The organism is Lunatimonas salinarum, assembly GCF_017811155.1.
GTDB classification, from domain to species: Bacteria; Bacteroidota; Bacteroidia; order Cytophagales; family Cyclobacteriaceae; genus Lunatimonas; species Lunatimonas salinarum.
This window is the reverse complement of sequence record NZ_JACVCV010000009.1, coordinates 57,672-237,132: the sequence shown is the minus strand read 5'-3', so window position 1 is coordinate 237,132 and position 179,461 is coordinate 57,672. Positions and strand designations below refer to the sequence as shown.

The following is a 179,461-nucleotide window of genomic DNA, read 5'->3' as shown; positions in this document are numbered from 1 at the left end:
TGAAGATCTCAGGGCTAACGCCCCTGGGTGGCTGTTGGGAATATGCGGATTCTACTAAGATGACAGGGCTACGCCACTGTGGATTGATCGTAGGCTCTGCTACAGGTATTTTTGATTCCTTCCCGCAATGAGGGAGACGATCTCATCCCCTCTTTTTTCTTTGCGTCTTTGCGCCTTTGCGTGAACCCCTTCTGCCGGAAAGACCGGAACGGTAAAGATTTCAAAATAACCGAGAGGCGAAAAACTTTCTAAATCCTCCTTTATATTCCTACCTCACAGCGCTCCCCGGCAAGTAGCCGCTTGATCTCCTCAGGGTCACGGTTTTTCTTGATTTCTTTTTGGTAGGCGGCGTGTTCCTGTTTGAACTTCTTCCGGTAAATAGCCTCCACAAAGCGCCTGATATCCGTTTTGGTTTCCAACTTTAGCGGAGGCACCGTAGTTGGCTTGTCGTCCTCTCCCTTGGCCACCATTGTAAAGTATGAGGTGTTGGTGTGCTTCACCAGCCCGGTTTTTACGTTTTCGGAAATAACCTTGATCCCAATGATCATGGAGCTGTTTCCCACATAGTTGACCGACGCCATCAGGGATACCAGTTCACCCACCTCCACGGGCTGCAAAAAGTCCACCGTGTCCACCGAAACGGTCACACAATAGGCCCCGCTGTGTTTGCTGGCGGTGGCATAGGCTACCTTGTCCATCAGGGACAGTAAAATTCCTCCGTGGATCTTTCCCCCAAAGTTGGCATAAGAAGGGATCATTAACTCCGTAATCGTCACCCGCGAGAAGCTGGAGGGTCGGGCATCTAGTTGTTCCATACTTTCAAATAACGGATAATTTGCGCAATTTTACCCGCATCAAACCTCCAAAACCGATGAAATCGAGCATGACGTAGCCGACACACACTGGAACGACTATCAAACATGCGAGATTCCATCCCGATAAACCGGGACAAGTTGTGACCGCTGAAAAACAATTATAGACACATGAAAAAACTACTGCTTGCTTTTTTGCTTTTCGGCGTTACGCTCTCCGCTTCGGCGCAAACCTCCGACGAAGAAGCGCTCCAGGCCTTGATTCAGGATTCGTTTGACCATATCTGGTCTGAATTGGACGCAGAAAAAATCCCCGATTACTACCTACCTGACTTCCTCTTGCTGGAGCATGGCGAGGTGTGGGACAACGCCTTTATCGCCACCTATTTTGAGGGGGCCAGGACCAGGCCTCAACGGCCTATCCGCACCAACCGCTTTGAATTTATCCGTACGGATGTCCAGGGGGACATGGCGTGGATTGCCTATCACAACTACGCAGACTTTGTCCTCGAAGGACAGGAAACCCGTAAGGCCTACTGGCTGGAAAGTGCCTTGGCCCTAAAGACACCGCAGGGATGGAAACTGAAAATGCTGCACTCTACCCGGGGAAAAATAGACTAGTTGCCTCAGTCTTTTTTTCTCCACTCCATCACCACGTAGTCAAGTCCACCTTTTGTAAAAACCTCCGGGGTACATGCCAATCCGAATTTTTCATAAAATGCCGCCTTGGACCTCCGTGCATTGCACCAAATTCTTACATAGCCTTCCTCCCTTAAGCCACTAAGTACATGGTGCAACAGAAGGGATCCATAGCCATTCCCCTGATGGGCTTTCAGCGTAGCAAACTTGCGGAACTGCGCCTGCTTTCCATTCGTAAAGACCGAAACCACCGACATCACCGTACCATCAAGAAATAAACCCCAGTGGCTACCTTCGCGGTCATCATCTAACCGAACGTAGTCTAGGTCACGGTCCGGCCACATCACCTGATGGCGTATAGACCATACCAAATCCAAGTTAACGGATCCTATGCGTACGTTTTTAGGTAATTTTTTGCTTATTTGCATCTGGCAAAAATAACCAACCGGGCGCAAAATGGGTTTTTTACCTCCCTTCATCTTTCAGTTATTTCTACTACTTACCGCTTCCTTCCCCTCTGCGACGGTCCCCTTGGGCGGAAATGCCTATCAGACCTCGGGCACTATGCTGGAGCCTGTATCAGGGGAGGGGATCAGCAGTTGGAGTCATATCGATACCGAATACGCCATTTACTTTTACTTGGACAAGGGCGTAAAGGTGACGATGGCGCTCAATGCGCAGCCCCAGCAGGCCAGGGCCATCCTTGCCGCCCGGATAGGAGATAAGGAACAGGAATTCACACTTAAGCCAGGACAAACCTCTGTAGACTTGGGTACCTGGGATCTTGGACCGGGTTATCAGTGCCTACACTTGACGGCAGTGGACAGGGAAGGCTCGCACTATGGGCACTTTACCGATCTGCTCATCACAACACAGGAGGAGGTTTCCATACACTATGTAAAAGACAATGAGCAAAACCGATACTATTGGGGGAGAAGGGGTCCATCGGTTCACCTCAGGTATGAGGTGCCGGAAAACCGCTCCTTCAAATGGTTTTACAGCGAGATGACCGTGCCGGAAGGCCAAGATCCGATTGGATCCTATTTTATGGCCAACGGATTTGGAGAGGGTTATTTCGGAATTCAAGTCAACTCCCCTACCGAAAGGCGTATCCTGTTTTCCGTTTGGAGCCCCTACCAGACGGACAATCCCAACGAAATCCCGGAAGACGAGCGCATCCGTATGGTTCGCAAAGGCATAGACGTGTACACAGGGGAATTTGGCAACGAAGGCTCGGGAGGGCAAAGTTACCTGAGGTACCCTTGGAAGGCGGGCGTAACCTACCGCTTTCTCAATTCGGTGGAGCCCGACGGAAAAGGCAATACGGTCTACACGGCCTATTTCTACGACCCGGAAATCGAAGAGTGGTTGTTGATAGCCTCTTTTTCCAGACCCAAAACAGACACCTGGTACAGTCGCCCCCATTCCTTTCTCGAAAACTTCAATCCGCTGTATGGACACGTCGGACGGAAGGTTTTATACCAAAACCAATGGATTGGCGATGAGCATGGCAACTGGCACCCCATCGGCACAGCTACCTTTACGGGAGACGATATCGCGCGGAGAGCCTACCGCCTGGATTTTGCCGGCGGTGCAGAAGGTCAGCGCTTCTTCTTACAAAATGGAGGTTTTTTTCACCCCCATACAGAAATCGGCACCGCACATACCATCCCCCTCCCACTAAATAATCCTCAGGTTTCCATGGAAGCCTTACCCTAAGAATCCAATCATATCCAAAAAGTTATGCAAAAATTCTGCTTCATTTCCCTTCTCATCTTAATCGGTCTAGCCTTTCCATGCCTTGCGCAGCAACAGCCCCCAAATATTGTATTGGTGTACATAGACGATATGGGGTACGGCGACCTAAGCATCACCGGAGCCAACGGTTTCCATACACCCCACTTTGACAGGATGCTACAGGAAGGCGCTTTCTTTTCCCAGTACTATTCACCACAAGCGGTATGTACTGCCTCTAGGGCGGGCATGATGACGGGTACCTATCCCAACCGGATCGGCATGTCCGGGGCATTGGACCACAGCGCGCAGATCGGAATGCATCCAGAAGAGGAAACCATCGCCGACATCCTCAAAGAACGGGGTTATGCCACAGCAGCCTATGGTAAGTGGCACTTAGGACACCACCCGGAGTTTCTTCCAACCCGACAAGGCTTCGATGAATTCTACGGCATCCCCTATTCCAATGACATGTGGCCTAACCACCCCACCAATAAAAATTATTACCCCGAGCTTCCGATGATTGCCGACGAGACCGTGGTGGAGCTCAACCCGGATCAAACCCAGTTTACCACGGTGTTTACAGAAAAGAGCTTGGCCTTTATGGATAAAAACAGGGACAAACCCTTCTTTATCTACCTGGCGCACCCCATGCCCCATGTGCCTTTGTTCGTTTCAGATAAGTTTAAGGGCAAATCCCAACAGGGACTCTACGGAGACGTGATCATGGAGCTGGACTGGAGCATCGGGCAGCTCCGCCAAAAAATTGCCGAACTCGGCTTGGAAGAAAACACCCTATTGATCGTGACCTCAGACAACGGCCCCTGGATCAACTACGGCAATCACGCAGGCAGTACCGGAGGCTTACGGGAAGGAAAGGGGACTTCCTTTGAGGGAGGACAGCGCGTACCCTGCCTGATGGTTTGGAAAGGCGTGGTACCGGAAGGATTGGTGATTAATAAATTAGCCTCATCCATTGATCTATTACCCACCATTGCCTCCCTCACCGGAGCCAAGCTGCCCCAAAAGAGAATAGACGGTGTAGATATTTCGGCGCTTGTAAAAGGAGACCTCTCCCAAACGCCCCGCGATCACTTTCTCTTCTACTACCGAAGAAATAATCTGGAAGCCATCCGCATGGGGGATTGGAAACTTGTACTGCCACACCAAGGTCGAACCTATGAGGGATTCTCGCCCGGCAAAGACGGCCGGCCGGGTACGGTTTACGAAAACTACTTTTTTGAGGGAGGGCTGTACGATCTTAGGAGAGATCCCGGAGAGCGGTACAATGTACGTGCGGATCATCCGGAAATAGAAGCGGAAATCCTAAAGATCGCCGCTGCCGCGCGGGAAGATCTGGGAGACGATCTCAGCGGACATTCGGGAGCTAACCGCCGGGAACCTGGTAGGCGAAACAACTAGATCCAATTAGAAAAAAAAAGCGCTCGGCTTGTTTACCTGAGCGCTTTTTTTATGGTCAGTTCGACTTTTCAAGATATGCTTCGATCTGCTCCATGCTTACCGCCAAGGGCTTAGGGTATTTTTTCACCCAGGCTCGAAACTCGTTTTTGATTGCCTCGTTCCACTGCCCATGGATTTCGCCGGATGGGTATTTGCCCTGCTGTAGCAGGACGCGTTCAAATTCGTCCCGTAAACCCACCAGTTCGGAACTGATCACCAGTTCCTCCACGAGGTAGGCCGGGATAAACACGGTGCCATAATCGTTGGCAAATACTACGTCGCCGGGGAATACGGTCACCTCACCAATGCGTATGGGAGCATTGATGGACGTAGGCGTCATATCGCGGATATAGGAAGGGTCGTGCCCTTTGATCCAGGCGTTGAAGCCATCGGTTTCTTTGAGTTCCTGCATATCCCTTACGGAGCCGTAGAAAACCACGCCCTTGCCGGTTTTGCCATAGATGGCATTTCCGAGGCTGGAACCGATAAGGGTGCCGTCTTTTACTTTGCCATACCCGTCTGCCACGTAGATATCACCGGGAGTCAGGATATCAATGGGCCAGATATTGATACCGCCGCGCTGGGAACGGCCCTCGTCCTTCCCCCAGGCCCTTACCAAGCTGTCCAAATCAGGTCGGGCAGGCATAAATTGGGCCGTCACTGCGCGGCCTACCATGGTTTCGCCCGGCTTGAGGATAATCCAGTCCTTTTCGACTTGGTTTCGAAAGCCTTTACGCATTAAAAATCCCCAGATCTGTTCCAGTGTGGCGCTTTCCAGCCGCTCCAACATAAAATCCGGTACGTGGGGTCGGCCATCGTCAAATCGTTCTCCCTTCCATTGGGAGGTTAGGGCGATCACTTGTTCCTTGGTTTGGCCTACTTGCTGGGCGTGTACGTAAATGGAAACGCCTATAAATAGTAAACAGGCTGATAGATGCTTTAACATAGGTTATCGGGTTTATACCAAAATTTAACATGGTTTATTTTCAAAAATAAGCAATTTGCCGAATGCTTGTACCCATTTTGTGGTAGAAAAAGGTCTTTAAGTTTGCCTCCTAAACAATCGACTACTCAAAAAAAGATTAATCCTTTCAAAAAAAAAGTGTTAAATCACTCGATTAATGAATAAATTATATATTTAATTTGATTTGTATATTTTTTCGATTAACTAAGGACGAATCACGAGAATGCAAAAAAAATTTAGCACGAAAAAAATTTTATATATTACACTATATTTAAAATTAAATTGATTCTAAAAGGATTGTACTGATATATTATTGATTTTAAGTAGGAAGAAATTAGCTATTTACCATATCTAAATGAAACAAGTTAAATAATGTATATTTTTTAAATTTCGAATAGTAGATCCGGTAACATATCTTCTTTGGTAAAAACGCTGAAACGAGGCAACTTGTTTTAAATTAGTCTTAGGTTTGTTAATAATTTATAAATTTTTTCGTAAAGTTACAGTTTAAAATAGCTTTTGTTAGCTAAGTAGTTTAACACGCTAAACCGTATAGCCTATGAGTGATCCCCTTACTTAAAATTACTACGGCCAGAGCCGTGAATTATCAAAACAAATTACATTTATCCAATCAAAATTACCGTTCATACTCGAACATTTAGCACAACTAACTTATGAATAATGAAAAAAATCTACGCCTAATCAATCTGGCGAAAGGGATCGGTCGGTTCCTTTTGGTTCCAGGATTGATCATGACGGCTTGGGGACAGCCCGCAATCGGTGCGGTAGCACCGGCAGACGCTGCAATGACCGAAGCCTTAGAAGCAGACATTACCGTAAAGGGTACGGTATCAGACGACAAAGGCGAACCGCTACCCGGTGTCACCATCACCGTGCAAGGAAGAAATACCGGTACAGTTACGGACATCGATGGGGGATATTCGATCACGGCTCCCGATGACGCCACGTTGGTATTTTCATTTATTGGTTTCAAGACGCAAAATATTGCAATTGGAAACCGGTCTACCATTAACATTACCATGACAGAAGATATCGGTGCATTGGACGAGTTTGTGGTGACTTCTTTTGGTGTGGCCCGTGAGCAGCGTGCGTTGGGATATGCCACTACCACCATCAGCTCAGACGAACTGATAAAAGTAGGTACGCCAAACATCGCTACTGCACTTTATGGTAAAGCACCTGGTGTACGTATCCAAGCGGGTGCAGGTGGGGCGACCTCTGCGGTAAATATCACAGTAAGGGGTATCAACTCCATTACAGGCAGCAGTCAACCATTGATTATTCTGGATGGGGTACCCATTCGAAACGAAGAAGTAACCAATAATAACTACTGGGGTGATCAGCGTCTTAGGGGCAATGGCCTTTTGGACATCAACCCGGAAGATATCGATAACATCTCCATTCTAAAAGGCGCCTCTGCCGCGGCCTTGTATGGATCAGAAGCGGTTAATGGTGTCGTATTGATCACCACCAAGAAGGGCAGCTCAGGTCAGAAGGGGTTCTCTGTAGACTTCAATGCCAACTACTCCGTAGATCAGATAGCGTATATGCCAAGATATCAAAATGTTCGTGGACCGGGTGCACCCAGGCACGTATTTAACCTTGGCCAAAATGAAGAGGGCTTTGTCACCTACGACGACGGTACCACCGGCGTACCTGCTACCAACCTAAACTTCGGTACGCCCTTTGACGGCCGGCCAGTAAGAACGTGGGACGGAAATATCAGGCCTTATAATGCGCAGGTGGATAACTATGCACAGCTATTCAACAATCCTGTCAACTCGCAGGTAAACGTAGCCATCTCCAACTCTACCGATGTGGCAGACTTCAGGCTTTCACTTACCCGTCAGGATAACGAGGGGCTCAGCTTGAATTCGAAAAACAACAAAAACATCATGAACCTGAACTCCACCTTCCGGGTTTCCAAAAAGGTGCGCACAGACTTGATGGTCAACTTTATCAATCAGAATACAGCAAACCGTCCGTATTCAATAGACCGACTGATCAACAACTTTACCGGTATGATGACCCGTTTTGATAATGGTGCATGGTATCTAGATAAGTATCAGACAAGTAGAGGTTATCGCTTTGTAACCGGAAACGGTCAAAGTTTAACCCCTGATGAAAATATCCGTCTGAACGGTTTTCAGGGAGATATCGCTGACTACATGTGGCGGGTTAATAAACATCAAGCTTCCGAAATCAGTAACCGCGTAATCAGTAGTTTGACGAATACAATTGAAATCACCGATGAGTTATCTCTTCGCGCAAGGGTTTCTACGGACTTTACTTATCGGAACTCTGAAAACAGAAATGCTACAGAGCGACCATTGGCATTTGGTCCCTCTGGAGGATTTAGCATGTCAAACGAAACCTTTAATATCCTTTACGGTGATGTTTTGTTAACTTATCGGAAAGACCTTTCTGAAGACATGACCTTCTCCGCTATGGCAGGCTATACCGCCAATAAAGAATCGTTAAGCGCTGTGAGCAGGGGGACCAACGGTGGTTTGAGTACCGAAAACCTATTTGATATCATTGCTTCGGTAAATATTCCCAATAACGGTTCATCTAGGAGGTCACGGGTAATTGATGCAACATTGGGTACCGTAAATTTTGATTATAAAGGCATCTGGTACATAGAGGGCACCGTTCGTAGGGATAGAACCTCTACCATGAACCCCAACAACAATACGTTTGTCTATCCTTCCGTAAATTCAAGTTTTATGATTTCGGATGCGTTTGAACTACCTCAACTGATCGACTTTATGAAGCTTCGTGGTTCTTGGGGTATTGTGGGTAACTATCCGGACATATACAGGGCAAACATTGCCTACAATCAGAACACCTTGGGTGTGCAGCGTCCAGGTGGAGGTTCCGTACTCTTTACCAATATTCCTTGGAGCTTTGGAAACGACGGTATCCGTCCCGAGCAAAAGTACGAGTTTGAGTTTGGGCTCGAAACCAGGATGTTCGGTGGACGTTTGAACTTGGAAGTAAACTACTACAATGCTCAGATCCGAGACCAGATATTACCATTAACGCTACCAGCTACCTCAGGAGCAGGAAGTGTCCTTGCCAATATCGGTACGATGCGCAACAAGGGAGTAGAGTTGTCTTTGAATGGGCAGATCTTTCAAAACTCTACTTTCCAGTGGGGTGCCGGATTGAACATTGCTAGAAACATGAACATCATCGAGCAATTGGCCAATAATGCTACCGAACTCCTGCACGCTGACTACGATGGAAATGCCGCTCAACTTCGTTCCGTAGTGGGACGTCCCATGGGTGACTTCTATGCCCGTCCGGTAGAAACCGATGCGAATGGAAACAAAATCGTTCAGCCAAATGGTCTGTATAAAATTGATCCAAACAACTGGATTCAAGTGGGTAACGCCATGCCAAAAGCTATCGGTGGAGTGTTCAATAATTTGAGCTACAAAAACTTTACATTGGATGTATTGGCAGATTTCCAAATCGGCGGTCACGTAATGCCTACCGGTATCAATTGGATGATCTCGAGAGGCCTGACTGAGGCAAGCTTGAACAACATGAATACCGAACGAGGTGGACTGTCTTATTATGTGAATGCAAATGGACAAGGCGTGCAGGTGCAAACCGGTGCAGCGGCTGGCCCTAACGGCGAAACGGTATACAATGACGGTATGCTGATGGATGGTGTCACCGCAGATGGCAACGCCAACACCAATGTAATTTCACAAGCATTATACTATCAGCGTACGTACAACTGGGGAGGTCCACAGTATAGCCAAGCCAGATATGAGTTGTATATCCAGGAAAATACCTATCTGAAAATGAGAGAACTGTCTCTTGGATACAATATCCCCGCCAGCATTACCTCTAAGCTAGGTGCCAGAAGTATAAACGTATCTGCTTTCGGAAGAAACCTTTTCTTCTTCTACCGAAACATCAAGGACCTTGATCCAGAAGTGCTAACGGGAGGATCTCGATGGACACAAACCCTTACCAGTGCAGGTACCAACCCGGCCACCCGATCCGTTGGGTTGATGCTTAGGGCAAAATTCTAAGCCAGTTTTCACCAGAAAATACGAATATCATGAATATGAAACATATCGCATGGGCATTATTGCTGATTGGGTTTACAGTCAGTTGCCAAATTTCAGATTTCGAGGAAAGTTACGTTAACCCCGCAACGGTTGCGGAAACCTCCATTGAAAAGCAATACACGGGATTTGTCATAGCTAACAGAAACTTTGTGCTTCCCAGCTATAACAATTACTTCATCAGCCTTCGAATTACGGCGAACCGCTTTACCCATTCCATAGGCTGGGTAAATGGCGAAAACCAGTATGTACCCGGTTCTGCGGCCATCAATGACCGTTGGAACAATTATTACCAATTCTTGGCCCAATATCGGGAATTGGAGAAAGTCTATAATGGCCTCAGCGCGCAGCAGCAAACCGACTACCGGCTTTACATGATTACTGCAGCTACCTACCTGTACGATCATACCCAGAAAATCGTTGATTTGCACGGGGATATTCCTTGGTCCAAGGCTGGCATGCTAAGTACTAATGGCGGAAATTTCGGGATTTCCTATCCCGAATACGACACGGCAGAATCCATCTACACCAAGATGTTGGATGACTTGGCAGGTTTTGCGGATGAGCTTCGCACACTGAATGTAAACCCCGGTATCAAAGTTGGTTTCGATACCCAAGATTTGATTAATAGAGGGGATATCGATCAGTGGCTACGGTATATCAATTCCCTGCGTATCCGTATGCTGACTAGGGTGAGCGGAACATCCACCTTCGGTGCCCGGGCTAATACAGAGATCGCTGCCATATTGTCCAATCCAGGAAGCTACCCAATCGTATCCAGCAATGAATACAACATCAATTTCCGAATTCATACCCTCGGAACCTTGATCGGCGCTACTTCTTTCCAAAGTGGTTTGGAAGACTGGAACGGGAACATCGCGGGTAAATACATGCTTGATCACATGCTTGAAAATGGTGACCCGAGGTTGACTTACCTTTTTGAACCTGGAATCGAAGCAGAAGGTACGTTTATCTCCATGGATCCACTGGAAAACCAAAGCGTTCAGACGGAGTTGGTGGCTACCAATACATTGGCGATCTACAACCGATCTACCACCAGTAGAAACCAGTATTTCCCAGGGGTTTTGATAAACTCTGCTCAGGTACACTTGATGCTTGCAGAGTACTTCACCAAGCAAAACCAAAATGCACAGGCAAAAAGCCATTATGAAACTGCAATCAGGGAATCACTTGGGTACTATCAAGATCTGAGAAGCCTCTCTAACAACGCCATATCTCCGGATCCTGCCATGGTAGACGAAACACACGTGGCTGCCTACCTTGTGGCCCCTGAGGTTGCATGGGATGCAGCAGCTAGCACAGATGCCCGTATGCAATTAATCGCACGCCAAAAATGGTTGCACTTCAACGTGATTCAGCCATTTGAAAACTGGGCTGAAATGCGTCGGGTAGATGTACTCAATCTACCATTTTGGGAAGATCAGTCCAATCAGCAGCGCTTCCCACCTGCACGTTGGATCTATCCGGATTCCGAGCAAACTTACAACCCGGAAAATTATGCCAGGGTACAGCCAACGGATAACCTGACCACCAGAATTTTCTGGGACGTAGACTAATTCGTTTAGATGACAAGCAAGTTAAAAGGGGGGCCAATAGGAGCCCCCTTTTTCTTTTAGCAATGAATCAGCCGTTTGCGTAGAAAAAATGCCAACGTGGAACAAATAGGAATATTTAACCCCTCATTTTCCCCTAGAATTCCAAACAACACTGTACCTCCTTTACCGCTTCCGCCCTATCAGCAGGCTCGAAAATCTACCTCCTCCTGCTAATACAACAGCCCAAATAACCATAGAGGCACGCTCCGATTGCTCCCCCCTTTGATATCAAGTGCCAAAAAGGATTGGGGGATTCCTTGGAGCTGATCGGTGGTCTTGGAAGCGCCGCCTACCTCAAATACATACGCATCATCGACCATAAAGTCCCCAAACTTCGGCGCCGTCACCGAATGGACAGCACTCAGTTGATTGAGGAAAAAGGTTTCACGGACACTGCCTATATTTGCCATGGTTGGCGAAAAGAGATAAATAAAGTTAGGGTTTTGCATATAAATCTTCTCTGGCTTCTGAAGGTAGCTTATTCCTTTGGTTGACGATCGTAACAGTAGGAGAATCTGCGCCTGATCCAGTATATCAAGCAACCTTAACACCGTGTTCCGAGGGGTTTCCAGCTTTAAGGCCAATTTCTGGATGTTGGGGATAAACGGGACACTTTCGCTCAACACGAAAAGCAGCTTTTTCAGTGTACGGGTGGTGGAATGTTGCAGTTCCTCAAATGGCGCAATATCCGTATCTATGACCAATTGGATGGTCTCCTGTAATTTTTGGTGGTAATCATTTTTTGATTCCAAAAAGTAAGGGAAATAGCCATATCTCAGGTAATTCGGGAAATCTGTATCAAAATTAAAGGTATCCAACAGCTCAGGACCCAATACGTGATGTTTGTTTAAAACCTCTTCCAAACGAAGGGTTGGCAGATCAATATTCTTCTGAAAGTTAAGGTATTCCCTAAAAGACAAACCATGTAGCCGATAGACCGATGCTCTTCTGGATAGGTCGGCCTTTCCCTTTGAAACATCGAGAATAGAAGATCCTGTCGCAACTACCTGAATATCTTCATAATCATCATATAGCTGCTTGAGATCTTTTGACCACCACCCGTATCGGTGAACCTCATCCAATAGAAAAACACGGTATCCAAGCTCATAGAGAGATGCCACAGATTCCACCAATCGGTGTGTTTCGAAATAAAAATCATCAAGACTTACGTAAATGCCCTTTCGCTGAATAGAAGAAAGATACTGCAATAGAAGGGTTGTTTTGCCCGACCCTCTATAGCCAAGTAGAATTATCAGCTTTTGGTCCCAATCAATTTTTTCATATAAGTACCGCCTTTTTCTCTCTTTAACAGATCTGGCTTTACGCTCGGATTTTCTAATCAGACCTTCCATGAAATAGTTACTTTAAAAAGCAAATATATATAATAGTTTTTACAAAAAGCATTTTGATCAAATAGTTTTTGAGGAAAGCAAAATTATTGGACACTTAAAGCAAAGGGGTTATAGTCAATATGAAGGAGATGAGTTTGTAAACGGCAATAGTGAGTCTGAATAAAAGGTCTCCGTTGGAGTCCGTTAGCAAGATAGGTTTAGGTCAGGGCTGCCATTTGAAAGACAAAGTTAGTCTCTAAATTGCAAAACTTCCGCCATTGCAAATGGCCCAAAGTAAGTTGTAGCTTTTCCAATAGGACGAAATAGAAGGTTGAAGTTACAAACTTCACCCAGGGTGGTATATCTATAGCAAAAAAAGGATCTCTGTCGCACCCTTGGTGCTTGCAGGGATTGGGATGACCTAATAGCATAGCCCTAACAGGCCATGCTACTGATTGCCGCACCGTTGGTGCTTTATTCGAGGTAGCTGCATCCTACATAAGCTTGTAAACAATGTCAGTGCCCATCGCACCATTCTTACCAAGTTTATTATCAGCACCAAAGGTGCAACATCATTAGCCTTGGGCATCGCCCAAGGAAGAACGCGAATACGCCACCCAAGCGCCAAAGGCGCGGCATCCTTTGCAATGGAAAATCAGTAGTGGGCAGCACTGCCAAGCGAAGCCCATAGGTATTATCTAAGACCTCTTAAGAGCTGCATACCATCCTACCTGTATACTATTTAAACAATTCCATCATGCCAATGATAAATCAATTATCTTTCGCACTTTATCATAACATTTTTTATTCTCATTTATATTTTTTATCTTAACTGTTATTAACTAATTATCCAAGAATAAAATGAAAAAATTTATTCTCCTATCTCTTACCATTCTCGTTATTTTCCAATTTGGATGTGTTTCTGAGGATGAACAACCAATTCAGGAAATCGAAAATACAGCGTTCTTCAGACCCTCAGGCAAATTGGCTTTCACATACAGCCATAGAAATGCCCATGAATATTTAAGTGTTGCGGAGCACCTGTATGATTCGGAAGGTGCTAAGGCTAAAACAATACTGAATAATGAACTTTTGGGACGAACAATAGCAACATACTATGTTTACAATGAACTGGACAGTCTTCATTGGGAGAGGAGGTATAACATTACCGGTGACCAACGAGTTTTCAATCTTGCCTACGAACGGGTCTTTGACCCCCAAAACCGGCCAATAGAACTCCGTGCTCACCTAGCGGATGATACCGAGAGATGGGTATACCGAAACCATTTCGACGATAACAACAGGTTGGTAAATAGAGAAATGCCTAACGGGGAGCGTGAGGTATATACTTATCTGGACAACGGCAGGATAGCCACCATAAGGATACAATACAACAACAGCGACCTTTCCATTGGACACCTATACCGCTACGATGACAAAAACCGCCTGATCGCAAAGGAATACTTTGTCATCCGGGGTGACAGCATCCCCGAAAGCGGGGAGGGAAACATCGAGGAGTTTGATTATGATGAGCAGAACCGACTGGTGGAGAGTAGATATTACGATCCAAATTTTGGGTTTGTGTTACAGGGCAGGATTACGTATGAATACTATTGATTTATCTTCTCAAGCAAAAAAAGGCTGCCTGTGTCTTCGAAGATACAAGCAGCCTTTTTTTAGTATAACGCAAAGTTGCCCAGGAAATAGGATCTTCAGGGATTCTATCAAAAGAAACGCATAAGGCAAGAAACTCCCGAATTAAAATGGTGATTTGTCATCTGGTCTACAGTTATCCCACTGTGCGGTACCGCAAGGACCTCTATGAATTAAACAGACGGCCGAGATATTAGTGGGATAGATTGTCGCACCTTTGGTACTTGCGGGGATTGGGATGAACTATTGGCATAGCCCTAACAGGCCATGCTACTGATTGCCGCACCGTTGGTGCTTTAGTGAAGGTGGCCGCATGATTCCATGGCCCTGTTGGCTATTTTAGTACCCCTCGCACCCTTGGTACCAAGTTTATTATCAGCACCAAAGGTGCAACATCATTAGCCTTGGGCAACGCCGAAGGAAGAACGCGAATACGCCACCCAAGCGCCAAAGGCGCGGCATCCTCTGCAATGGAAAATCAGTAGGGCGCAGCACTGCCAAGCGAAGCCCATAGGTATTTTCCAAGACCCTTTACGAGCTGCATACCATCCTACCTGTATACTATTTAAACAATTCCACCGTGCCAATGACAAATTAATTATCATTTGAATTTTTTCATAACATTTTTTATTTTAGTTTATATTTTTTAATTTAACAGTTATTGTCTAGCTGTTCAAGAATAAAATGAAAAAATTTATTCTCCTATCTCTCACCATACTCGTTATTTTTCAATTTGGATGTGTCACCGATGACCAACCGATTGAGGTAATAGAGGAATCAGAGAATGAACTATTTTATACGCCAGAGGGAAAGCTTGCTTTCTCCTATGTTTATGGTGGAACAAGCAGTACGGAAAGCGGCAAAACCGAATACCTGTATGACAGTGATTCCCGGCTAACCAAATTGCTTTCAGAAACCCACGTTATTGGCCAGGTTTTTAATTCAGCCACCAGATATGAATATAACGAACTTGACTGCCTGGTGTGGGATAAGAAATACAACTTAATAGACGAGGAGCCGGTTTTCAATATTGCCTACGAACGTATCTTTGATCCTGAAACCAGGCAGACAGAAGTTCGGGCCCATCGTGCGGATGGTACCGAGAGATGGGTATACCGAAACCTTTTTGACGATCGGCATAGGCTGGTAAAAAGGGAAATGCAGGGAGGGGAATGGGAAGTCTATACCTATATGGCCGACGGAAAAACTGCTACCATGCGGCAGCAGTTTACCAACAGCGACCTTTCCATTGGACACCTATACCGCTACGATGATAACCACCGCCTGATCGCAAAGGAATACTTTGTCATCCGGGGTGCCAGCATCCCGGAAAGTGGCGAGGGAAATATTGAGGAGTTTGATTATGATGAGCAAAACCGACTGGTGGAGAGTAGATATTACGATCCAAATTTTGGGTTTGTGCTGCAGGGAAGGATTACATATGAATACTATTGATGTATCTTCTCACGCAAAAAAAGCCGGCCTGTGTCTCCAAAAATGCAGGCCGACTTTTTCTGTTAGGATACAGCAGTGGAATTTTGAATTTACCGTCCAAAACTCAGACAATGACTTTCCTACAAAACTCCAAACACCGCTGTACCTCTTTAACAGCATCCGACCCTTCGGGAACCTGGTATTCCAGCTCAATAGAAGCCGGAAACCTGTACTTATTTGCCCGCATGGCCTGGAAAATTGCGGGTAGAGGAGTGTCTCCTTCGCCCCAAGCCAGATTTCCCTTTCCGTTGGCGGGTGTCTGACGGTCTTTGATGTGCATGCTGTAGATGCGTTTGTGGTGCTTGGCGATTAGCTCCATCATATCGGCATGCCCTGCTGCCACGTAATGGCCAGCGTCAAAATTCAGCCCGTTTCGCGCACTTTGTGCCAATGCAGTGTCCCAAAAGGTAAACGTCTGCTGCTCGTGGCCGTGATATCCCACGGACATTTTATATTGCTCGCCCAACCTGCCCAACCGCTGTGTGTGGGCATCATTTGAAGGATGCTCCAGGGTAACATGGGATGCACCCAGTGCTTTGGCTGCCTTCATTCCATAGGCAATGTCCGCATCTGAATTATTCTGTCCAAAGGCACTTGGCTTAAACGCATAGATACTGACACCAGCATCCTTGTACAGTTTGCGCAACTGCTCAAACTTGCGGTAATCCACCTTTTCCCGCCACTCAGATACCACCTTCGCATAGGCTTCGGCTTCCTGTTGCATTTCTTGGAGTTCCTTGGTCTCGTCCGCCGTCAATGTTTCGCCTCTCCGCTGCTTCCCACCCAGCTGCCCCATACGCGTGCGGTTTATCGTAGATGATGGCAAACCGGCAAAGGACTCCGCCGGGCCACCCATCAGCTCTATGGCACTGATGCCGGAGTCGGTTACATACTTGAGCGTGGCCTCTGCACTTTGGTCAGGCATAGACCGATAGGAATAGGTGATGCAACCAATCTGTACGCCGTTGATGCGGGAATTGGGTTTGTTGTAATGGGAGATGATAGCGGGTGCACTTTGCAGCCAGGTAGGTGCTAGCGCCAATCCGGCACCCCCTATGGCTGACTTTAGCAAAAAAGATCTTCTTGAATTCATAACCGTTGCGTTGAGTGTATGGGAAAGATAGCCATCCTGCAGGAAATTTGGGTAAACTTATCGGAATTTCCCAACAAAAAAAGGCCACCCAAACGGGCGGCCCTTCCTGTGGTAGTTAGAAATCCTTTTATTTCTTGTACACCAGATCAAAACGATCCAGGTGCATTACTTTGGTCCAAGCCTTTACGAAGTCCTGTACAAAACGCTCTGAATTATCAGACTGAGCGTATACCTCGGCAAGTGCGCGAAGCTCGGAGTTTGATCCGAAGATCAGATCTGCCCTGGTAGCTGTATACTTCAGCGCGCCACTTTTGCGATCCCGTCCCTCAAATGCCTCGCCAGAGCTGTCTGTTGGCTTCCAAACGGTAGCCATGTCCAACAGGTTTACAAAGAAATCGTTGGTCAGCTGGTCTTTCTTGTCGGTGAATATACCGTGCTTCGAACCGTCATAGTTGGTGTCGAGTGCTCTCATACCGCCTACCAATACGGTCATTTCCGGAGCGGTCAACGTCAGCAACTGCGCCTTGTCTACCAGTAGTTCTTCGGTAGAAATGGTATATTTGGTCTTCAGGTAATTGCGGAATCCATCAGCCATGGGCTCCAGCAGTTCAAAGGAAGCTACGTCTGTCTGCTCAGCGGTGGCGTCCATGCGTCCGGGAATAAAGGGCACGTTGACCTGATGCCCTGCATTGGCAGCAGCTTTCTCTACACCCACGTTACCGGCCAAGACAATCAGGTCGGCAAGGGAAACCTTGGTTGCTCCGGCATTGGCATTGAAGTCGCTTTGGATTTTTTCAAGTGTGGACAATACCTTGTTCAATTGAGTCGGATTATTGACTTCCCAGTTACGTTGAGGTGCCAATCTTATTCTGGCGCCGTTCGCTCCGCCTCTACGGTCTGAACCTCGGTAGGTAGAGGCAGAAGCCCAAGCGGTAGATACCAACTCGGAAATGCTCAAACCGGAACCGGATATGGCCGCCTTCAACTTATCAACATCCTGCGCATTCACCAACGGATGGTTTACCGCAGGGATAGGATCCTGCCACAGTAGATCCACGGTAGGTGCCTCAGGACCCAAGTACGTGGTCTTTGGTCCCATATCCCGGTGGGTCAGTTTAAACCAAGCCTTGGCAAAGGCCTCGTCAAAGGCCTCCGGATTTTCGTAGAAATGACGGGAGATCTTCTCGTATACTGGATCATATCTCATGGACAAATCCGTAGTCAACATGGTAGGCTTATGCTTCTTTTCCGAATCAAACGCATCGGGATACAATACTTCCGGATTTTTGGCAACCCACTGATGTGCACCTGCGGGACTCTTAGTCAGTTCCCACTCATGCTCGAACAAGCTTTTGAAAAATCCCTGACTCCACTCATTAGGAGTAAGCGTCCAGATCACCTCGAGACCGGAAGTGATGGCGTCGGGTCCTTTACCAGATTTGTAGGTACTGGTCCATCCGAGACCTTGCTCCTCGATTGCGGCAGCTTCCGGCTCAGGGCCTACGTGGCTGGCAGGTCCCGCACCGTGGGTCTTGCCCAGCGTATGTCCACCCGCAATCAGCGCCACCGTTTCTTCATCGTTCATGCCCATACGGCCGAAGGTCTCACGGATATCATGTGCAGCCAAAACAGGGTCGGGATTACCGTTAGGCCCTTCGGGATTCACGTAGATCAGCCCCATTTGTACTGCCGCCAGCGGATTTTCCAATTCGCGATCGCCAGAATAACGCTCATCGGCAAGCCATTCTTTTTCTTTACCCCAGTATACATCCAACTCTGGTTCCCAGACGTCTTCCCTACCCCCGGCAAACCCAAAGGTCTTGAATCCGGTAGATTCCAATGCCACGTTTCCAGTCAGGACCATCAGATCCGCCCAAGAAATTTGGTTGCCATATTTTTGTTTGATGGGCCAAAGGAGTCTCCTTGCCTTATCCAAATTGGCGTTATCCGGCCAACTGTTCAACGGCGCAAAACGCTGCTGACCCGCACGGGAACCGCCACGGCCGTCACCGGTGCGATAGGTACCAGCACTGTGCCAAGCCATACGGATAAAAAGCCCTCCATAATGTCCATAATCTGCCGGCCACCAATCCTGAGACTCGGTCATTAGCGTTCGAATATCGTTTTTTAAGGCTTCATAATCCAGCTTTTTGAATTCCTCGATGTAGTTAAAATCAGCTCCCAATGGATTGGACACCGGATTGTTTTGGCGCAGAATACTTAGGTTTAACTGATTGGGCCACCACTCTACGTTTCCGGTAGCTTTGGCGGCACTGGGGCTCTTTTTCTTCGTTGCACCGGACCAACCGTCTACTGCTGGCCTTTCTTGGGCTAGCACCGTCCATACCGATCCGCTTAGTATGGCCAATAATAAAATTAACTTCCGCATATAGTGTATAGTTGTTGATTTAGACGAAATGAACACCCAAATATAGCATCTATTGAACAATACTTTCGATTGATATTTTCTATAGTTCATTGACTGACTAAATTCTTAGAGGCCTGGCATAACCTTAAAACACTGTCAATGTATTGTTTATACCTAAAAACATCGACACAAAAAGTGCCAATAGATCCGAGTAATTTACCGAGGTTAGTGGACACACCATTGCCTTACCTAGACTTCCACCTATTTCGAGCCTTCGGGAAATAAAGGAATCCCCTTCCACCGAGCTCCGCATGGAACCACCTGATGATAGCAGCAGGTGATGTAAGCAGGTTGCCTTACGAGAACAAAGCGGGTCCTTGCCATTTGCCACTTGCATAATTTCACCTATGTTTGTAAGTGCGTTGATCTTGACTACTCTCAGGCCAGCTCACCGTAAGCTGAGTCAGTTTAGGGCCTAATTCGGCGATTAGTTATACTTACTATACCCCTCGTCAATCATAAACCAGACTACTATGTTTGATAGCCCGGATTACCCTCTGCACCTAGAGGAATCATTGTTTGACCAATGGCTGGAGCGAGGCAGGAGCAGCCCCATTCCCTATGCCTACCTGCTCGTTGTTTGGGATGAACTGGATCGTAGGTACCTGCCCATTTATACCCAATCCAGGTCTGAAATGAATCAGTTTGCCCGGTTTGGTGCTTCTCCAGATCAAAGAAGCATGGTGGCCGCCTATGATTTGTATTCGGAATCCAGAATCCTGTAGGTAGCTAATACCGCCATTTTTTTCACCCTTCCTTCAAATCTCTTGTTGATATTCCTGCCTTCTTTTGAAAAATCAAGTAACTTAATGGTGAAAACCAAACAAACCTACCGAATGAAAACCCATACAGTAAAAGCTTTTGGTGCGGATTCGTCAGAGGCACCGCTAAAACAGCTTACCATTCACCGGAGAACGCCCCAACCATCCGATGTGGCAATTGAAATCCTTTATTGCGGGGTCTGCCATTCGGATCTCCACACCGTGCGCAATGACTGGGGAGGTACTATCTATCCAACCGTTCCCGGCCACGAAATTGTCGGAAAAGTAACGCAGGTAGGCAGTGCTGTAACCAAATTCAGGGTAGGTGACACGGTAGGTGTGGGATGTATGGTAGATAGCTGTAGAACCTGCGATAGCTGCCAACAGGACTTAGAGCAATATTGCCTCAATGGATTCACTGGTACCTATAACGGAGAGGAAAAATACCTGAGTACCCCAACCTATGGCGGGTATGCAGAACGAATCGTGGTCGATGAGCATTTTGTACTAAAGGTTCCCGGTAACCTGGATGTCGCGGCCGTCGCGCCATTGCTCTGTGCAGGTATCACCACCTGGTCACCTCTTCGGCATTGGAAGGTACAGGAAGGCAGTCGTGTCGCCGTCATTGGATTGGGAGGATTGGGACATATGGCCATCAAGCTGGCCAAGGGATTGGGCGCATCGGTGACACTCTTTTCCCGGTCTGAGGGAAAAATAGAAGATGCCCGGAAATTGGGCGCTGATGAAATAATTATTTCCACAGACGCTGCACAGATGAAATCCGTAAAAGGAAAGTTTGACCTGATCATCGATACCGTGCCCTATATTCATGACATCAATCCCTATGTGGGCGCCTTGAAGATCAACGGTACGCTGGTTTTGGTAGGCTACTTGGGGAAACTGGACCCGTTTCTAAATTCGGTTCCCATGGTGATGGGTCGAAAATCCGTGGCGGGATCTGTGATCGGCGGCATCGCGGAAACCCAGGAGATGCTTGACTTCTGCGGCAAGCATAACATCGTGTCAGACATCGAATTGATCAATATGCAGGACATCAACACCGCCTACGAGCGAATGCTCAAAAGCGATGTGAAATACCGCTTTGTGGTTGACATGGCTTCATTGAGGTGAATTGGCAGGCAAAAACCGAAAATGAACCCGTTTGGCTGACCAATACTAACGTCTAGATAGGATGCAAAATGTGAATTCACCCAAGATTGATTGGACGAAGGATAGAGCGCCTCTGATTCCTTCGTTGTTGGGATGCAAGTGCCCGGTATGCACCCGGGGGCCAATGTTCAGATCCAGTGCTTTCAATATGCATCAATTCAACGAACTGAATAAGCACTGTCCGGTTTGCGGATACGACTTTATGCCGGAGCCGGGGTTTTACCAAATTTCCCTGTTTATTACGTATGCGTTTGGGGTGGCTCTATTTGTTTTTTTTGGGGTATTGACCTACCTGATCTTCGATGAACCCGCCCTCTGGCATTACTACCTGATGATCTTTATACCCGCCCTCTTATCCACTCCTTGGAGCGTCAGGTATTCCAAAGCGCTTATGCTCTATGCGTTTGTATGGAAGGCCAAGGCCTGAAAGTACTTCGAAAGGTAGCTACACCAGCCTTGTTACTAAAATCCTAAAAAAATGACTTGCTCAATTTCCAGAACATTCCATTGAATATGAAGAAGACGCTATTTCGATTCCTAAACCTTCCGCTGCTTCTCCTCTTTGGCATGCTCTCCAACCCACTCCCTAGGTTGTTTGCGCAGACCGACGACTGGCGCAACCTCCAAAATGGTGACATCATTCCCGATAAGACGTACAGCGACCAACCATACGTGCTAAAAACCGACGACGGCGCGTGGCTTTGCGTGATGACTACCGGCCTGGGCCATGAGGGCGACCGGGGACAACACATCATCAGTCAGCGAAGTCTCGACAGGGGCAAAACCTGGGAAACGATGGTTGAGATAGAACCTAGCGATGGTCCGGAAGCCTCTTACTCGGTGCTGTTGAAGGCTCCCTCCGGCCGGATTTTTGTTTTTTACAACCACAATACGGACAATGTTCGGGAAATCAAAGGGGATAGTCCACCCTATAGAGACGGCATTGTGCGGCGGGTGGACAGTCAGGGGTACTTCGTGTTCAAATATTCAGACGACCACGGCAAAACTTGGTCAAAAGATAGGATCACCATACCCGTAAGGGAGTTTGAGATCGACAGGAACAATGTGTATGGCGGTGCGATTCGTTTCTTTTGGAACGTTGGTAAGGCGTTTTCGCACCAAGGGAGCGCCTTTGTGCCGCTTACCAAGGTGGGCGGATTTGGTGAGGGTTTTTTCACTTCCAACGAGGGGGTACTGCTGCAGAGCGAAAACCTCTTTGCGGTGGAGGATCCAAGGGATGCGGTTTGGCGTACGCTGCCGGATGGAGACATCGGCCTACGGACGCCTGCCGGTGGGGGGCCAATCGCTGGTGAGCATAGTTATTCCATCTTGAGCGATGGAAGTTTTTTTGTGGTGTACAGGTCCCTGGATGGACACCCGGTACACAGCTACAGCCGGGATGGGGGCAGGACTTGGGATGCACCCCAATACATGAAGTTTGCAAACGGAAGGCTGATGAAGAACCCGAGGGCGGCCAACTTTGCCTGGAAGGCCGAAAATGGCAAGTATGTGTACTGGTTTCACAACCATGGAGGAAAGTTTATCCGAGAACATCCAAATCCCGCCGCAATCGGCTACAACGACCGGAACCCGGTATGGGTATTGGGAGGCACTGAAGTCGACACGGAGAAGGGAAAAGTCATTCGTTGGTCACAGCCTGAGGTATTGCTGTATGATGATGACCCCCTGATCCGGATCAGCTATCCGGATTTAATAGAAGATGAGGGGAACTATTATATCACGGAAACCCAAAAGGACATTGCCCGTTTGCACGAAATCGACCCTAAATTCTTGGATATACTTTGGAGGCAGCTTGACAACCCATCCAATACCGAACAAGGCCAGACCTTAAACTGGCGTTATGAGGGCGGTGGATTTCCCCAGGTGGTTCCCGCTCCGAGCATGCCCACGTTTCGTTCACGAGATCCCAAAACCTTTGATTTTAGGGGTGTAAATGTCAGGTCTGGGTTTACGGTAGAGTTGGGCTTCACGCTCGCTAGCCTTGAGGGAGGCCAGGTATTGCTGGATGCACGGGACTTATCCGGCAGAGGCTGGTGGGTTGGCATTTCCGAAAGGGGTACGTTGGAGATTCAGATGAACGATGGCCAAACACGTGCGGTATGGGACTGCGATCCGGGGATGCTGAAAATCGGTAAAGAGCACGTAGCCAGCATTATAGTGGACGGAGGGCCCAAGATCATCTCATTTGTGGTGGATGGTGTGTTCAATGACGGCGGCGATGAGCGACAGTTTGGTTGGGGTAGATTTAGCCCCAATTTCAAGAGTCCGCAGGGATCTTCCGAACTACAGATCGGCACCAAGCTGAACGGTGAAGTGACCCATGTACGTGTTTTCAACCGATCCCTGCTCGTGACCGAAGCGATCGCAAATCAGCAGCACCTGGAGAAGGAATAAGGTACCGCCTTTATAGGAGTATATGAGGTGGTCAGTTCGTCTGGAAAGGAGCGGAATCAGTTAACGGATTGTCTAAAAGACGGTATTCCCGCTGTACTGAGGTCTGCGATATCGCCTCTTTTGAAGCAGGTTTTTAGGAGCTTATTCAGGTTTTTTGGCTCAATACCTTATCTTTAGACTTAAATCGTTTTTTCCGACTTTTCATCATGTACAAAAGGAGCCTTTCCGAGCGGGATATTTGCACCAAGTTTATCACACCTGCATTGAAAAAAGCCGGTTGGGATATCCAAAAGCAGGTTCGTGAAGAGGTCTTTTTTACCGACGGGCGAATCATCGTCCAAGGCTCATTGCACACCCGAGGTAAAAGAAAGCGTGCAGATTACATTCTGTACTACAAAAAGAACCTTCCAATAGCCATCGTCGAAGCGAAAGACAATAAAAAAGGGGTCGGTTCGGGCATGCAGCAGGCCTTGGAATACTCCGAAATCCTTCAGCTTCCCTTTGTCTTTACTTCCAACGGAGACTCTTTTGTATTCCACGACAAGACCAATCTGGAAGTAAGGGAAAGAGAATTGACGATGGAGGAATTTCCTTCCCCGGAGGAGCTTTGGGAAAAGTATTTGAAGCACAAAGGAATTGAGACACACCAGGCAAGAGAGGTAGTGGAGCAGGATTATTACACGGATGATTCGGGGATGAATCTGCGGTATTACCAAGCTAATGCGGTCAATCGTGCGATTGAAGCCATTGCCAAAGGTCAAAATCGGATTCTTCTGGTCATGGCGACCGGTACAGGCAAAACCTACACGGCTTTCAACCTGATTTGGAGACTTTGGAAAGCAGGGATCAAAAAGCGGATTCTATTTCTTGCTGACCGGAATGCACTTCCCACCCAGACGAAAAACGGAGATTTTTCACCTTTCGGAAATGATATCATGCACATCATCAAAAACCGAAAGATTGACAAGTCCTACCAAATCTATTTCGCGCTTTACCAAGGCCTTACCAGCAACGAGGAGGAGAAAAACGCCTACAAGGAATTTAGCAGGGACTTTTTTGATCTGATCGTCGTGGATGAGTGCCATAGAGGTTCAGCTTCCGAAGTCTCTGCTTGGAGAGAAATCTTGGACTATTTCGAAGGGGCTACCCAAATCGGCATGACAGCTACTCCAAAAGAAACCAAGGATATTTCCAACATGGATTACTATGGAGAGCCGGTCTACACCTATTCCCTGAAGCAGGGAATCATGGATGGGTTTTTGGCACCTTACAAAGTGGTCCGCATTACGACCAATCTGGACGAGGGCTGGAGACCCACTTCAGGGATGCTCGATAAATTCGGCCACTAGATCAAGGACAGGATTTATAACCTGAAAGACTATGACCGAAAAATGGTCATTGATCAGCGGACCCAGCTGGTAGCGGAAAAGATCACCGAATTCCTCCAAGCTACGGACCGATTTGCCAAGACGATTGTCTTTTGCATCGATATCGAGCATGCCCAACGCATGCGCCAAGCCCTGATCAATGCCAATGCCGATTTGGTTTCCCAATATCCTCAGTATGTGGTCAAGATCACTGGAGACGATGAGGTAGGCAAACGGGAACTGGACAATTTTACCGACGTGGAAGAGCGTTTCCCTGTGATTGCTACCACCTCCAAAATGCTGACCACGGGGATCGATACCAAAATGGTCAAGCTGATCGTGCTGGAAGCAAATATCGGCTCCATGACCGAATTCAAGCAGATCGTCGGCAGAGGAACCCGTATCCGCGAAACAGAAGGAAAGCTTTTTTTCACCATCATGGATTTCAGAAAAGCCACCAAGCTTTTTGCCGATCCGGATCTTGATGGAGAGCCCGTGCAGATCTATGAACCGGGAATGGAGGATTCTCCTGTACCACCAGAAGAGGAGGGATATGAAGAGGAGGACGATGGAAGAACCGTAGGGGAACCGGAACAGCCTGGATTGGAAACCCCTCCACCAGATATCAGCATTGACGAAGGTGATCCCGATACCGAGCCGAGAAAGTACTATGTCAATGAGGTCATTGTGACCGTGATCAATGAGCGCGTTCAATACTTCGGAGCTGACGGAAGACTGATTACCGAATCACTCAAGGACTACACCCGAAAGAACATCGATCAGAGTTTCGGTTCACTCGATGAGTTTATACAGCGCTGGACAGCTGCTGAGAAAAAAGAATTGCTTCTCGCCGAACTAGCCGAGCAAGGGATTCTCTTGGAAGCCCTGCGGGAAGAGGTGGGAAAGGAATTGGACGATTTTGACCTGATCTGCCATGTGGCATTTGATCAGCCTGCGCTGACCAGAAAGGAACGCGCTGAGCAAGTCCAAAAGCGGAATTACTTTGCCAAATACGGGGAAAAAGCCCAAGCAGTACTTAACGCACTTTTGGATAAGTATGAGCAAGAGGGTATTACTACCATCGAGCAGGGTTCGGTACTGAAAGTACAACCGCTGAATCAATTGGGTTCACCCGTAGAACTGGTACGTGCTTTCGGAAAAGGGAAGGATTTTGAGGAGGCGATTAAAGAATTGGAGAAGGAAATTTATCAGATAGCATAAACAAATCTTTATGATAAGATGAGTACCTATTCACAGATTTATATCCAGGTTGTCATGGCCGTGAAGGGTCGGAATAGTTTGATTTCTCCATCGTGGGAGGAGGAATTATACAAATACATTACGGGAATAATTACCAACAAGGGGCAAAAATTGATCGCAATTAATGGGATGCGGGACCACATTCATATTTTGATAGGTATGAAGCCTTCGTGTTGTCTTTCGGACCTAGTACGAGAGATAAAGAAGTCTTCCAATGCCTTTGTCAAAGAAAACGCATTTTCAAAATTCAAATTTGAGTGGCAAGAGGGTTACGGAGCCTTTTCGTATTCGCATTCTGCCTTGGACAATATTATTGCATACATTCAAAATCAAAAGGAACACCATAAGAGAAAGACCTTTAGACAAGAGTATATTGGGTTTTTAAAAAAATTTCAAATCGAATACGATGAAAAATATTTATTTGAATGGATTGATGATTAGTTAACCCGACCTCGAAGAGGTTACATGTTTACAGCTATCATCATCGTAGCTAGCCACATACGACCCCAGTCGGGGTCGAACCCAGTCCTAGACGCATTTCATGCTATAAACATGTGATCCTATTAGGATCGAGAGCCAACCAAAAATTTAACAAAAGCGAAAATATAACACAAAAACCGGATCTCGAAGAGGTCCAATGTTTATAGCAAGAATTCATCGATTAGATAATACGACCCCGTCGGGGTCGCACTACCTACCGCTACATTTGATTCTATAAACATGTGATCCCTCCGGGATCAAAACCGATAGGGAAGATAGACCTCGAAGAGGTCGTATGTTTATAGCAAATAGATATCAGACGGATATTGCTGACCTCGGAGAGGTCATATGATTATAGCAAGAATTCATCGATTAGGTAATACGACCCCTACGGGGTCGCACCCTTCGTCATCAGATTTGAGCTATAAACATATGATCCCGTTGGGATCAACATAAATGGAATACTAAAAATGACCTTGGAGAGGTCGTATGTTTTTAGATATGAAAATGATATTAGAATTTATGCGACCCCGTCGGGTTCGTACCTGATGGAACCAAAATGTTGCTATAAACATTCGATCCCTTTGGGATCAACATAAATGGAATACTAAAAATGACCTTGGAGAGGTCGTATGTTTATAGGAAAACCGATAATAAACGTGTGGATACGACCCCGACGGGGTCGAACCTTCCCAGACAATTGATCTATAAACATTCGATCTCTTTGGGATCACCCAACGAATTATAAGAAATTAAACAACATAAATGACCACAATCACCACCAATATCAAAGGCATCCGCGACATTATGCGGAAAGACACGGGAGTCGACGGCGATGCGCAACGCATCTCGCAAATGGTCTGGATGCTCTTTATGAAGATTTTTTCGGACAAGGAAGAAGAATGGGAAATCACCATTAATGGCTACCGAAGCCCGATTCCGGACCGATTCAAATGGCAAAACTGGGCAGCCAACGAGGAAGGCCTCACCGGTGATGCCCTGATGGATTTTATCAACAATGAGCTCTTTCCGGCCCTGAAGGAACTGGACATCAGCATCAGTCCTCAGGCCAAAATCATCCGCTCGGTCTTTGAGGATACCTACAACTACATGAAAAACGGAACGCTCTTCCGTCAGGTGATCAATCAAATCAACCGAATCGACTTCAACAGCAGCAAAGACCGTCACCTCTTCAACGACCTCTACGAAACCATCCTCAAGGAATTGCAGTCTGCGGGTTCCTCGGGGGAGTACTACACCCCGCGTGCAGTGACCCAATTCATGGTCGATATCGTCAATCCCCAACTCAAGGAGACGGTCCTCGACCCGGCTTGCGGTACGGGCGGGTTCCTGACCTGCGCCATCGACCACAAGAAGCAACTCGTCCAAAACGACCAAGACGAGCGTGATCTCCAATCCACTATCCGCGGAATCGAGAAAAAGCCTCTACCCCACTTACTTTGTACCACTAATCTCATGCTGCATGGCTTCGATGTACCAGCAGTGCGAAGAGACAATCTCCTCAGTAAGCCCTATGCCGACTGGGGGGCGAGTGACAAGGTGGACATTATCCTGACCAACCCGCCCTTCGGTGGGGTAGAAGAGGACGGGACGGAGACCAATTTCCCTCAGAAGTTTCGCACCAAGGAAACCGCCGATCTATTTTTGGCCCTGATTATCCGCCTGCTAAAGGATGGAGGAAGATGCGCCGTGGTCCTGCCGGATGGTACGCTCTTCGGTGAAGGGGTGAAAACCCGTATCAAGGAAGAACTGATGGAGCGCTGCAACCTGCACACCATCGTGCGCCTGCCCAATGGCGTCTTCAATCCCTACACGGGCATCAAGACCAACTTGCTCTTTTTCGAAAAAGGAAGGCCGACTCAGGATATCTGGTACTTCGAGCATCCTTATCCAGATGGAGTCAAGAGCTACAACAAAGGCAAACCCATCCATATCAAGGAATTCGACCTGGAAAAAGCCTGGTGGAATGACCGTGAAAACGAAGCCCACAGCAAGTATGCCTGGAAGGTGTCAGCGAAAGAAATCGCCGCTCGTGGCTTCAACCTCGATATCAAAAATCCCCATCAGGAAGCCGATGACCTCGACAGTCCCGAAGTCCTGCTGAAAAAGTACCAAGCCACCGAAAAGAAGATCTCCGCCATTCAGGAGGAGATTATCAAAGTTCTAACCGAAGCCTTAAGATAAACCGTCATTGCGAGCGCAGCGAAGCAATCTCATCCTTGGAAAAGACTGCTTCGTCGTGCCTCCTCGCAATGACGCACACGGATATTATGCAACTAATGGAACATTTTAAGGAACTGACCCAGCATCCCAAAAATGCGGAAGAACTCAAAGGCCTAATCCTGCAACTGGCTGTACAAGGGAAACTTACCCAAAAATGGAGGGAGGAAAATCCGGATGTGGAACCTGCTTCGGTTTTGTTGAAAAAGTTGGAGCTTGAAAAAAATCGCCTTATCAAAGAGGGTAAAATTAGAAAAGAGCAACCCTTGGGGGTTATTGGTGAAGATGAACTCAATTCTTCAATTCCAGATTCATGGGCCGTAACTAGACTTGGGGAAATTGGAGATTGGGGTGCTGGAGCGACACCGTCCCGATCTCGATCAGATTTCTATGGAGGTACTATTAATTGGTTCAAATCTGGAGAATTGAACAATGCGATTATTGACTATAATTCTGAGGAAACAATAAATGAGTTAGCACTTAAAAACTCCTCAATACGATTAAATAAAGTTGGCGATGTGTTGATCGCTATGTACGGTGCAACAATTGGAGAAACAGGAATTTTAGCGGTTGAAGGGACAACAAATCAAGCGGTCTGTGCATGTACACCGCTTTCCTGTATTTCGAATGTTTACCTACATCTTCTGTTAAAAGCTCTAAAAGGGAAATTTATTAATCAAGGCGAAGGAGGGGCTCAGCCAAATATTTCTAGGGTTAAAATAAGAAATCAAGTTTTTGCACTCCCTCCCCTAGCCGAGCAAAAAGCCATAGTCGAGGTCGTTAATCAACTCTTTGCCGAGGTGGAGCAACTGGAAGGTCTGACCAAGGAGCGAATTCAGCTAAAGTCCGACTTTGTGACTTCGGCACTAAATCAGCTGACCCAAGCCTCCGAACAGGAAGTAGCAAGCCAATGGGAGTTTCTGAAAAGTCAGTTTGGTACCTTCTTTACCGAAAAAGCCAATATCAAAAAGCTCCGAGAAGCCATCCTCCAATTGGCTGTACAGGGGAAATTGACACATCATTGGCAAGCTGCTAGAAGACTGAGCGGAGTCGAAGTCGAACCCGCTTCTGTACTTTTGGAAAAAATCAAAGCCGAGAAAGAGCAGCTGATCAAAGCCGGAAAAATCAAAAAGGAAAAGCCGCTTCCTGCTATTTCAGAAGATGAGATTCCTTATGATTTGCCGGATGGGTGGGTTTGGTGTAGGCTTGGCGAAATCATTAAAGAAAAACCAAGAAATGGATATTCCCCAAAAGGTGTTGATTTTCCAACAAAAACAAAATCCTTAAAATTAGGAGCGACAACAAAAGGGTACTTTAAATCAAATGAAGTAAAGTATATCGACGAAGAAATTCCATTGGATTCCTATTTGTGGTTAAAACCCAATGACATTTTAATTCAAAGAAGTAATTCTCTTGAATATGTCGGAGTAAGTGCAATTTATAATGGTAAAGAAAATGATTTTGTTTATCCAGATTTAATGATGAAGATTCAAGCATGCACTCCAATTGTTACAACTTATTTACATATTACATTAAGTAGTAACTTTACTAGGGCTTACTTTAGAGAAAATGCTTCTGGCACATCCGGGAATATGCCAAAAATCAATCAGGGAATTGTAGCAAACACATTAACTCCAATTACTAATGCTGTGGAACAAAAAGCCATTGTAGAAAAAGTCAATGGCTTGATGGCCTTATGCGATCAGCTCGAACATGAAATAGAAACCCATCAAATCACCCAAGAGGTTTGGATGCAGTGTTGTTTGAGGGAGGTGGTTTAGATAAACCAAATGGTAAACAAAACAGACCACGAAGGGGACATAGGTTTATAGGAAGGAATGCGATAGAGGGGTACGACCCCATCGGGGTCGAATAAAACCTGTTATTTCGATATTCTATAAACATATCATCCCGTTGGGATGAAGAAATCAATACAAACCGCTGAATGGCATCTCATCAAAGGTCTGTCCATTGAGTTCACGGCCAGCATTCTTTTTGTTTTCGCCTTCTCGCTGTTTGAAGAAGAAGGCGGCATTGGCATTGTTCCTGAATATTCAAGACCCAGAATGGGTCACATATTTAAAGACCGGGAAGCAGGAAGGTAGGGTACGACCCCATCGGGGTCGAGTGGAATCGTTTCATTTTATTTTCTATAAACATGTCATCCCGTTGGGATGAATAGATCAATACAAATCATTGATAGGCATCTCATCGAAAGTCTGCCCATTGAGTTCTAGGTCAGCTTTCTTTTTTTTTCACCCCGCTGCCTGAAGAAAAAGGGAATTTTGGCTGCTTGGCGTTGTTCTTGGGTAGCCAAGACCCAGAATGGGTCATATGTCTATAGAAAAATCAACCCGCCGAAAAGGGTACGACCCCATCGGGGTCGAAGAGATCTAGCGATAATGATTTTCTATAACCATGTTATCCCTTCGGGATGGTGCAATTCATCCAACGTAGCGTATATCTTATAGTTGTGGCACAAATTTTCCCATAGTATGCCACCTCTGCTTAATTTTCCACCAAAGTGATTATTTCGTAGGAAAAACGAAGATATAACCGACCCATAATCGGTCAAATGTTTATAGAATGGGAGGCGCGATTGAAGGGTACGACCCCATCGGCGTCGAATAAAACCAGCGATACTGATTTTCTAAAAACATGTCATCCCTTCGGCTATCATCCCGTTGGGATGAAGAAATCAATACAAACCGCTGAATGTCATCTCATCAAAGGTCTGCCCATTGAGTTCTCTACCGGATTTCTTTTTGCTTTTACCACCCACTGTTTGAAAAAAACATGCCATCAAAAAATGGGGTTCTTCCTTTTTTAAACCCTTAAATCTTAATCCCTAAGAAGCTCCCGGATAGTGGCTATGGGGAGAAACATTCTATCAGAACTGTTTAATTTGATGAAGCCAAATTTCGGATAATAATTGACCGCCGATTCATCAATGGGGTCCACGAATACTCCTGCAATCCCCAATACTTCCGCAACCTTTATAATTTCGCCAAACGCTTCCACCAACAAATAATCCCCAAGTTTCCGGCCTTGGTATTTCTTATCTATCGCTAGCCTGCCAATTACTGCTAATGGGATATCTGAATACCTAGGAAGTTTCATTGATTCCTTTTCCGGAATTTCCTCTTTGGGAATTGACCCTGAAGAAAGGGTAAAATACCCGACGACCTCTCCGTCTTCACCCTCCAAGATGTAGCAAACAGCCACATCTTTTTCCGCATCCTGTTTAGCGATCTTCGCCAAATAATCATTTAAGGCTTGCTTTCCGCAATCAAACTCCTTCTTTTTGTGAGTCTTCTTTAACTTGCAAATCCTCATTTTTCTGTTCGCTTTGTACTTTTAAATAGTTCAAACGAGCCTGTTTCAAGCGGGCATTGGGGCTAGGTGGATTCTGCAACGCTTGAAAAAAAATTCGCTTATCCTCTTCATTCTTAAGTAGTTGACGTTCTGACATCAAAAGGCTTTTTGATTCTTTGGAAACACAATGCACGATAAACTCAGTCAGATTCTTAAACCCGCTAATCACCGAAGCTCTTCTAAAGAGCTCCTTTTGTTCTGTGCTAATACGAAGATCAATTCTGTCATTCACTTGCGTTGCCATATCTGATGACTTTAACGATTAACTTGATTTCTAATGGTATTTGCTTCCTGGATCTTAATTTCTTGTTTTCCTTTTTCTCGTACACACTAACATCCTATTAGCAAGACAAATGTACGGATATTTTCCGTACAAATAAATTTCGCCATCGTTTTATGAAGGTCTGTAAGGGCTCTCTAAATCCTATTTGACTAGCTTGCTCGATTTTCAATCCCCTTTTGTGATAGTTACTCTCAATACAGTAGATGCTAGATAAACCTTTCCAATTCCACATCAGGAATCTCATCATAAGTCCGCCCATTGAATTCTAGGTCAGCTTTCTTTTTGTTTTTTTCTCCCACAGTTTGAAGAAAATGGCGACCTGGGCTGCCTGGCATTGCTCCTGAATATCCATGACCCAGAATGGGTCACATGTTTATAGAAAGGCAGGCGAGATGAAAAGGTTCGACCCCAACGGGGTCGAATAAACGCCGCGCCCTACGGATCCATAACCATGTAATCCCTTTGGGATGGGTGCAAATTGGGCAATATCCTGGAAGATATGCCTATGTTTCGGGAAAATGCATTTTTTAATCTTGGGACTCCTCCTTTCGGTGCCTATTTAGCTAATTTCCTTCCTACAAACGATTTACCTTCGACCATCTCCTCAAAAATCCTTATCTTTCCTACCAAACCCAATAGACCATGCGTACCTTCATAGCTTTCGTTTTTCTACTGCATTTTGCCGTTTCTGGGATCTCGCAGACCAGGCAGAATCCGGTTATGCACCTTTTTCCGGAAGGTACCCGGCTGCATGGGAATATTCCCTATCTGGACGACACGCTCTCCAAGCACCTGCTCGATATTTACCTCCCTCCAACCGCCAAAGGGAAGGTGCCCTTGGTGATCTGGGTTCACGGGGGAGGCTGGCTGAGCAACGATAAGTATGCCGATATGGGCTACATGAAGGCAACCGTAGTGGCGATTATCAACCAAGGCTATGCACTGGCGTCCATCGACTACCGGTTTAGCACCCAAGCCGTGTTTCCTGCGCAGATGGTGGATTGCAATGCAGCCGTCAGTTACCTCTTCGACCAGGCTGATCGATTCGGTTTTGATGTGGATAGGGTGGCCCTAATGGGGTTTTCGGCCGGTGGGCATCTAGCGGCTATGGTTGGCCTGGCCAACAACCAAAGGATCCGAGAATTTTTTCACGATCGGCAAAGCAGGGAGTTTGGTTTTAAGGGGGTGGTTAATTTCTACGGCCCGGCCGACCTGACCCTCTTTCCGGAGGCGGACGATGCCCGCTCTCCCGAAGGACTGTTGATCGGTGCCGCACCCTTGGACCGACCGGACCTGGCCAAAGCGGCCAGTCCCGTTACGTACGTAGACGCCGAAGACCCACCCTTTTTGTTAATTCATGGAGAAAAAGATGACCTGGTATCTTCCTGTCATTCCCGGCTGCTGGCTTCGTGGCTGTCGATAAGTGGCGTTCAGCAGGAATTGATCTTGGTGCCGGGAGCTCCCCACTTTGGGCCTATGTTTGATACGGATGCGATCCGAAGTCGGGTAATGGCCTTTCTGGCGGAAATATTTATCTAAACCCTTACGCCCCATTAATCGATTAAAGGCGCACTGCTCCGCATCTACTTAAGACTACCCTGCATCATGTACGCCGTAATATGCGCGAGCTCCTCTGCGTCGAGGTTCATCGCCTGTGGGGTTGGCATCAGACTGTGACGTAACTGCCTTCTGCCGGCTACCTCTGATGCAGGTAGCGTATATTGCCTACCCGTATGCTCCATTACCGTGATCACCGGACCCGCCGACTGTAAAATACCATATAGCATGGCACCGTTTTTAAGTTTTACCAAAAAGGCCTCTGAGCCAAAGGCAATGGCATCGTCAGGGTCTAGCACGGACTGGATGAAGGATTGCCGATCCAGCTTCAGGTGAATCTCGCTTAGATTTGGACCTATCTCACTGGCTGAGGAGCCAAAAGCATGGCACATTCCACAGTGCCGTACGGCCGCCACCCTGCCCATTTCTACATCGGCGGCCACATCAAGCACCGACTCAAGGCTCAGGGTATCCAAATCCGCCAGTGGAAAAAACCGGCTCATTAGGCTCTGCACTGCCGGTACGTTGTCCTGATGAACCCGCTCGCGCACGGCTTCCACCAACGAAACCCCTAAGCGGTTATCCATGGCCAACCAAAGCAAATGAAGGCGCCCTTGGGACGTTCCTGCCAATTGCTCGGCCGCCGTGAGCCTATCTGTTACGGATTGGAGGGTATCCGATGCCAACTCTGCCAGCTTTAGTAGCGTCTCTTCCCCGGGTGGCAGCAAAGACGCCGGAGGGCTCCAATCTGCCAAAAGTGCCTCCCATTCGTTTGTTTTTCGGAATTGCATCCACCAGATGCTTTCACGGTAATAGGGTGATGAAGGATCGTCGGCAAGCGCACGCATGAGATCCACCGACTGCTTACTGGGAATAAAAGCCAACGTGGTCAACGCCCGGCTTGCCTCCGAAGGGGACAGATTGCCCTCTTGTATCCTTCTTGTAATGTGCGGCACCACAGAAACTGGATGCAATTCAAATGCCAGTTGCTCCATAGCAGCGGACCAGTTCAAGGGGTCTGGATTGTCCTTGGATTCGTACCAACGTTCCCAAAAGGCTGCTTCATTGCCCCTCAGTCCTATTCCCAAAGAATGCAAGAACCAAGGATCTTCACCAGTATGTGCCTCCGCAAGCTGCATGTATAGTTCAGCCGACTCGGAAAATGGCAGATGACGCAGGGCGATAGCGGCTTCTCGATAAAGAGCGATGTTTCCGGAACCGAGCACCTGCCTGGCTAGGGTAAGGGGATCCACTCCATTGCTACGAAGCGCCCGAAACGCTGCTACCGCCAACTCGGTATTTGCATGTGTTAAATAAGGCTTCACCAATGCACTGCCCGCTTCACCCAACGACGCCAACAAAAAGACCGCTCTCGCCTGCACAAAGGGGTTGGGATCCTCCAAAAGGGCCTGAACAGCCGGAATCACACTTTCTCCCGCTTCCCGTAGTTTTTCCATTGCTTGGGCACGCACATGCAAGGCCGGACTGCGCAGGGCTTCCACCTGCCCGGCAGTGGAGCTGAGATCGTAGGTTGGACGTTGGAGTTTTTTGCCTTTTGGGGCAATGCGGTAAATCTTGCCATAGCCCTCTTTGTCCATCATGCGGTGCCCACCTACAATGGGGTCGTACCAATCCGCCACATAAAGAGCCCCGTCTGTGCCCACCACCACGTCGCTGGGCCTGAACCATTTGCGGTCGTCGTCCTCCACCTCGTGCCAGATGTAGCCGGTATTGTCACGGTCTACAGAGGAAATAAAAGCCTCCCGCTGATCCAAACTGTATCCGGCACCTATTGCCTTGGGATGGTATCCGAAGATAATGTTACGCCCGGCATCCGCCGCAAGTAAAAGTCCCCGGTAATGCTCGCCCAATTCATCCCCTTCAATGCGTACCACTCCAGTCGGCGATCCCGCTCCGTAGATATCCCCCGCAGGCAACACGCCTGGATCATACTGATGCCAATGGGCCAAGGGCACTGTTTGTCCTGGGCGCCGGTCTGCCTGCCAGGTACGATCTCCCGTAGCACTGAAAAAGCCGGCATTGCTGCCTTCCATCAGCCAGGTGGTGCGGCAAGATGCCGTCTGATCGTCGTTATCGCTCTGCCACATGTTGCCAAACGAATCTACCGCCACCTCATAGGCGTTGCGGTAGTTGTGCGACATCACCTCCAGGCCCGTTCCGTCCGGATTCACCCGAACGATCAGCCCTCCGGTATATATATTCCCATCGTTACTAACCAAGTTGGGTTTGTTTTCCTCTGGGTAAGGCGTAAACTCGTTGTACACACTGCCTGCCCGAACGGTGACTCCATCCCGGTCAGTAACCTCATGCGGCCCCTTATTGCCTGCTATAAAGTACCATTTCCCATCAGGGCCCAACACCCCGGCATGCAGCCCATGATCATGATCCCGTCCTCCAAAACCAGTCAGAAAAACCTCCTTTCGGTCAGGCACATCATCGCCATCCTCGTCGGTGTAGATGATGATAGAGGGAGAACAGGAAACCACCACCTGATTGCCCACGACGGCAATGCCCAACGGAGCACGCAGGTCTTCATCCTGGATAAATACCTTGGATTTGTCCGCTTTCCCATCCCCATTGGTATCTTCCAAAATGACAATCCTATCGCCCGCCTCGTGTACCATGTGCGCATCTGCATTTCGAAAATCCCGGTAATTCACCGCCTCCGTGAGCCAAATGCGGCCGTGCATATCCACGTCGAGGTTGGTCGGATTGAAAAACTGCGGAGACGAAGCCCAGACGCTTACTTCTAAATCATCCGGAACGTAAAGCAGCGGTGCTGCCTCCTCTTTGGTACTACAGGAAAATGCACCCAATATAAGCAGGAGATAACAGGGATAGGATTTTGAAAATAGCATGGAGTTCAAATTAGGCGTTCATCAACTGCGCAAGAAACCGGCGGTTTTCGATATAAGCGGGAAACATCTGTCCACCCGAGGGAACTGCTCCCTCAATGACGAGCCAATCCCGGTAACCAATGTCCTTTAGGGTATCCCGGACACGTTGGAAATCAACTTTGCCCTGACCGAGCAGCTGTCCGTTTTCCTTCATGTGTATCTCGCAAATATATTCTGTCCCGAGCAGCTTCATCTCCCTGTAAATATCATACCCCATCTCAGTGGCATTGGCGACGTCGTAATATACCCGCACGTGGCTGGATCCGACGCCCTCGATGATTTCCAAATGTTCCTCCGCGCTAAGCCAGGATTCTATGGCTAAGTAAATACCCTGTTTTTCTGCCTTTGGCGCAACTTCCCGCAATTTGCGGATCACCTCGGCCTTGCCCGCAGGGTCGTTGCGGAGATCGCCGTGGTGAAAAAATGCCAACAGGATCACCTTGCAGCCAAGAACTTGGGCCACGTCTATGCAGTCGTGTACCCACTCTTGGGTAATGGATTCCGATTTGTAGGGGACATTGTTAAGCTCGCCGATGGCCATGCTGCCGATTCGCACCCCGCTGCTACGGGACGCGGCCAGGAACTCCTGCTGAATTTGGGGCTGCCGAAGATGCATGTTGTTCTTGGCGGTACCCAAACTGACCTGTATCCCGTCCAACCCGAGCTCTTTGGCTAGCCGAAAGGCATCCGGATCGCTGGTTTTTCCGATAGACCAATCACAAGCACCGATGGGATAGACAAATGAACTGGAAGGCATCGCATTCATGTAGTGAAAGGAAGCAAGGGAACCGGCACCTGCCAAAAGCAGGCCATTTCGGATGAAATCACGTCGGTTGAGGTTATTCATGGTTAGCTTAGGGTAAATGAGACTTTAAGATAGGAAAACTTTGCCAAATCGGCACCTGCTCCAATAAATAAACCTATTTGGAAAAAAAGACGCTATGAAAAAGCCAAAAGCACCCCGCCAAATATCCGCAGCAGGCCAACCGCGGTCCTTTGGGGCAGGCAAAAGATCAATTCAGAAAGTAAACCATGCCAAACGTAAAGATAAATCTTCCCTCCCGTTGGCTCCAATATTTAAGTTGGGGGTTCAGCGCCAATCTATTATCAAAACCAAGCAGACCGCCAAAACCTAGGATGGGGCCTTGTGTATTGGCCCTAATCAGTCCGGATCCAGGACGATTTAGCAGACTCCAAGCGTTTGAAAAGCCGGCCATTCCATACCACTTTAACGCCCCTTCGGTAAAATAATACCTGGTATCTAAATTCAGGTTTCTTGCGTGGCCAAATTCAGGAAAAAAGTGGGTATAATTGGGTACAATGGAAAGCTTGTCCAAAAAAACGTATTCAGCTCCTGCATTCAGTCCAAAAAAAAGCTGCGGCCAAGTGCCAAACTCCCCGCCAAAATGCAGGCGGAAATCCCCTTTTTCCTGTGCGTCTACAACCCCCAGAAACAGTGAAAACAACCCTACGAATACCGTCTTTCTCATTTGATTGTCCTCTCTTTCATTGTCGGTAAACCTTCTTCATTGGTGGCTGCGCCCCATTCAGAACTCCTTTTACATCATCTGATTTTGGCTATGCTGCTCAATGAGCGAATCATTGTTGTTGGTTCTTGCCCCAAGGCTAGCTTGGGGCAAAGTTACAGCAAGGGTCTGAACTGCTGCAAAAACCGAATATCATTTTCAGTAAATAGGCGCAGGTCGTTAATTTGGTATTTCAGCATGGCAATTCGCTCTATGCCCATGCCAAAGGCAAACCCGGTAAACTCCTCCGAGTCTATCCCGCAGTTCTCCAATACATTGGGGTCCACCATACCCGATCCGCCGATTTCTACCCATCCGCTATGCTTGCAGATGTTACACCCCTTACCCCCACAAATGAGACAGGAAATGTCAATTTCTGCGCTGGGCTCTGTAAAGGGAAAGAAAGAAGGGCGAAACCGTACTTTGGTTTCCTTGCCAAACATTTCTTTGGCAAAGTGGTAAAGGGTCTGCTTGAGATCGGCAAAGCTGACATTTCTGTCCACGTATAATCCCTCCACCTGGTGAAAGATGCAGTGGGCGCGGGCGGAGATGGCTTCATTGCGGAAGACCCGGCCGGGAGATAGTGTACGAATGGGCGGTCTTTCCTTTTCCATCACCCGAACCTGTACAGAGGAGGTGTGCGTGCGCAGGGCGATATCCGGGTTCTTCTCAATGAAGAAGGTGTCTTGCATCTCGCGGGCCGGATGATTTTCGGGGAAATTCAAGGCTGTAAAGTTATGCCAGTCGTCTTCGATCTCTGGCCCTTCCGAAAGATTGAATCCGATACGTTCAAATATCTCAACGATCCGCTGCCTGGTGGCTGTAAGCGGATGAATACCCCCTACGGGAAGATTGGACGGGGGGAGTGTCAAGTCCAACTGTGTACCACCTTGCTTCTGCTTTCCTTTGCCAACCGACTCGATCAGTTCTTGAAACTTCTCCTCCGCAAGCTGTTTGACCTCATTGACCACCTGACCAAATTCCCGCTTCCGGTCGTTTCCAAGGTCACGCATCTGGGCAAAAAGCTCCCCTACCACGCTCCTCTTACTAATAAAGCGCATACGGTATTTTTCCAGTTCATCGGTCGTGCTGGCTTTGGCGGCAGCTATTTCTGCTTTGATCTGCTCAATCTTTTCTTTGTGCATAGCCCTGTCGGAAATTTAGGTAGTGCAAAGCTAAAAAAAATTTTGGGAGGGCCTTCCACTTTAACCGGAGTACTTTTTACATCAGAACCTTTGTACTACTCCTCTTCTTCCTTTCGGGGGATTTTGGGTTGGGAAATACCCGAACTTCCCATTAATCCGGAGAAGGTGGCCTTCCATAGGTAGTTGAAAATAAACTTACTTGTATCCCGCCGTTGGTAGATGTTGGAGCTTACCAGCCGGCTGAATAACTTCCTTGGATTATTACTGCGGAGCGCTAGTGCATTTACCACAAAGGTGAGTACACCCTTACGGCCCCGGGCCACTTCCAAAGTCCGTTCGTCGAGAAGCCGCACTTTCAGGTCATTGTATCGTAGTGTCATCTCACCAATCGCCCGGTGCTTATCAGCCGCAAAATGCCATTCCCCGCCACGAATCAGACCCGATTCTACGGTAACAAAAGCGTTTGTTTCCAAGATGGAATGAATCGCAGAAAGCTCGAATTCACCTATAGATGCTTCCAAATTTACCGGATACGGGTCTTCAAATCCAAGGAGTAGGTTCACGTTTAGCCTTGCTGCATGATTCAGCATCATGGTCGCATCTAACCGCATGGTTTCCCTGTCAACGCTTTCTGCGCCCAATCGGAAAGGTCGGAGCGAGGCATCCATCTCGGTAAAGGAAATGCGACCGGGAATCATGCCGTTTTCCGGAAATTCCTCGTAGGTAACTGCGGCGTTTTCTATCAAAATTTCATCCACATTCACATAGGCCTTGATATCCTGCATAAGCTGCTGAGGCATTTTTCGGAACACATTTTCGGCACGAGGAACCCGCTTATCCCGAAAAATAAAGGCGGTAGGGCTGTTTATGCGCAAGGAAGATGCGGTTACTTGTTGGCTTTCGATAAAAGCTGGTACATCAATTCCCTCAAAAATCAACTGCGCTATCTGAACCTCGGCGACATCCACCTGTGATCCAACCTTTCGGGCGTAGTGATACCTTCCTATCCGCGGCATCAAAGACACACCTTCCATGGTAAGCTGATCTCCACGCAGTAAAATCCGTTCAATAAATACGGTATTGAGGCTATCAGGAAGCTTGATCTCATAATCGGTAAGTTCAAACCGGTAATCCTTACGCAGAAGAAATTGCGGGTTGATCGCCATAGGTTGGGTAAAGTCAAAGCTCAATTCGCTTAACATTAGACCGATATTTTTAAGCCCGTTGATTTCCTCCTGATTTGATTTCTCCCGGATACTCAGTTGTCCGTTCTCCATTTCAAAGGAGGCGATATTGAGGGATTGCAGCACCGCTTGTTGGATTTTCTCCTTCTCTTCCTCCGGTTTAAGTATGGCTATTTCGTCCTTATCCAAATAAACAGACACTTCGGGATTGGTCAATAACAACCGAGTGATATCGAGATCACCGGTCTGCTGAAATGTCCGGAGGGATTTGGTGGTTATACTTGCCTGCGGCACGGTAGCCTCGATCACAGGTTGGCCCTTTTCGGTGTCAAAGCGCTTGGGGATGATATGAAGGTTATCTACTATGATAAGTTCCTTATCCACGTCCAGTTCTATATTCGAAAACTTGACGGTGTGCACACTATCCTTCAGAGCCACCGAAAAATCGTCCACCTCCAAGGCCATATTCCTGAACAATGCAGCGATGTCACCATAGGCGAGCTTGGCAGAGTCTAGCATAAAATCGGACAGGGAGAGGCTGATACCTGTTTTGATCAGTTCGATGTCTTCGTCTTCTTCGTTATAGGAGACTTTAAGCTGGGCATTTTGAGCACTGATTTCACCTATCTGCACGGCGTCAATGGTTTTTGGTAGGCGCCGATCCCTTCTCGAAACACCAGCGACATCGTCTTCTTCTACCCTCCGATTGATGGACAATTTCACATCGGCATCCAACAGCCGCAATCGGTCGAGTTTCAGGCGATTTTCAAACAAAAACTCCTCAAAATCCACCCCGCCAAAACTCATGTCGGGAACGGTCGCAGAAATACTCACCTTGCCATCCAGCTTTCGCTGGGGCAAAAGCCGTACATTGAAAGTCGATATTTCTTCTTTGGCAGAATTGAAAGCAATGCGGTCCGCCACCACCTGATACCGGCCATCCGCGATGTTAAAAACGTAATTGTTCAAACCTATATCCACCTCATCTGCAAAGAGAAAGCCAGATTCTGACAGCGCTACGTTTTCATCCAAGTAGAACTTCTTAATCGTGACGGAAATATCGTTCTCAGCAAAAGACTGAAAAGCTTCGTTGACGAAGTTATCGTATGTAAAGGATCCCTCCGTCAAGGTGAGAGAGTCTATACTTACCTCGGTGAAGTAATTGGAAAGCAGGTCATATAAGTCGGTACGTTCCATTCCTCCACCCGAGTCATCTTCGTCCTCTTGCCTCTGAATAAACCGGGTCCACTTGATAGTCGGAGAAGGAATATCGATGTGCTTTATGTTTAGTAATTCCTCAAAGTAAGCGGTAGTAATATCCACCCCGTGTGCTGTGAATCGCGGTATGTCTACGTCCAATACGGTGGTACGACCATAACGCTCCAGCAGGCCTGAAACATCCTCTTGGGTAGAGGGCCGCAGCCGAAACCCCTCCATATCTAACAGCTCGTTTTCGGTATCGATCAATATTCGGTCCGCAGAAAAAAGATGCAGGTTGTCTGAAAGCTTTAAGGCATAATCTTCTATCTCTAGCCTCAGGTGCTCGGCATAGAAAAGCTTGTTGTCTAGGTCGGCGTCTACCTTGTCATCCAACTGAAAATTTCGAAGTAGTAGATCGATCTTGCCAAAAGAAAGACTATCCTGACGCACCCGCAAATGATTGTCCATGACCAATTGCCCCTCGGTGATTTCCAGATTTTGCACATATATCGCCCGAAGGTACTCACTGACTAGGCCCCGCAGCGAAGTAGTTCCCGACTGCTGTCCTCCTTCCTTTCCTTTAAGGTCTCTAAAGACAACCTTCGGAGAGGTAATCCGCAAATCCTCGACATCCACCACGTTTTCGTTGTACACCTTCTTCAAATTTGCATTGCTGAAATTTAGAAAGGGAACGGCTATTTCAAATAGTGGTATATCGGGATCCTCCCCCTCCTCGAGCTCAGGCATAATCCGAATGCGCTCCATCGACACCTTATCCTCCAAGGAGCTGATCCTTACATTTTCCCCATTTACCCAATGAATCCCATCTGCCAACGCCAGGCGGACTTGGGAAATATTCAATTCCGCTTCATCGGCATAAAAAAACTGATTCTGCCTGCGGGATTCTTCCGGACCGATATACACCTGCATCATTCGAAAAAAAATCTCCTCTGCTTCGATGCGATTTTTTGTTGGGTCCTGTATACCCTGCTGCAAAAAATAGCCCGACTGAATATTCAAATTTTCTACTGAAATAGAAGAGAGGATATCCTGAATCAGATTGTATAGGTTTACTTCGATGTTCAAATCGTCCCTCTCCGAAAACCCCCTATCAGTGTGCAGTATAAAATGTGGCTCCACCAGCAGGAGATTGCCAATGTTCACATCCGAGGAATAAAAGATCTGGTCAATATCCGCATCTTTCAATTCCAAATTGTCTAAACCAATCTCATAATAGACCGTAGCCTCCCGTTCACGGTCAGGAATGATGCGCATTTTCTCCACCATTATGGCCTTGTTGAGGGAAGAAACCTGCACCATTGACGCGGAAACGCGGTGGATACTATCTGCCAAAAGCATTTCAAAGTTACTCAGGTTCAACTCAAATCCCTCGGCATTGAATGGTATGGGTTGGTTCACCTGGGCAAGTTGGAGATTTCTTATATACAAGCTGGTATGATCCGCCGTGATGGATTTTTGACTAATAAAATTCACCAACAACAGATCGGCATCGTCAATATATAACTCCCTTATCAGGATATCTTTTAGGTTTTCGCCAAATGAACGCTGAATTTCGAGCTCCAATTGCCTCAGCGGAGAAACGTCCACGGAATCTGCCCTTTGTCCCGCTGCACTTGGCTGCTTAAAACGCACCATGGGCTCCTTGAGTCTGATCTGCCCAATAGTCAGAATCTTTTCTCGGAAGCGAAAACCCAGTCCCTTTACACTGACTTCGGATGCCTCGACCTTGTATACGGTTGCGTGAATTTGCTCAAAAAGGGTACTATCTACCGGGCTTAGCGAAAACCCCGTCAAAAATACGCCCCTTTCCAGTAGCGATACCCTAAAACCATCAAAATCCACCCGGTATTTGCCGCCGGATACTTCATCCACCTGCCGCTGCACGTAGCCTCTCAATAAGCGGTCTGAACCGAAATAGAACACCGCTTGAGCTACTGACACGAAGACAAACAAAAAAAGAAGCACCCTAAGAAGTACCTTTACTCCCCTATTTACACGTATTTTTTCTTCGGTAGCTTCACTCATACTTTATTCTTACAAACACAAAATTAAATTAATATAATTCAAAAAATAACTGATCCGGCCCAAAGGCAAAAAAAAAGAAACGTTTATTTGGAAATCTTTCATTTCCTAATTAAACGTTTCTTCGGTACAATTTCGTATGTCGCTGTAGGAGAAGGACTCGAACCTCCACGGAGCTGTTAGGCAACACATTGAGCTCGATGTGTGCTTTATCCAGTACACCAGATAAATCTGGATCCTCCACCCCCGAGACAGGAGGGCTTGTCTGCCAATTTCAACATCCTACAGTGTAGTGTTTGACAACAGTCAGCTTGTTTGCTTTTGTTGCAACAAATCTAATAAAACCATCGTTTCAAGAAAATTAATTGATCAAAAAAGATGTTTTTTTACATTATTTTTAAAAAGGTGGGCTTTTACATACTCATTAAGCAAAACCACATAAAGTATGGCTAGGATTTTTATTAATTTCCTAAAGCCTAATTAGGGCATTTGGTTGACATATTCTTCCCATTTATGGATTACGTCTTCCATATCCTGCGGCAGAGGCGTCTCAAAATACATTTTTTTGCCACTAATAGGGTGTACAAAACCCAAGGACTTTGCGTGAAGAGCCTGCCGGGGAAGTATCTTGAAGCAGTTTTGTACAAAGGTTTTGTATTTGGAAAACTGGGTGCCTTTCCGGATTTTATCTCCGCCATACGCCGCATCGTTGAAGAGGGGATGGCCGGCATATTTCATATGGATGCGGATCTGATGGGTACGGCCCGTTTCCAAGCGACAGGAAAGCAAACTCACATACCGAAGCCGCTTGAGCACTTGCCAATGAGTGACGGCGCGCTTTCCGTAGGTTCCTTCGGGAAACGCGTCCATCACCTTGCGATCCTTGGCACTGCGGCCAATGGGCACATCGACGGTTCCCTGATCCTCTACGGGTTCTCCCCATGCGAGGGCCAAGTAGGTACGTTCTATACTGTGCACAAAAAATTGCTCTGCGAGGTGGGTCATGGCTTTTTCAGATTTGGCGACCACTAGCAGGCCGCTGGTATCTTTGTCTATTCGGTGTACCAAGCCCGGCCTTCCAGAATTTCCCGGCAGCTCGGGTAGTTGATTGAAATAATACGCCAAGCCATTGACCAATGTACCGGTCCAATTACCATGCGCAGGATGGACCACCATCCCCGCTGGCTTGTTTACCACCAAGAGGTGATCGTCTTCGTATATAATATCCAAGGGAATGGGCTCCGGAACCACATCGGTGGGACGGGGAGTCTTGGCAAGCCAATAAGTAATCAGGTCTCCAGGTTTTACCTTATAGTTTGACTTGACTGCAAGTCCATTCACCCTGACCACGTCGTTTTCGATCGCTTGCTGTACCTTACTTCGACTAAAATTGGCCGTCTTATCCGTCAAAAAGCGGTCGATACGCACCATCTCTTGTCCCTTATCCACCCTCAGCTCAAAGTGGCTAACTTCGGAATCGTCCTCCTCTGAATAATCATCTTCACCTTGCAAATCTGTTACCATCTCGCAAATCTAAACCATACATGGGTAGAAAATCCTACTTTTGGTGATTAAATCACGGAGTATGTTCCCTCATCCTTTAACAGCTCCCCTGCAACGGGTAGTCCTTCCGATCTTAGAAACCAAAAAAGTTGATTGGTTTGTCAAACGCCTAGACTTGGTTCACCCGCTGCTTTCGGGAAACAAATATTACAAGTTAAAATACAACATGCTGCATGCCCAAAGAGAAGGCACTAAGCGCTTGCTTACCTTTGGGGGGGCCTTTTCAAACCATATCTACAGTGCTGCGGCGGCGGCGCATTTGGCTAAAATGGAGATCATAGGGTGTATCCGTGGGGAAATAAGCACCCCGCTCAACCCAACACTGCAAGCTGCTAGCGACATGGGCATGATTCTTTTCCCCATGGAGCGCAACACCTACCGAAATAAATCAAGCCCTCAGGTAATTGAGATGCTACGGGAGCAATTCGGCAATTGCTACCTAATCCCCGAAGGGGGTACCAACAGCCTTGCAATCAGGGGCTGTCAAGAAATATTGGACGAATCTGACCGTGCCTTCGATACGATATGTACCTCGCTGGGCACCGGAGGAACCATGGCGGGGATACTTGCATCAGCCAACGCTCATCAGCATATTCTGGGATTTTCGGCTCTGAAAGGAGACTTTGTCCAAACAGATTTCGAAGAATTGCTACGGAACCATTCACTCAATCCTGCGGCTGACTGGGAAATCTTTACCCATTACCACTGTGGGGGCTATGCCAAGCACAGTGCCGCATTGTTAGAATTGATGCGGAGTTTTTTCAGAACAACGGGGATACCGCTAGACCCTATCTACACCGGCAAGATGGTCATGGGTATCTTAGACCTACTGGAAAAGGACTATTTTCGTCCTGGCAGCCGCTTGCTTATGATCCACTCCGGCGGACTACAAGGGAACAAGGGCTTTGAATGGCGATGGAAACAAGCGCTCTATCCCGAATAGACAATGAAAAAAATAGGCCATCCCAAAACGCTTTGAGGTGGCCTAGGCAATTCGACTAAGTTGTGTACAGTGGAAACTAAACAGCCTTGGAGGTTTCTACGTTGTCCAAAATGGCGTGGTAATCCAAGTTTTCCCACTTTTGAGCGATAAAGGGATCTCTCATAACTTTATCCAATACCGCTTCCTGCAATTTTCCTACTGCGTAGGCTTCCGAATACTTGATGTCTGTGAAAGTAACCATGCTGTATAGAGGTACCCATTCGTAAGGGAACAGCTCGTGTAGCTTGGCTTCAATTTTCTTTCGGATAAGAAATCGTGGATCCGCAACACGGTCACACATCTCCCGAAAGTTATCCATGGCAAGCTTGCAAATGGCATCCGTGTCCGGCTTCCGGTTCTTCTGGAATTTTTCGAACACAAGATCCCAAGAGAATGTCCCATACTTCTCAATCAATCCGTCCAAAATAAAACAATCTTCGAAACCACTATTCATCCCTTGTCCGTAAAATGGCACAATCGCATGTGCGGCATCACCTATCAGCAGGCAGTGGTTGACTGTCCAAGGGTAACACTCGATATTGATCAGCGCCGACGTTTGGTTATTGCAAAAGTCTGTTAGCAAGGTAGGCATTAACTGGTACGCATCGTTAAAATACGTCTTGAAAAAGACCTCCACATCCTGTTTGTCCCTAAGTTTATCGAAGGACACCTTTTCGTCTTCAAAGGGGAGAAACAGGGTACAGGTAAAGGATTTGTCTTTATTGGGCAGGGCAATCAGCATGAAATTTCCCCTAGGCCAAATATGAAGCGCATTGGGGTCCATCGCATAGGCCCCGTCCGTGGTAGGGGGAATGCTTAATTCTTTGTAGCCGTGGCTAATGTATTCCTGACGATAATTAAAACGCATTTGCTTCTGCATGGCACTTCGCAAAGAAGAATACGCTCCGTCAGCACCTATAATCACCGAGCTTTCACCTGCTTTAGCCTTTCCATCAGGGATCGAAAAATAAACCTTATTCTCAGCTACATCTACGTGTTCTACTTTGTGCTCAAAGTGCATTTCAACGCCAGCCTTCTCCGCCTCATCCAACAGCACGCTGTTCAGGATATTCCTGGAAATGGAGTAAATGGCCTCGTTCTGCTTACCGTAGGGTTGAAAATAGGTGGTCCCATGTTCATCGTGTATTCTCCTGCCGTACATCGGGATGGTATGGGCCTCCACTTTTTCTTTTAGACCTGCTTTTTCGAGGGCTTTCCAGCCCCGATGGCTAATAGCCATGTTAATAGACCTACCTTCTGTGTTGGATACTTGGGTACGCCAATCCGCCCTCTTATCATATATGTGTACGTCCAGGCCTCTCTTTTTTAGGTAAACACCCATTAGAGATCCAATTAATCCTGCACCCAGGATACTGATATGTTGACTCATGAGATGGTAATTTCGTGAATGGTGTGGTAGTGTATCTGTTAGCATTTGCTCAATCGGAGGCGGCAAGCGCACGATCCAAAGCAACTGCAAATTTATAAATGTCTTCGTAACTATTATACAAAGGGGCGGGCGCAATTCGGATAACATTTGGATTTCTCCAATCGCAAACTATTCCAGATGCCGAAATCTTGTCATAGAGCCCCTTTCCTCCTTTGTGAACGAACACCGATAATTGCGCTCCTCGGGAGGCAGGATCTTTGGGGGTGATCACTTCTAGGATGTTTTTACCGTTGGTCACTTGATGTAATAAAAACTCCAAATACCCGGTTAATTGTTCACTTTTTTTGGTTAAATTTTCTAAACCGGCCTCTAAGAACAAATCCAGTGACGCTTGAAGTGCGGCGAGCCCTAAAACGTTGTCATTTGACAGCAACCATCCGTCCGCTCCCGGCATGGGTTTAAAGCCCTTTTTCATTTCAAAACGCGTCAATTCGTCGTATCCCCACCAGCCTGCAAATCGGGGCAAGTCAAACGACTTTGCGTGACGTTGATGTACAAACACTCCGGATACATTGCCAGGACCGGAATTCAAATACTTATAGCTGCACCAGGTAGCGAAATCTACCCCCCAATCATGTAAGGAAAGGGGTACATTGCCTACGGCATGGGCCAGATCAAAACCCACAGGAATACCCTTTTGGCGGGCCGCTGCTGCGATATGTCGCATATCGAAACGCTGACCAGTGTAATATTGTACTCCTGACATCACCACAAGTGCCAGTTCGGAGGAATGTCGGTCTAACGCATCCAAAATGTCGCTAGTCTCCAGGATGTGCTCACCGGGCCTTGGGGCGACCTCCAAGATGGCGTCATGTGGGTCATATCCATGAAACCTAGTCTGAGATTCGAAAATGTATTGGTCGGAAGGAAATGCCCCTGATTCGGTTAGAATTTTATACCTGCCAGGCTGCGGCCGATAAAAAGAAACCATGAGCAGATGAAGGTTTGTACTCAGCTGATTCATGGCAACCACTTCCTCTTCGCAGGCTCCCAAAAGGGAAGCCAAAGTATGTTTGGATCGTTTGCGGTAATATACCCAGGGATTTTCCCCCTGAAAGTGTCCCTCCACTCCAAGGTGAGCCCATGTGTCGAGCTCTTTTTGGATGTATTCTCCCACCTGCTTGGGCTGCAACCCAAGCGAATTTCCACACAGGTAAACCACCGGCTTGCCGTTTTGCTCGGGAATAAAAAAACAATCCCTAAATCCCCTTAACGGATCTTGCCCATCCATTTGCAACGCAAAAGACTCGGCGTACTGAAAGGCTTTTAAAGACATGTAGTCAGGGTATGGGCTTTTTTCTAATGGTGGTCGTGCAGGACAAATATAAGGAGAAGTGCCGATTGAAATACGGCCTGCTCCGATTTTATCGGCTGCTTGCTCGATGATCTTCGACAGATTTATGACCACCTTACCAAAACAAACCAGCGAGAAACGGTTGCAGTACGGTGTGGCCTAATCTCCGGTCTCTTAGCTAATTTAGGCTAGGGTCCGACTTGATTACTTCCTCTTTTAGTGATTTGGAAGCCAATACCAACGCTTGGATAAACACGGCTATCACAATTAATACCGCCACCTCCATATACGAATGCAGGATAGTTGAACTGTTGATGCGGTTAATCTCGCGGATTTGACTCTCGGCCTCTGCGAGTTGGATATCAGAAAGGGCTTCCAACAATCCTATTGTTTCTTTCGCTGATATCCTTACCTGAATCAAGTTACCCTGGGCCGATGCCTGTTCCATATCGGCATAAAGTGCTGTCAGCGCATCGAAATCCACCGACTCCAGATCAGTAAAGGTTGTCTGCAAAAAGTCTTCGTGGATCCCGCGTACCTGTCGAAGCCGTTCATCCACTGCCTGCCTTTTCTCCCGGACACTGACACCGACTTCATCAATTGCTTCGATGATCTGATGGGAATGGTTTAGGTAATGAAAGATACAGCCTTCCGCAATCAATCGATCGTCATAAATGGAATGGATGGCCTTATTGACTTTCAGCGTGTTTTCACGTTCTGAAAAATTATTCATAAGCACCAACATGAGCACCAAAGCCAAGCACGTCGCCGCCATCATTTTATTTTTGATACTATAAACCCACTTCATCTCTTTTCTGGTTTTCCTAGCCACCAAATTCCCTTTTGCATAGTAGGTTTTTCATCTGATTCGGCTACTTCCGACAGGTAGTTTTGCCTAAGACTAACTAACACACTATCTGATGGCATAATGTAATCTATTTGGTTCGAATTCCGAAAAAGCCAACGTAGGATTATACACGGATCCGTATTCCACTCGGGTACGCTTCCCCTGCCATCCCTTGCAGCAGGGGACTAGGCTACAAAAGCCCTATTGTGCCAAAAATAACGGGCGGTGCGACGCTTTTCCGCTGAGCATGTCACTGAAAAATCACCTGTGAAATTTCCCTTTTCCATACTAATACACTGATTTCTGTAAATATAGCCAATAAATTAGATATGCAAGCGACACCTGTCAAAAGCTTCACTTAGTCATCACCGTGCCACACGAACTACAGGTGGTATGCGCCGCATCACTCCAAAATCGCTCCATGATGGGAGGCAGCTGACTGACGATATCGGTTACCACCTGATATTCTTCGTACAGTTTTTGGCCGCATTGCTCGCAATGCCAGATAAATCCATCTTTCTCTCCGGGTCTACGATACCGCTCAAATACCAAACCTATGGTATTCGCCGGCCTTCTTGGACTATGAGGTACCCTAGCTGGCAGCAGAAACATCTCGCCTTCTTTAATCACGACGTCCTTCACCTCTCCTTCGTCTACGACCTTCAACGTAATATCTCCCTCTACTTGGTAAAAAAACTCTTCGCCTTCGTTGTAGTGGAAGTCCTTGCGGGAGTTTGGCCCTCCGACTACCATGACGATGAAGTCATCATTTCCCTTGTACATGACTTGGTTTCCAATGGGTGGTTTCAGAAGGTGTCTATTTGTTTCTATCCACTTGGAGAAATTAATCGGTTGGGAAATGGCCATAACTGTCAGGATATTGCTCTCGAAAGATGCGTGTGAAAACAATCGATTTAATAGCCCTAAAAGTAGGCATAAAACACCTTCTCGCAAAAAGTCCCCGAAGAATTCCATAGAAAGACGGTGCAAAATGGGCTATCTAACCCAAAAGTGCATAAATGCCCAATCTATCGCTACCTTTGCCATTTCCAACTTGCAGTGTTTCGATCATGTCTTCACACCATTTCGTCCGAGAGAATCAAGAACCCGCTCTTTTTATACTTGCCGTGGATAGCTTGCACGCAGAGGTGATCGGCGAGTTGCTGGAGTGGGTACCTACAGTGGTCGCCACACTAGAGGTTCTGGAAAATCTGGCCTCTCAAGGCATCAAAATTGATGCGCTAGTTACTCAGACTCCATTAGACCAGCCCTTCGCTGAAATCGCCGATGCCCAGTTTCCCCTAACAGTGATCAATTTGGAGGGAAGAAGTCAATTGGTCTCGGGGCTCGAATACCTGATCCAATCCGGCCAAAAAGCCGTCAACATAATCGGCTACGACCACCGGGAGACTCCGCTCCTTGAGCCCTTTCTTCCGCAACTGGATTTGGTGATTTTTGATGGTCCGCTTCGGTACTTTCCGGTAAAAGATCCCGCATTTAAAAAATGGATGCCTGGAGGCAGTATCCAACTGCATGGACAGGAGAACAGCTTTGTGGAAGTCGGAACGGAACGGGAAAATACGGTGCATCAAATCCAGCATGCTACTTTTGTGGAAACCGAAGAGGGGACTATCCACTTCAAAAGCACGGGGATATTTTGGGTGGGGGAGTTTTTCGGTAGCAATTTACAGGGCTAATTGGGCCATCACCATGCGGTCTTTCCCCTGCATATCCCTTTTTAGGACCACATTCACAAACCCATTCTCTTCCATCAGTTTGACCGTCTCTAAGCCAAACGCTTCGTTGATCTCTACATACAGCACACCACCCGGCCTAAGTGCACCCAGTGCTTTTTTAGCGATCTCCCGATAGAACATCAGCGGGTCACGATCCGGCACAAACAGTGCCAGATGGGGCTCATGTAGTAGGACATGACCGCTCATTTGATCCTTTTCCCGCTCAGTTACATAGGGTGGATTACTGATAATGACGTCAAGGTCTTTCCATGGCAATGCCTCCTTTAGAATATCCAAGCGCTGAAACCCTACTTTTGCCCCGTGAAGCTGGGCGTTTCGTTTGGTTAGTTCCAAGGCTTCTGGGCTAATATCAACGGCATAGACCTCCGAATCAAGTAGCTCTAGGGCCAGGGTGATCGGAATACAGCCGGAGCCCGTGCCGATGTCCAACATTCGCAGCCCCGGCGCGCGTTGGCCTTGCACTACCTCATACACCAACTCCTCGGTCTCTCTTCTAGGAATCAGCACGGCTTCATTTACCAGAAACGTTCTGCCATAAAACGGTGCTTCCCCCAGCACATATTGTACCGGTCTACCGGCAATCAGCTGATCCATGGCCGACCGATAGGTTTGCGGCAGCTCGGGCAGCGTCTTATCCGAGAGAAGGTCCTTTCTAGAAACCCCCAGGTAATGCTCCATTAACCAGCGTACCAGGCTTTCGGACTCTTCCCTCGAATAGGAAGACAATAATTTTTCCCTATCGGCGAGATACAATTGTCTGACAGTTATAGCCATCAAGGACTTATTTAGCGGTTGGGATATTGATGAAATGGCAAAAATACAAGGCCCCTATCGCATAGCAAACCACATCCCAAAAATCCCTGGTGTAAATTTCTGACCACAACGGTAACAGCACTTCAAACAGCAGGCTGATATAGGCTACACCCACTACCATCTGCATGGAGGAAAAACGAAAAAGCGCACCAGCAGGATGAATCCAACGAAACACCTGCAGTGTGGTGCCCAAAATAACCGGCATGGCCAGTAAATCATCCAAGTAGCTAAATAGCAGTGGCACAAAGATCCCTACACCCTTTTCAAGGTACTGATTTGCCCAAAAAGCCACACAGGGTCCGAGAAAATAGGGATTTTTCCAAATTTTCATTAGCCAGGCAGGACAGCGATGAGCCAGGCCAGAAAGGTAATGATGGCGATGTATAGGGTGTAGAAAAAATTACCCACCTTCTTCACCAGCTGGACAAATTCGCCATCGGTTTCTTTGATATAAAAAATCCAATTTTCCCGGTTGGCTTTTTCCTGGGCCAAGCGTTTTTCGTGGTAGGCCAGATCCGCACCGCCCAATTTTTCGCCACAATGCTCGCAGGTATCTTGTATATGTTGGTTCCATTTAGACCAAGCTCCGCAGTGCGGACATTTCTTTTCTCCCATACCGAACAAATATACCAAATTCCTCCCAAACCGGCCGCCGATCGGGTAGCTTACAACCAAAAGCAAGAGATTAGGTCTTGCGGAGAGTAAATCCGTATATTTGCAGGCTAAATTTAAAAAATTTGACATAACGTGCCCCTGTGTAAAGAGCTCCCATGAAGGAATTACAGGCTAGGCATTACTCCTTACCTTCGGTTCAGAACAAATCCAGACCGGTGAAAAAGCAATTATAATCCTATGAAACTCCATCAAAATACCGTTCAGGGGGTAATCGAAGCCTTGGATGCCATATTTAACCAACAGGGCTATGCAGATAAAGTCATCGAGCGGACACTGAAATCCCACCCCAAATGGGGTGCCCGAGATCGCGGTTTTGTTGCCGAAACGGTCTACGAGATGGTTCGTTGGTGGCGGTTGATTCAGGCGCTAAGTCCGAGCAAAGATCTGTATAAAATGTTGGGCACCTACCTGCTTTGGAAAGAACAGAATCTCCCCGACTGGAAGGAATTTCATGGATTGGATAGCCGTCAGGTGAAACATAGATTGGCAAAAATCGAACAGCGCTCCGTGCTCGAGTCCATACCGGATTGGATGGATCAGCTCGGAGCCCAATCCCTTGGCGACAAGTGGGATGCCGAGATGGCGGCGTTAAACGAAGCTGCCCCGGTAGTGCTGCGTGTAAACACGCTTAAAATAAGTACCCAGGGTCTTAGCGAAAAATTGCTAGCAGAAGGCATTGGCAACCATCAGCCCGCAGGCTATCCGGATGCACTGGTATTGGATCAACGGCAAAACATCTTTCGCTCACCCTATTTCAAGGAAGGCTATTTTGAAGTGCAGGACGCTTCTTCCCAGTTGGTGGCGCGGGCATTGGATGTGGAGCCCGGCATGCGGGTAATAGATGCCTGTGCGGGTGCTGGAGGCAAGTCATTGCATTTAGCTGCCCTGATGGAGAACAAAGGACGGATTCTAAGCATGGATGTATTGGACTATAAGTTAAAAAACACCAAACTTAGGGCCCGAAGGGCCGGCATATCCGTGATCGAAACCCGGGTCATAGAAGGAAGCAAAACCATCAAAAGGCTTCGTAATACTGCAGATCGCTTGCTACTGGACGCCCCCTGTTCGGGGCTGGGTGTGCTCAAGCGAAATCCCGATTCCAAATGGAAATTAAGCCTGGAAGAGATAGAACGAGTAAAAGGCATACAACAAGATATTCTACAAAACTATACCTCCATGGTCAAAACGGGTGGTAAGGTGGTTTATGCTACCTGTAGTATCCTCCCGGAGGAAAACGAGCTGCAGGTGGAGCAGTTTTTGGCATCCGAGTCGGGCAAATCATTCAAACTATTGGACGATCAAAAGATCTTGGCGCACGAGAGTGGTTTTGATGGATTTTACATTGCCCGAATGGAAAAGATCCGCTAGCCAGCCTACATTACCTCGAACCCAACGACAATCCAAGCGGGATTTCCGGGAAGTTTACCTTGTGTGCCAAAGAAAATTCCTGAAATGGATGCGATTTTTAGCATCTTTGGTAGAAATTTTTAAGAACAGTTGATTTACATATAAAAAACATAGTATCTTTGACGGGCAAATACGGTTCCCTAACGCATTTGCCATGAACAAAAATTCCGATAAATTTCTTTATGAAGCACTCACCTACGACGATGTGCTTTTAGTACCGGGTTATTCCGAAGTTCTTCCCCGACAAACAGACACTTCTTCTTATCTCACCAAGAACATCAAGCTGGAAATTCCCTTGGTTTCTGCGGCTATGGACACCGTAACGGAGGCCGAACTGGCCATTGCCATTGCGCTGGAAGGGGGTTTGGGTTTTATCCACAAGAACATGCCTATCGAAAAGCAGGCAGCACAAGTTCGTAAAGTGAAACGTTCCCAAAGCGGCATGATATTGGATCCCATCACGCTGGATATTGACTCCAAAGTACGAGATGCGGAGCACTTTATGAAGGAATACAACATTGGAGGCATTCCCGTAGTGGATAAGGACCGGTTCCTTAAAGGCATTATTACCAACCGTGACCTACGCTTTATCAAGGATATGAATCGCGATATCCGCGAAATCATGACCAAAGACAACCTCATCACGGCAAAAGCGGGTATTTCGTTGGAACAGGCTGAGGAGGTTTTGCAGGAATTCAAGATCGAAAAACTGCCGATCATCGATGAAGAAGGGAAACTGACCGGACTGATCACCTACAAGGATATTCTGAAGCGAAAAGATAAACCCCATGCCTGCAAGGACGAATTTGGTCGCTTGCGCGTAGGAGCTGCAGTGGGTGTTACAGCCGACATCGTGGAACGTGTAGAGGCATTAAAATCGGCCGGGGTAGACGTCGTATCCATTGATACGGCCCACGGACATTCTAAAGGCGTCATCGACGCCTGTAAAAAAATCAAGGATGCCTTCCCTGACTTAGATGTGATCGTAGGCAACATTGCCACCCCGGAGGCAGCACTAGCGTTGGCCGAAGCAGGAGCGGATGCCGTTAAGGTTGGTGTGGGCCCGGGAAGTATCTGTACCACCCGCGTTATTGCCGGAGTGGGCGTGCCCCAGCTTTCTGCCGTGTTTGAATGCGCACAGGCATTGCAGGGCAGCGGTGTGGGCGTCATCGCAGATGGGGGAATCCGTTACTCCGGTGACGTGGTAAAGGCTATTGCCGCAGGAGCCAGCTCCGTGATGATCGGATCTATCCTTGCGGGCACAGAAGAAGCCCCCGGAGAAATTATCATTTACGAAGGCAGAAAGTTTAAATCCTACCGAGGTATGGGCTCTTTGGAAGCCATGGAATCCGGTTCAAAAGATCGGTACTTTCAAGATGCGGAAGACAATATCAAAAAGCTGGTGCCAGAGGGGATTGTGGGCCGGGTCGCTTTCAAGGGACTGGTTTCCGAAGTACTTTACCAGTTAGTAGGAGGATTGCAGGCCGGCATGGGTTACTGTGGTACTGCCACCATTGACGACCTGCAAAAAAACGGCAAGTTTGTGAAAATCACCACAGCCGGAGTTAGGGAGTCTCATCCGCACGATGTAAACATCACCCGGGAGGCACCTAACTACAGCGCAAAGATGTAGCGGGCCTCTTTCGACAGCTCTTTTCAGAAAGCTTTGGAATTCTTCCAAGGCTTTTTTTGTATGGTATACTACAAACCCGTCAATAGCAATTATAGAAACGTATGAGCAAATACATGCACCTCCACCATAATCGCTTTAGCTTACGTTCACTGATCATTGTGTTTGGCTTGGCGCTGTCTTTAGCTTCCTGCCAGTCGGATTTTATTCCCAAACCCAAGGGCTACAACCGCATCGATCTGCCCGAACCGGCCTTTTTGCCACTGGCAGGCGATCTGCCTTATCGCTTCGAATACTCGAAATATGCCCTCGTAGAAGCAGACCGCTTTAACCCGGAAGAAAAAGAGTGGATCAACCTACACTACCCCAGATGGGAGGCAAGGGTACACTTAACCTATAAGGCCCTAGACGGGCAGCGAACCACCCTCAAGGCCTATTTGGACGATGCGCTTTCCCTGACCTCCAAACATCAAATCAAAGCGTACGGTATTGACGAAATGGTGGTTCGTACCCCAGCCGGTTACGCTGGGATGGTAGCCGAATTGACAGGGGAAGTACCTACGCAGTTTCAGTTTTTGGTGACCGATTCGACTAGCCACTTTTTACGGGGAGCCTTGTATTTTAACACGGCTGTGAAAAATGACTCCCTAGCCCCAATTATCGAATATATCAAGTCAGATGTGATGCACTTGATAAATACCCTTGATTTTAGTACCTCGGAATTCGCATCCCGCCAAAAATAGCCAATGCACAGCCGGATTTTATCCAGGAATAATTGAACAAGGGGTTCTTCATTTTTTGGCATTCCAAAATACCGCCAAATCGGTAGTCCGTCCCAAGCCATCGTGAGGACCGTGGAAATAGCCACTACCTCCGTTATATGCAGGCACCAACCCTTCTTTTCCGGTCAGCATAGCTTCTAATGCCAACAGCGCAAGTGGTTCTACTGCATTGACACTGGCATACAGATGATCGGCACTTGGGGTGAACAAACCCCTTCTAAAACGTTGATAAAGGATATTATCACCTATTCGCTCCGCTAATACGCGGAATTCGGCCCGATCAGAAGCCTTCGCCAGTTCCAAGATGGCAAAAAGCATCAAGGGATCCGATGCCTGTGTACCCAAATTCACGTGGGGTTTTTCTCCCCATATACCCAAGTCTCCCAAACCAAACCCCTTGGACATATGCCGTACCGTCTCCCACAACACCGGGTCACCGGATAGCCGAAAAGCCAATGCATATGACCAAAGTAGAATCGACGGTACGGTTGATGATTCAAACTTGGTCCCCGCCTTGCCGTAATAGCCATCCCGCTTAATTTCGTACCCGGATAGGTCTGTTCCATCTGCCCATATGGGCTTGGCATGATTCCGGACGGAATCGTAGCCGAATTTCGCCCAAGCCTTGAGGCCAGCCACCGTCCAACCCAGAAGCTCTTCCCCTTCCAACCCTATCTTTTCTGCGATCTGTAGTTGAATAATGGCATTGTGCCCGTAGATGGAACCCGGACTACGCAGGAGGTACCCTTCTCGGGCAACTTCCCCAAAATCAGCGGAAAACTGATTCTCGGCACGGTCCCCGAAATTGGAGGTGGTGGGCAAAGAACCGGAAGCAGGCGGGGTGTCCTTGCGTATGGGCTTGCTGTACTGATATACACCAAGCTGCGTCTCCGGATGACGGGCTTCGACATACTTTTTAGCCAAGTGATTGGCCCAGGTATAAGCACCTACATCTCCATCCAATTGATACAACATGTAACCGGCATAAATCAAATCTGTGCCGGCATTGATAAAGGTTAGGCCGTCACCCTCAAAGAATGGCGGAGAATCGGTTAGCGAATGATCCCAAAGTTTACCAGACGGTGTCTCATAGGCTCCGTGACGATTCATGTCCATGGATTCCCAATCAAGTATATGGGCATTCCAAAAAGCTCGCATGAAGGTTCTGCAAGCTGCGGGATTCACCTCCCACATAAATTCATAATAAGGCAGCGTAAACTTAAACTCATGGCGGTAGCCCTCTCCCACGAAGCGGCCGGACGCCAGATCAAAAAACCGGTGCCCTCCCCAATACATCAACCCATTCGCATGTTGTTGATGGGCAAAGCCATACGACATGGCAGCTTTTGCGGCATCCATGTAGCGGTTATCGCCGGTAAGTCTACTTAACCCTACAAATGTGCGAAATAGGTTTTGCTGATTGGCCAAATTAGAGGGAATCCAAGCCTCTCCCTCGTGCAGCCACTTTACTGGGGCATAATCCACCACCCGCAACCCGTCTACAAATAACGGAGTGGGTATATCCCGGTAGGTATCTCCGGCGCGTTCGAGGACTGTTTCCGCAAATTGCCGAACCGCCTCGAGCCGCGGAGAAAACTTGGTGGATTTCGGTTTATGCGGTTCTTTGGACTCTTTAAATTTGAGCCCAAAAAGTGCGACTAGCAGGAACAGAAATGTCAAGCCGGCCGCTTGAGAAATGCGTGGATTCATACGCAGGTTGGTAATTGGGTGATCGGTGGTAGTGCGCTTTCTTGTTGGGAAATCAAGCTAAGAAGTTGAAGATAATAACTTTTTTGCCAAAATTGCCAAGAAAGTTCGTTTATCACTAAATACCATCGAAAATTTAGCGACAGCCCTCAACTAAAAGTGGGACAGATGCTTAGACAAACCGAAAAGCCAATTTTTTTAAAACGTTTATTCTACGATCAAGTGTTTGTCATATCCCAATCGTACGAGTTCCAAATAGGCCGACCAGACAGCAGGGGGGATTTCTTGGTAAACCTGGAAACCCTTCTCGGGATAGATCTTGATGCGTTGTAGGTCACCGACCATGGCATTGATCAACAGATCCGGGCTGATTTCGTCATTAGGGTAATCCTCCATGGAAATTTGCGGACTGGTAACCACGAGCTCTTTTTCTGGCCAGTGTACCTTAAAAGTAGCCAAGGTACGCCGCTCCATAAAAGGCTTTTGCACTACAATAAAGCGGTTTGGATTCAGTCCCTCGGCAGCAAAAAGACGCTGCGTATGGCGGATATTCTCACCGGTATTGGTGGATTTGTTTTCAATCAACACCTTATCTTCGGGCACGCCCATGCGATAGGCGATTTTAGCAAACTTATCCGCTTCGGGCTCATTCCAATGCCCTTGGGTGAAATTGCCCAATCCCCCCGAAAACACCAGCAAGGGCGCATAACCACGAAGGTACAATTCCGCGCCTCGTTCAGCCACACGCAGGTCATTGCTTCCAAGCACAAGGATACAATCCGCCTCGCCCAACACATGGTTGGTGTGGTGATAGTCCCACAGAGTTTTGGCCAAGCGCCAAGTGGTCATGGCAATTCCGCTTATGTGTTCACTCATACTGGCAGGAAGAAAATTAAGGCCAAAACTAAGTGATATAGGCTGCAATTTCAACCGTGATATGGCGAAATACCCCCTTGGTTTCAAAAAGCTATTGGATTTAAGTTCAGAACTACACGGCATTTTATTCCTAATTCTTCCAAAAAACAATAATTATATTTCCTGTTCCCTCGTGATCTTTGGCTTTAACACAAAATTATAAAACCGATTTTTGCCGTAATAAAACTATAAAAAATGGCCTAAACGCCAACAATTATTTTCAGGAAAAGTTACCACACAAACAAGCCAACTGAGTTCTTTATCAAAAACATTCTTTTATCCCTTTTCAACAATCCCTTTGATTTTTCGGGAAAGCGGCGGTTACAATTACCTGAGCGCCAAATTGAACTATAATAACATTTATATGTTTACACTAAAATCAAATTGATACTGCAAGTGACTTTGGTGGCTCCTTCAGCAGGGGCTCGATTTTCGTAGTAAAGGAGAAAAAAAATTAAAGGTTAACAATCAAACAAAGATCAATGGTAAAAATTTACAAGTTTTCGTTAAGCTTGGCATTGATGGTTCTTAGTATGGGAATGGCCTATGGCCAATACACGGTGACAGGTGTTGTCACTGATGAACGTACAGGAGAATCACTCATAGGTGCCAGTGTATTGGTCAGAAATACCACGCGTGGTACGGTGGCTGACATCGATGGTCGATTCAGCATTTCATTTGACAGCAACGAGGCCGCTACGCTGGTAATTTCCTCGTTTAGGGTATTTAAGTCAAACATTTAGTGTCAGTCCAAGCAACAACAACCTACAGGTTACGCTCCGAGAAGATGCCACTAACTTAGAAGAGGTAGTGATCACCGGTTTGGCGTCTACCGTGAAGCGTTCCAATCTGGCAAACGCAGTCAGTTCGGTATCTGCTAGGGAATTGACTGGTACGACCACCATCCAAACCACTGATGGGGCTTTGTATGGAAAGGTAGCCGGTGCGACGATCCGCTCCAATGGTGGCGCTCCCGGAGGTGGTGTTTCCATTCAATTGAGGGGTATTTCGAGTTTGATCGGTGCTTCTCAGCCCCTGATTATTTTGGATGGAGTATATATTAACAACTCCTTCCAGCAAACAGGTAGAGCGGCGGTAACGGGAGCAGGGGCAAACACCCAAGACGACGGAGCCAACCGGCTAGCCGATATCAACCCGGCAGACATTGAGTCAATAGAGATTCTAAAAGGGCCCTCTGCAGCAGCGATCTACGGAACGAGAGCCAATGCCGGTGTAATCATTATTACCACCAAACGGGGAGCTGAAGGTCGTACCAAGGTATCCTTGTCCCAGGACATCGGTTTTGCAACTCCGCTTAGGCTGTTGGGTGTGGACGACTGGAGCGAGGAAAAGATCAATTTCTTCTTCACCACAGAAGCTAGACGCGCCACGGAATTGGAAAGATTCCGACAGGGGACACGCATCGATTACGAAGATTTCTTCTACAACAACACCGCGCTGCTCAGCAATACGCGCCTCAACGTGTCAGGGGGTAACAATAAGACCAAATTTTTCCTGTCCGGCAACATTACTTCCGAAGACGGTACAGTGAGGAACACCGGATTTGACCGTTACTCGATCCGTGCAAACGTGGACCATCAGCTTTCTGACCGGATCAAATTGGGCTTCTCATCCAACTATATTCAGTCCAATACAGACCGTGGGTTCACGGGCAACCAAAATAACTCAGGAGCGAGTATCGGATATAGCATTGCCTATGTGCCGAACTACTTTGACTTACGGCCAAATGCAAATGGTGACTATCCAATCAACCCTTATTTTGCCGAAAACCCTGTAGCAGTAACCGACCATGGGATAAATACCTCCGAGGTCAACCGCTTTGTGCAGGCTTTTAACATGGACATAGACCTACTGAAAACCAATAACAGCTTCCTGCGAGCTAATGTGGCGGGTGGCTTGGACTACCTGCAAAACAGCACGATGGTGTACTTGCCGGAATTTCTGCAGTTTCAGAGGGGTCAGGCAAATCCCGGTGATTTGTATGTAGGGCGGCAGGAAAGCTTCAACACCAACTTCCAAGCTGCGTTGATATATAACTGGAATTTGGGCAAGGTAAACATGAATTCGCAAGCGGGTATTGTCAGGCTTGACTTTAACAACAGCGCATTGTTTAACCGGGGCCGGGGACTGGTAGCTGGACAGACTAACCTGAAACAGGCAAATGTTCAGGAAATCGTTATCGACGAGAAAACCATGGTACAAGAAGCGGGAGTATTTTTGCAGCAGGAAGCCAACTTTGACGACAAAATTGTAGGTACGGTGGGTGTTCGCTGGGACAAATCCACGCTGAACGGAGACTATCAAAAGTTCTATGCATTCCCGAGGGCCTCCTTGGCAGTGAATGTCGCCAACTTTGACTTTTGGGATGTTCCGGCAATCAATCAGCTTAAGCCCCGAATTGCCTACGGTGAAACAGCTGGTCCAGTAGCCTTTGGAAACGTGTTTACACAGCTGCCTGCTTCCAGTATTGGGGGAATGTTGGGATCTGTGGTGGGAACCCAAGTGGGGAATACCAACATTTTTCCTGAAACTGCTACTGAACTTGAGTTCGGATTGGATATGGCGTTCCTGAGCAACCGAATCGCATTGGAAGCCACCTATTACATCAAAAATACACAGAACAATATTCAGAACTTGAATTTGTCTCCTGCTACAGGCTTATCGTCTACCCCGAGTAATCAAGCGGAACTCCAGAATAAGGGAATCGAGCTGGGCTTATCGGCCACCGTAGTAGACAACGCCAACTTCAAATGGTTCTCTAGAGTACTTTACTGGCAAAACCGCCTGAACATGACCTATTTGGGGATTCCTACCTATACCCAAGGGGCTTTTGGATCAGGATTGGGAACCTTCTTGTACGCGCAAGGATATTCTCCCACCACGATTGTTGGAACACCGGCAGATGCTAGCGTTCCCGGAGGATTTACCATATGGGGAGACGGACAACCCAAGTTAAACATGTCCATTTTTAACAGTTTTAACATTCTGAAAAACTTGGAGCTGTCCATCATGACGGAATGGCGTCAAGGTGGTGAAAACATCAACTTAACCTCTTTCCTGTCTGACTCGGGAGGAACCACACCGGGTTGGTTTGACGACGACAACGGAGACGGTATTCCAAACGGAAGGCAACGACCGCCAGCTCCTCATAACAATGCGGCAAGGTGGGTACAAGACGCTTCCTTCGTAAAAATACGGGAGATAGGTCTTTATTATACCGTTCCTAAAACCACGCTGAACAATATGTTCGGAAATGCGCTGGAAAACGTTAGGCTCGGTGTATCCGGAAACAACCTCTTCTTGTTTACCGACTACTTCGGATTCGATCCAGAGACCTCTACATTTGGAGCCAGGTCAGTGGACAACAACGTGGACATTGCTCCCTACCCAACCCCAAGGAGAATCTTCTTCCACATCAACTTGGACTTCTAAAGACTAAACCTATAAAGAAATGAAAAGAGTTATAACCTATTTATCAAGCTTGGTTTTAGGAGGTTTATTGCTTAGCGGTTGCAATCCATTGCAGTTGGATCCAATTGATGATCCCAACAATCCCTCCGTAAACAGCGTCACCAACAATGCGACGCGTTCTCAAATCCAATCTGTGTTGACAGGTTTGGAAGCCAGGCATAGGGGATACGTAACCAATGTATCACAAGCCTGGAACACCTTTGGTCGTGAAATCTGGTATTTGAATGCCTCGGATCCGCGATTCCAAACAGACTGGTTAGGTCAGGCTGGCCGTGTTCCGGATCGTTCCTACTTTGGCTTTGGAAACACCGGTGGAGGTTCCTTCTTCTCCCCCTACCAAGCAATCCTACAGGGTAGGGTCTTGATAGAATCTGCGTCAAATACAAACCTTATCAGTACTCAAGAACGGGAAGCAGTGATAGGCTTTGCCAAGATGATCCAAGGGTATCAATTTATGATACCGGCAAACTTCGTATATGACAATGGCATCCGAATCGACGTAGCAGATGAACTGAACCCCGGTGGATTTGTCCCCTATGCAGAAGCGCTTGACCACGCGAGAAGCCTTCTTCTGGAAGCCGATCAAAGCTTTCAGGCAGCCGGTACCGGAAATTTCCCTTTAATGCTGACTCCAGGCTTTGCCGGATTTAACACGCTTGCTGCACTTAGGCAAGTGAACAATGCGATCCTGGCCCGGTTGAATATTTACCGTAAAGACTGGCAGGGCGTGTTGACCGCATTGGATGCTTCGTTTATGGATCTGAATGGTAATCTTCAGAGAGGTCCTGCACACCCATACACCGGCCCGCCAGACGTCTTCAACCCTCTGTTCTACGTAAGAAACGCTGCGGTGAATACGATGATCGTGGTGCATCCTTCCGTATTGGCTGACACTACGGCGGGAGATCTCCGGGTACGTCGCAAGTTTTTCGAGCGTACTACACCTATCACCATCACCACGGATGCTGCAGGTGCATTGATTGGAACGCATCAGGATAACCGATGGGAAACGAATACCGCACCGGTTCCGTTTATCAGAAACGAAGAGTTGATCTTATTAAAAGCAGAGGCCCATGCGCAGTTAGGTCAGTCTGATGATGCGGTTGAGGCCATCAATGTGATCCGAAACGCTGCCGGTATTGGAGACTACGCTGGTGCTACCAGCACGGAGGCACTTATCGATGAGATTCTTTACCAACGGAGATACTCCCTTTGGGCAGAACCTTGGGGACATCGATGGATAGACGCAAGGCGATACGACAAGCTAAATGAGATTCCTACCCAATACGACAACGGGACGATCTTCCGACAGTTCCCGCATCCACAAGCTGAAGTAAGCTGGGATTCGTATGTTGGCGATTAACTATTCTTCCTAAAAAGGGACCGAAAGCGGTCCCTTTTTTATTTGCTAATTTCCCCAATACCAACAATTGAGACCATAAAAAGCGTGGTTCAACCAACAGGTGGGTTAGGGTGTAATAATTACACCGTCCTTTATCAGCTGCTTTACCACAACTGCCGCAAACGCATTGGCGAAGCCATCTAAAGAGGAAGGATTTACCGTTGTCGATTGACTCGACCATATAAGCTGCTCGGAGTCCGTATCGTACAGATTGGCTTCCAAGTAATAGTTTTTATCCGTAGTATAATAGCCTGCATCGTACATTAGGGGATTGTAGGTGTTATAGTAAGACCAAAAACGCCCATGATAGCCGAATCCCATCGGGGTATACATCATGGTGTTACCGGGCACATACCTCGTTTCACTCGTTTGATCCAGTAGCGCGATGGTCAGGATAGCCTCGCTACCCAATTTTTTGATTTTCGACAACACCTCGTCCCTATCTGCTTCCTTTGCGCGAAAACCAACGGGCATGATCTCGAAACTACCAAACGCGGTAACTCCCTGAGCACGCATCAGATCTTCCAAATGCATCTCTACCGTCTGCCTTGCCAAAACATTCTTTGTAAGGGCGGTCACAAAGACACGCTTATACCCCTCTGCCGGCTTCGAAGGACTCGTCCAAGAACCGGTAACCCGCACACTTGATGAGCATGCGGCTAAAAGCATTAGGAGCAACGGTAGAAATACGCGTGAGTTTTTCATAATTTTCGTTTTCATTACCTATGTAAGCTAAAATCTTTTGTATTTTTTGTAAGTCAGATAGGAAAAGCACCACTATTCGGCGTGCCTGTCCTGGAACATCTACTACTGAAAATGTAGGTTCATGCTGACTAAAGCAGGTACATTAAATGGATTTGAACAATTCTTTTCTATTCCTGAAATTCGTCGATAAACGGAAGCTCCTGTAAAACGAGTGTTCGTAGGGTGGAATGAATGTAGTTATCTAGCTGTAGAAACTTTGCAGCCTCCCGGGGAGCTACCACCTTCTTGAATTTCTTATAATATTGGGTATGCAGTTTATTTCTAGCCGCCGTATTTTTTAGAAGTGCTTTGGAAAGAAAATCCGCCTTCTCATTGTCTATGGCATCGTAATGCACTAAGTACTCATTGATCAGTAAGATACGCTCCCGCGCCAACAGTTGTCTTCGCTCTTCGTACTGTTGATAGACCATCCAAAATCCTGGCGCAGCGGATGCAGACAAGTCCATCACAGCCTCCACCAACTGCTTTTTCTCCATTCCAAACTTGGCTTGGAATAGCGTAATCTCATCATTCACAACCTGTGAATATCCTAAGCTGACTATGCCTAGCGTCAATAAAAGAAAACAAATAGATTTTTTCATAGGGGATGTTGAATTTAAATATTCGTAACATTAAATATTCGTAACAATGATTAAGGGTGTCGATATATCGTCATTTACGCAAACCGGGTATCTATTCCCACATCAGTAGATGGCCCATAATACTTGATTTCAAACCTGTGTCTCTTGACTTATACCTGGCCGCCCATAAGTCTCTAGGTTTGATGGCTAGTTGGTTGAACTGAATTCGAAATAGTCAACGTAAATCCTTTGAGTCAGCTTGTTCATCGACCTGGCAATCGAAAAACCAGTCCGCCGTCAAAGGCAAATTGAAACATACTGGAATAGGTAGTAAGGCCAACGCCCGAACCGCCGGTTCCGAAATAAAATCCACCTCCGACTGACTGAACTGCGGAGAAAAAGGATGCTTGGATCCGAATGGCCACATTTTCCATCGCCCATAGATTGATGCCACCTCGTGCAGAATAAGCCAATTTGGTCGCAGAACGCTCGTTGCCAGAATTGGGATTGGTAAGCGAAAAGATTCCCATTCCTACTCCCAATCCTGCAAACGGTTCTAACCGTTCATTGATCGAAAAATACCTGGTGCCATTCAACATCAACCAATTAAGGTTTAAGTCAAAGTTAGTTCTCCTCAGCTGACCCCCAGTCAAGATACCATCCAAATAGGTGGTAGGAGCATTTGTTTCCTGTCTCGCATACATTAGCTCTATGCCGCCTTTTTCAGGAATAAGGTACTCTATACCCGCTCCCCACCTAAACCCATCCTGAATCTGACCATTGTAATAGGAATTACTAGAGTAATAGGAATCTACACGATCCTTAAAGACGTAGCCTCCGTATGTATTGATTCTGATATCTTGACCATGGGTGATAAGGGCAAAACTTATCAAGAGTAAACTAAGGATACATTTTTTCATTGTGTTGATTTTTAATTCGGCTTGGTTGTCAAGGATGAGCCTTTCATTAGTGGAGGGGCACCCCCGGTTACATTGTAGTACCGCACATGGGCAGACAGGAAGGCCTGCCTAAGTTGTACAAGTGCCAACTCCGCATCAAAAGCCTGTCGCTGGGATTCGAGTACCTCCAAGTAGCTGGTTACTCCCTGGGAATATCGCTCACCACTTAGAAATTGAGCGCTTAACGCTGATTTCTTTCGCGCTTCTGCAGCCACAATTTCCTGCTTCAATGTATTGATCTCGATAATGACATCTTCCATTTCCCTCAAGGCATTTAGTACCTTATTTTCATAGGCGAACAGTTGCTGGTACTCTCTGCTTTGAGCCATGTCAACCATTCGCTGCATTTGACCCCAAAAAAGCAAGGGCCCTACCAATTGGCCACCCAAATTCCACAAGGGATTGGACAAATCCCACTGTTGAAAATCGTCTGTGATCAAACCGAAGCTCCCATTTAACCTGATAGTAGGCAATCTATTGGCCTTCGCTGCACCCTTTTGCTCATTTTGAGCCGCAAGTTGGTACTCTGCTTCCAAAATATCCGGGCGGTTTCGGAGAAGATCTACCGGACTGCCGGGATCAAGTTCTAAATCGGAATTTAGCGCAGGTAATTTACCTGTCTTTGGTAAACGCGTCGGATTTCGACCAACTAAGAAATTCAACGCATTTTCCAACTGGACGGACTTTCTTTCAAACCTCGGAACAAACCCTGCTGCTATGGTCTTTAGAATATTCGATTGATCAACGTCTGTTTGCTGAATGATCCCTTTTTCGAACCTTGCGACAATAATCCGATGCATACTGTCCCTTAACGCAAAGTTTCGCTGTGCAATTTCAAGCTCTTCCAAAGACTGAAGCCAATTAAAATAAGTGGATGCCACATCGGTAATCAGGGATAATTGGAGACTCTTCAACCCATATTCGCTAGCTAAGAGATCATAGCGAGCGGATTGGGATAAATTCCGCAGCCTCCCCCAAAAATCAATTTCCCAATTAAGGCCTGTCCCTGCGATATAGAGTTCGTTAACCTGGCCAATTTGGTTAAAGAGAAAGTTACCTCGCTCAGCTGAACCTTGAACTCCAATCTTGGGATACAATTCCGCCCGTTGAAACCGAAGGGCATAGCGGTTTTGCATGATTCGCTCCGCAGCAATATGTATGTTTCGGTTTTGGCGAAGCGCAATCCGGATCAAGGAATCTAACATGGCGTCGTCAAAAAACTGCCACCATCCCAAATTGATTGCCGCGACCTTTTCCAAATCCAGTGTGTTAATGGTTTCCGTATCGGGTATTTGATCACCCTCTAGGAACGTCAGATACGTGGAGGGCATGGGAACATCTACTCCCCTATAGGGCTTGCCCACTTTACACGCCCCCAATGTTAGGAGCAGCAATAAAAGATGAAGCAACTTTCTCATAATTCCGATGAATTAGCTTGTTGTTCCATGGCGCGCTTTTTCTCGTAACCAAATACTTTTCCCACCATCACAAAGAGCATGGGATAGAGGAAAACACCCAAAAAGGTGGCTAATCCTATACCCCCAAGTAGTGCCATTCCCATGACCTTGCGAGCCTCAGCTCCAGAGCCTGAGGCCAAAATCAACGGCAGAATCCCAAGAACAAAAGAAAATACCGTCATTAAGATTGGACGAAATCGAAGTCTCGCAGCCTCTATCGCCGAATCAAAAAGCGATAGGCCTTCATCAAACTTCATTTTTGCAAACTCCACAATCAAAATGGCATTTTTTGCTGCCATCGCGATCAACAGGATAAGCGATATCTGAGCAAAAATATTGTTTTCAAAACTCAAACTGAAAAACCGAGCGACCGTCAAAAACAAAAAGGCTCCCAAAAGGGCGAAGGGGGTACCCAGCAAAATGCTCAATGGCAACGACCAACTTTCATATTGTGCGGCCAGTATGAGAAACACCAAGAAAAAGGAAAAGGCAAAAATAACTCCTGCCGAACCGGATGAAACCTTTTCCTGAAAACTCATCCCACTCCAACTAAATGCCATATTTTCGGGTAGCACTTCATTGGCTACTTCCTCTAATGCATCAAGTGCCTGAATGGAGCTATAGCCCGTAGCTGGAATGCCTGTTACCTCGGCAGACCTAAACAGGTTAAATCGATTGGTATATTCCGGACCACTAACTTCCTTTACGGTGAGAAATGTGGTGATGGGTACTGCTTCTCCTTGGCTGTTTTTCACGTAAAAAAGATCCAAGCCATGTACATTCTGTCTATACTCCGATTCAGCCTGAATATAAGCGCGATAGGTCCGGCCAAACTTAGAGAAGTCATTGACATAAGCCCCTCCGAGAAATGCCCCGAAGGTTTGATACAAATCCTGCAAATTTACCCCCGATTTCAATACCCTATCGGTATCCAGCTCGATAAAGCGCTGTGGAACCGATGCTTGATATTGTGTAGACGCCCGGGCTATCTCCGGTCGTTTGCTAGCCGCCTCGATAAACGCTCGGGTGTGTTGAAACAGGTATTGCGGATCTTCCCCAATTTTGTCCTGTATCATCACACTGAAGCCCGCTCCCGATCCCAGTCCCGGAATCGCCGGTGGACCAAAGGCAAAGGTTACGGCGTCTTTTATCTGTCCAGACAAGATCCCGTTGATTTTCTCGGCTACCTGCTTAGCTGTTTGATCCGTCCTTTCATCCCAGTCTTTTAACGAAATAAACATAAACGCTGCGTTCGTGCTAAGTGCGTCCGCAAGCATGTTGTAACCTACTGCTGACGAATAGGTCTCGATCTCCGGAATATCCGCCAACAATCCTTCAATGCGCTTTACCACGGCATCGGAACGCTGCAAACTTGCCGCATTTGGCAACTGGGCACTTAAAAACAAGTAGCCTTGATCCTCCTCTGGAATAAACCCGCCTGGCAAGCGGGCTCCCAAGATACCGGCAGCCACTAACGTAAGCAAAATAAATACTGCACCTCTTTTCAACTTACCTGAAAACACGGAAGTCATCGAGGTATACGAGACAGTCGCCCGATCAAAGACCTGGTTAAACTGCGCAAAAAAACGTCCAAGAAAGCCCTTCTTTCTCTCTTCGGCCCCTTTTTCCTGTAATATCAGTGCACATAGTGCGGGAGACAGCGTCAATGCATTGATGCTTGAAATAATCACCGATACGGCAATGGTAATTGCAAATTGCTGATATAGCTTACCCGTGATGCCTGCGATACCCACCACCGGAACAAATACAACTACCAATACCAGACTTGTTGCAATTACCGGAGCTGTTACTTCCTTCATCGCCTCCGTAGTGGCCCTTTTGACACCCATACCTTGCTCCATCTTTACTTGAACGGCTTCTACCACCACAATAGCATCGTCTACCACAATCCCAATAGCCAACACCAGCCCAAGCAACGATAACACATTTATACTGAATCCCAATAATGGAAACAGCATAAAGGCTCCTATCAACGAGACTGGTACCGCTAAGGTCGGTATGAGGGTGGCCCGCCAATCTTGGATAAAAAGAAACACCACCAAAATCACCAATACCAAGGCGATGACCAAGGTTTCCACGATCTCATCGATACCTGCTACAATCGGCTTGGTTGCATCCAGCGAAATTCCATAGTCTATGCCCTCCGGAAAACCCTGCGACAACAGCTCCAATTCCTTTTTGACATCTTCTGCTACTTGTACCGCATTGGACCCAGGAGATTGATAAATCGATATCAGGGCGGCATCGGTGCCATTCGTCCGTGTAAACGCACTGTAACTTTCTGTTCCAAGTTCAACCCTAGCGATGTCCTTTAATTTTACCTGTGACCCATCGGCATTATTTCTCACCACAATCTCCTGAAACGCCTCTTCCGTTTGCAGTCGTTCGGGAAGACGGACCACGTAGGTAAATTCCGTACCAGGTGGGGCAGGTTCCGCCCCAAGTTTGCCACCGGGGACAATTGTATTTTGGGACCGAATAGCCTGTGTGATCTCTCCAATGGTGATGCCCAAATTAGAAAGTCGATCCGGCTGAACCCAAATTCGCATCGAGTAATCCGAAGCACCAATCACACTCACCCTACCCACACCCGGAATTCTTGCCAATCTGTCCTTGATATTAATCATCCCATAATTCCCCAAAAACTGCTGATCGTAAGCTTGATTTGGAGAGGTGAGCGAAATCAAAAGCAGGATATTTGACATGGATTTTTCAGTCGTAACCCCCATTCTAGTGACCTCTTCCGGGAGCTTGGCCATAGCCGACGATACGCGGTTTTGCGTAAATACCGTATTCATGTCCGGATCCGTACCAATATCAAAGGTCACCTGAATACTCATCGTGCCATCGTTGGAGTTCGTGGACTTCATGTAGATCATGTTTTCCACGCCATTGATCTGCTGCTCCAGTGCGGTGGCTACAGACTGCTCTACGGAAATGGCATTGGCCCCTGTATACTTCGCACTTACCCTGACTACCGGCGGTGTGATATCGGGGTATTGCTCGATGGGTAGGGTACCCAGCGAGACCAAACCAACCGTAACAGTAATGATTGATATCACTATCGCGACGATGGGCCTACGCACAAAAAAATGATGAGGTGAGTCGTTCATCGGGCTAACTGATTGAATGTGATTAGTTCTGTCTCGACCTGCTGACCGGATCGCACTGCCATCAATCCTTCAACAAGGATTCGCTGCCCCTTCTCCAAGCCTGTCCCAATTACAAAAAGATCGTCAACATCGCCCAGTAATTCGACGCGCTTTTGGGCCACGATACCATCTGCCCCGACCGTGAACACATTGTAAAATCCCTGAAGCTCAACCACACAACGCTGGGGAACCACGAGCGCCTCCTCCATCACTTGGACAACGCTTCTTACTTTGGCAAATTGACCTGGCCGGATAAGGCCCTCCGGATTGGGAAAAACTCCTTGCACCAAGATCGTTCCGGTACTTGGATCTACATTTCTATCCAAGAAGGTAATTGTGCCGGCATAGGGAAACTTGACCCCATCTGCCAAATACAACTCCAAGGGGAAATCCTCGCGATCAAAGTTTAATTTCCCCGCTTGGGAACGTTGTTTGAAAAAAGCAAGGTAATCCTTCTCATTCAGAAAAAACTCTACCACCACACTGTCTATTCGAGAGACTGTATTCAGAATTACCGGATTTGGACTCTTCCCTACATATTCACCCACTTTGGCCGCTGACTTCCCGATTATACCTGTAATCGGAGCTTGAATCTTGGTATAGCTTAGATTTACCTTGGCCAAATTTACGTTTGCCTCCGCAGCCCTTACGGCTTCTTCCGCAGCGTCCCTTCGGGCCATTGCCGCATCTAAATCCAGTCTGCTGATCGCATTGATCTCCGCGAGAGGTGCAATCCGAGACAACTCCGCTTCCGCATTTACCCGATTTACCTCCGCTTCAGAGAGGATACTCTCCTCACGGCTGAGACTAAGCCGAAGCGGTTGGTCATCGATACTGTAAAGAAGCTGTCCCTTCTTGACGCTGACGCCCTCTTGAAAATGGATATTTTCCACAAAGCCATCCACACGGGCCCGAATCGGAATATCAGCCCTACCATATACTTGCCCAACGAATTCCTTATAAATAGGTACCTGCCTTTGATTTACCTCAACAACCTTAAGGCTTAAAGGCGCTTTCTGTTCCGTTTCCTTCGGGGAGCACATCGCTAATGGGATGGCCGCTAACAACACCAAAAGTCTGTAACCGCTTTTCATAATTATGATATATATATTAGAAAGATAGCAAAATATTTTAAAGGATACACAAACATTATTTCAATTAGTTTAACTATACAGGCTGTTTTACCCAATTTTTACTTTGCCTACTAAAATATATAACTTAACAGTTCCTTCATACTAACTGGCTGATTTAGCTGTCATCACACGTCAGGTTTTATTGGTCAGGTAGGTTATTCCGACTTTAGGTAATTAAAGACCAATCCTGCCAAAGAGGCTCCCGCTATAGGCACGAGGATAAATAACCAAAGCTGCGCGAGGGCCCAATCGCCGACAAAAACCGCTTGGCTGATACTTCGGGCTGGATTAACCGAGGTGTTGGTCACCGGTATACTAATTAAGTGCACCAATGTTAGCGCTAACCCTATAGCAAGTCCGGCAAATCCTGGACTCGCCTTTGCGTCGGTCGCCCCAAGTATGATCAACATAAACATAAACGTCATTACAAGCTCTGTAACTACAGCCGCTGTCATGCTATAACCACCAGGAGAATGTTCTCCATATCCATTCGCCGCAAAAGAACCTATTTCACTCCCATTGCCCGTCACAATAACAAACAACACGAGTGCAGCAGCCAACCCCCCTAATACTTGGGAAAGAATATACGGAAGCACTACCTTAGAGTCGATTCGTTTGCCTACCCAAAGCCCTATGGTTACCGCTGGGTTGAGGTGTGCCCCGGAAATTGGCCCCATTGAATAGGCTATCGTTAGTACGGTCAACCCAAAGGCCAACGAAACACCGACAAGCCCAATGCCGACATCTGGAAAACCGGCTGCCAACATGGCACTTCCACATCCTCCTAGGACCAACCAAAAGGTCCCTAAAAACTCCGCGAGATTCTTCTTTTTCATAGCTAAATTTTCTTTGATGGATTTATTTGAATTCGGTTACTCACTTAGATTTTTCTTCTTCACAGACAAAGCGGATTGAAAAATCCAGATTGGCCTTTTTGTATCATTTTTGCTGATGTAGTTACCTGTTTAAAAATCCGTGGTAATGGGTCAAAAGTAAATTAAACCCCCTGCTAAATTTCTCTTGCATGGGCATAATCTGTCCAAAAATGAAATATTGAACAAAAAATAAATTTGTTAAAATCAGCTGTTTGCTAATCTCTTTCGAAACTGAGACGGTGTAAGACCTGTTTTTTCCTGAAATGCTTTATAGAAGGTAGTACGCGACTTAAAGCCAACTTCTTGGCCTATTCCTTCAATCGTTAAGTTTTCCCAGGCGTTGTTTTGCATTTTTTCAATTGCGACCTGAATGCGCTTATCGTTGATAAGCTGATTGAAGTTTTGATCGTAAAGTTCGCCAATTATCGTCGATAGCTTGGTCTTAGGAACTTGCAAATGATTGGCCAGGTCCTGTTGCCTGAATGTAGCGTCCAGGTAACTTTGCTCGTTCAAAAAAAACTGATCGAGTCTTTGTTTGTAGTATTCTTTTTCAGCTTCATCTGTAAGCAATAGACTTCGCTGAGTGGACGCACTCCTAAACCCAGTATTGCTGCCGTAAAGTATTCTGGGTTCAAAAAAGAGCAATACCAATAACGCTAAAATTGTCGCCGCAAAAAGCCATGAGGCATGTATATGGATTTGGGTGGTTTCACTATCAAAAAGTAGCATCAAAACCGCTGCTAAGTAAAAAATTGCTAATATGGCGGACAAGTAAATCAACCAATTCAAATTATATTTTCTGGTTCCTCCCAGATCTACCTGTACCTTCTTGAATATCGAGGCCACTAATAAGTGTACGGTTACGATTAAGCCGGAAGTTACTTGTGCTAGGTAATGGAAAAAAGTTGGAATCCAACCCTCGTAGGCATAGATGATCTGATCTCTATCCAACATTAGCTCACGAAGGTAAATCAATTTTTCCTCCGTCGACCGTGTATAAAAAGGTATAAGCTCTATTAAATTTAGTAGTGGAATCAGAAGTAGTAAATAGTCCCTTGCTTGAAGTTTAGTCTTTTTGTTCAGATGAACTTGTCCGACCCAATAAATGGAAATGAAAAGCAGGTAAAAAACAGGGCTTCCGGTTTTAAAAAAATGTGGATACTTAAAAATATTTCCACTCTCTACCAAAAAATCCATCCAACAATAATAGGTTACACACGATAACATCAAGGAAAAAGCGGCTTTTCCGAAAGAAATTCCTTTATGTTTAAAAAGTGAGATAAGAACCGCCAATATTCCTATACCTACTCCAATTAAACTTATTAAGGAAGTAATTCCCATTGATCGCTTCGTTAATTCAACCTAGATTTCGCTAAAGTAAATAGACTAAGCAAAACAAAAAAAATTATTACTTCAAAACCCTAAATAAATAAGCGAGGGTAAATTCCAGTTGGGTAAAGTTCAGGTCAAAAATACGGTTTTGCGTCTCCGGCCTGCCAAATTCATAAGAAAAGCGGGCTTCGCCCTGTATCGTGTGTTTGCCAAACAACTTTGAAATTCCCACACCCCCGGTCAGTCCATACATGATTTTCCGCGGATTATCACCGGGCTGCCCATACGTGGGAATTACCAAGGTACCTTCAGATACCCTGCTGACATCCTGCACGTTTAGCAAATACCCTATATGGGGACCTAATTTGAGGTGAAAACGACCGGTATTTCCCAAATAAAAATTAGAGAGAATCGGAATCTTGAGGTAATCAAAGCGTGTCTCATTACCCTCGTTTACGGAATCCACTGCTGCATATCCCGTCGTAAGCAACTGAAATTCAATCTGCCCACCGGCATTTTTTTCAAAAAACTGCTCAATTACAAATGAATGGGTCTGGGCGGTAAATCCCTGCACGCTTCGCGGAAAAGAACCCAATGTAACCCTGTAGGAGGCACTGGAAGTGGAATATCCCGTCCGAAAACCAATACTTGTCTGACCAAGCACCGAAACGCCCGTCCCCAAGGATAAAAAAATCAGTAAACATAGGTTACGTAGAAGTTTCATTCCTAAATAGGTATCAAAGGGAAAAGAAGTAAGCGATTAGGCGCTTACTTCTTTTTTTTCTTTAGCTCGTCCAAATCCTCGCGATCTCTCAACTTCTTGTCATCCACATTATTGTTGAGAAACTCGTTGATCTTGTCGATAGAAAAGGAACTGGATATCTCGCCGAAAGAGTTGATATTCATCTTAAACCCTTCCAGCTCTGGATTAACCTTTGGAGTTTCCTCCTTTTTAGATTTTTTACTCATGATTACATCGTTTAACCGGAGCCCTGGGAAATATTCTCCCACTAGGCATTTACGGGTAATGTATTTAACGCAAATGCGATTCTTTTGGCCAATTCTTCCTTGCCCAAGATCTCAAATACCTGCATCAGGTCAGGCCCTGCACCCACACCAGTGGCGGCGAGACGAACCGCCTGCATGATTTTACCCAGCTTTACTTCGCACGCTTCGGCGGCTTCTTGTAGCAGGTGTTTCGCGGTATCCGCATCCAAATCCGATTCCAGCGCAGTGACTTTGGCCTGAAACGCCGCAAGCACCTTCACGGCATCGGCATTCCACTTCTTTTCGGCCACACTCTCGTCAAATTTTTCCGGAGCAAAAAGCATAAACCTTCCCTCCTTCCATAGATCGCCCGGAAAGGTAGCACGCTCTTTCATCAATGCCGCAATCTTTTCAGCTTTCTCTTGGGAAATCTCGATGCGCTCCTTAGCCAAATCTGCCAACAAATAGGCTGCTAATTCCGAGTCGGACTTTCTTCTGAGGTATTGCTCGTTATACCACTTGGCTTTGTGTATGTCGAATTTGGTTCCGGACTTACCAATGCGTTCGATACTGAACGCATCTACAAGTTCCTCCACGGAGAAGATCTCCCGGTGATCTCCAGGGTTCCAACCCAAAAAGGCCAAGAAATTCAGAAATGCATCCGGCAGGTAACCCTGGTCCTTGAAGCTGTCGGCCACCTGACCCGTGGCTGGATCTGTCCAAGTGAGTGGAAATAGGGGGAAGCCATGCTTTTCCGCATCCCGCTTGGATAGCTTTCCGTTTCCATCAGGCTTTAGCAGTAGAGGTAGGTGGGCAAACTCCGGCATGGTATCTTCCCAGCCGAAATACTTATATAATAGCACATGCAGGGGAGCAGATGGTAACCATTCCTCTCCTCTGATTACGTGCGTAATTTTCATCAAGTGGTCATCGACGATATTTGCGAGGTGGTAAGTAGGCATACCGTCTGACTTCATCAACACCTTGTCATCCAAGGTACTGGAATGTACCATCACCCAACCCCTTACATTGTCCTGTAGCCTGACTTCCTCTTTACGGGGGATCTTTACCCGGATCACGTAGGGGTCTCCGGATTCCAGCCGGGCTTTCACCTCGTCGGCTGGTAGTGTCAGGGAATTTTTCATCTGCATGCGGGTGATCGAGTTGTACTGGGGAGATACGACCCTTGCTGCCGATAAACGCTCCCGCATGGCTTCCAACTCCTCCGCCGTATCAAATGCATAATAGGCATGGCCCTTATCCAGCAAATCCTGTGCATACTGCATGTACATTTCCTTGCGCTCGGACTGGCGGTAAGGTCCATACTCCCCAGGATTCCAAGGGCTTTCATCTGGACTGATACCCAGCCACTCCAACGACTCTTTGATATATTCTTCCGCTCCCGGTACAAACCTCGTCTGATCGGTGTCCTCAATCCGGAGCAAAAACTTGCCTCCGGTCTTTCGGGCAAACAGGTAATTGTACAATGCGGTCCTGACCCCACCGATATGCAGTGCACCGGTAGGAGAAGGGGCAAATCTTACGCGGACTTCTCTACTCATCGTTTCGATATACTATTTTTTCCAAACCGCAAAGATAAAAAATTACAAGGAATGATAAGGAATAAGGCCAAAGTATTGTTTTTCCAATCCTTACCATTGGGCCTAAACCATCGACGAGCTGATTTTGTTGATAAGGGAAATCCCTTATGCGATGGCAACTTACAAACCCAACGATTCCATGACCCCCGAGCTAATTCGGCTTATGAAGATCTTTGGGGCTGCTTCTTTGGTATTGGTGCTGATCATGTCCCTTTTCAACGAACGCAGGGCCTCCAATCGCGCCGACACCGATGAATTTAGCATCACTTCGGCCAGTCGCCTGTACTTCAAAAATGTCCGAAGAGCTTACTACGATGGCGAAATCCGATCTGATGCCAAAATGGAACTCTATCGGCTGGGAAGCCGAATTACTGATTCCACGGCGCTCGTACTAAACGGAACCCTCATCATCAACAAGGTCAAAGATGCCGCTTACCTCTTTTTGGAACCTCAAGGAGACCTAAAAGGACTGGACACCCTGTATGTACGTTGGACGGATTCTTCTGGAATACTGAAAAGAAGCTTCTTCAGGCAAGGAGACCGCTATACGCACTACCGATTTATTGAGGAAATTTTTCCCTATTTAGACGAAGCCATTTCGTTTGAAGTGCAGTTGGAAGATCGTTGGGTTCCAATTCTTAACGACGAAAAAGAACGGGATGCGCTGAGAATAACCGTAAAGGATTTTTATCAGCTAGTAGGCCGATATTGAAGCATCTATCAAAAGCCTTACCCAAAAATTTCCTTACCTTTAAAACACTCCTTACGCAAACGCTGTTTAGTCAAATCTAAAAACCGAATTCTTTAATCCCATGACAGAGAACCCAACCCCTCCGATTTTTGGAATGCCTTTAAGAGGTGTCTTGTTACTTGCCGGCGTATATACCTTTATTTGGGGGGCCTTTTTCAAATGGTTCGGGCCGACGGTGCTTGGCTGGATGGCGTTGAATCCAATACCCGAAAACCTAACATCCAATGCATTTGGAACCTTCGGCATGTTAGTCGGCTTTCTGATTTTCCTCAGTGCTTTCTACCCCTTTAGCTGGGTATATCTTATCGGAGCGGGATTATTGGGAAAATTCGTATCCGCCACTTGGTTTGTATTAGCCTACTCGGAAATGGTCACTTGGAACAAACGGTCACTTTTCTATCTGATTGCCAACGATCTAATTTGGATCATTCCCCTGGCCATTATCGGCTATAAGGCCATTCAGGGAAGAAAATACCTAAAGAGCCTGCAAGAATAATTTCTAATAAAACACCTATCGGTAGGCGAACGACAAGCGAAAGTTGGCTATTACCGAACTACGAAAATGCCTACCAGGTACCGATCAAATTCTGATTGGGCCATGGAATATTTTGTTCCGACCTTTTAGGGATTAATTTGTAACTTGGCTTTTTATTTATGAAGCCCACCGGGAAACCGGTATTTTCTCCAAACCCGACACCTATGTTAACCAAAGGTTCAAAAAAACTGTTTTTATTGGACGCGATGGCGCTGATTTACCGCGCCCACTTTGCATTTAGCAAAACTCCACGCATCAATAGCAAGGGGCTGAATACCGGCGTGATGCTGGGATTTACCAACACGCTGCTGGAAGTACTGGAAAAAGAAAAGCCAACCCACATCGCTGTGGCATTTGATACCCCTGCGCCAACCTTTCGCCACGAGCGGTTTGAGGCTTACAAGGCAAACCGCCAAGAGCAACCCGAAGATATTGGGATTGCCATTCCCTGGGTCAAGCAAATCGTACAGGCTTTTAACATTCCTGTGTTGGAACTGGACGGATTTGAAGCCGACGACATCATAGGCACCATTGCCAAAAAAGCAGAGCGGACCAGTTTCGTGGTTTACATGATGACTCCTGACAAGGATTATGGGCAACTGGTAGAAGAACACATCTATTTATACAAGCCTGCCTTTATGGGTAATGCAGTGGATGTCATGGGTCCGAAGGAAATCTGCGCCAAATGGGATATCGCACACGTAGATCAGGTAAGAGATATTCTGGGTCTCATGGGGGATGCGGTAGATAACATCCCCGGTATCCCCGGTATAGGGGAAAAAACTGCCGTAAAACTGCTAAAAACCTACGGAACCATCGAAGAGCTACTCAAAAACACGCAAGACCTAAAAGGCAAGCAACGCGAAAAGGTGGAGGAATTTGGACCACAAGGCATTCTGTCAAAAGAATTGGCCACAATCAGCCAGGATGTACCCATCGACTTTGTGGAAGAGGAGCTCCGCTACGATGGGCCCGACGAGGAAAAGCTCAAAGCGCTCTTTGCCGAACTGGAATTCAGAACGCTTACAAAGCGGGTATTTGGTGAAGCGATGAAGAAACCCAACCTGCGCGTGGACGAACAGCTGGGTTTGTTTACTGGCACAGATGAAAAAGAACCGGAAAAAACCGATAACGCCGCACCGGAGCCAGTTCCCTCGGCAATCCTGCCCGAAACGCAGGACACCCTCCATAGTAGACCACACAGCTACCACAAGGTGTCAGGAAAGAAAGCAGTGGATGAATTGGTAAAATACCTGATCCAGCAACCGGAAATATGCTTCGATACGGAAACCACCTCCCTAAATCCGAACGAAGCCGAACTAGTGGGGATTTCCTTTGCCTATATTCCGGGAGAGGCCTACTACCTACCCATCCCTGCAGATGAAAGCGCCGCTAAAGAGATTTTGTCGTGGTTACAGCCGGTCTTCACCGCAGAAAACATTACCAAAATCGGACAAAACGTAAAATACGACCTGCTTGTACTGAAAAATTACGGCATAGAAGTCAAAGGCAGGCTCTACGACACCATGCTGGCGCATTACCTGATTGAACCGGAGGGCAAGCATTCGATGGATTGGCTGGCAGAGCAATACCTGAATTACAAGCCCGTCTCCATCACCAGCCTGATCGGCAAAAAAGGCAAAAACCAAGGCAATATGCGGGACGTGGACATCGATGAGGTAGTTGATTACGCATCCGAAGACGCTGACATCACCTTGCAATTAAAGCAGGTGTTGGATCCTTTGGTGAAGGAACACGGCGTGGAAAAACTGCTCCACGAGGTAGAAAATCCCTTGATAGAAGTGCTGACTGCCATGGAATATGAAGGGGTGAAGATACACACGGAGGCGCTTGCCGAACTTTCTGCGGAATTGGAAAAAGAAAGCCGGGTACTGGAAACCCGGGTATTTGAGTTGGCCGGGGAATCGTTTAACCTCAGCTCTCCGAAGCAGCTGGGTGAAATCCTCTTCGTCAAGATGAATCTCGACCCCAAGGCAAAGAAAACCAAAACCGGGCAATTTGCTACCGGAGAAGAAGTGCTGAGCAAACTGGCAGGAGAGCACGAAATCGCCCAAGCCATTCTGGACTACCGGCAGATGGTCAAACTGAAATCCACCTATGTAGATGCGCTCCCCGGATTGATCAATCCCAAGACAGGTCGCATCCATACCACGTACAATCAATTCGTCGCCGCCACCGGGAGGCTTTCATCGATCAATCCCAACCTACAGAACATTCCCATTCGCTCCGAGCGGGGCCGGGAGATCCGAAAAGCCTTTGTTCCAAGGGATGAGGACCATCTGATTCTGGCGGCGGATTATTCCCAGATAGAGCTACGCATCATGGCGGCCTTTTCCAAGGATGAATCGATGATTGAGGCGTTTAGAAATGGCAGGGACGTGCACGCAACCACCGCTGCCAAGGTCTTTCAGGTACCCCTCGAGGAGGTCACTTCCGATATGCGCCGAAAGGCAAAGACCGCCAACTTCGGAATCATCTATGGCATCTCCGCCTTTGGCCTTTCCCAACGTCTGAACATACCGCGAAGCGAAGCGAAGGAAATCATAGACGCCTATTTCAAAGAGTTTCCTGCCGTGAAAGACTACATGGACAGCAGTATTGAAAAAGCACGTAAGCAGGAATATGTGGAAACCATCCTCGGAAGAAGGCGCTACTTACGCGATATCAACAGCCGCAACGCCACCATGCGTGGATTTGCCGAAAGGAACGCCATAAATGCCCCTATTCAGGGCTCTGCGGCGGACATGATCAAGGTTGCGATGATCAACGTGCACCATTGGATGAAAAAAGAACAGCTCCGATCCAAAATGATTCTTCAGGTGCACGATGAATTGGTGTTTGATGCGCACCAATCCGAGATAGAACTCCTCAAGCGGGAAATCCCACGCCTCATGGCAGAGGCGGTGGATATCGGCATACCTGTCGTTGCGGAAGTTGGTTTAGGCAAAGATTGGCTGGAAGCCCATTAACTTTACCGGGATGCCTTTCGTTGGAGCGGAGTGCCCTCGAAAAGCACGCCGTTCCACCCATATCGGATGAAATTCCGGATATTTTGATGGTCTTTGCCCTCCGGGTTTTTGAGCACATCGGTGCGATAATAGTCCCCAAATAACTGTAGGGTGGTAGCTGCATCCAAGCCCAGTTCTTGCGCAAAAAACAACAATTTACAGCTTCCGTTGTTTTGACCGGCTTCGTTGACCATATCACCGTTTGTAAACCGGGTAGGATAGAATTCATAATGCGCATCAATATGGGCAATGACCTCAGAAAAGGCAATTTCTTGAGGATTTTGACGAATTTGATCCAAGAGATTCATGCGTTTTTTCGGCAAAGATAGGGAAAGTACCCAAAGCGCACCGATTCATGGAACAACTTTGGTCTACACCAGCAAATCACGGACTACACTGCCAGCCACATCGGTAAGCCGAAATCGCCTACCTAAATGTTTATAAGTCAGTTTCTCGTGGTCTAAACCAAGCTGATGCAGCATGGTAGCATGAAAGTCATGTACGTGAACGGGATTTTTCACAATATTATAGCTAAAATCGTCGGTTTCCCCGTACACAAGGCCTGGCTTGATACCTCCACCTGCCATCCAGATACTAAAGCAGCGCGGATGGTGGTCCCTTCCATAGTTTCCCTTGGTAATGGGCCCTTGGCTAAAACAGGTACGGCCAAATTCACCCCCCCAGACGACAAGCGTTTCATCCAATAATCCCCGTTGCTTCAAGTCCATAACCAGCGCTGCAGAAGCCCTGTCCACATCTTTGGCCTGCCCCGTAATTTCTTGCGGCAAATTCACATGCTGATCCCAGCCCTGATGGTAAAGCTGCACAAAGCGTACACCGCCCTCAGACAGCTTCCTTGCCATTAGGCAGTTCGCTGCGAAAGTTCCGGGAGTCAGGCAGTCCTCCCCATACATATCGATCACCGATTGGGGCTCCTTACTGAGATCCAGCGTTTCCGGTACGGCAGTCTGCATGCGGTATGCCATCTCGTACTGCTGTATTTTGGCAGCGATTTCGGGATCGTGCAATTGCTCGTAAGACCATTGGTTTAACTGGGCCAGCTTGTCCAGCATCTCCCTTCGGTCGTCCCTACCCATTCCCTTGGGATCCCTCAGGTAAAGGACGGGATCTTCTCCGGATCCAAACTGCACGCCCTGATGTATGGGATCCAAGAAGCCGTTGGACCAGAGCTTAGCATACACACCTTGACTATTTCCCTTGCCACGCGAAATCAGGACGGTAAAGGCAGGCAGATTGCTGTTTTCGCTCCCTAAGCCATAGCTAAGCCAAGAGCCCATACTGGGGCGGTTGCCCTGCTGCGCGCCGGTTTGAAAAAATGTAAGGGCCGGGTCGTGGTTAATAGCTTCGGTATGCATGGACTTCACAATACAGATTTCGTCCACAATCTTGGCGGTGTGGGGAAAGAGATCGCTGACCCAGGTGCCCGACGCACCGTATTGCTTGAAGCCGGTAAAGGAGCCTACTAAGGGGAGACCGCCCGGTTGGTTGGCCGTAAATCCGGTTAGCCGCTGACCGCCGCGGACTTCGTCCGGAAGGTTTTCGCCGACCATTTTCTCCAGCAAAGGCTTGTAATCAAAAGACTCTAACTGAGAAGGAGCCCCATTCTGAAACAGGTAAATCACCCGCTTCGCCTTCGGCGCAAAATCCGGAACACCCGGAAACGACAATCGTTGCGGTTCGGTGGGACCATTTAATAGATCCGGAATGAGCAGGGATCCTAGCGCTACGCCTCCGAGCCCGAGGCTCATTCGGGATAGAAACCTTCTGCGGGTCTGATTCAGTTGGAATTCTATTAGTTCTTTGGACATGGGCTAAGATCGGTTAATGGTTTCCTCTAAATTATAAAGGGTGGTGATTACCTGCATCAGGGCTGCGGTGGCTATGGGATCCGAATTCACTTCCATGGGGTATTCCCCCACATCCAACAGCGCTTCCGCCTTCGTTTGATCCAAGGCGTTAAGTCTGCTTTGGTAATAGTCCACCAGAAGTGCTTTTTCCTTTTCTTTGGGCTGACGGCAGACGATCACCCGAAATGCCTTTTCGATCTTTTCTGCTAGGGAAATAGGCTCGTTCCCAAGTCGGGAGGCAAATACCCGTGAGGCCTCCAAGACGGTCGGATCATTCATCATCACCAATGCCTGCAGCGGGGTATTTGTATTACCTCGCTCCACCTCGCATTGATCACGGTTACTGGCATCGAAAATAAGCATGGAAGGAGGTGGTACGGTTCGTTTGACAAAGGTGTATAGGCCTCTTCTGTAGAGAGCGGCCCCGCTGTCCTGCTTGTATTCCGACAGGGTGGATCCTCCCGCAGTCGCTCCCTCCCACAAACCGGGCGGTTGGTAGGGTTTTACGCTGGGCCCTCCCAGCTTGGGTACCAATAGCCCGCTGGAGGCCAATACCATGTCGCGGATAAACTCTGCTTTAAGGTGCTGCCTAGAAAACCGGGTGTAATACGTGTTATCCGGGTCGGATTCCATTCTCCGCGGATCCGCTACGACTGACTGGCGAAAGGTGGCCGACGTGACCAATTGGCGCATCAGGCGCTTAATATCCCAGCCGTTTTCCATAAAATCCCTCGCCAGCCAATCCAGCAGCTCCGGATGGGTGGGAAGGTCACCCTGCATGCCAAAATCACCTGGAGTATTGACGATTCCCCTGCCAAAAACATCCTTCCAAATCAGGTTTACAAATACTCTCGCCGTGAGGGGATTCTGAGGATCAAACAACCAATCCACTAAACCGAGCCTGTTTGGGGGATTGGAAGAAGGAAACGAAAGTATGGCCTCGGGGGTTGCTGCAAAAACCTCTTCGCCGAACGCATCGAATATGCCCCGCTCTCGGATGTGATTTTTGCGCAGCGTGTCCAGTTCGCCCATCACCGACACGATCAACTTGGCCGTGTCCTGCTTGTTTACAAATGATAGAACAGATCGGACGTCCTCGTCGGTGATTTCCATCAGGGGTTTCTTCGCATAGGAGGCCGGCGTGCCTACCAGTGGGTCTATGGGTGTGGTCGTGGTTCGTCGTTCGTCGATATTGTTGAAAAAGGTAAACAACTCGTAGTATTCCTTTTGGGAAATGGGGTCGTACTTGTGATCGTGGCAGGCGGCACATTCCAGCGTAATCCCAAGTAGGGCTTTGCCAAGTGTATTGGTGCGGTCAGCCACGTAGGTCACACGGTACTCTTCCTCGTCGATGGCCCCTTCCTCGGTGATTTTGTGGTTTCGGTTAAAGCCGGTTGCCAGGAGCTGCTCTTTGGTGGGGTTAGGGAGTAGGTCGCCGGCCAGTTGCCAGCGGATAAAGGTGTCGTAGGGTAGGTTTTGATTAAAGGCATGGATCACCCAGTCCCTCCAGGGCCATTGGGTGCGTAGGTTGTCCAACTGGTAGCCATAGGAATCGGCGTAGCGGGCCACATCCATCCACAGCAGGGCCATGCGTTCTCCGTAGGCGGGGGAATTGAGCAACTCCTCCACCAGGTGCTCGTAGGCATCTTCCCGCTTATCAGAGAGAAAGGCATCCATTCGTGCCAGATCCGGAGGCAGGCCGGTTAGCTCAAAGCTAACTCTGCGCAGCAACCTTTCCCGATCCGCTTCTGCATTGGGGAGGAGGCCCAGGGATTCCTGTTTGCTCAACACAAAGAAATCGATGGGGTTTTTGGGCCAATCCTTGTTTTTGACGTTAGGTATTTCCGGTTTTTGAGGGGGTATAAACGCCCAGTGTTTCTCGTACTTGGCTCCTTGTTTGATCCAGGCTTCGATCAGCTTCTTTTGGTGGGCCGTTAGTGTCAGGTGGGAGGAAGGTGGAGGCATCACTTCCGACTCATCCGAGGAGACGATACGGTGCCAAACCTCCGATTCCCGAGGGTTACCCGGAACAATGCCGTATTTGCCGGAGTTTTCGGCCAAGGCGCTGTAGGCAGCGTCGGCCAGGTCTAGCCGAAGGCCTGCCTCCCGTTTATTGGCATCCGGGCCGTGGCAGGCAAAGCAATTGTCAGACAGGATGGGGCGTATGTGGAAATTGTAGCTGATCACATTGGGGATTTTTTCTGAGCGAGAGCTGGAGTCCCGTTCACAGGACTGCATCCAACCCAGCAGCCACAAGATGGTGCCAATCAGCAGGAAATGGGATCGTTTGAGTAATTGGTTTGTCATCTTTAAACGGTTAGTTTCCGGCACCAAACCAATTTGAATGGTGCCGGAATCTTGGAGCATGCACGATTACTGAAAGGATCTAAGTTATAAAGAAATACGGATACTGTATTTTCTTTGATTCTTTTCCCTTGTCTTAAAGTTTAGTAACCTGGATTTTGCTCAAGATTACCAATACGTATTTCTCTCAAAGGAATTGGAAACAGTAATCTTTCTGGGGTAACATTATAGCTCATTTCAGGCAAATAGGATTCTCCTGAATAGAAGTCTTTTATATATACTCCATGGGCATTCATAACCTCGATTGCTTTTCCTGTCCTTAACAAATCAAACCACCTCTTATTTTCAAAAGCTAACTCCACCCGTCGTTCCTTTGCAATAATTTCCCGGAGTAGCGCTTGATTGGTGGTTGTGATCTGCTCCAGACCTGCTCTAATCCTTACTCGATTCAAAAATTCTAGCGCTTCGGCTGATTTATTTTGTTCATTGAGAACTTCCGCTAAGGAGAGCAATGCTTCCGCGAAGCGGTAAACCGGGAAATTATCATCGGTATTTCTCTCCAGCGAATGAGGATTTCGGTATTTGTTAACGAACAGGTAAGATCTTTTTCCCGGGGTGGGAACATAATTTACCGGACTCTTTAGGGCATCAATGAACATATTCCCAATCTGACCGGTTCCTTCAACCACCCCGATGGAAACATCTAACCTTTGATCTCCTGCTTCATAAGCGTCCTTCATTTCAAAGGTTGGCGTATTCCAGCCACCGCCTTGAAGATTTTGTGAGGAGATTCCTGTTATTAGGCTCACGTTTGCGGATAGGGGAATAAAGGGGTATAGAAAATCACTTTGCTGTCCTTGGTTCCCTTGTTGATATTGAACTTCGAAAATAGACTCTACACTATTTTTGTTGTTCAGTCTAAAGACGTCTCTGTAGTTCTGCAACAAGGAGTACCCCATGCCGATAACCTGTCGCAATTCAGCTTCTGCTTTTGGATAGTCTTTCAGGGTTAGGTAGACATCAGCCAAAAGCATCCGCGCAGCACCTTGTGTTGCTCTTCCACTTTGAGGAAAGGAGGGAGGGCTCAGTTTCTCGATCGCGGTCTCCAAATCACGTATGATCGCTTGGTATACCTCGCTTGTGGTAGACCTTGGCAGATAGGCATCTGAAGCTCCTCTGACCGGTGCAAGGTACAATGGAACTCCGCCAAAAAACCTGACCAGGTCAAAATAGAACAACGCCCTTAAGAAACTTGCCTGACCTATGATTCTATCCTTTGATTCTTGTGAAAATGAACCATCCTGAGCAGAGGCAAGAATTTCATTGGTTCGTCCAATTCCAACGTAGCATGAATTATATTTATTGGCCACAAGACCACTATTGACATCATCCATGAAGAAGTCAGTATATTCTCTCTCTATATACGCAGGCCCTCTATTGGTAATATTGAACTCCAAATGGGTGTTATCGGATCTCATTTCACCCATTACCCAAGATGCTATTGATCCATGGGTACCCCGTACAGCGGCATAGGCACCGACGAGCGCTTGATTGAAGTGAGCTTCCGTTTGATAGAAATTGCCCGAAGTAATGGAGCTATCAGGCACCAGATTTAGGAAATCGTCAGAGCAAGAGACAGAAGTGACTAAAGTCAGAAATATTATGATTAACCTTTTCATTTTCTTTTCATTTGGAATTAAAAATTGAAATTTAAGCCTAGAGCGAATGTCCTCGGAACTGGATACGGGCTAATGTCCACACCTTCCTGTAGTCCATTTAACCCTTGCCAGCTTGATTCAGGGTTTGCCCCTTTGTATCTGGTTAGGACCAATGCTTGCTGAATACTTGTAAACACGCGAGCAGACTTAATGTGCTTACTAAACTCGGAAAAGGTATACCCTATGGTAAAGTTTTTCACAGTCAAATGGGAAGCGTCCAAAGCCAGCCTATCCTGCACGTTCCTCGGAAACTCAGTTGTGCCCGATAAAGACCTACCGATTATTCCATTTCCGGGGTTCTCAGGAGATCTCCATCTGTCTGCCATATACTTTTCAACATTGAAGATTCCCTCTAGTGTTTCTGTCCACTCGGCCAGCGCATAGTACATCTTTCCACCATAGGATCCCGACATGACAATATTCATGTCAAATTTTTTGTAATTGAAGCTATTGTTGAATCCGAAAAAGAATTTTGGATTTGGATTTCCAATGTAGGTTTTATCGTCCACATTGATTACTCCATCACCATTTACGTCTTTGTATCGGATAGTTCCTACGCTAGAGGTAACGTGTTTAGGTTGTGAATCGAATTCTTCTTGAGTCATATAGAGTCCATCGAACACATACCCATAAAACTGGCCTATCGGTCTTCCAACCTCCGTTTTCCAAATTGTTGAAGAATAGTTTCCAATTCCGCCTATCGGTGTGTTGTTTGTTCCCAATTGGATCACCTTGTTTCTATTGAAGGAGATATTAAAATCTGAGTTCCAGGTAAATGAATTTGTTCGGAGTACTCTTGCATTGATTCCGAATTCATATCCCCAAAAGTGAAATTCGCCAATGTTATCCTGAATATTTGAGAATCCGGTACCATTTGGTATGTCTACTTGGTATAACATATTGGTGGTTCTTTTATCATAAAAGTCTAACACCAGGGAAACCCGATCATCGAAAAGCCCCACATCCAAACCTATATCTGTACCGACCGTAGTTTCCCATGTCAAAAATGGATTCCCGATAGAAATAGGACTTCTTCCCTGTGCTAAAGCATTCGAAAATACATAGTTTGTTGATGCTATGTTTCCAAATTGGCTATAGTTACCAATGTTGAAGTTTCCGGCGTGGCCATACTCTGCCCTCAACTTCAGGTAACTGATTTTAGGCAGGTTCATGGCGAAATTCTCGTCTGAGATGATCCAACCACCGGATACGGAAGGAAAGGTTCCCCATCGGTTTTCCGATCCGAATCTGGAAGATCCATCTCTTCTCGCTGATACAGACAAGAGGTATTTACCTTTGTAATTGTAATTGATTCGACTAAAGGCGGATAATAACGACCATTCAGAGAGATTACTGCTTCCATATCGAATCGCCGCTGCGTCAATCCAACTTACCTCGTCGTCCGGAAAATCAGTACCAGTCAACGAGTTGTTTTCCATTCGATATTTTTGGGCAGAGTATCCCCCAATGATATCAATTGCATGATCATTTATCTTCATTACATAGTTTAGGGTATTTTCTGTTAGCCAGGAATCGTATGTTTGGGTTCCGTAAGAAGCCGTGGCCAGTCTGGGTGGCGGAGCGAATATACCCCCGGCGGTCGAAGGATTAAACACCCGTCGTTTGCTAGCACCTAAGTCTACGGAAACTGAACTTTTGAACGTAAAATCAGAAAGGATATTTGCTTCAAAAAAGGCATTTGACAAGAGCCGTACTGTCGCTGAGCGATCGATGGTTTCCAACATCGTTTTTTTCCAGTTGGGGAAGGTAAACAAACCCGGCCCGGTAAAACTGAGTTTTTGGTTTCCGTTTTCGTCGACATCATAAGGTGAGAAAATGGGAGGGGTAATAATGGCAGAATACAAAATGCTATAAAATCCATCAGTCGCCTGATTTTTACTTGTCTGGTAGGTTGGTGCCAGGTTTACTCCAACCCTCATGTTGCTATTAATTTGGTATTCATTGTTAGTACGAAGCGAGAATCTATTAAAGCCAGTATTGATGACCGCTCCGCGTTCCTCGAAATATCCAACATTCGTTGCAGAGCGATAATTGTCTTTATTCGCCATGAAAGAAAGATTATAGCTATTTTGGGTGCCTGACTGCAACAATTCGTCGTACCAATCGGTGTCCGGGCCATTCCATGCTTCGGGGTTCTGGTATAATTCGGGGATTCCTCCCGTAAAGCCTTCATATTTGATCTTGTCTTCATAAATGGCTTTTCGGTCAGCCAGGAATTCCCTGGAATTCATGAGTTTTGCTCGCCCCCGTTGAGGAACCTGTGTCACTCCCTGAATCACGTTTACCTGAACAGCAGTTTGACCGGATTTTGCTTGCTTTGTCGTAATCAGGACTACTCCGTTCGCCGCTCTTGATCCATATAACGCTGCGGCTGAAGCCCCTTTAAGGACAGAGAAACTTTCTATTTCGTTGGGGTTAATATTATTTATGTCACCCACAATTGGGAAACCGTCCACGACGAACAAAGGGTTATTACCTGCATTAATGGAAGCCGCGCCTCGAATTCTGATCGCCATTCCCCCACCGGGCGTTCCGGATGCTTGGCTTATTTGCACTCCTGCGATTCGTCCTTGAAGTTTTTGCGCAAATTGACCAACCGGTTGGTCTTCAAGTTGAGTAGCTTCCAACGTCGCTACCGAGCCTGTCACTTCCCGTTGAAGTTGCGTACCATATCCTATAACGACGACCTCCTGCAAAGCGGACATGTCCTCCAGCAGCACAATGTCGATGATACTCCTGTCACCAATTGCTGTTCGTTGACTTTGAAATCCAATAAAAGAGAAAACCAATGTTGCTCCGTTGTCGACACGTATGGAGTATTTGCCGTCCAGGTCCGTAGCTGTGCCAATGGATGTTCCGGGTACGGATACCGTTACACCAGGTAGCGGCTCACCGTTTGCATCCACCACCCGTCCTGTTACTACTATTTCAGCAGCCTCATTTTTAATGGCAACCGGCATACCAGCGGAAGTGGGCTTTTTTATGTGTATGTTTTGATTTACCTGAAGAAACTCCAGATCTACCTGCCGCGCCACTTCGGTCAATAATTGATGTAACGTCTGCTGCTTCTCCTCTAAAGAAACCAAAGTTTCCTTGTTTATTTCGTGATTGGTGTAGACAAAATTGTAGCCCGTTTCCTTTTCGATTTTTGAAATGGCAGATTTTAATGGAACATCATCAAAACCGATGGAAATAGTCACGTCATCGATGCCTTTGACTTGGGCGTTCCCGCTTTCTGCAAGTAAAAAACTCATAGAAAGGCATTGGCAGAGCAGTATGGGAATTATTCGTTTGGTCATATTGAGTACGTAGAGTAGTACTATCTTTTTCATATCTTTGGGATGGTTTATTGTAACATATTTTACACTGTTGCGATAGACGCTGCCCAGTGGATCTGTGGATTTGGTCGTTTACATTCCACTTGGCTAGCTTATTGAGTAGCAGGTGGCATTCGCGTGTCACCTGTTTTTTTTTAGTGCTGTTTTTTACTTCATTGGCTATTTTTTATTTTATGAATGTTAAATTGACTACGTTTCCTTTCAGTTCGAATTGAAACCTGCTTGAAAAGCTCAATCCCGTTAAGATATTTTTTAGTGTCTCGTTTTCGAATTTTCCTGATACGCGTAGATTCGCAGGAGGAGAATTCGTTAAGGAAATCTTCACGTTATACCAATTTTCCATGACACGGACCGCATCCAGAATTGGAGTATCATCAAAAAATAGTACGCCCTTGGTCCATGCTGTCACTTTTTCCTTAATAAACCTTTTTTTCTCAGAGAGCTTACCTGAAATCAGTGCTACCGATTCTCCTTCGGAGAGGAGTGCCTCGCTGTCGTTCAGTTCTTTGTTTAATACCTTTACCTTTCCCGTGACCAGATAAATGCCGATCTTCTCCTTATTGTATGCGTTTATATTGAATGAGGTGCCAATAGCTTTGGTTGAAGTGGCCCCGGCGTTGACGACAAAGGGTCTATTGGGGTCACTTGTCACCTCAAAATACCCCTCCCCTTCCAAAAATACTTCCCTAGCTACACCTGAGAAGTTTTCCTGATAGGCCAACTTGCTTCCGGCATTCAATATTGCTTTCGAGCTGTCTGGTAGGATGATGGTAGACTTCACCCCCAATGGCGTTACGTGTTCTGTGAAAACCAAGGGAGTCTCTTCGACTAAGTTGACTTCGCCAAAATGGGAACTTACAAGAAACCCGATCAAAAAAGCCATCGCTAGGATCAATGCAACCTTATGCCTTTGCCTGAGCATCGTTTCTCTGACGGGAACTCTATCCATTCGTTTGATGGTGCTCTGCGAGTTAAGCGGAAATATTTTGGCAACTTCAGGTGCATCCGGATTGGGTATAGCGTCAGTGGTTTCGTCTATCCGTTCCCAGAGTGCTCGTAAATCTTGGTCAGACATGGAGTAGGAAGCTTTTGGCAGATTCAACACCAAATCTCTGGCAAGCTTTATTTCCCTGATCTTATGTGGATAATCTTTAATTCTCTGTTCCCAGATCAGGTTTAAATTCAAATCATGGGTCGACACCCAATCTCTGAAATCAGGATCGAGAACAAAGTCATCCACCGTCCAATTTGAAATGTCCATACCGAAAGTCATCTACCTATATAAGGGGAAAAAAGCGAAAACTTCACCATGTCAATTAAAAAATATTATTCTGTAGATAGGTATTTTTTCGGATTCTGAGTTAATCCGGGAGCTGATGAAAAAAATATACGTTTAGAAAGCGTAGAAAAACAGGAATAAAATCATGCTTTTTCTTAAGTTCGCGATGGCCTTGCAGGCCAGATTATAGACGGATTTAAGGTGAAGGTTCATCACCGTGGAAGTCTCCTCGTAGGACAGCGATTCATAAAACAAGTAGTGGATCACCTCTTTTTGGCGAGGGGGTAATTTATCATAGGCATAAAACAGCCGTTTCCGAAGCTCTTCGTTACCTTGATCCCGTACCAAATCAGATTCGTGAGAGTTTATACTGAACGTTCCGTCGAGATCTTCCACGTGACTGCTATGCAATTTGCCCTGATTATCAGCCAAATCACGGTGAACCTTATTGCTAATCGACCTTAACAAATAGAGCTTCACATTGTCAGTTGCCTTCAAGCCCGCATGATACTTCCATAGACTTTCAAATACTTCATGAATGCAATCTTGTACGTAGCTACTATTGGGCTTTATCGCCATTCCCAAGCGAAACATATCGCCTGCATATGCATCATAGATCATGGCCAAACCCTCTTTTTCACCTTGCCTAAGGAGTTCCCAACCTTCTAAAATGCTTATTTTCGAGTGAGTCGAAACTTTATCTAAGGGTAACATGTTGAAAGCTTAGGTTGTTTGATATTCTAATATATGGAATATTTTGAATAAAAAATCTGCATTAATAACTTTTTTCCATTGTTACATTGGCATCTACGACAAATACCGAATAGTATGATATATTTACCTTTTAACATTTTTTTCTTGCGCAAACTTTGAGAGCTCAAAATAGTAAGTTCCCCTAGAATCAAAATTACGTTTGAATTCAAGGAATTTAGATTACTTTCTAGATATTATCAAGCCAATATTGAGACATATGATTATCTTTTGTAGAAGCAGTCGTAGAGATACATACTATTAATATAGAGCGAATAAAACCTAGGAAACAATTATAGACTTACCAACTTACCCCCATAAACAACTCAACAAAGTTCTCGCTACATGTTTTCAAAAAATGGTCTATCGCTACTAAAGCGGCATTCGATTTAACCACGAGTTACTAGCCCATATGATTTGTTCTCCAATCTCTTCCATAAAATACCAAAAAGTCCTCCAAACGCTTTCCTGATCAGCAAACAGATCTTTCGAAAGAAAGCGATACAGGAATGTATCGCCTTCCCGTTGAAAAACATGCCCTGTCCTCATTATAGGAAGTAATTGCAGTGCTGTAATGTCACTATCAGTGAGTTAATCGAATCAAATAAACGAAAAAGCCAGCATAAAAGCATTGCTTTCCTGCTGGCTAATTGATTGAACAAACACTTCCCTTAAAACTTAATACTCACGCCCGCCAAAAAGTTGGTTCCTGCCATCGGGTAGTAAAAATTTTCCGTAACCAACGTACGACCATCACCGCCTTCTGCAGGCAAAAAGTAACTGAACGTATACCCATTTGGCTCATAAAGCCGGTTGAATACATTGTATACTGTGAGATTTAGATCTATCTGCTTCACAAACCCTGGGTAAAAGGAATAGAATATCCGCGCATCCGTCGTCCAAAAGGCATCTAATTTCCTATTATCGCTTTGCGTGTTATCCAAATATTGGTCGCCAACATATTTGTTCATCAAGCTCACTCGAAGAGCAGATACCGGCGAATAATCCACTATAGCAGCCGCTACCACATTGGGTGAAAACGCAATATCGGTATCTGTATGAGTGGTAGCCTCCTGGCCAATCAGATTCCATTCTTCGTCATATACATCGTCGTATGCCACGAACTCCTGAATTTTATTTCTGCTCATTGCGATATTTCCTCCCAGTGACCAGGTAGGATTAATCTGGTAGCTACCATCAAGCTCGATACCCGCCCTATAGCTGTTGGCCACATTTTCCCTAATGTAAGCCCCCACATCGTTGAGCTGACCGGTCAATACGAGCTGATCTCGATAACCCATATAATAGGCGTTAAAATTGTACTGAAACTGCGATTGGCTTACCCGAAGTCCAGCTTCTATGTTGCCCAGACGCTCAGGGCGGGGGATTTCGGTTAGGGGAGAGTTGGTAAAATCCCTTCTTACAGGCTCGCGGTTGGCTACGGCGTAGGAGGCATACCAGGTTTTGCCAGGGGCCATTTCATAGGACATACCTACTTTGGGGTTGAAAAAACCATAATTTTGACTCCCGGAAATATTTCGCAGGTCGTTGTTGGTACCGTTGAATCGGTAAAAAACGCTTCGGTATTGAAGGTCTCCGAATAAGTATAGGTTTTCACGTACCTCTTGGGTAAATTTTGCATAGAGGTTTCGATCATCTTTCACCGCTACGTTATCGTAATAACGATCCCGAATGTTCGTGTTTCCGGCCATAGCCATCCAGATGATTTCCCCAAAATGGTCTCCATCGTAGCGATTGGCACCACCTCCAAGCGTCAAATCTGTGGTTCCGTCGTCAGAGACATAATTTAACGAAAATACTGCGCCATAAAAATCGTTGTCCAGCCACCTTCTCCGAATGATGTCCGTTCGCTCAATCGTTTCATTGCCTATGATGATCGGCTGTATTCCGTAGTTTTGCAGCAGCCGGTCATCGGGTCTGTATTGCTCGTAATACCCCCTCCCATAGGTGTAATGAAGGGCCCCGTTTGCCCGCCAGTTGTTTCCGATATTTCCCGCATAGATCAATTGGTAGTGATCCTGCTGGTAATTGTCGGTTTCATTTTCGTAGGTATAGCTATTGAAGGTCCGGTTACTTTCCAGCAGGTGCTCGGGCACACCGTTCCACGCTTGGTACGTTTGCTCTGCGCCGGAAAAAATATTGAACTTCAGCACGTGATTGTCACCATAGTAGCCGGCAGATACGAAATAGGACCGGAGATCTGAAAAGGCTCGATCAATGTATCCATCAGAGGTGATTTGTGACAGGCGGGCATCTACTGCCCACTTACCGTCGAGTAAGCCGGTTCCGGCTTTGATGGTGTGCCTGCGAGTATTAAAGGAGCCCACGCTGTTATCGGTTTCAGCGTAGGCCTCCTCCCGCTTGGTATCAGTTTGGATATTCATGGATGCCCCGAAGGTGGCGGCTCCGTTGGTAGAAGTACCTACACCCCGTTGGATTTGGATGTTTTCTACCGATGATGCGAAATCAGGCATATTTACCCAAAAAACCCCGTGCGACTCAGCGTCATTCAGCGGTATGCCATTTACCGTGACATTGATACGGGTCTGATCTGATCCGCGTATACGCAGTCCCGTATAGCCCACCCCGGCTCCAGCGTCGGAGTGAGAAACTACTCCTGGGGTATAGTTTAGAAGAAACGGGATGTCCTGACCCAGGTTGTTGCGGCTGATTTCTTCCCGTGAAATCACCTTAAAGGTGGTAGGTGTAGTCTCTGACGCCCGAGTGGCTGCTACGATAAACTCCTCTGCCGAAATGGTAGCTGCTTGGAGTGAAACGATAAGCTCATCCGCGTAGGGGATGCTTACCTCGATACGACGGGTTTCAAAGCCGATGTAACTGATTCGCAGAGTGAGGCTTTCAGGGGACAAATCGCCTAGGGCGAATCTTCCGTCTCTACCTGAGACCGTTCCTTTGTTGGATCCGATAACGAGGACATTGGCACCGGGCAAAGGTTCGCCCGAAACTCCATCCAACACTTTTCCGCTTAGACTGTGTTGTGCTGAGGCATAGCCTGCCAGGAGTCCGAAAAACAGACTCAGAAACAATTTTTTCATGATGTGGTACTAAATAACATTGGTAAAACATGAAGGAGATAAAGGGGAAATCTCCTCCTTTACTGTTCACCCAAAAGCCAAAAAGCGGCTTATGTCATTTCCCTTCGCCGGCACTACCCGGATCAGGTTCAATGGGTATGATCTCAGCCCGTTATATTAAGGCACCCCTAATGATCGCTGCGAATTTAGACCAAGCGATTCAAAAAACCAAATAAGAAAAGGCGGCACTCGGATTTCCGTGTACCGCCTTGTCATGACGTAGGCTATGGAATAAGTAACTAAACCATTGATCCTAGGTTTTTTAAGTGACCCACGTGAGACGCAAATGCCAAACGCATCTTAGGGTGCTCTAGGTAGGGAATCCCAAATTCTGCACAGGTGGCTTTGACGATCTTGCTGATGTCTCCGTAGTGGATATGGGAAATATGAGGGAATAAGTGATGCTCCACCTGAAAATTCAGCCCACCGACCAACCAAGAAAGGACTTTGTTTTTTGTGGCAAAATTCGCAGTAGTTCTCAATTGGTGAACCGCCCAATCATCTGCTAGCTTATTGGTAGCATCATCCGGCAAAGGAAACACGGTTTCCTCAAGGGAGTGGGCCAGTTGAAATACCACACTCAGAAATATCCCCGTGGCCACGCCAAATACCAAGAATCCTACCAGCCAATAACTAAACCCGAGTGTGTAAATAGGCAGGGCTATAAATAGCAACGAATAAACTACTTTGTAGGCCCAGAAAGAAAAATGCTCCTTCCAGGTCATGGGTTTAATTAGAATGGATCCCACTCGTCTGAGGATGTATTTTTTGTAATCCGTGACAAACACCCAATAAAGGTATAAAATGGCATATACTAGCAGGAAATAAATGTGCTGGTATTTGTGGATCGCGTACCGCTTCTGGGTGGGACATAGCCTTAGAAGAGGCCGCGCATTCATGTCGTCGTCGTGTTCGGCCACGTTGGTAAAGGAATGATGGGCCACATTGTGCTTTGTCTTCCACATAAAAACGTTTGCCCCGAGAAAATTAATCGATATCCCGGCAAGTTCGTTTATCCACGTTTTGGTGGAAAAGCTACCATGGGCCCCATCGTGCATCACATTAAAGCCGATGCCCGCTGCTAATGCAGCCATCAAAACGGCTTCCAACAAGGCCACAGCCCAATGAGGGGTGAAAAATACCAGATGAATATAAACGGCAACAAAAGAGACCACAAATAATAGTGCCTTGATATATAAGGATCTGTTACCAGTGGGTTTGAGGTTGTTTTCGGCAAAATGACTTTTGATACGCTTTTTAAGCTCTGCATGAAAGGACGTAGCCTGGTTAAATCGGGGCGGACGCATAGAATGAAATTAAGAAAGAAATCGGAAATGAATAATGGGAGTTGTGATAGGGTGGGAAATTCGAAATTCGTATTTAGGACAAAGATATCCAAAAAACGGATAGGTTCGTTGCGCGAGAAAAAAATCTTTTGACCCTTTAACGAGATACACCGGGGATTTTAACACGAATTAACAATTCAGCTAAAAATGAATTAGTCTCAACCTGGGGTTAATTTAAACAAGCAAATAATCAACAGGTAGATTTCGGTTTTCCCTCAGTCAAGTGGAGACAACCTGGTGGGCGATCTATTTCCCGCAGCTTTGGAATTCCTTTAAGCTGTTTTAGCGCTCTTCCGCCTCCAAAATTCCAAAGAATCGATCGCTTCTTGGGGTAAATATGAAAATTGACGTATTTTTAAGGTCAAATTAACCGTATTCGTTTTTAAATCATGTATAAAATGCGTCTTAAATCATGCAATTACCGTAGGGTGATACTTGGGGCAATGGCCCTTTTTATCGGACTCACTTTGAATCAATACGTTTCCGCCCAATCCAACTCGGAGATCATCGGTCGCTGGGACCTGACGGTGGATGTTGACGGAAGACAGTTGCCCTCTTGGATGGAAGTAAAGCTTTCAGGGTATAGCACATTGGTGGGCTATTTTGTGGAAGAACATGGAAGTGCCCGACCGGTCTCGAAGGTAAACTTCAAAAACAACGTGGTCTCTTTTAGCATCCCTCCACAGTGGGATCCTGGAAAAAAGGACACAAAACTGAAAGCTACCCTCACCAATGGAAAGCTCAGCGGGATATTAACGACCAGTTCTGGAAAAAAGCATTCCTTCGTGGGTGAAAGAGCACCTTCACTCGTGCGGGAAACACAGCCAGAATGGGGCGACGCAATCGAGTTATTCAACCGAAAAAACTTGGATGGCTGGCGTGCCGATAAAGCTGAAAACCAATGGACAGTGAAGAATGGTATTCTTACAAGCGATAAAGCCGGAGCAAATTTAATCACAGAACAAAAATTCGATGATTTCAAACTGTATGCCGAATTCCGTTATCCAGAAGGAAGCAACAGTGGGATTTATCTGAGAGGCAGGTACGAGCTTCAGATTGAGGACAACAAAGGGACAGAACCTTCAAACGTCTATTATGGTGGTATCTATGGATTTCTTACGCCCAATGAAATGGTGGCGCAGGGGCCGGGTATCTGGCAAAGCTATGAAATCACCCTAGTCGGAAGACGTGTGACGATCGTGGCAAACGGCAAGACCATTATCTGTGATCAGATTATCCCAGGTATCACCGGAGGGGCGCTGGACAGCAAAGAAGGAGAACCTGGGCCGATCATGCTTCAAGGTGACCACGGCCCCATCGAATTCAAAACACTCATTATTACCCCGGCAAAATAGCATTCGATACATTCTTGCCGTCTTGTTAACCCGCCCGAAGGCACTTAAGAGTAGTCTTCGGGCTTTTTTAGGGCTTTTGCGCCTTTATTAGCTCTCGAATCCGCTGTTTGGGCAGGGCTTTGATTTCCCGACCTCCCTTTCCTTTCATGTCTTCTGCCGCAAAGAGTGCATTGGCGATCGCTTCTTCCGTAGCCTCGATGGTAGCCAAAAACAATCCCGTAACCTCATCATTCAGCAGTGGCAAGCGCCCTTCATTCGAATATTCCCTAAGGTCCGATGGGATACGCATTCCCTCGTGCACGGAGAAGGCAATGACGTAGTCACCACTCCCGTTGCTTGCTATACCACCGGTTCTTGCCAGCCCCATCATGGCACGCTTAGCGATACGCTCCAAGTTTCTGTGGTCAATCGGAGCATCCGTAGCGACGACTATCATGCAGGAACCGTCCACCGACTCGAGGTTCTGTCGAAAACTGTATTGATTCAATAACTTTCCGAGCGGCAAGCCGTCTACTTGGAGGACTCCACCAAAGTTGGCCTGCACCAAAACCCCTACGGTGTACCCTCCCATCGATGCAGGTAATTTTCGGGACGAGGTCCCGATTCCTGCTTTGAACCCAAAAGCCGTGGTACCCGTACCTGCGCCCACATTCCCTTCTTGGACCGGACCGGCCGACGCCCGTTGAATAGCCGATAGTACATGGTGGGCTTTCACATGTCTACCTCTGATATCATTTAAGCCTCCATCGTTTGTTTCGCCCACTACGGCATTTACCGATTGCACGGCGCTGTTTTCCGGAAAAGAAAATACATAGTCAATTATCCCGTCCAAACCGGCGGCCACACTCAACGTATTGGTCAGGACTATGGGGGTTTCCAAATTACCCAATTCCTGAATTTGGGTACTTCCAGCAAGTTTTCCAAAGCCATTGCCAACGTATACTGCCGCGGGCACTTTCTCGCGAAAGATGTTTCCGTCATGGGGCAGGATGGCTGTGACCCCGGTTCGGATGGACTCTCCCTCCAACAGGGTGACTTGACCCACCTTTACTCCGACCACATCGGTAATTGCATTGAGCGGGCCCGGGGACATTACGCCAAATTCGAATCCATATTGACGGGCCCGCTCCTGACCTTTCACCTCAGCTGTATAGGCAATGAACAAAAAGCTTGCGCAGAAAAGAATTTTCTTCATGATTGTACGGTAAGTGGTTAAAGGAACAGGCTATCTGAATGCCCGATTAGGACTTGGGAAAAAGGATTTTCTTTAAATCCGCGGGAGAATAATAAATGGATTTAAGTGTTTTTCGGTCTTCTTCCCTAAATACCAAAAACTTATCCCCATCCTTTTCATAGAAACAGGAAACACCCATTTGCTTGTAATGTGTCACTGTCTCTTGGGCTTCTTGTTCGGTATGGCAAGCTTTGCTCATATTGGATCGCTGCACCTCGTCAAATAGCGCCTTAAAATGGTCCGCCAGGCCAAATTCCAAAACGGCTCCGGCCAGCACATATTGGATATCGCAGAGGGCGTCCGCTATCTCCACGATGTCGTTCTCTGCAATTGCTGCTTCCAGTTCCTTCACCTCCTCCGCCAATAGGGCTACCCTTAGCGCGGATCGCTTTTCAGATGGAATGGCCGGGGCATCCAGAATGGGATGTTTGAAGGTTTTGTGAAATGCTGCAACGGAGGTTAAACTTTCAGGTTCTTTCATTATAAGTAATAGTCGGGGTGATCGGTCAATAAATTAGGTAAAAATTCTTGAACAGATTTATCAAAAATGGCTCCTGCGTAAATACAGGAGCCATCAAAGCTAATCGAATTTCAAACGGTAATTAGGCCTTGAAAGCGTCGAAGCGCTCCTGGACGGCTGCCCAATTGACCAAATTCCACCAACTGCTGATGTACCTTGGCCTTTCGTTTTGATAATTTAGGTAATAGGCGTGTTCCCACACATCAATACCCAAAAGCGGTTGGCCTTTAAATTCGGAAATATCCATCAATGGATTATCCTGATTGGGGGTAGAACCCACCTTGAGGGTGCCTCCATCCAAAACAAGCCAAGCCCAACCCGATCCAAAGCGGGTTTTGGCGGCAGTTTCAAAAGCCTCAATAAATGCACTAAAGCTGCCAAAATCCTTTGCAATGGCAGCGGCCAATTCACCGTCTGGCTCTCCGCCTCCCGTGGGCGACATAATAGACCAAAATAGCTCGTGATTGTAATGCCCACCACCGTTGTTTCTCATTTTGGTTGAATAGTTGGATATCTTGGCCATCAGCTCTTCCACCGGTTTTTGGGTGTCCACATTTTCTTCTGCTGCCGCATCCTTGAGGTTATTGGCATAGGCAGCGGCATGTTTGGTATAGTGGATTTCCATCGTCATCGCATCGATGTGCGGCTCCAGCGCTGCATAGTCATATAGCAGGGGCGTTTGAGAAAAACCCGTGGCAATCGTCGGCTTCGCCTTAGAGTCCGTGGAGGAAGAACAAGATGACAACAAGGAGGAACCTACCAGGCTGCTTCCCAGACCCAGCGAAAGGGTAACCTTGGTACTTTGTGCGATAAATGATCTCCTTGAGGTATGCAATGTTGGTTTTTTCATGGTTGATGTAATTTGTTGCATGATTTTGGTTAGACAATAATTGGTCAGTGTAGCATATGCTAAAGTAACCAATAAATCGCTAAAATGTAGCACACCTAATCCTTAAGTATTCAAAAAGTTTGCCGAGAGCTTCATTGTTGCCTGTAAATCAAAATAAATACCAAGAACAAGCCAATTTGTCAGAGTATTTAGCAAATTTGACCCCATATTCAGCTAACCGAAAGTTAGGCATCGTTTCTGGGGAAACCTGAACGATTAGACCATATATTCGGTCAAGTTCCTTATTTTTGTAATTCAGCTAACTAGCCTCAAATTGAGGCTGGAATATTTCTCTCAATAAGTGGAATAGAAATGACCATAGAATTTTATAAATATCAAGGCACTGGCAATGATTTTGTGATGATTGAAGACCGGGGGAGCAGGTTTAACGTGGAGAACATTGCCTTGATACAGAAGTTATGTCACCGAAGACTGGGCATTGGGTCAGATGGGTTGATTATCCTCCGAAACGCCGCTGGATTCGATTTTGAGATGACCTACTTTAATGCAGACGGTTCCCAAAGCATGTGTGGCAACGGTGCCCGTTGTGCGGTTTCCTTTGCAAACTTTCTGGGAATGTGTGGTCTCAGCACCCATTTCTTGGCCGTAGACGGTTCCCACCATGCGGAAATATATGGCGAAGAAGTCAGGTTGGAAATGATCCCGGTAAACGAATTCAGGGAAGTTGAAGGTGACACCTTTATCCACACGGGAGCGCCACACCATGTTAGGTACGTGGAAAACCTGGCGCATTATCCGGTAGTGAAAGAGGGTGCCAAAATCCGCTATAACAAGGAATTGTACCCCGAAGGCACCAACGTCAACTTTGTGATGGTCAACCCAGATCATTCCTTACAGGTAAGGACCTATGAAAGAGGGGTAGAGGACGAAACTTTGTCCTGTGGCACGGGCGTAACGGCTTGCGCGTTGCTTTTTGGCAAAGAGAACGGCTTGAATGAAGTTAGCATCCATACCAAAGGCGGTTTGCTCAGAGTTCGCTTTCAAGAAGATGGGAAAGGCGGTTTTCACCAAATCCAATTGATTGGACCTGCAATGCAGGTTTTCAGCGGAAAAATATCGATAAAAATGGAAGAATTTGCTTCCCTGTAACCAACTTAATTTAGACTAGACACAGAAACTACAACATGTTAGATTTTATTGCAAAAGGGCTATCAAAGGTATTCGGTACCAAATCCGATAGAGACATCAAGTCACTTACGCCGATCGTGGAAACGATCAAGGCGGAGTATGCTAAACTGGCAACACTAACAGATGATGAGCTACGACAGCAAACCGAAGAGATCAAGGGAATAATCAATGCTGACCTAAAAAGTTATGACGACACAATCGCCGATACAAGGGCTAAGATCAACGGGCTTCCTCCCGATGCCGTTCATGCCAAAGATGCCTTGTTTAACGAGATTGACAAGATAGAAAAAAGCCGCGACGAAGAACTGGAAAAAAGTTTGGAGAAAGTGCTTCCGCGGGCCTTTGCAGTCGTAAAAGAAACAGCGCGTAGATTAAAGGAGAACAAGCAACTACGGGTAACTGCCTCCCTTTGGGACAAAGAACTGGCCGCCACCAAGAGCTATGTACATCTGGACGGTGAAACCGCTACCTGGGGAAACAGCTGGTCCGCAGCCGGTGTAGAAGTGACTTGGGAGATGCTTCATTACGACGTGCAGTTACTCGGAGGCGTAGCTTTGCATAAAGGAAATATTGCCGAGATGGCAACCGGTGAAGGAAAGACACTAGTGTCGACACTACCTGCCTATCTGAATGCCCTCTCTGGTAGGGGAGTACACATTGTAACCGTAAACGACTACCTCGCCAAAAGGGACTCGGAATGGAATGCCCCGCTCTTTGAGTTTCACGGATTGAAGGTAGACTGTATCGACAAGTACCCACCCAATTCCGAGGCGAGACGGCGGGCCTATGCCTGCGACATCGTATACGGTACAAACAACGAGTTTGGGTTTGACTACCTGAGGGATAATATGGCGAGAGACTCCAGGGACTTGGTGCAAGGCAAGCACCATTTTGCCATGATAGATGAGGTCGACTCTGTATTGATCGATGATGCGCGTACGCCATTGATCATATCAGGGCCAGTAGCGAAAGGAGATCAGCACGAGTTTGATGAGATGAAACCGCGAGTATCCACTTTGGTAGACGAGCAACGGAAGCTGGTACAAGCTTACCTGACCGATGCCAAGCGGCTTATCAAGGAAGGCAATGAAAAGGAGGGTGGTTTGGCCCTGTTTCGAGCCTATCGCGGACTGCCCAAGTACAAACCTTTGATCAAGTATTTGTCAGAACCTGGGATTCGGGTTATCCTTCAGAAAACTGAAAACTACTATCTGCAGGACAACAAGCGTAACCTGCCTGAGGCTGATGCGCCATTACTGTTTACAATTGAAGAGAAATCGAATACCGTGGACCTAACTGATAATGGAATAGAAACCATTACGCGGAAAAACGAAAATCCAAACTTTTTTATCCTGCCCGATATTGGTATGGAGATCGCTGAAATGGAAAAAGATACTTCCTTGGATGACAAGGAAAAACTGATCCGAAAAGAGGAAATTATCAAGGACTATGGGGTCAAAGCGCAGCGTATCCATACAGTAAACCAATTGCTGAAGGCCTATTGCATGTTTGAGAAAGACACCGAATACATCCTCGTGGACGGCAAGGTGAAGATCGTAGACGAGCAAACCGGTCGGGTGATGGAAGGCAGAAGGTATTCTGACGGCTTGCATCAGGCCATCGAAGCAAAAGAGAATGTAAAGGTAGAGGATGCTACACAGACCTACGCGACGATCACGCTTCAAAACTATTTCCGGATGTACCACAAACTAGCTGGCATGACCGGTACTGCAGAGACCGAAGCCGGTGAGTTTTGGGAAATCTACAAACTTGACGTGATAGTCATTCCCACCAATAAGCCCATACAGCGAAAAGACTGGGAAGACAAAGTCTATAAAACCGTGCGGGAAAAGTTTAATGCCGTTGCGGACGAAATCAACGAGCTTACCGAAGCGAATAGGCCGGTGCTAGTGGGTACCACATCTGTGGAAATATCAGAATTGCTCAGCCGAATGCTGACGATTCGTAAAATCAAACACCAAGTGCTGAATGCGAAGCAACATGCGCGTGAGGCTGATATTGTGGCAGAAGCGGGCAAACCAAAGACGGTTACCATCGCCACAAACATGGCCGGTAGAGGTACTGACATCAAGCTAACCGCTGAATCAAAGGCTGCGGGAGGCTTGGCTATTATCGGCACGGAGCGGCACGAATCCAGGAGGGTAGACCGACAATTACGAGGTAGGTCCGGTAGACAGGGAGATCCAGGTTCTTCCCAGTTTTTCGTTTCTTTGGAAGACAACTTGATGCGGCTCTTCGGGTCTGAAAGGATTGCCAAACTCATGGATCGGATGGGCCTGGAAGAAGGAGAGGTAATACAGCATTCCATGATTACCAAATCTATTGAGAGAGCCCAGCGCAAGGTGGAAGAAAACAACTTTGGTGTGCGTAAACGCTTGTTGGAGTACGATGATGTCATGAACAGTCAGCGGGAAGTTGTGTACCGACGACGCAAAAACGCACTGATAGGCGATCGATTGGAGCTGGACATACTCAATATCATGTACGATGTGGCGGAGAGCATCATCGAGATGGCCAAATCCACCGAAGATTCCGAGAATTTGCGGATGAATATTTTCAGTTCGCTGGGTATTGATTATCCCATCTCTGCTGAAGACCTGAAAACAAAGGAAAGTGCCGCATTAACCAAAGAATTGTTTGATGCTGCGTATCAAAACTATGTAGCCAAAAACAACGGTATTCTTACGAAGGCGATGCCCATTCTTCGGGACGTATATCAGAAGCGTGGCGCTACAGTGAAGGAGATCATGGTGCCGATCTCAGATGGGATCAAGCAGATCGGTGTAGTCATTAATTTGGAATCGACCGTCAACAATGAAGGCAGAGACCTGATTAGAGCCATTGAAAAAACCGTAACCCTGGCGATTATCGATCAAAACTGGAAGGAGCACCTCCGCGACATGGACGACCTCAAGCAATCTGTGCAAAATGCCGTCTATGAGCAAAAGGATCCGCTCTTGATTTATAAGTTTGAGGCCTTTGAAATGTTTAAGCGTTTTGTAGGGCGACTGAACGATGATATCATATCCTTCATTGCCAAGTCCGACCTGCCCAAGCAAGATCCCGATCAGGTAAGGGCGGCACAGCCGGCTAAAAAGGAAGAGGCTAAAGTAACTGCTTCCAAAGAAGAGGTAGGCAGCACCCTTGGAGGTAGCCCGGCAGCACAAAGAGCTGCCGTAGCCCAATCTGCCGCAGCAAGGCGGGAAGCGGTAATGCCGAGAAAAACAGAAAAGGTTTACGGTAGAAATGACCGGGTATCCGTCAGGTACATGGACGGTGTAGTAAAGAAGGATGTAAAATACAAGAGTGTAGAGCAGGATCTTGCTGAAGCCAAATGTGTGGTAATCGAAGAATAAAACCCGATAAGAATGTTTAAACGAATCTTGCTTGCCGGATTTTGGCTGAGTGTTTCCTCCGGATGCGGTTTTATCACCATTTCAAAAAGCGGTGGATCGGCTGAAAGATATGCCGATTACCGGGAGGATCTAAGTACCACTCGAAAATCCTTTGACGCCTTACCTACAACAGTGGAGACCGTCCGCAAAACGGGGGCTGCTGTTGCGCCTGTAGACGATGATTTGGCCATAGCTAACCAAAATTATATTAAGACGAATGAAAGTGAAAACTTTTTCAGTGGATTTACGATTCTGGTATATAGCGGTGTAGACCGGGAGGAGGCCTTTAAAACCAGAAATGACCTGTACTCCGCTCACAAGGAAATCACCACCTTTATGCAATACCAACAGCCCCGCTATTTGGTAAAGGTAGGTCGGTACATCAACCGGATTGAGGCCTTGGCTTGGTATGAAAAAATTAAGGTTGATTTTCCTTCGGCCCGAATTATCCAAGACCGATTTGAACGAAACCTTCCCGAACAACCACAAGACACACTAGAGAATGCTCAAGAACAGGATTAAGGATCTTGCAAAAGAAATCAAAGAAGAATCCATTGCCGTCCGCAGACACCTCCATCAGCATCCCGAACTCTCGTTCGAAGAGTACGAAACAGCTCAGTTCGTAGAGGCGAAGCTTCGTTCGATCGGGATCCAAAAGATTGAAAAGAAAGCGACTACCGGGCTGGTAGCCCTTATAGAAGGCAAAAATCCCGGCAAAAAGACGATCGCCCTACGAGCGGATATGGACGCACTTCCAATAACAGAAGAAAATGACGTCCCCTATAAATCCAAAAGAGCAGGTGTTATGCATGCTTGCGGGCATGATGTGCATACTTCTTCCCTGTTAGGTACTGCCGATATCTTGCACCGTCTACAAAATGATTTTGAAGGCACTATAAAGCTCATCTTTCAGCCAGGAGAAGAAAAAGCTCCGGGAGGAGCCTCTTTCATGATCCAAGATAAGTGCCTCGAAAATCCTAAACCCACAGCAATTATTGGTCAGCATGTGATGCCCCACATACCAGCCGGCAAAGTTGGCTTTCGTCCCGGGATGTATATGGCCAGTGCAGATGAAATTTATATAACGGTAAAGGGGAAGGGAGGACACGGAGCTATGCCCGAGACACTCGTAGACCCCGTTTTGATTGCCTCTCATCTGATTGTGGCATTACAACAGATTGTGAGCCGGAACGCTAGTCCCAAGGTTCCCTCAGTGCTTTCTTTCGGAAAAGTAATCGCCAATGGTGCCACCAACGTAATTCCTAACGAGGTACGTATCGAGGGCACCTTCCGTACCTTGGATGAGGCTTGGCGCAAAAGAGCGAAGGAACTGATACACCAGATTGCTACCGGCATTGCCGAGGGCATGGGAGGGAAAGTTGAGGTAAATATTTTGCACGGCTATCCATTTTTAAGGAATGATCCAGAACTCACCGAGCGCTCCATACTAGCGGCAAAGGAATACTTGGGTGAAGAGAACGTGTTAGACCTGGATCTATGGATGGCAGCAGAAGATTTTTCCTATTATACCCAAGAGATGGCGGGGTGTTTTTATAGGCTCGGAACAAGAAATGAAGCCAGAGGCATCGTCTCCGGTGTACACACGCCTACTTTTGATGTAGAGGAAGATGCATTGGAGGTAAGTACTGGACTGATGGCTTGGCTAGCCCTGGAAGAGCTCAAAAAATAGGGGTTTTCTCTCATTCACGCCCACGGGCTTAAATCGATTCATCGAAAAGACACATGAAATGCCCATGAGAAAGCAATCTCATACAGGGGGATGCCCCGATAGCTATCAGGGAATTCGTGCGAGATTCCATCTGACCGCTTAAGAACAAATTATAAATAGATGAAATCGAGCATGACGCAAGCGACACACACTGGGATGACTATCCGCCATGCGAGATTCCATGTGACCTTTGAAAAATCAATTATAGACACATGAAAAGGAAATACCTGATATTATTACTCATCACATCACTAGCTGCAATAGATTGCTGGGGATGGGGTCAAACCGGTCACCGCGTTGTGGGGCAACTTGCAGAATGGCATTTGAACAATAAAGCTAGAAAACGGATTAAAGCGATATTGGGGTCAGAGTCGGTAGCAATGGCAGCTAACTGGATGGACAATGTGAAGTCTGATAGACGCTACGATCATTTGAATACATGGCACTATCTTACCCTGGAAGAAGGAAAACCCTACAACCCATCCATTCAGGAAAAGGACGGTGATGCTTACGACAAAACAAATATGATCATAAAAGCCCTTAAGGATGGCGGATTGACAGAAAAAGAAGAGTCCGAATACCTAAAGATGCTCATTCATCTTGTTGGAGACCTTCACCAACCATTGCATGTAGGAAAAGGCGATGATAGGGGGGGGAACGACGTATGCGTGACCTATTTCAATCAGAACTCCAATATTCACCGGGTTTGGGACAGTCAAATCATTGATGGAAAGCAACTAAGCTATATGGAACTGGCGGAACATCTAAATCGCCGAGCCAATGCTAACACGGTACAAAAATACCAAAAAGCCTCCATCGAGGATTGGCTTCGGGAGGCAGTAGCCCTCAGGCCTATCGTTTACGATATTCCCCAGGATGGTCGCCTCAGTTACGGATACGACTACGTGGCTTTTCCCGTGATCGAGGAAAGGCTGTTGGCTGCTGGCTTGCGCCTGGCCGGAATTTTAAACGATATATACGGTTGATCATTACCTTCCGGCGGCTATAACAGCAAGGTCTATGCTTGCTGGTTGCGCTTCTTGGAGTAGATTGGCACAGGCGGCAAGCGTAGCTCCTGTGGTCATGACGTCATCCACTAGCAGTATTCGCTTTCCTGCTATAGGACCTTCATCAACTATTTTGAAAACCTCCGCCACGTTTTCCCATCGCTGAAGCCTCGTTTTTCTGGTTTGGGTACTCGTGTTTACACATCTTTCCAATCCATTTATCACCGCTATGCCCAAGGCCTCTCCCAAGCCGTCCGCAAAGCAACGGCTCTGATTATAGCCTCTCCTCCTTTCTTTACTACGATGCAGTGGAACGGGTATGATCAAATCCCACTCTTGATGGAAACCCTGTTCGAGAAGTAAATGCCCATACAATTTACCCAACTTGATTCCAAGCATAGGCTTGTTTCTATATTTAAGTTGATGTAGCAGCTTCTGGCTTTTACCGCGCTTCGAAAAACGCAAATAGGCTAGTGCCATTCGTATATTGGCAAGTCCTGCAAGCTTTCTTGTAAGCTCGTTATCTCTAGGTGTCGTATGAAAAAGCGTGACAGGGAGAGAAGCTTCACAGATACGGCATAAATCCGTTTCAAACGCATACAGGCTTCTGTTGCACAAGCCGCAGGTAACTGGGAATACCAAGGCCAAAAAATCCTCCCATAAGGTGAAACGCATAGGTAAAAAGGGTTGTTAAGTTATAAGTACTGTCAATTCCTACTATATTTGTAGCTTGAGGCTAGTTTTCAGTTAATTTAATCAAAATCAGGCGGTAAGTCAATTATGTTTAAAAAAGACCTAGACTTAGATATTCGATGGGGTAAATTACTGAGTGGTCTGGAAAATTTACTCAACAAAAAACCCTCTGATCTGAACGCCGTTTTATTTATCATTGGTGTTCAAGAACTTGGTCAGGGACATAGACCCTTTTCAAAGGAGGAGAAGCAGGATTTAATGCACATCGCTGTATGTAAGGTGCTCAGCTTATCTGGATTTTACGAATTGGCATTTATTGATCAAGACGGATGGCCTCATTGGAATCTGTTAAAGGAACTTCCACATTTGGACAGTGCGGAACAAGAAAAGCTCCTCAAACTTCATGTGTTGGAATACTTTGAAAAAGAATTTGAAACAGAAATTAACTAAATGAAGATTGTTTCTTACAATGTAAACGGAATCAGGGCTGCGATAAAGCGCGGGTTTATCGACTGGCTCGCAGGCTTAAATCCGGATGTAATTGGCCTACAAGAAGTTAAATCAACTGAAGACCAGATAGATACATCAGCATTTAAAGACTTAGGATATGAGATATACTGGCATGCAGCGGTTAAAAAAGGATACAGCGGTGTAGCCACTCTTACCAAAATTAAGCCAAATCACGTAAAATACGGGATGGATCTGCCCAAGTACGATGACGAAGGGAGAATGCTAAGGTTAGATTTTGGAGATTTCAGTTTTATCAATACATACTTTCCTTCAGGAACAACCGGAGATGTGAGGCAATCTTTCAAATACGAGTTTTTGGACGATCTCTTCGGAATATCCCAGGATATCAGAAGAACACACCCAAATTTGATTTGGAGCGGGGATTACAATATCTGTCATCAGGCGATAGACATCCACGATCCAATATCAAATAAGAAATCCTCTGGATTTCTTCCAGAAGAACGTGCATGGATGGACAAATTCACCCAATCTGGCTTTGATGACAGCTTCAGGCGTTTGCACCCAGAAGAAGCCGGTAAGTATACATGGTGGAGCTACCGGGCCAATGCGCGAACAAAAAATAAAGGATGGCGTATAGACTACCACATGAATACCTTATCGCTAACCGAAAGAATAAAAACGTCAACGATATTACCTGACGCAGAGCACTCCGATCACTGCCCTATTTTAATCGAGATTCAGTGAATAAATAGGTAAAGTATTTCAACGTATAAGAGCATATTATAAATGAAATCGATCAAAATTTCTATTCCTTCATTGATTGAAAACATAACAATCGTTGAAAGTTTCATCGACAATGCCAAGGTAAAATATCAGATAAACGACGATATCTACGGCAATATCATGATTTCTGTAACGGAATGTGTGAGTAATGCCATTATACACGGAAACAGGGAAGATCCAAAAAAGCAGGTTAAGTTAGTGTTGGAGTTTCATGAAAACCAACTGAAATTCATCGTTGAGGATGAAGGAAGCGGGTACGATTACCAACACCTTAAGGATCCTACCGCTCCCGAAAACTTAGAGAAGACTGGTGGGAGAGGGGTCTTTTTAATGAAGCATCTGTGCGATGAGCTCTCATTCGAAAATAATGGAAGCAAAACGACGCTTACCTTTTACCTAAATTGAAATGGCCATTCGCTTTTTTACAGAAGATACCTCCTTTGAGTTAAAGCAAAAAAACGCCTACAAAAAATGGCTGACAGCCGTAGCAGAAAAGGAGGGGCTATCTATCAAGGAACTTTTGTACATATTCTGCTCCGATACCTATTTACATCACATCAACCTAGCGTATCTCGCACACGATACGTATACCGATATCATTACCTTTGACCAAAGCGACGGAAAAAACCGCATAGAAGGAGAAATCTACATTAGTATTGATAGAGTAAGCGAAAACGCCAGCAAATTAAACCAAACGTTCGATCGCGAACTTAAAAGAGTAATCAGTCATGGGCTTCTCCACCTTTGTGGGTATAAAGACAAAACAACAGAGGAAGTCTCTATAATGCGAACCAAAGAAGAACAAGCCATCGATCAATTCCATGCAACCCAACAGTAGCTACTGTTCCACGTGGAACAGTACTTCACTAACCAGTACTTTGCGCAACAGAAAATTGAGGTATTAAATCAAAACTGTTCCACGTGGAACACCTAAGAAAAAAAAATCATGTTTCCAGAATATGACGTAATTGTAGTAGGAGCGGGTCATGCCGGATGCGAAGCAGCACATGCTGCTGCACGTATGGGATCTAAAGTACTCCTATGTACAATGAATATGAACACCATTGCACAAATGTCTTGCAATCCGGCAATGGGAGGCGTCGCAAAAGGGCAAATCGTCCGAGAGATTGATGCACTTGGAGGTATGTCGGGGATTATATCCGACAACTCTATGATACAGTTTCGAATGCTAAACCGTTCTAAAGGACCTGCCATGTGGTCACCCAGAACCCAAAATGATCGCATGCGATTCGCCGAAGAGTGGCGCCTAGCACTAGAACAAACACCTAACGTTGATTTTTGGCAGGAGATGATTCGGGGTATCATCGTCAAAAATGGCGTCGTAAGAGGAGTTCGAACTGGAATAGGAATAGAAATACCTGCAAAATCTGTTGTACTAACCAATGGAACGTTTCTCAACGGAATTATCCATATCGGAGAAAAACAGATGGGCGGTGGCCGAACCGGCGAGTCACCAGCTAAAGGAATTACAGAAGACCTAACAGCACTAGGCTTTGAATCAGGGAGAATGAAAACAGGAACACCACCCAGAGTAGATGGAAGGTCCCTCGATTACACCAAAATGGAAGAACAACACGGAGATGAATTCCCAGAAAAGTTTTCCTATTCACCCACTACACAAGCCTTAAAAAACCAACGCAGCTGCTGGATTACCTATACGAACAAAGCCGTACACGAAACCCTAGAGACTGGATTTGACCGATCTCCTATGTTCAATGGGCGAATTAAAGGATTAGGGCCACGCTACTGCCCGTCCATAGAGGACAAGATAAACCGATTTGCCGAACGAGAACGCCATCAAATATTCGTAGAGCCTGAGGGTTGGAATACCGTGGAGATCTACGTAAATGGATTTTCAACGTCCCTACCCGAAGATGTCCAATACAAAGCACTACGACAAATTCCAGGATTCGAACAAGCCAAGATGTTCAGACCAGGATATGCCATCGAATACGACTTTTTCCCCCCAACGCAACTGAAACCTACCTTGGAAACAAGACTCGTCAGAAACCTTTTCTTTGCCGGACAAATAAACGGTACAACAGGATACGAAGAAGCAGCATCCCAAGGCCTGATAGCAGGAATCAACGCACACCAAAACGTAAGGGATTTGGCACCTTTCATCCTAAAACGATCCGAAGCTTATATCGGCGTCCTCATAGACGATCTGGTAAATAAAGGCACCGAAGAACCATACCGGATGTTTACCTCCCGAGCGGAATTCAGACTACTATTACGGCAAGACAACGCCGATCTACGTCTAACTGAAAAAGGTTATGATATAGGACTCGCTTCCGAAGACCGCCTAGACAACGTACTTCAAAAGAAAGCCGCTACGGAACAGGTTATTAACTATATAAAACAGTTTAAGATAGAGCCAGAAATGGTTAATTGCGACCTAACGGAAATGAACACCGCAGTAATCCGAGAAAAAATATCGGTAGAAAAATTACTCAAAAGACCTCAATTAGGTATAGAAAATATTCGAAAATTAAATCGAGATTTGGACACCTACCTAGCAACGCACGAAAGAGAGGTGAGACAACAGGCAGAAATTCAAATAAAATACGAAAGCTATATCGAAAAAGAGCAAGCTATGGTGCAAAAAATGGCCAACCTAGAAAATCACCGGATACCAACCCATTTTGACTATGCTAAAATAACTGCTCTCTCTGCCGAAGGACGACAAAAATTAATTAAGATTCAACCGGAAACACTCGGACAGGCCTCTAGAATCAGTGGCGTGACACCCGCAGACCTATCCATACTAACTGTATATTTAGGAAGATAACCATCATGTACGAAAGACTAACCAAATGCCCGCTGTGCAAAGGCGTACTCTTTCTTAATCATATGGTGGTTAAAGACCACGCCATATCACAGGAGTCATTCACCCTGTGCAGATGCACCGAATGCGGATTAATATTTACCAATCCGAGACCAGACAAAGACCATATCCAATCCTATTACGACTCCAAAGATTATATATCACACGCTGATAAATCAAATAATCTAATCAACATTCTATATAAAATTGTTCGAAAATACACCAACAAACAAAAAATCAACTTTATCACCAAAAAGCTGAAGAGAAAAGGACGCATTCTAGACTATGGATGCGGAACAGGTTACTTCATCTCCGCAGCCGCAAAAAAGGGTTGGGAAACAGTAGGCTATGAACCGAATACAATCGCATTGGATGAAGCAAAAAAAAGAACTGGAAAATCACCAATATCAGATTTGGCCATCCTTAATAAAGAGAAGAAATTTGACGCTATCACCCTATTCCACGTACTAGAACACATACACGATTTAAACAAAACCATCAAATTAATCTTAAATCTACTCAAAAAACGAGGATTATTATTCATAGCCATACCAAATCTTAACTCAATAGATTTTAAACAAAAACAGGAAAACTGGGCTGCCCTCGACGTTCCTAGGCATTTGTACCACTTTAATCCAGATACCATGACCTATCTAGCCAACCAATACGGATTAAAAATTGTAGAAATTAAACCAATGGTTTTCGACGCCTACTATGTTGCATTACTTACAGATAAATACCTGGGACGAAAAAATCCATTGAGATCCTTTATAGATGCCTACCGGTACAACCAAGAGGCAAAGAAACAACAACACACACACTCAAGCCTTTTATATATCCTGAAAAAGAAATGAGACTTCTTTTTAATATAGCAAGCGCCTTCTTCCTCATCTTACTAACCACCGCCTGTGCAAAACAAAGCTCGCCGATGGGCGGCCCAAAAGATGAAGATCCCCCAGTTCTTTTAAATACAGATCCCGAAAATAATCAAACAAACCTATCACCAGATCAACTAAACCTGTTCTTTAACGAATTCGTAGCATTGGATAACCCCACCAAGCAGATAATTATCACCCCAAAAATACAAACAGACGAGGTAGAATTTTTAGCAAACAAAAACCGCGTAAACATAAAGCTGAACCAGGAACTAGAGGAAAATACAACCTACGTATTTAACTTTCAAAAAAGCATCCAAGATATCACCGAAAAAAACCCAGCAGAAAACATCAAACTTGTCTTTTCAACGGGATCCTACATCGACAGCCTAACCATTACCGGAAAAATCGCCTACATTCAGCCAACGAAAAATGAAGAAATGAAAGACATCCTTGTAGGACTCTATCAAGAAACCGATACGACCGATCTCTTTACCGCTGCTCCCTATTACATTGCCCAAGCTGACAGCGCTGGAAATTTTGAGATTACCAACATAAAGGCCGGAAAATTTAAACTATATGCATGGCACGATGAAAATAACTCTCTAAAAGCTGAGTATCGCAGTGAAGCACATGGTTATTATTCAGAACTCATTGATATACAGCAAAATATGTATGGATTCCATATAAATATATTCAAAGCAGATATTTCAGACCTAAAAGTGAATAGAGCCTCTACGGCAGGAAACAATTTTGACATTGTACTAAGCAAACCACCCATAAGCTACGATGTCATACATCCTGACACAGGCACAAAACTATTCGCCCGCCTAAACGACCGAACAATTCGTCTTTATCATACAGAGATACAAAACGATAGTACCGAAATATCACTAAGCCTGCGAGACTCCGTGGGGTTTGCCATTGACACCACATTCTATGCCAAATTCGAAGAGAGCGAACGACGCCCAGAAGACCTTGAAATAAAAGCCAATTCTGGACTTAACTTTGTCAAGACCCTACGAGCTGAACTCACATTCAACAAACCAATTATCAAAGTAAACTTTGATTCCCTGATGATCAAATACGACACAGCAGGTAGGATACCTATAGAACCCTATCATTTCCATTTCACAGACAGCAGCAAGTTCACACAGGCAATCATCGAAATCCAAATTCCAGACTCATTGAACTTTGAAACCTACCAAGTATACCTTGGCGATTCCTCGGTAATCGATATAGAAGGTATACCCAACAAAGAGAAACTGGAGGCGAATTACAAAAAGCTGAAACAAGATCGATTAGCAGACGGCATAAGCGGCTCTGTAGACACCGATGAATCACCCATATTAATACAACTACTAAATAAAAAAGATGAGCTAGTCCAAGAATTGTACCTAGAAAATACAACCATTTTTGAATTTACAAAGATAGAAGCTACCGATTACAAACTGCGGGCCATCATTGACAGAAACAAAAATCGTAGGTGGGACCCCGGAAACTTTCGCCAAAACACACAACCAGAACCCATTTACTATTTTGTAGATCAGGAAACTGGTTCCCAAGAATTCATCCTAAGAGCGGGTTGGACATTAACTGACATCGTATTGGAAAAACGACTGGACACAGGCTATTTCCCAGATTCTTCCAAAGACCCTTCATCACAGGAATTCGACCAAACAGACGAAATAGACTCCTTTGAAATCCCAGAATTTGACATTCATCCTACTCAATAGGACAGTGGATTGACGGTGGATAAACCTATGGACAATATGAATAAATCAGGTATTATACACATGGGCCTTCGATAACGAGATAAGCCTTTTCGCACTCTGTGGATAACAAGAAAGCTCCCCACAGCTATCCACAATCCAACAAACATCCAACTATAAACAACCGCACACAGAAACTTATCCACAAAAAAAGACTAACAAAAGGCAACAAACTCATTATCTAGCCTATATGAAAATAATGGAGGTGCATAACTAGTCAATTTGCAAAGGGAAAACATTCCCGAAAAGGTGGATAGAATCGCTCATCACACTTACCAACAAATCCACACCATAATAAAAACCACTACTTTTTTTTAAAATAATAAAAACCATTTTTATAAGGACGTGGATAACTATAACTCCGCCCACCTTTACATCGACCTAAAAAAAATCAAATCTATTTAGTATGCATGCATAACTTTTTGACTAAATTTAGGTAGTCCATGCAGAAATTACGTATACTAATCAGATGAAGAAAGAGGAGACTTATGATTTCCAGATAAAGTCCTGTTGGCATTCGATATCCAGAATGTACAACCAAAAAGCGGCCCAAGAGGATATTACTGCTTCTATAGGATATGTCTTGATCAATATTCATTCAAAAGAGGGAACACCGGCAACCAAAATAGCACCTATGCTAGGTCTGGAAACTAGAAGTCTTACGAGGGTATTAAAGAGTATGGAAGAAAAGGGACTCATTGAAAGGAGGCCCGATCCCTTGGACCGTCGTTCTGTGCGTATATTCTTAACGGAACTGGGTAGGGCAAAAAAGGCAAAATCCGTAGAGACTGTGATGGATTTTAACCTAAAGTTGCAAAAGGCATTGACGGAGAGCGAGTCAAACAGTTTTTTCAGAATTTTCCAAAAAATCAATGAAGTAATACTTCAGAATCAAAGACATGAATTTTAATAATAAACCGAAATACAGCTTATGAACAGAATCATTCAAAAAGTAGCCGTTTTAGGATCTGGCGTGATGGGTTCCAGAATAGCCTGCCACTTTGCTAATATCGGGGTGCCGGTACTTCTATTGGATATTGTGCCACGCGAGCTAACCGAACAAGAGCAGAAAAAGGGTCGCAGCCTGGAAGACAAGGAGGTAAGGAACCGCATAGTAAACGAGGCTTTGCAAAATGCCCTTAAATCAAAACCATCTCCGATTTATGACACAGCCTTTGCTTCAAGGATAGCTACTGGCAACCTCGAAGATGATCTGCCCAAAATCAAAGCGTGCGATTGGGTGATAGAGGTCGTGGTGGAGAAACTGGAAATCAAGCAGGCTTTATTTGAAAAGGTAGAACAGCATCGAAAGCTGGGCACGCTCATTACTTCCAATACGTCTGGTATTCCCATGCAATTGATGTGTAAAGGCCGATCGGAGGATTTCCAGGTGCACTTTGCAGGAACCCACTTTTTCAACCCGCCCCGGTACCTCCGTTTGTTGGAGATCATTCCCGGTCCTAAAACCGATCCGAAGATCGTTGATTTTCTGATGGGATATGGTGACCGCTTTTTGGGAAAGGAAACCGTGTTGTGTAAAGATACTCCGGCTTTTATTGCGAATAGGATCGGTGTGTATTCCATCATTTCCGCTATCCATACGATTGAGAAACTAGGTATGGGCGTATCTGAGGTCGATAAACTCACAGGTACCGTCATCGGCAGGGCCAAATCGGCCACCTTTCGCACCATGGATGTAGTAGGTCTCGATACTACGGTAAATGTAGCTACTAATTTAAAGCAGGTGCTCTCCCACGATGAATCCAGAGATCGTTTTGAACTTCCTAATAGCATGAAAGTACTCCATGAAAACAAGTGGTTGGGGGACAAAACGGGCCAAGGATACTTCAAGATGATTCGGCACAAGGATGGCAGCAAGGAACTGATGGAAATAGACCTTCAGACCATGCAATACAAAGCAGCCGATAAGCCGAGGCTAAAATCGCTGGATGAAGCCAAACCGATCGAGAACCTCAAAGAGCGTATCCGGTTTTTGGTAAACTACAACGATCGATCAGGGGAGTTTTTCAGGGAAACCTTTTATGATTTGTTCAGGTATTGCTCCTTCCGAATTCCAGAGATTGCCGATGAGCTCTATCGCATCGACCAGGCCGTAAGTGCCGGTTTTGGCTGGGAATACGGCCCCTTTGAAAACTGGGACATATTGGGAGTAAAAGAAACCGTCACCAACATGGAGAAAGCCGGTCATAAGCCCGCAGATTGGGTATATGACATGTTGGATGCAGGAAATGACTCTTTTTACAAAGTGGTGGACGGAAAGAGAAACTATTACGACATCCCATCCAAATCGTACCGGGAAATACCGGGCCAGGGAGATTTCATATTGATCGACACGCTAAAAGGCGGTAATAAAAAAGTATGGGACAATGAAGGTGCTACGGTCTATGACATGGGAGATGAAGTGCTTTTATTGGAATTCCATACTAAAATGAATTCCCTCGGTGCAGAGGTTGTGCAAGGAATAAACACCGCGATCTCCATGGCTGAAAAGAATTACAAGGGCTTGGTGATAGGAAACGAAGGGGGCAATTTTTCGGCGGGAGCGAATCTTGCCATGCTGTACATGTTTGCCGGGGATCAGGAGTATGATGAGATCAACCTGATGATAGCGCAGTTTCAGAATACCATGATGCGCGTGCGCTATTCAGACGTGCCGGTGGTGGTGGCACCCCATAATATGGCACTTGGCGGGGGATGCGAAATGTCCCTGCACGCGGATGCTATCCAAGCCCATGCGGAATTGTATATGGGTTTGGTGGAAGTGGGAGTAGGACTGATTCCTGCTGGCGGTGGAACCAAGGAAATGACCCGACGCTTTGCCAATGGGATCGTACCAGGAGACGTCGAACTGAACCGTTTGCAGGAGATATTTATGAATATTGCCATGGCAAAGGTGTCTACATCCGCTGAGGAGGCACGTAGCCTAGGTTATTTGGAGGCAAAAGATGCGATTACACTCAACCGTAAACGACAGTTGGCCGAAGCTAAATCGCGGGTGCTCTCGCTCTATGAACAGGGTTATACCCGACCCATACAGCAGACCAACATCAAAGTGCTCGGAAAGACGTCTCTTGCGTTGTTTGAGGCAGGGATCACGGGCATGATCTACGGATCCTATATCTCTGATCACGACGCCAAGATCGCCCGAAAGTTGGCCTATGTCATGAGCGGTGGCGATCTATCCAGTGCCACGGAGGTCAGTGAGCAGTATTTATTGGACTTGGAAAGAGAGGCCTTCTTGAGTTTAACAGGAGAACAGAAGACACTTGAGCGCATTCATAGCATACTCTTTAAGGGCAAACCCCTCAGAAACTGATGTATTTAAGGAGAAAATCAGCATGTTTTTAACCCCAATAACTGAAAAAAGATGGAAGCATATATTGTAAATGGATATAGATCAGCAGTAGGAAAGGCCAAGAAGGGAGGTTTCCGCTTTTACCGCCCGGACGATCTGGCCTCGGATGTGATCAGGTTTTTGATGGAAAAGGTGCCCCAGGTAGCTCCGCAGCAGGTAGACGACCTGATTGTGGGCAATGCCATTCCGGAGGCAGAACAGGGCATGCAGATGGGACGTATGATCGCACTGCTAGCCTTGGGCAAGGATGTCCCCGGAGTTGTGATGAACCGCTATTGCGGATCCGGAATCGAAGCCATCGCCTTGGCAACGGCAAAAATAAGATCCGGCATGGCCGATTGCATCATTGCTGGAGGCACGGAGTCCATGTCCATGCTGCCCATGATGGGATACCGCACAGCCCTCAACTGGGACATAGCATCCAAAAACCCCGATTATTACCTGAGCATGGGCCTCACAGCGGAGGAGCTCGCAAAGGATTACAACATCACCCGCGAGGATGCGGATCGTTTTTCTGTACGCTCCCACGAAAGAGCATTAGCGGCAATCAAGGAGGGTAGATTCAAGGACGAGATCGTTCCCGTGACCGTAGAAGAAACGTACCTGGACCAAAATCAGAAGCGAAAAACCCGATCCTTTACCGTGGATACCGATGAAGGGCCCCGTGCCGGTACCACGCTGGATGTGTTGGCAAACCTGAAGCCAGCATTCAAGCAAGGCGGGCAAGTAACTGCCGGCAATTCCTCCCAAACTTCCGATGGAGCGGCCTTTGTGATGGTCATGTCAGAGCGGATGGTGAAAGAACTCGACCTGGAGCCTGTGGCGCGTTTGGTGTCTTACAGTGTGGCCGGCGTGGAGCCTAGAATTATGGGTATTGGTCCCAAAGAGGCAGTACCCAAGGCGTTGAAGCAGGCAGGATTGACCCTGAATGATATCGACCTTATCGAGCTCAACGAAGCTTTTGCCACCCAAGCCTTGGCGGTGATCCGAGCCCTTGACATGAACGAAGATATCGTCAATGTAAACGGCGGCGCCGTGGCCCTGGGCCATCCGCTCGGATGTACCGGTGCCAAGCTCACCGTGCAGATCATCAACGAACTAAGACGCCGAAACGGAAAATATGGTCTCGTCACCGCCTGCGTAGGAGGCGGCCAAGGTGTTGCAGGTGTGGTGGAGTTGTTGAGATAGACGGTTAGATAGGAGATTTGAGATGATTAGATTTTAGGATAGTTCCGCCATGCACCGGCACAAGGATTTAGAAATATGGAAAAGAGGCATCGAGCTAGCAGCTTTAATCTATAGAATAACTGATTCCTTTCCGGAAAAGGAACGGTTTGGTTTAAGTCTGCAGATTAGGCGTTCTTCCGTTTCTGTTCCATCTAATATCGCAGAAGGCTCTGGGAGAAGTTCTGAACGGTGGTTTCTTCATTTTCTAAACATTTCCTATGCATCTTTAAACGAGCTCGAAACCCAATTGATAATAGCAAATAGGGTTGGTTATCTATCCGAAACAGAATTTGAAATGTTAAGCAGTGAAGTTAGTCAGCTTCAAAAGATGATCTTTAAGTTAATTCAAAATAAACGACGTGAAATAGGATAAAGAAACAGATATCTCATCGTCTTATATCTAATTTCTAAAATTCTCATATCTCACGTCTAACTACTAGACCAAATGAAAACCCCAATAAACGGAGGAGAATTCCTCATCAAAGAAACCAAGGCTGCGGATGTATTTATTCCGGAGGAATTTAGCGAGGAGCAGCTGATGATGGCACAGGCGTGCCAGGATTTTGTGGATATGGAAATCATGCCCAAGGCAGAAGCCATAGATGGCATGAAGGATCCGGACTTAGTTCCGGGTATTTTGAAAAAGGCGGGTGAACTAGGTTTACTAGGTATCTCGGTGCCGGAGGAATATGGCGGCTTGGGTATGAGTTTCAATACCTCTATGTTGATTGCCGATATCATAGGCTCGGCGGGATCTTTTTCCACCACCTACGGTGCCCATACCGGAATAGGTACACTGCCCATTCTCTACTACGGCACGGAGGAACAAAAGCAAAAGTACCTGCCCAAGCTCGCCAATGCGGAGTGGGCAGCCTGCTATTGCCTTACCGAGCCGGACGCCGGATCTGACGCAAATTCCGGGAAAACGAAGGCAACCCTCACCGAAGATGGAAAACATTACCTGATCAATGGACAGAAGATGTGGATCTCCAATGGAGGCTTTGCGGATCTGTTCATCGTATTTGCCCGTATTGAGGATGACAAATACCTTTCAGCCTTTATCGTGGAGAAAACCTTTGGCGGAATCACCATGAACGAGGAAGAGAAAAAAATGGGCATCAAGGGATCTTCCACCCGGCAGGTTTTCTTCAACGACTGCAAGGTGCCCGTGGAAAACCTGCTTTCCGAACGTGGCAACGGTTTTAAGATCGCTGTCAATATCCTGAACATTGGGCGAATTAAGTTGGGAGCCGGTGTGTTGGGTGGCTGCAGGACCGTCCTGGGCAATGCTATACGCTATGCCGGCGAGCGCAAACAGTTTGGCGTGAGCATCAATACCTTCGGAGCTATCAAACAAAAACTTGCAGAGATGGCGGTACGAACCTATGCCTGCGAAGCCCTGTGCTACCGGGCGGGTCAGGATGTGGAAGACCGCATGGCAGCTTTGGCAGCCGAGGGCTTGAGTGATGCCGAGGCAAAGCTAAAGGGACTGGAGCAGTTTGCGATCGAATGTGCGATAGCCAAGGTGCATGGTTCCGAAGTACTCGATTATGTAGTAGATCAGGGCGTGCAGGTATATGGAGGCATGGGCTACTCGGCAGATGCACCGATGGAAAGAGCTTACCGCGACGCCCGAATTTCCAGAATATACGAAGGAACCAATGAGATTAACCGCATCCTGATGGTAGGGATGTTGCTGAAACGTGCCCTGAAGGGGGAGATTAATCTGATGGGCCCTGCCATGGCCGTAGGAGAGGAGCTGAAGGCGGTGCCCAGCTTTGAGCAGGTGGACACTTCGCAGCCCATGGCGGCCGAGAAGGACGTGCTCAATAAACTGAAGAAGGTGTTTCTCATGGTAGGAGGAAGGGCCGCACAGGTCTTGGGTGCCAAGATCGACAGCGAGCAGGAGATTATGATGAACCTCGCGGATATCATGATTGAAATCTATGCAGCCGAATCGGCCGTGCTCCGCACAGAGAAGCTTATTTCGCAAAGGGGCGTAGCGCAAACCCGGATTCAGCAGGCTGCCACCCAGGTTTACCTTTTTGAGGCAGTGGAAAAAATTCAGACCGCCGGAAAAGAAGCTATCAATTCATTTCTTTTAGGAGATGAACAAAAGGTTCTACTGATGGGGTTGAAGCGGTTTACCAAAATGGAAGCTGTCAATGTAAAGGAACTTCGCCGGGAAATAGCCGATGCGTTGATAGCCAAAGGGAACTACCTTTTCTTCCAGTAAATACGGTAATCCCAGTGGCTTGGCCCGATTGATTAAACAGGCCTTTGTTCATTCTACGGAATGGGCAAAGGCCTTCGTATTTTACTATTTTTTAGCAGAGCAGCGAATATATCCCATCCATTTTTCTTTGCTCCTCTGCGTGAACCTTTTTTATCGGAGAGACCGAGATGACAGCGCAGCGAGCGGATAGAGGTGTCTTCGGTAACTGCAAGTCCTAGTGAATACCGTAGCATGGTCCCTCTTTGCCATCTGCTTTAGGGACGGTCTTTACTCCACCCTAAGCTGCCGGACCACGGTGCCGTTGCGGTGCTCCAGGTGGACGATGTAGATGCCCGGCGTGAGGTGGTTGATGTCCAGTTGATAGCTGTTGCCCTCGGGCACATTCTCCACGCACAGTCTTTCGGCGCCCACGATATCAACTACCCGTATGCGGTGGGGCGGGGTGTTGAAGCTGTACTGTTGGAATTCCCTGCTTCCTTTATTTTCAGCTTGCAGGACCGATTTGGCCGCATCGTCCAGTGGTGTTTCGGTAAGTGCTATGGTCACGTTGCCGTTCGCCGGATTGGGGTTGATGCCCACGGAGAAGTAGGAACATCCCCAGGAATCGACGTTGAAATGTACCGTCCTCAGCGCCCCCTGTCCGCAGGAGTTGACGGCCCGTACCCGGACGATATAATTGTCCGGATTGGTAAACCAGCAGGCCAGCACTTCGTTTTTAGTACCTGCCGTAAAGCAGGATACCCCTGAGGGCTGCTCCCAGATAAAGTTGGTAATATCGCTTGCCTTATTTCCGGCAGGATTGGTGTTGTACGGATCGTAAAAGGCGTTGATGTAGGTGTATTCGTTCATACAGATGGGATAATAGTTGGCGTCCACTTGCATGCCGGTGTCGGGTACGCCCACCCAGATCTGCTTCTGCACCTGAAATTCCCCGCAGCCGGTATCTATGGTGTAGGTGAGCGTAGCCAGTCCGCTGCTGCTACTGTGCATTGCCCGAAGTGCGGCGGTGGCACCGGTGCCGCTTCGTCCGGTAGTGGGGAATAAATGCGTAGGAGATACGGCCCAGCTTACCGTCTGCCCGGCAGGTACGTTTTGTAGCGTGAAGTTTGTGTTTGTGGTAAAGATGCGGTCGGGGCCGGTTATTGCAGCTTTCATTTTAAACGATTCAATTAATGCTTTGCAAGCATCAACCCTGCCAAATCCCATTTGAATATTCCAACTTAAGTTGGAAACATGCCCTTGGCCGAGCGTATAAGTGTACCCACCCACCTTTTGCGCCGATTTTCTTAATATATCCGCAACTTCTAAGTAGGTGAAGTCGTTGTTCAAGGAAAGTATCAGGGAAACTATGCCTGATACTTGAGGCACTGCCAATGATACACCGTCTGCAACTGTATAATTTTGACTTGGGTTGTTTATTGGGTTGGGATTTTAATTCAAAGTAGGAATATCTGTTCCAGGTGCTACAATATCCAGTCCACTTCCGTAATTTGAAAAAGTAGATTTTTGGTCATTCCTATCAGTGGCTCCTACAGCAATAGTTTTAGGATAAGCAGCAGGATATTTTAATTCGTTTAGATTATGTTTACCACTAGCTGCTACTACTATAGCCCCTTTATTACCCCGTCCTAGCGAAGTAGCATTATCGATTGCTTCCTCAATTTCTGGATAGTCAACGTAAAAACCCCAAGAACAATTAATAATCGAGGCCCCGTTTAGCCATGCGAAATCAATGGCATCTGCCCATTTCTTCCTGATCGATGGGCTAGAAACATTTGAATTAGTTATGGACATTAACGGAGAATCAGGGCTAGTTCCAGCAATTCCATCGGAATTATGGTCTGCCCCAACTATTCCTCCGACAACCATCCCATGTTGTAAACAGCAGTATGCGGGAGACTGTCCCAAATCTGCATCGTAGCTTATCGGGCTTATATTAGTGAGGTCGGGATGGTTGGATTGTAGACCCAAGTCAAGTATTGCTACAACTATATTGCTGGCACCTTTGGTAATATCCCAGGCTCCTGTGATATTAATATCTGCATTTGGTGTTCCTCCCGACTGTCCGGTATTCAAGAAATTCCATTGAGTGGAAAACAGGGGATCTGAAGGAGGTGGAAGAAGTCCTAAAAACTCTATGTCTTCCATAATATCCGGAATAGCAAATTGGAATAACTTAGTTTCATAAAATGTATTTGCCATTTGCAAAGCATTTCCTTTCGAACCAATATCACAAGACAACGTATACCACAAGGGCCTGAAAGTATGGTTTCCAACTATCTTTACATTATTTGCGTTGGCTATTGAATCCAATAGCGCAAAATCAGTACTAGATTTTAGCCTAACCGTAAATAAATGGGAGATGCCTACCTCGATATTGGAATCGATACTAAAAAACGGCATTGTATAATGATCGTTGCTTATATTTTTAATGGCGGATTGATTGGAAGACACAATTGCATAAGAATATGCGACATCCCGATTAATGGCATTTATTGCTCCGAAACTGTTTTCATTTTCAAACTGAATTGTTTCTCTTGAAGCAAAACCCAATTGATTAAGTTTATTTTCATCAACTTTTCCTTCAAATTTTACATAAACTTTTTCGGGAAGTTCATTCAATGGGATTTTCTTATCACCTGAGTAGTAAAAGTACGTTTCTTGAGAGTAAGAATATTCTACTAGGTTAATTGAGAGAAAGAAGAATAAGAGCAAAATTTTAATTTTCATAAACTTGGACTTTAATTTCATTTTGAGAAAAATCGTTGGGAATGACTCCAAAGCAATAAATAATACCTACAGTTTGAAAATCTGAAATATTTACACTTATTTCATACACGAGTTCAATATCATTTTTTAAAAATAACCCTTGACCTCTAAACACCGGAAATTGCGTAGATTCAATCCTAGTAACTAAAAGGAAAAAATTATCAAAATCTATTTCCGGAAATTCGTCAGAGCAGGAATTGATGACTTCCAAGCCTTCCCTGTCTGCGATACGAATGGATTGCTGATTTAAGAAATTCTCTTCAAAATCCATCAAACAGCTACTTGAGTACATCCAATATGTATCGACAGGTATTTCCGTTTTAATGGGCTCCTCTTCCGTTTCAGTACATGAATTAAATAGAATAACAATTCCCACTAAAAAAATCCATTTGAAATTAAAGTTCTCAATACGCTTCATAGGTATACCATTTAAATAAAACACTCTTTACAATTAATAAAAATTACGTTAACTTAATATAGTTTTTAGATCAACTAAATTAAAGTTTATGCTTTAATTATACAAATTAATTACGATTTTTTTTCAAGACGTAATTGATCAGCAAAATGCTACAAGGTGAAGGAAAAAAGTTTGGTATTGGAAAATCTAAACCGGCAAATGACATACAAAGTCCAAGTGCAGTTGCCAAAGGCTAATTTCAATTATGCCGCCCGAATGCGGCCATTTATCAAATACGAAAAGGGTAGGAATTCCAGGGGAATTATTTCCCGCAACGAAGGCAATGGTGGGGCAGCGATATCCTGGATTATCTTAGAGGACACCGTATGAAGATGTCAGGGCTCTGCCCCTTTGAGTTTGCACTCGACCTGGTATTTTCTAATAAGATCTCAGGGCTAACGCCCCTGGCGTGATTAGAAGACTTTCCTACAGGTATTTTTGATTGGGTCTCGTAATGAGGGAGAAGAATTCACCCCTATTTTCTTTGCGTCTTGGCGCCTCTGCGTGAACCTTTTTTATCGGAGAGATCGAGATGAAAGCGCAGCGAGCGGATAGAGGTGTCTTTGTTACCAGGCGGTACTGAATTTATAATTTACTAATGTGTTTGTTGATTTTATCATAATCGTGGTGCGCCTAGATCAGATAGTGTTGGCGCATGCTCAACAATCATCTCACAATCTGGCATTTTCCTCACTCCATCCCGACGGCCTCAGTCATACCAGTCTGCCTCAGGCAGGCTCACTATCATCTTTCTCTTATGTATCGTGTTTCGAAAAATGGCTTTCCGGTTTAATAAAAAGCTGCATAGCAGGGGCCGACATAGTAACCATGAGTTTCAACCCATGGATTAGGTTCGGAATGAATGGTGAAAGTCCCATCGGGACGGCCGATACTCACCAAGGTTATATCGGTCGTCCCCACGGGATTTGGGGAAGTTTACCTCCTACATCCGTCGGTTGAAACCGGCGGTTTTTAAATCGGTCGTGCCTACTGGCACATTGAAAAAATCTTATTATATTTACCTTAAAAAAAAGGAATGAGCATATCAGAATTAAAGTTAAGGCTACATCAAACCATTGAATCAATCGATGACCAAGATAAACTTGAGGCCTTGTATGCGTTGTTAAAGGACACAAAGTCAAAATACTCTCCGATGGATTTAAGGGACTATATAAACTCCATTGACGAAGCCATCCAGCAAATTAAAGCGGGGAAGTTTTCTTCAGTAGATGAGGTTGAGAAAGAATCAGAGACTTGGTAAAATTAAATAAATATAAAAAGGTTAATTGGTCTGATAAAGCTAAGATTGAGCTAATCATTATGATTGGATAAAATTAGACTCTAAAAGTGCCGCCGATAATGTAAGACGAGAAATCATACGATCTACCAAGGATTTGGCCCTAGGCCCTGACAAATACCAGTTGGATGAATTTTACCTGAACAATCCTGGCAACATTAGGAGATTTTTTAGATGGAGTTATCGCATAATTTTTCAGGTTCAAGAGGATCATATAGCGATTTTAAATGTGATTCACACTAGCCAAGAACCTCACAAAGACGGAGAGCAAGAATAAAATGACTATAATTCTTCGTTAGATCCAAATTGACAATAGGGTGTATTGAATGCTTCGGCTAGTGGCTTTAATCAATAAATTATTACCTTCAATTCCCAAATATTATTCCGAAAGAATGGAATCTTTATCTTGGTGTCGCATGAATTCGATTCTAGTTATAAAAAGTGGCTATAAGGTCAACTATAGTCTCCCTTAAACAATTAAATCTCCCCAACCATAGTCTGGGGAGATTTTTCCTATTCGGTATCTAGTCAACCCTAAGCTGCCGGACCACGGTGCCGTTGCGGTGCTCGAGGTGGACGACACCTCGTTTGAAGATTTCAGGGCTCTGCCCCTTTGAGATTGCACTCGACCTGGTATTTTCTATTAAGCTATCAGGGCTAACTCCCCTGCCGTGATTAGAAGCCTTTGCTAAAGCTATTTTTGATTGGGTCTCGTAATGAGGGAGACGAATTCACCCCTATTTTCTTTGCGTCTTGGCGCCTTTGCGTCTTTGCGTGAAAAAGACCTGGCCGGAAATGCTTTACCGGCAACTATTATCATTGTAAACACCATTTGAAAATGGCGGGACTAGCCCCCCCTAAGGTGCTTAGAGATTGCCTCCGTGGGGTGAAAACCACCACAACGTGTCATAGCCCTCAAGGAAGCTTGGGGCTGCTAGCCTACCCGATTTTTACGGCAATTATTAAAGATTAGGTCTTTTGACCTATTTGTTCTATTTTTGGGGAGTTGGTTTGGCGATATGTACCGAGGTGCATATTACAGATGGTTGGACAGAATGGTTTTTTAGAAATATAAACTCCTTTTCTATACAAGCTTCCTCTCCAATGCTATGCAAGGCAATGCAAATGCAAAAAATCGAACAACAAGTTTGACATGAATTCAATTGGACTTATAGACCTGCTCGTCGTCATAGGCTATCTTATTGGTATAGTCGCCATAGGATTGATTTCTGTCCGCAAAGGAACGGCGACCAGTCACGGCTATTTTTTGGCTGGAAAATCCTTGTCCTGGGCGGTAATTGGTGCATCTCTTTTTGCTTCTAATATTTCCACCGTCCATTTGGTTGGATTGGCTGAATCAGGATTTACCGATGGGATCGTTTGGGGAAATTTCGAATGGTTTTCGGTAATTGAACTCCTGCTCCTAGCCTTTGTTTTTGTGCCTTTTTACTTGAGAACCAAAATTACTACGCTCCCACAGTTTTTGGAATTACGCTATGACGCGCGATCGAGGGTGTTGTTGGCTATTTTCAGTATACTCGCAGCACTATTCATGCACATTGGCGTGAGTTTATACGCAGGCGCGGTGGTTTTTGAAAATGTTTTTGGACTTAGCGTGCCAGTATCCATAGTTCTAATTGCCCTTGCCACCGGAATCTATACCATAGTTGGTGGACTGACCTCCGTGGTCATCACAGAAACGGTTCAGACAATCATATTAATCGCTGGATCGATTACCATTACAGTACTTGCCATCCTTCGCTTGCCGGAGATGGGAATTACTTCTTACGAGGAGCTTAAAGCGGTCGTAGATCCCGACCGGTTGAAAATAGTTAGTTTCGATGCTGCCAAAACCGGATTCACATTTAGTGACATGTTGTTCGGGTACTTGATTTTGGGCCTTTGGTATTGGTGTACGGACCAAACAATTGTACAGCGGGTCTTAGGTGCCCGTTCTGAAAAGCAGGCCAAGCTCGGCGCTTTATTTGCCGGCTTTCTGAAAATCCTTCCCGTTTTTTTCATGGTAGTTCCCGGGATTTTGGCCTTTGCCTTATTCAGGGAGCAGATTGGAAATGAAACCCAAAATGTGTTGCCCTTAATGATCAGCAACCTAATGCCGGTAGGCTTGAAAGGTCTAATGGTTGCGGCCCTGCTTGCTGCGGTCATGAGCAGCGTGGCAGCGGCTATTAATAGCTGTTCCACGTTGATTGTTTACGATGTCTTTGATAGGCTGAAGCCCCATCTTACCGATAGGAAGAAAGTATACATAGGAAGGTTTACCGGACTGATAGTCTTGGTTGCCGCCGTGATGTGGTCCCCGTTTTTGGGAAACTTGGGAACCCTATTCGAATTGATCAATCAAATGTTTTCCATATTTGCCCCTTCCATCGTGGCTGTTTTTCTGTTCGGAGTGGTATCGCCCCGGGGTACTGCAAATGCGGCGTTTTACACGCTTTTGATTGGAAGTTTATTTGCTGCAGGTGTATTTGTGATCGAGAAGTACGTCCCTATAAATGGAGGGTTGAACTATGTTTCCAGGCCGGATGGATTACACATTAACTGGCTAAAACAAACTTACCTTTTCTTTGTCTTTTCTGCCGTACTTTATGTCTCTGTTTCCTATTTTGACAAAAACGTGCAGGACGTATCCCCTACCTTCTTTGTGAAGGTGCAAAGCCCTTCCAGGCTGGTGAATTTGCTGAGTGTGATCTTACTAGCGATCATGTTGGCCTTGTATTGGGTATTTTATTAAAACAGAAGGTATTATAACGCACCTAAACCGTTCATTTATTCGGATATATGCATTTTAATCAAGCCCCAGAAATCCCGGAAAACCCGCTTCCTATTGTTGTTATAGGAGCAGGTGGAATTGTGCGCGATGCCCACTTACCGGCGTATGCGTTGGCTCAATTCCCCGTCGTGGGGCTGTATGACTTGATGCCCGAGAAGGCTAAATCGCTGGCGCAATCCGTTGGAATGCCGCAGTGCGCATTCGATTCGCTGGATCAGTTGGTTCAGAAAGCCAAGGATGTCGGGGCAGTCTTTGATGTGGCAGTGCCTGCCGATCAGATTTTGGGTATTTTAAAGCAATTGCCGGATGGATCGGCTGTGTTACTACAAAAACCCATGGGGGAAACCTTACAGGAAGCCGAGCAAATCCGTCAGCTTTGCCGGCAAAAGTCCTTGGTAGCTGCGGTCAATTTTCAGCTTCGCCATGCTCCCTATATATTAGCCGCCATGGATGTGATGGAAAGGGGCCTGATCGGAGAAACGTTCGATGTAGAGTTTAACATCTGCGTACACACGCCGTGGGAGCTGTGGGAATTTCTGAAAACCAAACCTAGGTTGGAAATTTTGTACCATAGTATCCATTACCTAGATACTGTCAGGGCTTTTTGGGGTGAACCGAAACGTGTTTTTGCATCCACCATCAAACACCCAAACCATGCGCAATTGGCCCCTACAAGAAGTACCATCGTCCTTGACTATGGTGCCTACCGGCAGGCACGGATTATGACCAATCACGGGCACGATTATGGACCCGATCACCAGCAATCTTACTTAAAGATTGAAGGAACAGAAGGTGCGATAAAAATACAAATTGGGACTTCCTTTGATTACCCGAAGGGCAGGCCTTCCAAGTTTAAATACTATACTAGGAAGGAAGCGGAAATGGGCTGGCAGGAAGTTCCCTTGATCGGTGATTGGTTCCCCCATGCATTTATAGGCCCCATGGCATCATTGCAATTCCACCTTCAAAACTCCAACTCCGCATTTCCGAATGGCGTAGAGGATGCATATCAAACCATGAAGTTGGTCGAAAGACTGTATGAATCAAATGAGTTAGGGGCTGTCCCCCTGGAGAAACATAGTAGGAGATAAACCATTGCATGCAGACTAATTGTACGATTGACGATTAGGCTGCTGCAATCTTGAAAAATAATTAGCCAAATATGAAATCAATTGTTATCAAATCGGGACGGTCCCAGGATGTCCAGTTTGAATTGGAAAACGGAGCCGGCTCTGACGCCGTCCATTCTACACCGATCTATGCCTACGCACTGTGTAGATTGGATACCGACGTTCATGTAGAAGGCGTTGGCATGGCACTGACCTTAGGCGCCGGCAACAAGCTGGTATGTGGTGCCATCGACTATTTGGTACGGCATGTGGTTGGTAGGGAGATAAATGAACTCATGGCTGAATTTGGAGTCACCTACAAAAAAATGGCCGATGATCCCAACCTCAGGTGGTTAGGGCCGCATAAGGGAGTCGTTCACCTTGCCCTTGCCTCGGTGGTCAACGCCTGTTTTGATCTTTGGGCAAAATCAAGAAGCCAACCCTTATGGAAATTGTTGATTGAGCTCTCTCCAGAAGCGCTCGCCGATACGCTGGACTTTTCCTACTTCGAAGATATTTTGCCCCGACAAGAGGCAATTTCCCTGTTAAAGGACGAAGCGCAAGGACGGGCTGACCGTATGGGAATTCTGAAGCAGGGCTACCCGGGATACGATACGTCCATCGGCTGGTTTAACTACACTGACGAGCAAGTCGCTGACAACATCCGGCGCTCGATTGACCAAGGTTTTGGTGCCATAAAATTGAAAGTTGGTTCATCGAATCCCGACCGGGATATCCGTAGGGCTGAGCTGGTACGCCATGCAGCGGGGCCCGATGCGACGATCATGTTGGATGCCAATCAGCAATGGTCACTTCCCAAAGCAATAGCGATTTGTCAGCAGCTTCAGGATATTAACCCTTATTGGATCGAGGAACCTACCCATCCAGATGATATTCAGGCACATGTTACCCTCTCCAAAGAGATTTCGATTCCCATTGCCTTGGGAGAACATGTACCGAATAAAGTATTGTTCAAGAATTTTATTCAGTCCGGTTGCATGTCCTTCAATCAGGTGGATGCCGTACGGGTAGGAGGTATTTCGGAGTTTCTGCTAATAAGCCTACTTTCTCGAAAATATGGCATTCCGGTAGTCCCCCATGTGGGTGATATGGGACAGATACACCAGCATTTGGTACTGTTTAATCATATCGGTCTTGGACACCCGGCACTTTTATTGGAATACATACCTCATTTGAAAGGCTATTTTAAATATCCTGCGCAGGTAATTGGTGGTAAGTACCTGACGCCACAGGAACCAGGCCTTAGCTCCGATTTTAAGGATTATGTATTGGAAAAGAAGGCTTTGTCTTACTGATTTTTGACGTCGGCGTCCACTCAGCAAAATTTTTACTAAAATTTTGGCAAAAATTAGGTCTTATGACCTATTATTTCTAATATTGGGCATATGACCTAAATTTAATTGCTGTCATTTACCGTAGCTGTGGTATTTGGGCTAATACCCCACATCCAATCAGCAACACGGGCGTGAACGCCTTATTTCGGCTAGCGGTGCTGTAGCTGCCGGTGCACGTAAAATTTGCTAATTATAAACCTAAATACACAAATATTATGCTTGAAAATTTACTTGTAACATGTCGGTCGTGGTTCCGAAGCGCCTTTTTGGGTATGGCGGCCTTGCTACTGATATGTGAGGGGGCGGCAGCGGGTGTTGCTGACCTAAGCGAAAGAATGCTCTTATCAGCATCGATGCCGGTGGAGGCGTCCATTGTGACGGGAAAAGTAGTGGATGCGGAGGGAAATCCTATTCCTGGAGCAGCCATTCTTATTAAGGGTACCAGCAGAGGCACTTCAACCGACATAGATGGCAAATTTAATTTGGAGGTGCCAGATGGCGGAGTGATTGTGGTGTCCTTTTTGGGATTTATCACACGGGAGATCGTTGTAGGTAACCAAACTGAGTTGGAAATCACCCTCACGGAGGACATGACACAAATGGATGAAGTGGTGGTGGTAGGTTTTGGAACCCAGAAGAAATCCCACCTAACCGCGGCAGTAGAGCAAATAGGCAGTGAGCTAATCGAGAACAGACCGATTAACCGCTTGTCTGAGGCGTTGCAGGGTGCTGTAGCCGGTTTGTACGTTACCCCGGTAAATGGTGGACCTGCTCAGGAGTCAAATTTCAACATTCGTGGTTTTACAGGCTTCGGGCAAACAGGTGGTCCCTTGGTTCTGGTGGACGGCGTGGAACGCGTTATGAGCGATGTAAACCCCAATGACGTAGAATCTGTCACGGTTTTGAAAGATGCCGCAGCTTCAGCCATCTATGGTTCCAGAGCGCCTTCCGGTGTTATCCTAATTACCACCAAAGGAGGAAAAAAAGGGGATAAAATGCAGGTCAATTACAGCGGTAATTATAGTATCGGATCACCTATCGGCATGCCGCAATGGGCCAATTCTTGGGAATACGCTGAAAAGATCAACGAGCAATACCGGAACTCGCTACAGGCCCCTATTTATACCGAGGAGGCGATACAACGGATGAGGGATCACGGCGCTGGATTGATTCCCAATAATATTGTAACCGGAAATGGTACCTATGGAGCCCATTGGGACATGAACGGAAACAGCGATTGGTTTGGCCTGATGTACAAAAACTCCATACCGAGCCAACAGCACAATGCGAGTGTTTCCGGAGGGAGCAATAGCACAGGATATTACGTGGGTCTTGGCTATAATGAGTCCCAAGGAATCATTCGTGGTGCTGACGATAGATTGAACAGGTACAATGCACTTTTAAAAGTGAATACGGATGCAACAGAATGGCTAAGTCTCCGAATGAGTATGAACTATGTGCGGACAGACGAACAGGCGCCAAACTATCGAGGAGGTGGACCCAATTACAATGATATTTGGACGAATGCCTCTGCATCACTTCCGAACTGGAATGACCTAAATCCAAACGGTAGCCCCTCCTTTTTGAGCAGTGGCCCTTCGCTCCGGGGCGAGGGCGGTGACCAATCCAACCAACGGAACGAAACGACGCTTACCGGTGGGTTTACCTTAAAACCATTTAAAGGCTTTAATATTCGTGGAAATTATACCTGGAGAAATCTTAGCTCTCACCTGGAACGGAACACGTTTGTGATTTTAGTGGAAGAGGCAAATGGGAGCATCCGTAACTCCGCAAGATCTGCACAACAAAGCAGTGTGTTGCGACAAATGAACTTCACCAATTATCATACGGCAGATATCGTGGCCGACTACAATACGCAGCTAGGCAAGCACTCCATCAATGCCTTGGTTGGATACCAGGAAGAATACAACAACTTCTCCCAGCTATCCGGAACGGGCAGGGATTTATACACCAACTCGGTGCCAAGTATCAGCACGACATTCAATCCCAATCCGGTTGTTGATGATGCATTAAGTCATTGGGCAACGCAAGGTGTATTTGGAAGGATGGCTTACAACTATGCGGAAAAGTATTTCATCGAATTTAACGGACGGTATGATGCGCATTCCAAATTTCCGGCAGACATTCGGTGGTCTTTCTTTCCCTCCGTTTCCGGAGCTTGGAATATCGCAGAAGAAAATTTTTGGTCCATCAACAAAGTGGATGCCTTTAAAATCAGAGCAGCCTATACATCCTCTGGAGATCCCGGTCAGGGCAATTACCTGTACCTGCCAACCATGGGAACCGGGATTGGACTTGGCGATGTACTGCTTGGTGGAATGAAGCCCAATATGGTGTTTATGCCTCCTCTGGTTAGTTCAGACCTTACTTGGTCTTCACCTCAAACCATGGGTTTTGGGTTAGATGTCACGGCGTTGCAGAATAGACTTGAGCTGACCTATGACTGGTATCAGCGAACGATCTATAATCAACCTGGACCGGCCAAAGTTTTACCCCAGACGATTGGAACGGGCTTGCCAAGTGTCAATAACTCGGTGAGTGAAACGAGAGGTTGGGAATTTTCAATGAAATGGAGAAATACAGGCAGTATAGCAGGCCGTCCGTTCAATTATTCCGCCAGATTCAATATCGCCGATTACATCGGTTATGTAGTCGAATACGACGAAAATATCACCGGACTGAGAAATGGAACCTGGACGCCGGGTGAGGTATTTGGCCAGGTTTGGATTTATGAGTCAAATGGTATCGCCCAGAATATTGCCGATGTAGAAGCCAATGTACCCCAAGGGGCAGCTTGGTACTATCCCGGAGATTTGATGATTAAAGATTTGAATGGGGATGGACAAATTAATGCCGGAGAAGGCGGCAGATGGTATGCCAGAGGCGACCAAGTGATGGCAGGCTACAATTACGGGCGTTATCGGTACGGAATGAACCTACAGGCCAATTGGAACGGCATTGATCTCTCCGTTACATTCACCGGGGTGCCCCAATGGATTGCTTTTTCGGGCAATTTTCATGTCAGACCTGCAGGACACGATATCTGGAATTCAAAATGGTTTACCAGTCATCGTGAGTTAGGTACCTGGACAGCGGAAACGCCGGATAACTATTTCCCAAGGCACTCCTTCAAAACCTATCCCGCCACCGATCAATACTTAGAAAATTTGGCCCACCTACGCGTTCAAAACCTGCGCATAGGGTATAATCTACCCAAGGCCCTTATTGAAAGGGCGAAGCTGAGCAAGGTATATGTATATACCAGTGCAGAAAACCTAGGGATGATCTATTATAAATCCAATTTCAGGTACGAACCTGAGATCATCGCCAGATATGGAGGTGCAGGATATCCTCCGCAACGCCAAATCTCGATGGGCATAAACATAGGCATCTAACTAACTGACATTAACTATGAAATCGCTAATAAAATATAGTTGGACATTGATCATTCCAATGGCAATGTTAATCTCTAGCTGCATGGAGGACTTTTTGGAAAGGTATCCTCTGGATGCAATGACGGATGCTACCTACTTTACAAGCCCGAATGATTTAAAAGTAATGGCAAACGGTTTTTACAGGCTATTGCCCAGATATCATTTTCAGGGGCAGGGCAATGGTGCACAGAACAACTTGTTAGATGCCAATACTGACTTGCAAGTAGGCACCGCTCCCTCGGGATTTTTATTTCAACGAGGAGCCTCGGGTGAGGCACCGGCCACAGATGGAAGTTGGAATGGCAGCTTTAGCTGGATACGACAAATCAACTATTTGATCAATAACGCCAGACGTGTGGCCGTGAACCCTGAGTCGAATCAGTACACCGGAGAAGCCTACTTTTTTAGAGCTTGGGTGTATATGAACCTCTTGGAGCGCTACGGAGACGTACCGATTTATACAGAGGTGCTCACGACGGACAGTGAACGATTGTTTAAAGCCAGAGATCCGAGGTCTGACGTGGCTCGATTTATCATTCAGGATCTGGATTCTGCTATTGTAAATCTTGGCTGGAAAAATTCAACCTTCGCTACATCCGGACGGGTTACCAAGGAGGCTGCTTTGGTTATGAAGGCTCGTGTCGCCTTATTTGAGGGCACTTGGGAGCGTTACCATGGTGCAAAGAGCACCCCATTTGCGGTGACTGGCCAAGACGGTAGTCAATTTTTACAAATGGTAGAACCTACCATTCAGCAATTGATCGATCGTCAGGGTACCGCCCTGTTTACCAATGGAGGCCCTTTTAATGAGCCCTACAACCAGCTGTTTTCGCAACAGGATGCTTCCTCTTCTCAGGGCGTGTTTCTATACCGTATATACGATGTAAATGAAATCGTGGGTCATAATTTCTACGATTTGGTGGTTGATAACGCACAAGCGATTAGCTGGAAACTGGTAAGCACTTATTTGGATAAAGAGGGTACTCCCCAGCAACTATCTGGTTTGCCCATTGATTTTATCAGCCTAAATAGTCTGGGTGAAAACCTCGATCCCCGATTTAGACAGACCATCTGGACACCTGACCGCGGACCTCATCAGCGAATTCCCGGTTACCAAACCACTCCAACTCCCTTGCCATTAAGGTATCCGCAACTGAATAATGTGTTCTCCAATAATTTTACCTCTACCGGTATTCGCAGGTGGAAAGGAGCCATCATGAATGAAAATGAATGGAGAAATGGTTCGACGGACGAGGTATTGATTCGCTATGCGGAGGGATTGCTGGCTCTCGCAGAAGCAAAGGCCATTTTGGGCACCATTAATCAGGGAGATTTGGACAAAACAGTCAACCTGCTTCGAGCGCGGGTAGGTATGGCTCCCATGTCATTGGCAGATATCAATACTTGGCCAATCCAATATGCTGCAACGGACGGTTTCGAGCCATCGGAGTCAAACATCGTCAATGAAATTCGCAGGGAGCGGGTGGTAGAATTGGCCTTTGAAGGACACCGACAGCGTGACTTAAAGCGATGGGCGATCTTCCACGATGTAATCAACCAATGGAAGCCAAAAGGTGCCCATTTTCAGGAATTTGTCGATTACTACAACGATCCCGTTGCATTAGCCGAGGATGGAATCAATCCAGCCAATACGGGAGTGTGGCAGTTAAGAATGGGTGAAAATTTCAGTACCTTCAGCGATGGTCGTATCAATCCATTTTTTAGGAATCCTGATTTCCGGGAAGATGGAGAAGGTTACTTCATAGAGCCAAGCCGTGTATACCTTTCCCCCATCCCAAGAAATGAAATCGAGGTGTATGCCGACGCCGGGTATGAGTTAACACAAAACCCCGGATGGTTCTAACAATCTTTGAACAGCTTAATACTTATAATTTGGAAATCGAGCCTGCCTACCGGACAGGTAGGTATGAAGCAAGTAACACACAGTGGGACCACTAACCTACATGCGACCTGCCTGCCGGTAGGGATTCGATATGACCGATTAGAAACAAATTAAAGACATATGAAAAAGCATCTAATAATTGCCTATATTTTCGTCCTTGGAGGAATGCTATTTTCCTGCGAACCCAGGATTGATTTCGATGAAGGACAGTGGGGTGATACGGCCTTTGTAACAAACGCGAACGTATTTACCCTTCAAGCCGCCGACCACGAGGTTCAGGAGTTTTATGAAAGTGGGGAACTTACTCCGGCACGCCGACGCCTCATTATTTCTACGGGTAATGCGGTAATCGAAAATGAAAACTTTACAGCAACTGTTCGGGTACCTGCAAACGCTGACCTTACCCGTGCAGGAATCATCATCAATCACCAGAGCATGCGCGTAGAACCTGTGGGAGATACCCCTCCTGCAGGTATTATTTCAGACCTTTCGTCCGGGGAATTCGTCTACAGACTAATTTCTGCAGATGGCACTAGACGCGAATGGGTCATTCGGATCGTGACGCAATAAAACTGCCCCCGATTAATTGCTCCCGGAAAGGCAGGAGATCTTCCAAGCAGTCAGGTTTTTGAACCTGGCTGCTTGCTATTTTATTGTTGGCCACTCGTTTCGAAATATAGTTAGTATCTACCTGTATATCCATCGGCTAATTAGGGCATGGAGCCCTTTGAGGTGGAGCCAAAAACAACATTAAAGAGAAACTTGAAAAATTAACCTAATTGAAAATGAACGCCAACCCTGTTATCTGCTATTTCATACTCTTTTTTGTCTCCCTAAATGCTATCCAAGCCCAAGATAGTCAAGACGATCTCAAGGCTGTTGAGTACAAATTTACAGCTATCCAAGGCATAGGATTCGAAAAGGGAGTTACTCGAAGGGATCCCAGCGATGTGATCAAAGTTGGCCAAACTTACTACGTATACTATACCAAAATCCCCGATGCCCAACCCAAATACTGGGGAGCGGGCTACTGGGGCGCCAGTGTCTGGTGTGCCAAATCGGAAGACGAGGGGTTTACTTGGAAAGAACTGGGGCAAATGCTGGATGTAGGCGAATCAGGTCAATGGGATTCGCAAGCAGTTTTTACACCAAATATTTTGGTTTACGATAATAAGTACTATCTATATTATACCGGTGTAAAGCCTACGCCAGGAAATGCCAATGGGGAGTTTGAGAACAACAACATCAGTGACATCACCGCTATCGGTGTCGCTGTTGCTGATTCCCCGGAAGGACCCTTCAAAAGGATTGACCGGGCACCTATTTTAAAGGTAAGCGTGGAACCGGAGAAGTTTGACAGCTACCGTGTAGACGATGCTGCTCTCCTGTACCGAAATGGATTGTACTGGCTTTATTACAAGGGCAGGTCCCTGCTCGGTGGACAAGGTGGTCCCGCTCACACAGCCATGGGTGTGGCCTATGCAAGAATCCCGGAAGGCCCCTATACCAAATTTGGAGATGCTATACTGGAAAGAAGCCACGAGGTGATGATATGGCCACAGGGTACCGGGGTCGGTGCCTTTGCCTCCTTGTCGGAAACCTTTGAATACGCACCAGATGGTATCGATTTCATGTCCAATAAACTGAATGCCAAAGTAACCAAGCGGGCCGTAGCACCCGGAGCTTTTCGCCCAGATCTCACCCAGCCGGTGGTCGTGGGGGAAGGGTTGAAGTGGGGAATATCCATGATTCCAAACGGGCATGAATGCTATTTGGTACGATTTGAACTGACTTCCAATCAGAAATAGGTTATTCATCCAAGGAATTCACCAAATTGGTGGGCATACGTTGAGCTATCTGTTACTTACGCCATTAATCCCCTGTTTAAAATGCGCATAACCCGAATGAAATCAACATTGATCATATTTTTTACTGCCTGTCTGATGCTACTTTATGTAGATGGTCAGGCACAGTTCGAATCTCCCATCCCTACCCAAGCCCAGTTGGACTGGCAAAATGCGGAACTAGTGGCCGTTTTCCATTACGACTTACATGTCTTTGACGGGAAGGATTATAACCAGGCAAAAAACCGGATCACCCCAATCCCGGATTACAACATCTTTAATCCTACCCGTCTGGATACCGATCAATGGGTGAAGGCCGCTTCAGATGCAGGATTCAAAATGGCGATTTTGACGGCTACCCACGAAACCGGTTTCGCACTGTACCAAAGTGATGTCAATCCCTATTCGCTGAAGGCGCTCAATTGGCGGGAAGGAAAGGGGGATATCGTCCGGGATTTTGTGAATTCCTGTCGAAAACACGGTATCCAACCGGGCATATATATCGGTATTCGGTGGAATTCCTTTTTTGGTGTGCACGACTTTAAAGTGCTTGGTGACGATGCGTTTGCCGAAAACAGGCAAGCCTATTACAACAAGATGTGTGAGGGAATGGTGGAGGAACTTACTTCCCGATATGGTGACCTGGCCATCATCTGGTTTGATGGTGGTGCACACGGCCCCGAAGTAGGTGGGCCGGATGTGCTGTCCATTTTTGAGCGAAACCAACCTAACGGCATTTTTTACCACAACACCCAACGGGCAGACATTCGCTGGGGAGGTAGTGAAAGTGGCACCGTCCCTTATCCGAGTTGGGGTACTTATCCATTTCCCTACTCGCACGCTACCAATGGGGAGGTCGTTTTTAAAAACGATTTTCAATTGCTCAAAGAAGGAGATCCCAATGGCAAATACTACATGCCAGCCATGAGTGATGCACCCCTACGTGGTTTCAATGGCGGCCATGAGTGGTTTTGGGAGCCGAATCACGAAAAGTATATTTATCCGCTGGATCGTCTAATGGATATGTATTACAAAAGCGTGGGTCATAATACCTCGCTAATTCTTGGCCTGACACCAAATGCAGAAGGTCTACTGCCCGAAGCAGATGTCAGGCGGCTGAAGGAGTGGGGTGATGAAATCAAACGACGATTCAGCAGTCCTTTGGCAGAGACTTCAGGAGCGGGTAACAAGTTTATCATCAAACTAAAAGAAAAGGCCACGATCAACCACATTGTCCTACAGGAAGACATCCGTCAGGGCGAGCGGGTCAGGGCATTTTTGCTAGAAGGGAAGACTTCAACCGGCTGGAAAACGATCTTTGAGGGTTCGGTAATCGGACATAAATTTATCCATGCATTCGATGACCTAGAGCTAAAGGCACTGAGGCTCCGTATCGATAACGCCATAGGTGAACCCCAAATCAAAAGCATATCCCTATATCAGGTTGAATAAAATGTTCTGGTCCATGCATATACAATCCATTCTTTGTTTTTTCATGCTTGCTTCCTGCTCACCGTTAAGCAGGGAAAAAATAGCAGAAGCGCCCAATATCATTCTTTTTCTGGTGGATGGCATGGGTTGGCAGGACACGTCGGTACCTTTCTGGAAAGAAAAGACTGAATGGAGCGAGCTGCACCATGGCCAGACGGAACAGGCTGATTATTGATAAATGATGAGAACAAAAGTGATTATTATCTGCCTAGCAGTTGGTATGCTGATGGGCATGCACCTAGCAGCACAGACCGAAACCGCCCCGTTGGTTTTCAAAGACCGATTTCAGCCAGTTACGGAGGATAATATCTTCAAAACAGACGATTATTTCAACTGGTGCTCCTCAGTCCTTAAGGGAGAGGATGGCAAATACCACCTGTTTTATTCGCGATGGCCAAAGAAATTCACTTTTTCGGGCTGGCTAACGCATTCTGAAATAGCCCATGCCATAGCGGATCATCCTGCGGGCCCTTGGGAATACAAGGAAACAGTGCTACAGGGTCGGGGAAAAGGCTACTGGGATGCCATCACTGCGCATAATCCCAAAATTGAGAAATTTGGGGATACCTATTACTTATATTATATTTCCACGAATATGGGTAGTCGTCGCTATACCGAAGCGGAATTGATCGAAACTGCACGTGCGGGGAGCAGTCATCCCAATTGGAAGGAACAGCTGCGCCCCAATCAGCGAACAGGTGTGGCGGTATCCGGGTCGATCAACGGTCCCTGGACACGACTGGACCAACCACTGATCGAGCCATCCGGACCCATTACTACACTTACTGTCAATCCCGCCATTGCGCAGGGAAAAGACGGTCAATACTACCTGATAGTCAAAGGTGATAAGCCCAATCAGACCGCATTTGTCCGCAATCAGGCGGTTGCGCTTTCCAAATCACCCACGGGGCCTTTTGAGATGCAGCCGAAGGCCGTTATTGACGATAGAGACACGGAAGACATGTCCATCTGGTACGACGATACACGAAAGCGTTTTTATGGAATATTTCACGCACATACCTTTATCGGTATGATACAATCTTCCGACGGAATTCATTGGATGGAAGCATCATCCTTTGAAATCATGAAAAAGCAGATTCCCTTTGCCGATGGCTCAAACCTGATTCCTGACCGAATGGAGCGACCATTTTTATTCCTTGAAGGTGATACCCCGAAGGTATTAAGCTTGGCTGTTAAGAAGGGGGATGAGGCATACATTGTTTTTGTGCCATTGGAGGAGCATACGGGCCAACAGGTATCCCAATAAACATCGGCAGGTAGTCACATTTAAAAAAGGAATTATACCCAGATGAACAAAAAGATAAGTTTCCGCAGCCCCTTCTTGGTAGCACTATCTATGATGGCACTTGTGTTAATGGCAAGTGACTTTTTTGGTCCCAGAAAAATAAAAGTGGCCTGTGTCGGAGATAGCATCACTTATGGGGCCCGGCTCGATGATCGCGAAAAAGATTCCTATCCTGCGCAGTTGCAGATGCTGCTGGGAGATCGGTACCTGGTTGAAAATTTCGGAGAAAGTAGCTTGACGCTGATCAAAAAGGGCATACCTACCGTATGGAATGTACTGCCAAAAATTAAGGAATCGAAGCCGAACATTGTCATTATCAGTCTGGGAACCAACGATACCTGTGGTTTTGGTACGTGTGGAGATAGAAAGTGCTGGGAATACAAGGATGAGTTCGAAAGTGATTACCATGATCTAATAGAAGAATTATCGGCACTACCTTCAAAGCCCAAGATATTCATCGCCGCACCAACGCCCATGGTATTGGAAACACCTGATCTGGACCGCGAACGGATAGAGGGGCTGACTGTCCGGAAGCCGAGGCTTCAGGAACTTATCGCCACTATAAGGAAAGTCGCGGAGGAAACGGGCGTTCATTTTGTGGATCTCAACGAACCGCTGGATCACAGGCCGGAGCTTTTTACGGTAAGCGATGGTGTACATCCAAATAAAGAAGGTTACGCTGCCATTGCAGCATTGGTAGCGAATCAACTGACAAAGAAAACCAAATCAAGCAAAAGATGACATTATTACCTGAACTAGCAGTAAGGTGGCGCTATAGGCTCCTTTTTACTTGCAGTATATGGATCACACTTTGGCTAAATACCGCCGCTCAACAGTCAATTCCCATTCCTACCCCTGCGCAGCTGCAATGGCAGCAGGCCGAGCTTGCGGCGTTGGTTTGTTGGGATATGCATGTATTCGATGGCGAGTTTTACGTTCAGCCGAAAGTACGAATTACGCCTGTCAAGGACTATAACACCTTTAATCCGCAAAAATACGACATGGATCAGTGGATCCGCTCGCTGAAAGACGCAGGCTTTAAGATTGCCATATTTACAGTCAGCCACGAGACGGGCTTCTTCTTTCACCAAAGTAATGCTACACCTTACTCGATGAAAGCGTTGGAGTGGCAGAACGGCAAGGGGGACATTCTCAGAGATTTCAAAGCTGCATGTGAAAGGCATGGCATTCTACCCGCTGTATATATCGGAACACGCTGGAATGCGTTTTATGGAGTGTATGACTTTAAGGTTCAGGGTGATAACGAGTTTGCGCATAACCGGCAGCAGCACTACAACCGAATGATCGAAAAGACGGTGGAGGAAATTTTTGCCAATTATGGCGACTGGGCCATGGTTTGGTTTGACGGGGGTGCACACGGTCCAGCACAGGGCGGGCCGGATGTACTCTCTATCTTTGAAAAGCACCAACCAAATGCACTGTTTTACCATAACCTGCAGCGGGCGGATATTCGTTGGGGCGGAAGTGAGACTGGTACGGTACCCTATCCGAGCTGGGGAACATTTCCCTACCCGGCCATTGGTGCCGGTGAAAGTGCCAGAAAGGAAATCGGAGCGAACAATTTTCAGCTCTTAAAAACAGGTGATCCCAACGGCACCTACTACATGCCTGCCATGAGTGACGCGCCACTCAGGGGGCATGGCGGACACGACTGGTTTTGGGAGCCTGATCGCGACCATACGATTTATCCGCTAGAAAAACTGGTAGACATGTACTATAGATCTGTGGGGCACAATACGACCCTCATTCTAGGGGTAACCCCCAATCCAGACGGCTTAATGCCCGAACCGGATGTAAAGCGTCTATACGAATTTGGCCAAGCGATTAATCGGAGATTTTCCAATCCACTTGCCAGCGTCTCGGGAACGGCAAAGACCCTTTCGTTGGCGTGGGACAGTACACAGCCTATTGATCAGATCGTGTTGCAGGAGGAGATTACAAATGGGGAACGGGTGCGTGAGTTTATCCTGGAAGCCGAAATTAACGGGAAATGGACGGAGATTTACGCCGGTACTTCCATTGGACACAAGCACATCGTTAGAGTTGATCCCGTTTATACCAAGAAAATTCGTTTTACATCGCGGGCATCCGTTGGCACCCCCCAAATTAGGAACCTATCTGTCTATAAGTCGAATCCATGAGTATCCCTTTACGTCAATGGTTCTTCGTGCTTTTCCTGCTCCCGCAGGTAGTTCAAGGCCAAATTGGGCAGGAAGATCCGCCAAACATCTTGTTTATTCTGGTAGACGATTTGGGGTATCATGACCTGGGATATACCGGAAGCCGCTTTTACGAGACCCCCCATATCGATCAGCTAGCCGCCGAAGGAATGGTATTTACCAATGCCTACGCGGCAAGCCCCATTTGTTCGCCTTCCCGGGCGGCTATCATGACGGGAAAATACCCGGCGAGATTAAACCTGACCGACTACATACCAGGTAACCGTCACTATGGGCCCCATAAAGACCAACGGCTTGCATCGCATCCCTTTAAGCTGTTTCTGGATCCGGAAGAAACAACCATTGCAGAAGCGTTTAAAGCCAACGGTTATCAAACTTTTTTTGCTGGGAAGTGGCATTTGGGCGAAAATCCGGTAGATTTTCCTGAAAATCACGGTTTTGACCTAAATTTAGGTGGAAACCATACCGGTCATCCTGCTGGCGGTTATTTTTCACCTTATAGTAATCCGCAGTTGCAGGACGGGCCAGTAGGAGAGTACCTGACGGACCGGCTTACGGATGAGACCATTGCGTTCATTTCTCAGCAAAACGACCGGCCCTTTTTTGCATTTTTATCTTACTATACGGTTCATTTACCCTTGGAAGGAAAACCGGAGAAGGTAAAAAAATACCTGGAAAAACGTAGCCAAATGCAGTATGAGGGCGAAGGATTCGATAAAAAAGGTAAGACTTATCTCAAAAACCATCAGGACAATGCGCAATATGCGGCGATGGTAGAGAGCTTGGATGAGAATATCGGACGTATCATGGAGTTCCTTTCCCAAACTGGGCTTGACCGCAACACGTTGATAATATTCACTTCCGATAATGGAGGGATGTCCACTAGCAATATCATGGAACAAATACCTACATCCAACGCACCTTTGCGGACAGGAAAAGGCTATCTCCACGAGGGAGGCCTTCGGGTTCCATTGATTTTCCGCTGGCCTGGCATAATTAGGGCCGGCAGTAAAAATGAGGTACCTGCCACTGGAACCGATCTTTTTCCCACCTTACTCGAAATGGCGGGTTTGCCGAGTTTGCCAGAACAACACCGGGACGGTGTCAGCCTAAAACCGCTTTTGCAGGGAAAAAAACTAGCGGCTAGACCCCTTTTTTGGTATTTTCCCCATTACAGTGGCGGCTTGGGAGGTAGACCAGCTGCTTCAATCCGTGAGGGCGACTTTAAGCTGATATATGATTTTGAAGAGAATCGCAGCGAATTGTACAATCTAAAAGAGGATGAGGGAGAAATTTCAGCACGTAATGAAAAGTATCCGGGAAAAAGTAAGCGGCTAAACAAAAAATTACAAAATTGGATCAAAGAAATGCCTGTATTAGTACCGTTCCCCAACCCATATTATAAACCCTGAAACTGATGAACTATATAAATCTGCTTAGCAGCCGTCTACCATGTCGCCTAATCCTTCTTTTTTTATTGGTGGGATGTAATGGTAAGGAAAAACACCAAGCAACAGCCTATTACATGGAACGTTCGTTCCCTGACTTGGCGCAAACTTGGGATGAAGGCGTTCCCTTGGGTAATGCTACGCTGGGTGCCCTTGTATGGCAAAAGGAAAATAAATTGAGGTTTTCACTGGATAGGATAGACCTCTGGGATCTGAGGGAAATGGAAAACCTGGACTTCGAAAAATATGATTTCGAATGGGTAAAAGAGAAATGGGAAAACAACCAATACGCTCAGGTTCAAAAGCAATACGATATACCCTATGATACCCTGGCCGGTCCTTCCAAAATCCCGGGTGCTGCGCTGGAATTTGATATTTCTGGGTTAGGGGAAGTGGAGTCGGTTAGTTTGGACCTTCAGGGGGCAGCCTGCGTAATCCGATGGAAAAATGGCACTATTCTGAAGACCTTTGTACATGCCACCGAACCTATGGGGTGGTACCGATTCGAAAACCTCAAAGCGGAACTACTGCCTACAATCGTCCCTCCACCGTATGTGGGTGCTGGGTCTGTAAAATCCACTGATCCGGTAAGTGGGCAAGACTTACGAAGGCTGGGATATCCCGCCGGAGAGCTACAGCAAAATGAAAGCACCATTACCTACGATCAGGAAGGTTGGGACGGCTTTCGGTATCAAGTGAATACCCGGTGGGCAAAACAAGGAGACCAGCTGGAAGGAAACTGGAGTATCAGCTCAAAGCGAACTATGCAGGAGGCCTCGGTGAATGCATCAGAAGTCACTGAGAAGGCTTTTGCAAAAGGGATGGATGCGTATGAAACAGATCACCTTGCCTGGTGGGATGCTTTCTGGAAGGCATCCACCATTACGCTTCCCGATACGCTCTTGCAGCAACAGTATTATATGGACATGTATAAACTCGGTTCGGCGGCAAGGAAGGGAGCTCCACCCATTTCCCTGCAAAGTGTCTGGACAGCGGACAATGGGAAGTTGCCACCATGGAAAGGCGATTTCCACCATGATCTCAATACCCAGTTGAGCTATTGGCCCACTTATGCAGGCAATCAGTTAGCTCTTGAGCAAGGTTTTTTGGACTGGCTCAATACACATAAACCAACTTTTGAAAAGTATACCGGGGATTATTTTGGAGTCAAAGGATTGAACGTTCCGGGAGTAACCACCCTGGATGGAGATCCCATGGGCGGATGGATACAATATTCTTTTGGGCCTACGGTTGGAGCTTGGTTGGGGCATCATTTTTACCTGCATTGGAAGTATTCCATGGATAGAGAATTTCTACAAAAGGACGCCTACCCGTGGATCAGGGATGCGGCGGTTTTCCTGAACGAACTTTCAGTTGCGGGAGAGGATGGTAAACGCAAGCTTCCTATGTCTTCCAGTCCTGAGATCCACGATAATAGTGCCAACGCTTGGTTTGATCAAATGACCAATTATGACCTGGCCCTTGTGCGATGGACTTTTGCCACTGCAAGCGAGCTAGCCATGGAACTTGGATATTCGGATGAAGCGGCAGCATGGAGTGCTATTTTAGAAGAATGGCCGGAATATGCCATTGACGAAACCGGGCTTATGGTAGCTCCCGGAGAGCGCTTAAAAGATTCGCACCGGCACTTTTCCCATCTTATGGCCATTCATCCACTAAGTCTCATAGACATATCCAATGGCGAAGGAGACCAAGACATCATTACCAATACCATTGCCCATCTCGATAAAATAGGAACCTCCTACTGGACAGGTTATTCCTTCGCTTGGTTGGGAAATCTACGTGCAAGAGCGGGTGATGGACAGGGTGCTGCCAAGGCGCTAAGGGATTTTGCCTCCTCCTTTGTATTGGCCAACAGCTTCCATGTGAACGGGGACCAATCGGGAACTGGAAAATCCAACTTTACCTACCGTCCGTTTACGCTGGAAGGAAATTTTGCCTTTGCGGCAGGAATACAGGAAATGGTGATACAAAGTCATACGGGCGTACTCAGGTTATTTCCTGCTATTCCCTCTGACTGGCAGGATATTACTTTTTCTACCCTTCGCGCCCAAGGGGCATTCCTGGTTTCGGCAAAAAGGATGGCCGGTGAAGTAGAGTCTGTTGAAATAACCGCCGAAAAGGGGGGAAAACTTGTTCTTGAAAACCCCTTCGGCTCAGCAACTTTTACCTGTAGCAGGGCATACGATATACTTGGAAAGGAGCTTAGGCTGGATTTGGCAGTAGGAGAGAAAGTAGTTTTCACGAGAAAAAAATAACATGAGGCGCTTAAACATAATTATAGGCCTTTTCCTCCACTTACTGGTACTTCTTCCGGGCATGGCAACCGCACAGGAGAAGGTGGATCTTTTTATCTGGGCCGGGCAATCCAACGCACAAGGTTGGATGGGCGATGCGGCCCACTATCCCGAGGATTCTGGGGGTCTCGACGAATCCATTCTCTTAAACTGGACCTTTGTGGACAGCGAGAGTTCAGGGGGAAAGTGGGTACCCATGCAGTCTCAGGCTGGCAGGTTTCCAAAAGGCCATTTTGGACCAGAGGTGACCTTTGCCCGGGAGCTAAAAAAAGCAGGATTCAATCCCGCTTTGTTCAAATATACCAAAGGTGCAACCGGCCTCGCGCGTGACTGGAAATCCCCCGGTGAAGGCGGCATTTACGACCGCATGTCTAGGGACTTGGTTTCTGCCATCGAGCAACTAGAGGGAGCAGGCCATCAGGTTACGGTTAGGGGCTTTATTTGGGTTCAGGGCGAAAGCGATGCACGGGAGGAAGGAAGCGCTCAGGAATTTTATGCCAACCTGAAGCTCCTGATTCAGCACCTGAGAAGCACCGTCCGTGTACTTGATCTGAAAGTCGTACTTGGTGTAGATGAGCAACATCCTTCCGTACAAGAGCGGCCTATTGTAGTAGATGCGCAGAAGAAATTAGCCATAGAAGACCCAAACGTCGTATTTACGAGCATGCTGGGCCTTCCCAAAGCCGACGCAACACACCTGACACCCGAAGGATTGAGTTGGCACGGAGAGCGCATCTACAATGCGTATGTGTCGCTTCTCCCTGAATCCCAACAAACGTCACTGAGAACACTTCCCGGCAAAAAATCGGATAGGAAAGGGTTTGTGCGGTATACCTTTCCCTTCGAAGGCCGGCAGGCACATGTCACCATGCCGAAAACCCCCCTTAGGGGTAATCCTTGGGTGTGGCGGGCACGTTTTCCGGGATGGCATACAGAAATGGACAGTCTGCTGCTTTCCGAAGGGTTTCATATTGCTTATGTCAACACAGACAATATGTATGGCAGTCCGGCTGCCGTTGCAGTTTGGGACCGATTTTACGATTACCTTATCGCCGACTGGAGCCTACACCCCAAAGTTTCACTGGAAGGGGTAAGTAGAGGGGGCCTATTTATTTACAACTGGGCCAAGCGTAATCCCGAAAAGGTGAATGCCATTTATGCCGAAGCCCCCGTAAGCGATTTCAAAAGCTGGCCTGGGGGATTTGGCACAGGGAAAGGAAGTGAAGCGGATTGGGAGCGCCTAAAAAGTGCTTATGGATTTGCTTCCGATGAGGAGGCCTTGGCGTACCCGGACAACCCAATGGATAACCTTGAGGCATTGGCCTTGGCGAAAGTGCCGTTGTTGCATATGGTAGGTCTGAATGATGAGGTGGTTCCGCCGGCAGAAAATACTTTTGTGCTGATAGACCGGTACATCAAACTAGGTGGACCGGCTACAGTCATTCCCTGCACCGTAGGAAAGCAGGATTTATACGGGCACCATTTCCCTATTGAAACACCTCGACTTGGAGCCGACTTTATCAAGTACCACACGGAATTACCCAAAGAACCGCTAGCCTCTCAGTCCTATCATGAGCAGCGGAATGGAATCAGAAATAGTTTGATCAGGTTTCAGCGGGAGAAAAAGGGAAGGGTTGCGTTTCTCGGTGGTTCTATCACCTACAATGGCGGATGGCGTGACAGCGTATCTAATTACCTGCAACAGCGTTTTCCGGATACGGAATTTGAATTTATTGCCGCGGGAATTCCCTCCATGGGATCGACTCCGGCCGCATTTAGGCTGGCGCAGGATGTGCTTGCTGCTGGTCCGGTAGACTTGCTGTTTGAGGAAGCGGCGGTAAACGATGCAGGCAATGGAAGAACCCCTCAGGAACAGGTCAGGGCGATGGAAGGAATTGTCCGGCATATTCGCCGGGCTAATCCGGCTGCGGATGTGGTCATTATGCATTTTGTGGATCCGGGTAAAATGGAAGACTATCGCTCGGGGAAGGTACCGGATGTGATTCAAAATCACGAAAAAGTAGCTGCGCATTACCAAGTGGGAACCATTAATCTGGCGAGGGAAGTGACCGACCGAATAGATGCGGGTGAATTTTCCTGGGAGAATGATTTTAAAAACCTGCATCCCTCACCTTTTGGACAAGGGGTTTATTTCCATTCGATTAGAACCTTTCTGGAGAATGCCTGGTCGGGGGATGTGGCGGATGACGATAAATTGCAAGTCCATGTCATGCCTAACCCCATCGATCGGGCCAATTATGAGAATGGAGCACATATTGATCCCAAACTGGCACGCATACAGCGAGGTTGGCAGCAAGTAGAAAACTGGAAACCCACTGATGGTGCGGGAACTAGGGCCAATTTTGTGAATGTCCCCATGCTTGTGGCCGAAAGCGCGGGGGCCACATTGGAGTTTGCTTTTAGCGGAAATGCCGTTGGCATCGCTGTCGCTGCGGGCCCGGATGGGGGCATCATTGAATACCGCATCGATGACCAAGATTGGCAAAAGTTGGATCTTTTTACCCGGTGGAGTGCAGGCCTACACCTTCCTTGGTATTATACCCTAGCAGCCGGTTTGACAAAAGGGGAACACATGCTGAGACTCCGAACTACCGGGGAAAAAAATGAGCAAAGTACGGGAAATGCCTGTCGGGTAAGGTACTTCTTTGTCAACCAGTAAATGCGAATGTCCGGGAATCAGCACGATAATCAGGCTTGTCATCGTAAAATACCTGTCTGGCGGCTGCTGATCGTTCAGACAGGTATTTCTTCAGGTTCTGAGGAAAATTTTGGGCGATTATTCCTAATTATTCGCATGTTGTATCGGAAACTTTATGCCTATATGTCGTTGTCAGACTCAAATTTGGTAACTTTGGGCATTGTCAATAATTGTTCGTATAATCCGTAATTTTTGGGAGCGGTCTATTAGACAGTCAACATGAAGAAAGGCAGTAAAGTAAATACGAAACAGCGTATCCTCAGTACGGCGATAGAACTGTTTAATAAAAACGGTGTACAAAGTGTTACCAGCAGACACATAGCGACTGAAATGGGCATTAGCAATGGGAATCTGGATTATCATTTCAGTAATAAGGAAGTCCTCTTGCTGGCGATTTACAAACAAATGCGGGAGGAAATGTCTTATTCGTACAAAGAGGTTGATCCCGGCATCAGTAGCTTTGAGCAGATACACCGGCTGCTAGGACATTTAGAGGGATTTCAATACAAATACCGCTTTTTTAACCTGGATGTGTTGGAAATTTCCCGGACCTACCCCAAGATCAATAGACTGCTGAGGAACACGTTTCGGATCAGGAAACAGCAAATGTCCGATATCTTCAAACGGGCCATCCAAGAGGGGTTTTTGGTTAAATCTACCGAAAATCATATCGAGCAACTTCTCCTTTCCATACGGATTGTCATTACCTTTTGGCTTTCCCAAGAAGAGTTGCAGTTAAATGCCAAGCCCAAAAGGGGATCAGGCGGCATGTCGGAGAATATTTGGCTTTTGCTGCTGCCCTATATGACTCAAGAGGGCAAGGAGTTATACAGAACGCTGATCGGAAAAACGACAGCGTAACCAACATCTGCGATATGCCTTTTCTAGGTCAATCTAGCCTTTCCCCTTCGGAAGCAGCCAGAAAATCCATTGCACTAAACAGACATCCCCCGTGCCAAAACCGGAAGTACCTGCTCCACTTTGTCATTACGGATGCCGTAGATCACATCGTATAGGTTTACCGCAGGGTCGCAATGGGGTACAATCACCTCTAGCGGATCACCTACGCGGTAGCCACGGTTCGACTCTTCATAGGTAATGGTGCCGTATTCATCCGATCCGGCATTGTACACAAAGTCCGGTTCACCGATCACCCAACCGCTTGGTTTGTTCAGGGTGAAAGCCTTCGCTCCCCCGTCGGTGATAAGCCGGCCCGCATGATTGGTATTGATCACTGTCGTAAGAACGGTGAGTGCAGCCTCAAAATCATCGAAACGTTCGGGATTTTTCGCTCCACCGATCTCCAGGTATTGGCAGTCCATAAACAAGTAACTGCCCACCTGCACGTCGGTGAAGCCGGGGATTTCATGCATCATATCGTAGGTTCCTGTACCGCCCCCACTGAATATTTCCATATTTAGCCCCGCTTGGTACATCATTTGATACGTGGCTACCACCGGTTCAAAGGTATTCAGGCAGCGGGTTTTTCTGGCTTCAAAGCCCTTCACATGCTGTACACCCCCATCGTAGGCAAGTATTCCGCGAAATCGAAGATTGGGTGACTTGTCCACCAGCTGCGCCAATTGCAAAGCAGGCTGTCCGGCAGGTACACCCGATCGGCGGATGACATCGATGTCCACCACTACGTCTGCCACGATACCGGCGGCCTGTGCGGCTTCTTGAAGGTCGCGTGCATTTTGCGGATTATCTACTGCTTGGATAAAGCCGGCATGCTTCTTCCGGATTTCCATGGCCCGGCGGATTTTCGGTGCCGTTACATTCACACCTGTCATCAGCACGGAATCTATCCCGTTTTCCAGCATTACCTCGGATTCCGAAAGTTTTGCAGCGCATACCCCCACGGCGCCATGTGCAAGCTGCATCTTGGCAAGATCGGGGCATTTGTGCGTTTTCACATGCGGTCTTAGCCCTACACCGCTCCCTCGTAGCGGAATGCTCGCAGCTTTTAAGTTGTGCTCAAGTTTGTCCAGGTCCAAGCACAAGGCAGGGGTATCCAGTTCCCACTTGGACTTGCCTATCGCGGTATGTAACCCTTCAGAGCTACTTGCGGCACGAAGTTGAGGGGTAACCCATAGGCCTGCCCCGCTGAGGGCGGCGGTTTGTAAAAAGCGGCGGCGGTTAAAGGAGGAGCGCATCGGAAGAATGTTAGCTAGGACGAAGGGTTAATTTAGCAAGAAAAATGGGAGGTTGGTAATTTCTTTACGAAAAATGTTTGGCATGAGTGCTGGAGGAGACCTGGAAGAAGACGAGGACGAGGAGGGTTTCAATTGACGAAAGAGGGGTTCGGTCCGGTACTCGTATTTCCCCACTTTGATATTGTCAATGAGTTGACTATATTGGTGTTATGAATCAAAAAAATACATTTAAGTCCATAGATGCGGTCGAAGCAGATCGAAAGGAAGACTCCCCGTCGGTGGCAAAGGAACCCTTTACCGAGTACGGTAGGTATTCGTATGCGGATTACCTTTCCTGGGAAATTGAGGAAATGGTAGAATTGATCAAGGGAAAGGTTTTTCGGGCCGCGGCCGCACCCCGTAGAGTCCACCAAGAAGTATTTGGAAGGGTGTTTACCAAATTGCATAATTACTTGGCGGGACATCCCTGCATGGTCTATGGAGCGCCCTTTGATGTGCGCCTGCCTGTCATCTCCAGAAAGCATGAAGATATAGACACGGTGGTGCAGCCGGATATCTGTGTAGTCTGCGACCGGGACAAGTTGGATGAGCTCGGTTGTGTGGGAGCACCGGATCTGATTGTGGAAATACTTTCTCCCGGAAACAACCGAAAGGAACTACGGAACAAATACGAGGTATACGAGGAGTCAGGGGTGAAGGAATACTGGATCATTCACCCCAACGAGCAAACCCTGCTTGTCTACTTTCTGGAACAAGGGAAGTATGTGCCATCCAGACTTTTTACAGTTGGTGACGTAGTGGCCTCAAGGGCGGTAAGTGGGTTTGAGATCTCCTTGAAAGAGGTATTTGAGGATTTGGTTTAAAAGAACCGAATGCCTACCGTCGGGATGATGGTTTTGGCGTCTTCGGTGAGAATTAGACCAGCGTTTAGTTGGATATTCCCTCTAACATGGGATCGATAGGCAATTCTGAATGTATTGTCCGAGAAAATGGGACCAGCACTTTTAAGCAAGTAACCTGCTTGAATAGTGCTTTTGGCTCTTTTGTATGGATTTATATCAAATTCCGCATTGATGAAAGGGTTATGGTGAACGATCACCCCTCCTTCAGGTTTTTCAGTAAAGAAGTTCGTATTTGTAATGGAGGCCCCTACACCGAACTTCTTCAAGCCAGCCACTATTCGAAGACCCATCTCTGGAGCGAGTCTGCCCCCCACGAAATCTAAACCAACGGGTATACCCAACGTGTACCCGACTTTATGCACAGCATACTTTTGGTTTATATCATTGGTAACATAGTCCAATTGGCTCTCCCAAAAATTTGGATTCAGGTAGTAGTTTCTGACTTCGTTGTCTGATATTTTAACCGCGTGTTTGAGTGATTCGGACATTTTACTTTCGATCACATCTGACTGAAAGTCCTGTGGATTAAAATATACCATTACTGTTGCCGCATTTGGAAGAATGAACTCCAGCGTGTCGCTAAAGTACTGGGGGTTATACTCTACAAAACGCTTGAATGCATTTATGTAGTTGGGCGTGTTATTTTTGATTTGTGCGTGTGTATGTTGTGTTGTAGCACATAGGAGGACGAGAGTAAGTAGTTTTTTCATAAAATAGTTTTTTGTTGTTGAACAATCCATGTAGGTACGAATAAATGGTTCCTACTAGTATTTTTCATATAGGCGTGCGGTTATTGAATTTACTTGAATTCTGAGTTTGCCTTTTTTTCTATTCTCAAATTCTTGGATAGCCGCCAGTTCCTTCTCAGACAGTTCAATTTCAAATCCTTCTATTCTTACCTTCCTAATGGGTTCATCCCACTCGACTATTACGGTTTTCTTACTTCCAAGCAAGGGTTTCTTCCTGTTTTCAGCCACCACTGTTTTGGGTTCTTCCAGCTCGATGGAGTCATAACCTATATCTGGAATTTCAATTTCTAAGTGCAATTCCAAGGCATTAGGCATTTTGTCGGACACGGCCAGGGGTCTCACGTTATTTTGTTGCGTCAAAGATTGCGTGGTATCTGGCGAGACCAATTGACGCTTAAGGGGCATTGGGCCAATAGTTTGGTCGCTGGAAAGTTGAGTTACAAGAAAATCCTCCCAGTTGGAAGCCTTCCGATTTGAAAGCCATCCGATTCCCCAAATCCCGAATATCAACATTGCGGCAGCCGATAGTCGGACAAATGCCACGAATCGTTTTTTTCGTGCGAGTTCTTTCTGAATTCCTAGCCAAAGGCCCTCTTTGGGTTGATGCAACGGCAACTTCCCTTTTAGAATGGAGATTTGCTTTTGAATGGACCTGGTCTCCAATATGCGTTCCCAATTCTTTTCATCCGGAAGGTGCTTCGGCAGGAGGTCTTGCCATGGAATGTTTTTAGGGTCCTTCATTTGGAGTAATAATTTTTGCTAAGACTTTTTTGTAGGCATTTCTTTGCATAATGTAGCTGCGATTTAGAGGTGCCTTCACTTACCTTTAACATTTGGGCAATCTCCCTGTGGGAGTAACCTTCAATTTCAAACAGAACAAACACGGCTCTACTGGAACCTGGAAGGTTTCTGATTGCTAGATCCAACATTTGAGCGTCGATCCACTGGTCAATCATCAGGTCACAGGCTTCGATTTGATCTGGCACCTCCTCAAAGGTGTTTTCAGACCGGGATGCCTTTAGGGCCTTGCGGATCATGATAGTTTTGATCCACGCCCCGAGCGTTGATTCCCGACGGAAGTTTTTGATGTTTTTAAAGACTTCAATAAAGCCTTCTTGCAATTGATCGTTGGAACTATCGTAGTCGTTACATATTCTAAAGATCAGATTGAACATGGCCACCTTGTATTTCTCGAAAAGGGCAAACTGGGCATGTGTATCCTGTTCAATACACGCTTTAACTAGTTCGTTTTCGTTAGAGTAGTCTTTTGCCATATTCAGATTAAAGAGTCTATTATGCGTTCAAAGGTTGGAAACCGTTGACAGAAAAGTTATGCCTTGCCCTATCTAATTGGAAAAGTTTTATCGTCGGGTAGTCTTTTAGCCCCATTTGCTAGGTATTACTATGACACTTCAACAGAGATTTCTATGCAAATTAACTGCTTTTCGGCAATTTTGATGCTTGCTGGTTTTGCCTTGCCGGGCTTGGCACAGGATACAGCTAAGGGCTATGTATACCACGATCTTAACGGCAATGGTGTTCGAGAAGGAAATGAACCGGGTATTTCCGGTGTGCTGATATCCAATGGAGAATCGGTCGTGCGGTCGGATGCACAGGGATACTACGAACTTTCCGCAGCTCCCACGGGAGAGCTGTTTGTCATCAAACCCAGCGGCTATGCAGTTCCCCACAATGCAGACAAACTCCCGCAATACTATTACTGGCATATGCCCACAGGTTCACCATCCACCGAGGTTCCCGGGGTTGCAGCCAGTGGTCCCTTACCCCAAGAGGTAAACTTCGCACTCGTGCAGCAGGAGGAAAGCGATTCCTTCCAGGTGCTGCTCTTTGGGGACCCGCAGGCTAGGGGTCTCAAAGAAGTCAATTACGTCAGCCACGACGTAGTAGAGGAATGCATAGGGACAGACGCGGTTTTTGGTATCACGTTGGGAGATATAGTTGCCGATGATCCGGCGCTATTTACGGAGGTGAGCCAATCCATTGCCCAAATTGGGATTCCATGGTATTACGTGTTTGGCAACCATGACCATAACAGGGACGTAACCGAAGACGATGACCGGGACGGTACCTTCAAACGCGTCTTTGGTCCCAGTTCCTATGCATTTGAGTATGGCAAGGCGGTATTTGTCGTGGTGCGGGATATCCATTATGCGGAGGACGGAAAGTACACCTCTTCCTTTACCGATCGGCAGTTGGCCTTTGTGGGCAATTACCTGGCCGAAATCCCTAAGGATAGATTGGTGGTATTGATACAGCATGCCCCACTGATACGGACGCAGGGAAGGGAGGCCATGTACCGGATCCTGGAGCAATTTCCCCATTCCCTTTCCATCTCCGGCCATACACACACGATGAACCATGTGTTTGTGGATGAAGAGATGGGCTGGCAGGGAGCGAATCCGCACCACCATTTTATCAATGCCACCGTGAGTGGCAGTTGGTGGTGTGGGCTCAAAGACGAAACCGGCATACCCCACGCTACCATGAATGACGGGGCTCCAAATGGGTATACTTTTCTAAACATCGACGGATCCGACTACGCGTTGCGCTTTAAGGCAGCAAGGCGTCCCGCCGATTACCAAATGAATATCTACTTGGCAGATGACATTCAGACAGCGGAGTTGACCGATTCGGAGGTGGTGGTCAACGTCTTTTCGGGCTCACAGGGGTCTACCGTCGAAATGCGGGTTTCGGGTCAGAAAGAATGGCTTCCCATGGATTTTACTCCAATGCCGGATCCCTACAATGCATGGATGCACAGCTTAAGTCCCTTTTTGGACCTGCGGCTTCCGGGGGGCGAGCGGACCGATGAGGCGTTGGGGTGGAAGATGGATCTTCCCCGAAACTCCTTTCATATATGGTCGGCCAAATTACCCGAAGGTCTAGCGCTCGGCACCCACTACCTGGAGGTCAGGACCCGCGACATGTTTGGTCAGGAATGGTCCGGGAAGCGGATATTTAGGGTGAGGTGAGAAGGGATTCTTTTCGGGATTACAAGGTTAAAATAAACAAGAAACTAATTTGGTAATCCTTCTCTGATATTTTTTGTATCAAACAAGAATGGACATTGCGGGGGCCTCAATACGAAGTAATGATTTTTATTTCTACAGTTGGTATAGAAACAAAACCGCCCCTTCTGACTTGGAAGGAGCGGATGTATGCCAGAAGACATGTTAGGTCTTGATCGCTTTTCTAAAAAAGTGAACAGCAGATAGCGTCAATGAAACCGAAACGAAACTGAATAAGATTATCGATATCTCATTTATCACAACTAAATAGATCGATAATCCGACTAGGATAACACAAATGGATGCGAGTGTTCTACTTAAATTTGTCATTTCTAATTTAGTTTAGGCATATCCAAGTTGGCAGGCCAATACACCACCGTATCCGACTGCAAAACTTGCAACGGCAATCCAGCCGACGGGACCAAGTGCTAAGCTAAGGCCTCCCAATATCATTCCTGCAGTGGCTATGGCATTACCAACATTTGAACAATTATTGGTGGTTCTTGTACCTCCCAACAAGCTCTCCATTTCAATTGAACTAAGCTCTCTCATACAACGGTTGATTTAAGTTAAACATGGATTAAGGTTTGACAAAAATATCTGCCATGACTGAAAAAAAATTTCAGTCTCCGATTTTTTTATCGATTAAATTAGCTTTAACTCCGTCTCGTAATATTTGACACATGTGTACGCATGGTGATTTCAGATCGAGCTGGCTATTATAGACTTACTTAAAGTTGAATTTGGGAAAACGAAGGTTGGCAAAACAATTATTAGGTCACCGTTTCTCTAGAAAAAAATCAATAATACCTTCCCATCATCGGGTGATCGACGATTTTCCGCTTCAGATCCAGTGGGTCGATGGTGCCGGGAATTCGTTCATACACCTTTCCGCCGGGTTCGATCAACAGCGTCAAGGGCAGGCTGCCGTCCCAGTCATTCTTCACCACATCGATGATGGCATACTTATCATCGTTGTCAACCAAGTAATTATTTGTCGCGGAGTACTTGTTTTTGAGGAATTTCAATGCCTTGTCAAAAGCCTCCGGATTGTCCAGACTCACCGAGGCAAATTCAAAATCACGGTCGCCGTACATGCGTTGAATTTCAATAAACTCGGGATATTCGACAATGCAGGGACCACACCAGGTAGCCCAGAAGTTGACCAGCAGTAGGTTATCGCTGGGGTTTTGTAGCAGCGCGCTTAGTTCATCGAGGTTAAGCTTTTCCAAGGTTACCGCTTTCTTTTTCCAGTCTTCGTTTACCTTGATGGTCCATTCGTTTTTCCAGGCCCATTTAATAGAACAGCCAAAGGCGGGAGTGACGGCCCGGTCGGCAGGAAGCGCCTCACCTGCCAGTGTCTGCTCAATGGCATACACCAAATCCTCCGACTGGCCGGTGCCCGGTTTTTCGGAGGCATCTATTCGGCCCTGATAGGTGAGTTTGCGGTTTTTGTCAAAGACAAACACATGCGGAGTTGCCGTTGGACCGTACAGGGTAGAAAAATGGTGCTCGTCCCCATCGTAAAGGTAGGGAAAGCGGTAGTCCATGTCTTTGGCCCGGATTTTCATGGCCTCGAAGTCGTCATTCAGGTCGGTGTAGCCCAGTTCCTCGGGCAGTACGGCGATGGGGCTATTGGGAGAAATGGCCAAAAAATCTACGCCTTTGTCGCCATAGTCTGCCACCAGCTTGTTAAACCGCTCCTCATAGGCCTGTGCGGTGGGGCAATGGTTGCAGGTGAAGTTGATGACGAGGACATCCCCATCAAAATCGGCTAGGGAATAGTTTCTGCCATCGATGCCCGGTAGGTCAAAATCCGGCGCTTGGTCTCCAGGCTTTAGCGTGGCGATGGCTTTTTCAGCCACTACCTTGGGATTTGGTTCGAAGGCTGGAGAGCCTGTTTCTGAGAGATCTTGTGGTCGGTTTGGATTACAGGCCTGTATACTCAGCATAAGCATGATCAGAAAACAGGCAACAGCTTGGTACGGGAATTTTGTCATCATTACGCCCTTGGTTTAATGGGATAGATGACTGAATGTAGGAAAATATTTTAACAATGTAAAGAGGCAGGTCAGGAAACGAAGTAGCTGGAAGTTTGCTGCGCAGATACCTGGCACGAACAGACATGGTCAGATTTCTTCTACTTGAAACTGTTTGACAGTGAAAAAGATAACTGCATTTATTTCGTATATACGGCTGGTATGGGTACGTGCCTTGATCGTTTTTCCTTCTTCGTCTTGGATTTTCAGCAGTTGATGGTCGCCAAAGTAGGTGCTTTTCACCAACTTCCCGGACATGGGTTGTTTTTCGTTTTTCTCCACCCGCACATTTTCCGGCCGAAAGCACAACCGTACTTGACTGTTGAATAATTTGGAGCGTTCGTCTGGAATAAACCCAAAGCCAGAGTAGAAGCCTTCCTTTGTAGGTGTGGCCAGCAGCTCGTTTCGTTTCCCAAAAAAATTGGCCACGTATCCGTTTACGGGGAACTCGTACAAGTTTCTGGGGGTATCGATCTGTTGAAGGTAACCTTTATGTAGGATGGCAACCCGGTCAGAGGTGGACAGGGCGTCCCGGGTATCGTGGGTGACAAAGATGGCCGTCACACCGGTGTTTTTGATTATCTGCCGGATCTCTTCCCGTACTTGGTCTTTTAGAATGGTATCCAGGTTACTAAAAGGCTCATCCATCAAGAGAATGGACGGACTTGGCGCGATGGCTCTTGCCAAGGCAACGCGTTGCTGCTGCCCTCCGGAAAGCTGATGGGGATATTTTTTGAAGTTTTCGGTCAGGCCTACCAGTGCCAGCGTGTCCTTAGCCAATTTGTCGGGATCTGCTACCTTGCCTTTCAGGCCGAATTTCACATTATCCAGCAGAGACAGGTGCGGAAACAGGGCGTAATCTTGGAAGACCATGCCCACATTTCGTTTGTTCGCAGGGACAGACATCTTGCCTTCTACAATTTTTTGCCCTTCCAGGGAGATGTATCCGCTATCCGGATGCTCCAGGCCGGCTATCAAGCGGAGCAAGGTGGTTTTTCCGGATCCACTCTCACCAACTAACGAAACAATCTCTCCCTTTCTCACCTGGAAGGAGACATCGTTTACAGCGAACTGCTCGGTTTGTAAATATTTCTTATGAACGCGATGAAGCTCTAATATGGTCATTCAGAATAGCCCTCTTTTCCTTAGATGTTTTTGCTTCTGATCAGCCTGTTAAGGAAAATGATGGGAACAATACCCGTCAGGATGATGATCAGTGAAGCATTTGCCGATTCTGCTATCATTTCGTTGGTAGCCATATCAAAGGCTTTGGTTGCCAAGGTATGATAGTTGAACGGACGAAGGATCAAAGTTAAGGGTAATTCTTTTAAAACATCCACAAAGACCAGTAATATGCCGCTGACCAGGCTGGTCTTGATCAGGGGAAGATCCACTTTCCATAGGGTCTTTGCCGTCCCCTTGCCCAATAGCCTGCTGGCTTCGTTGACGTGTATTCCAATCTTTTGAAAACCCGAGTCGATTGGGTTATATCCTACTGCCATAAACCGCACCACGTAGGCAAAAACCAAGGCGAAGAGTGTTCCTGAAATCACCAGACCGGTGCGATTGGAGGCCAATTGGTCGATGATCCAATGATCCATGGCAATAAGGGGGATCATGATACCTACTGCTATCACCGCCCCAGGGATTGCATAGCCCAAAGTGGATATCCGGGTGATGTTTTTCAGCCACTTAAAGGGGCTCAAGCGTAGGCTGTAAAGAAGGATTACGGAAAGTATTGCGATGATCGTGCCGGCACCTGTCGCTAGGCTGAAGCTACGAAATACCAACAACAAAAAATTCCAATCCATCACCTTGGCATGGGTAAGGTATACCCAGTGAATGATCTGTAAAAGGGGGATGAAGAAGCTAACCATGAATACCAACAAGCAGATGGACATAAATGCCCATTTCTGAAACCCCCTGGCACGTAGCCTTACTAGAGGCTTATTCATGCCATTTCCTTGTGCAAACCGCCGGTTTCCCCGCTGTAGGCTTTCTACAAACAGAATGAGAAACACCATGGTCATAAGAATAGCCGCTAAATAAATGGCGGTGGAGACGTCGCCCATAGAAAACCATGCCCGAAAAATGCCGGTAGTAAAGGTATTTACGCCGAAGTATTTGACGGTGCCGTAGTCGTTTAATACCTCCATGGAGGCCAAGGCGATTCCACCAACAATGGCCGGCCGGGCCATCGGCAATGCTACCCTTATGAAGGTATGAAAATTTCCCTTTCCCAACAGGTAAGAGGCCTCTTGCAACGTTTTGGATTGCTGTAGGAAAGAAGCCCGTGTCAGTAGGAAAACGTAGGGGAACAGGGTGATAGAAAGGATGAAAATCGCACCGGGGATATTCATCAAATCAATCAGGCTCCCGGTGACCTGGATATCTAAAGAGTTGCGAAAAAAGGTTTGAATGGGACCGGAGTAGTCCAGCAATCCCACATACGTATATGCCATGATGTAGCCTGGGAATCCCAAGGGCAATATCAGCAGCCATTCGAAGTATTTCCGTCCGGGAAATTCATAATTGGTAAGGAGCCAAGCACAACTTACCCCCATCAAAAATGTGCAGCTGGCAACGCCTGCCAGAATCAGTAGCGTATTCTTAAAATAACCGAACAGCAGGGTTTCGGATAGATGGGTCCAGGTACTTCCGGGAGGTTCAAAGATCTTGACAAAGATAGTCAGCAGCGGCGTGGCTATCAGCAAAAGTATCAATATGGAGCCCAGAATCCAGTAGTTCCACCAGTAATAATTTTGTCTGTAGGTATGCAAGGTAGATTCAGGTGATGAAATGGTTCTGGGCCGAAGCCTTTCACGTCCCAGAACCATTACTAGATTTTCGTTCGGATTATTTCCACCCCACCTGATCGAAGATCATGACTGCGCTTCGGTTGTTTTGTCCCAACAGTGCCAGATTGATTTCGTCAGATTTGAAATCTCCCCATGACTGCAATAAGGGGGACTTCTCTACCTTGGGGTTTACCGGATATTCGTAGTTGATATTTGCGAGTAAACGCTGCGACTCCTCGCTACTTAAAAACTCAATTAGCTTGATCGCATTTTCCTGATTGGGAGCATATCGTGTCACGCCCGCTCCGGAAATATTGATATGGGTCCCCCGGTCAGCTTGGTTTGGGAAGAAAATACCAACTTGCTCGGCCGCCTTGACTTCCTCTGGGTTGGAATCATTTAACATGATGCCGATATAGTAGCTGTTTACGATGGCAACATCACCTTCGCCGGCAGCTACGGCTTTTACCTGGTCTCTATCCGACCCCTTCGGACTGCGAGCCATATTCGCCAATAGGTTGGCCGCCCATTCCTGAGCACCAGCTTCTCCGTGTGCCGCAATGATAGAAGCCAACAGGGATTGGTTATAAATGTTTTCTGAGGAACGGGTCAATACCCTGCCTTTCCATTTTTCGTCCGCCAGACCTTCATAGCTTTCCAATTCGGCCGGATCTACACGCTCCTTGTGGTAGGCCAATATCCTGGCGCGGTAGGTAAGTCCAAACCAATAGCCGCTAGGCTCTCGGAATTTGGCCGGTATGTTTTCGTTCAATACCTTTGAATCGGTTGCCTGCAGCAATTCCTTTTCCTGTGCCCGATGCAGGCGGCCTGCGTCCACGGTAATCAGCACGTCAGCCGGTGAGCCCTGTCCTTCCAGTTCCAGCTTTTGAATCAGCTCATCTGCGCTTGCGCTGACTACGTTCACTTTTATGCCTGTCTGCTCAGTGAACTTATCAAATAATTGTTGGTCTGCCTCGTAATGGCGGTGGGTGTATACATTCACAACCTCCTCGCTATTTCCGCCACAAGAAATAAGCGTACCCACCAAGCCGGCAAATAAAATGTGTTGAATCAGTTTCTTCATTTGATGATAAAATATAGCGTTTAGTATCCTGAATTTGCCCCAAAATGAACAAACAATTGACCGTAAGCCCACGTCACCAAACCAACCCCTCCCTAAACCATCGCTTACCGGGAATGATGTCAGCCTAAGACAAATCACGAAACAAAATTAATCATTATTTAAATCAAATCTAAATAAAAAGAAAAAAACAATTTTATCTTTGTGTGCGTATTAGGTATCTGATCCCATCCAGGAAAAAAAATCGCTACGCCATGACCATCCAACAGTTAGAATACATCATAGCTGTAGACAGGTACCGACATTTTGGCCAGGCTGCCGAGGCCTGCTTTGTCACCCAACCTACCCTAAGCGCACAGGTGAGTAAGCTGGAAAAGGAGCTGGGTGTGATATTTTTTGATCGTTCCAAGATGCCGGTCATACCTACTGAGACCGGAGAGATTTTGATTGCGCAAGCCAGGAGGGTAGTGGCTGAGAGCAAAGGCATATTAGAAACTGTCGCGCAGCTGAAGGGGGAAGTGGGAGGCCTGCTGAAGTTGGGAATCATTCCTACATTGGCACCTTACCTTTTGCCGCTGTTTATCAAGGGTTTTATCAGGAAGTACCCCAACGTGAAGCTTCAGGTGCAGGAATTGGTGACGGAGGATATACTAAAAAGGCTGAAAAGTGACGAGCTTGACATCGGGATTGTAGTAACCCCCTTAGGTGAATCTGGTATCTTAGAAAAGCCTATTTTTTATGAAAAGTTTTACGCGTACTTGTCCGTAAATCACCGGCAGTTGCAGAAAGATAAGGTGCGCATTGTAGACATTTTGGGAGAAGACCTTTGGGTATTGCAGCAGGGCCATTGCTTTCGGGATCAGGTGCTTTCGCTGTGCGAACCCTCCAAGTTTCAGCGCATGAATTTCCAATACGAAAGTGGATCTCTGGAAGGTCTAAAAAATCTGGTCAACAAATACGACGGGATCACGCTTTTGCCTGAGTTAGCAACCTTGGGCCTTTCCGAAGAAGAAAAATCCCGGGTTCGCCCATTTGATGGTGAGCAGCCGGTCAGAGAGGTTAGTTTAATCCTTACCAGAAATTACCTGAAGAAAAAGCAGGTAGAGCTGTTATACCAAGAAATTACCAATGCCATACCACAACACATGACGTCCAAGAATCACGGCAAAGTGGTAAAATTCAGATAAACCGTTGCATTTGGCCAAAATGCCGTATTTTTGGAGTCTTAACAACTGCCAATGATATGTCTGTAAACGCGTTTATTGCCTCCCATAAAGACCGATTTTTGAATGAACTTCTGGATCTGTTGCGGATACCCTCCGTCAGTGCAGACCCTAAATTCAAGGAAGATGTATTCCGAGCCGCTGACTTCGTGAAGAACAGCTTGGAAAGAGCAGGTGTGGACCGGGCGGAAATCTGCCCGACGGCAGGCTATCCTATTGTATACGGAGAGAAAGTCATCGACCCATCTGCGCCCACGGTTTTGGTGTATGGACACTACGATGTGCAGCCAGCTGATCCATACGAGTTGTGGGATTCGCCTCCATTTGATCCGGTCATCAAGCAGACAGAGGAGCACCCTGAAGGGGCGATCTTTGCAAGGGGTTCGGCCGACGACAAGGGACAGTTTTACATGCACGTTAAAGCCTTTGAGGCCATGTTGGCATCCGGTGAGTTGGCCTGCAATGTGAAATTTATGATCGAAGGAGAGGAAGAAGTAGGATCGGAGAACCTAGACCTTTTTGTACAGCAAAATAAAGAGAAACTTCGGGCCGATGTGGTGTTGATCTCCGATACCAGTATGATATCCATGGATACGCCATCGGTGACGGTAGGTTTACGGGGCCTTGCCTACATGCAGGTGGAGGTGACAGGGCCCAACAGGGACCTGCATAGCGGAACGTATGGCGGTGCTGTGGCAAATCCCATCAATATCCTGTGTAAAATGATCGCTTCACTGCACGACGATGAAAACCGGATCACCATTCCCGGTTTTTATGATCGAGTAGAAACCTACAGCGAGACCTATAGGGATCAGCTCAATAAGGCTCCTTTTGACGAAGACGATTACAAACGAAAACTGGCAATAGCGGAAGTTTGGGGAGAAAAGGGCTATACTACCATAGAGCGTGTCGGCATCAGACCCACACTGGACGTAAACGGCATTTGGGGCGGTTATACTGGAGAGGGCGCAAAAACCGTCCTGCCTTCCAAGGCCTATGCCAAAATATCCATGAGGTTAGTGCCCAATCAGGATCACAAAGAGATTGCCAGCCTGTTTGAGGATCACCTGAAGGCCATCGCACCTGCATCGGTTAAGGTCAAGGTAGTTCCCCATCACGGGGGTCAGGCCGCCGTGGTACCCACCGACTCCGTGGGATACCATGCTGCAGAAGCAGCCATTCAGGAGGCTTTTGGCAAGCAGGCAATCCCTACTCGGGAAGGGGGCTCTATACCGATCACCAGCCTCTTTCAGCAGGCTTTGGGACTGGACCCCATCCTTATGGGTTTTGGTCTAGATACGGACGCTATTCACTCCCCAAACGAACATTATGGGGTAAAAAACTATTTCATGGGAATCGAAACCATCGCATTGTTTTTCCAACATTTTGCAAGGTTGCACCCAAAAGGCTAATGTGACTGAGGTTACACAAGAGGTGAATATTGGGGTGGGGGGAACTAATGGCCGCCCACCCTTCTTTCTATATAGATCATAAAACGTTTTGAAGGTACACCTGATGAATAGCTGGACATCGTATTTCTATACTATCGCTTTTGCCCTATTGGTTTCTTTTGGCGCCTCTGCCCAGGTGATCGCTCCGCCGGATTGGGATATTTCCCTGTCTTCCACAGAAATGGAGCCGGGGCAGGAAGTGGAGTTGATTTTAAAAGTTAGCATCCCCAATGGCTGGTACGTTTACACCAACGAATTCGATGAGGATTTAGGGCCACTACTGACCATCCTAAAACTGGAAGCAAACGAAAACGTGACTTTACAAGGTCCGCTGCGGGCGCTTGACCACAAAACCAAATACGACGAGGTCTGGGAGGGCGACGTGAATTACTTCGACAAGCAGGGTGAATACCGACAGACATTGCTGATAAAGGGTAAAGTGGGCGTGTTGAAGGGTACGGTAGAGTATCAGATGTGTTCTGACGTAACCCATCAATGCATCGGTTACGACGAGGACTTTGAAATTGTCATCGATGCAGCTGCACTGCAGGCGAATGGTTCCGAAGATCAGGAAAGTGGCTTTAGTGCTTTTCTGCCCGAAGAGGAGGAGGAAAAACAATCACTTCTTGGGTTTATGGTGGTGGCATTTTTGGCAGGATTGGCAGCATTGCTGACTCCCTGCGTGTTCCCGATGATCCCGATGACCGTCACGTTTTTTACGGGAAGAGGAAAATCCAAAGTAGCCAGTATTCGAAATGCGTTTATTTACGGATTTTCTATTATTGCCATTTATACCATTGCAGGTACCGCCGTCGCTGCCATCCAAGGGCCCGAATTTGCCAATTGGCTCAGTACCCATTGGATTCCGAATATTTTCTTTACGCTCGTCTTTATTTTCTTTGCCTTTGCGTTTTTAGGACTGTTCGAGATCAATCTTCCTACTGGTTTTGTGAATAAAATAGATGCTAAGGCAGACAAAGGAGGCTTAACAGGCATTTTTTTCATGGCCTTCACGTTGGTGTTGGTATCCTTTAGCTGCACCGGCCCCATTGTAGGCTCCATATTGATTAGCTCTGCTGGCGGGGAACTGCTCAAGCCCATTGCGGGGATGTTTGCGTTTTCACTGGCTTTTGCACTTCCGTTTACGCTGTTTGCCATCTTCCCGGAGTGGTTAAACTCGCTCCCCAAGTCAGGGGGTTGGCTAAACTCGGTGAAAGTAGTGTTGGGATTTTTGGAACTTGCCCTTGCATTCAAGTTCCTTAGCATTGCCGATCAGGTTTATCACTGGGGCCTATTGGATAGGGAGGTCTACCTCGCCATCTGGATAGTCATCTTCTTCTTGTTGGGTCTTTACCTACTTGGAAAAATCCGACTGCGTCACGACAGTCCGATGGAGTACCTCGGCGTCCCCCGGCTGATGCTCGCTATTGCCACCTTTGTGTTTGTAGTTTACCTGATTCCAGGGATGTGGGGCGCACCGCTTAAGGCCCTAAGCGGTTACCTGCCACCGATGTCTTCCCACGATTTTGATCTGGTAAGCTACTCTAGACAAGGTGGAGGAACCGACACGAATAGGCTAGACGAGGTACCCAAGTACGCCGATTTTCTGCACTTTCCCCATGGGATTCAAGGATACTTCGATTACGATCAGGCACTCGCTGCCGCAAGGCGACAGAACAAGCCATTGTTTATTGATTTTACCGGTCACGGCTGTGTAAATTGCCGGGAAATGGAAGCGCGGGTTTGGTCCGATCCGGCAGTCCTTAAGCGCCTGAAAGAGGACTTTGTGATCGTAGCCCTTTACATTGACGAACGCTTCGAGTTGCCAGAATCACAGTGGTATACATCCAGCTACGATGGCAAAGTAAAAAAGACCATAGGCAAACAGAATGCTGATTTTCAGATCACGCGTTTTGATAACAACGCCCAGCCTTATTACGTGATCTTGGACCACGAGGAAGTACCTTTGGCAAAGCCAAGGGCTTACGACACGTCCATTCCCCGTTTTATAGAATTTTTGGATGGGGCAAAGGCGGCGTTTGAGCGTCAGAACTGAGGCTTGGAATTGGCGTGTTGGGATTTGTTTTGGGCCTTTGTTATTTTGAGGGACTGCTTGATCTTTACAATGTAGACCTATGGAACGAAAAATGCCCCTTTTACAGATTGCTTCTACCAAGCGCCACTTGGTTACCTCAGTGGGTGCGCCATTTTTTTGGTTGGGAGATACCGCTTGGGAACTGTTTCACCGCTTGAATAAGCAAGAGGTAACCCAATACTTGGATGACCGGGTCAACAAAGGTTTTACGGTAGTTCAGGCGGTAATTCTTGCCGAACTCGAAGGGCTGACTGTACCCAACGCGCAAGGTGATTTGCCCTTGCACGACTTGGAACCCACGCGGCCCAATGAGCCCTACTTTGCCTTTGTGGATTTTGTGCTGGCAGAAGCCGCTCAAAGGGGTATCTACATCGGGCTTTTGCCTACTTGGGGGGACAAGTACAACAAGGCTTGGGGAGTGGGCCCGGAAATCTTCACACCGGAAAATGCTTTTCAGTACGGAGAGTTTCTGGGTCGGCGGTACAGAGAGGTGCCAAATATTGTATGGGTAATGGGCGGAGACCGGTTGCCCGCAGACCAAGAGGACTATGATATCGTTTGCCAGATGTCAGCGGGAATTCGGGCCGGAGGAGCTCCCCAGCTGATGACCATGCATCCCAAAGGCGGCCATATTTCCAGTCTGATCTATGGAAAGGAAGCCTGGTTGCAGATTGATATGTTTCAGTCCCTGCACATGAAGGGGTGCAAAGAATACCGGTATGTGCGCAAAGCACTCAAATCAAGCCCTCCCCGACCCATTATTGACGGCGAGCCTGGTTATGAAAATATTCCCAACTTCTTGAATAAATGGCAAAAGCATCGCTTGGATGATTTCGATGTGCGGCGCGCAGCCTATTGGAGCATGCTCAGCGGTGCTGCGGGCCATACCTACGGTTGCAACGAAATCTGGCAGATGCATGCAGCAGGTCGTGAACCCCAACACCGTGCCGATCGCTCTTGGGCGGCAGCTATGCAGTTTCCCGGAGCTTCACAGATGGGGTATATGCGGACCTTTTTTGAGCGGCTTCCCTGGCAGCGACTTCAACCCAATCAGGGATTTTTGGGAGGCATTAATTGGCCGACCGGGGGGTACCGGGTAGCTATGGTGGATGAAAAGTGTCTATTTGCGATAGCCTATACGCCGGAGGGAAAACCCATTGACGCAAAGCTCGGAACCTTGCAGGCCATAAAGATTAAGGCGTATTGGTTTGATCCGGCATCTGGGATTTACGACCTAATAGGCGATACAATTCCTGCCCAAAGACGCCGCTTTACGCCTAAATCAACCGAATCGGCAAGCCGAGACAGGGTATTGTTGGTGATGGAAGAAGGCTTCGCCTCGCGTTGTGGGTTTTAGTGGGGATTTCCATTTTTTAAGCTCCCCATGCCGTTGGTTTGCTGTGGATAATTTTGTGGAAAACTGCCCAGAAATCGGTTCAAGGACATGTGAAGCAGGGGTTTTGGGCCCTATGGCTTGCCGAAAGCAGATAGCACCAGCCGGCGACTTCCACCATGATCCCTAAACTCGCCTAGGTAGATGCCCTGCCAAGTCCCGAGGTTCAATCGCCCTGCTGTAATGGGAATTTGTACGGAACATCCAAAAATGCTGCTTTTAATGTGTGCAGGCATATCATCAGGGCCCTCGTAGGTGTGGATAAAATGAGGGTAGCTCTCCGGTACCAAGTCATCGGTGAAGCGGTTGAAGTCTTTCCGGACGGTGGGGTCTGCATTTTCATTGATCGTCAGCCCGGCGGAGGTATGTTGGATAAAGACCTGTAGGGTTCCCTGCTTCAGGTTTTTGATTTCGGGAAAGTTATCCACAATCTGATCGGTTATCAGGTGAAAGCCCCTCGAAAAAGGCGGCAATCGGAGTTCGCGTTGGTAAAATTCCATGGAGATCTGTTTACTTCAAGTCGATAACATACAGCGTTACCGCAAATTTAATTATCTTTAACAGAACAAATTTTTGCAAACTAACACAAAAACCCATGATCAGAAAAACTATGATTCTCGGATCGCTGATGATCCTCGCGTTGATCACCGGTTTCAATCCGGTTCAGGCCCAAACGGTGCCCGTATTATCTCTGGCCGACGCACAGAAAATCTCCGATGCGGCTGAGGCGAGGGCCAGGCAGGACAACTGGAATGTGGTCATCGCTATCTTAGATGCGGGAGGGCACTTGGTCGCCTTGCGTAGAATGGATGGAACCCAAATTGGAAGTGTGGATGTAGCCCAGAAAAAAGCTGAAACCGCCGTTAAATTCAAGCGAGCCACGAAAATTTTTGAGGAATCGGTAAAAGCCGGCAATGTACACATCTTGGCGCTGGGAGTGACGCCGGTAGAGGGTGGAGTTCCCATCATGCGGGACGGGCACGTCATTGGCTCCATTGGAGTAAGCGGCGTCACCTCGGTTCAGGACGGCATCATTGCTGCGGCTGGCCTAGACGCCATCAAATAGCCACCGCCATTTGGGCTTACTAGGCCGGGTTTGGTTTTAAACTCTGGCCACCTGTTCTATATTGGTTCTACACCCAAGCAAAAGGGTATGCTGTCCCAAATGGTCCTTTGCGGCCTGAGGGACAGCTTCCATTGATTCCCATCTATGATTACAAACAAAGAGATTCCCTCTAAACTCCCTTATGCGGGCACAACCATTTTTACGGTGATGTCCAAGCTCGCGACCGATGAAAAAGCGCTTAACCTATCGCAGGGCTTCCCTAGTTTCGACTGTGCACCCCAATTGACCGATTTGGTGGCCGATTATATGCGAAGGGGATTCAATCAGTATGCCCCGATGAGTGGGGTTCCCGTCCTGAAAGAACAACTGGCTGAAAAGACCTCTCGGGTATATGGTGTAGATTACCATCCCGAGGATGAGGTGACGATCGTGTCGGGTGCTACCGAGGCGATCTTCTGTGCCGTTACAGCCGTGGTTCAGCCCGGCGATGAGGTCATTCTTTTTGAACCGGCCTACGATAGTTACCGCCCTGCGATTGACTTGAGTGGAGGTGTACCGGTATATATCCGTTTGGAAGCGCCGGATTTTCGGATTGATTGGGAACAGGTTCGCACCAAAATCACCGACAAGACCAAGGCCATTATGGTTAACACGCCGCATAACCCGGTCGGTACTGTCTTTAGCAAGCGGGATTTGGACCAACTAGCTGGTTTGATCCAAGACAAGGATATTTACATCGTCAGCGACGAAGTGTATGAGCACATTGTGTTTGATGGTGAAAAGCATCATTCCATGATGACCCACCCGGTTTTGAAGGAACGTAGTTTTGTGTGTGGGTCCTTCGGTAAAACCTACCACGTCACGGGGTGGAAAATCGGCTATTGCCTCGCGCCCAAAGCCCTTTCTGCCGAGTTTCGGAGGATCCATCAGTTTATCACCTTTAGTACGCCCACGCCGTTGCAGTATGCACTCGCAGACTTTTTGAAATTTCCGGAGCACTACGAGGAGCTCTCGGCGTTTTACCAACGCAAAAGAGATCGGTTCAATGCAGCAATTGCGGCATCGCGGTTTTCGTTTACACCCTCTAAGGGAAGTTTTTTTCAGATTGTATCCTATGAGCAAATTACGGATGAGCACGACTATGATTTGGCGGTTAGATTGACCAAAGAAATCAAAGTTGCCTCCATCCCTGTTTCGGTTTTCTATCAAGACCGGAGAGACGACAAGTTGCTGCGCTTTTGCTTCGCTAAAGATGACGACATGTTGGATAGGGCCGGAGAGATTCTTTGTAAGTTATAAGATTTCTGCTAACTTTATCGTTCAAATAATAAGCTTTAGGGGTGTCCCAAACCGGGACTGAGATTATACCCTTTGAACCTGCCACGGGTCATGCCGGCGAAGGAAAAAGTTTCTGACTCCACACGAGGGCGGCTCCTAAAGTTTTTTAGCATAATCCTAGGAGCTGATGAATAACCAACTTGAAAAATTACGCAAAATCGCACCATTGGTGCAGAGTATTACCAATTATGTGGTGATGAATAATACAGCCAATGCATTACTGGCTGTAGGGGCTTCACCCATTATGGCTCATGCCCACAAGGAAGTCGCTGATATGGTGGGCATCGTTCACGCATTGGTAGTGAACATAGGGACATTGGATGAATATTGGACGGAAAGCATGGCCCTCGCCTCGCAGCGTGCCCTGGAACTTGGAAAGCCCTGGGTATTGGATCCGGTTGGTGCCGGAGCCACTCCCTACAGAAATGAAACACTAAAGCATTTAATCGGATTTAAGCCTACAGTGATACGAGGTAATGCCTCCGAAATCCTTTCCCTTGCAAATGTAGCCGTAGCCTCCCGTGGGGTGGACAGTGCCCATCGACCCGAAGAGGCCTTGGAGGCAGGCAAGCAGCTTGCCACCCAGTTAGGCTGCGTAGTGTGTATTTCCGGTGCAACAGATTACATCATGGATGCTACCCGAGTAGCCGGCGTAGGTAACGGTCACGAGTGGATGCCTCGGATTACTGGGATGGGATGTACCGCTTCGGCGATGGTAGGAGCCTTTCTGGGAGTAGAAAAGGATCCCTTTGAGGCTACGTTGGCTGCCATGACCGTAATGGGTGTAGCGGGAGAGCAGGCTGCGCAAAAATCAGAAGGTCCCGGCAGCTTACAACTCCATTTTTACGATGCCCTGTTTTCCCTGTCCGACATACAGTTGGTCGAATTTGCAAATGTCACCCGTGATGCGAGACCCTGATTTTCCTTACCAACTTTATTTGGTGACTGATCAGGCAGCGTGTTTGGGTCGGGATTTCTTCTGGGTGCTGGAAGAGGCTTTGAAGGGAGGCGTTGAGTTGGTTCAGCTTCGGGAGAAGACCATTGACAGGCAAGCCTTTATCGAAAAAGCACTACGTACCAAAGATGTCTGCGAAAAATACGGAGTTCCTCTCATCATTAACGATGCGGTGGATGTGGCCAAGTTGGTCGGTGCACATGGACTCCATCTGGGGCAGCAGGACATTAGGCTGCATTTGGCAAAGCGGCAGCTCGGGAATGTGCCTATCGGTTTGTCGTTGGATCGCAAAGAAAACCTCGCCGAAGCGGGTGCAAATGAAGCTTGGTACTTTGGGGTAAGCCCCATCTACCCCACACCAACCAAGCCGGACACCTACGATGCTTGGGGCTTGGAGGGACTTCGCTGGCTGCGGGATCGCACAGCCAAACCACTAGTGGCCATCGGAAATATCAAAACCTCCAATGCAGCCAGCGTGATATCGCAGGGGGCGGATTGTCTTGCTGTCGTATCCGGAATATGCAGTGCCGATAGTCCCGCAAGAGCTGCGGAGGAATTTCTAAGCGAGATAGTAAAAGGAATCAACGAAAAGTAAATGCAAACGAAATACAAAAGCGTACTGACTATCGCCGGTTCTGACAGTGGAGGCGGTGCGGGTATACAAGCAGACATCAAAACCATTTCCGCATTAGGCTGCTATGCGACCTCCGTGATCACCGCAGTAACTGCACAGAACACGGTAGGAGTAAGAGCTATTCACCCCATGCCCATAGACGTGATCAAGTCCCAACTGGATGCGGTCATGGAAGATATCATACCGGATGCGATCAAGATTGGCATGTTGGATCGGCCGGCGGTCGTGCAGCTAGTTGCCGATTGCCTAGATGGCTATCCGGATATTCCCGTGGTATTGGATCCGGTAATGGTTGCTACCAGTGGAGACAGGCTGATCGCAAAGGAAACGGTGTCTACCTTGGTAGATTTGCTCTTTCCCCGAGTGGCGTTGGTGACACCGAACTTGGACGAGACTGCCTTGTTGATCAATAGGTCTATTTTAGAAAAGGATGAATTATTGGATGCCGCATTGGACATTTTTGATCAAGGCGCCAATGGGGTATTGGTAAAAGGTGGTCATCTCAAAGGCGAGGTGGCAGCAGACCTTTTACTCTGGGAATACGATCGATATCGGGTGTTTGAGAAACCGTTTATTCAGACCAAGAATGGGCACGGGACCGGCTGCACACTTTCCTCCGCGATTGCCGTGAAATTGGCCTTGGGAAATGATCTCGAATCGGCGGTCGCCCAAGCGTCGGAATATGTCTGGCAGGCTTTGCATGCCGGAAAGGACGTGGTCACTGGCAGGGGATATGGACCATTAAACCATTTTCACACACCTAATAAACTAATTACGTATGAATTGGACAACTAAGGTCTGGGAGCAGGCAACTCCGCTATATGAAAAGATACTGGCCATGCCTTTTAATCAGGAATTGATGAAAGGCACGTTGCCCCTGGAAAAATTCAAGTTTTACATGGCCCAGGATGCCTTTTATCTGAGGGAATTTGGCAGGGCATTGGCGTTGATTGGCGGGAGATTAACCAAGAGGGAGCATACGCTTGCATTCAGCGAATTTGCTTCCGGGGCCATTGTGGTGGAGCGAGCCTTGCATACCGGTTATTTCAAAATTTTTGGGGTAGATGAAGATACCGTACAGCCCTCACCAACCTGTGCGCTGTACACCAGCTACCTGCTGGCCAAGGCGGCGATCGCACCCATAGAGGAGGCGGTGGGAGCTGTGTTACCTTGTTTTTGGATTTATAAGAAAGTAGGAGATCACATCTATGCCAACCAACAAGCTTCGATGGATAATCCCTATCGGGAATGGATCGATACCTACGCCGGCGAAGCCTTTGCCACATCGGTGAGGAAAGCACTGGCGATTTCCGATGAACTGGCAGAGGACGCTTCCCCAGCACAGCAAGCGGCCATGACGGAGGCCTTTCTGATGGCTACCAAGCTGGAATGGATGTTTTGGGACTCTGCCTATAGGTTGGAGATATGGGAGTTGTAGGTTCGGTAGACCAAATTATCCCAAAAAAGTAGGCGGTTGTTCGGTCACTACCCGATATTTCGTTAATTTTAGCTGATTCTTTCGGAAATACCAAAAACAAAAAACATCTATGCTAAAGTTGGGATTTGTCAGCGCCATCCTGGCGGATAATCGTTTTGAAGAAGTGATGGATTTTGCTTCTGAACAGGGTTTCGGCTGCGTGGAGATGATGTGCTGGCCCAAAGGTAAGGCCGAGCGCAGGTATGCCGGAGTCACCCATATCGACGTGGAAACCTTGGACGAGGATGCCATCGCGCATATTCAGGCAGTTCAACGAGATAAGAAGGTTTTCATCTCCGGTCTAGGTTATTACCCCAATCCCATGGATCCGGATGAGGAAAAAGCGGCTTTAGCAATCGAGCATATCAAGAAGGTGATCAGCGCTGCTGCCAAACTGGGCATTCCGGTGGTTAATACCTTTGTAGGTCGGAATCCCTCCCGAAATATCCCTGATAATTTAGCTATGTTTGCAGAGCGTTTTCCCGAAATCGTAGGACATGCAGGTGATCTAGGGGTCAAGGTGGCCATTGAAAACTGCCCCATGTTTTTCACCAACGACGAATGGCCGGGAGGCAAAAATCTGGCAATCTCACCGGCAGTCTGGGATCAGCTATTCTCCATTATTCCCGATGCCCATTTTGGCTTGAATTATGACCCTTCTCACTTGGTTTGGATGCAGATGGATCCCATCCGGCCCATTTATGACTACAAAGAACGGCTACACCATATCCATTTGAAAGATGTGAAAGTATATAAGGAGAAGCTGGATCGGGTAGGTATTTTGGCGAATCCCTTGGAGTACCACTCCCCCAAAATCCCCGGACTGGGAGATGTAAACTGGGGTCGTTTCATAGCAGCCCTGACCGATGTAGGGTATAGAGGAGCCTGTTGCATCGAGGTAGAAGACAAAGCCTTCGAAAAATCCCCCGAAGATGTCCGTATGGCCATTCTGACCGCTAGAAATTATTTGAGCCAGTATATTCCGTTGGGGTAGTTCAATTGCTTGTGCGATAAAGATGCCACCCTTTCGAGGTTGGGCTCGTCATAGGTAGTGCAGCAGGAGCGAAGCAATCTCCACATGCGGTTAAAGGGATTGCTTCGACTTGAGAATATTCGCCGGCCTATTGAAAGATTCCGATTGCCTCGTACCCGAATTAAAGCGGTTTATTATTAAAAGCCGAAAGTGCCAAATGGCCATTTGCAATGGCCTGACACGGCCCATAATTGGACAGGTTCTAAACGATTAGAGTTGGTTTGATCGATTTCAAATGCCCGGCACAAAAAACCGTCTAAAATCTTGGTAATACGCTAAATCATGCTTCGGTTTTTCAACGCCTAGGGGCAGCGGCTGCCGAGAAAACTGCTGGAAGTACAATAGACAGGCATCCCTCCACCATTCGGCTTCTGAGACTTGAATAGCCAAGAACGACCGCATATGCTCAAATCGCTCCTCATCGATATGGCCCTCTTGCGCTAACCAAGTCTGCTCCATCCATCGGGCTCCTTCCACCCCACGCTGATACCTAATCGCCATTTCCTCCCAAAGGGTATTTCCTGTAGCCAGCTCTTTGTCCCAGGCGACTCGGTGAAACCACAGTAGGTAATCCAAAGAGATGGTGTCCAGATTCCGCCATTGTTCTCTTACCTCAGGCGCATATTGCTCCAGCGCATTACTACCGGCCTCCGTCCGATCAAAGCCTATGCCATCTTCGGATGCACGGTGGTAATAAGTGGCCGTCCAATCATCCCTCCTTCCACCAGTCACCCAAGGCCCAGGCCCCCAATGGTGGCTTCGGGCCATAATATGGTGAAGACCAAGCGGCGTCATGTAATCTACCAATATACCATAAGACTTCATCATCACATCCATTACCGGTTCCACAAAGGACGGATTGTTCGTGAAGGTCATCTTCAACCAATCCTTCGCAATTTCTTGGATGTCAGCGTCGGGATTCCAAGCCAGCCGGCCGAAGCTATACCAATCTGCCTGGGCCATAGGATGCCCGGTCCAATTTCGATCTGTTCCAATATTAGCCACACCTGCTATGGCGGTATGATTATATCCATGTAGGGTGCCATCCAATACCCTGCTAACCGTGCTCCCAGCCCCGTTGGCATAGGTGTCTGCCTGTAGCACCTCTTTCCACATAGACGCTAGATTTACCCAATGGGTGTCCTGGCCCAAGTATTCCTTTGTGATCTGAAACTCCATCATCAAAGGCGTTTCTGGCATGGCGCCAAAAAGCGGATGGAAGGGCTCTCTGGGCTGAAAGTCCAAGGGGCCATTCTTTACCTGCACGATCACATTATCCTTGAATTTTCCGTCCAAGGGCTTGAATTCGTCGTATGCCTGCTTGGTGCGGTCTGTGGGCGTGTTTTCGCTGTATACAAAAGCCCTCCACATCACTAACCCTCCGTGCGGTTTAAGCGCCTCCGCCAGTAGATTCGCTCCGTCAGCCTGTGTTCGTCCGTAGTTATGGGGACCGGGCTGTCCCTCTGAATCGGCTTTAACCAGAAAACCGCCAAAGTCAGGGATGTATTGGTAAATCTCGTCGGCTTTCCTCTTCCACCATTCCTGCACAGCTGGATCCAAGGGATCGGCTGTTTCCAACCCATCGAGCTGCATGGGAGCGTTGAAACGGGCCGTGAGAAACACCCTGATGCCGTAGGGCCTAAAGGCATCGGCAAGCGCCGCCGCCTTTTCCAAATAAACCGGCGTCAACACCAACGCATTCGCATTGACATTGGTGATGGAGGTGGCGTTTACACCGATGGAGGCGTTGGCACGGGCATAATCTATGTATTGTTGGTCTATGTGCTTGGGCAATCGATGCCAGTTCCAAATGCTGAATCCCGCATAGCCACGTTCCACCGTGCGGTTCAGGTTATCCCAGTGATTGAGCATGCGGGTCTGAATCTTCGGGTTTTCCGTCACATCCAGCGAGGCCAATGGCTGCCTGGTTTGCATTGCTTTCAGCAACCCAAAAGTACCATATAGCAGCCCGGTATCTGTCTGGGAAGTGACATACACTCGGCCATCCCGTACAAACAAGGCATAGCCGTCTTTGGTAAGTGAGGCGAGCTTGTTGGCCATGGCATCAGCAGCCGAGCTGGGCAGTGAGGCTGCCTTTCCAATCCAAATCTTGGGATCGGTGGATGCACC

136 protein-coding genes, 2 pseudogenes and 2 riboswitches (1 of these 140 running past the window's edge) are annotated in these 179,461 nt (G+C 46.9%); of the genes and pseudogenes, 77 read left to right on the top strand and 61 right to left on the bottom strand.

Annotation, left to right across the window (positions count from 1 at the left end; all coding sequences use genetic code 11):
• Positions 1 to 260 precede the first annotated feature (260 nt).
• Complete coding sequence (locus IAQ59_RS13080; RefSeq protein WP_209331260.1) at positions 261 to 815, bottom strand: acyl-CoA thioesterase; 555 nt, start codon at positions 813 to 815, stop codon at positions 261 to 263.
• 168 nt (positions 816 to 983) lie between these two features.
• On the opposite strand from IAQ59_RS13080, the gene IAQ59_RS13075 reads away from it, so the two are divergent.
• Positions 984 to 1,433, top strand: a complete 450-nt coding sequence (locus tag IAQ59_RS13075; protein ID WP_209331259.1) for a DUF4440 domain-containing protein — start codon at positions 984 to 986, stop codon at positions 1,431 to 1,433.
• 5 nt (positions 1,434 to 1,438) lie between these two features.
• Here the strand turns inward: IAQ59_RS13075 and IAQ59_RS13070 are convergent, their stop codons facing one another.
• Positions 1,439 to 1,879: a GNAT family N-acetyltransferase gene (locus tag IAQ59_RS13070; RefSeq protein ID WP_209331258.1), complete on the bottom strand. Its 441-nt coding sequence runs from the start codon at positions 1,877 to 1,879 to the stop codon at positions 1,439 to 1,441.
• Positions 1,880 to 1,907: 28 nt separating this feature from the next.
• Here IAQ59_RS13070 and IAQ59_RS13065 point away from each other — a divergent pair, with 28 nt between their 5' ends.
• Together IAQ59_RS13065 and IAQ59_RS13060 are read left to right on the top strand one after the other, a co-directional pair.
• Positions 1,908 to 3,170 (top strand): DUF3472 domain-containing protein, encoded by a 1,263-nt coding sequence (locus IAQ59_RS13065; RefSeq protein ID WP_209331257.1) that lies wholly within the window; start codon positions 1,908 to 1,910, stop codon positions 3,168 to 3,170.
• Between the two features lie 24 nt (positions 3,171 to 3,194).
• Positions 3,195 to 4,607 (top strand): sulfatase family protein, encoded by a 1,413-nt coding sequence (locus tag IAQ59_RS13060; RefSeq protein ID WP_209331256.1) that lies wholly within the window; start codon positions 3,195 to 3,197, stop codon positions 4,605 to 4,607.
• A 55-nt stretch (positions 4,608 to 4,662) separates the two neighbouring features.
• On the opposite strand, the gene IAQ59_RS13055 is transcribed toward IAQ59_RS13060, so the two are convergent.
• Positions 4,663 to 5,592: an RraA family protein gene (locus IAQ59_RS13055; RefSeq protein ID WP_209331255.1), complete on the bottom strand. Its 930-nt coding sequence runs from the start codon at positions 5,590 to 5,592 to the stop codon at positions 4,663 to 4,665.
• Positions 5,593 to 6,284: 692 nt separating this feature from the next.
• On the opposite strand from IAQ59_RS13055, the gene IAQ59_RS13050 reads away from it, so the two are divergent.
• A complete protein-coding gene (locus tag IAQ59_RS13050) occupies positions 6,285 to 9,680 on the top strand; it encodes a SusC/RagA family TonB-linked outer membrane protein (RefSeq protein WP_209331254.1) in 3,396 nt (1,131 codons plus the stop codon).
• A 29-nt stretch (positions 9,681 to 9,709) separates the two neighbouring features.
• The gene (locus tag IAQ59_RS13045) at positions 9,710 to 11,293 is read left to right on the top strand and encodes a SusD/RagB family nutrient-binding outer membrane lipoprotein (protein ID WP_209331253.1); all 1,584 of its coding nucleotides are present in this window, start codon (positions 9,710 to 9,712) and stop codon (positions 11,291 to 11,293) included.
• Between the two features lie 209 nt (positions 11,294 to 11,502).
• Here IAQ59_RS13045 and IAQ59_RS13040 read toward each other — a convergent pair whose 3' ends face one another.
• The gene (locus tag IAQ59_RS13040) at positions 11,503 to 12,684 is read right to left on the bottom strand and encodes an ATP-binding protein (protein ID WP_209331252.1); all 1,182 of its coding nucleotides are present in this window, start codon (positions 12,682 to 12,684) and stop codon (positions 11,503 to 11,505) included.
• A gap of 840 nt (positions 12,685 to 13,524) precedes the next feature.
• Between IAQ59_RS13040 and IAQ59_RS13035 the strand changes: the two genes are divergently transcribed.
• Complete coding sequence (locus IAQ59_RS13035; RefSeq protein ID WP_209331251.1) at positions 13,525 to 14,280, top strand: hypothetical protein; 756 nt, start codon at positions 13,525 to 13,527, stop codon at positions 14,278 to 14,280.
• Positions 14,281 to 15,000: 720 nt separating this feature from the next.
• Positions 15,001 to 15,771 (top strand): hypothetical protein, encoded by a 771-nt coding sequence (locus tag IAQ59_RS13030; RefSeq protein WP_209331250.1) that lies wholly within the window; start codon positions 15,001 to 15,003, stop codon positions 15,769 to 15,771.
• A 103-nt stretch (positions 15,772 to 15,874) separates the two neighbouring features.
• On the opposite strand, the gene IAQ59_RS13025 is transcribed toward IAQ59_RS13030, so the two are convergent.
• Both IAQ59_RS13025 and katG read right to left on the bottom strand, forming a co-directional pair.
• Positions 15,875 to 16,903, bottom strand: a complete 1,029-nt coding sequence (locus IAQ59_RS13025; protein WP_209331249.1) for a sugar phosphate isomerase/epimerase family protein — start codon at positions 16,901 to 16,903, stop codon at positions 15,875 to 15,877.
• 127 nt (positions 16,904 to 17,030) lie between these two features.
• On the bottom strand, positions 17,031 to 19,292 hold the full coding sequence (katG, locus tag IAQ59_RS13020) for a catalase/peroxidase HPI (protein WP_209331248.1): 2,262 nt from the start codon (positions 19,290 to 19,292) through the stop codon (positions 17,031 to 17,033).
• Positions 19,293 to 19,804: 512 nt separating this feature from the next.
• Here katG and IAQ59_RS13015 point away from each other — a divergent pair.
• The 9 genes and pseudogenes from IAQ59_RS13015 to IAQ59_RS12975 all read left to right on the top strand — a co-directional run bounded on the left by IAQ59_RS13015 (position 19,805) and on the right by IAQ59_RS12975 (position 31,130).
• Positions 19,805 to 20,056 (top strand): hypothetical protein, encoded by a 252-nt coding sequence (locus IAQ59_RS13015; RefSeq protein ID WP_209331247.1) that lies wholly within the window; start codon positions 19,805 to 19,807, stop codon positions 20,054 to 20,056.
• An 84-nt stretch (positions 20,057 to 20,140) separates the two neighbouring features.
• On the top strand, positions 20,141 to 21,223 hold the full coding sequence (locus IAQ59_RS13010; RefSeq protein WP_280867580.1) for an NAD(P)-dependent alcohol dehydrogenase: 1,083 nt from the start codon (positions 20,141 to 20,143) through the stop codon (positions 21,221 to 21,223).
• Positions 21,224 to 21,410: 187 nt separating this feature from the next.
• A complete protein-coding gene (locus IAQ59_RS13005; RefSeq protein WP_209331246.1) occupies positions 21,411 to 21,689 on the top strand; it encodes a DUF983 domain-containing protein in 279 nt (92 codons plus the stop codon).
• Between the two features lie 86 nt (positions 21,690 to 21,775).
• The gene (locus IAQ59_RS13000) at positions 21,776 to 23,677 is read left to right on the top strand and encodes an exo-alpha-sialidase (protein ID WP_245189588.1); all 1,902 of its coding nucleotides are present in this window, start codon (positions 21,776 to 21,778) and stop codon (positions 23,675 to 23,677) included.
• Between the two features lie 206 nt (positions 23,678 to 23,883).
• A pseudogene (hsdR, locus tag IAQ59_RS22775) lies at positions 23,884 to 26,265 on the top strand (EcoAI/FtnUII family type I restriction enzme subunit R).
• Positions 26,266 to 26,283: 18 nt separating this feature from the next.
• The gene (gene tnpA, locus IAQ59_RS12990; protein ID WP_209331244.1) at positions 26,284 to 26,745 is read left to right on the top strand and encodes an IS200/IS605 family transposase; all 462 of its coding nucleotides are present in this window, start codon (positions 26,284 to 26,286) and stop codon (positions 26,743 to 26,745) included.
• Positions 26,746 to 27,549: 804 nt separating this feature from the next.
• Positions 27,550 to 28,989, top strand: coding sequence for a class I SAM-dependent DNA methyltransferase (locus IAQ59_RS12985; RefSeq protein ID WP_209331243.1), 1,440 nt, complete (start codon positions 27,550 to 27,552; stop codon positions 28,987 to 28,989).
• 95 nt (positions 28,990 to 29,084) lie between these two features.
• The gene (locus tag IAQ59_RS12980; protein WP_209331242.1) at positions 29,085 to 30,806 is read left to right on the top strand and encodes a restriction endonuclease subunit S; all 1,722 of its coding nucleotides are present in this window, start codon (positions 29,085 to 29,087) and stop codon (positions 30,804 to 30,806) included.
• A 138-nt stretch (positions 30,807 to 30,944) separates the two neighbouring features.
• Positions 30,945 to 31,130, top strand: coding sequence for a hypothetical protein (locus IAQ59_RS12975; RefSeq protein WP_209331241.1), 186 nt, complete (start codon positions 30,945 to 30,947; stop codon positions 31,128 to 31,130).
• 736 nt (positions 31,131 to 31,866) lie between these two features.
• Here IAQ59_RS12975 and IAQ59_RS12970 read toward each other — a convergent pair.
• Both IAQ59_RS12970 and IAQ59_RS12965 read right to left on the bottom strand, forming a co-directional pair.
• Positions 31,867 to 32,361 (bottom strand): GNAT family N-acetyltransferase, encoded by a 495-nt coding sequence (locus tag IAQ59_RS12970; protein WP_209331240.1) that lies wholly within the window; start codon positions 32,359 to 32,361, stop codon positions 31,867 to 31,869.
• The gene (locus IAQ59_RS12965; protein WP_209331239.1) at positions 32,315 to 32,644 is read right to left on the bottom strand and encodes a type II toxin-antitoxin system TacA family antitoxin; all 330 of its coding nucleotides are present in this window, start codon (positions 32,642 to 32,644) and stop codon (positions 32,315 to 32,317) included. The genes IAQ59_RS12970 and IAQ59_RS12965 overlap by 47 nt, the downstream gene beginning before the upstream one ends.
• Positions 32,645 to 33,325: 681 nt before the next feature.
• Between IAQ59_RS12965 and IAQ59_RS12960 the strand changes: the two genes are divergently transcribed.
• The gene (locus tag IAQ59_RS12960; RefSeq protein ID WP_245189585.1) at positions 33,326 to 34,222 is read left to right on the top strand and encodes an alpha/beta hydrolase; all 897 of its coding nucleotides are present in this window, start codon (positions 33,326 to 33,328) and stop codon (positions 34,220 to 34,222) included.
• Between the two features lie 44 nt (positions 34,223 to 34,266).
• On the opposite strand, the gene IAQ59_RS12955 is transcribed toward IAQ59_RS12960, so the two are convergent.
• The 6 genes from IAQ59_RS12955 to IAQ59_RS12930 form a co-directional block, all read right to left on the bottom strand.
• Entirely contained in the window at positions 34,267 to 37,119 is a 2,853-nt protein-coding gene (locus IAQ59_RS12955) for a PVC-type heme-binding CxxCH protein (RefSeq protein ID WP_209331238.1), read from the bottom strand.
• Positions 37,120 to 37,129: 10 nt separating this feature from the next.
• The gene (locus IAQ59_RS12950; RefSeq protein ID WP_209331237.1) at positions 37,130 to 38,005 is read right to left on the bottom strand and encodes a sugar phosphate isomerase/epimerase family protein; all 876 of its coding nucleotides are present in this window, start codon (positions 38,003 to 38,005) and stop codon (positions 37,130 to 37,132) included.
• Positions 38,006 to 38,171: 166 nt separating this feature from the next.
• The gene (locus IAQ59_RS12945) at positions 38,172 to 38,648 is read right to left on the bottom strand and encodes a hypothetical protein (protein ID WP_209331236.1); all 477 of its coding nucleotides are present in this window, start codon (positions 38,646 to 38,648) and stop codon (positions 38,172 to 38,174) included.
• Between the two features lie 152 nt (positions 38,649 to 38,800).
• A complete protein-coding gene (pheS, locus tag IAQ59_RS12940; protein WP_209331235.1) occupies positions 38,801 to 39,829 on the bottom strand; it encodes a phenylalanine--tRNA ligase subunit alpha in 1,029 nt (342 codons plus the stop codon).
• A 95-nt stretch (positions 39,830 to 39,924) separates the two neighbouring features.
• Positions 39,925 to 44,259 carry an AsmA family protein gene (locus tag IAQ59_RS12935; RefSeq protein WP_209331234.1) on the bottom strand — a complete coding sequence of 1,445 codons (4,335 nt, stop codon included), beginning with the start codon at positions 44,257 to 44,259 and terminating at the stop codon, positions 39,925 to 39,927.
• Between the two features lie 477 nt (positions 44,260 to 44,736).
• On the bottom strand, positions 44,737 to 45,780 hold the full coding sequence (locus IAQ59_RS12930; RefSeq protein WP_209331233.1) for an RluA family pseudouridine synthase: 1,044 nt from the start codon (positions 45,778 to 45,780) through the stop codon (positions 44,737 to 44,739).
• A gap of 61 nt (positions 45,781 to 45,841) precedes the next feature.
• Between IAQ59_RS12930 and IAQ59_RS12925 the strand changes: the two genes are divergently transcribed.
• On the top strand, positions 45,842 to 46,762 hold the full coding sequence (locus IAQ59_RS12925) for a 1-aminocyclopropane-1-carboxylate deaminase/D-cysteine desulfhydrase (protein ID WP_209331232.1): 921 nt from the start codon (positions 45,842 to 45,844) through the stop codon (positions 46,760 to 46,762).
• A 76-nt stretch (positions 46,763 to 46,838) separates the two neighbouring features.
• On the opposite strand, the gene IAQ59_RS12920 is transcribed toward IAQ59_RS12925, so the two are convergent.
• From IAQ59_RS12920 to IAQ59_RS12905, 4 genes are all read right to left on the bottom strand, one after another.
• Positions 46,839 to 48,191, bottom strand: coding sequence for an FAD-dependent oxidoreductase (locus IAQ59_RS12920; protein WP_209331231.1), 1,353 nt, complete (start codon positions 48,189 to 48,191; stop codon positions 46,839 to 46,841).
• A 49-nt stretch (positions 48,192 to 48,240) separates the two neighbouring features.
• On the bottom strand, positions 48,241 to 49,527 hold the full coding sequence (gene kynU / locus IAQ59_RS12915; RefSeq protein ID WP_209331230.1) for a kynureninase: 1,287 nt from the start codon (positions 49,525 to 49,527) through the stop codon (positions 48,241 to 48,243).
• Between the two features lie 196 nt (positions 49,528 to 49,723).
• A complete protein-coding gene (locus IAQ59_RS12910) occupies positions 49,724 to 50,353 on the bottom strand; it encodes a hypothetical protein (protein WP_209331229.1) in 630 nt (209 codons plus the stop codon).
• A gap of 393 nt (positions 50,354 to 50,746) precedes the next feature.
• Positions 50,747 to 51,259 (bottom strand): 3-hydroxyanthranilate 3,4-dioxygenase, encoded by a 513-nt coding sequence (locus tag IAQ59_RS12905; protein WP_209331228.1) that lies wholly within the window; start codon positions 51,257 to 51,259, stop codon positions 50,747 to 50,749.
• A 203-nt stretch (positions 51,260 to 51,462) separates the two neighbouring features.
• Here IAQ59_RS12905 and IAQ59_RS12900 point away from each other — a divergent pair, with 203 nt between their 5' ends.
• Positions 51,463 to 52,089 carry a thiamine pyrophosphokinase gene (locus IAQ59_RS12900; RefSeq protein WP_209331227.1) on the top strand — a complete coding sequence of 209 codons (627 nt, stop codon included), beginning with the start codon at positions 51,463 to 51,465 and terminating at the stop codon, positions 52,087 to 52,089.
• Here the strand turns inward: IAQ59_RS12900 and prmC are convergent.
• The 3 genes from prmC to IAQ59_RS12885 are packed head-to-tail and all read right to left on the bottom strand — an operon-like array spanning position 52,078 to position 53,577.
• Complete coding sequence (gene prmC, locus IAQ59_RS12895) at positions 52,078 to 52,923, bottom strand: peptide chain release factor N(5)-glutamine methyltransferase (protein WP_209331226.1); 846 nt, start codon at positions 52,921 to 52,923, stop codon at positions 52,078 to 52,080. The genes IAQ59_RS12900 and prmC overlap by 12 nt on opposite strands.
• 7 nt (positions 52,924 to 52,930) lie before the next feature.
• The gene (locus tag IAQ59_RS12890) at positions 52,931 to 53,293 is read right to left on the bottom strand and encodes a magnesium citrate secondary transporter (RefSeq protein WP_209331225.1); all 363 of its coding nucleotides are present in this window, start codon (positions 53,291 to 53,293) and stop codon (positions 52,931 to 52,933) included.
• Positions 53,293 to 53,577: a hypothetical protein gene (locus IAQ59_RS12885; protein ID WP_209331224.1), complete on the bottom strand. Its 285-nt coding sequence runs from the start codon at positions 53,575 to 53,577 to the stop codon at positions 53,293 to 53,295. The genes IAQ59_RS12890 and IAQ59_RS12885 overlap by 1 nt, the downstream gene beginning before the upstream one ends.
• Positions 53,578 to 53,814: 237 nt before the next feature.
• Between IAQ59_RS12885 and IAQ59_RS12880 the strand changes: the two genes are divergently transcribed.
• The 3 genes from IAQ59_RS12880 to gldD all read left to right on the top strand — a co-directional run bounded on the left by IAQ59_RS12880 (position 53,815) and on the right by gldD (position 57,417).
• On the top strand, positions 53,815 to 55,005 hold the full coding sequence (locus tag IAQ59_RS12880) for an RsmB/NOP family class I SAM-dependent RNA methyltransferase (protein WP_209331223.1): 1,191 nt from the start codon (positions 53,815 to 53,817) through the stop codon (positions 55,003 to 55,005).
• Positions 55,006 to 55,198: 193 nt separating this feature from the next.
• Positions 55,199 to 56,677, top strand: a complete 1,479-nt coding sequence (gene guaB, locus IAQ59_RS12875; RefSeq protein ID WP_209331222.1) for an IMP dehydrogenase — start codon at positions 55,199 to 55,201, stop codon at positions 56,675 to 56,677.
• A gap of 101 nt (positions 56,678 to 56,778) precedes the next feature.
• A complete protein-coding gene (gene gldD / locus IAQ59_RS12870) occupies positions 56,779 to 57,417 on the top strand; it encodes a gliding motility lipoprotein GldD (RefSeq protein WP_245189584.1) in 639 nt (212 codons plus the stop codon).
• 48 nt (positions 57,418 to 57,465) lie between these two features.
• Here gldD and IAQ59_RS12865 read toward each other — a convergent pair whose 3' ends face one another.
• Together IAQ59_RS12865 and IAQ59_RS12860 are read right to left on the bottom strand one after the other, a co-directional pair.
• The gene (locus tag IAQ59_RS12865; protein WP_209331221.1) at positions 57,466 to 59,166 is read right to left on the bottom strand and encodes a hypothetical protein; all 1,701 of its coding nucleotides are present in this window, start codon (positions 59,164 to 59,166) and stop codon (positions 57,466 to 57,468) included.
• A gap of 204 nt (positions 59,167 to 59,370) precedes the next feature.
• Positions 59,371 to 60,039 (bottom strand): YdcF family protein, encoded by a 669-nt coding sequence (locus IAQ59_RS12860; RefSeq protein ID WP_245189583.1) that lies wholly within the window; start codon positions 60,037 to 60,039, stop codon positions 59,371 to 59,373.
• Between the two features lie 521 nt (positions 60,040 to 60,560).
• Between IAQ59_RS12860 and IAQ59_RS12855 the strand changes: the two are divergent.
• Positions 60,561 to 63,531: pseudogene (locus IAQ59_RS12855) on the top strand (SusC/RagA family TonB-linked outer membrane protein).
• 19 nt (positions 63,532 to 63,550) lie between these two features.
• The gene (locus tag IAQ59_RS12850; protein ID WP_209331220.1) at positions 63,551 to 64,933 is read left to right on the top strand and encodes a RagB/SusD family nutrient uptake outer membrane protein; all 1,383 of its coding nucleotides are present in this window, start codon (positions 63,551 to 63,553) and stop codon (positions 64,931 to 64,933) included.
• Positions 64,934 to 65,038: 105 nt separating this feature from the next.
• Here IAQ59_RS12850 and IAQ59_RS12845 read toward each other — a convergent pair whose 3' ends face one another.
• The 11 genes from IAQ59_RS12845 to gltX form a co-directional block, all read right to left on the bottom strand.
• Complete coding sequence (locus IAQ59_RS12845) at positions 65,039 to 65,677, bottom strand: hypothetical protein (protein WP_209331219.1); 639 nt, start codon at positions 65,675 to 65,677, stop codon at positions 65,039 to 65,041.
• 167 nt (positions 65,678 to 65,844) lie between these two features.
• A complete protein-coding gene (locus tag IAQ59_RS12840) occupies positions 65,845 to 66,318 on the bottom strand; it encodes a hypothetical protein (RefSeq protein ID WP_209331218.1) in 474 nt (157 codons plus the stop codon).
• Between the two features lie 242 nt (positions 66,319 to 66,560).
• Complete coding sequence (locus tag IAQ59_RS12835) at positions 66,561 to 67,217, bottom strand: outer membrane protein (RefSeq protein ID WP_209331217.1); 657 nt, start codon at positions 67,215 to 67,217, stop codon at positions 66,561 to 66,563.
• An 11-nt stretch (positions 67,218 to 67,228) separates the two neighbouring features.
• The gene (locus IAQ59_RS12830; RefSeq protein WP_209331216.1) at positions 67,229 to 68,674 is read right to left on the bottom strand and encodes an efflux transporter outer membrane subunit; all 1,446 of its coding nucleotides are present in this window, start codon (positions 68,672 to 68,674) and stop codon (positions 67,229 to 67,231) included.
• The gene (locus IAQ59_RS12825; protein WP_209331215.1) at positions 68,671 to 71,847 is read right to left on the bottom strand and encodes an efflux RND transporter permease subunit; all 3,177 of its coding nucleotides are present in this window, start codon (positions 71,845 to 71,847) and stop codon (positions 68,671 to 68,673) included. The genes IAQ59_RS12830 and IAQ59_RS12825 overlap by 4 nt, the downstream gene beginning before the upstream one ends.
• Positions 71,844 to 72,980, bottom strand: a complete 1,137-nt coding sequence (locus IAQ59_RS12820) for an efflux RND transporter periplasmic adaptor subunit (protein WP_209331214.1) — start codon at positions 72,978 to 72,980, stop codon at positions 71,844 to 71,846. Before IAQ59_RS12820 ends, IAQ59_RS12825 begins: the two co-directional genes overlap by 4 nt.
• Before the next feature lie 194 nt (positions 72,981 to 73,174).
• Entirely contained in the window at positions 73,175 to 73,855 is a 681-nt protein-coding gene (gene aqpZ, locus IAQ59_RS12815; RefSeq protein ID WP_209331213.1) for an aquaporin Z, read from the bottom strand.
• Between the two features lie 243 nt (positions 73,856 to 74,098).
• Positions 74,099 to 74,848 (bottom strand): helix-turn-helix domain-containing protein, encoded by a 750-nt coding sequence (locus IAQ59_RS12810; RefSeq protein WP_209331212.1) that lies wholly within the window; start codon positions 74,846 to 74,848, stop codon positions 74,099 to 74,101.
• A gap of 454 nt (positions 74,849 to 75,302) precedes the next feature.
• Positions 75,303 to 75,950: an outer membrane beta-barrel protein gene (locus IAQ59_RS12805; RefSeq protein ID WP_209331211.1), complete on the bottom strand. Its 648-nt coding sequence runs from the start codon at positions 75,948 to 75,950 to the stop codon at positions 75,303 to 75,305.
• Positions 75,951 to 75,994: 44 nt separating this feature from the next.
• On the bottom strand, positions 75,995 to 76,195 hold the full coding sequence (locus IAQ59_RS12800) for a hypothetical protein (RefSeq protein WP_209331210.1): 201 nt from the start codon (positions 76,193 to 76,195) through the stop codon (positions 75,995 to 75,997).
• Between the two features lie 41 nt (positions 76,196 to 76,236).
• Positions 76,237 to 77,775 (bottom strand): glutamate--tRNA ligase, encoded by a 1,539-nt coding sequence (gltX, locus tag IAQ59_RS12795; protein ID WP_209331209.1) that lies wholly within the window; start codon positions 77,773 to 77,775, stop codon positions 76,237 to 76,239.
• Positions 77,776 to 77,926: 151 nt separating this feature from the next.
• On the opposite strand from gltX, the gene IAQ59_RS12790 reads away from it, so the two are divergent.
• The 3 genes from IAQ59_RS12790 to polA all read left to right on the top strand — a co-directional run bounded on the left by IAQ59_RS12790 (position 77,927) and on the right by polA (position 82,090).
• The gene (locus IAQ59_RS12790) at positions 77,927 to 78,526 is read left to right on the top strand and encodes a hypothetical protein (protein WP_209331208.1); all 600 of its coding nucleotides are present in this window, start codon (positions 77,927 to 77,929) and stop codon (positions 78,524 to 78,526) included.
• Positions 78,527 to 78,626: 100 nt separating this feature from the next.
• Positions 78,627 to 79,061: a hypothetical protein gene (locus IAQ59_RS12785; protein WP_209331207.1), complete on the top strand. Its 435-nt coding sequence runs from the start codon at positions 78,627 to 78,629 to the stop codon at positions 79,059 to 79,061.
• Positions 79,062 to 79,264: 203 nt separating this feature from the next.
• Positions 79,265 to 82,090: a DNA polymerase I gene (gene polA, locus IAQ59_RS12780; protein ID WP_209331206.1), complete on the top strand. Its 2,826-nt coding sequence runs from the start codon at positions 79,265 to 79,267 to the stop codon at positions 82,088 to 82,090.
• Positions 82,091 to 82,092: 2 nt separating this feature from the next.
• Here the strand turns inward: polA and IAQ59_RS12775 are convergent, their stop codons facing one another.
• The 9 genes from IAQ59_RS12775 to IAQ59_RS12735 form a co-directional block, all read right to left on the bottom strand.
• Complete coding sequence (locus tag IAQ59_RS12775; protein WP_209331205.1) at positions 82,093 to 82,437, bottom strand: HopJ type III effector protein; 345 nt, start codon at positions 82,435 to 82,437, stop codon at positions 82,093 to 82,095.
• Positions 82,438 to 82,500: 63 nt separating this feature from the next.
• A complete protein-coding gene (locus IAQ59_RS12770; RefSeq protein WP_209331204.1) occupies positions 82,501 to 83,958 on the bottom strand; it encodes a DUF1501 domain-containing protein in 1,458 nt (485 codons plus the stop codon).
• A 3-nt stretch (positions 83,959 to 83,961) separates the two neighbouring features.
• Positions 83,962 to 86,304 (bottom strand): PSD1 and planctomycete cytochrome C domain-containing protein, encoded by a 2,343-nt coding sequence (locus tag IAQ59_RS12765; protein ID WP_209331203.1) that lies wholly within the window; start codon positions 86,302 to 86,304, stop codon positions 83,962 to 83,964.
• A 140-nt stretch (positions 86,305 to 86,444) separates the two neighbouring features.
• Entirely contained in the window at positions 86,445 to 87,980 is a 1,536-nt protein-coding gene (locus IAQ59_RS12760; RefSeq protein ID WP_209331202.1) for a RagB/SusD family nutrient uptake outer membrane protein, read from the bottom strand.
• Positions 87,981 to 87,997: 17 nt separating this feature from the next.
• Positions 87,998 to 91,372 (bottom strand): SusC/RagA family TonB-linked outer membrane protein, encoded by a 3,375-nt coding sequence (locus tag IAQ59_RS12755; protein ID WP_245189582.1) that lies wholly within the window; start codon positions 91,370 to 91,372, stop codon positions 87,998 to 88,000.
• 172 nt (positions 91,373 to 91,544) lie between these two features.
• Positions 91,545 to 92,639, bottom strand: a complete 1,095-nt coding sequence (locus IAQ59_RS12750; protein ID WP_209331201.1) for a FecR family protein — start codon at positions 92,637 to 92,639, stop codon at positions 91,545 to 91,547.
• A gap of 132 nt (positions 92,640 to 92,771) precedes the next feature.
• Positions 92,772 to 93,371, bottom strand: coding sequence for an RNA polymerase sigma factor (locus IAQ59_RS12745; protein WP_209331200.1), 600 nt, complete (start codon positions 93,369 to 93,371; stop codon positions 92,772 to 92,774).
• 707 nt (positions 93,372 to 94,078) lie between these two features.
• Positions 94,079 to 96,484, bottom strand: coding sequence for a TonB-dependent receptor (locus IAQ59_RS12740; protein ID WP_209331199.1), 2,406 nt, complete (start codon positions 96,482 to 96,484; stop codon positions 94,079 to 94,081).
• Between the two features lie 82 nt (positions 96,485 to 96,566).
• Positions 96,567 to 96,663: riboswitch (TPP riboswitch) on the bottom strand.
• 99 nt (positions 96,664 to 96,762) lie between these two features.
• A complete protein-coding gene (locus IAQ59_RS12735) occupies positions 96,763 to 97,830 on the bottom strand; it encodes a fatty acid desaturase family protein (RefSeq protein WP_209331198.1) in 1,068 nt (355 codons plus the stop codon).
• A 437-nt stretch (positions 97,831 to 98,267) separates the two neighbouring features.
• On the opposite strand from IAQ59_RS12735, the gene IAQ59_RS12730 reads away from it, so the two are divergent.
• A complete protein-coding gene (locus IAQ59_RS12730; protein ID WP_245189581.1) occupies positions 98,268 to 99,224 on the top strand; it encodes a 3-keto-disaccharide hydrolase in 957 nt (318 codons plus the stop codon).
• 67 nt (positions 99,225 to 99,291) lie between these two features.
• Here the strand turns inward: IAQ59_RS12730 and IAQ59_RS12725 are convergent, their stop codons facing one another.
• From IAQ59_RS12725 to IAQ59_RS12715, 3 genes are all read right to left on the bottom strand, one after another.
• Positions 99,292 to 100,419, bottom strand: coding sequence for a P1 family peptidase (locus tag IAQ59_RS12725; protein WP_209331197.1), 1,128 nt, complete (start codon positions 100,417 to 100,419; stop codon positions 99,292 to 99,294).
• Positions 100,420 to 100,465: 46 nt separating this feature from the next.
• Positions 100,466 to 100,939, bottom strand: coding sequence for a pyrophosphohydrolase domain-containing protein (locus tag IAQ59_RS12720; protein ID WP_209331196.1), 474 nt, complete (start codon positions 100,937 to 100,939; stop codon positions 100,466 to 100,468).
• Between the two features lie 121 nt (positions 100,940 to 101,060).
• Positions 101,061 to 101,828, bottom strand: coding sequence for a superoxide dismutase (locus IAQ59_RS12715; RefSeq protein ID WP_209331195.1), 768 nt, complete (start codon positions 101,826 to 101,828; stop codon positions 101,061 to 101,063).
• A gap of 351 nt (positions 101,829 to 102,179) precedes the next feature.
• Between IAQ59_RS12715 and dapF the strand changes: the two genes are divergently transcribed.
• The 5 genes from dapF (at position 102,180) to IAQ59_RS12690 (ending at position 109,147) form a co-directional block, all read left to right on the top strand.
• Positions 102,180 to 102,977 carry a diaminopimelate epimerase gene (gene dapF, locus IAQ59_RS12710; protein WP_209331194.1) on the top strand — a complete coding sequence of 266 codons (798 nt, stop codon included), beginning with the start codon at positions 102,180 to 102,182 and terminating at the stop codon, positions 102,975 to 102,977.
• Between the two features lie 35 nt (positions 102,978 to 103,012).
• The gene (gene secA / locus IAQ59_RS12705; RefSeq protein ID WP_209331193.1) at positions 103,013 to 106,393 is read left to right on the top strand and encodes a preprotein translocase subunit SecA; all 3,381 of its coding nucleotides are present in this window, start codon (positions 103,013 to 103,015) and stop codon (positions 106,391 to 106,393) included.
• A gap of 12 nt (positions 106,394 to 106,405) precedes the next feature.
• Positions 106,406 to 106,954: a hypothetical protein gene (locus IAQ59_RS12700; protein ID WP_209331192.1), complete on the top strand. Its 549-nt coding sequence runs from the start codon at positions 106,406 to 106,408 to the stop codon at positions 106,952 to 106,954.
• Positions 106,935 to 108,122: a M20 metallopeptidase family protein gene (locus IAQ59_RS12695; RefSeq protein ID WP_209331191.1), complete on the top strand. Its 1,188-nt coding sequence runs from the start codon at positions 106,935 to 106,937 to the stop codon at positions 108,120 to 108,122. Before IAQ59_RS12700 ends, IAQ59_RS12695 begins: the two co-directional genes overlap by 20 nt.
• Before the next feature lie 251 nt (positions 108,123 to 108,373).
• Entirely contained in the window at positions 108,374 to 109,147 is a 774-nt protein-coding gene (locus IAQ59_RS12690; RefSeq protein ID WP_209331190.1) for a S1/P1 nuclease, read from the top strand.
• A 3-nt stretch (positions 109,148 to 109,150) separates the two neighbouring features.
• On the opposite strand, the gene IAQ59_RS12685 is transcribed toward IAQ59_RS12690, so the two are convergent.
• Entirely contained in the window at positions 109,151 to 109,843 is a 693-nt protein-coding gene (locus tag IAQ59_RS12685; RefSeq protein WP_209331189.1) for a ComF family protein, read from the bottom strand.
• Positions 109,844 to 109,948: 105 nt separating this feature from the next.
• Here IAQ59_RS12685 and IAQ59_RS12680 point away from each other — a divergent pair, with 105 nt between their 5' ends.
• The 12 genes from IAQ59_RS12680 (at position 109,949) to IAQ59_RS12625 (ending at position 123,449) form a co-directional block, all read left to right on the top strand.
• Positions 109,949 to 110,311, top strand: a complete 363-nt coding sequence (locus IAQ59_RS12680; protein ID WP_209331188.1) for a hypothetical protein — start codon at positions 109,949 to 109,951, stop codon at positions 110,309 to 110,311.
• Positions 110,312 to 111,076: an exodeoxyribonuclease III gene (locus tag IAQ59_RS12675; RefSeq protein ID WP_209331187.1), complete on the top strand. Its 765-nt coding sequence runs from the start codon at positions 110,312 to 110,314 to the stop codon at positions 111,074 to 111,076. It begins immediately after the preceding gene.
• 42 nt (positions 111,077 to 111,118) lie between these two features.
• Positions 111,119 to 111,520, top strand: a complete 402-nt coding sequence (locus IAQ59_RS12670) for an ATP-binding protein (protein WP_209331186.1) — start codon at positions 111,119 to 111,121, stop codon at positions 111,518 to 111,520.
• Between the two features lies 1 nt (position 111,521).
• Positions 111,522 to 111,953, top strand: coding sequence for an rRNA maturation RNase YbeY (gene ybeY, locus IAQ59_RS12665; protein ID WP_209331185.1), 432 nt, complete (start codon positions 111,522 to 111,524; stop codon positions 111,951 to 111,953).
• A 108-nt stretch (positions 111,954 to 112,061) separates the two neighbouring features.
• Positions 112,062 to 113,927, top strand: a complete 1,866-nt coding sequence (mnmG, locus tag IAQ59_RS12660) for a tRNA uridine-5-carboxymethylaminomethyl(34) synthesis enzyme MnmG (RefSeq protein WP_209331184.1) — start codon at positions 112,062 to 112,064, stop codon at positions 113,925 to 113,927.
• Positions 113,928 to 113,989: 62 nt separating this feature from the next.
• Entirely contained in the window at positions 113,990 to 114,817 is an 828-nt protein-coding gene (locus IAQ59_RS12655; RefSeq protein ID WP_245189580.1) for a class I SAM-dependent methyltransferase, read from the top strand.
• Positions 114,814 to 116,574: an Ig-like domain-containing domain gene (locus tag IAQ59_RS12650; protein WP_209331182.1), complete on the top strand. Its 1,761-nt coding sequence runs from the start codon at positions 114,814 to 114,816 to the stop codon at positions 116,572 to 116,574. The genes IAQ59_RS12655 and IAQ59_RS12650 overlap by 4 nt, the downstream gene beginning before the upstream one ends.
• Positions 116,575 to 117,079: 505 nt before the next feature.
• A complete protein-coding gene (locus IAQ59_RS12645) occupies positions 117,080 to 117,520 on the top strand; it encodes a MarR family winged helix-turn-helix transcriptional regulator (protein ID WP_209331181.1) in 441 nt (146 codons plus the stop codon).
• Positions 117,521 to 117,541: 21 nt separating this feature from the next.
• Positions 117,542 to 119,947, top strand: coding sequence for a 3-hydroxyacyl-CoA dehydrogenase/enoyl-CoA hydratase family protein (locus IAQ59_RS12640; protein ID WP_209331180.1), 2,406 nt, complete (start codon positions 117,542 to 117,544; stop codon positions 119,945 to 119,947).
• Positions 119,948 to 119,998: 51 nt separating this feature from the next.
• The gene (locus tag IAQ59_RS12635) at positions 119,999 to 121,174 is read left to right on the top strand and encodes a thiolase family protein (protein ID WP_209331179.1); all 1,176 of its coding nucleotides are present in this window, start codon (positions 119,999 to 120,001) and stop codon (positions 121,172 to 121,174) included.
• A 49-nt stretch (positions 121,175 to 121,223) separates the two neighbouring features.
• A complete protein-coding gene (locus IAQ59_RS12630; protein ID WP_209331178.1) occupies positions 121,224 to 121,586 on the top strand; it encodes a four helix bundle protein in 363 nt (120 codons plus the stop codon).
• A 72-nt stretch (positions 121,587 to 121,658) separates the two neighbouring features.
• A complete protein-coding gene (locus IAQ59_RS12625; RefSeq protein ID WP_209331177.1) occupies positions 121,659 to 123,449 on the top strand; it encodes an acyl-CoA dehydrogenase family protein in 1,791 nt (596 codons plus the stop codon).
• A 267-nt stretch (positions 123,450 to 123,716) separates the two neighbouring features.
• Here IAQ59_RS12625 and IAQ59_RS12620 read toward each other — a convergent pair whose 3' ends face one another.
• From IAQ59_RS12620 to IAQ59_RS12610, 3 genes are all read right to left on the bottom strand, one after another.
• Positions 123,717 to 124,604 carry a T9SS type A sorting domain-containing protein gene (locus tag IAQ59_RS12620; RefSeq protein WP_209331176.1) on the bottom strand — a complete coding sequence of 296 codons (888 nt, stop codon included), beginning with the start codon at positions 124,602 to 124,604 and terminating at the stop codon, positions 123,717 to 123,719.
• A 276-nt stretch (positions 124,605 to 124,880) separates the two neighbouring features.
• Entirely contained in the window at positions 124,881 to 126,179 is a 1,299-nt protein-coding gene (locus tag IAQ59_RS12615; RefSeq protein WP_209331175.1) for a S8 family serine peptidase, read from the bottom strand.
• Positions 126,169 to 126,636 carry a hypothetical protein gene (locus tag IAQ59_RS12610; protein WP_209331174.1) on the bottom strand — a complete coding sequence of 156 codons (468 nt, stop codon included), beginning with the start codon at positions 126,634 to 126,636 and terminating at the stop codon, positions 126,169 to 126,171. Before IAQ59_RS12610 ends, IAQ59_RS12615 begins: the two co-directional genes overlap by 11 nt.
• Before the next feature lie 156 nt (positions 126,637 to 126,792).
• Between IAQ59_RS12610 and IAQ59_RS12605 the strand changes: the two genes are divergently transcribed.
• The 19 genes from IAQ59_RS12605 to IAQ59_RS12515 all read left to right on the top strand — a co-directional run bounded on the left by IAQ59_RS12605 (position 126,793) and on the right by IAQ59_RS12515 (position 152,773).
• Positions 126,793 to 127,005 carry a hypothetical protein gene (locus IAQ59_RS12605; protein ID WP_209331173.1) on the top strand — a complete coding sequence of 71 codons (213 nt, stop codon included), beginning with the start codon at positions 126,793 to 126,795 and terminating at the stop codon, positions 127,003 to 127,005.
• Positions 127,006 to 127,711: 706 nt separating this feature from the next.
• Positions 127,712 to 127,936, top strand: coding sequence for a hypothetical protein (locus tag IAQ59_RS12600; protein ID WP_209331172.1), 225 nt, complete (start codon positions 127,712 to 127,714; stop codon positions 127,934 to 127,936).
• Between the two features lie 67 nt (positions 127,937 to 128,003).
• Complete coding sequence (locus IAQ59_RS22770; protein ID WP_209331269.1) at positions 128,004 to 128,249, top strand: type II toxin-antitoxin system RelE/ParE family toxin; 246 nt, start codon at positions 128,004 to 128,006, stop codon at positions 128,247 to 128,249.
• Between the two features lie 876 nt (positions 128,250 to 129,125).
• A complete protein-coding gene (locus tag IAQ59_RS12590) occupies positions 129,126 to 130,724 on the top strand; it encodes a sodium:solute symporter family transporter (RefSeq protein WP_209331171.1) in 1,599 nt (532 codons plus the stop codon).
• Positions 130,725 to 130,771: 47 nt separating this feature from the next.
• On the top strand, positions 130,772 to 131,854 hold the full coding sequence (locus IAQ59_RS12585) for a Gfo/Idh/MocA family protein (protein ID WP_209331170.1): 1,083 nt from the start codon (positions 130,772 to 130,774) through the stop codon (positions 131,852 to 131,854).
• 71 nt (positions 131,855 to 131,925) lie between these two features.
• Positions 131,926 to 133,188 (top strand): enolase C-terminal domain-like protein, encoded by a 1,263-nt coding sequence (locus IAQ59_RS12580; RefSeq protein ID WP_209331169.1) that lies wholly within the window; start codon positions 131,926 to 131,928, stop codon positions 133,186 to 133,188.
• A 311-nt stretch (positions 133,189 to 133,499) separates the two neighbouring features.
• Positions 133,500 to 136,643, top strand: a complete 3,144-nt coding sequence (locus IAQ59_RS12575) for a SusC/RagA family TonB-linked outer membrane protein (protein ID WP_209331168.1) — start codon at positions 133,500 to 133,502, stop codon at positions 136,641 to 136,643.
• 16 nt (positions 136,644 to 136,659) lie between these two features.
• Entirely contained in the window at positions 136,660 to 138,546 is a 1,887-nt protein-coding gene (locus IAQ59_RS12570) for a RagB/SusD family nutrient uptake outer membrane protein (RefSeq protein WP_209331167.1), read from the top strand.
• Between the two features lie 159 nt (positions 138,547 to 138,705).
• On the top strand, positions 138,706 to 139,155 hold the full coding sequence (locus IAQ59_RS12565; RefSeq protein WP_209331166.1) for a DUF5018-related domain-containing protein: 450 nt from the start codon (positions 138,706 to 138,708) through the stop codon (positions 139,153 to 139,155).
• A gap of 215 nt (positions 139,156 to 139,370) precedes the next feature.
• Positions 139,371 to 140,393: a family 43 glycosylhydrolase gene (locus tag IAQ59_RS12560; protein ID WP_209331165.1), complete on the top strand. Its 1,023-nt coding sequence runs from the start codon at positions 139,371 to 139,373 to the stop codon at positions 140,391 to 140,393.
• 96 nt (positions 140,394 to 140,489) lie between these two features.
• The gene (locus IAQ59_RS12555) at positions 140,490 to 141,881 is read left to right on the top strand and encodes an alpha-L-fucosidase (protein ID WP_209331164.1); all 1,392 of its coding nucleotides are present in this window, start codon (positions 140,490 to 140,492) and stop codon (positions 141,879 to 141,881) included.
• Positions 141,882 to 141,894: 13 nt separating this feature from the next.
• Positions 141,895 to 142,095 (top strand): hypothetical protein, encoded by a 201-nt coding sequence (locus tag IAQ59_RS12550; protein WP_209331163.1) that lies wholly within the window; start codon positions 141,895 to 141,897, stop codon positions 142,093 to 142,095.
• 3 nt (positions 142,096 to 142,098) lie between these two features.
• Positions 142,099 to 143,187, top strand: a complete 1,089-nt coding sequence (locus IAQ59_RS12545; RefSeq protein WP_209331162.1) for a glycoside hydrolase family protein — start codon at positions 142,099 to 142,101, stop codon at positions 143,185 to 143,187.
• A gap of 42 nt (positions 143,188 to 143,229) precedes the next feature.
• Positions 143,230 to 143,967 carry a GDSL-type esterase/lipase family protein gene (locus IAQ59_RS12540; protein WP_209331161.1) on the top strand — a complete coding sequence of 246 codons (738 nt, stop codon included), beginning with the start codon at positions 143,230 to 143,232 and terminating at the stop codon, positions 143,965 to 143,967.
• Positions 143,964 to 145,388: an alpha-L-fucosidase gene (locus IAQ59_RS12535; RefSeq protein WP_209331160.1), complete on the top strand. Its 1,425-nt coding sequence runs from the start codon at positions 143,964 to 143,966 to the stop codon at positions 145,386 to 145,388. The genes IAQ59_RS12540 and IAQ59_RS12535 overlap by 4 nt, the downstream gene beginning before the upstream one ends.
• Positions 145,385 to 146,839: a sulfatase gene (locus IAQ59_RS12530; RefSeq protein WP_209331159.1), complete on the top strand. Its 1,455-nt coding sequence runs from the start codon at positions 145,385 to 145,387 to the stop codon at positions 146,837 to 146,839. The genes IAQ59_RS12535 and IAQ59_RS12530 overlap by 4 nt, the downstream gene beginning before the upstream one ends.
• A 5-nt stretch (positions 146,840 to 146,844) precedes the next feature.
• On the top strand, positions 146,845 to 149,154 hold the full coding sequence (locus IAQ59_RS12525; protein ID WP_209331158.1) for a glycosyl hydrolase family 95 catalytic domain-containing protein: 2,310 nt from the start codon (positions 146,845 to 146,847) through the stop codon (positions 149,152 to 149,154).
• A 1-nt stretch (position 149,155) separates the two neighbouring features.
• Positions 149,156 to 151,873, top strand: a complete 2,718-nt coding sequence (locus IAQ59_RS12520) for a sialate O-acetylesterase (protein ID WP_209331157.1) — start codon at positions 149,156 to 149,158, stop codon at positions 151,871 to 151,873.
• A gap of 258 nt (positions 151,874 to 152,131) precedes the next feature.
• Entirely contained in the window at positions 152,132 to 152,773 is a 642-nt protein-coding gene (locus IAQ59_RS12515) for a TetR/AcrR family transcriptional regulator (protein WP_209331156.1), read from the top strand.
• Between the two features lie 74 nt (positions 152,774 to 152,847).
• Here IAQ59_RS12515 and IAQ59_RS12510 read toward each other — a convergent pair whose 3' ends face one another.
• On the bottom strand, positions 152,848 to 154,068 hold the full coding sequence (locus IAQ59_RS12510) for a DSD1 family PLP-dependent enzyme (RefSeq protein WP_209331155.1): 1,221 nt from the start codon (positions 154,066 to 154,068) through the stop codon (positions 152,848 to 152,850).
• A gap of 209 nt (positions 154,069 to 154,277) precedes the next feature.
• On the opposite strand from IAQ59_RS12510, the gene IAQ59_RS12505 reads away from it, so the two are divergent.
• Positions 154,278 to 154,931 carry a Uma2 family endonuclease gene (locus tag IAQ59_RS12505; protein WP_209331154.1) on the top strand — a complete coding sequence of 218 codons (654 nt, stop codon included), beginning with the start codon at positions 154,278 to 154,280 and terminating at the stop codon, positions 154,929 to 154,931.
• Here IAQ59_RS12505 and IAQ59_RS12500 read toward each other — a convergent pair.
• From IAQ59_RS12500 to IAQ59_RS12490, 3 genes are read right to left on the bottom strand one after another with little or no spacing between them, the layout of a single operon-like run.
• Complete coding sequence (locus IAQ59_RS12500) at positions 154,928 to 155,680, bottom strand: hypothetical protein (RefSeq protein ID WP_209331153.1); 753 nt, start codon at positions 155,678 to 155,680, stop codon at positions 154,928 to 154,930. The two genes, IAQ59_RS12505 and IAQ59_RS12500, sit on opposite strands and share 4 nt — an antisense overlap.
• A 54-nt stretch (positions 155,681 to 155,734) precedes the next feature.
• Positions 155,735 to 156,460 carry a hypothetical protein gene (locus tag IAQ59_RS12495; protein WP_209331152.1) on the bottom strand — a complete coding sequence of 242 codons (726 nt, stop codon included), beginning with the start codon at positions 156,458 to 156,460 and terminating at the stop codon, positions 155,735 to 155,737.
• Entirely contained in the window at positions 156,457 to 156,993 is a 537-nt protein-coding gene (locus tag IAQ59_RS12490) for an RNA polymerase sigma factor (protein WP_209331151.1), read from the bottom strand. Before IAQ59_RS12490 ends, IAQ59_RS12495 begins: the two co-directional genes overlap by 4 nt.
• 153 nt (positions 156,994 to 157,146) lie before the next feature.
• Between IAQ59_RS12490 and IAQ59_RS12485 the strand changes: the two genes are divergently transcribed.
• Positions 157,147 to 158,712 (top strand): calcineurin-like phosphoesterase C-terminal domain-containing protein, encoded by a 1,566-nt coding sequence (locus IAQ59_RS12485; RefSeq protein WP_209331150.1) that lies wholly within the window; start codon positions 157,147 to 157,149, stop codon positions 158,710 to 158,712.
• Between the two features lie 378 nt (positions 158,713 to 159,090).
• Here IAQ59_RS12485 and IAQ59_RS12480 read toward each other — a convergent pair whose 3' ends face one another.
• From IAQ59_RS12480 to IAQ59_RS12460, 5 genes are all read right to left on the bottom strand, one after another.
• Positions 159,091 to 159,300, bottom strand: a complete 210-nt coding sequence (locus IAQ59_RS12480; protein WP_209331149.1) for a hypothetical protein — start codon at positions 159,298 to 159,300, stop codon at positions 159,091 to 159,093.
• Positions 159,301 to 159,548: 248 nt separating this feature from the next.
• Complete coding sequence (locus IAQ59_RS12475) at positions 159,549 to 160,751, bottom strand: redoxin domain-containing protein (protein WP_245189579.1); 1,203 nt, start codon at positions 160,749 to 160,751, stop codon at positions 159,549 to 159,551.
• A 126-nt stretch (positions 160,752 to 160,877) separates the two neighbouring features.
• Positions 160,878 to 161,912 (bottom strand): ABC transporter ATP-binding protein, encoded by a 1,035-nt coding sequence (locus tag IAQ59_RS12470; protein ID WP_209331148.1) that lies wholly within the window; start codon positions 161,910 to 161,912, stop codon positions 160,878 to 160,880.
• A 20-nt stretch (positions 161,913 to 161,932) separates the two neighbouring features.
• Positions 161,933 to 163,624 (bottom strand): ABC transporter permease, encoded by a 1,692-nt coding sequence (locus IAQ59_RS12465; protein ID WP_245189578.1) that lies wholly within the window; start codon positions 163,622 to 163,624, stop codon positions 161,933 to 161,935.
• Between the two features lie 19 nt (positions 163,625 to 163,643).
• Positions 163,644 to 164,669, bottom strand: a complete 1,026-nt coding sequence (locus IAQ59_RS12460) for a Fe(3+) ABC transporter substrate-binding protein (protein ID WP_209331147.1) — start codon at positions 164,667 to 164,669, stop codon at positions 163,644 to 163,646.
• A 251-nt stretch (positions 164,670 to 164,920) separates the two neighbouring features.
• Between IAQ59_RS12460 and IAQ59_RS12455 the strand changes: the two genes are divergently transcribed.
• The 4 genes from IAQ59_RS12455 to IAQ59_RS12440 all read left to right on the top strand — a co-directional run bounded on the left by IAQ59_RS12455 (position 164,921) and on the right by IAQ59_RS12440 (position 170,792).
• Complete coding sequence (locus tag IAQ59_RS12455; protein ID WP_209331146.1) at positions 164,921 to 165,853, top strand: hydrogen peroxide-inducible genes activator; 933 nt, start codon at positions 164,921 to 164,923, stop codon at positions 165,851 to 165,853.
• A gap of 56 nt (positions 165,854 to 165,909) precedes the next feature.
• Positions 165,910 to 167,301, top strand: coding sequence for a dipeptidase (locus IAQ59_RS12450; protein WP_209331145.1), 1,392 nt, complete (start codon positions 165,910 to 165,912; stop codon positions 167,299 to 167,301).
• A gap of 103 nt (positions 167,302 to 167,404) precedes the next feature.
• Entirely contained in the window at positions 167,405 to 169,396 is a 1,992-nt protein-coding gene (locus IAQ59_RS12445; protein ID WP_209331144.1) for a protein-disulfide reductase DsbD family protein, read from the top strand.
• Positions 169,397 to 169,475: 79 nt separating this feature from the next.
• Complete coding sequence (locus IAQ59_RS12440) at positions 169,476 to 170,792, top strand: glycoside hydrolase family 140 protein (RefSeq protein ID WP_245189577.1); 1,317 nt, start codon at positions 169,476 to 169,478, stop codon at positions 170,790 to 170,792.
• Between the two features lie 110 nt (positions 170,793 to 170,902).
• On the opposite strand, the gene IAQ59_RS12435 is transcribed toward IAQ59_RS12440, so the two are convergent.
• Entirely contained in the window at positions 170,903 to 171,328 is a 426-nt protein-coding gene (locus IAQ59_RS12435; protein ID WP_209331143.1) for a secondary thiamine-phosphate synthase enzyme YjbQ, read from the bottom strand.
• Between the two features lie 95 nt (positions 171,329 to 171,423).
• On the opposite strand from IAQ59_RS12435, the gene IAQ59_RS12430 reads away from it, so the two are divergent.
• The 7 genes from IAQ59_RS12430 (at position 171,424) to IAQ59_RS12400 (ending at position 177,292) form a co-directional block, all read left to right on the top strand.
• Positions 171,424 to 171,894 (top strand): GlcG/HbpS family heme-binding protein, encoded by a 471-nt coding sequence (locus IAQ59_RS12430; RefSeq protein ID WP_209331142.1) that lies wholly within the window; start codon positions 171,424 to 171,426, stop codon positions 171,892 to 171,894.
• Positions 171,895 to 172,038: 144 nt separating this feature from the next.
• Positions 172,039 to 173,193, top strand: a complete 1,155-nt coding sequence (locus tag IAQ59_RS12425) for a methionine aminotransferase (protein WP_209331141.1) — start codon at positions 172,039 to 172,041, stop codon at positions 173,191 to 173,193.
• Between the two features lie 27 nt (positions 173,194 to 173,220).
• A riboswitch (TPP riboswitch) is annotated at positions 173,221 to 173,315 on the top strand.
• A gap of 44 nt (positions 173,316 to 173,359) precedes the next feature.
• Entirely contained in the window at positions 173,360 to 174,151 is a 792-nt protein-coding gene (thiM, locus tag IAQ59_RS12420) for a hydroxyethylthiazole kinase (protein WP_209331140.1), read from the top strand.
• The gene (thiE, locus tag IAQ59_RS12415; protein ID WP_209331139.1) at positions 174,138 to 174,782 is read left to right on the top strand and encodes a thiamine phosphate synthase; all 645 of its coding nucleotides are present in this window, start codon (positions 174,138 to 174,140) and stop codon (positions 174,780 to 174,782) included. Before thiM ends, thiE begins: the two co-directional genes overlap by 14 nt.
• Entirely contained in the window at positions 174,783 to 175,616 is an 834-nt protein-coding gene (thiD, locus tag IAQ59_RS12410) for a bifunctional hydroxymethylpyrimidine kinase/phosphomethylpyrimidine kinase (protein ID WP_209331138.1), read from the top strand.
• Entirely contained in the window at positions 175,600 to 176,259 is a 660-nt protein-coding gene (gene tenA / locus IAQ59_RS12405; RefSeq protein ID WP_209331137.1) for a thiaminase II, read from the top strand. Before thiD ends, tenA begins: the two co-directional genes overlap by 17 nt.
• Positions 176,260 to 176,368: 109 nt before the next feature.
• Positions 176,369 to 177,292, top strand: a complete 924-nt coding sequence (locus IAQ59_RS12400) for a sugar phosphate isomerase/epimerase family protein (protein ID WP_209331136.1) — start codon at positions 176,369 to 176,371, stop codon at positions 177,290 to 177,292.
• Between the two features lie 270 nt (positions 177,293 to 177,562).
• Here IAQ59_RS12400 and IAQ59_RS12395 read toward each other — a convergent pair whose 3' ends face one another.
• Positions 177,563 to 179,461: the 3' portion of an alpha-glucuronidase family glycosyl hydrolase gene (locus tag IAQ59_RS12395; RefSeq protein WP_245189576.1), read on the bottom strand. The gene runs 261 nt beyond the window's last position; 1,899 of the gene's 2,160 nt are visible here — the last part of the coding sequence; the start codon falls outside the window, past its right edge — the gene reads right to left on this strand; its stop codon occupies positions 177,563 to 177,565.

Coding starts and splice junctions, on each gene's coding strand:
- IAQ59_RS13080 (WP_209331260.1), bottom strand. CDS start 815: ATGGAACAACTAGATGCCCGACCCTCCAGCTTCTCGCGGGTGACGATT.
- IAQ59_RS13075 (WP_209331259.1), top strand. CDS start 984: ATGAAAAAACTACTGCTTGCTTTTTTGCTTTTCGGCGTTACGCTCTCC.
- IAQ59_RS13070 (WP_209331258.1), bottom strand. CDS start 1,879: ATGCAAATAAGCAAAAAATTACCTAAAAACGTACGCATAGGATCCGTT.
- IAQ59_RS13065 (WP_209331257.1), top strand. CDS start 1,908: ATGGGTTTTTTACCTCCCTTCATCTTTCAGTTATTTCTACTACTTACC.
- IAQ59_RS13060 (WP_209331256.1), top strand. CDS start 3,195: ATGCAAAAATTCTGCTTCATTTCCCTTCTCATCTTAATCGGTCTAGCC.
- IAQ59_RS13055 (WP_209331255.1), bottom strand. CDS start 5,592: ATGTTAAAGCATCTATCAGCCTGTTTACTATTTATAGGCGTTTCCATT.
- IAQ59_RS13050 (WP_209331254.1), top strand. CDS start 6,285: ATGAATAATGAAAAAAATCTACGCCTAATCAATCTGGCGAAAGGGATC.
- IAQ59_RS13045 (WP_209331253.1), top strand. CDS start 9,710: ATGAATATGAAACATATCGCATGGGCATTATTGCTGATTGGGTTTACA.
- IAQ59_RS13040 (WP_209331252.1), bottom strand. CDS start 12,684: ATGGAAGGTCTGATTAGAAAATCCGAGCGTAAAGCCAGATCTGTTAAA.
- IAQ59_RS13035 (WP_209331251.1), top strand. CDS start 13,525: ATGAAAAAATTTATTCTCCTATCTCTTACCATTCTCGTTATTTTCCAA.
- IAQ59_RS13030 (WP_209331250.1), top strand. CDS start 15,001: ATGAAAAAATTTATTCTCCTATCTCTCACCATACTCGTTATTTTTCAA.
- IAQ59_RS13025 (WP_209331249.1), bottom strand. CDS start 16,903: ATGAATTCAAGAAGATCTTTTTTGCTAAAGTCAGCCATAGGGGGTGCC.
- katG (WP_209331248.1), bottom strand. CDS start 19,292: ATGCGGAAGTTAATTTTATTATTGGCCATACTAAGCGGATCGGTATGG.
- IAQ59_RS13015 (WP_209331247.1), top strand. CDS start 19,805: ATGTTTGATAGCCCGGATTACCCTCTGCACCTAGAGGAATCATTGTTT.
- IAQ59_RS13010 (WP_280867580.1), top strand. CDS start 20,141: ATGGTGAAAACCAAACAAACCTACCGAATGAAAACCCATACAGTAAAA.
- IAQ59_RS13005 (WP_209331246.1), top strand. CDS start 21,411: ATGCATCAATTCAACGAACTGAATAAGCACTGTCCGGTTTGCGGATAC.
- IAQ59_RS13000 (WP_245189588.1), top strand. CDS start 21,776: ATGAAGAAGACGCTATTTCGATTCCTAAACCTTCCGCTGCTTCTCCTC.
- tnpA (WP_209331244.1), top strand. CDS start 26,284: ATGAGTACCTATTCACAGATTTATATCCAGGTTGTCATGGCCGTGAAG.
- IAQ59_RS12985 (WP_209331243.1), top strand. CDS start 27,550: ATGACCACAATCACCACCAATATCAAAGGCATCCGCGACATTATGCGG.
- IAQ59_RS12980 (WP_209331242.1), top strand. CDS start 29,085: ATGGAACATTTTAAGGAACTGACCCAGCATCCCAAAAATGCGGAAGAA.
- IAQ59_RS12975 (WP_209331241.1), top strand. CDS start 30,945: ATGAAGAAATCAATACAAACCGCTGAATGGCATCTCATCAAAGGTCTG.
- IAQ59_RS12970 (WP_209331240.1), bottom strand. CDS start 32,361: ATGAGGATTTGCAAGTTAAAGAAGACTCACAAAAAGAAGGAGTTTGAT.
- IAQ59_RS12965 (WP_209331239.1), bottom strand. CDS start 32,644: ATGGCAACGCAAGTGAATGACAGAATTGATCTTCGTATTAGCACAGAA.
- IAQ59_RS12960 (WP_245189585.1), top strand. CDS start 33,326: ATGCGTACCTTCATAGCTTTCGTTTTTCTACTGCATTTTGCCGTTTCT.
- IAQ59_RS12955 (WP_209331238.1), bottom strand. CDS start 37,119: ATGCTATTTTCAAAATCCTATCCCTGTTATCTCCTGCTTATATTGGGT.
- IAQ59_RS12950 (WP_209331237.1), bottom strand. CDS start 38,005: ATGAATAACCTCAACCGACGTGATTTCATCCGAAATGGCCTGCTTTTG.
- IAQ59_RS12945 (WP_209331236.1), bottom strand. CDS start 38,648: ATGAGAAAGACGGTATTCGTAGGGTTGTTTTCACTGTTTCTGGGGGTT.
- pheS (WP_209331235.1), bottom strand. CDS start 39,829: ATGCACAAAGAAAAGATTGAGCAGATCAAAGCAGAAATAGCTGCCGCC.
- IAQ59_RS12935 (WP_209331234.1), bottom strand. CDS start 44,259: ATGAGTGAAGCTACCGAAGAAAAAATACGTGTAAATAGGGGAGTAAAG.
- IAQ59_RS12930 (WP_209331233.1), bottom strand. CDS start 45,780: ATGGTAACAGATTTGCAAGGTGAAGATGATTATTCAGAGGAGGACGAT.
- IAQ59_RS12925 (WP_209331232.1), top strand. CDS start 45,842: ATGTTCCCTCATCCTTTAACAGCTCCCCTGCAACGGGTAGTCCTTCCG.
- IAQ59_RS12920 (WP_209331231.1), bottom strand. CDS start 48,191: ATGAGTCAACATATCAGTATCCTGGGTGCAGGATTAATTGGATCTCTA.
- kynU (WP_209331230.1), bottom strand. CDS start 49,527: ATGTCTTTAAAAGCCTTTCAGTACGCCGAGTCTTTTGCGTTGCAAATG.
- IAQ59_RS12910 (WP_209331229.1), bottom strand. CDS start 50,353: ATGAAGTGGGTTTATAGTATCAAAAATAAAATGATGGCGGCGACGTGC.
- IAQ59_RS12905 (WP_209331228.1), bottom strand. CDS start 51,259: ATGGCCATTTCCCAACCGATTAATTTCTCCAAGTGGATAGAAACAAAT.
- IAQ59_RS12900 (WP_209331227.1), top strand. CDS start 51,463: ATGTCTTCACACCATTTCGTCCGAGAGAATCAAGAACCCGCTCTTTTT.
- prmC (WP_209331226.1), bottom strand. CDS start 52,923: ATGGCTATAACTGTCAGACAATTGTATCTCGCCGATAGGGAAAAATTA.
- IAQ59_RS12890 (WP_209331225.1), bottom strand. CDS start 53,293: ATGAAAATTTGGAAAAATCCCTATTTTCTCGGACCCTGTGTGGCTTTT.
- IAQ59_RS12885 (WP_209331224.1), bottom strand. CDS start 53,577: ATGGGAGAAAAGAAATGTCCGCACTGCGGAGCTTGGTCTAAATGGAAC.
- IAQ59_RS12880 (WP_209331223.1), top strand. CDS start 53,815: ATGAAACTCCATCAAAATACCGTTCAGGGGGTAATCGAAGCCTTGGAT.
- guaB (WP_209331222.1), top strand. CDS start 55,199: ATGAACAAAAATTCCGATAAATTTCTTTATGAAGCACTCACCTACGAC.
- gldD (WP_245189584.1), top strand. CDS start 56,779: ATGAGCAAATACATGCACCTCCACCATAATCGCTTTAGCTTACGTTCA.
- IAQ59_RS12865 (WP_209331221.1), bottom strand. CDS start 59,166: ATGAATCCACGCATTTCTCAAGCGGCCGGCTTGACATTTCTGTTCCTG.
- IAQ59_RS12860 (WP_245189583.1), bottom strand. CDS start 60,039: ATGAGTGAACACATAAGCGGAATTGCCATGACCACTTGGCGCTTGGCC.
- IAQ59_RS12850 (WP_209331220.1), top strand. CDS start 63,551: ATGAAAAGAGTTATAACCTATTTATCAAGCTTGGTTTTAGGAGGTTTA.
- IAQ59_RS12845 (WP_209331219.1), bottom strand. CDS start 65,677: ATGAAAAACTCACGCGTATTTCTACCGTTGCTCCTAATGCTTTTAGCC.
- IAQ59_RS12840 (WP_209331218.1), bottom strand. CDS start 66,318: ATGAAAAAATCTATTTGTTTTCTTTTATTGACGCTAGGCATAGTCAGC.
- IAQ59_RS12835 (WP_209331217.1), bottom strand. CDS start 67,217: ATGAAAAAATGTATCCTTAGTTTACTCTTGATAAGTTTTGCCCTTATC.
- IAQ59_RS12830 (WP_209331216.1), bottom strand. CDS start 68,674: ATGAGAAAGTTGCTTCATCTTTTATTGCTGCTCCTAACATTGGGGGCG.
- IAQ59_RS12825 (WP_209331215.1), bottom strand. CDS start 71,847: ATGAACGACTCACCTCATCATTTTTTTGTGCGTAGGCCCATCGTCGCG.
- IAQ59_RS12820 (WP_209331214.1), bottom strand. CDS start 72,980: ATGAAAAGCGGTTACAGACTTTTGGTGTTGTTAGCGGCCATCCCATTA.
- aqpZ (WP_209331213.1), bottom strand. CDS start 73,855: ATGAAAAAGAAGAATCTCGCGGAGTTTTTAGGGACCTTTTGGTTGGTC.
- IAQ59_RS12810 (WP_209331212.1), bottom strand. CDS start 74,848: ATGTTGGATAGAGATCAGATCATCTATGCCTACGAGGGTTGGATTCCA.
- IAQ59_RS12805 (WP_209331211.1), bottom strand. CDS start 75,950: ATGAAACTTCTACGTAACCTATGTTTACTGATTTTTTTATCCTTGGGG.
- IAQ59_RS12800 (WP_209331210.1), bottom strand. CDS start 76,195: ATGAGTAAAAAATCTAAAAAGGAGGAAACTCCAAAGGTTAATCCAGAG.
- gltX (WP_209331209.1), bottom strand. CDS start 77,775: ATGAGTAGAGAAGTCCGCGTAAGATTTGCCCCTTCTCCTACCGGTGCA.
- IAQ59_RS12790 (WP_209331208.1), top strand. CDS start 77,927: ATGGCAACTTACAAACCCAACGATTCCATGACCCCCGAGCTAATTCGG.
- IAQ59_RS12785 (WP_209331207.1), top strand. CDS start 78,627: ATGACAGAGAACCCAACCCCTCCGATTTTTGGAATGCCTTTAAGAGGT.
- polA (WP_209331206.1), top strand. CDS start 79,265: ATGTTAACCAAAGGTTCAAAAAAACTGTTTTTATTGGACGCGATGGCG.
- IAQ59_RS12775 (WP_209331205.1), bottom strand. CDS start 82,437: ATGAATCTCTTGGATCAAATTCGTCAAAATCCTCAAGAAATTGCCTTT.
- IAQ59_RS12770 (WP_209331204.1), bottom strand. CDS start 83,958: ATGTCCAAAGAACTAATAGAATTCCAACTGAATCAGACCCGCAGAAGG.
- IAQ59_RS12765 (WP_209331203.1), bottom strand. CDS start 86,304: ATGACAAACCAATTACTCAAACGATCCCATTTCCTGCTGATTGGCACC.
- IAQ59_RS12760 (WP_209331202.1), bottom strand. CDS start 87,980: ATGAAAAGGTTAATCATAATATTTCTGACTTTAGTCACTTCTGTCTCT.
- IAQ59_RS12755 (WP_245189582.1), bottom strand. CDS start 91,372: ATGAAAAAGATAGTACTACTCTACGTACTCAATATGACCAAACGAATA.
- IAQ59_RS12750 (WP_209331201.1), bottom strand. CDS start 92,639: ATGGACATTTCAAATTGGACGGTGGATGACTTTGTTCTCGATCCTGAT.
- IAQ59_RS12745 (WP_209331200.1), bottom strand. CDS start 93,371: ATGTTACCCTTAGATAAAGTTTCGACTCACTCGAAAATAAGCATTTTA.
- IAQ59_RS12740 (WP_209331199.1), bottom strand. CDS start 96,484: ATGAAAAAATTGTTTCTGAGTCTGTTTTTCGGACTCCTGGCAGGCTAT.
- IAQ59_RS12735 (WP_209331198.1), bottom strand. CDS start 97,830: ATGCGTCCGCCCCGATTTAACCAGGCTACGTCCTTTCATGCAGAGCTT.
- IAQ59_RS12730 (WP_245189581.1), top strand. CDS start 98,268: ATGCGTCTTAAATCATGCAATTACCGTAGGGTGATACTTGGGGCAATG.
- IAQ59_RS12725 (WP_209331197.1), bottom strand. CDS start 100,419: ATGAAGAAAATTCTTTTCTGCGCAAGCTTTTTGTTCATTGCCTATACA.
- IAQ59_RS12720 (WP_209331196.1), bottom strand. CDS start 100,939: ATGAAAGAACCTGAAAGTTTAACCTCCGTTGCAGCATTTCACAAAACC.
- IAQ59_RS12715 (WP_209331195.1), bottom strand. CDS start 101,828: ATGAAAAAACCAACATTGCATACCTCAAGGAGATCATTTATCGCACAA.
- dapF (WP_209331194.1), top strand. CDS start 102,180: ATGACCATAGAATTTTATAAATATCAAGGCACTGGCAATGATTTTGTG.
- secA (WP_209331193.1), top strand. CDS start 103,013: ATGTTAGATTTTATTGCAAAAGGGCTATCAAAGGTATTCGGTACCAAA.
- IAQ59_RS12700 (WP_209331192.1), top strand. CDS start 106,406: ATGTTTAAACGAATCTTGCTTGCCGGATTTTGGCTGAGTGTTTCCTCC.
- IAQ59_RS12695 (WP_209331191.1), top strand. CDS start 106,935: ATGCTCAAGAACAGGATTAAGGATCTTGCAAAAGAAATCAAAGAAGAA.
- IAQ59_RS12690 (WP_209331190.1), top strand. CDS start 108,374: ATGAAAAGGAAATACCTGATATTATTACTCATCACATCACTAGCTGCA.
- IAQ59_RS12685 (WP_209331189.1), bottom strand. CDS start 109,843: ATGCGTTTCACCTTATGGGAGGATTTTTTGGCCTTGGTATTCCCAGTT.
- IAQ59_RS12680 (WP_209331188.1), top strand. CDS start 109,949: ATGTTTAAAAAAGACCTAGACTTAGATATTCGATGGGGTAAATTACTG.
- IAQ59_RS12675 (WP_209331187.1), top strand. CDS start 110,312: ATGAAGATTGTTTCTTACAATGTAAACGGAATCAGGGCTGCGATAAAG.
- IAQ59_RS12670 (WP_209331186.1), top strand. CDS start 111,119: ATGAAATCGATCAAAATTTCTATTCCTTCATTGATTGAAAACATAACA.
- ybeY (WP_209331185.1), top strand. CDS start 111,522: ATGGCCATTCGCTTTTTTACAGAAGATACCTCCTTTGAGTTAAAGCAA.
- mnmG (WP_209331184.1), top strand. CDS start 112,062: ATGTTTCCAGAATATGACGTAATTGTAGTAGGAGCGGGTCATGCCGGA.
- IAQ59_RS12655 (WP_245189580.1), top strand. CDS start 113,990: ATGGTGGTTAAAGACCACGCCATATCACAGGAGTCATTCACCCTGTGC.
- IAQ59_RS12650 (WP_209331182.1), top strand. CDS start 114,814: ATGAGACTTCTTTTTAATATAGCAAGCGCCTTCTTCCTCATCTTACTA.
- IAQ59_RS12645 (WP_209331181.1), top strand. CDS start 117,080: ATGAAGAAAGAGGAGACTTATGATTTCCAGATAAAGTCCTGTTGGCAT.
- IAQ59_RS12640 (WP_209331180.1), top strand. CDS start 117,542: ATGAACAGAATCATTCAAAAAGTAGCCGTTTTAGGATCTGGCGTGATG.
- IAQ59_RS12635 (WP_209331179.1), top strand. CDS start 119,999: ATGGAAGCATATATTGTAAATGGATATAGATCAGCAGTAGGAAAGGCC.
- IAQ59_RS12630 (WP_209331178.1), top strand. CDS start 121,224: ATGCACCGGCACAAGGATTTAGAAATATGGAAAAGAGGCATCGAGCTA.
- IAQ59_RS12625 (WP_209331177.1), top strand. CDS start 121,659: ATGAAAACCCCAATAAACGGAGGAGAATTCCTCATCAAAGAAACCAAG.
- IAQ59_RS12620 (WP_209331176.1), bottom strand. CDS start 124,604: ATGAAAGCTGCAATAACCGGCCCCGACCGCATCTTTACCACAAACACA.
- IAQ59_RS12615 (WP_209331175.1), bottom strand. CDS start 126,179: ATGAAAATTAAAATTTTGCTCTTATTCTTCTTTCTCTCAATTAACCTA.
- IAQ59_RS12610 (WP_209331174.1), bottom strand. CDS start 126,636: ATGAAGCGTATTGAGAACTTTAATTTCAAATGGATTTTTTTAGTGGGA.
- IAQ59_RS12600 (WP_209331172.1), top strand. CDS start 127,712: ATGAGCATATCAGAATTAAAGTTAAGGCTACATCAAACCATTGAATCA.
- IAQ59_RS12590 (WP_209331171.1), top strand. CDS start 129,126: ATGAATTCAATTGGACTTATAGACCTGCTCGTCGTCATAGGCTATCTT.
- IAQ59_RS12585 (WP_209331170.1), top strand. CDS start 130,772: ATGCATTTTAATCAAGCCCCAGAAATCCCGGAAAACCCGCTTCCTATT.
- IAQ59_RS12580 (WP_209331169.1), top strand. CDS start 131,926: ATGAAATCAATTGTTATCAAATCGGGACGGTCCCAGGATGTCCAGTTT.
- IAQ59_RS12575 (WP_209331168.1), top strand. CDS start 133,500: ATGGCGGCCTTGCTACTGATATGTGAGGGGGCGGCAGCGGGTGTTGCT.
- IAQ59_RS12570 (WP_209331167.1), top strand. CDS start 136,660: ATGAAATCGCTAATAAAATATAGTTGGACATTGATCATTCCAATGGCA.
- IAQ59_RS12565 (WP_209331166.1), top strand. CDS start 138,706: ATGAAAAAGCATCTAATAATTGCCTATATTTTCGTCCTTGGAGGAATG.
- IAQ59_RS12560 (WP_209331165.1), top strand. CDS start 139,371: ATGAACGCCAACCCTGTTATCTGCTATTTCATACTCTTTTTTGTCTCC.
- IAQ59_RS12555 (WP_209331164.1), top strand. CDS start 140,490: ATGAAATCAACATTGATCATATTTTTTACTGCCTGTCTGATGCTACTT.
- IAQ59_RS12550 (WP_209331163.1), top strand. CDS start 141,895: ATGCATATACAATCCATTCTTTGTTTTTTCATGCTTGCTTCCTGCTCA.
- IAQ59_RS12545 (WP_209331162.1), top strand. CDS start 142,099: ATGATGAGAACAAAAGTGATTATTATCTGCCTAGCAGTTGGTATGCTG.
- IAQ59_RS12540 (WP_209331161.1), top strand. CDS start 143,230: ATGAACAAAAAGATAAGTTTCCGCAGCCCCTTCTTGGTAGCACTATCT.
- IAQ59_RS12535 (WP_209331160.1), top strand. CDS start 143,964: ATGACATTATTACCTGAACTAGCAGTAAGGTGGCGCTATAGGCTCCTT.
- IAQ59_RS12530 (WP_209331159.1), top strand. CDS start 145,385: ATGAGTATCCCTTTACGTCAATGGTTCTTCGTGCTTTTCCTGCTCCCG.
- IAQ59_RS12525 (WP_209331158.1), top strand. CDS start 146,845: ATGAACTATATAAATCTGCTTAGCAGCCGTCTACCATGTCGCCTAATC.
- IAQ59_RS12520 (WP_209331157.1), top strand. CDS start 149,156: ATGAGGCGCTTAAACATAATTATAGGCCTTTTCCTCCACTTACTGGTA.
- IAQ59_RS12515 (WP_209331156.1), top strand. CDS start 152,132: ATGAAGAAAGGCAGTAAAGTAAATACGAAACAGCGTATCCTCAGTACG.
- IAQ59_RS12510 (WP_209331155.1), bottom strand. CDS start 154,068: ATGCGCTCCTCCTTTAACCGCCGCCGCTTTTTACAAACCGCCGCCCTC.
- IAQ59_RS12505 (WP_209331154.1), top strand. CDS start 154,278: ATGAATCAAAAAAATACATTTAAGTCCATAGATGCGGTCGAAGCAGAT.
- IAQ59_RS12500 (WP_209331153.1), bottom strand. CDS start 155,680: ATGAAAAAACTACTTACTCTCGTCCTCCTATGTGCTACAACACAACAT.
- IAQ59_RS12495 (WP_209331152.1), bottom strand. CDS start 156,460: ATGAAGGACCCTAAAAACATTCCATGGCAAGACCTCCTGCCGAAGCAC.
- IAQ59_RS12490 (WP_209331151.1), bottom strand. CDS start 156,993: ATGGCAAAAGACTACTCTAACGAAAACGAACTAGTTAAAGCGTGTATT.
- IAQ59_RS12485 (WP_209331150.1), top strand. CDS start 157,147: ATGCAAATTAACTGCTTTTCGGCAATTTTGATGCTTGCTGGTTTTGCC.
- IAQ59_RS12480 (WP_209331149.1), bottom strand. CDS start 159,300: ATGAGAGAGCTTAGTTCAATTGAAATGGAGAGCTTGTTGGGAGGTACA.
- IAQ59_RS12475 (WP_245189579.1), bottom strand. CDS start 160,751: ATGATGACAAAATTCCCGTACCAAGCTGTTGCCTGTTTTCTGATCATG.
- IAQ59_RS12470 (WP_209331148.1), bottom strand. CDS start 161,912: ATGACCATATTAGAGCTTCATCGCGTTCATAAGAAATATTTACAAACC.
- IAQ59_RS12465 (WP_245189578.1), bottom strand. CDS start 163,624: ATGGTTCTGGGACGTGAAAGGCTTCGGCCCAGAACCATTTCATCACCT.
- IAQ59_RS12460 (WP_209331147.1), bottom strand. CDS start 164,669: ATGAAGAAACTGATTCAACACATTTTATTTGCCGGCTTGGTGGGTACG.
- IAQ59_RS12455 (WP_209331146.1), top strand. CDS start 164,921: ATGACCATCCAACAGTTAGAATACATCATAGCTGTAGACAGGTACCGA.
- IAQ59_RS12450 (WP_209331145.1), top strand. CDS start 165,910: ATGTCTGTAAACGCGTTTATTGCCTCCCATAAAGACCGATTTTTGAAT.
- IAQ59_RS12445 (WP_209331144.1), top strand. CDS start 167,405: ATGAATAGCTGGACATCGTATTTCTATACTATCGCTTTTGCCCTATTG.
- IAQ59_RS12440 (WP_245189577.1), top strand. CDS start 169,476: ATGGAACGAAAAATGCCCCTTTTACAGATTGCTTCTACCAAGCGCCAC.
- IAQ59_RS12435 (WP_209331143.1), bottom strand. CDS start 171,328: ATGGAATTTTACCAACGCGAACTCCGATTGCCGCCTTTTTCGAGGGGC.
- IAQ59_RS12430 (WP_209331142.1), top strand. CDS start 171,424: ATGATCAGAAAAACTATGATTCTCGGATCGCTGATGATCCTCGCGTTG.
- IAQ59_RS12425 (WP_209331141.1), top strand. CDS start 172,039: ATGATTACAAACAAAGAGATTCCCTCTAAACTCCCTTATGCGGGCACA.
- thiM (WP_209331140.1), top strand. CDS start 173,360: ATGAATAACCAACTTGAAAAATTACGCAAAATCGCACCATTGGTGCAG.
- thiE (WP_209331139.1), top strand. CDS start 174,138: ATGCGAGACCCTGATTTTCCTTACCAACTTTATTTGGTGACTGATCAG.
- thiD (WP_209331138.1), top strand. CDS start 174,783: ATGCAAACGAAATACAAAAGCGTACTGACTATCGCCGGTTCTGACAGT.
- tenA (WP_209331137.1), top strand. CDS start 175,600: ATGAATTGGACAACTAAGGTCTGGGAGCAGGCAACTCCGCTATATGAA.
- IAQ59_RS12400 (WP_209331136.1), top strand. CDS start 176,369: ATGCTAAAGTTGGGATTTGTCAGCGCCATCCTGGCGGATAATCGTTTT.